The sequence below is a fragment of the bacterium genome, assembly GCA_036504735.1.
Lineage (GTDB): Bacteria > Electryoneota > RPQS01 > RPQS01 > RPQS01 > DASXUQ01.
The window spans coordinates 288,357-519,042 of the sequence record DASXUQ010000005.1 but is presented as its reverse complement, the minus strand read 5'-3'; the positions used below and the strand labels follow the sequence as shown (position 1 = coordinate 519,042).

The window sequence follows — 230,686 nt, the reverse complement described above, 5'->3', positions numbered from 1 at the left end:
GCAATGCTCCCGTCAGCGAGCATCCGGCATCGGTCACTGTGGCGGATGTGGACGGCGATGGCCGTGCCGAGATTCTGATTTCTGCTTTCCCCGATTACTACATCATCAAGCGCGACGCCGTCTCCGGCCGCTATCTCCCGGTGTGGTATGAATCCCCCTCCGAGGCCAACACTTCTCTGGTGGTAGATTGGGACGGTGACGGGATCAACGAGATTTTCGGATCCAACGGCACGCATCTGGAGCGCATCCAGTATGCCGCCGGAACGACCCAGCGCCCGCATCCTCCGCTCAGTTTCACGGGCGAACCGCTCGGCGTTCAATCCATCCGCCTGGCGTGGAGCCACTCTGCTGATGCCGACAGCTACCGCGTTTACCGCGCACTGGCCGCGCCCGATTTTGCGCCTATTGTTACCACGCAGGATACGGCCATTACGCTGACCGCGGATTCGAATGTTACCTATACCTATGCGGTGGCCGGCGTCAACGCGAGCTTTGCCAATCCACTCAGCGTCTTGTCGCCCTACGTTCAGGTTACAGCCCACCGCCCGGCCAGCGCCAACGATACGGCGCGCTTTATCGCTCCGCATTTTGTCGAGTTGCGGTTCTCGTCTCCGCTCGGCCCGTCTGCCCAGCATCAGTGGGCCTACCATCTGGCGGAAGACGGCCGCATGCCCGCCGTGGTTTCGCCGGGGGAAAATGGCCGCACCGTCCACCTCACCTTTGATGGAAACTTCTCCAATGGCTGGCACGTAATGAGGCTGAACGGGCTCTATGACGCTCTTGGCGCCGCATTACCGGCGGCGGATTCCATCGTTGTTTTCGAGGTCCGCCAGATCACGCTGGACGTTCCCCATGTGCTCACCCATCGCGTGCTGGGCACGTCGCCTTCCAGCACGGTACTGATCGCCTTCTCCGAACCCATGTCGGCGTCCGCCACGGATGCATCGCATTATCATCTCGCCTACGAAAACGACATCACTGCGCTGCACAATGTGTTGAGCGTAGAGGCCTTGGCGTTCAGCCGCGACAGCGTGATCGTGCATCTCGATCCCCGGTACCCGGTGGGCGCGCTGGGAGTTTCCGCCCGCCTGCTGATACGGGGCGTTACCAATGATTCCGGAACAGCCCTCGACACCAGTGGCGGCCAGGCCGACCTCGTACTGCAAGGTCCTGCGGGTTCACTGGACAATGCCTACGTCTTCCCCAATCCTTATAAGGGCGCGGGTGCGGGCGGTGCGCAAGGGGTTCTGTTTGCGGCCCTGCCCGTACAGGCGACCATTCGCGTGTTCACCTTGCATGGCACTCTGGTCCGCAAGATCGAGCACAGCAATTCCACAGGCGCTTCCCGCTGGGATTTGGCGAATGACCACGGCGATCCCGTCGCCGGCGGCGTCTACCTGTACACCATCGAAAGTGATGGCAAGACCGTGCGCGGCAAACTTGCGGTTCTCAGGTGAAGGCTCCCTTTCTCATTGGTCTGACCGGGGGCATCGGTTCCGGAAAATCCACCGTCGCTTCCCAGTTGCAGTCCCTTGGCGCCGAGGTGGTTTCGGGCGATGAACTTGGACGACAGGCGCTGGAGACCACGCCGGCGCTGCTGGCCGAGATTCGTGTGCGTTTCGGCGATGACGTGTTCGATCAGGACGGCACGCTTCGCCGCAGGATGTTGGGTGATAAGGTGTTCGCCAATCCGGAGCATGCCCACTGGCTGACTCACAGGACCTTTCCCATCATCCATCGGCTATGGCGCGAGGCCGTGGCGCGTTCCGCCGCCGATGTCGTGGTGCTGGATGCCGCGCTGATCTTCGAATGGGATATTGCCGAGGAATTTGACCTGCTGCTGATTGTGCTGGCCGACAGAAATCTCGTGGCGCACCGGATGCAAGCTGGTGGCCGCCTGTCTGCACCGGAAATCGAGGCGCGTCTTGCCTTACAGATTCCCCCGCAGGACAAGGCGCGCCGTGCCGATGTTGTGCTGGTGAATGACGGTTCCTTAGATGAGTTTCTCGAAAAGGTGCGTGAGTTTTGGACCAAGCGTGTGTTGCCGGAACTTGAACAACGGAGAGAACGGGTAAATGGTTCGTAGCGTTAAGTCGTTGGCCATGGCCGCTCTGATGGTGCTGGCCGTCTTTTGCGGACGTGCTGCTGCTGAAGACTATTCTCTGATGCAGTATCTGAACATTCAGTATGCCCGTTCGGGCAGCTTCAATCCGGAAGGCACTGAAGTTATTTACGTGAGCAATATCACCGGCGTGCCGCAGATCTGGCGGCAGTCGGCTTTCGGCGGCTATCAGGTGCAGGTAACCTTCGACACCAACGGCGTGAGCGGCGGCTGGTGGTCGCCCAGCGACGTTAATCTGATGGTGGTTTCGGCAGCCGTGGGGGGCAACGAACGCACGCAGCTTTACCTCACCAACCCGTACGGCGGGGCTTGGAACCGTGTTTCTGCCGATGATAAAGCGATCTATTCCTTCGGCGCATGGTCCACGGACGGCTCGCGTTTCGCCTATTCCACCAACTCTCGCAATAAGACGGACTTTGACGTCTACGAATACACACCGGCGGTCGCGCAGTCCTTCCTCTTGTATCAGGGCACGGGCCAGAACTCCGCGGTGGAGTATTCTCCCGATCATCGCTATCTGCTCATCGTGTGCGAGACCTCAGCAGCCAATACCGACCTGTTGCTTTTCGACCGCGAGAGCCACAAGACGCGGCAATTGACTAAACATGATGGCGATGAACTCTACGCCAATCCGCAATGGGACTCTGACGGCAAAGGCTTCTATCTGCTATGTGACAAGGGTCGCGACTTCACCGGACTGGCTTACTGGCCGCTGGACAGTGCCGGTTTCCGCTGGGTGGAGACTCCTGACGCGGACATTGAGCAATTCGATGTCTCCCGCAACGGCGCATACCTTGCTTGGACCGTCAATGATAACGGCTACTCGCGTTTCCATTTCCGCAACCTGACTAAAGAGAAGAGTGTTGACGTTGGACCCAATCGCACCCCGGAAGGCGTGATTTCCGGCATGCGGTTTTCCAACGACAGCAGGATGATGATTTTCACCTTCGGCTCGGGTAATCGCAACTCCGATCTGTGGGTTTACGAATCCCTCGAGAACCGTTTGCATCAGCTAACCTTCAGCGCCTCCGGCGGCATTCCCCAATCCGCCTTCCGCGCTCCTGAACTGGTGCAGTTTGAGAGCTTCGACGGCAAGAAGATCCCCGCGCTCTGGTACACTCCCGAAGGCGCGAAGGGCAAGATGCCCGTTATTGTCTCGATTCATGGCGGTCCCGAAGGGCAGGCCCGGCCCATGCTCTCCGGTCTGTTCCAGTATTACCTTAGCCGTGGTTATGCCATTCTCGAGCCCAATGTGCGCGGGTCCACCGGGTACGGCAAGAGCTATCTGGCAGCCGACAATATCTCCCACCGCATGGAGGCGGTTCAGGATGTTGAATATGCCGCGCGCTGGTTAAAGGCCCGCAAGGACGTGGATGGCAAAAAGCTTGTTATCTTTGGCGGCAGCTATGGTGGCTTCATGGTGCTGTCTTCGCTGACTACCTATCCCGATACCTGGTCCGCCGGTGTCAGTATCGTGGGTATCGCTAATTTTGTCACCTTCCTGCAGAACACCGGCGCCTACCGCCGTGCGTTGCGTGAAGTGGAATACGGCAGTCTTGCCAGGGACAGCAGTTTTCTGGTCGACATTTCGCCCATTACTCACGTGGACAAGATCAAGGCTCCCCTGTTTCTGATCCAGGGCGCCAATGATCCCCGCGTGCCCAAAGGAGAGGCCGACCAGATGGCCGCCGCTATCAAGGCCAGAGGCGGGGTGGTCCAGTACCTGCTCTTCGAGGATGAAGGCCACGGTTTGACCAAGACCCGCAACCGGATCATCGCCTATTCCCAGGTCGCCGATTTCCTCGACAAGTACGTCACCAAGAAGTGATCTACGGCAGCGGGGATGCTCTTCCGATCTTCGTTTTTCGCTCTTTCGCTTTTTGTATCCCCTCTTGACTTTCTGAGGCACCCTTATTACCTTTGGCTAAGGTGCCCTGCGGATGTAACTCAATGGTAGAGTGTCAGCTTCCCAAGCTGGAGGTTGCGGGTTCGAGTCCCGTCATCCGCTCCGACGTAAGCCTCAAGCAAAAACAGCCTCTTACTGGGCTGTTTTTCTGCATATGGGTCGATTGTGCAAGTCTAATGAATCGGGCTAATTCTCCCTGATTCTCGGCCCGTAGAAAAAATGGTAGAACTTAGACGTCTAACGATTTGACGTGCGGCAGCCGTACCGCTGAGGACTGCGGCTCCGGGCAGATTGGACACCTACCCGGGACGAAGATACCAAACCAATTCGGGCGAATGTATGAAGAATCATCCGCAGCTTCGATACGCGCAGACGGTGCACTTGGAGCCAGGTTACGAGGCGGCACTGAGGGATCTGCTGGATGGCGGTTTCCCATTGATACGTCTCGATGACATGGCGAAATTGCTCTCAGGATTCCTGATCTTCCAACTACGCAACCGAGACATCTTACAAGAGAAAGGATTGCGCGGCTCCATCTTCTACCCATGCGATTATCTGGACAATCACCTTGCCAACCTATACCCGACGCGCCTTCCATGTTCGGTTGAGGTGGACATGGGCGGACAAACAAGCATCCGGTACCAGTGGAGAGAAGTTGTCGCAAGCGGCACAGTGCTTTCGAATATCAGGCACGACTCGCGAAGGCTAAGCTATACCCGCGAACCTGACATGGGCGCAGTCTCAACGTGGCCGTTCTGCGAAGGCCTACTTGAAAGCCTTGCGGTCACGGGCACTGACAAGGATGCTTCAAGGGTCAGTTTTGTTCGCGGTGGCGACGCAGATCGGATTGAATCCTCCCGTGAAAAACTATTTGAAGTCAAAAGGTCAATTTTGGAGGAGGTGTATCAGGCACTGTTGCGGAAGGACGCGTTCCCCCTGTTCGGCCGCTGCATGGCGATTCTGCGGGATCACGAGATGCAGAAGGAGGACATTGATTTCTACATGCAGGTCGAATTGCTTTACGACCGCGCAGTACGCAACAACCCGAAGGCGAGCGCTGGTGTTGATCTACGCCCTGGCGGGCTGTGTTCGCTTCTTGATTTCGTATCCATTATGGACACGGTGCTGAACAATGTCGAGATCGGTGACATTTGGGAGAAACTGGCGCGTGTGTGGAGATTTGTAGGCGGTGATGGGACCTTCGAAGTGTCACTTGAATGGCCTTTTGACAGGTTTGTCGCCTCGGCGGGCTTCGAAGCGGCGACCTTGTTCGGTGCGGTATGTGAGTCCGTTCGGTTGAAGTCCCTGCGTACATTTGCCGACGGAGTTGAATCCACGAATTTTTCTTCGCGGATACAGGTCAATGTGTATACTGACCCCGGCAACCTGTCAGATCTGATGCGGGCATTTGAGAGATCCGCCGGTTCACTTGCAGATCTGGCGACGTGTGCTAAGGGGCGGGAGATTACGGTCAGCGTGTCACAGGAAACCTCCTCAGAAAACACTCCCCTTGGACCACGAAGCCCGGGGCTGTATTGGTCTGGTAACTGCTCGGCGGTGAACTGGATTCGACAGGACGGCACCCAACCGGATATTTGGGAACCGTTCTCAAATGAGCAGGCGGCGGCGATGAGGATTCTGCGCGCAGCTCTTGATAATGGATCCCTTTTCGTGAGTGGGGACTACATCATTGAACAGACGGGGACGAAAAAGAAAGGCATGAAAGAACTGTTTCGGGGCCACCCAGCATGGAAAACGCTCCTAAAAGGGGGCGAAGCGATTGAAGGACGGAACAAAAAGGGGCAGTATTACCTCGATCCCTGATTTTCCCGCAAATTACCCCCCTGCATACCCCTTTGCGTCCTGCGCCATCTACTACATTGTTGTAAGTCGGTCGGGGAACCGAACAGACACAGAAGGTAGGTGGCCGGGACAGCCATAATCATACAGGTTTCTCCAGTTCGCCCGAACTGGTCCGCCCCGTGAAGTGCATGTCCAGGCCTTCACGGGGCATTTTTATGTACCGAAAGGACGACCATGGAAGGGCAGACGGTTCCAGATGTTGAGAAGTTAGTGGTGGAAGGCCAGAGGCTCAGGTTGAAGTGGAGCGCGGAACGGAGGCACTATCTCCGCAAGGCTGAATCAGAACCGGACCGGCGCGACTACTGGCAAGGCGCGGCTCTGGCGCTAACCAAGTGCCGAGGTGAGCTGATGGTGTCGCTTAGGAACGCGGGAATTGAAACAAGCGACGATCGGCCGGCGCAGCCAAAGCAGGAGGCCGCATGAGCAGCGGCGGGGGAGAAACCCAGAAGAAGAAGGGCAGGCCGCGAGTTGAGTCTATTCCACGGTTCAACGTAGATACATTCCTCTGTTGCAACCGCAAGTTCCTTACTTTCTCGTGTTTGTCGGGTTGCGACGATCGCGCAGCATGGACCCACATAGTCCGGTACTTCAATTTCGTGAACGCCAATTGTGCCATGAACGCCCAGCTTGATGAGCGGGACATCGCTCCCCTCGCGAGGTTCTGTTGGTGGGAACGGGAACCGGAGGAATTCTACCGATTGCTCAAGGCCAGTGGGTTCCTGCATGAGGACGGAACGGTTCACGAGCAGGACGTCCATCAACCTTTGGCTGCCGAAATCAAACGGAAGCGGGCCGAGAGTCGGGGTGGTGAAGGTAAATGGGCGACTTCCGGCGCATTAGGGGCGGAAGAAATGGCCCTCAACGGACAGAATTCCTCTAACTATGAACCTATAACCTATAACCAAAAACCTGGTGGAAACACCGCTGACATCCCTGCCCAAGTAGTCGAGATCCTGAGCCGAATCGGACACCGCACCGGGATCAAAGCTTACCAAGAGGTCACCTTAGACGATTGGAGTACCGACATCATGCGCGAAGGCCAGCGGATCGGGTTTCAGTGCATGCTCCGGCAAGCCGAGCGGTTTGAGCAGTGGTTTATAGGTAGAGTAGAAGCCAAGAAGATCAATCCCGACAAGAACCATGTTCCCCGCACTCGATTCCTGAACAACTGGCTCGGCAACACGAAACCGGAGCACTGGACCACCGGCGACGGGCCGGAAGGCACACCTGCACCAAGCCTGGAACAACCTGAGCGGATCTATCAGGGCGACGTGCGCCTTGCCATCGGAGATGATGTATGACGCCTCCCCTCAAAACCCCGCCTCACTCCCTCGAACTGGAACGTGACCTATTGGGCGCTCTGATGCTGGATGAGAGTCAGTTTCGCGCTGTGTTAGACATCATCGAAGACTCCGCCGCGTTCTATAAGCTGGCGCACGGCATGATTTTCGACGCCATACTGGCGCTGCACCACCGCCAAGACCCCGTTGAAATGCGAACGGTTGCTGAGCAACTCAAGGCATCGGCGCAACTGGAAGAAGTGGGCGGACCGCTCTACCTCGCTGAATTGTGCGAAGGCCTACCCAGCGCCGCCAATGTGTTGCACTATGCCAGAGCGGTGCGTGAGAAATCGCTGTTACGCAATGTGATTGCAATCGGGAGCGACGTGGCGAGGGCAGCGTATACGCCAGGTGCCAAGCCCGAAGCCATAGCAGCGGACGTGCTCACGCGGATCCGCGAGATACAAACCGTCTCGATCCAAGGGAATCTGATTTCCCAAAAGGAGGCCAGTCACCGGACCTATGAGGATCTGATGCGCCGGCACCTCGGAAGCCCGGCGGACGCTATTTATTCTGGGTTCCCTCAAATGGACAGCTTCATCGGCGAGTTTGAACCGGGGCAGTTGTATGTGCTCGGCGCGCGGCCATCGAACGGCAAGACCGCCCTCGCGATGAACATAGCCAAGCGGCAGGCGCAGCGCGGCAAGCGCATCTTTGTGCAATCCTTGGAAATGCCGGTCGAACAGATCACACAGCGGCTCGTGGCCGATGAAACCAACATCCCACTCAACCGCCTCCGCCAGCGAAACGAGGCTCTGTGGAAGTCGGAGCAGGAGAAGATTCTCCGGGCATTCGACGAGTTGCAAGACTTACCCATTCTTTACGATGATCGGCCCGGAAGCATCGAGAAAGTGTGCGCGGCATCCGAGCGAGCAGTCCGTGACGGTGGCGCACAACTGTTGATTCTTGACCATCTGGCGCTCATTCAGCGATCTAAGGGCTACGTCAAGGGATACGAGCATATTACCCTGTGCTCCAACCACCTGAAGGCTCTGGCTAAGGAATTGAACTGTCCGCTCCTCTGCCTCGCGCAGCTTAACCGATCATCTGAAGGCCGCGATACCCACCCCCGGCCGCAACTGAGCGATTTGCGCGACTCGGAAGCAATAGAGCAGGATGCAGACGTCGTAATGCTCATCTACCGCCCAGAGCTATACACAAAGCGCTTGAAGGAGAGCGATAAGACTGTCACCATTTACGGACAACCGCGAAGCATAGCGGGAATGGCCGAGGTGATCGTGGCAAAAAATCGCCAGGGTGATACCGGCTCATTCTGGCTGAACTTCGAGCGGCAGTTTACCCGCTTTACCTCTATCGGCGCGGATTCAATTCCCGCACCGGCGGCGCATTCCTACCCACCGGAATCGGAAGAAGACACGGAAGACCTCCCGTTCTAAGCGCGGAGAACCTCAAGATCCCATGGCAAAACGAAAACCACAAGACCAGATCGAGCGCGACGCCCTTCACGCTGTCATCTCCGGACGGTCCATTCCAGCCGCGCTCATCTCCGGCGCGCGCTGGCTGGATAATCGCCACCGTCACCTCTGGCGCGCACTGAGCGACTTATCCGCCCAACGGGTTGCACCCACACTGGACAACATCATGCAGCAGCTTTCAAAGGCCAGTGCCCGCGATGGCATGCCGAGCCGCGCATATGTCCAAAGCATCATCACCGGCGAACCGGAACCGACAGACCTCCCGCCTCTGGACTTCGAAGAATTGCCGTTCTAACCCCTATCGGAACCCTTGAACCTGTCACCGTATACAGCAGCGGAAGTAGCTCAAAAGCTTGGTGTCAAACCCGCGTGGGTGTTGGCGCACCGTCACCTGTTTGTATGGTTGACGATTCCAGGGCGAGGCGTGCACGGCGAAGAGTATAGATTTGAGCGTTGGTCCGTGGACGGGTTTATGCAGCAGCGGATAGACCGCGCGCGCGCCGCCAAAGCGGACCCCAGCCTCGCGGAGTCGATTTCCGAAATCACAGCGGCGGTCATGGCCGACGCCAAGCCCTTTGTCAGAAGCGCGGACCCCGTCGAGATCGACACTGACGAGGACGATCCGCCCACGCGCCGGCGAGGAAGGCGGCGGCGGATTGGGCAGGAGAGCGCGGAGGCTTGACGCAGCGCGTCAACGCCCTAAGTTCCCGGTGATCATTCGAAATGAGGGATACCAGGCAACAACATCGCAGGGCAACCGCCCTACCGGATCGCGCGGTGCGGCGCAATAACCGAGAAGATAAGGAGTTAACATGGGACAAGGCAGCGAATCCGGAAAGAAAGAAACCGGAACCATCACGTTCACCACGCAAAGCGAATTCAGGGCAGCGGTACTCGGACTGTTGAGGAGTGATCCTGACTTCCACCTTGCGGTGCAGCAAGTGGTGAGGCGCAATCCGCAGCCAGGGGCTCGGCGCGGACTTCATCAGGAGGTATTGAGTGGTCCCCCCAATGTCATACAGCGCGGAGGAAGCAAGCTCTTCGTAGCGCGCAACCGTGCGGGGCAAGCAGACACCTCCCACGAGATGGTTATGGTTGTCGGCAATCAGGCTTTCGCCGTTACCGTCACACCATGGGAAGAAGGGCAACCCAAGCTAATCTCAGGCAGCACGGGCATCGGGAATCTGGTGCAGCACAGTTACGACGGAAGTCCACTCGATGAACCGGTTATCATCAGCAGCACGAGTTACACGACCCTTTCCGACCTGACGACCACCGTAACCACGAGCGGCGGAAAAGCATTGCGTGTGCAGGCTACGTTAGAGATTGAAAGCAGTGCGGCGGACAAAGTGAGTGTGTTTCTGCGTGCGGGCATAACATCGATCACCGACGCCAGTTATCATTGGGTGGGTGAAGAGCAGGAGTTCAGCGTCCAGGGAGGGCCGCACTTCTACGATGTACTCCTAACCACGCCCGAGCACCTTCCGGGCGGAAGATACATGATCACTGTCCAAGGAGGTGTCAAAGACAGTGGCACTTCTGTCACGGTCCGATCTGGCCGGTCAGTGGTGACGGAGGTCGTGCCTGACCGAGTAGAACGGCAACGACGTCCCCCACTCGTATAGGTTACACCCTACACTCCGAGCCGACCATGCCAATTGTTCAAAACCCGGTTTTCCCGCTAACGCCCTTCCTGCATATCTACATTGAAGCAGCACCACCGTCGCGCGGGAACGCCACGAGGTCGCGGCAGAGGATCGCTTTCATGAAGGAGGTCGCGATTCACGCGCGAACCAACTGCCCACTCCACACGGACATCGAAATCGCCGCCATGGTGAAAGCCGGCACGCGCACGCTGCGGAGATGGATCTCGCAAGACTCTGCCTTTGCAGCGTCGTGGTACTTTGCCAAGCATCAACAGATGATTATCTTAGGCCTATTGCGCGTGAAAATCGAGATTGAGCGCCAATTGGCAGGGCGCAGGGGCGACGCCAGAGATCCGAGAGCGTGGGTAATTGATAAGTATTTGCAGAAACATGGAGTGGACTGGGTTGACGCGGCGAATGGCACGTACCTCGTAAAAGCATTCAAGCGATACCATTCGCGGCACTCTTCGCGCGCGTGAAACAATTGCCGAGCAGCCTGAATAGAGGGAGACAGGCGACGAGCGGAGCGCTCTGCCTACGGTTGTCAGACACAGGTGAATCTCCAAACAGCATAGCAGATGACTGCTAAGAGGTACATAACTCTGTAGATGGGAGACGCTTGACTTTTGCCAATTACTGCCGTATATTGGTGTATAAGACAAGTGTTATTGTGTTTGAGTTTTGTCCATAAAGACGCCCGGCCAGTGTTACGAGCACCGACCAGGCCGAGGCCAACCGAGGGTTAGGTATCAACCCCCGACAGACAGCGGATAATATACGAAATCGGCACCTCCGTTGTCAACCGGTCAGTTGCGCTAACCCTCTCCAACCCAAGGAGAGGATTATGTCGAAGGTAACCGTAGGGACTCCCGGCGATTTCACCGTGGAGCAGACCCCCAAGGCGTTGCTTGCCGCTTTGTTCGGCGCGACGCTTGATGTTCAGGTGAATGGCGAAACTGGCTACAATCAACCGGACGATTTTGACCAGTTGCGTCAACTTGGGTTCAAGCTCAGAATCGGCGTGCAGTGGACAGCGGAAGTGGTTCGGGCGGACGGCAAGCCGTGGCGCGTGGAATGTACTGAGCAGACGCGTGCGGCGCAGAGCCTCCGGGTGACAGGCGACGACGTGGACGGATTGCTTACCACGATTGCCAAAGGCACGATCCACGCGCTCAGTTACCCCGGAAACAACCGGTACGGGGAGACCCCGACCGCGTTCGCATTTGCGGGAGACATGGAAGGCGCTGCGTTCATATGGGCAGAAAGCGCCGAGGGAGCCGTAGTTGTTGAAGTGGACGATAACATAGAGACGCTTGCGGATCTGGCGCGGCGTTACGGGCTGGAGTTCGCGCTGGAGTACCACTTCCCCGAAGTAGCCCGCAAGGGCCGGCCGTACCCGCCCAAGGTGCAGGAATTCATTGAACGGTTCACGGCAAAGGAGCGGGAAAAGGCCGAACGTGAGGCCGAAGAGCAGGCCAAGATTCCCGCCGAGGTGCGCGCTCGATTGCTGCCCGGCGAACGCATCACGCATTTTCACGACCTCGGATCGGGAGCGTATGCCTACGCTACAGAAAGCGGATCGCCGAAGAAGCGTAAGTAGTACCCACCGCGACGGATTGACCTTAACGGGTCAGGGCACACGCTCTGGCCCGTCTCTTTACCTGAACCCGACACCGCTTGGACGATTTGCAGAAACGCACCTCTAACCTGCGATCTCCCCGCCTGCATAGACAGACAGGCGCACAGAGGACGATAGAAGGCCCAGGCGCCGCGCATTCACTCGACAGATCGGGTTTTTCATCACGGCGCAGGCGGATTACGGTGAGAAAGTCGAGGGCTCGGACCGCCAAGAGGGCGGCAGGTAAAGGCGGCGAAGCGCCTGTGCGCTGATGAACCTATACGTTCAGAGGCGATGTCCCGAAGCGGAGAGGCGCAGAACGTACCTCCACCCGTTGCCCCGGATCCTGAGCGCTGGCACAGCAATATGCCTCGATCAAGGCAAGCTGCTATGGCAAGTTCAAGAGGAACAAATAGATTGTGATAACAGAGACAGCGAACACGACTGCCAGCCTATTGATTTCTAACCTTATGTGCTGTAGATTGATAGCACAAGACGTTTTGATCGTGCTCTGAATATGATATACAAGATCCAGATGGCGAATCCTTTTGAAACCTGTGGGCGGTAGGTAAGGGGTTCGCCGTTTTTTGTTTTAAATTGCTTGACACGGGGATCGAACATGAACGCCTTTTTGCAAACGCTGGTATTCTGCTGTGTGGTGGTAACGTCTGTCTATGCCCAGCCGATGAACGTGATCTGGCAGCGGGAAGGCGTGACGGACAGCAGCCACTATGCGGGGATCATGCCGTTGGGCGACCAGAATGATGACGGCTACGCCGATTTTCTGGTGTGGGCTTACGGTGTGACGCGCCCGGGCGGGACTCAGGAGGGCTATATTGAGTTCTTCCATGGCGGCAATCCGCCCGATACGGTGCCCTACTGGACCAAACGGGCCAATCCTCAGACCGACTACATCCTGACTGACGCCCACACCAACGCCGATCTGAACGGTGACGGCTACAAAGACTTCATGCTCTGTTTTGAGCAGGCGGAAGACTATCACATTGTGCGCAACGAGATCTACTACGGCGGGCCGCAGGGGGACACGTTGCCGGATCTGGTGTTCCATACCGGCTGGCACCTGTATCCTCGCTTCATGGGGGATTTCAACGGCGACGGGTTTGAGGATCTTTACTTCTACAATAATTACGAGCCGAACAACGATTATGCGGAGATTTTCTATGGCGGAAGCCCGATGGACAGTCTGCCGGACTGGATTCGCCATAGTCCTGCCGGTATACCTCAAGAAGTGCTGGCCTTGGGGTTCGGTGACATAGACGGCGACCATTTTGCCGATTTTATTACCAATCCCCTCAGTCCGCAACCCTCCTTTCGCATCTTCCGGGGCAGCTCGCAGCCAGATACGTTTCCAGATCAAATCTGGCCAAACTTCGATGCGATTCAACCAGCCGTGATCAACGACCTGAACGGCGATGGACGGGCAGAGGTTTGTATGCCGCACGACAGCTTGATAGATGTGTATTTCGGCGGGGATAGCTTGCCGCATGCGGCCAACGCCACGCTCGTGTTTGCTGCGTTCGCGCTTGATATACATAGTGCAGGAGACATCAATGGAGACGGCTTCAACGACTTCTTTGCGCGAGACGACTTGGCAGGTTGGGGCGGTTATGCTTCGTTGTACTTAGGTCATCCGGACCTCTATCGCTACCCCTTGCTGTCCGTCACCGGCCATCAGACTCCGTTGAATCTGCCGGGTGTGAGCATGGTTACTGGCTTAGGAGATGTGAACGGTGACGGTGTGGATGATTTCGGCGTGGGCGGAATCAGCGGCAATAACGACGGTCAACGGGGCAAGGCCGTCATCGTGGCGGGCAACCGGGACTGGCATGCCGCTGCCGACGATCCGGTCATCCTTCCGCCTTCGTCCTTCCGCCTTTCGGTCTTTCCCAACCCCTTCAACGGCACAGCCACCATCAACCTGACCCTGCCGGACTTTACGGAACTGGTGGATCTTAACCTGTACAATATAGCCGGGCAATCGGTTTACCATCAGGTTGTGAAGGTGACATCTTTGCAGATGCACCTCCGGCTGAACGCAACCGATCTGAGCACCGGCGTCTACTTTCTGCGGGCTACTGCCCGCAAGCAATCGGCGACCACGAAACTTCTCTTGTTGAAGTGATCAACAGGCTTAACTTGGAGGCGGTCTATGATTTCGCGCAGACTGTGCTGGATGGCGCTTTGGTGTGTATTGCTGGGAGGATGCAGTTACACGATTGTGTACGGCTTTGACATCAGTGGCTACAATGATCCCATTTCCATCGTGCGCTATTTCCGGTATAGCGGACAACACTCACCCCGACTGGGAGACTGCGATAACAACGGACAGGATTCTCTGCCCACTCCGGCGGATTGGACAGCCTGGCAAAACGCGATTGCCAACAATGATCAGGCATTGCAGTGGTGGCAGGAGATGGGCATGACCAATCTCTACGTTTGGTACGAGCCGTCTGATTATGGCCGCGTCAACGGCATGTCAATGCACGTTATGACCGACCACTGGCCCGATCAGATGTTTAAGTACGTCGAGAGTAAGGCCTTGTTCACACATACTGCCTATACGGATTGGTACGAGTACTGTGACTCGCTGAAAAACTGGGGAACGATCACATCTCGCGTGCGAGCGGACATATCGGCTACAGAGATCAATCAGCGCGTCCTCGCGGTTGATCCGTCTGCTGGACCCGGTCCATTTTGGAAACCCGGCGGTGGCTTCAGCTCGTGGGGCGGTTGGGGAGCGCGGGAGGCACGGTGGCGCGATAACTGGCAGGTGAACGATTGCGTGATGCCGATGCACTTCAAACTCACCCAGAAGATTGAAGCCGACGGCCCGAACAGCCTGCCAACGGATACCGTAGCTATTTTTTACTGGATTGTGGGCATTACAGACTATGACCGCAAGCTCTATGGCGGCAGTGCCCTTGCACATACCGACGTCAAGTATGTCCGCTATCCGGGGATTCCAATCCGGCTCGGGGATGTCGGACCCGACCCGAGATACTTCTTTTCTTGGTCATATTCAATTACACCTTCTGCCGGTTCGGGTCAATTTGTGGCGCTTGGTGACAGTTTCAATATTCTCACACTTCCCGCCGATGAGTGGTGGTTACGTGATGGCCCGCACATGTTTGGTCGTGCGGCCAAGGGGCCGGGATCGAACCCGGTGGCGTTCCAGATTGACTACACTGGCCACCACACGTACTACCTTTACAGCGTGGAAGCGTGCGACGAAGGCTATTACCGCCTGTTCCGCTCGGGGGCGGACACAACAACCTACCAAACACTCATCGCGAGTTCTTTCCGTAACGAGGCACAAGCCAGTGGAGGTGCGCTGAAGAGTTGGTACATTGATGAGCCTAATCCGCGAATGCTTGAGTCCTATGCCAAGGTGAACCAGATCTTGCAGCATAACGATGCCCCGCCCTTCTTCATCAATGGGCACGAGCACCGCAATGGCAATACTGGCGGAACCGATTCGCTGTACTACTATGCCGACAGCCTCGGCGTGAAGATACCCGTGAAAATGGAGGAGTTCGACATTTACGGAAACTGGGATCACTGTAATCCGCTCCAGAATTGGGGTTCCATTACCCAATTCCTGCACACGACATCCGCAACCGACACGCCATATGTTCATTTGACAATAGACCCCAATCCTTGTGGAACCTATGAGGGTGTTCCAAATCAATTTGCAGGCTGGATGTCGCTGCAAGCCACGTTTGACGCACATATTTGGGGAGAGAAGGGGGTGCTTGACAGGGCGCGGAATGACGGCACACCGATTCCGGCTTCATGGGACAACCGTTATGATATGGATCTGCTGCGGCAAACGAAATTCGTTCATGATCACGGGTCGAAGTCCTGGGCGCTGATCGCGGGCGGTGCAGATCATGCCACGACCCCGGACTATGTTGAGCAATTGCGAAAGCCATCCGGCAATGAAGTGAAGCTCAGCGCCTGGCTGGCCGTGGCCTGCGATGTGGACGGCATCATGTGGTATCAAGGAATGTCGGAGCCCTTGTGGAACGCATCGGACACTTTGCTTGGCAACTACGCACAAGGATTGATGGAGTGGGGCTTGAGCGCATCTGATGACTCTCCGACCGCCGTGGGCACGTTTTGTAATGCCAATTCGCGCTTTGCTTTCCGGACGCCTCGCTATTATGCGGCCAAAAAAGTCTGCAACGACATCCACCGCATCGCCCCGGTGCTCGAGCCGCTGAGGTTTGTGCGTACCTATGCCAGCCGGGCGTTTGGCTATAATTACAACGACTTTTCCAGCGACAGTACATGGGTTGGGCGCGACTATCTTAACAATGCCAGTCCGCCAAGCTACGTTGCGCTGATCGAAACACGGAAGAAGAACTCCTACACTCAACAATACACGGAGTGGGAAAACTGGGCCGCGTCGTACGTCCAGGTCTCCCGCTTCATGACTCCCAACGTTGGACCTGATGATTACTGGTTTCTGATTGTAAATCGCCGCGCTCAGGACGACGAGAGTCGTCAGGTGGAATTAACGGTCAAAGATGTCCTCCACCCGGAGCTGGAATATCGTGTTGATCGAGTCTTGGCGGACAGCAGTACCTTGGCTGACCATGCTCCTCAAAACCGGCGAATCATCAAAGTGATTCTTCAGCCCGGCGAGGCGGAGTTAGTGCACTTCTATCCTGCGGACACGACGGACTGGATTATTGACAATGAGAGCGCCGTGATCTTTGCTCCGCAGTATTTTCATCGCAACATCGTGATCCGGGGAAACGGCAGCCTGACCATCCAGCCGAACATCGCCGCGTTGCGCGACAGCTTTCTGGTCGGAACCACTTGGCGGTATCGCTATGATAGCGTGGCAACAGTGACCTTTTGGGAAGGCAAAGGGATTCGCTTTGAGGGAACCTCTCCCGGCAGGCATTTGAATATTGTGGGCAATGACAGCATCAAGATACGCTTGCAGCCTGCCAACGCGGACAAATTGTGGGACGGGATCACGGTTGAGCAGGCGAGCAGTTGCCAGATTTCGCTTCACCACGCGGACATCCAGGGCGCGAAGGTAGGGCTCTCGCTGGAGAATAACGACTTTAGCCCGTTCGACAATCCTTGGGCGACCATAGACCATTGTGCGTTCAGCCGCTGCGGCACCGGACTCTCGATGACGCCGGGGGTTCGGGCGGACATAGACAGTTCGGCCTTTTCGGAAAACGCAACCGGCATCTGGTGCTCCGGCAGTAGTCTGACGATGGACGGATCGACGGTAACACGTAACCGTGTCAACGGTGCCTGTCTGCTGCCCAACGCTGATGGGCAGTTCACCCATGACGCCTTCACCGATAACGGAGCTACTACAGAAATCGATCCCCTGCACAAGGCTCCCGGTGCACTGTCCCTATACGGAAGTACCGCCAGACTGAAGTGCTGCAATATTTCCGGCAATAAAGGATGCGGGATCAGCGCCCTATCTTCGACCGTGGTGATGGGCGACGCGAGCTACCTCGATCCGCTCTGGGGCGGCAATCGGATCATAGACAATTACTCGGGCAGTGTGCAAATCAGCGCAATCCTCAGCACCCTCGTTATGATCAACGGGCGGAACCTGATCACCGGTGTTGCCAACCAACCTTGGATCTATGCCCCGCGAACAGATGCCCAAACCACCGTCACGCGCGACTGGCGCTACAACGCGTGGGGAACTTCGGTCGCGGATACCGTGCATCATCACGTCCCTGCGGATGCATGGATCGACGGCATTATCCCGTCTTGGAGTCTTTGCAGCTTTACAGCAAACGTGGACACCGCCATTACCCCGGCTGACGCGTCATTTGGATACGGTCTCCATCAACTGGCAAAAGCAGACTATGACAGCGCACGGATCGGCTTCAAAAGCACCATTTCCTCGGCCAGCCGCACCACATTTGGCCAGTCGGGTATTCAGGGAGTTTTGACTGCCGATTTGTCCGCCAGTACTCCCTCTGTGTCCACGCTCTACTTCAAGCAGTTGGCCGACACAGCCACCTTCCGCCCCACGAAGCGGGAAGCGCGCAGCGCACAAGCCTGGTCGCTGGCTTATGCGGGAGACATAAACGGCGCACAAACGGTGCTGGAAGCGATGCGGGATAGCTCGGTGACGGACACGGAGCGTGTGGATGCGCACATTGACCTTTTGACGCTGGAACTGCTCCGGCAAAATCAGGATACTGCCGACTTTGTCAGCGCCGGCGAGCTTGAGGCCGTGCAGGATAGCATCAGCTACTTGATCGCATCCTTAAGCAAGTGGACACGCTACGCGATCACGGACAGCACGGTGATGTATGCACCCTGCCGTGTGGATAGCACGATTGACATTGCCCAAGGCGGCACGCTGGTGATCAAGCCATATCCGGGCATCAAGAACGCCACGGTGAGTTTTGCTCCGGATGCCTATCTCATGGTGGAAGGGTTCGACTGGCAGCAGCCACGCGGCAAACTGTACGTACAGGGCGAAGCCGATAACCCGGTGATCCTCAACTGGGACAGTTCCGGCAATTGGGTCAATCTGGAATCCATCTGCGGCTACGTGGATCTGAAGCACGCCATCCTGCAAGGACAAGGCTGGTCCAACAGCAACGATAATCCTAATGAATGGAGCACGCGCCGTCCCATCTTCAAAGCCGACTCCTGCACCTTCCGCACGTTCGATGAAGGCCTCTGGTGCTGGGGCACGGACAGTTCCAGCTACATCAAAAACTCAGTGCTGGAAAACATGGGCGGGTGTGGGGTCAATGACCCCAATGGCCTTGGCTTCGGGACCGGTCTGGCGCTGGTGGACGGAGGCTATCTGAAAATCGAGAACTGCGACATCCGCAACAGCGGCGATGTCGGCGTGTTCAGTTATTACAACGACACGGATCTGTGCATTTCCAATTCCATTATTCGCGGCAGCAAGAATTATGGCCTGCTGAACTGGGAAGGCGGCAACCTGTCGTTGGAATGCACCGAGATCACGGATAACGGCGACAGCCTGGCGGATGTCTGGGTCGAGGACGGCACAGTGGACTTGGTCGGTGCGCACAGCCAAGTCTCCGATAGCAGCGGTACGCTGTTGTACAGTGCCGATCCGTCTTTAGTGGACCTTGGAGACGGTGAGAATGAATTTACTTTGATCACGGGCACGGGCCGCTATCTGAAATCCGGCGATACGACGGATACTTGGGACATCGGAATGAATACGTGGAGCCCGATTACTCCGGCGGATAGCACATTCTACTCTTACCTTTGGCCCACGACGCCCGCTCGCTGGCTGGTGGACACGTCCTTGGCTACCTACATCGGTTGTGATCAGGCCGGAACCGCCTCCTTTGGGCAAGGCAACAACTTCATTATTCCCGGTGAGGAACAACAGGCAGGAACGGACTCACGCCCCGAGGACAGTAAGCGCCTGAGTGCGAGCAGCGTAGTCCTGTCTCCATCACCTGTGGTCAGCAAAGTCAGCGGGGAGACAACCAAAGCCGCCTCCCCCGCCGGGCCGGTTACCAAGTCGCTTTCCTCCCTGAAAAAGCGGTCGGTGAACCGTGCGGAGTTGTTGCGGGTGCATCACGAGGAACTTGCCCAATGGCGTGAAGCTAAGGCCGTGGGTAAGCGGAGTGACACGCAGGCTTCCGCACGGGAGACGATGAAATTTCTGGCCGATCATCCCGACTCCAAACTGGCACCGGCAGCCTTGGTGAATCTGTCCAAGTTGGCACGCAAGGGTGATGCCGAGCAGACAGTCAGCACCTTCCTTTCCCAGCAGGCGCGTTCACTGGTCGACCCTGAGCAGAAAAAGCTTGCCCAGCGGCTGTCGTTCGTGGCAAAGGCTAAGGAAGGACGACCGGCTGAGGCTTTGGCAGGTTTGGAGGAGTTGATGGAAACAGCACGCACGCCACGCGATTCGATCCAGGCCTTGGCCGACGCGATGGGTGTGTATTTCTTCAACCGCCACGATCAAGCCGTCCGCCCGCGCAATGCCCGTGTGCGCAGCGCAAATGTCCACGAGCTTGTGCAGCGCGTCAGTGAACTGGCCCGCATCCTGGACAATCCGGCCCTGGCAGCCAAGGGTAAGAGTGCGGCGATCCCCAAAGAGTACCGCCTCTACCAGAACTACCCGAATCCCTTTAACCCCAATACTGAAATCCGGTTCGATGTGCCGGACGCGGTACGGGTGGAATTGAAGGTGTTCAACATCCTCGGACAGGAAGTGGCCAAGCTGATCGATGAAGTGAGGCCTGCAGGTGTCTACCGTCTGACGTGGGACAGCAGGACCACATCCGGAGCATCTGTTGCCTCCGGTCTGTATGTCTATCGTATCAAGGCCGGAAACTTTGTGGATGCCAAGAAGATGATGCTGATTCGATAAGAAACGCAGGCATAGACGGAGCGAGAACCCGGCCTTAGGTCGGGTTTCTTGCGCCTATTCGCGGCTGCTTTCGCCCACCATTCTACCGCTCCACACAACTGTTTGATATCATGATGAATAGTTATGCATTGGGAGATGACGGTCTCCGAAATGATGGTAGCCCACTGACCGGGCTTGTTTTTGCGGGGTAATTGTCGTATATTATCCACTGTTATACGCATTGGAGCAAGCAGAAATGACTGAAAAGAAGAAGGTTGCGGGCGCGCGGGAAAAGTTCGCCACGTACTTGCAACCGGAAACCATCGAGAAGATTCGGCGGGCAGCGTTCCACACAGGCTTGACCACAGGGGAAATAATCGAAGGCGCGGTAACTGGCCACGTTGCCAAACTGGAGAAAAAGGCAGGGAAGTCGTTCGGCCCAATCACGCGCCTCCGCACCGGCAGACCCATCAGTGCCAGCAAGTGACGCCATGATCATCCCCCCTACCGTCACCATAGCCGAAGCTGCCAGACAACTCAAGTGCAGTATCCCGACTGTCAAGCGCATGGTCAAGGCCGGGAACCTGACGAAGGTTAAGCTCACGGCGCGACGCGTGGGTATCACGCAAGCCTCGCTCGATGAGCATTTCAGGGGCCAGAATCCTTTCTACGACTGCACGACTTCGGCAGAAATAGCGGCAGTCATCAAGCGGCGCTCACCCTCCCGCCCCTCGGAGTAGGGGTGCGCGGCGCGGGCGTTGTGGGATATCCCTCTAAAGGGCGAAGATTTTAACCTTCTGGACAGGTTGACAAATGGCCTCGGTGTATGCCCGCAAGCTCAGTAAGGGGTGGTTTTGGTACGGATGTGTCAGTCTGAAGGACGGCCCGCCCAAGAAGTACAACACCGGGATTGAAACCGAGCCGCGCTACTTGAAGGGTGGAGACGGCCGCGAGTTCGCCAGTCCCGCCAAATGGCCGAATTACAAGAAGGCCATGGAGGCCGTCAAGGTTGCTCAGAAGATAGTTGACAGCGGAAAGGATCCCTTTCGCCAAGAGGAATTAAACGCGGAGAGCGTGGAAGGGCTGGCCAAGGGGTACTTGGACACCCGCCGCAGTGAGGGGACGGACGCCCGGGTGCTGTACCTTCACCAGAGCACCGTTCAGTTCTTTCTCGTGAACTACGCTCACCGGGCAGCCAAAAGCGTGACAGCGGCGGATCTGTTGAAGTTCCGGACATGGCTCATGGACCGGGGAAAGGTCCGGCGCGGCGTTCGGATTGGAGACCTGTCACAGGTCACGATTAACGGGCATATGACACGGCTCGGGGCGTTCCTGAACTTCTGCGGGACGATTATCGGATGGAAGCCGCCCACCATCAAACGGCTGAAGGCCAAGCGCACCAAGCCGATCCGGTACTATTCGGGCGAGGAATGCGGCCGGCTACTGGCCTCGGCGGCGAAGGTGACGTACAACGGGGAACCGCTTTCGTGGTTTCTGGCCTTTGTGCTCTATACCGGGATGCGAAAGGGCGAGGCTCTGTCCTGTGAATGGTCATGGGTAGACTACGCCGCCAATCACATTCTCATCCCCGCCATGAAATCGGCGCAGAGCCGCGCGGTCCCGATTGCCGAACCGCTGCGGGAGATTCTGGACCGCATGCCACGGACCCGAGCCCGCCTGTTCGACAACATTTCGAACCTGCACCGAGGCAGCGGCCACCTGGACGACCTTTACAAGAAAGTTCAGGCCGAGGCGAAGCTGGAACCGCTCACTCTGCACGACCTCCGGCGCACGTTCATCATTCAATGCCTCGCGGCGGGCATCCCCCTCGAACTCGTCATGCAGTGGGTCGGCCACGAGTCGGACAAGACCACGCTCGAGTACTATACGAGCTTTGCGAAGGAGAACCATGCGGCCCTGATTGGCCGTGTACGGTTCACGGTGCTCCCCGCCGGATGATCTTTCTACCATAATTCTACCATTTCCTGTAAGTACCTATTTTGCCGAGGTTGGGATTAGCTTCCCAAGCTGGAGGTTGCTGGTTCGAGTCCCGTCATCCGCTCCTATAAAAACAGCCTCTTACGTGAGGCTGTTTTGCTTGAGATCGTCGCAAGAAAGACACAGGCTCCCCTTTGCCGGGGAGCCTGTGTCGCATTCAAGGCCATCAGGGCACTACCGTGCCGGCTTTTTCGGATCAGCTTGCGGGGGAACCGCGCCTCCCGTATAGGCCGGAAGATAGATATTCCCCGGCATGTTCGGAGCGGGCTTTGGCAATCTCACTTCATCTTGTGCTGAAGGGGAGTGCAGCCGCATGAAGTCAGAAATCCCCAATGGTTGCTTCTGATGGCTCCGGCGCGAGCTTTGCAATTTGTCCGGAGCCTGAACCGGCGCGCTGACCTCATCTATGTAGACAGGCAGATATGATGCGAAGCGTGATGCGTCACGTCGAGCGCCGATTTTTGCCGGATTGGGCAATGGCATTGTCCCCTGTGGTTCCGGCATCGTCGAGGCTGCCAGCACCAGGGCCTTGTCCACTACCGGAATCTCCGGAGTCGGATACACCGGGCCGCCAGTGTAGCGAGGAGCAGGCAGATGGGCCTTGTCCGGCATCGGGCCTGATACATCCGCAACCGTGCTGTCATTCGGGAGCGTCGCGGTCACCGTGTAGAAGCAATGGGACAGTGACGAACTCAGAGCGCTGTGATCCACGAAACTCGCGGTTGTTGATGTCGCCACGAGATTGGAAGAGATCGGCGACATCTCCTCGGGCGCCGTGCAACGGTAGATCGTGTAGCCCGTGGCATGCGGGAGCGGACTCCAGCTCAAACCGATATCCGGCCCATCCACATGTATGACCAACGAATCAACATGGGTCGGATCACACGACTTGGCCGTCACCTGCAGCAGGTACGGGCCTGCATCACCCCAATAACCGTCCACAATGAAGTAGTAAGTGAAGCCGGGGATGGCTGTGAACGTCACGGTGCTGAACACGGTCGGCGTCAGGCCGCAGGGGTTGTCGTCGCTGCATGCTACCATCTCGGAACCCGGACACCCGTCGCGCGTCCGCACTTCCAGACCTGTGTCATAACCGGACCCGCACAGGGTGGCCGTAATGATCTCGCAGTAGGGAGCCGTGTAGTTGTACCAGACATCCCGCGCATCCGGAATGCTGTCGAGCGGGCATTTCCATGTGTAATCGTTATCGGCGCATCGAGTGTCGCCCGCATCCGAGTAGGGAAGGCTGGGTATTGTTGTCCCCGGACAGTGATCATTCGACGGCCTGAACGGCACGCCGGTCACAGTCAGCACATACGGGCCCTTGGCGCCGTTCGCCCCATCCACCAGAATGTAATACATCACTCCGCCAATCGCCGTGAATGTGATCGTGCTTTGTCCCCTGAGTATGCCCGAACATTCGCTGTCATCGTTGCACCCCACCATCGTGGACCCCGGGCAACCTCCATCCTTGCGGATTTCAAGCCCTGTATCGTATCCGCTGCCACATAGAGTCACCGTCACGGTATTGCATTCATGCAGCAGAAGATTGTACATCACGTCCGCCGCGTCCGAATCGGGGGGGCACGACCAATGGTAGTCGTTTTGCGCGCACCGGGTATCGCCGGTGTCCCGGTACGGAAGTGTAGTAATCGGTGTTCCCGGGCACTGGTCATTCGGCGTGACGTACGGCGTCGAACTCACGTTCAGCACATAGGGGCCGGCTTCCATTAGATACCCGTAAACGAGTATGTAATAGATAGCGCCTTCCGCCGCCAGGAACGTCAGCTTACTCTGGTAACCGTCGCCTCCGCTGCAATCCCCATCGTCATTAAACGCATCCAACCGGCTGCCGGGACAAACTCCGACGCTGCGCACTTCCAGACCGGTGTCAAAGCTCGACCCGCACAGCGTTACCGTCACCGTCTCGCAGCGGGGAGCCCTGTAGAAGTAGACCACATCCGGGCTCTCGCCGATGATGGCATGCGCATAATTATGCGTCGCGCACCTCGTATTGCCGCTATCGGTGTACGGCAGGCTTGGTATATACGTGCCCGGACAGGCGTCGTTTGACGGCACGAAAGGAACGCCGGTCACGTTCAGGACATACGGGCCTGCTTCCGTATCGTAGCCGTCCACCATGATGTAGTAGGTGACTCCCGCCTGAGCGATGAAGGTTGTCTGGCTCGACAGCGGATCGCAGAAATCGTCGTCCCACGCCACCAGCACGTTGCCCGGGCACACGCCCTGGGCGCGAACTTCGATACCCGTGTCAAAACCGGAGCCGCACAGCGAGGCCGTGACTCTCTGACAGGTTAACGGCGTATAGGTGTACATCACATCCGGGCTGGTGCCTAACACGCGGTGGGAGTAGTTGTATGCCGCGCAGCGCGTGTCCCCTGTGGTGGAGTAAGGCAGAGAAGGAATTGGAATGCCCGGACAGACATCTCCCGGCACGATGATCGGATCGCCCAATACATTTAACGTGTACGCGCCCGATGAATTGTTGTGTCCATACACCAGAATGTAATATGTGACCCCTCGCATCGCCGCAAACGACACACTGCTCTGATAAGATGAGTGTCCATTGCAGTAGTCGTCGTCATTGAAGGCCACCAGGCTGTCGCCGGGGCAGTTCCCACTCCAGCGGACTTCGATTTCGGTGTCATACGTTGAGCCGCACAGGGAGGCGACGATATTCCGGCACACATCCGCCGTGTAGCTGTATACCACGTCGGGACTGAGACCCCCGTGCGCATGATTGTAATCGTGCGCCGCACACGTCGTGTTGCCGGTATCCGTATACGGAAGGCTGCCGATCGTAGTGCCCGGACAATGGTCGTTGGGGATAGTGAAGGTCGTGCCGGTCACGGTCAAAGTATATTTGCCCGCGTGCGTGCCGAGTCCATGCACGATCATGAAATAGCTCACACCGGCCTGTGCCACGAACGTGATCTGACTCTGCTCATCGCAGAAATTGTCATTGCAGGCGACCTGCACAGAACCCGGACAGGCGCCGCCGGAACGAATTTCCAATCCGGTATCATACGTCGAACCGCATAGCGACGCGGTGACGGCCTGACACGTGGGCAGCGTCATCGTGAACATCACGTCCGGGGATTGCGTTCCCACGCACTTCGCGTAGTCCACCGCCGCAACGGATGTTATGTCGGTGAAAGAGAAGGGCAAGGAGGTGAATTCCACACCCGGACAGGTGTCATTTGATGGACGGAGCATCAGTCCGCGCGGCACCATGTGATTGGAGATGGACCAGGTGTGCTGGCCATCATACAGGTTCTCATCTGCCGTGATCATCGCCAGGGCGGCGTCCGGCATGGAGGCCCCGGTGCCCAGCAGGTAATACGATTGCACCACAACCTGGTCCGCAATAGTGCGTCCCACGTCGAGCATGAATTCAAAGCAGGGTTGACTGTAAATCATCCCAGCGATATGCTCATCTCCAGCTCTGTGTTCTGGGAAATGCAGGTTCGCATTGACGGTCCGACCGGGCCAGAACTCATTGTGGCCGTCCCAATTGTCTACCCATCGGTCATGAAATGTTGACAAGCTGTGAGAATATGAGGCGGCCCAGTAATCACCGAAGCCTTCGCCGATGCTGCGCTCGTCATTGCCACCCCAGCCGGGGACAATGCTGTTCTGAATCGCGTGCCCGTATTCGTGCCACACCACATCAGCGTCTTCCGCGTCATCCACGCCTCCGTCTCCAAATGCAATCCGATTTTCAGACGGGACGTAGTGGGACTCGTCGTCGCCATTCAGACCGTGAGCATCGAAAGGTAACGGTCCATGTTGGATGTTGTTGAAGTCAAGGCTCTGCAACCATCGCTGACTCAGGTCAATATTGAAGTACACGTTAACCCATTCGAAACCACTCTCACTGCGGTTGAAGCCGAAACCGGAGGGAGAACTCGAGGTAGGGGGAGGCCCAAAGGGCGCCTCGACATCCGCCGCCGCCGCCCACGGACCGACGAGCGAATAGACCCCGCCCGAAAATGTAATATCCGTCAGGGTGCGGGATTGAAGCTGCGCGTGAAGTTGCGGCGAATCCGCATTGTTGTTGTCGCTGTATCCCGGATCGCCGTAGGTTGCCCCTGCGGAGGTCAGAGGATCCGGTATGTAGACGTTGCCTGTGCCGTTCACCCAGTAGCAGGCGCGGTCTTCCACGCGCCGGATGGCCCCGGTGTTTGCGTCCACCAGCACCTCCCAGTCACCCCTCGGCTGCTCCATGTACTGCCTCACACGCCAGCACGCCGCGAAATCACGGTTGTCGCCCGCCCAGATCACCAGATCGGTCTGCGGTGCATTTCGCGGCGTCGTCACCGGCTTCAGGTATGCGTGAGCAATGTTTACGGCGTCCGCCGCGGCAAGTGACGCCTGATTGGAAGGTGTGCCCTTAACCATGATCAGGCTCGAAAAATAGAATCGCACCATGTTTCGCCGATCCAGTGTCACTACCAGATTGCCGGGGTAAACCGGCACGCCGTTTACCATCTGTTCGAACGTCACATGATAGCCCATCGGACTCTCGGCAACCCGGGTGGCCTTGAGATTCGGTTCCGTCGGCACAATCCCCACCCAATCCGCATGTTCAACCAGGAATTGCCTCGCAGCTGCCTCCGGCGAGCCCGTAAAGGGTCCTTCCGCCAGAGAACTGACCGCTTGTAACCGGCCATCCCGCGTGTCTATGACTCGGTTCTGATCCGGTTTCCAAACCCCGAATTGGTCCCAATACGTTGGTGCCGTAGCCAGCGCACTGCGCGGCGCGGGGACTAAAGCAAACGTCGCCGAGACCATCAGACCGATCACACAGATCAGCAAAACAACTTTGCACAGGTACCTCATAGCTAAACTCCTTTACAAAAATGATTGTTGTAAGGATGTAGCCCAATGGATGCAATTAGCTCATGTAGCATGAAAGTAGTAATATGATTCAGTATTGTCAAGTACGGTAAAGATTAACTGATAAATACCGAGGTAAGTATGTAAATTCATACATAGTGTAAAGTTGGTTGTAAATTTGCCGGATAATTAGGATACAGAACGAACCGCACAATGCATTATATTGCTGGATATCCTCGCAATAACTGCTGCGTGATTACTCTTCGACTAAATCGTAAAGTAAATATTCATTAAATTCATTGATGATCTTCCAATGCTGTATGCATGGACATAAAATGTAGACACCTGAATACTTAAGATTCAATTAGACAATATGGGAAACGGTAGGATGCTTGTTCAGCGCAGTGCCCGCATGGTCATGCCGGAATGACAATCGCTGGAGTTTACTTTCAAGCAGCGGGCGAGGGAATTGATTTCTGGGCGAAAAAGACGTATCATTGTCAGTGCGTGCAAATCACAGGCGCCGCTCCCCACGGATAGGGCTGCGTTCTTCGCAAGCTCATAAACCGTAGTGAATAAGCCCAGCCATATTGGGTGGCCTTAGCCAGTTGCGCTTGTCTGTCGCTTCCTGGCAAGTGTGCACGCCCAATTTCCCCCCGCATATCCGTCATCAGATTTGTAAAGGACGATCATGCCCCGCAAAGACCCGCATTCCGTTTGGGACCCCGCTTCCGCCGCGATCAAGCACATTGCCTTTGATCTGACGGTTGACTTCGAAAAGCACACGCTGGCCGGCACCGCTGATTACCAGTTCACTGCGCCTCTGGGCCGGTCGCTCGAACTGGACACTCGCAATCTGCAGATTCAAAGCGTGACGGCCCCTGACGGCCGCGCGCTTGCCTTCAAGATCGGCAAAGAAGATGTGCTCGGCAGCGCCCTCACCATTGATGGCACAGAAGGGCTGGAACGTCTTCGCATCACATACGCCACGTCTCCCGATGCTGCCGCATTGCAGTGGCTCAAGCCCTCGCAGACCGCGGGCGGCAAGCACCCCTTCATGTTCAGCCAGTGCCAGGCCATTCTTGCGCGTACCGTGTTCCCGTGCCAGGATACTCCTTCGGTGCGATTCACTTACGAAGCGACCATGCGCGTTCCCCACGGTTTGTCGGCCGTGATGGCCGCCGACATGCTCGGATCCGCCAACAACAACGGCAGCGCCATCTACCGGTTTGCCATGCGCCATCCGATTCCGTCCTATCTGTTCGCACTGGCCGCGGGCAACATCGTGCCCGAGAAGATCGGTGCGCGTTCCCGGGTGTATGCCGAACCGGAAACGGTCAAAGGAGCCGCGTGGGAATTCGGCGAGGTCGACCGCATGATCGAAGGCGCGGAGCAACTCTACGGAACTTACATCTGGGATCAGTTCAATCTGCTGGTGATGCCACCGTCCTTCCCATATGGCGGCATGGAAAACCCTACCCTCACGTTCCTCACGCCAACTCTCATCGCCGGAGACCGCTCCTTGGTCTCGGTGGTCGCGCACGAACTGGCGCATTCGTGGACGGGCAATCTTGTCACCAATGCCACGTGGGAGGATTTCTGGCTGAATGAAGGGTGGACGGTCTACGCCGAGCGACGCATCGTCGAGCGGCTCTACGGCAAGGAACTGGCCAATCTGCAGGCCGTCAATGGCCGGTATGACCTGATGGTTGCCTTCAAGAACTTCGGCCTCAATTCGCCGTATACCAAGCTCAAGACCGATCTGGCCGGCATAGATCCCGATGAAGTCTTCTCGTCGGTTCCTTATGAGAAGGGCTTCCTGCTGCTGGTCGCCATCGAGCGCGCGGTGGGCCGCGAGGTCTTCGATCCGTTCATTCTCTCCTACATCAATGACTTCCGCTTCCAGTCGGCCACCACCGAGGAGTTCATCGACTATCTGCAGAAGAAACTGCCGGGAGTGGACACCAAGGTGGATCTGCGCCGCTGGATCTATCAGCCGAACCTGCCCGACTCTACTCCGACTTTCGAATCCACGCTCATCGATGACGTGCAGCAGGTCCGTAAACAGTGGGATGCCGGTGCGCGCGATCTGAAGGGCGTCATCTCCAAGTGGAACGTCGACCAGAAGACGCTCTTCCTTGCCGGATTCGAGCAGCCCGTCACCGAAAGCGATTGCGCCGCCCTGGAGCAGATCTTCGACATCGGCACCACAAAGAACAGCGAGATCCTGCTCCCGTGGTTGTGCATCGCGGCCATGTGCAGTTACGCCAAGGCCTACCCCATGATCCGCGACTTCCTCGGTTCAGTCGGACGAGGCAAGTACCTGAAGCCCCTCTACCGCGCGCTGCATGAGAATCCGGCCACACGCTCTCTCGCCCGCAGCATCTTCGAAGACTTCAAAGACCGTTACCATTCCGTCGCCCGCGGCGCCGTCCAACGCATCCTCGCGGCATAAAAAAGGAACACGGACATTGTAATGTCCGTGTTCCCTGAATCTCGCGAAGGCGATTCCGTGGTAGGGACCCGACATGTCGGGTCCGAATTCCGCAAGTAATTTACCGAATTGGCCGCGTGGCTTTCGAAAGCCATGCGGCTTCTTTTTTGTCCAGCAGTGGCGTCAGCACCTTCTTGACCTGCGCGTGGTAAGCGTTGAGGTACCGCAATTCCTCGGGGGAGAGCAGCTTGGGATTGATCAGCCGCGTGTCAATCGGACACAGCGTCAGATTTTCGAAGGTCAAAAAGACCTTGCCATCCCGCGAGTTCTCCTTGTCCTGCACTACGTAGATCAGATTCTCCGTGCGGATACCATACTCGCCCGCCGCATAATAGCCGGGCTCATTCGAGATCACCATGCCCGGTTGCAGGGCAATTCCTGTGTCTCGCGCGTAGGATATCGACTGCGGACCTTCATGCACGCTCAGGTACGAGCCGACGCCATGCCCGGTGCCGTGATTGTAGTCATAGCCGGCATCCCACAGAGCCTTGCGGGCCAGCGTGTCAATTTGCCGGCCTGCGGTTCCGTGCGGGAAACGCGCCATCACCACCTGAATGTGGCCCTTCAGCACCCGCGTGAACTGATCCTTTTGCAGCACCGAAGGCGGGCTGAGGGAAATCGTCCGCGTGATGTCCGTCGTGCCGTCCAGATATTGTCCGCCCGAATCCACCAGCAGAATACCCTTGCGCCGGATCGGTACGTCGGTTTCCGGAGTCGCCGAGTAGTGGATAATCGCGCCGTGTCCGGCGTAGCCGATGATCGAATCGAAGCTCACACCGCGGAACAGCTTGCTTTTCGCGCGGAATCCTTCCAGCTTCTCCGCGACCGAAATCTCCGTCAGCTTTTCCCGTCCCGCCGTCTGGTCCAGCCAGTAAAGGAACTTCACCATCGCCGCGCCGTCCCGCACGTGGGCTTTGCGCGCGCCACGGATCTCCACGGCATTCTTCAGCGACTTCATCATCACAATCGGCGAATCCTTCAGCATCAGGCTCGCACGCGGCTTGATCAGATCCGCAATCCACTGGTTGGTGGTGTTCGGATCCAGCCACACCGGGCCGCCGCTCTTCGAGAGCTTGATGAGGGCCGCGCGGAAATCGTCATAGGGCTTCACGGTCACCGACTGCCCGAAGGCGCGCAGTACCTCGGGTGTCAGCTTTGCCGGATCGGTGAAAAGCAGGGCTTCCTTGTCCGTCACAATCGCGTAAGCGATCACCACCGGATTATGCAGCACGTCGGAGCCACGGATATTGAACAGCCACGCGATGCAATCCAGCGCCGCAATGACGTGACCCGTCGCGCCCGCCGCGTGCATGGCTTTACGCACCTTCTTCAGCTTGTCCTGAAAGCGCTCGCCCGAATATGCCACCGGGTGGGTTTCGATAATCCCATCGGGAGCCGCGGGCTGATCGGCCCACAGGTCATCAATGAGATTAGACTCGATGCTGACCAGTTCAATCCCGGCGGCATCGAGGTCTGCTTTCATCTTCTGAAACTGCGCCACGGAAAACAGACGTGGGTCCACACCAACGCGGTTACCCTTCTTCAGTTGCTTTCCCAGCCAGGCCGCAATCGTCGGCGTTCCCGGCATACCCAGTTTCATCAGCGAAATTCCGCTGCCTGAAAGCTGAGCCTCAGCCTGCAGGAAGTAACGGCCATCGGTCCACAGCGCGGCCTTGAGCGGCGTAATCGCCACATCGCCCGCCGAACCGGTGAAGCCGCTGATCCATTCCCGGCGATGCCAGAATGTCGGCACGTATTCGCTCTGGTGAGCGTCTGTGCTGGGCACGACATACGCCTGAATCCGGTATGCGGCCAACAGTTTGCGCAGCGCCGAAAGTCTGCTCTTGATGTTCATGACATGTCCTTGTATGTGTCTCCTCGCGAAGGCTCGCGAGGCATGAATCACTCGCAACCACATCTATTGGAGGGGTGGGTCTAAGACCCGCCCGCGCCTTTAAAACGGTTATTCCATCTTTCCCTTGCCGATGACCAGGCGGTCATACAGCACCAGAATGAACGCCGTCAGCAAACCGAGTCCGCCGAAGATCATCCACATGATGTCGGGCCGGCCCATGTCGCGCGCCAGCGATCCATAGAGCTGCCCCGAAAGCAGACCGCCGAAAATGTTGCCCAGCGCCACGGTCCAGAAGTAGAAGCCCATATACATGGCCACTTTCTGCTTCGGGGCAATGCGGCCCACATATTCCTGGCTCTTGGGGGATGCGGCCATTTCGCCGAAGGCAAAGACCGTAATCGCCAGAGTGACCAGCCAGCCCGTGTAGGTCCACGCCGCCATGCCGATACCCACCGCTGCAATGATGATACCGATCACCATCGCCGTCAGCGGCGCGATGAAGCCGATCAGCCATGACACCAGCACCTGGAAAATCACAATCGCGCCGGCGTCCACATTGATAATATACTCCGGATTTACCTGCCGGTACTCCTCTGCGAAGGCGTGAAGCTTTGCCGAAGTCTCGTTCGGATCGGCATAGGCCACGCCCGCCAGCAGATAGGTCATCTGCCGTTCGTTCAGCGGCTTCACCTTGTCAAAGGAATCGATTTTCGCCGCTACGGCCAGCGAAATCACCTTCTCGGCAGGGTTCGTCCTCGAAGGTTCCGCTCCGGCGGGTTGGTTCAGCACCATGCCCGTCTGCTGGAAAAGCTGATCCCGCAGCAGTGTGTCCTTGGCGGTGCCCGCACTGCTGTTGTGCAATACCTGCAGGACCGCGCTGCCCGCCGCCGGGTCGAGCTTCAACGTGTGGATCTGCAAGGCGCCGATTCCCGCCGCAAACGTATCCGGCGGAATTCTCAGGTTGAATCCCCACAGTTCCCTCAGCACCGGCTTCGCGCCCACGGTGTCCACCTTCAGAGTCTTCGGCGGAATCGTCACCGCGCGCTCATTGCCCGGAATGGTATCGAACGCCGCAAGGTATGCGCCGTCCTGAATGGCCTTGATCCGCTCGTCGATCCGGCTGGCCTGCGTGTTGATCATCGGACCAACCTCCGCTTGCACCAGATCCTCGTTCACTACCGCCACATTCCGCGCAAAATCATCGCCGAACCAGCTCCGCGCCGTCTTCACCATATCGCTGGTGTCCACGAAGTCGCGGATGAACTCGGGATGGGTCAGGAAAATCTGGTTGAAGGACGTCCAGAAACCGGAGAGAATCAGCAGGTACAGTGCGAACTTCCAGTTACCAAGTTTCATCGGAGCCTTCAGACCCGAGGAGACCGTGCCGCGCTTTTCGCGTGCGCGCAGCGGAATATCCACCAGGAAATTCAGCAGCACCCAGCCGCCGGCTACCACACCCAGCACGCCCCAGCTTAACACCCGGCCGCTGAGCATGAGCATGATCAGTAAGCCGAAGACCATGATAAAGAACCGCCCGTTGCCCAGCACTTCCACAATGCCGGTCAATACCTGCGCAATGGAGCGCTTCTTCCCGCTCTCCGCTTCGCTGGTCGGTTCTTTGTAGAACACGAACAGCCAGATGAAGTTACAGGCAATCCAGAATGCCGACGCGATGAACACAAAATCCCAGCCGTACCGCACCCGCACAAATCCGGCGACAATCGGGCCAATAAAGCCGCCGATGTTCACCATCATGTAAAAGATGCCGAAACCCATCGAAGAATTCGTCTCGTCCGTGGTACGAGCCACCGTTCCCGTGATCACCGGCTTGAAAATCGCCGCGCCCACAGCCACGAACAGGAAGGCCATGAAAAACGTTCCGAAGTGCGTGAACTTGCCCAGCATGTAGTACGCGGGCACCATCACCGAATAGGCGACGACGAACGTCTTCTTGTAACCGAAGCGATCCGCCAGCGCGCCGAACAACACCGGCAGCAGATAGAGGATGAACGGCACAATGCCCTGCAGAATGCCGCGCTGCTCCGAGGTAAACCCGAGCGCGCCTTCAGCCCGCGAACCCGTAATGTAAAGGGACGATACGGCAAAGAACCCGTACCATGCCAGCCGTTCGAAAATCTCCATCGTGTTCGCGACCCAGAAACTCTGGGGGAACTTGGAGCGCTTCGGATGAGCAGTCGAAGGGGATTGGACTGCGGTGGGTGTACTCATGAACAAATTTCCTATGCGTGAAAAAAGCGGAAGGGCTTATCGTGGAGATGCGTGGGGATGTATCGCGAGGACGTCAGAATTTCAGATGCTTGACACTTTCGCCGCTGACTTTGAGTTCGCGCAGCGCCTCAACGCCAATCTGCAAATGCAGGTCGGCAAACTTCGCCGTAACCTGTTGATCGGAGGCGCTCGTCTTGACGCCTTCCGGCACCATCGGCGTATCCGTCACCAGCAGCAGCGCGCCTTTCGGAATATGATTCGCAAAACCCACCAGAAAGATCGTCGAGCACTCCATGTCGATACCAATGGCGCGCACGTCACTCAGATACTGGTGGAACTTCTCATCATGTTCCCATACCCGGCGGTTGGTCGAGTAGACGGTGCCGGTGTAATATTCCCGGCCATGACGGTTGATGACCTGCGCCACGGTCTTCTGCAGGTTGAACGATGGCAGAGCGGGAACTTCAGGGGGGAAATAAAGCGATGACGCTGAGCCTTCGCGCAGGGCGCCGATCGGCAGTATGAAATCCCCCGCGTTGACCTTCTTCTTCAGCCCACCGCACTTGCCCAGAAACAGGCAGGCTTTGGGCTTGATGGCTGACAGCAGATCCATGATCGTGGCCGCATTCGGCGAACCAATGCCGAAATTGATGATCGTGATCCCGTCCTTGCTGCTCGCCGTCTGCATCGGGCCGCCGACGCCACGGATCTGGCAATCGTTTTCCCGCGCGAACTTCTCGACATAATCCTCGAAGTTCACCAGCAGAATGTACTCGGAAAACTCTTCGAGCGGCGTTCCCGTGTAGCGGGGAAGCCAGTTGCGGACGATTTCGTCTTTGGTGATCATAACTGCCGGGAAGGGAATCTGGTCGCACGCAAACCGGATTCGTCTATCGATTATCAAACGCGTGCCTGATCACAGCTATTCCACTAAATCTAAGTCTTTCCAACTGAAAAGGCAAGCGCAAAACCCCCACGCACGCCTTGTAAGGACTTTATGCACATGTGTTCATGCTCCATGCGAAGCGAGCCACCTGTCTCGCACGTGCCACGGAGCACACTCGAGGTAAAGGTCCGAATGAGAACCCATTTTTGCGCTATGCCGCAGTGTCTCATGCCTCCAAACACGCCACCTGAATGAACATTGAACCGGTCAGTCACATTAAGTGTTGATATTACAGAAAGTAAACACTCTCTTCGGGCGGTGCGACAAATCGTCAAATGCTTGACATATCGCTTTCAATACTCTTTCTTACAGATGCATAGAACTCATTCACCGACCTGCGAGACAACCGTGGCTCGAATCAAGATACTCCTTGTTTTTGCCCTGTCGCTTGCCGCCTGCCTGGTCAGCTATTCCAGCATGCCCCTCAAGCCGCAACAGAAGACTCGTCCGCCGCTCCGCCTCGACGAGTGTGATACGCTCTTCCGGGTGACACTTTATCCGCAAGGCAACACGCTCCGGCTCCGATGGGAACCGCTGTCCGGTGTCACCGACTGGATGATCTTCCGCGCCACCAATGCCAACCTGTCGGATTTGCAGCAGGTCGCCACGGTGCATGACAGCTCCACATGGCTCGAATCGGCGGATTTTCTGGCCACCCATCCTCGGGCCTATTACCGAATTGCCGCCCACTGGGACCAGGGGACTTCCACCAACTATCAGGTCATCGAGAATTTTGACGGCATGTTCCTCCTGCAAACCTATTCGGCCGCGCAGGACAGCGATCCGGATGCCTGGCGGCCCTTACAGGATGGCGCCTACAACACCTCCGGACGCTGCATCGAACTCTACGGCAACACATGGAAGCGCGAGCAGATTACCGACACCGCTCGCCTGCACGCCGGCTCCATCTGGCGCGTTGCGGCAAAGTCCATGCGTGTGGGCACCATGCAGGCTTTCGGCATGGCAGACAGCGCCAACGAGATGTGGTATCCCCTCTGGGGCACCCGCATGCAGCAATCCGAAGCGTGGAACAACACCTATCAGGGCTGGTATCCCGACAGCCAGTGGGTGCTGCTCGACCTTCCCGTCGGTGATGACTGGATGGGCCGTTTTGGCTACTATCCGCTTGTCCGCCAGTTACTGTTTGCTAATGACAATGACGATTCCGGGGCCGCTGGAGTTCTGCGCATCGACGAAATCCGCGATGTCACCGGGTCCATCAGTTTGCCGCCTGTGGCCCGCTTCCACTGGCAGATCACCAACCGACCGTCCGTGGATACCATGGAGGTCACCTTCTGCTCGATGGGCTGCGACCCGGAAGGCCCGCTTTATCGCGAGTTCTGGAGCTTCGGCGACGGCACATCCGCCTATACGACCAATCCCGTTCACCGCTACCGCTCGCACGGTTCCTATGTCGTAACGCTGAGTGTGATCGACACGTCCGACCGTGCCGATTACATTACTCAGCAGGTGTCCGACACGTCCTATACCGCCTCGCGCCATATCAGCACGCTCTGGGGCGGCGACGTCATGATCGCGCGGCGCTATGAAGACAACGGCGGCGTCATTGATACCTATGGGCCGGATTCCATCTTCGGACGCATTCAACCGCTGCTGCAGTCGGTGGATCTGGCTATGGCCAACCTCGAATGTCCGTTCACCAACAGCAATCGCCATCACCCCACCAAATCTATTTACTTCAAGGGACGCCCCCAGTACACCGAAGCGTTGAAGTTTGCCGGCTTTGAATTCCTGGCCCTCGCCAACAACCACAGTATGGATTACATGGAGCAGGGGATGATCGACACCAAGCATCTTCTGGACTCCCTGCAAATCCTCTCCACCGGAACCGGCGGCAATGATGAAGTGGCCCGGCAGCCCGTCTTCTTCTCGCAGAATGGCCTGTGTGTCGCCATTCTATCCTATTGCAACCGCGATGGCTCGGCGGACAATGAGCAGCCCTTCATGGGAGCAGGACCCGCCAAGCCCGGTTTTGCCATGTGGGACCGGGTGAGCATCGAGCAGACCATTCCTGCGGCGCGGCAGGTTGCGGATGTGGTGATCGTTCAGGTGCATTCGGGCATCGAATATGCCACCGAGCCGCCGACCCTCCAGCAACGCATGCAGCAGGATGTTGACGATGAGGATCAGCCGCCCCTGATCACAAGTTTGCTGCCCGACACCGGTGACGTGGCTCTGCGCAAGTACGCCATCGACATGGGCGCCGATCTGGTCATCAACCATCACCCCCACGTTATTCAGGGGTGCCAGGTGTATGACGGCCATGTGATCGCTCACAGCATGGGCAATTTCGCCTTTGACCAGCAATTGCCTGAGACCTTCGTCTCCATGGCGATTCAGGCGCAACTGGCGGACAACCACAGCGTCAGCAGTTTCGTCGTGCATCCCGTCTTCATTGACCGCTACATCCCCAGCGTCGCCACGGGCTACCTCGGCGGTGCGATTCTCGATTACATTGCGGAATTGTCCCGTCCGATGCGCACGTGGACCATCCGCCAGCCCCTCGCGGATTCGTCGTTCATTGTCATGGACACTACGGCATGGAGCCGCAGTGGCGTAAATTACACCGATACTCTTGCCCTGACCAACCGTGACAGCTTTGCCTATTCCGCGCCGTTTTACCTGCGGGATGACGGTTATCCGGTGAGCGTTACTCTTCAGGGAACTGCAGGCGGCCAGTACCGCGTGGGCCGCGAGTTGCTGATGTGGGGCAACATTGAAGCGGAAGGCGCGACGCCGTGGAATCTGAACAGCGCCTACGAAAAGTATGACACCGTCACCTTCCATGCCGGACGCCGCAGCATCGGGCTGAACCGCTCCGGCGGCGGCTCCAACAGCGTATCCACCAATCTGGTGTATCGCCAGGTATTCCCTTACGGCGCCAATTGCACCATGTCCGGTTGGGTTCGCGGGCAGAATGGCAATGACATTGCGTTGCAGTTCGAGTTCTGGGATGCGCGCTCCGGCGGTCATCTTATTGATTCCGTTCTTGTCGCCGGCCCGCAGGATGGGACCTTTGGCTGGACGCAATACTGGCGGGATCTGGTGGATCCGCAGTATGGCTACTGCTACGACATTAAGCTCCGTCTGCTCTCCCCGGCCACCGGGACCGGTTACGCCAACTTCGATGACCTTAAGCTGGTGCAGTGGGAAAACTGGCACAGCGGAACCACGCCGATGCCTTTCCCCAGCAATATCCGCTACATTCAGGTCCGTGCCCCTCTCGGAACGGCCTCGGCGGTAATTACCTACCGGAAGGAATGGGCGGTTGCCAATCTGCTTCCTCCCGCAGGGTCTACTCACAGCGAGTAATTCTACCGGGGTGCAGATGGTCTTTGTGCGTCGCGACGTGACGGACAAAGCCTCAGATATCTGATCTTTGATGAGTTGTCGGGTAAAGTGCTGATACTCTGCAACCCCTTTCCCCTTTATGGCAATCTGCCATTCTGTTCAGCATACATTAATGTCACAGTTTTCGCAAGAGGCGCAACTTTGGGGCAGTCAGATCGTATAACTATGGTGAAAGAGCCCATTATTCTACCCTTTGAAGGGCAGTTTCCGACGATTCATCCGACCGCTTGGATCGCACCGGGCGCAGTGGTCATTGGCGATACCGTTATCGGACCCGAATCTTCTGTCTGGTTCGCGGCCGTGATCCGCGGGGATGTCAATCGCATTCGCATTGGCAGCAAGGTGAATCTTCAGGATGGGGTGATCTGTCATGTGAACGTGGCCGATGCCGCGCTCACGATTGAGGACAAGGTGTCTGTCGGTCATGGAGCCATGCTGCACGGCTGTACGCTGCAGATGGGCTGTCTGGTAGGAATCGGTGCCCGGGTGCTTGACCACGTCGTCGTCGGCAGCCAGAGCCTGATTGCCGCCGGTTCTGTGGTCCGGGAAGGCACTCATGTCCCATCGGGAGAACTTTGGGCAGGCATACCGGCGGTGAAGAAACGTGATCTAAAGCCGGAGGAAAAGCTGGAATTGCTAAACACGGCGGAACACTATGTGCTGTACCGCCTGCATTATATGAATGCGGAGATTCCAGTCTGATCCTGCACGTGCCGCTCGGGCACCAATACGTTGTTTATTCTAACAATTCACTTGTGAGTGGGGAATGCAAGCAGTCAGAAACGCCAGTCAGTCCACCGATCAGGGGACTGTAAAATGGTTTTCGACCAAGAAGGGCTTCGGATTTATTGAGACGAATGGGGGAGAGGAGATCTTTGTCCACTTCTCGTCCATTACCGGAAAAGGTTATCGGGTTCTTGAGCCCGGCGACCGCGTAAGTTTCGAAAAAGTACCGGGCCCCAAGGGGCATCAAGCCTTCCATGTTGTGGTCTTGAAACCGCAATAGAGACGTTCGAAACCAGTTGACACGGGTCATCGGCGATAGCTGATGACCCTTTTATTTTGTATATTATGGGGCAGACATTTTGCAAGTCTTGACGGTCTGAACGCACCAGAAGACCAACGTAGACATGTATCAACATCGGCTGCTTCTCGTACTTATCCACATCATTTTGTTGATAACTCTCGCGGCCGCCCAGACCGGGCCGGTCGCCGAGTTGCTTGACCCGTCCGGCCCTGCCGTCGCGACGGTTTCTGTCGTTTCCGAAAACCGCGGCGAAACCGTGCTCGAATTTCGCCTGAGCGCGGTGTACGCTGGCCGTGACAGTGCCGTCGGTCAGGCGTGGACCACGCTCGCCGTTCCCGGTATGGTGAATGCTGCGCAGAGTGGCTGGCCGGAAGTTCCGCAACTGTCCGCCTTCGTGCAGATCAGTTCTGCGTCCGCCGACGTCGCCATTGTGGAGGACGATACGCTGCATCGTGCGTACGGAGCCATCCGCCCCGCCGCCGATCCTCTCGATCGTGACCAGAGTTTGGAACTGCGCCGTGATCCCGCACCGCAGTTCTATACCGGACATCAGACGTATCCTGTTCACTCGGTAACGGTCACATTGCGCGGCGGCATTGGCCGCGCCCAGGTGGCACTCGTTACCTTTTCGCCGTTCCAGACCAACGCCGGCACTGGAGAGTGCATCATTCACACCCGGATGCGCGTTCGCGTTACTCATGCGGGGCGTGCGGCGCTCGATTCCGACGGGCGGTTGCCCGCTTCCACCCGGGATCTGCTCGTGCGGTTGCTGATGACACGCGGGCAGGAGTCCAGTGAAGCGGGTAATCCGGAACAGATGCTGCTGATTACCGAGCCGCAGTTCCTTCCCGCGCTTCAGCCGTTCATCGCCTGGAAGGCGCAGACCGGCGTGCTTGTTCACACGGCCATCTACTCGCACGTGGCGTCCAACGGTCCGGCGCTGCGCACCTACATTCGCGGCGTGTGTGATACGTTGCGTCCTACTCCCGGCTATCTGTTGATTGTCGGCGACGTGAATGTCATCCCGGCGTTCTACGGCTTGAACAACAGCCTGACCGATCATCCCTACAGCCTGCTGTCCGATGACGATTATCTGCCGGATATTTCCATTGGGCGCATTCCCTGCCAGACGGTAGATGACTGCGAAGTCTGGGTCAACCGATTGCTTTCCTATGAACGTGACGCCGTGCCCGAACGCAACTTCAAAGGCCTGGTCGTGTCCAGCAACTCCGGCGTGGATCCGCAACATGGCATCTACGTCGGCAACCTGCTCCGCTCCAGCGGCATGGATACCGTCGACCAGTTGCAGGAGCCCCAGACGACTACGCTCTCCAATTTCCTCACATCGATGAATGCGGGGCGGCAATGGATCTTCTACATCGGTCATGGCTTCGCCCAGGGCTGGAGTTCGATCCACCCGAATTTTGTGAATGGCAATCAGGAACAGGTCACGTCGGAGGCTGCGCCCATTGTTATTTCGGTAGCCTGTGCCACGGCAGACCTGGATTATCCCGGTGAATCGTTCGCCGAGCACTGGCTCCCCGAGCCGGGGGGCCGTGGACCTGTCGCCTATTTCGGCGCCACGGAGCGCACGCCGTTTTACTACTCGGATACTCTCGGCCTTGGCATGCTGCGCGCCGTCTTCCTGCAGGGATGTGACCGTCTCGGCACCGCTGCCGACCTTGGCCGTCTGGCGACGGCGCAATCCTTCCCGCAGCCTTCGGGCGGTGTCACGGAAGAGACCATTCAGCAATTCGTGCTGCTTGGTGATCCGTCCATGCACGTGTTCTCCGCCATTCCTGAATCGCTGACGGTCAATGCGCCGTCCACGCTTCCGCTGCATTCGACCGGATTGCCCGTGTCCGTGCAGCGTGGCAGTCAGCTCGTTGCGGGAGCCGCTATTTGCCTGATGGATGACTCGGCGCGGCTCTATCAAGTCTACCACACGGATTCGCTGGGACAGGTGTCGATTCCGCTGCAACTGACCGTTCCCGGCACGCTGCATCTGACCGTAACCGGACACAATGCCATCCCGGCCATGCGTGCCATCTCGATTGTGTCTGACACTACCGCGCATCTGACGCTGAATGCCGTGCGGGTGATGGATGCGACCGGGGACAATGATCATCAGGCGGACCGCTCCGAAAGCTGCGCTCTGCAATTTTCGTTTTTCAATTCCGGCAGGGCCGCCTCGCCGGAAGGTCTCGTTCGAGTCTCCTGTGAAGACATCCGCCTGATCTTATCGTCCCAGGCCTTAACGCTGCCTTCCATTGCTTCGGGGCAAACGGTCCATGCTCCGGAATCGCTCCGCGTCGCGGTGTCGGATTCCGTCAACGATCAGGACGTCGCGCTGTTGCGTGTGGTAACGCTGCCCGGCAACGGCGACAGCAGTGTTACCATCTATCCGCTGGTGCTTCATGCTCCGCGCTTGGTTTTTGGAAGCGCATCTCTGCAGGAAGATTCCGGCGACGGCGACGGCAATCCCAATGCCGGCGAACGCCTGGCCCTGCATTTGAAATTCCCCAATTCCGGCAGCGACCGCGCCTGGTCTCCCGCGTGCTCGATTCGCACGGCAGACCCAGCGGTGCACATTCTGGACGTGCAGTTGGATTCGCCATCCATCGCTGCCGGCGACACGCTGGTTGCGACCGCCTTCCTGCGGGCTGACAGCACCGTACCGCGCGGCTTCGAGTTCACCTACGGCTATGAACTGTCAGCGGCCCATGCCGCACCGGTTACCGGAATCGGCAGCGCGCGGATTGGGCAGATTCCGGTGTTCCTCTACGAACTCGATCCTATGCCGCAGCCGATTGACGCCGTGCAGGACGCTTTGAGCGCGCTCGGTGTGGAGCATGAGCGCGCACAGGATCTGCCACCGGATCTGTCCCGCTACATGTCCATCTGGATCTTCTGCGGCGTTTTCCCCAATGTCGTATCGCTGCCGCAAGCCGAAGCCGCGCGCATCGCACAGTATCTCGATAGCGGCGGCAACTGCTACTGGGAAGGCGGCGACGTGTGGGTCTTCGATGAAGAGACTCCGCTGCATCCGTACTTTCACATCCGCGGCATGCAGGACGGCTCATCCGATGCCGGACCGGTACAGGGTGAAACCGGAACCGCCTTTGCGCCTTATGAATTCCGATACGCGGGTGAGAACAGCTTTATTGACCGGCTCGCCCCCCTCGATAACGCCGTCACGATTCTGCGCAATGTGCGCCCCGGCGCGGTCTATCCCTTGTGCATCGCCTATGCGGGTGCGACCTATCGCACGGTAGGCAGCTCCATCGAACTCGGCGCGCTGGCCGATACCACGCTGCCGTCCACCCGCGTGCATCTTTTTCGGGACATCCTGAACTGGTTCGGCATCCCTGCCCGCATGGACACGTCGGCACCCACGGTTCGTTCTTTCGCGTCAGCATCGGTCTACACGGTGCATGCTCCGGTGTCGATCAGTGCGGATGTGCAGGATCTTAGCGGTGTACAGAGCGCATCCCTGCGCTATCGTATCGGCGACGGCATGATTCTCACCATACCCATGCACGCCGTAGCGGGCCGCTACCGGACAACGCTTGAGGAGATTCCCGCCGGGACAACGGTCTATTACAGCGTCCGCGCCACAAACGCGAGTCCCGCGCACTACACCGTGACCACTCCCGAAATCCCGCTGGACATCCCGCCGGATTCCGGCGGCATTTTCGCCGATGATCTTTCCGGAACGTGCGCTGCGGAGCTGTCCTCGCGGATCACGGCGGGCCAGGGCTGTTCGTGGTCGCTCACGCAGTATCCGCAGGGTATTCCGGTGCTCGAACTTCACTCCCGCGACGGCGAGTCCATTGCCTATACGACACAGGTGTTCGACGCATCCCGCCTGCAAAATCCGGCCATGTCTTTCTGGCAGTATTTGCGTGAAACTTCCGAGCAGCAGCGGCTGCTTGCCCGCGTCAGCGGCAGCACAGACGGCGGTCAAACCTTCCCGCATTCGGTCTGGGCCTTCACCCAGCAGGGGGGAGGCGCGCTGGAAGAGGGTGTGCAGCCGTCGGCTGCTCTGAGTTGGATGCAGGGCCGGCAGAACGTCGCGTTGCGTTTCGAGTTCTTTGGTAATGGCTACTGGCGTCTGCGTGACATCGCCGTCCGATCCACCGCACCCTCTGAGGCTGTGCCGGTCAAGGACCTGGTGATCGCCGTCGTACCCACAGGCATTCAACTCGCATGGAGCCCGGTGCCCGGCGCCGGCCGCTATGTGGTTCGCGGCTCGGTGTCCACCCATTTTGCCGACGGCTATAAGGACTTGATCATCACCCGTGATACGACGTATGCCGAGTGGGATGACACGTTGCCCACGCGCTACTATGAGGTCCAGGCCATTCTCACGGAAAGCAGTACCACGATTTCCGCCTCGCGCAGCGCTGCTGAACTGCTTCCCGCCGACCTGAAATGGAATCGAAAGCTCCAGACGCAGGCACGCCGTTGAAGGCAGGGAGAATCATAGCGAAATTCGGCAGCGGGCCGCTGATGCGGCCCGCTGCTTCTCCTCGGTCCGGGCTTGACTTTGGCACCAGACATTCGTATTCTATAAAGTTAAATTTTGCACAAGCTGGGGTGGTTATGTATCTAAAATCACTGATTTTAGCAATTCTGGCCAGTACTCTTGTGTTTGCGGCGCCGCGCCAGACCGGCCCATGGGGAACTCCCACGCCGAATTCCGAGTTGCGCCATAGACTCCACAGCCGCGCCGGGTCACTGGATGATGACAGCCTGCATCGCTATGACATGCTGGAAATCCACCCGACGATGAGCATGAACCCTGACAGTCAAATCTTCCGCTCCTCCGTGATCTACACCGTTCGCGCGAGCCAGATTCCGCTGGACCGGGTGGACTTGCGCTTCACGGAGTCGCTCACCATGGACTCCGTCTGGTCGCTCGGCGAAACAACCGTCACATACACCCGCGACGGTCTCGACAGCCTGCAGATTCTGTTGAGCCCTGCCGTGCCCCTCCATGATACGGTGGAATTCGGTATCGCCTACCACGGGAATCCCGCGATTATCGATTCCTGGGGCGGCTTCCGTTTCGTGCGCGCTCAAGGGGATCGCGGCAATATGGGCTTCAGCATGGGGGACGGTCTCAATCTCGACTTGCCTCCGGCCAACTACAACTGGCTTCCTTCCTATGCCGATCCGACGGACAAGGTTCTGTGGGATGCCGAGACGGAACTGAGCCGTTCGCAAACGGCTACCCAGTTCATGACGGTCGGCATGCCGGTCTCGGTCGACAGTTCCGCATCGCGCACGGTCTGGCATTACCGCCTCGACCAGCCTGTTTCCACCTACCTGTTGGCGATTTCTGCCGGTAACTATCGGACATTTGTGCAGCGAACGGAACACCCGTTGATTATGAACTGGGTCTATCCGAACCACCTTGCCGCGGCGCAGATTGCCTACGCGAATGTTCCCGCCGTACTCGATAGCTTTTCCGCCCGCTTCGGTCCCTATCCGTTCGACCGCTTCGGCTACGCGATGACGCCCATCGGCGACATGGAGCATGCCACCTGTGTCTTCCATGTCGAGAACGCGGTGCAGGCCAATCACACCTACGACTGGCTGCTCTTCCATGAGATGTCTCATCAGTGGTGGGGCGACTGGGTTACTTGCGGCGACTGGCGCGACCTCTGGCTGAACGAAGGCTTCGGCACCTACTGTGAGGCTCTCGGTATGGAAGCCCTCGGCGGCCATGCCGCCTATCAGGACTACGTCGAGACCGATCTCTTCCCTGCGGCACTCACCACCAACGAGAACTTCCCCATCTACAATCCGGATTACTATTGGGGATCGACCGTCTACGAGAAGGGCGCCTGCGTAATGCACATGCTGCGCCAGCTTCTCGGCGATACCGCCTTTTTCGATGCCTGGCGTGAGTATGGTCAGGAACACGCCTTCGGCAACGCCGTGACCGCGGAATGGCAGCTCAAACTTGAAGAGCATTACGGCGGCAGTTTGCAGTGGTTTTTCGATGAGTGGGTGTACACGGGCACGCGCTATCCGCTGTACCATGTACTGATCGATCTCATCGACATTCCTGTCTTTCACATTGCGCAGACACAAACTACGGGCACGCTCTTTCGCATGCCGGTCGATGTACGCGTCTCGTTTGCCAATCGACCGGATTCTGTCTTCACCGTCTGGAATGATGCGACAGCGGATCAGACCTTTGAACTGACCGGCCTCACGGACATTCGCGGTGTCCAGATCGACCCCGGCAATAAGATTCTCAAGCGGGCCACCTACACGTATTTGGGCACCGGTACCCCGCTGTCTCCGGCATTGCCCAAAGAGTTCAGGATCACTTCCGTCTCGCCTAATCCTTTCAATAGCGCGGCCGTTGTCCGCTTTGATCTCCCCAAGTCTGCCACGGTGCGTTTACGGGTCTTCGACCTTCTGGGGCGCGAGCAAACCACCCGCGATCTGGGATCGCTTCCCGCCGGCACGCATCAGGTGGCTTGGGATGGCACGAATGCCGCGTCCGGCGTCTATCTTTTCCGTCTTGAATCCGAACAAGAATGCAGGGTCGCTAAAGCGATTCTTCTCAAATAAACTTTGGAGCACGGTTGTTCTATGACTAAGTACGTTTACACCTTCGGCAACGGCACCGCTGAAGGCAAAGCCGACATGAAAGCCCTGCTGGGTGGCAAGGGAGCCAACCTCGCCGAAATGAATCTCCTCGGCATCCCTGTCCCGCCCGGCTTTACCTGTTCTACTGAGGTTTGCACCTACTTTTACGAGCACGGGCGGCAATATCCCGAGACGCTCAAGAGTGAAGTAGACAAGGCGATTCACTACATCGAATCTCTCACCGGCGCTAAGTTCGGTGATCCTTCCAATCCGCTGCTCGTCTCCGTCCGCAGCGGCGCTCGCGCGTCGATGCCCGGCATGATGGACACGATTTTGAACCTTGGTCTGAATGACAAGACGGTGGAAGGCCTGATCGCCCGCAGCGGCGACGCGCGTTTCGCCTATGATTCCTACCGCCGCTTTGTCGCCATGTACGGTGACGTCGTGCTCGAACTGAAGCCCGAGACCAAGGAGGAGGAAGACCCGTTCGAAGTCATGCTCGCCGCCAAGAAGAAGCAGGCCGGCGTGAAACTTGATACCGATCTTTCCGCTGCGCAGCTCAAGGAATTGGTTGCCGAGTTCAAGAAGATTATCAAAGAGCGCAAGGGCGTGGACTTCCCCGAAGATCCTTATGATCAGCTCTGGGGAGCGGTCGGCGCCGTGTTCGGCTCCTGGATGAACGAGCGCGCTATTGTCTATCGCCGCCTGAACAAGATTCCGGAATCGTGGGGCACCGCCGTCAACGTGCAGGCCATGGTGTTCGGTAACCTCGGTGACAATTGCGCCACCGGCGTCGCCTTCACGCGCGATCCCGCCACCGGCGAAAAGGCGTTCTACGGCGAATTCCTGGTGAATGCGCAGGGCGAAGACGTCGTCGCCGGAACGCGTACGCCGCAGCAGGTGACGCTCAAGGGTTCGCAGACATGGTCACAAAACCACAGCGTCCCCGAAGCCGACCGTGCCGCCAAGTTTCCGTCGCTCGAAGAGAAGATGCCTGCCGCCTGCAAGGAGCTGATCTCGATTACCGACCGTCTCGAGCAGCACTACCGCGACATGATGGACATCGAGTTCACCATTCAGAACGGCAAGCTCTGGATGCTCCAGTGCCGCGTCGGCAAGCGTACCGGTCTGGCCGCCATTCGCATGGCGGTGGAAATGGTCGCCGAAGGTCTGATCACCAAGGAAGACGCCATCGAACGTGTCGAGCCTTTGATGCTCAATCAATTGCTGCGTCCGATCTTTGATCCGAAGGTTATCAAGAGTGCCAAGCCCATTGCCAAGGGCCTCAATGCCGGTCCCGGCGCGGCTACCGGTCGCGTGGTCTTCCATGCCAGCGACGCCGAAGCATGGGCGCAGAAGGGCGAGCAGGTCATCCTGGTTCGCATCGAAACCTCGCCCGAAGATATCCGCGGTATGGACGCGGCGCAGGGTATTCTCACCCAGCGTGGCGGCATGACCTCCCACGCCGCTCTCGTTGCCCGTCAGATGGGCAAGGTGTGCGTCGCGGGGTGCGATACTCTGGAAATTGACTACGGCAAGCATGAGATGGCCGTCAAGGGCAAGGTCGTCAAGGAAGGCGATTGGATCTCCCTGAACGGTTCCACCGGCGATGTCTACGCCGAGCGCATTCCCACCAAGCCGTCGGAAGTGCTGCAGGTGCTCCTCGAGAAGACTCTCGATCCCAAGGACGCGCCTGATTATCAGCTTTACAACAGCCTGCTCTCGTGGGCCGACGAATATCGCCGTCTGAAAGTGCGCACCAACGCCGATCAGCCGGATCAGTCGAAGAACGCCGTCGCCTTCGGCGCGCAGGGCATCGGTCTCTGCCGTACCGAGCACATGTTCTTTGAAGGCGACCGCATTGACTCGGTTCGCCAGATGATTATCGCCGACACCCTGGCCGAGCGCAAGTCCGCGTTGGCCAAGCTGCTGCCCATGCAGCGCAAGGACTTTGAAGGCATCTTTACCGAGATGGCCGGACGTCCCGTTACGGTTCGTCTGCTCGATCCGCCGCTCCATGAGTTCCTGCCTCACGGGGAGAAGGCCGTTGCCGATCTTTCCAAGAAGCTGAACGTTCCCGCCGAGAAGATCAACGCCAAGGTCGCCTTCCTTGCCGAAGCCAACCCTATGCTCGGTCATCGCGGCTGCCGTTTGGGCATTGTCTTCCCGGAAATCACCGAAATGCAGGCTCGCGCCATCTTCGAAGCCGCCGTGGCCGTGAAGAAGGCTGGCATCGAGGTCAATCCCGAAGTCATGATTCCGCTGATCATGACTCTCGAAGAGTTCCATATGCAGGCGGAAATTATCCGCCGCGTGGCCACGGAGGTCATGAAGGAATCCGGCGTCAAGTTCGACTACCTTGTCGGTACAATGATCGAGTTGCCGCGCGCCGCCCTCATGGCAAACGAGATCGCCAAGGAGGCCGAGTTCTTCAGCTTCGGCACCAATGACCTCACGCAGACGACGATGGGCCTGTCCCGCGACGATGCCGGCAAGTTCCTCCCGTTCTACGTGGGCCACAAGATCCTGCCGGACGATCCGTTCGAGTCGCTGGATACCGCCGGTGTGGGACAGCTCGTCCGCATGGGCACCGAGCGTGGCCGCGCCACCCGCCCGACACTCAAGGTCGGTATTTGCGGCGAGCACGGTGGCGATCCGTCTTCCGTGTACTTCTTCAATGACGTCGGTCTCGATTACGTTTCGTGCAGCCCGTTCCGCGTTCCCGTGGCCCGTCTGGCGGCGGCGCAGGCAGCGCTTCGCGCAAAGAAGAAGCAAAATTAGGGATGCGTAACCGCGCATGTCCGCGGAAGACTATCTGACATTAGCCGGGCCTGGTCACGCGCAAACACGCGTGCTGGGCTCGCGCTTTTTGGGCACGGCCACTCCTGTTCAATCTGAGCAGGAGGTGGCCGCGCTGCTGGACGCCGAGCGCAAGCGGTACTACGATGCCACGCACTGGTGTTTCGCCTATCGTCTCGGTCGCGACCGGCATCTGATCGAAAAACCGGGCGACGCCGGCGAGCCTCGTGGCACCGCCGGCCCGCCCATCCTGCGGGAAATTCAGAAGCGCGATCTTACCTCGAGTCTGGTGATCGTTACTCGCTACTTTGGCGGCACCAAGCTTGGCACCGGTGGGCTTGCCCGCGCTTATGGTGACTGTGCCGCACAATGCCTGGACGCCGCGCCTGTCCTGCGCGTGCCGATTCTTTCCCGCTGCCGCGTCGAATGCTCCTATGATCTTCAAAATGCCGTGTACACCATAGCCCGCCGTCATAACGCCGCCGTAGAACTGCAGCCTTCGTCCGCAGGTGCCTGCTTTCTGCTGTCGATTTCGCCGGATGCCATGCCCGCGCTGATCGCCGCGCTGATCGATGCCGGCAGCGGCCGCATGCTGGTGCAGGAGATCTCCGAGTGAAGCTGCTTCTGCTGCTTCTGCTGATCTTCATCAGCGGCGCCTACTTCTCGGCGATGGAAACCGCCTACACGGCCTTCGACCGCATTCTGACCTTTGGCTGGATGCGGGCGCGGCGCTTCGGCGCTCGCACGGTGCATTTTCTTTCGGCTCATCCCCAACGGTTTTTGGGTACCACGCTCATCGGCAATAATGTTACCAATGTCGCCTATTCGTCGCTGCTGGTGGTGCTGGCCAAAGCGGCGGGAATCGGCGACTTCTGGCTGCTGACTCTTTCGCCGCTGGCCGTGCTGGTCTTCTCTGAATTGCTTCCCAAGACGGTCGGCTATGCCTTGGCCAACCGCATTGTGCGCCGCTGGTCTTTTCCCATGCTCGCCTGCTACTACCTGTTTACCCCAATTCGCTGGCTGCTCTGGCCGATGACCCGTCTTCTCACGAGCAGCGCACAGCCTGTGGATCAGCTCGTCAGCGGGGAACCTCTGGCGATGCGCCGTGAACTGGATATGGTCTTGGTTGGAGCGGAGGCGGAGGGAGCCGTCTCGCCGGAGGAAGGAGAACTTCTGGAGCGCTTTCTGGATGCGCGGGAACTCAAGGTCCGGCAGATCATGACTCCCCGCACGCAGATGGTCGCGGTCTCGCTGCATATGACTCCTGCGGAAGTGCGCGATGTCTTTCGCCGCAGCCGTTACAATATCCTTCCCGTCTACGACGGTGACTTGGATCATATCGTCGGCTTCATCAGTGCCCGTGATTTCCTCGCGGACCTTGGCTCCTTGCGGGATGTGCTTCGTCCGCTGCATGCGGTTCCCGAGTCCAAGCGGATTGTGGATCTCTTGCAGGAATTCAAAGTTCAACGGAGGCGGGTGGCGCTGGTGGTCGATGAGTACGGCGGTACAGACGGCCTGGTGACACTCGCCGATATCTTCGCGGAGTTGGTTGGCCCTGTAGGCGAGCGTTTCGATCCGGATCAGGCTGTGATTAAGCGGGTCGCTCCCGGCAAGTTTCTGGTCAGCGGCTCGGCTTTCCTTGAGGACATCGAGCAGGTTACCGGTTGGCCTCCTCCCGAGGGGGAATATAACACGTTGTCCGGACTGTTGGCAGATCGCTTGGGCAGAATCCCGAATGCCGGTGAAGACGTTGATATTGATGGAGTTGCCGTGAGGGTATTGCAGCGCACTCCGCGTCGGGTAGAAGGCTGCCTGCTCAAGCTACCTCTTTCTGCGCCAGAAGATGAAGATTGAACGGCTTGACAAATCCTGTCAACATCCGTATATTGGGTTTCTATTATTGCGGGGTGGAGCAGCCCGGTAGCTCGTTGGGCTCATAACCCAAAGGTCGTAGGTTCAAATCCTACCCCCGCTACAACGATAAGTTCAGTCCTCGCGGCGCTTTGCCGTGAGGACTTTGCTTTTTTAGCCCATCCTTCGGCATTCGTAAGCCGAATGTTTTGCCGCTGAATGTCGCAGGAATCGGCTCGATAATAAGAAAATTGCAAGCCCGCTGTAATACATCCCGAACCCAACGGTCCCGATCTCTGGCGGCCCTCTCCACCCTTTCTACCAAATCTTGCGTGTCCGGCGTGCATGAACAAGGGCCCTTCCAGATCGTCAAAGTGAGTGTGTAGGATGCCCGAGAAGGGTAGAGTAGCCAAGAAGCGTAGAAAGCCCCGGTGTCCCACCGGGGCTTTCTGCGTTGAGTGAGTTGGCTGTCAGAGTCTCGCCGAAACAATCCCGTAACATTCTGTTGACGGCACAGAAACATCGGCTTCGTAGTATAGGGTGCTAAGAAATTGCACCAGCAACTACAAAATTCGCGGAGCAAGTGGTAGATGAATTACAGTCACTTACGGTTCTTTACCGTGATCGTCGCGGCGGCAATCTTGTCTTCGTGCTCGATGGACCATCGAGGCACGGATCATGCCGCCATCACGAATCCGCCGGAGGAGACCAGTGCCGAGTGGACCATCCTGTATTACGGTGCGGGCAACTACGCCGGAGACATGCTGTCTAATGGTCAGTCGCAGGCCATTGCCACCGTACATGGGCTTCAAGATGTGTATACGACCGACAAGGTGCATGCGGTGGCCTTGGTAGGAACCGCCGCCGACAATGGCGTCTGCCGCTTTTATGACATCCGCTTTCAACCGGGCGAGGCGGGAAACCGCATCAGCTCCATCGGGAAAGCCTGGGGACAGCAGGATATGTCCTCGCCCCAGCTTCTTAAGCAATTCGTGGACTCTGCCGTCGCTTTGTATCCAGCGCGGCACTACGCGCTGATCATCGGCGGTGAAGGGGAAGCGTGGCGTGGCGCATGCCGGGACGATGTGAGCGGCGGGCGTATCATGCCGATCCCTGCCATGTCTCAAACGCTCGACGCATCCACGGGCCACAATGGGCTGCCGGTGCACTTCGATCTGCTGCTCTGGCTGACTCCCGGTATGAGCACCATGGAAGTCGCCTATGAGATGAGCGGCAAAGTAGACTACATGGTAGCGACCTCGTCTGTTCTGCCGCAACCGGGTTTCCTGGCCTCGGAGCAATGGCTGCTGGATTTGGCCACAAATCCGGGGATGGACGCCGAACGGTTGGGCCGGTTCATGGTGGCTCGTATGGCCACACGGGCGCAGACTTCCGGGGATACCCTTGCCATCTTTGACCTGCTGGACCTCCGTTCCGTAGAGTCGCTGGCACGTGACGTGAACAATATGGCCGATTCGATCCGCGTTGTCCTGCACAATCATTCCTCGCAAATCCTCCAGATCTGGCAATCGCTGTGGGACCTGCAGGTCAGTGACTCCGCAACGGTTGATCTTCCCGCCTTTGTCGGTTCAATTCGGGCCGATTCCACTTTCTATGCCGTCGAGGGCATCCGCCAGACGGCAGATCGTGTTCAGTCTGCTCTGGATCACATGGTAATTGAAACGCGAGGCACCCGGCCAGGCAGCATGCGGAAGGGGATGACCATCTACTCGCCCATGACTCCGTCTCCCGCCGATCTGGAAATCTACCACACGCTGCGCATGTCCCAGGAAGAGCCCGGCTGGGTAGGGCTGTTAGTGGCTATGCAGGAGTCCGGTTCGGCGCTGGTGCAGGTCCACGGATCTGTGACTTGGGCGGGGCACACGCTGCAAAACCTGTATGTGTTTCTGAACACGGCACAGGTGGGAACACCCGCCATTTCGCTGACGGCTTCAGCGCCCCTGACCACCATCATCACGCCGGATAACGCCGGGTTCCAGACGTCCTTTGCGCTGGAGGGCGATTCCACCGCGGCGTACATTGGAGTCTTTCAGGATCTGGATAACAACCGGCAACTCTCCACCGGTGACCGCTACGGCTATTACCACCGTAACTCAGCTCCTCTGCGCGATTGGATGACCATTCGCAGCGGCGATGAGTTGGACAGCATTCAGATTGACCTCACCCGCACGTACTAAGTTTGGTGTTGATTCGCTCACATGAAGCGCCCCGCCGGATCATTCTGCGGGCGCTTTCCTTTCATGGCCGTCTGTGCTTTACGCATGCCTAACCAGAAACTAACGGATCCCTTACTATGCGACTTTTGACGACTGTCTTCTTGATGCTGAGCCTGCTTCTGCTGTGCCATTCGCTCGCAGCCGCTGATTCCACCGGAACGCTGGATGGTCTGGTGGTCGACGGCGAAACGGGGGAAGCGATGATCGGCGTGAGTGTCATGCTGAAGGGCACCGCCATGGGAGCCGCGACGGATCTCGACGGCCACTTCCGCGTCGTAAACGTTCCCGGGGGCAAATACGACGTGGCGGCGACAGCCGTGGGGTACGCAAAGCTCACCGTCGCTGCCGTGCTCATCCAAGGGGGAAAAACCGAAACGTTGAATCTGAAGCTCCGGCCGGAAGCGGTACAGATGAACGAGGTCGTGATCGAAGCCACACAGGTAAACAACACCGAAGCCGCTCTCCTCGGCATCCAGAAGAAAGCGGTGGCCGTATCCGATGGCATCAGCGCGGAGCAGATCAAGAAGTCCGCGGACTCGGACGCGTCTGCCGCCGTCAAGCGCGTGACCGGCGTCACCATCGTCGGTGACAAATATGTTTACGTGCGTGGCATGGGGGAGCGCTACAACAATACCCGTCTTAACGGAACGGCCATCGCCAGCCCCGAGCCGTTAAAGCGCACTGTACCCTTTGACATCATTCCGGCGAATCTGTTGGACAACGTGGTGGTCTCGAAGACGGCAACGCCGGATCAACCGGGCGACTTCGCCGGCGGTTCGGTTCAATTGAACACCCGTGAATTTCCGGAGAAACTGACTCTCTCCGTGAGCGCCACCAGCAGCTACAACACGCAATCTTCCCTCAAGAGTTTCAACACCTATGCCGGCGGCAACAAAGACTGGCTGGCGATGGATGACGGCACACGCTCTATCCCCGGTTATGTGATCCATGGCGGCTGGCTGGGCAACACCGCAAAGGAGCGGCAAGCGGCGCAGAGCTTCAGCAACTACTCCTTCGGTCCCGTAAAGTCCAGTGCTCCGCTCAACGGCTCGCGCAGCCTCGCTTTCGGAAACCAATCCGAAGTGCTGGGAAGGCCGCTGGGCTACCTGATCTCCCTGAACTACGCGAACACCTATTCCCGGCGACAGGGCGAAGCCAACGATTATACCCTCCAGCAGCAGGCCGATGGCAGTACCCGTTATGACGCCCGCCAAAACCTGACCGTAGACCGTTCGATTCATTCCGTGAACTGGGGCGGAATTCTCGACCTGAACACTCGCCTCGGCGGCAATCATAAACTCAGCCTGAAAAGCCTCTATACCCGCAGCGCCGATGATGAAGCCCGTATCGCCGATGGAGTCATTGAAGGCGTTACCTACCGCAATTACCGCCTGACCTGGACGGAGCGCTCGTTGCTGACCAGTCAGCTCAAAGGCGCGCACGAACTTCCCGCGCTCCTTGGCTCACGTTTTGAATGGACCGGCGCCTATTCTCGCGGCGCTTTCGATCAACCCGACCGTCGGGATCTGTCCTATGCCCATTACGAGGGCGACAGCACGTATCAAGCGCAGTTCAACGGAGCCAGTGGCGTACGGCGCTATGCCAAAATGCGCGATAATGTGTACGAGGGCATCGTGGATTGGACCATGCCGCTTTCCATGATCAAGGCTCCCGGTTCAAAGCTGAAATTCGGCGCTTCCTATCGCAAACTGGAGCGTACCTTTCCCACCAATACGTTTTACTTCATGCTGATGACCTCGACCGATCAGCCCCAGATGGACAGGGCACTCCCGCCCGATGCGATTTTCTCGGCAAAGAATCTCCAGAGCAGTTTCCGTCTCGACGTACAACGCAACAACCTCGATTCATACAATGCCGATATGAAAGTGGCCTCTGCCTACGCGATGGGGGACGTGGCGCTCGGCGCTCGCTGGCGGGTGATCGGCGGCGTGCGGGTAGAGGACACCGATCAGCACTACAAGACCTTCCCCTATGCCGGCAGCACCAGCGCCGAGATCAGCGAGGGCGGTCCCAAACACACCGACATTCTGCCCTCGATCAATGTCACGTACAAAGTGAGCGAGAGTCTCAATCTCCGTGCGGCGGGAAGCATGACCATTGCCAATCCCGACTACGCGGAAATCGTGCCTTCCACCGATCAGGAGTATGCCCAGGGCCGGGAGCGGCAGGGCAACCCCAATATCAAGCACTCTAAAATTGCCAACTATGACCTCCGCGCCGATTACTATCCCGGAGTCGGAGAGAACATCTCTGCAGGCCTGTTCTACAAGGACATAAAAGACCCCATCGAATGGGTGCTGACCAATGGAGGCAATTCGCAGCTTGCCACCATCCCCGAGAACTTCGCCAGCGCCCACAATTTCGGCGCAGAAATCGAGTTCCGCAAGACATTGTCCATGCTTGCGCCACGCGCAGGGGAATGGATTTCATTCTTCTCGCTGATCGGCAACGCGACCTTTATCTCTTCCGATGTGGATCTGAACAGCCAGGGACAGAACGTGCTTACCAACAAGCACAGACCGCTGATCGAACAGTCCCGCTATGTCCTTAACGGCAGCGTTGCCTTTGATCAGCCGGTGTGGGGCAGCAGTGTCCGCCTGATGTATAATACCTTTGGTAAGCGCATCAGCGCGGTGGGTGCCCTGGGTCTGGATGATGCCTATGAAATGCCTTTCGCCAAGCTGGACCTGACCGCCAATCAGAGGCTGTCTGCTCACTGGGCGGTCAAGCTTCAGGCAACGAACCTCTTAAACTCCACGGTCGAATTTCGCTCCCGCTCCTACGTGATTCAGAAGTACCGCATTGGCCGCACCTTATCGGCGGGTTTCAGCTACAGCATCTGACTCTGTCGCTTCGAACTTGACAGGCTCGAAACAGTGGCCTAACAGGCTTGTAAAGCATATCAGGTATATTACCGTGTGTCAAATTCGCTGAATGCTCAGGTTCACCGGGCGGTTGCTGTGCAAATGTGGATGAATAATCGAAAGGGAATGCCTCATGGTTTCAAGGAAATGGTTTTACGGTGTGGCGCTTCTGATTTTCTTGTGCGCGTTTGGAAGTATGTCTTTTGGACAGGTCGGCTCACCGCAAGGCCTGGCGGTAAGCTGGGATGGCACAGACATCGTTCTTCGCTGGGAAGCTGTTCCCGGCGCCATCGGCTACAACATCTACAAGGATATCAATCCCAATGTGGATATGAGCTTTCCGTATGATGTATCGGCCACCAATAGCTACACGGATGCCATGCAGAGTGGCGCGAAGTACTTTTACGCTGTAACGGCCAATGTGCCGGCAGGGTGCATCACCGGCACAATCACCGACACCAGCGGCGTTGCCGCGCCGGGCGTGTGGGTTTCCGGCAAATTACAGAGCGACACGACGGTCACCTTCCACGCGCAGACCCTTGCCAACGGGACGTATACCGCGTGCGATTTGACGGTGGGTACGTACAATGTGTACGTCTACCTCGAATACCGCCCCGTGATGCAGTATGAAGTGACGATTCTTGAAGGCCAGCCGGTGACGCTGAATGCCCAGTGGCAGCCCTTTGCCTGGACACAGCATTCCGGCCACATCACCGGCAATGAGCATTGGACGAATAACAACGTCTATCAGCTTACGGCGTACACGTGGGTGGACAGCGGCGCGACCCTGACCATTGATAAGGGCACCACCATTGTCGGCAATTACCCGACGCTGTCCATGCTCGTAATTCGCACCGGCGGCCAGTGCTATATGTACGGCGACAAGTACCTGCCCATCGTCCTCACCAGCAATCGAGCCATCGGCCAGCGCCGCAGCGGCGACTGGGGTGGCGTGACGATCATGGGCCATGCGCACAACAACCGCACCAACGGCGCGGGTTCGTTCCCCGTGGTTCCCAATGGCGAAGGCGACACCGGCCCGGCGGGGCGTCCCGATACGTTGTTCGACAGTGAAAGCAGCGGCGTCTATCGCTATGCGCGCCTCGAGTTCGCGGGTTACCGCTTCAATGACGTCAACGAGTTGAATGGCTGGGCCATGTACGGCGTCGGTCGCGGCACCACCGTTTCTTATGTCGAGTCTACCTGCGGCAAAGACGACCAGATGGAATTCTTCGGCGGCTGCTTCAACGTGGATCACTTTGTGAGCCACAACACCGGCGACGACGGCTTTGACTGGACCGACGGCTGGAATGGCCACGCTCAGTTTGTCGTCATTCAGACTCGTGGTCCCGAGTCCGACCACTGCATCGAAGCCGACAACTACGAAAACGGCTACGATTATCAGCCCCGCTCCAACCCGACTCTGGCCAACTTCACCTTGATCCACGCCAAGGACCTGACCCCCACCGGCAATACCGGCACAGATATGATGCTGCGACGCGGCACGCGCTTCAACATTCACAACTTCATCGTGACTCTCGGCCGCAATGGCGGCGTGGACTTCGATGACAGTTCCACCGCCTGGCAGGCGTCGCAGGACGTGGATGGTCTGTACTATCACCGCATCCCGAACGGCAATTCCGTTTTCGACAACAGTTTCTTCTGGGATAACGGTCCGGCAGCGACGGAAGTCATTGACCCGAGCACTCCGGCAGGCATCGGCGATGGTCACTTCTGGGTGGAAGAGGCGGAATGGGATGAAGCCAACTGCCGCCCCACGCAGCGCATGTGCATCAATAATTCGACTCTTTGCGCGCCCACGGGCTGGACGCAGGATATCACCAACTACCGTGGTTGCGGCTTCGTCGGCACCAACGCCACCAACCGCGTTGCTAACCCGCTGCTGACGAATCCGCGCGGCACGGGCAACGCGTACGATCCGCGCCCGCAGGCCGGTTCGCCCTGCCTGGTCCCGTCCAATGCGGCGGCCCCGGCGACGATGCAGTCCATCGGCCTCCAGTATGTTCCGTATGTTGGCGCCTTCAGCGGCCCCACGGACAACTGGATGGAAGGCTGGACGGCATTTCCTGACTTCTACGAGCAATAATCGGAAGATGATAAGCACCGGGCCGCGTCAAGAGGCATCCGCGAGGTCTTACGCGGCTCCGGTGCAGTGACTTCGTCTCCATCAGACAATGCGCGAGGTAATGAAACGTATGAAGAGAAATCGAAACATGACACAGGTATCTGGAGAGAGCCAAAGGTGTCTCGCGCGTTGTCTGATGGGGATGTGTATCATAATTCTGCTGAGCACTGCGCTGATGTCCACTTCCTGTGCGCCGTCGGGCAGCACGCTCGATGATGGCACAAACCGCATGAGTGCCGACAGCAGTCTTCTTTCCCAAGGCTACCGTTCCCTCAACGATTTGGGGCGTGCCGCCGTTCAGGCACTCAACGACACCAGCGCCGATGAACTGGCGCAGTTAATGGTTACTGAACCGGAATTCCGTGATGTGATCTTCGCGCGCACACCGGACAGCCTGAAGGCGGGCCTGCCGTGGAATGAAGCGTGGCTGATGAATGTCAGTGATTCGCATCTGGCCATCCGCCGCAAATTGGAGTCGTTAGGCGGTCAAAACCTGCGCTTCATCCGTACGTTCGTCGGGGATTCCACCGCGACGACCGTATTTCCCGGCAAAACCACCTACCGCAACGTGATAATTGTGGCCGAGAAACCCGATGACGGTCAGCAGATCCAATTCCGATTCATGAACGTTGTCGCGATGGTCGGAGGCCGCTGCAAGGTGGTCGCGTTTCACAAGTAGAAATGGCCGGACGAGACGGTGTCAGAGGGCGCTCGCCGAGCGGCCCTCTTTTTGTTGGTCGCCGCCGGGAGGCGCGCCTCGTGCGCCGGAGTATGAAATGGGGACGCCCGGCAACGCGAGTGCTTTGCAAACCTGCGATGATACTGGAATTGAAATTCTTCGGCCCCGCCACAGTTAGCAACACGCAACGATGAGATAGCAAGCGCGAAATCTCGTCTCGGTAAATTAGGGCCATGAAGACCGTCGAACATGATGTACCGCACTCAGGTCTGAATGTGAACCTAACTGGAGAAACGTGATGAAAAATTTGTTCCGGATGTTTGTTCTGTCCGTTTTGCTGGGCGGCCTTTTCCTTGCTCCCCATTCAGCGAACGCGGAGGCCATGAAGAATGTAATCCTGATGATTTCCGATGGCTGCGGCGACAACGAAATTCGCGCCACCGATCTGTACTGGGGTGCCGCCCAGACCTATGAGAGCTTCCCCGTCCGCGTGCACATGAGCAACTACTCCTGGAACACGCTGCAAGGCGATCCGGCGGGATACGACGCCGCTCAGGCATGGACAAATTTCAACTACATGCTGCTCCGTCCCACCGACAGCGCTTCTGCCGCTACGGCCATGTCCACCGGCGTCAAGAATCGCGACAACGAAATCAACGTGGATCCTCTTGACCGCCACCGCCTGTTTACCGTCACCGAGCGCGCCAAGCAGCTCGGCAAGAGCGCCGGCGTCATCACCACCGTCGAGTGGAGCCACGCCACACCTGCCGGCTTCGCCGCGCACAATGTCAGCCGCAACAACTATGCGCAGATCGCCGCCGAAATGCTCGATAGCTGCAACCTCGACGTCATCATGGGCGCCGGCCATCCCGACTTCACCGACAACCACACTCCTGCCGCCGCCCACAATTACAGCTTTGTCGGCGGTCAGGCCAAGTGGAACCAACTGGTCAACGGCACCCACCCTCTGGGCTGGAATCTGATCCAGACCCGCGCCGAGTTCCAGGCGCTGCAGAGTGGCCCCACGCCGGAACGCGTGTGCGGTACTTTCCAGTGCGCGACAACCACGCAGCAGGCTCGCATCCCCGCTGAAGGCGCCAACAATCCCGTCGCGCCGTTCACGGTTCCGATGAACGACGTCCCCTCGCTCGCGGAGATGTCCCGCGGCGCCATCAACGTGCTCGACAATAACCCCAACGGCTTCTTTCTGATGATCGAAGGCGGAGCCATTGACTGGGCCGATCACGCAGACCAACATGGCCGTCTGATTGAAGAAGAGACCGATTTCAATAACGCCGTAAACACGGTTATTGCCTGGGTAGAAGCCAACAGCAACTGGAACGAAACCATGCTGATCGTCACCGGCGACCACGAGACCGGCTACCTCTGGGGTCCCAACAGCGGCGCTCCGACCACCTACAACACGTTGGTCGATAACGGTGCGGGCCACGTGCCGGGCATGTGGTTCTACAGCGGCAACCACAGCAATCAGGTGATTCCCCTGTTCGCCAAGGGCGAGGGCAGCCAGTACTTTTCGCAGCTCGCTACGCGCTTCGATTCCCGGCGCGGAGCGTACATGGACAACACCGATATTGCGCGGGTGATCTTCGGCTATTACGACCACGTTCTCGCCGTCGAACTGCAGTCGTATGAAGTCTCCGCGCACGACAACGGTGTGGTGTTGAACTGGGTTACTGCCTCCGAGAGCAAGAATGACCATTTCGAAGTCGTCCGTGACGGTCGAACCGTCGCTACGGTCGCCGGCCTCGGCAATTCCGCCAGCGGCCACAGCTATTCGTGGACGGACCTTGACGTGCAGCAGGGCAATACCTATGGCTACTCGCTGGTCGCGGTGGACGTGAACGGCTCGCGCAACGATTTGGGGACCCGCACGGTAAGCGTCAACGGAACCGGCTCGGCGGTGGTTTCCCGCTACGCGCTCTACCAGAATTTCCCGAACCCCTTTAATCCCACGACGCAGATTGCCTTTGACCTGCCCGAATCCGGCTTCGCGACGCTGAAAGTCTTCAATCCGGCTGGCCAGCAGGTCGCCTCACTTGTCAATGGAAACCTCGCCTTGGGTCACCACACCCTGAGCTTCGACGCCGCCAATTTGCCTTCGGGGATCTACTTCTACAAACTGTCCGCCCCCGGCTTCGAAGCCGCGCGCAAGATGCTGCTCGTCAAGTAAGTATTTCCTTCCTCGGTCGTAACGAAACACTAATTCGTGAACTAATTTTGCCACGCCAGTGTTCAGGCTGGCGACATACCTGGGCGGCCCTATGGCCGCCCTCTTCTTTGGACCGGAAATGGCCGTTGAAATCCGGCTTTACAGAAGATCAACCAAGCGCTGACACGGAGTTCATATTGATATTGTAACTTAACGGCTGGAAGTACAATTCGGCATCCGGACGCCCCGGGTTAAAAGTTATCAGGAATTTACAAACGTCAATGAACATGATTATGCCAGCAACTTCGCCGGTCCCCCAACAGCCACCCAGCAAAGGTAAAATCCTCGTGGTAGACGATGAAGATGATATTCTCGAAGTCATCCGCTACAGCCTTACCCGGGAAGGTTACCTGGTCACCTGCGCAGAAAGCGGGGAGTCGGCCCTTGAGGCCGTGCGCAAGTCCACCCCAGACGTTATCCTCCTCGACCTGATGCTTCCCGGAGTAGATGGCCTCGAAGTCTGCCGCCGCCTGAAGCGCAGCCCCGAGACTGCGGATATTCCGATCATTATGATTACCGCCAAGAGCGAAGATGTGGATATTGTTGTAGGGTTGGAGTGCGGTGCGGACGACTATGTGATTAAGCCGTTCAGCGCGCGGGTTCTGGCCGCACGGATCAAGACCATTCTTCGCAAGCGCCAGACATCGCGCTCGGATCTTGGCAGTGTGCTGAAATTCCGTGACCTGGTCATCTACCCGATCCAGCACGAAGTCAGGGTCAGCTCTGCCACCGTGGATCTGACCGTTACCGAGTTCAAGATTCTGGTGACGCTGGCCCGGCGTCCCGGCTGGGTCTTCACCCGCGACCAACTGGTGGACCTTGCTCGCGGCGATAATTCGTCCGTGACGTTGCGGTCCGTAGACGTCCATATCGTTCGTCTGCGAAATAAGCTTGGAGTCTACGGCGATTGGATCGAAACGGTCCGCACGATGGGCTATCGCTTCCGCCGTGACAACGAAAGCGATGAAGCCTGATCATCGAACGGAAACGTGACCGGCATCTTCCGGTAATATGGGATACGTATATTTGAATCGCAAGACAGAAGATCATTCGCACAGCTCTGAACCGGCACTGCCATAATTCGAAACACACTGGGACTTTCCACTATGATCCCCCTGCACCGTATGGACTATTCGCCGTTCCCGCTCGGAGTCATCTTCGATCTGGATGGTACGCTCATAGACAGTGAAGCGCTACACAAGTCGCTCACTCAAGAAATTGCGCGCTCCCTGAGTTATCGGTTGAGCGATGAAGAATATTATGTGCAACTTGGCGGACTCTGCGATGTGGATGCAATGAAATACCTGCTGACGGCGGCGCGGCGCACGCGCTCCGCCGAAGAGCTGGTCGCGCTGAAACTCGGCCGGTATCTTGCGCACCTTCGGGCCGGCGATGTCAAGGCGATCCCTGCGGTGGTGTCTTACGTGAGGAGCCTCGCGGACCTCGGAGTACAGTTGGCCTTAGCCACGAACGCCTCTCTAACGGAAGCGAATGCGGCGCTTGAATTGCTTGGCCTGTCCGCCATCATCGAGATCCGTGTCAGCATCGAAATGGTGACTCGGGGCAAACCGGCGTCGGATATTCCGTTTTGCGCGGCGCGCCACATGCGACTGCTGCCGTCTCAATGCCTGGTCTATGAGGATTCAGTGCACGGTGTTCAGGCCGCCGTCGACGCCGGAATGGCGGTCGTCGGAATAGGCAGGCATGATCCGTGGCGGCTTCTCGGAGCGGGCGCGATGCGAGTGATGGCGGACTTCTACGGCCATGAACTTCCTGCCCTGCCGCACACACTGACCGGTGAATCTTGCCTGACCTGAGGATGCTCATGTTTCTGCCTCCTGCGCGGTGGCCGGTTCAACTGGAACGGGAGAGATCTGAAAGCAGGCGCACCTTCTGCCAGACTCACGCTCGCGGACAAACATTCACGCGCCATTCTGCCGCGCCGTGTCCGCGCCTCGACGTAATGACCATCTATGGTTGCAGACCAAACGAAGAAAGGATGATCACAGCATGACCTGGAACATCGGCACGGTGTGCCGCGTAATCGCACGACTCATACGGGGTACGGTCCGCGTGGCCTTCCGCCGCCGTAGCACATGGCCGGACTCCTCGGCAGCCACGACTCTCTTCATTTAGCTGCGGCGCATTGAATTCAGGAGCAGCGCGATTGCACGGCCTGGGCGTTCTGGGTTTGGGACTCATGGGCGGCAAGCTCGGAACAATCTTCGCCTGCCGGACGTGAGGTGGTATTCAGCTACTTGGGCCGGTTGCCAGCCAATGGTCGGTAGTAATTCGACCGGTAGTCCCCTTCCCTAAGCCCTCCTCCAGTCTTGAGTGAGTGATTGTATTTCAAAATTCAATCCCCGGCTTTTCAGCCATTGAAATCTGAAACGCCCTCCCCACTGTGGGAGGGCGTTGTTGTGGGCGTAACTCTATGATTTGGAAGCAAGAGCAAGTACGGCTAATCCTTGGCATACCATTCGCCATATAGCACGGCATGTTTACACTCAAAAACAAACTCATCGCCGGCTTCGCCGGCCTGCTCGCAGTGGCGATCATTGTCAGCGTTGTTGGAATGTCGGTCATTAATTCATACAGCGATGCGCTTCAGCGGGTGCTGCGCGAGAACTACCAAAGCATGGTCTATTGTGAAGGGATGCAAGCCGCCCTGAGCAAGATCAATATGGCGCTCCAGGAAACGATCTGGCATGAGCCCGAGAATACTCTGGCAGCCATCCAGACCGAAAGCCGGATCTTTGAGCAGCATCTCACACGTGAACGCAGCAACATCACCTTGCTGGGCGAGGCGGACTCTGTGCGCGCTCTCACCACCGCGTGGCAGCAACTCACGGACGGCTATCCGGCACTCTACCGAATCGCTTCACCTGAGTCGGCGCGCCGCGCCGTTTATTCGGACCAGTTGCAGCCGCTGGTGTCCCGGATTCATGACCTTTCGCAGCACATCAGCGACATGAATCTCGGCAACATGGTTGCGGTAGACGGCCAAGCACAGGTGCAGGCGGAGGAGGGGAAGCGGATCACGTATGCCCTGATTGCCGCCGGAATGCTGCTTGCTCTGGGTCTGCTCTATGTCACGGGACGCTCCGTTTTGCAACCGTTGAGCACCTTGACGCGCTCCATCCGCGAGGTGCAGCAGGGAAACCTGAACTTGGTGCTGCACCACCAGCATCGAGATGAAGTCGGGCAGCTCATTGGAGCCTTCAATGATATGGCTGCTCAACTCCGGGCGCTGAAGCTCGGCGAACAAGCGAAGCTTACCCGCAGCCAGCAAAGCGCTCAGCTTGTACTGGATAACCTGCCGGACGCGGTCGTGGTCATGGCTCCCGATGCCACTGTTGAACTGGTCAATGACGCCGCGCGCAAAATTCTCGGCGTCTATCCCGGCGGTACCATCTATTCGACGTCCGCGCCGTGGGTAAGATCCCTCAACTTGAATCCACCGCGGGGGCAATCCGCGTCCGACATGTCATCGCCCAAGATCAAACAGGCATTTGTGGACGGCAAAGAGCGTTTCTTCCTGCCGCGTGTGGTTCCGATTCAAGCGGAAAGCAAGGAACTGGTTGGTCTGATTGTCATGTTTATCGACGTCACCCGGCTGCGGCGGGTTTCTGAGATGGAAAACGACATGGTTTCCACGGTATCTCATGAACTGAAAACCCCGCTCACGTCCGTTCGTATGGCGCTTCACCTGTTGTCTGACGAACGCGTCGGCGGTTTGAATCCCCGGCAATCCGAGCTTGTCACTACAGCCAGAGAAGATGCCGAACGGCTGTTTTCCATCGTGAATGATCTGCTGGACGTTGCCCGCTATGAATCCGGCGAGGCGACGATCGATTTGAAACCTGTTCCTGCGCAGCAGCTCGTGGATCGCGCCGTAGAACGGTCACGGACGGTCTATCAACAGGCGGGCGTGACTTTGCACACGGAAACACCGCCGGATCTGCCACATGTGCTGGCAAATGACCAGCGAATCGCGCTTGTCTTCAGTAATCTGCTGTCGAATGCGCTCCGCTTCAGCGCCCCGGGCGGCAATGTGGAGCTGGCGGCCTCTGCGGACGAAGGAGTCGTAACGTTTGCGGTGCAAGATCACGGTTCCGGCATTCCCAAGGAGGACCTGCCGCGGGTGTTCGACCGCTTCTACCGGGGCAAGGACACTGCCGGCTCGGAGGGAGCAGGCCTTGGCCTTACCATCGCCCGCGAAATCGTCGAAGCTCACGGAGGACAAATTCGAGTGGAGAGCCAGATCGGCAAGGGAACCACCTTCATGTTCACCCTTCGCTGTTCGGAAACCGGAGGCCTGCAGTGATCGGCGACCTGTTCTTCGTACTCCTGACTGTCGGTTTCTTTGCGGCCATGGTCAAGTTTGCCGATGTCTGCGGGAGGCTATGATATGGCCAACATTCTGTTAGGCTTGCTCGCCGCAGGGCTGATGATCTACCTGCTCTATTCCCTGATTCACCCTGAGAAATTCTAAGAAGGCACTATGAACGGATCAGGTTGGATTCAACTGCTGCTCTATGTCGGGCTCCTCGCACTTCTGACGAAACCGGCCGGAGCGTATCTGTGCCGCGTGCTCACGCCGGACGGTCGCACCCATCTGGAGCCGGTACTCGGGCCGGTTGAGCGGCTGCTCTATCGGATCTTCCGGGTTGATGCGCAGAGCGAACAGGATTGGAAACAGTATTCGCTCTCGCTGCTGATGTTCAGTCTGGCAGGGATGATGGTTACCTATGCAATTCTCCGGCTGCAAAACGCGCTGCCGTTGAATTCTCAGCATCTCGCTGCGGTCGGCAATCATTTGAGTTTCAACACTGCCGCCAGCTTCACCACCAACACCAATTGGCAGAGCTATGCCGGCGAAGCCGTGATGTCCTACTTTTCGCAGATGGTAGCGCTTGCCTCTCACAACTTCTTCTCGGCAGCCGTGGGCATTGCCGTGGCGGCAGCGCTCGTACGGGGCATCTCGCGGGCAACGGCGAAAACTATCGGCAATTTCTGGGTTGACCTCGTACGTGTTAATCTCTATCTGCTCTTGCCGGGTAGCCTGATGCTCGCGCTGATGCTGGTCAGTCAGGGTATGATTCAGAATTTCAAGCCTTACGCGATGGCCACCGTAGTACAGACCACGGCGGCGGACAGCTCCACTGCGCCGGTTCAATCGATTGTGCAGGGGCCTATGGCATCGCAAGTGGCTATCAAGATGCTGGGCACCAATGGCGGAGGCTACACAAATGCCAACGCCAGCCATCCCTACGAGAATCCGACACCGCTCTCGAACTTCCTGCAAATGCTCTCGATCTTCCTTATTCCCGCCGGCTTGACCTATTACTTAGGCCGTATGGTAAAATCGCAACAGCATGGCTGGGCGGTCTGGATTGCAATGGCTCTGCTGTTTTTGGGAGGAGTCTTCGTGGCGTGGCACACAGAGGCGGGGGGGAACCCGCGCCTGTCCGCATTAGGGATTGATCCTGCCGGGGGAAACATGGAAGGCAAAGAGGTGCGCTTCGGCATCTTCAACAGCGCTCTCTTTGCGACGATCACCACAGATGCGTCCTGTGGTGCCGTCAACGCGACGCACGATTCCTTTACGCCACTTGGCGGTCTTGTGCCGCTATTCAATATCCAACTTGGCGAAGTCGTTTTTGGCGGAGTAGGATCCGGGCTGTACGGGATGCTGCTCTACGTTATTCTGGCAATCTTCATTGCGGGGCTGATGGTTGGACGTACCCCCGAGTATCTGGGGAAGAAGATTGGAGCCTCCGAGGTCAAACTGGCAGCCATCGGCATCCTTGTGCCGGTGGTTTCGACACTCGGCCTTACCGCTTGGGCCGTGATGACAAAATGGGGTGTGGCTGGGCTGAACAACTCCGGCCCGCACGGTCTTGCCGAGATTTTGTATGCGTTTTCCTCGGGCACAGGCAACAATGGCAGCGCCTTTGCCGGACTTGCCACCAACACGCCGTGGTACAACACGCTTCTTGGACTGGCTATGCTGGCCGGGCGCTTTATGATCATCGTTCCGGTGTTGGCCCTGGCGGGCAATCTGGCAGCCAGGAAATCGGTACCCTTGGGGCCCGGCAGCTTTCCGGTTACCGGGCCGACCTTCATCCTGCTGCTGATCGGTACGGTTGTGATCGTCGGCGCTCTCACATTCCTGCCTGTTTTGGCATTAGGTCCCGTTCTGGAACATTTCCAGATGATGCACACGGCTATTCTGTATTGACGCTATGAATGCAAAATCAAACATGTTTCTGAAGGACGCGTATATCAAGCCCGCGTTCTGGTCGGCGCTCCGCAAGTTGAGTCCGCGCGAGCAGGCGCGCAACCCGGTGATGTTCGTCACCGAAGTCGGCGCCATGGTCACGACGCTCGCGCCGTTGCTCGGCTGGACGGACGGCGAGCCTGTTGCGTTCACAATTCAAATTGCCCTCTGGCTCTGGTTCACGGTTCTCTTTGCCAACTTCGCCGAATCCCTCGCGGAGAGCCGCGGCAAAGCACAGGCGGATGCCTTGCGCAAATCGCGAGCACAGACCGTTGCCAATCGGCTGGACTCCGGCGGCCGCGAGGAGCAAGTTTCCTCGGAGTTGCTCCGTAAGGGAGACATTGTCCGCGTTCGTGCGGGCGAAGTGATTCCCGCTGACGGCGAAGTGATCGACGGCGCGGCGATGGTCAACGAATCTGCCATTACCGGCGAATCCGCACCGGTCGTACGCGAGTCCGGCGGTGACCGCAGTTCCGTGACCGGTGGCACCACGGTGCTCTCGGACAGCATTCTCATAGCCGTCGCGGCCAACCCCGGCGAAAGTCTGATGGATCGGATGATTGCACTGGTGGAAGGCGCGCGCCGGCAAAAGACGCCAAACGAGCTTGCCTTGACCATCTTGCTCTCGGCATTAACGCTGGTGTTTCTGCTGGTAGTGGTAACACTGAAACCGTTCGGATTATACTCCGGGATCCGGTTCTCGGTCACCGTTTTGACGGCGCTCCTCGTATGTCTGATTCCGACAACTATCGGCGGACTCCTCAGCGCCATCGGCATCGCGGGTATCGACCGCCTCTCCCGCAAGAACGTGCTCGCCGTGAGCGGCCGTTCGGTTGAGGCGGCCGGCGACGTGGATGTGCTGCTGCTCGACAAGACTGGAACCATTACTCTGGGAAATCGCGAGGCCACGGAGTTCATTCCCGCACCGGGAGTCACCGTCACTGACCTTGCGGAGGTTGCCCAACTTGCCTCGCTGGCCGATGAGACGCCGGAAGGCCGAAGCATTGTCGTGCTTGCCAAGGAACACGGTTTTCGTGCGCGCAGCCTGCACGATATGCCGGGTCTGGCCTTTGTGCCCTTCAGCGCAAAGACCCGCATGAGCGGCGTGGATGCCCCCGATCTGGTCATCCGCAAGGGAGCCGCCGATTCGATTCGGGCCATGTCCGACGGCCATTATCCCGCAGCCGTTGATGAAATCGTCTCCCGTATCGCGCGCGAGGGCGGAACACCGATTGTGGTTTCCCGCAACCAACAGGTGATGGGCGTTGTCTACCTGAAAGACATTGTCAAGACCGGGCTTCCCGACCGCTTTGCCCGGCTGCGCGCCATGGGCATCAAAACCGTAATGATCACCGGCGACAACCCGCTGACCGCCGCCACCATTGCCCAAGAAGCCGGTGTGGATGATTACCTCGCCGAAGCTACGCCCGAGGACAAGCTGGCCCTTATCAGGCGCGAACAGGCGAAAGGCCACCTTGTAGCCATGACCGGTGACGGCACCAATGATGCTCCGGCTCTTGCGCAGGCGGACGTGGGTGTAGCGATGAATACCGGCACGCAGGCGGCCAAAGAAGCCGGAAACATGGTGGACCTCGACTCCAACCCCACGAAGCTGATCGAGGTTGTCGAAACAGGCAAGCAGCTCCTCATCACCCGCGGCGCTCTGACCACCTTCAGCATTGCCAATGATGTCGCCAAATATTTCGCCATCATCCCGGCGATGCTGATGGGCACCTTTGCGGTCATGGCCCCGCTGAATGTCATGCGGCTCGCCAGCCCATACAGTGCCATCCTGAGTGCCGTCGTCTTCAATGCCCTGATCATCATCGCTCTGACGCCGCTGGCATTGCGTGGAGTTCGCTTCCGTCCGAGTAGCGCAGCCGTGATCCTGCGGCGTAACCTTGCCATCTACGGTTTCGGTGGAGTCGTCGCCCCATTCGCCGGGATCAAGCTGATAGACCTTTTTATCAACGCTCTGCATGTGGTGTGAAATGAGTACCATTGTGCGTGAACTGCGGGTCGCGATATGGGCGACGGTCAGCCTGACTGTGCTTCTGTGCGGCGTGTATCCGCTTCTCGTGTGGGGACTGGCCCAGGCGTTGTTTCCACGTCAGGCAAACGGCAGCCTTGTCTACGGAGCGCACGGACAAGTTGTGGGTTCAGGATTACTGGCACAGGCGTTCACGTCTTCGCGGTATTTTCATTCCCGTCCGTCCGCTGCAGGCAACGGTTACGATGCGGCCAATTCCGGTGGGAGCAACCTCGGACCCCTGTCGCAGAAACTGGACTCGCTGGTTGCAGAACGCGTCGCCGCTTATCGCGCGGAGAATAATCTTCCGGTATCTGTTTTGATTCCCGTGGATGCGGTTACGGCCTCAGGCAGCGGTCTTGATCCGCACATCAGCGTGGCCAATGCGCGGCTTCAGGCGGTACGCGTGGCACAGGCGCGCGGCCTGAACGAGGCCGTCGTCCGGCGGCTGATCTACGAGAATACGCAAGGCCCGCAATGGGGCATTCTCGGTGAAGCCGGAGTGAATGTGCTGAAGGTGAACCTCGCCTTGGACAGGATTCCATAATGCCGCAGGATGCCCACAAGATGCCGTCTACTTTCCTGCAAATGATCCGCCGCTCGGAGCAGGGAAGGCTTAAGCTCTACCTCGGCTATGCGCCGGGAGTGGGGAAGACCTTCCTCATGCTTCAGGAAGCGCACCGCCTCAAACAGGAAGGCATCGATGTGGCGGTGGGCTTCGTGGAATCTCATGCCCGGTCGGAAACGGCGGCTTTGGTGCAAGGGCTGGAGGTCATCCCGCGCCGCAGGATAGAGTACCGGGGGATTACGCTGGAGGAGATGGATACCGCTGCCGTGCTGGCGCGTCACCCGCAAGTGGCTCTGGTAGACGAACTGGCTCACACCAATCCTCCCGGAAGCAAGAACCTCAAGCGGTTCCAGGACGTTGAGGACCTTCTGGCCGCTGGTATCCATGTCATCAGCACCATGAACGTTCAACATCTGGAGAGCCTGTATAACACGGTAGAGGGCATGGTCAGTGTCCGCGTCGCAGAGCGTCTGCCCGACGCGATGCTGAAGGAGGCCGACGAAATCGTTAACGTAGACCTCGCGCCTGCGGACCTGCTAAAACGGCTGCAAAGCGGCAAGATCTATCCTCCAGAGCGTATTGCCTTAGCCAGCGAAAACTACTTTAAGCCGCTGAATCTGGAGCAATTGCGCGAACTGACTCTGCGCGAAGCCGCCTCGCAGATCGATTTCAAGCGCCGGGAAACACCGGGCGAACCTGCCCGTGTGGCACCGGATCAAATCTTAGTGTGTCTTAGCGCCTCGGGCACCAACAACGCTCATCTTCTGCGCTATGGCTCACGCCTCGCCGGGCGGCTGAACCGCCGCTGGTACGCCGTGCACGTCCAGACACCGAAAGACGACCCGCTGAAGATTGATGCAGCCCGGCAACGCATGCTGTCCGAAACCCTTACACTGGCAAACCAACTCGGCGCCATGGTCTTCACGTTCAAGGGTGCGGGCGTCGTGGAAACAGTGTTGCGCTTTGCCCGCGAATACCGCGTGGGGCACATTGTCATCGGAAGACCGGGACCTGATCGGTGGTGGAGGCGGCTGCTCAGATTCAGAAATAGTGTGGAGCGGCTGATTGCCGAGGGCAGTGGCTTTCGAATTGTGGTCCTCGATGAGCGGCTGCCGGAAATGGACTCCGGCAGGATCGCGGCATCCAATCTCGCAGTGTCGAAACCGTTGTATCCTGCACCTCGGAAGGATGATTTAGCAAAGGCATTCAGCCTTGCATCGGTCATTGTTTGGGACAAACCTGTTACAAAGCACGAAGTCATGGCCGATCTGGTCGCAGCCATGACTCGGCGGTATCCGCAAGAGAATCTGGAGCACGCGCTGGAATCCATCGAATCCCGCGAGGCCGAGATCTCGACTTTCCTGAATGAAGATGTCGCGGTTCCCCATGCCCGGCTGGACTCGGTGCGTCAGGTCTGTGTCGCCTTCGGTCTGGCGAAAGCCGGTGTCGGCGATGCGGAGACAAACGGCCCGGTACACGCCATCTTCATGGCCTTGTACCCGGCTGACTTGTCCGAGCAATACCTTGTATGGATGAGCCAAGCCATGCAGTTTCTTCGTAACCGCCAGACCCAAGGCAGCCTTCGTCAGGCATCCAACTCATTCGATGTTCTGGCGCTGCTGCAGCAAGTTAAGGACGACGTGAGGTAACAATGGGTGCGCACTCTAAGGGAGGCGGCTGCCGCCACATCGAAAAGCGGATAAGAGTTCTCTAATCAGGAGAGTGGTAGTTGTGCCCGGTATGCTGCATCTGCCCAAGGCGCAACTTTCACGGATCGTCGGAGATTTTATCCCGCTCGTGGCGTATACCTATTAAATGTCTACGCTCACGATGAGGAGATTACGGAAGATGCAGATAGCGAGCCCTGGACGTCGGAACAATTCCGCGGTACGGTCTGCAAACGGTGTCCTGCGGACTCATCGCCGGGTAGAAAGTGCCATCGTCAGCGTCGTTGCACACTCCTTCACCATTCCGACGGACGCTCTGGAGTCGGATGGTACCTACGCTTGGGACAGCACAACCTTGGTCACCGTGCAGGTGAGCGCTGCGGGACAGACAGGTTTTGGCTACACGTATGCGACATCAGCCGCGGCTGATATGATTCGTTCCATGTTGGCGCCGCGCCTTCGTGAGACGGATGCGTTGGACATTCCGAGCCTGTGGCTGGAGATGCGGAACGCCATCCGTAACAACGGTGAGACCGGAGTGGCCATGATGGCCGTGGCCGCTGTGGACAATGCCCTGTGGGATCTCAAAGCGAAGCTCCTCAATGTTCCACTGGCGACACTATGGGGACGGGCACGCCCTAAGGTAGAGATTTACGGCAGCGGCGGATTCACCTCCTACAGCCCGGAGCAGATGCAAACGCAGCTTGGGGGCTGGGCCGCCGATGGCATCCGTCACGTCAAAATGAAAGTCGGCCGTCATCCAGCCGACGATGCGGAACGCGTCCGCTTTGCCCGCAGGGTGATTGGCCGTGACGTGTCACTCATGGTGGATGCCAATGGCGGCTACTCGCGCAAACAGGCGCTGGCCATGGCCGAAACGTTCGCACAGGATGGCGTCATCTGGTTCGAGGAGCCTGTGCACCATCAAGATCATCAAGGCCTGCGGCTGATCCGGGACCGTGCCCCGGCAGGAATGGAGATTTCCGCAGGGGAATATGGCTATCACATCACAGACTTTCGCCGCCTGCTGGAGGACGGAGCGGTGGATGTGCTTCAGGCCGATGCTACGCGCTGCGGCACCACAGGGTTTCTCGAGGTGGCTGCGCTGTGCGAAGCGTATAGGATTCCCCTCTCATCCCACTGCGCCCCCTACCTGCATGTGCCGCTGGGGTGCGCCGCCACACAATTCCGGCACATCGAATACTTTCACGATCACGTTCGCATCGAACAACGCTTTATGGACGGAGCCGCGCCGCCTCGGCAGGGCTGCCTGAAACCGGATCTTAGCCGGCCCGGCAACGGGCTGGATCTGAAGATGCGGGACCTTGAACCCTACCGGATAGCGTGAGCCCAAACTGAATAGAAGCCCCGGCCTATGGGAGGCCGGGGCTTTGCGCGTGATGATCCGTAGCGTCTCAAACGGGGCCGACGGTCAGATTATCCTTTCGCAGGAACCGCGGATCCGGATCGACGGTGCCCGTAGCGGTAGTACAGCGCCGGGATCACGACCATGTTCAGCGCGGTAGACGTCAAAAGTCCGCCCAGAATCACAATCGCCATCGGCGTCTGGATCTCCTTGCCCGGCTGTCCGCCTCCCAGCGCCAGCGGCAGTAGCGCCAGACCGGCACACAGCGCGGTCATCAAAATCGGGTTCATCCGCTCCAGGCTGCCTCGAGTAATCGCCTCCCGTACGGACATGCCTTCCGCATCCATCAGGGTATGGTAATGGGAAATCAGCAGAATGCCATTTCGCGCGGCAATACCGAACAGGGTGATGAATCCCACCAGCGAAGCCACGGAGATAATGCCGTCCGTCAGGCGAATCGCAATTACGCCGCCGATCAGCGCCAGCGGCAGGTTCACCATCACCAGCAGCGCGTCGCGGAAGTTCTTGAATTCGACGAAGAGCAGCACGATGATTGCGCCGATAGACAACAGCGACAACAGCAGAATCATCCGGTTGGCCGACTGTGCGCTTTCAAACTGTCCGCCGTAGGTCACGAAGTAGCCTTCGGGAAACTTCACCCGCTCGTCAATGCGGGCTTTCACGTCGGCAATCACGCTTCCCACATCACGGCCCGATGCATTGGCCTGGATCACGATCTTCCGGCTTACATTTTCCCGGCTGATGGTATTCGGTCCTGTGGACCGCTCAATACGCGTCAGTTCCCGCAGCGGCACCTGATGCCCGGCGGGTGTGGCAAACAGAGCCGAGCCAATTGCCCCGGAATTGTCCCGCGCCGCGTCCGTAAAGCGCACCGTCAGGTCATACGGGTACTGGCCTTCCAGCACCTGCCCGACAGTCGCTCCATTGAACGCCGTCTCCAGATCATGGGCCAGATCTTCCACCTGAACCCCATACATGGCCATCGCTTCGCGGTCCATATCGATCCGAAGCTGCGGAATGTCCACCTGCGTTTCCACATACAGATCCACCAGCCCGTCCACGTCCTTAACCGCCGTCTTGATCTCCTGGGCTACCCGGCGCAGTTCATAAAGGTTATCGCCGAACAGCTTAATCGCAATCGCCGCCTGCGTCCCACTCAGCATATGGTCGATGCGGTGTGTCAGCGGCTGGCCCACGGTAATGATCACCCCCGGCAACACAGACAGGCGGGATCGCACATCCTTGAAGACCTCCTCCTTGTCCACGCCGCGTTTGAGCCGGGCTTCCAATTCCGTCACATTCGAGCCGAAGGTGTGCTCGTCAAGTTCTCCGCGCCCCGTTCGGCGGATCACCCCGACCACCGCCGGATGCTTCGTCAAAAACTTCTCCGCGTACTGCCCGTAGTCGGTAGACTCTTTCAGGCTTGTGCCGGGAGGAGTGGTGACAATCACCAGCATGGAACCTTCGTTGAACTCGGGGAGGAAACTGTGCCCAAGGCTTGCATACACAAACCCTGCAATCACCAGCAGCACCGCCGAACCGGCCATCACATATCGCGTGTGATTCAGCGTGAACCTTAACGTCGGCTCATACACCTTTTTCAGCTTACGCACCAGCCACGGCTCCTGCTCGACCCGATGGGATTTCATCGACGGCAGCAGCCAGTAGGACAACGCGGGGACAATGGTCACGGCGACGAGTAGCGACGCGAACACGGAAATGACAAACGCCAGGCCTAATGGCCTGAGCAGGCGGCCTTCCAAACCGCTCAGGAAAAACAACGGCAGGAAGACCGCGATGATGATCACCGTTGCCACCACCATCGGCTGCCGGATTTCCCGCGAAGCCTCAAAGATTACGTCGAATACAGGCCGCTGCGCCTCCGCGGATTTCAGACGGTTCTGTCGCAACCGGCGGAAAACGTTTTCCACGTATACAATCGCGTCATCTACCAGAACACCCACCGCGATCGCCATGCCGCCCAGCGTCATCGTGTTGATGGTTAATCCCAGCACCCGCATCATCAACATCGTGATCAGCAATGAGATCGGAATGGCGGTCAAGCTGATCACTGTCGTTCGCAGATGTCCGAGAAAGAGAATGAGGATAATGGTTACGAGAATCGCCCCGTCTCGCAGCGCCTCGACAACATTGTCTACCGCCAGTTCAATGAAATCCGCCTGGCGAAAAACACTGGCGTTGGCTTTGACGTCCGCCGGAAACAGCGATTTCATCTCCACCAGGGCCTGGTCAATGCGCTTGGTCAAGTCCAGCGTATTGGCATTGGGCTGCTTCTGCACCGACATGATGACGGCTGGTTTGGCGTTGACGGATGCCGTGCCCAGAATCTGCGCGGCTCCTGTCTGCACATCGGCAACCTGCTCCACCAGCACCGGCTGTCCATTGCGCATGGCCACCACTGCACGGCGAAGGTCGCTCATGTCCCGAACCCGGCCCACACCGCGTATCAGATATTCCTGCCCCGAGGCAACAAACGTTCCGCCCGTCGAATTCTGCGTGCTCTTCTCCACGGCATTCACGAGTTCGTCCAGGCTGATCCCATAGGCTGCCAGACGGTCAGGATCCACCACAACCTGATACTGCTTGCGCTCCCCGCCAATCGGCAGCACGTTCGCCACGCCGGGTATCGCCAGCAGCCTGCGACGCAGCACGTTGTCCGTGAACGCGCGCAGTTCCATAGGAGAGAGGGAATCACTCTCCACACCGATCAGCAAAATCTCACCCATAATCGAGGAGACGGGCGCTAACACAGGCGGATCCAGCGCGGGAGGAAGTTGACCCAGCACCGACTGCAGCTTTTCGGCGACAATCTGTCGCGCCCGGAAGATTTCCGTTCCCCACTCAAATTCCACCCAGATACTGGCCATGCCCGGTGCAATGGAAGAGCGTACGCGGCGCACACCGGTAGCCCCGTTCATCGCCGTTTCAATCGGAAATGTTACCAGTGTCTCGATCTCTTCAGGAGCCATGCCGTGCGCGTCGGCCAGAATCGTAACCTGCGGCGCGTTCAGATCCGGAAACACATCCACCGGCAACTGCCGCATGACCAGCAGTCCGGCCAGCAGCACAAGGATGGTTGCGAGCAGCACAACGAGGCGCTGCTCCAGCGAGAGCCGAATGAGTCGATCAAACATGGTGGGGGCTCCTTAGTGTCCGTGTCCGGCATGTGCATCGGCCGCCGGCTGATGCGCCCCAAGCTTCACCTTGTAAGCGCCTTCCACCACGACCCTGTCTCCCTCTTGCAATCCCGACAGCGCCTCCACATAGTCCTCGTCCCGCGCTCCTGTTTTCAAAACGGCTTTGCGAAAATCCTCCTCATGGACCTGCAGCATGACCACCGGAATGCCGTCTTCATCCAGAACGGCGGACTGCGGCACGGCCAGAACCTCCCGATTTGCGTCTTCGCGCAGGTAAACCTGAGAGTAACTTCCCGGTTTGAAAATGTTGTTGGGATTATCCATTTCGAAGATCACCGGCACACGCCGCGTGATAGGGTCGAGCAGTCCGCCCACCGTAATCAGGCGCCCATTCAGGTCTCCCGTGCGATAGATCGTCGCATAGCCGCCAATCGTGAAATAGGCGTCGGCCACATGCTCCAGTCGCTGCGTCTCGGAGACCGGAACCTGCACCTCCAGCCAGACTCGGGCCGGATCCACGATATTGAAGAGATGCTCGCCCATATCCACATGCTGTCCGAAACGCAAGTGCACATCGGAAAGAATGCCGGATGCCGGGGCCGTCAGATGATAAGTCAGGCCGATGCTGTCCAAAGTGGCCGGATCCACGCCACCCAAAGCCGCGCGCAGGCGCGTCGCTTTCTGCGAGAACGCAAGCTCGGCTTCCTGCAGGCGGCGTGGCGCCACCGCGCCCGTCTTCGCAAGTTCTCGAGCGCGGTCATACTCCGCCTGGGCCAGGCGGTATTCGCTTAAAAGCTGCGACCAGCCTGACTCTTCCGTGGAAGGAGCCAGCACCGCCAGATGCTCTCCCTTCTGAACCCGTTCACCGGGACGGACGATACCGCGCTCGATGTCCGGCATCAGGATGCCTGCAAAGGGCGCAATCACTTCAGCCTCCCGCGAGCCGGCGGGTTTGATTTCGCCCATGGCCCGAATCGTCTGATGAACCTTGCGCCGTTCCACGGGCTTGGTCTGAATTCCGAATTCCTGCTGCAACTTGGCGGGAAAGACAATCAAACCGGCAGTCTCCGTGTGCTTCGCTTCCGCTTCACCTGCGTGAGTCTCGTGCTCGTCGGCGGCTTCGCCTTCGTGCCCGTGCGCGTCTTCAACCGCAGCCGTCTTCGCATGCGCGGCATGTTCGGCAGCGCTTTCACCCTGTTGCTCGGCTTTTGATGTTTGCTTGCAGCCGCCAAAGAAAAGACCGGCCGCAACGATGGCAATCAGTAATATCTTTAACATTTAGTGATTCTCCAAAAGAGGCAATCCGGTTACCCGGCGCAGTTCAATTTCAGTGAGCAGGCGCGAATTGGTCAGTTGCTGATACGCCTCGAAGGATTCGAGGGTGCTGCGCAGAATGTCTACCACTTCCACGGGAGACAACTCGCCGTGCAGGTACATCAGTACACCGCGACTCAGATCCAGCCGCGCCTGCTCCGCGTTGAAGGGCGCTATGCTCGGTGTTCTGTCCCGAAGCTCCAGCCAGCGCCGGTACGTGCCGCGCACCTCCTGCTCAATTTGCAGTCTCGCGGCTCGCAGTTGAATCTCGGACTCATCTCGAACCGTTCGCGCCAGGTTACGTTCGTAACGCCGCTGCGTAAAGAGCGGCAACTCGATTTCGGCTTCGAGGGCGACACCCTGGAAGCCCGGATCGACCGTCTTGCGGCCAATGCCAACCGCAATATCCGGCAGTTGGTTCCACTTGCTGGCACGGTAAGCTTGTTCTCCGGCCGCCTGCGATGCCGCGCGCGCTTTCAGTAGCGGACGATGCTGCAGAGCCGTCTCTACCGCCTGATCTTCCGATGTCAGAGTAATCGAAGCTGGCTCTGGCACGGTCAATTGACTCAGCCAGCTTTCGGGCAACCCGGAAAGGCGGGTGAAGTCATTGCCGGCCTGTTGCTGCTCTGCGAGCAGACTCAGCCGCTGCTGGTGCAGTCGCAGTAGTTCTGCCTGCAAACGGTGTAGATCGTACTCGGAAACATCGCCCAGCCGGAACCGCGCTCCCATCGACTGCACCGCATGCGTCGCATGAAACATCACGGTATCCACTAACGTAACCTGCTGCCGGAGTGCCAGAGCCGTCAAAGCCCGGTCCGTCATCTCTACCAGGAGCTGACGCCGGGCTTCATCATAAGCGGTGAGTGCGGATTCGTACGTGCGCAGGGCCGCTGCGCGTTTCGGAGCATAGGACCACAGGTAACCCAGCGATTGCTGGATTCCAAATGTCTGCTCCGTCTCGTCCAGCGGACCGTCAGAGACCGTCTCGCGGCTGGCAAACAGCTTCGGATTCGGCATGCCCCGCGCTGCCTGATACTCCGCTCGCGCCCGGGCCAGGTCCAACCGGGCTTCCGTCATGGCAGGCGACAGCGTATCCGCCGCCGCAAATAGGTCTTTCAGCCCAGCAGCCAGAGCCGACGAGCCAAGAAAGGTCACGAGAAAAAACAAAAGCGCCGCTCGGACGGGGAGCGGCAATTTCAAAAAAGGAAATCGCATTCCTGTCCTCCAGATTCATGAGGGGATGGTCTCCATCAAAGGATGGAGTTCAGACTCAGAGAATCAGGAGAGCAGTTCGGGAGGACGTTCGAAAGACGTGGGGATAGGATCGGGAAGGGAATGGCTGTAAAAATGTTCAGCAGCCGCAGAGATCAGATGAATATCCAAACCGTGTTCCGCCACCACCGCATCCAGAGCCACATGGCACATGCACCCGCAGTCATCATCCTGGGCGGCATGCGGCACCTCCGCGTTGTCATGATGCGGAATCACGGCACCAACGACCGGAGCCATCACGACGGCGAGGAACGCAAGCAGTGTGGTTATGAGGAGGAGACGATTCATCGTGCTTATTCAACCCAGCAAATACCGTAGGGTTCCGACAATCGGATACCCTTGCTTCAATACGATAAATGCTGTCGCATTACTCCGCTTAGACACTAAGTCGTGGACTGGACATCACGGTAAAGATACAAATCCGACTTACGGAATGCAATCCTGCCCCGCATTCGCATAAGTTTAGCCATAACTGAACTTTGCAGCCGAGACGCTACTTTTCAGTGGGTCCGTCGATCAGAAGGCGCGAGAACTGTGGAGGGCGGCTTGCGCATAAGGTGTGGTTGCAGTATCTTGCGTTTTGAATTTGCAAGGGTCGGAAGCCGTCCACTAATCCCGATGGCCATTCATGCGAATATTTGTCGTAGACGACGAACGGAACATCCGCAAAACCCTCGGCATCCTCTTGGAAACTGAAGGGCATTCCGTGGTGGCTGTCAGCAACGTGGACGACGCGGTCGCCGAAGCCGGGCGCGGTGCGTTCGATCTGGCGTTCGTGGATCTCCGCCTCGGCGTGGATTCCGGCCTTGACCTGATCCCCAAATTGCTGGCCGTGCAGCCGTGGCTCAAAATCATCGTCATCACCGCATACGCCAGCATTGATACCGCCGTGGAAGCCATCAAGCGAGGTGCCACAGACTACATCCCGAAACCTTTTACCCCTGCGCAGATTCAGATTCTGTTGCAACGCGTAGCGGATTTTCGGCGCCTGGAGCAAAAGGTCGAAACCCTTCAGGAAACTCTGAGCCAGCTTCATCCCGAGGTGGACCTGACCACGGCCCATATCGGTATGCAGCAGTCGTTGAGTCTGGCGAAGGAAGCCGCCTCGGCCAATGTGACGGTTCTGATTCGCGGCGAGAGCGGTACGGGGAAGAGCCTGCTCGCCCGGCTGATCCATCAATGGAGCCCGCGCCATGATCGCCCCTTCGCCGTGGTTTCGTGTCCCTCTCTGCCAGCAGAGCTTCTCGAAAGTGAACTCTTCGGACACAAAAAGGGAGCCTTCACCGGCGCGGTGAAAGACTCGCCGGGCCGTATCGCATCCTGCGAAGGCGGCACGCTGTTTCTCGATGAGATCGGCGATCTGCCGCTTCCGCTCCAGCCGAAGCTCCTGCGTTTCCTTCAGGATCATGAGTATGAACGCATCGGCGAGGCGGTTACCCGCAAAGCCGACGTGCGAATCATCGCGGCCACCAGTGTGAATTTGCAGGATGCCGTGCGTGATAGTCGCTTCCGTCAGGAACTGTACTACCGTCTGAATACCTTCGAGATCACGATTCCGCCCCTTCGCGAGCGGCGCGAGGATATCCCGATTCTGGCCGAGCATTTCCTGGCGTTCCTCGCTGCGCAAAACCACCGCAACTGCTCCGGTTTCACCGATGGGGCTTTGCAAATCCTCGAAAGTCACGATTGGCCGGGCAACGTTCGCGAACTGCGCAACGCCGTGGAGCGGGCAGTTATCCTCTGCCATGGCCCTCAGGTGGGCACCGAACACCTGCCGCCGAATTTGGCGCCGGCAGCCAATGGGGTGGAGATCGGAGATCTTGTCCCCATTGAGAAGATCGAAGAGGCCCACATTCGCCGCATATTAGCCAAAGCCAAATCCCTCGAAGAAGCCGCGCAAATTCTCGGAATAGACACCGCGACGCTCTGGCGGCGGCGCAAACAATATGACATCTAAGGGCCTGCCTTCCTCGCTGTGACGGTATGACAAAACAAGCCTGCTATCAAATCCTGCTCGTCCTCCTGCTGGTCATCTGCGCTCTGCCTGTAATCTCTGCGCCGCTTGCTCTGCTCTTGGGCGTTGCCTTTGCCTTGACGGTCGGCAATCCTGCCATCGACAAGACCCGCTCCGCCACCCACAAACTGCTGCAAGGGTCGGTTATCGGATTAGGCTTTGGCATGAATGCCACCGTAGCTCTCGAAGTCGGTTCGCGTGGGCTGTTGTTCACCGTGGCGGGCATTCTGCTCACCTTCACCCTCGGCTTTCTGATCTCGCGCGCCTTGAAGGTGGACAAGACCACGTCCTATCTGATTTCCACCGGAACCGCCATCTGTGGCGGCAGTGCCATCGCGGCGGTCGCTCCCGCCATCGGTGCCAAGAGTGAGAATACCAGCGTCGCCTTGGGCGTCGTCTTCATTCTCAACAGTGTGGCCCTGCTGCTGTTTCCCGTCATCGGCCACAAACTGAACCTCTCGCAGGAGCAGTTCGGCCTCTGGTCGGCCATTGCCATCCACGATACCAGTTCCGTCGTCGGCGCGGCATCCCAATACGGCAAAGAAGCCCTGCAGGCGGCAACCACCATCAAGCTCACCCGCGCCCTGTGGATCATTCCGGTAACACTGATCTCCGCGGTCATCTTCAAGTCCGGCGCCAAAGGGATCAAGATCCCCTATTTCATTTTTGCCTTCTTCGCGGCCATGCTGCTTAACACCTATCTTGTCGCCGGCAGCAGCGTCTTTCATATTATCTACCTGATCGCTAAACAGGGCCTGGTCGTAACCCTCTTCCTGATCGGTGCCAACCTCTCCCGCGCAACCCTCAAATCCGTCGGCTTCCGGCCCTTTGTCATGGGAATAATTCTCTGGATCGCCGTGTCATCCCTGACCTTACTGAACGTGTAGAGCACAAGAGACCGCAGAGTTTGACCGAAAAAGCTGACCTTCTGGTCAGCTTTTTCATGGTCCGTACAGCGCTCAAGATGGCGGTTTCTGTCCCCTCCGGCTGCGTCCAATTTAACATTATCAATCATTTACACGCTTGAATTAGTCCGAGAATTACCCTATATTGTGATTTCTATTGCGATTTGGATTCTCTGCTTTTGCATAGCAGCCCTTCAAGCTGCCCGAGGTCTCATTAACGGCGGCGCTCCCGCTGCCTTTCCGAACTTCTGAGGAGTAGTTTCATGCTTCCCCCGTTCAAAAACGAACCGTTCACCAACTTTGCTGACCCCGCCAACAAGGCCGCCTTCGAGCAGGCGCTGGCGCTGGTCGAGAGTGGCTTCGGCGAGAAGATCCCGCTGATCGTCGGCGGCGAACGCATCTTTACCGATGACACCATCAAGTCCACCAACCCCGCCAATCCCGATCAGGTTCTGGCCTATGTCGGCAAGGGCACGCAGGAACTGGCTCTGAAGGCGCTCGACAGTGCCAACAAGACCTTCCAGTGGTGGAAGAATTCTGATCCCGATGCCCGCGCCCGCATTCTGCTCCGCGCCGCCGCCATTCTGCGCCGCCGCAAGCATGAGTTCAGCGCCACCATGGTGATGGAAATCGGCAAGAACTGGATGGAAGCCGACGGCGACACCGCCGAAGCGATTGACTTCCTCGAGTTCTACGCCCGCGAAATGATGCGTCTGAATGAGCGTCAGCCCGTCGTGGAATTCCCCGGCGAAGAAAACAATCTCTATTACATTCCCCTCGGCGTTGGCGCGGTGATTCCGCCGTGGAACTTCCCCGGCGCCATCATGGCCGGCATGACCTCCGCGTCGCTCGTGACGGGCAACACGGTGATTCTGAAGCCCGCATCCATCACTCCGGTGATTGCCTATCGCTTCATGGAGATTCTCGAAGAAGCCGGACTTCCCGCCGGCGTCGTCAACTATCTGCCCGGACCCGGCGGAGCCATTGGTGATACCATTGTGGACCACCCGCTCACCCGCTTTATCGCCTTCACCGGCTCGATGGAAGTCGGCCAGCGTATCTTCCAGCGCGCCTCCGTAGTGCAGAAGGGACAGAAGTGGCTGAAGCGCACCGTGCTCGAAATGGGCGGCAAGGACGGCATTCTGGTCGACGATGACGCCGATCTCGAATTTGCCGCCGAGCAGATTGTCACCGCCGCCTTCGGCTTCCAAGGCCAGAAGTGCAGCGCCTGCTCGCGCCTGATTGTCCACGAGAAGGTCTACGACAAGCTGCTCGACCTCGTTGTAGCGCGCGCGAAGAAGATCAAGTGCGGTCCCACCAAGGATCTTTCCAACTGGCACGGACCGGTCAGCGAAGAAGGCGCCTACAAAAAGATACTTGAGTACATCGAGATTGGCAAGAAGGAAGGTCGCCTCGTCGCCGGCGGCAACACGAAGAACCCCGGCTGGTTTATCGAACCCACCATTATCGCCGACGTCGCTCCCACCTCGCGCATTATGCAGGAAGAAATCTTCGGCCCGGTGCTCGCCGTGTGCAAGGTCAAATCCTTCGAAGAGGGCCTCGAGGTGTTCAACAACACCATCTTCGGCCTTACCGGCGGTTACTTCGGCAAGCGCCGTGATCACATCGAGAAAGTGCGCGTTCATGCTCACTGCGGCAACCTCTATTTGAACCGCAAGTGCACCGGCGCTCTCGTCGCCGTGCAGCCCTTCGGCGGCTTCAACCAGAGCGGCACCGACAGCAAGGCCGGTGGCCGCGACTATCTGCAACTCTTCCTGCAAGGCAAAAGCGTCACCGAAAGATTCTAAGCCATTTTCCTTCGTTGTCTAAGCAGGGGCGGTCCACGACTGCCCCTGCCGCATATCATGGAGTGTGCTTCCCATGAACGGACCCGATCCCGCACAGAAACATCCCATGCCGGGTTTCCCCCGCGTCTGCTTTATCAAGAACACGGTCACAAATCCGAACATCCTTATCGGTGACTTTACCTACTACGATGATCCCGACGACTCGGAGAACTTCGAACGCAACGTGCTCTACCACTATCCCTTCATCGGGGATAAGCTCATCATCGGCAAGTTCTGTGCTCTGGCGCAAGGCGTCAAGTTCATTATGAACGGCGCCAATCACAAATTGTCCGGCTTCTCCACGTTTCCGTTTTCGATCTTCGCGCAAGGCTGGGAAAGGGTTCTTCCGCAGCCGGGTGACTTGCCGTACAAGGGCGATACCGTGATTGGCAACGATGTCTGGATCGGTTACGAATCCGTCATCATGCCCGGCGTGAAAGTCGGACATGGAGCCATCATTGCCGCCAAGTCCTTCGTCGTTGGCAAAGTTCCTCCCTATGCGGTGGTCGGCGGCAATCCCGCTCAGGTGTTGCGCATGCGCTTCTCTCCCCAAACCATCGAAACCCTTCTCCAAATCGCCTGGTGGAACTGGCCCGTCGAAAAGATCACGCGCAACCTCCAGCACATCGTCGCCTCGGATCTGAACGCCCTTCGGGCTGCCGCTCAATAGCCAATGTATCGATTACTTCATCGGTGCCGGCCCGCCTCCGGCGCTCATTAGGAAAAGCCCCGCTCGCAGTGCGAACGGGGCTTTTGGCGGTTCATAAGCAGCAGTCTACTTCTTTCGATCCGCGATGTATTGCTTACGCGCGTCCGGCGTTCGGAATCCGTAAACCTGCATGTTCCCGGCCGGTGTTTCGCCACGCTCGGGAGGCAGCAAATACCGCGGGCACGACGGGCTCTGCCGCGACAGGAGTGTCCGGGAATGCTCGCCAAAATCCGGCGACGTCCCTGCATGCACTTCGTACCACTGGATGCCGCTGACCTGCGGCCATTCCACCAAGGTTCCCTCGCCGCAGCTTCGAACCGAAAATGTCACCGGCTCTGCATTCTCACTGCCCGGCGGCTGGCCGTTCAACGGAAACATGGCCGTAAAGGTCCGCTGCGGCGCATCCGCCGGCGCGCTGTGAGTCTCGCCGCGATGGTCGGTGGCCGACAGGTAGTAGCTGATCCCCGTGGCTCCCGACGGCACCGCCTGAATCGTCGCGGCGTAGCCGTCTGTTCCTGTCCGTGCCAGCGGTACCGTGGCGAAACTCCCTGCCGGCAGCCAGCGATAGGTCAGCGTGGTGGACGTCAGAAACGTCGGCTCTGCCCGGTGAAAACTGTCCGTCCACATCTCGGCGAACAGACGGATACTATCCGGTCGCGAGCTGAATTGCGGCGGGCTGTGCACGATGTACGGCCCGATATTCCACGCCATGTCGCCGAAATCGGGAATGCGCCAGTTCAACTGGTCGTTGCAATCCCCATCCCACATATAAAACTGCACGCCCGGGCAGGCCGCGATATGTCGTTTCGCCGCGCGTACCGCCTCTATGAAGTCTCCGTAATTCGTCCAGAGTTGAACCGCCATGACCGAGGAGTGCCCGTTGCTGTTGAAGTACGTCATGCTGGAGTCGAGGTTGTCCGAATAGCCCAGCATCGCCATCATCTCGACCGCTGAAGGAAGCTCCTGTAAAGAGCCGATGGTCCAGGGGGTCACCGTCACGGGCATGGCCCGCACGTCGTGGACATTGGTGTCAAACGCGTCGCCATAAATCCGCACCGGTGCGCCCGGCCGCCGGCCCTGAATAATCTGGTACATCTGCCGGCAATAGCTCCCCACCAGTTGCGCCGGAGTCATGTGCCTGCTCGTGCACGTCTCATCGTAATTGGCGTACGACACCTCGTTGATGTGGATTTTAAATCCGTCCGGATGCAGCATGGAATCCAGAGCCGCGATACGATCCTGATAGGCAAGCAAGGGATCCAGCAAACTGAAACATTCCGTCTGCCGCCCGCCCTGATACCGCATGGCGCTTGACCAGTCCACGCTTACTGTGTCGCCGTCGCTCAATTGTCCGCCGGTCAGCCGCTCCAATCGTGGCTGTTTAAGATATTGCGGATACGTCGTGCTGTAGGTCTCCACGGCCCGGTAATCCACCCCTTCGATCAGCGGTGTGGTGAATTGCCCCGCTTTTCTGACCGCCAGCGGCGTGTCGCTACGCCGCACCATTTCGGAAAGATCCGCCGTCTCAAAAGTGATGTCGTCCAGCCAGAGAGTGCCTTCCGCCGGACACCAGGGGCCGATCATGCAGGTGCCCGTATCGGCATTGTACGTGCAGAAACTGACCTCTTGCAGCGTCCAATCCTGTGTCGTCGGCGCGCTGAAACTCAGAAAACGATTGTCGAAGCGGTTGTAAGGCGGGCGCATTTCCGTCAAATTGATCAGCACCTGGCCCCGATACCCGGACGTCTTATACCAGAACTTGATCTTCAGCAACCGGCTTGGACCAAAGTATACGTCGCTGTACATCTCCATGTCGCTGGGCGAATTCGAACCGAATCCGGTGAATTTGATCGCGCTCTGGCCGGAATGCTGGGTGACCGCATCGCGGAAAACATAGGCATATCGGGTGTCGTTGGCCATCTGCCAGCCTGTCGGCCTGCTGTTCGTCCAGCTCTCGAAATCGCCGTTCGGCATCACAATGTGGTATCCGTCCGCCACGGGAACAAATGCCGTGCCGTTCACGCGCATCAGGGTCCCGCGAATCGGAACGCCCTCTTGCCACCACATGACCGGTACATTGTGCGCCGTCGCATCGGTGGACATCGTCACAACTTGCGCGCGGTTCCGGATGCGTGCTGAAAGGTTCGTCATGTATTCCACCCACGTCGGATACGCGCTGCGATTGCCGCATTCGGGCAGATTCGCCTCGATCTCATTCATCCGCGCGTTGTAGGAATAATCCGCGACGAGGTTGGCATAGCTCACATCGGAAGGGATGCGCAGCGGCGTATTGATGGTCCCGATCCGCTTGGGGAACAGCGGCCAGTCCCGGATGTACGCCTGATCGACATAAATTCGCCCCATCACAGTCGACATCAATTCCACCAGCGACATCATGCCCCAGCGCACGCCGCGCTGATCCGCCGCCGCCAGCAGGATACGGCCGTCCTGTACCACAAGCTGGTACTCTTCGGGATGCGTAATCAAGCCCATCCCGTCAATTCCGGTCGAATCCAGAGCCGCTTCGAGCGCCGGAAATCGCGCCGGAGTGCCCAGCCAGATCGCCGGACTCTGCCCGGTGTAGGCGGACTGGTTGACCACAATCGGAGTCTGGCCGGTGCGCTCGCTGACCAGCCGCTGCGCCTCCGTCACCGCCAGTTGTTCGTCGTTATTGGGATTATCCGGAATCAGTAGATAGGGTGTTCCCGCCAGGGCAACAGGCTGCGAGGCCAGCAAACCCATCTGCTGCGGGCGCGGGTGAATGTCCCTCAGTCCGGCGTAGGAGTACCGGGCAACGCACACCAGCAGCAAAAGAGCGAGAATACGGTGGAAGGGCAGACCACGCATACGTTACCTTGCTTTCGTCACATCCTGCAAAGCGGCGATCCGTCTCTGCAGCCTGGTTCATCGATGGCGATTCACAGATACATCTATTCATCGCCGCAAGGTACAAATCCCGTACCAGATCTTTCCGCCGTTCTGACCCGCTTATTGCCGCCACAGGGGCGGGTGTTGCGCGTCACGCCTCCGCGACTTGGACGTTTGCCGCCGCATTCGGCACGATGCTATGCAGCGGGTTGCAGGGTTGGATTCGGAAACGTTTGTCGAAAAGCATCAACCTCGCAGTTGATGCCGGTCATCATGTGGAAAAGAAGGGAAGGAGGGAGGAGGGGAAGGAAATCAGGGGTGCGTGGTCGGAGCCTGCGCGGAAGCGTCCCACACCCATTTGGTGGAACCGCCGGAGAGTCTCTGTTTGATCAATAATCCGAAAAACTGCGGGTCGCGCACCAGATAGCGCTTCCACAAACGGCGCGGCTCCTTGAGCAGGCGGTAGGCCCATTCCATTCCTGCCGCGGTGATCCAGCGCGGACATTCCGCGATCCGGCCCGCCAGTATGTCGAACGCGTATCCGACGCCGATGGCCACCCGCGCGGGGATCTGTTCGCGGTGCTCATAGAGCCACTTCTCGCTCTTCGGCGCGCCCAGTCCCAGAAAAAGTATATCGGGCCGCAGTGCATTCAATTCGCGCAACAGTTCCGCCGTCTCCGCGGCGTCCTGTCCGAAACGCATCGACGGTGAACGCGCCATAATAATCTTCAATCCGGGGTATCGCTTTCGCAAAGTGTCGGCGGCGCGCTCGGCAATGTTTCCGATGGACGCGAGAATATACACCGACCACCCGTGGCGTGCGGCCAGTTCGCACATCGGCTCCACCAGCAGCCTGCCGGCGATTCCTTCGCGGATGTTCACTCCCAGCAGGCGCGCACCCCGTTGCAGCCACTTGCCGTCGGGGATCGAGAGCGCGGCGCTGTTCACCGCTTGCTTGAACATCCGGTCTCGCTGCGCGTGAAGGATGTGATCCACGTTCGGCGTTACAATCCGGTGCAGCCCGTCGTCCGCCACAAACCGCTCCACCGCCGCCAGTACATCGTCCCGCGTGACGTCATCGACTCTCACGCCTGCGATATTGAAAGCGTTTCCGCCCGCCGTTCCTGCCATAGGTCCCATTTCCCGTGAACAATCGTTTCCGTCATGCCGTCAGGATGCACTCTCGCAACCGCCGTTGTGGTCCCCGCATCGCATTACTTCCATCCGTGCAATGACCGGACCAGCTCAATACACGAAGGGAATCAGTTTTCTTGTCTGCTGCTTGTAGTCGGCATACTCGGGAAAGGCCGCTTGCAGGAATCTCTCTTCATAGTGCATCTTCACCAAGAGGTCTGCCGTCAGCACAACCATTGCCCCGAGACGCAGCCACGAAAAGTCGCTGATCATCCACACAATACCCACCACGAGCAATCCCGCGTACATGGGGTGCCGGATCAGCCGGTAGGGTCCGCGCCGTACCAGCGTGGACCCGGGCTTGACCTCCGGAACCGCTCGCAAATTCTTCAGCCGGATAGTCGCAATGCCCCATACCGCCAATAGCACTCCCGCAATACCCAGCACCACCAGCCAGAATTGCGACGGTACCAGCTTGCCGCTGCCCGCCATCACCACGATGGCGACAACTTGCACGGCAACCAGAATAACGCTGCGCATGCTCACAGAATTCTCCTTATTGCGGCATATATGCGAAAATCCAATGTACGAAATCGTGATGTCTCATGCCAGTATTCATCTCTCCACCCGGGGCATTAATATTAGTGGTTTATTATACTTAATGCTATCCTTTTTGTACAATTTCCGAGCGGAAGAGAGGCAATCGATGCGCCTAAATGTACTCTCGGGTGCCCAAGGCAACTGAGCCCAATGTGGATAAATATATGGCAAGATCCGCATTGTCGTCTAACTTGCCAAACGACGGTGTTTTCCTCAGGCGCAACATGTTCATGTGGTGCCAAGGTCGCCAATGTGGGTCAATCAGGTTCAACGATCCGCTTAAAAAATTCGCCATCTTATAACTTTGCATTGCTTGCGCTTGCCGTAGACTGAGTATAAATTATCTATACGTTGTTGTAGTAGTACAGGCCGTTGTCGTCGTCTTATTCGCACATCGTCGAATATGTAACCCAGGTGACAAGATTTGAACGTGAGTATAAAGACCAATCGTTTCTTCCGAACCTGTCGTGCAGCCCTTACTTTTCTTGGCATTTGCACGGCATTGTCTTCCGTTGCCGCCGATCCTTCTTCGACGGCTTTGCGCCCCGCTGGGAACGGGCTTGATGACACGGGCGGCTTCATCCATCTGACCCCCGGCGTCATTCAAACCAATAACGGGTGCAGTGAGTTTTCCGTCTCAATTGTCGCGACGCTCACTGACGCACGGGTGTTCGGCTTGAGCTTCGCCTTTGATCAGTCCAATCTCGAACTGCTATCCGTGACTCCCGGCTCCGATCCGCGTCTTAATCTGCTCCCTACTCAACTCTCGGCCAACACCCTGCGCGTGGATGGCTTTTTTCATCCCAATTTTCCCGCCGGCGCGGTGACGCTGGCCACTCTGACCGTCAAGGCCATTGCGCCGTTTGACACCACCACGGCCATCGGGTTTGTCAACGGCAATGGCTTCAGTGGGACAACCGACACTCCCCAGCCCATTATGCTCAGCGGCGATACCGCCACCGTCATCGTGGACGGCACACCGCCGCGTCCCCCCGATAGCCTGATCATCATCACACTGCCCTATCCCGCGCATGACGATTCCGTTCGCCTGCAATGGCGGCGCGTCACGCAGGATATCCACGGCCATCCGGTGAACCATCCGCAGTACACGATCTATCTCCACGATGTGTTGAATGACACGTCGCTCGCGCTGGCCACGCTGCCGGATACCTTCCTCTACGATGAGTTTATTCACATCACGTTCCCCTGCACGACGGTTGTCAATATCGGCGTGTACGAAGTGCGTGCCTGCAAAACTCAGCCGTAGGGCAAACAGGTCTCCTTCTCCCACCTGCGCGAGTTCTTTTAGCGCACATACTTTATACAACGTCACTCTCTATTAACCGATGAGGAAGAGAAAATGAGGAACGTTCGGACTTTGGGCGCGTTCTCTGCGCGCATGAGTTGGCCCGCACTGGGGCTGACGATTCTGATCACTCTGGCTCTCTGCGGCTCCCTGTGGGCGTCCGCCAGCGCCAATCCGCCGCTGCGCGCATCCGATGAGCCCCGGCCGGGAACCAATCCCGCCGCGGCCGTGCGCGCGGTTCGGCATACGCTGGATGCGGTGGATCGCTATGTCCCGCTGGGAAGTGGCACCCCCGACTACGCTTCGATTCAGGCCGCCATCGCCGCATCGGGACCGGGCGACGTCATTCACATCGCCGCCGGTTCCTACTATGAAGATATTCTGATTGACCGATCCGTCACCCTCGACGGCGCAGGCCAGGGCCTGACCGTGATCTATCCGGCCGGCTCCGATGTCGGCATCTGCCCCGATGCCACTCACCCCACCCTCGGCAACACTCAGGTGATGGTGGTGAACGCCCATGACGTGGTGATAAGCAATCTCGCGATTGACGGCGACAGCCCGGCAAATGGCGTCGGCCTCGATGCCCGTAACGGCATCATCGAAGGCAACGGTCCCTGGAACAACCTGACCGTTCACGATGTAACCGTCACCAACATCTGGCTGCGCGCCATCTATGCGCGCAGCGGTGGTTCGGGATTCAATATCCATCATTGCACGGTGTCCAATGTGACCGGCTGCAACCAGTCCATCGCTATTTTTAACTTTGGCGGCGCGGGCATCATTGCCAACAACACCGTGAGCAATGTGAACGACGCCATTGTCAGCAACTGGTCGCGCGGAACTCAGTTCCTGAACAACACCGTCACGCAGAGCGCGGGCTATGGCATCCACTCCGATAACAATGGCGGCTACGGCGGCTCCCCCGATCTGATTCAGGGCAACAACGTCTCCAACCCGCTTCCCGGCGGTTGGGGCATCATGATCTTCTTCCCCTACCTCAATGCCGTCGCCACCAACAACTCGGTGACCGGCGCGGTCGTGGACCTCTTTGCCTGGGGCACCTCGGGCGGCACGGCCATCTTCACCGACAATACCGTCAGCGGAGCTGGCGCCTCGGGTGACATCGGCCTTTATGCCACCACCGGCTGGCCCACAATCTGGGTGGCCAACGTCAACGCTCAGTTCTCCGGCAACACCGTTTCCGGTTGTGACTACGGCTTCTTTGCCGAATCTTATCCCGGTTACACCGCCACCATCACCACGGACGTCACTCCTGGCGGCAGCGTCGCGGATGTGGTCGTTTCCGGTCTCGGCACGCTTGCCCAAACCGGGCTCGCGGCTGCAACCGTGGAAGTGGATGCCCCCGGTTTTATCCAGCAGGGCATCGGTTTGGCCACCGTGGGCGGCACCGTCCATGTCATGGCCGGGCTCTATGCCGAAGATATCCTCGTGAACAAGGCTGTCACCGTTTCCGGTGCCGGGATCGATGTCTCGACCATTCGCGGCCTTAAAACCGGCGCCAACTCCGCCACGGTCCGCATGGCCGCGGTCGGTTCGGTGATCGAAGGCTTCACCATCACTCGTGATGGCAACAATGTCACGGACTGGGCCGCCAACGTCAAGAGCGCGGGCGTGGCGATTCAGAGCACCGGTGGCGCAACCGTGCGCAACAACAAGCTTACCGGCAACCGGACGGCAATTGACATTAATAATGCCGGCAACGTTCAGGTTCTGAACAACGTGATCGATTTCAACCGGACAGGTATAGTCTTCCGTAATCCGAGTTTGAACACCACGGTCGAGCAGAACCAGATCACGAACAACTGGACGGTGGGTATCGTCTGGCTTGGTGACGGCGGCTTGGGCGAAAACACCACGGGCACCCGCTACTTCAACAACAATATCTCCGGCAACTGGTACGGTCAGATTGAAAACCGCAGTACCGGAACGTTCCTCAAAGACTTCTCCGGCAACTGGCTTGGCACGAGCGCCCCGACGACCACGAGCGCCAACGGCGGAGAGCCCGGCTACACGTCGCAGATTCCTCTGGAGTTCGGCGGATCGGCGAGCAACCCCGGCGGCGCAATCACCGTCAAGGGCGTTGGTCTTGCCTATATGGACTACACTCCGTGGCTGAACAGCGGTACGGATACCGATCTTCTGGCCGCAGGTTTTCAGGGTGACTTCTCCAACCTGTGGGTCTCCGCCGCCAGTGCGCAGAGCGGCGCGACGGGCCGCATTCGGGAAGGCATTGACCTGACCTCCGGCAGCGTCGTCAACGTAGCCGCCGGTATCTACAATGAGGCCGTCGTCGTCAACAAATCGGTGACCCTCCTTGGCGCCCAGGCGGGCATTCTTGCCCGGACCCGCTCCGGCGCAGAGTCGATTGTAGATCCCAACAGCACCGCGGCGCATGGGTTTGCCGTGCACGCCGGCCAGGTGACCATCGATGGCTTTACCATCACTAATTCCGCTGCGTACACGTCCGGCGAACGCTACGGTGTTGTGGCTATCGAGAAGATCGGCGGCGGCCAGTTCTCCAACGTGGCCGTACGCAACAACGTCATCAGCCACCAGTTCAAGGCGGTTGACTTCAACAACTCGGACAATTTCGAAATCAGCGGCAACTGGCTGCACGGTGAAAACGCCGCTTATAACTACGGCTGCCTGTGGGTGGACGATTACGGCACATCCTGCAACACGGGTCTGATCACCAACAATGATCTCGACGGTTACAGCAGCGTGGTAGAGATTCAGGGCGACCTGACTCACCCTGTCAGCAACGTCACGATTTCCAACAACCGCTCGACACACGGCCAGTATGTCCTCTTCGGCCTGCAAAACTCGTCGATCACTGGCAACTCCGTGTTGAATGTGACCACGGGTACGCATGTCTACGTCGGCGGCGGCTGCACGAACGTGACCGTAACGGATAACCATTTCGACACCGGAAGTGCGAACGGCATGAGCTTTAACGACCAGTTCGGCGCCGGCACGAATTCGGATTTCGTTATTCACAACAACAGCTTCACGGGCCACACGGGCGCCGGATTCTATGAGATGAAGGTCAACACCCCGGGCTACACCGGCGTGGTGAATGCCGAATGCAACTGGTGGGGCACGCTCAACAGCGCCACCATCGCGTCCAAAATCTTCAACCCCGCTCAGGTGGACTACGAGAATTGGAATGATGCCAGCCTGACGGCCTGCATCTACAACGACGCCAACACCTACGACTTCACGCTTTCCTTTGACGATCCGTACGTAGGCTGCACTGGCGGCGCAAGCTGCACCGATGCCGTGCTGCGTGTCGCCTTTGACCGGGCTCAGTATATTGGCGGCCATCTGATCATCTCGCTGCCTGCGGGGATCGTGGCCAACTGGACAGGCAATCAATATCAGACCATGCCGTCCAGCAACCGTTCCACCAACTTGAACTTCATTAACGCCGCCGGCGGCGGAACGGGCACCATTACGCTCGACGTCTCCTGGCAGCCGCCCTACAGCACGGGGACGCCGGGACAATACATCGCCCTGCTGCCGGTTCGGAACAATGGCGCGACGGATGGCGCCTACAATGTGACCGTCTCCGGCACCGATTTCTGGGATGCCGCCGGCCATCACACGTCTGGATTTGACTTCTCGCTGCCGAGCCTCACCGTGGATTGCACGGCTCCCGTGGGAACCGCGTTAACGGGTGGCGCGGGCGAAGGCACATGCGCGGGCTATAATGACGCCGCGGCTTTCACCAACGCCTTAAGTGCCGTGGTTGGCGCCAGCATCAGCTCTCTTTCGAGCGCTGTGATTTCCCTTAACGGCGGCGCGCATACGTACAACGTCCCGCTGGCCGACGGCGCGTGGCCGCTGACGGCGGATGCCGCTACGGTGTGGGGCCACATGACGGAAGGCTGCAACACATTTGCCCTGACCGTTACCGATGCCACCTGCAACTCCACCACGACCGCCGACGTGTCGGTGATCAAGGACACGCAGGCGCCCGTCTTCACCCCGCCGGTGTACTTCACACAGGCCGCTCCCTGCTACAACAAGATCGCGGATGATCCGAACAACGGCGCCGCGCGTTTGAACACCGAGCTGAACATGACCGTCGATGCTCCGGCGGCGTGCCAGACCGGCGGCTTCACGCTGACCTTCACTATGGGGGCCAACAGCTTGGTTCCGATTTCGGGCGCGGCCATCACCGGCTACCCCGATGCCACTCAGGCCGCGAATCTCTGGACCTTCATCCTTGCCAACGTTGCCCCGGACTATTCCGGCAGCGTGACTGTCAACTGGTCGTTGAAGGATTGCCTCGGCAATGAGACCGCCGGTTCCTTTGCGTTCTGCGTCGACTTCGCGCCCCCGGCCAACTCCTTCACCACGTTCGATGCCCGTCCCACCAGCGACGGCGTGTGGTTAAAGTGGGCATGGGGCACCACCGACGCCGTGGAAGCCAAAATCTTCCGCAAAGGCGAGGGTGACTACCCCGTTTACGCGGGTGCATTCTGGCGCACGGATGTTAATGACAGCCACTATGCCAAGAACTTCGCCACGGATCTTGCCGGCTGGACTCTGGTAGCCACCTTGACCGGCGGTGTGAACTCCACCGACTTCGGAACTCCGGCCCAGCATGCGCCGGGACATCCGGACTATTGGAAGGACGCCGTCACCGCGCGTGACATCTACCGCTACGTGACGTTCGTGAAGGACGCAACCGGAAACTGGTCGCAGGTGGCGAGCTACACCATCGGCGCCAACGCTGACCGCTCCACTAACTACTGGCTGGGCGACTTCTCGCCGGATCCTGCTTCGGCTGGAATCGTCAACGGTTCGGACCTCTCCGAACTCTCCATGTACTACTTCCAGACGGTCAGTGCCGCATCCCAGCATGTGAACATCGGCCCGGAAAATCACGAGAACGGCATGGGCAAGGGCATTCCGTCGCCCGACGGCGTCATTGACTTCAATGACCTGGTGCCCTTCAGCTTCAATTTCGGCGTCGTTGCGAGCGGTGGCTACCTTGTCACTCCGCCGCCGGCCAAGCCGTTTGCAAGCCTCTCCGCCATGCCTGTCGTTAACCTCGCCCGCACATCCGATGGTGAAATCACCGCCAACAGCACCTTCACGGTTGCGGTGTCGCTGACCGGCAATGACCACTCGGTCAAGGCCGTCGAATCCATCGTGAAGTTCGATCCGCAGGTTCTGGAACTCGTCTCCGTGACGCCCGCGAGCTTTGATGCCGCGGATGGTCTGCCGTGGACGACGGCCAGGGCCGTTACAGGTCAGCCCGGCAAGGTGGTTGTCGCCGCCGCTGCCATGGGGCAGACTGCGACCATCGCCGGCGAAGCATCGCTGGCCGTGATCGAATTCCGCTGGAAATCCACTCGCGTTGCGATGGCGAACATCAGCCTCGAGTCCGTGAAGATCTCCGACGCCGGCGGCGTCGCGATTACCGGCAGTGGCTCAACGCTCGGTATCGGCGCGCAGGGCATTCTGCCGACCGCTTACGCTCTGTTCCAGAACTACCCGAATCCGTTCAACCCGACCACCACCATCGCCTTCGATCTGAAGGACAATGGCTTCGTCCGTTTGAACGTCTATAACCTGCTCGGTCAGTCGGTGGCCACTCTGGTGAACACCAGCATGGAAGCCGGACATCACACGGTTTCCTTTGACGCGAGCGGCCTGTCTTCGGGCCTGTACATCTACAAAATCGAGGTGAATGGTTATAGCGCTCTGCACAAAATGCTGCTGACGCGATAACCGTTTCGCCTTGGGCTCGGATGTATCATCTGTTCGCCGCCGCCGGGTCTTGCGCCCGGCGGCGGCGGCCCTGTATCATGAGGTCTCTATGCTGGCACGCCTGACGTGCGTCACGCTGCTTCTTGCCGGACTGGCCTTCGGCACGTCCGCCTGGGCGCTCGATCTTACCTTTACTCCCGATACGTCCACCGGGGATGCCGGTCAATCCGTCTGGATCTCCGCGCAACTGTCGGCGTCGCAGCCGATGCGCGGCTTCACCGTCTACATGTCCTACGACACCAACGTGATTGATCTGGACGAACCTCCCGTGGCCGGCGCGCTGGTGGCCAATCGTCAAGGTCTTCAGTTCAACTACTTCGATCACGCGGCCTTTGAACCCACGCTGCTCGAGGTCGGAGCCACCGTTTTCGGCACCGATTTCTGGCAGGGCCCCGGTGAACTCTTCCGCGCCCGCTTCACGCTTCGCCGGTGCGGCGCTGAGGAAATCGCCGCTCCCTATGCGCCCTTCTTTGTTGCGGCGGACGGGACCTATCCCACCGTCACGTACCATCCCGGCACCGTGATCATCTGCCCGGGCATGCCTGCCATGCCGCAAGGTCTGACCGTCTATCCCGATTCTCCTTCTTCCGTACGGTTGATATGGTCCGCCGTTACGCAATCGGCGTTCGGTCAGCCGTTGCCATCTGCGCCTGTCTACCGCCTGTACCGCCAACAGGTGCAACCGTCGCTTCCTGTTGTTCTGATCGCTACGGTGCCGGATACCGCGTACACCGATACTCACTCCACCGGCATCGAATACATTTACTACGTCACGGCGCAAACCAACCCATAGAATTCGTTTCTCACCGCAACATGCGAGAAGAGGCTCCCCTAAGGGAGCCTCTTCTCGGATACGATTCGTGCGCAGGGTTCTACCGGATTTCTTTCACAATATCCACCGTGGAATCCTCGCCCATCCGCACCTCAAACCCGCGCTTCTGAAAAATGGAGATCATCGGACGGTTGTCGGTGGTCGTCTGTGCCACCACCCGCTTCAAATTCCATTTCTGCGCGATGTCCATGCAATAATCGGTGAGCAGACTTCCGATTTCCCGCTGTTGCCAGGCGTCCGTGATCAGCACGGCATATTCCACAGTCTCGTGGTCCGGATCGGCAATCAACCGCCCCACGCCTACCAGTTTCCGCTCGCCATTCTCCACCGTTTCCGCCACAATCGCAATTTCGCGGTCATAGTCGATAAAACAGAACCGCGTCGCCACCTCATGCGAGGCCCAGTGGAACAGATACCGGAACCGCGAGTAAATCGCCTCTTTCGAGCAACTCGCCAGCAGATTCATCCACAGCGGTTCATCCTCCGGCTTGATCGGTCGCAGCAAAATTTCCGTGCCGTCCTTCAGCGTCACCGGCTTCACATACTTTTCCGGATAGGGTTGCAGCACCAGATGGGAGTAAGCCGGAACGTTTTTTCCGATCAGTTCCCGGTCCATCACAATCCGCGCATCCAGTGCCACGGCGCCTTCCGGAGAAACCAGCAGCGGATTGATGTCCAATTCCTTGATCTCCGGATAATCTGCCGCGAGGTATGACAGCCGGATCAGCACTTCCACCAGTTTGTCTACGTTGGCGGGCGGCTTGCCGCGATACCCTGTAAGCAGCGGCCAGATCCGCAGCGACTCCAGCATCCGCATCGCCAGCCGCTCATTCAGCGGCGGGAAACCCAAGCTCCGGTCCTGCAACAGCTCCGCGCCGGTTCCGCCCATGCCAACCATCATCACCGTGCCGAACACCGAATCCTTCTTGATTCCCAGAATCAACTCCAGCGCGTTCTTGGTGCTGATCATCGGCTGCACCGTGCACCCGAACCGCCGCGCGAATGGCCGCAGAGCCTTGGCGCTGTAAATAATCCCGTCAAACGCGCCGCGTACCATCTCTTCGTTTTCGAGATTCAGCGACACGCCGTCCACATCCGACTTGTGCGTAATGTCCGGCGAGTGAATCTTCAACACCACCGGATAGCCGATCTTCGCCGCAATCTGCACCGCTTCCGAAGAGTTCCGCGCCGGAATCGCCCGCGTCGTCGGAATCCCGTAGGCGTCGATCAACCACTTGGAAATGTCTTCCGAAATGATTTCCGACTCTCCAATATGCTCCGAAAGGAAGTGCTGCCGAATGTCGTCCCGGTCAATGGAAAACGTAATCGGCACGTCCTTCGGAGTCTCGAACAGCGTGTCCAAATTACGCGAATAAGCTACCAGCGTCATGAACGAGCGTACGGCCTGTTCGGGAGTCCTATAGGCTGCAATGCCCGCATCCGTCAGAATCGAAATCCCGTCGCGCATCGCCTTGCCGCCCAGCCATGCCGCCAGAATCGGTTTCGGTGTGGTCTCCGCCAGCTTGCCCAGCACCTTGGCCGTTGCCGTGGGATTGGTCATTGCCTGCGGCGTCAGAATCACCAGCACCGCATCCACGCCCTTGTCTGCCAGCACAATCTGCACGGCCTTTTCAATCCGCTTCGAACTGGCATCCCCCAGAACATCCACCGGATTCGCGTGCGACCAGGATGAGGGCAAATTCTCGTTCAGCTTCTCCATCGTGTCCGCGGTGAGCTTGGCCAGCACGCCCTTTTCGGCAATCAGTGCGTCCGTGGCCAGCACGCCCGGCCCACCCGCGTTCGTCACAATCGCCAGATTCGGTCCGTGCGGATGCCTGTTTCTGCCGATCAGTTCCGCGCAATCGAAAATGTCGCCGATTTCGAACACCCGCGCCAGACCTGCCCGCTGAAACGCCGCGTCGTACACCGCATCTTCCGATGCCATCGCTCCCGTATGCGATGCCGCCACCTGCGCCGATTCCGGAAACCGTCCCGCCTTAATCGCCAGAATCGGTTTCGTCCGCGCAAAGGCGCGCGCCGCCGTCATGAACCGCCGCGCCTGCGAGATCGATTCGATATACAGAATAATCGACTTCGTATTCTCGTCTTCGCCGAAGTAGTCGATCAGGTCGCCGAAATCCACGTCGCTCGTGTTGCCGATGGACACAAAATGCGAAAACCCGATCTTGCCTTCCAGCGCCCAGTCCAGCACCGACGTGCACAGTGCTCCCGACTGCGAGATAAACGCCACGTGCCCCGCCTTCGGCATTCCCGAAGCAAAGCTCACATTCAGACTCAGCGCCGGAACGATGATCCCCAGGCAATTCGGCCCGAGAATTCTCATCCCGTCATACTTGCGCGCTTCTGCCATGATCCGCTCTTCGAGCGCCTTGCCGGCTTCTCCGGTTTCCTTGAATCCCGCCGACATAATAATAATGCCGCGGATTCCCGCTTCGCCGCACTGCGTAATCAGTCCCGGCACCTGCTCCGGCGGCGTGCAAATCACCGCCAGATCCGGCGTCTTCGGCAAACTGGCCACGCTCGGAAAGCACGGCACGCCTAACACCGCTTCGTTATCCGGATTCACCGGATACACCACACCACGGAACCCTCCGCCCACCAGATTCCCCAGAACCTTGCCGCCCACACTATTGGGATTTATCGTGACTCCGATCAGCGCAATCCGCTTCGGATTGAAAATCTGATCGAGATTATGAATGTTCATCCGGTCGCTCCAGCACTCTCTGCTATGATGCCTATCTCTGAGATGGTATCGCTATATCCAAGGCCCGCGCCAGTCCGCTCATCGCTTCCGTCGCTTTGGCCTGAATCATGATGTCGGTGATCTGTCGTGTAAACTCGGAAGGTTGCACGTTGATCTCGATGATCGTCGCTCCGTTGCCCTTGGCAATGTGTGGGATCAGCGAGGCCGGCATAATCTCGCCCGACGTGCCGATCACCAGCAGCACATCCGCGATCTCCGCTTCAAAAAACGACTGTGAATTGGCCGGCTCGGGAATCGGTTCGCCGAACAGCACCACGTCCGGTTTCAAAAGGCCACCGCATATCCGGCATTCCGGAGGCAGAAAAGCCAAATCCACATCGGCCAGCGGATACGTCTTGGAGCAACCGAGGCATACCAGTGTTCTCAAGGTGCCATGGAATTCGTACACCTTGCGACTGCCCGCTTTCTGATGCAGACTGTCGATGTTCTGGGTGATGAGGGTCTCCAGCATGTGCTTCTTTTCCATCGCCGCCAGAGTAAAATGAGCGGCATTGGGCTGCGCCGCTGAAACTCCTTCATAGAAGACGGTCTTCAACAACTCCCAAGAGGCCTTGGGGCTGCGCCTGAAGTTGCCAATCTCCAGAAAATCCGGGTTATACTTTACCCATAACCCGTTATCCCCGCGGAATGGAGGAATCCCGCTTTCCACGGAAATCCCCGCCCCGGTAAATGCGGCCACCCGCTTGGCCGAGCGGATGACTTTCGCAGCCTTCTTGTACGTATCTGTCACGGTGTCCATCACACTTTCTGTTCGCTTACCGAAGCCCAAATATACGAAAGCCTCGCGTCATCGACAATTTGTGGCGGCGGGCACTCCCTGGACCGAGCCAAATTGTTGATTTGAAAGGGCAAAGGCCCCTCAATGGATTTCAAGATCGCCTTCAGCAGGAACCCGCCCCGGATCCCAGAACCGATCTATCCGGCAAACTCTATTTTCCCATTGACCCGTCACAGATTATGTGCTAAATTGGTGTTGATCATGAGATCCAACCAAGGAGGCCGTCCCGTGCGGCGATTACGATTCCTTTCGGGCATGTTGCTGCTTGGGCTGACACTCGCCGCCCATGCCGAGGCCCTGTCCGTGTACGGTCCACCCGACTTCCAATGGTTCGGCGACACCCTTGCTGCCCGAACGGGCAGCACTCTGTCCGCCGCCGGACCCGAATCGGGCACGCCGTATTGCCATTTGGAAATCACCTCCGGTCTGTCCTCTGCCTATCAGGTCCGGATTTCGCCTAACCGCGCAGACCTCTCTGGCCGCGACCGCCTTGGCTTAACCTACGCCTGTCTCGACTTTCTGGACAGCGTCAGCACTCGCGGCCTCACGCCCTTGCTGCCCTCGTCAGGTGAACAGACCTGGACCTTCACCCCCAAGACTTCCGGCCGCATCGTCACGATCACCCAGAGCCCGGACGATGCCTGGCCCAAAGCAAGGACTCAACTCTATAATGCCATCTACTACGGGCGGGCCAGCGAAATCATCATTGCTGCTTTCCCTACTGTATGGAAACCGCACAACGTATCTCGTGTGGATGAAATGCTCTCGATCTGTGACCAATATGGTCTTCAGGCGCGCCTGCTCACTGCAACCTTCAGCAAGTGGTGGCGCGGCACTGTGCCGACGGATCGCTGTCTTCGCACGGGGATTCCTATTCGCCCCCGGCGTGCAACTCCCGAATCTCAGCAGTTTTTCACCAACACCCGCTCCCGCGGCGGCGCGGCTCTCGATGCGGCTAGCAATGAAGCCAACCGCTTCTATATCCCTGTGGACTTTCCCCGCGATGATGACACCTTTCGTCTCTGGGCGCTCTCTTACCGTATGCGCGCCGAAGACAATGCCAAGGGCGCGGGTGGCCGCATCATGTGGTATCGCAATGACCGTTATGCCGATCCCCATACCGATGCCGTTGTCATGCGCCGCGAATTTTCGCTGACATCCGAATGGCAAACGTTCCGCGACACCGTTTGCACTCTCGAACAGCTCCATTGGACGGCCCACTTTCAGTGCACCTCCGGTCGTGCCTATCTCGATTCGGTCCGTATCGAAGAAGTCAATCCCGGCCCCGGTGATGTCGCATCCTGCTCAACGGCGGATTTGCCGTCCGGTTGGAAGCTCTATCAAAAGGGCGCGCTGTCTACCTATCTTGCTTCCATGAGTCTCCGTCCCGAGTTGGAAGGCTCGATGGATGCCATTGCCCAAACCATGGACTCCTGCTACGCGCGCTTCCATCATCACCCGTCGTTGATCGGCTTCTTTTCTTCCTGCGATGAAGTCTTTGTGATGGGCTGGGAACCCGCTTTCACCCGCGCCTATGCCAATGCCGGTGAAGGCTATGTGGATCTGTTGCGAAAGATCGCGCGCAAAGCTCACAGTCTCTTTCCCGACAGCCGCCTGCTCTTCTATGGCGACATGCTGGATCCCTTCCATAATTCCAAGGTGTACACTCGAGCCTGCAACCCTCGCGGCGGTGGCTTCAGCGGCAGCCGTCACTATGCCGAGCCCGATACTGCCATTCTTGATGTACTGCTTTGGGGTGAGGATGACACGCGCACCTGCAAGGCGCTGCTGGACTCCTTTGGCGGCAATTGGACATGGACGGCGGGTATTACTATCGCCAATCGTAACAGGGAAGATCCCGCATGGAAGCCATGGCATCCATCCCGAGTCCTCTATTACGATTGGGGAGATCAATACTACACCCCCGCCGTGCTAAAAGATTTGAAGCAACGCTGGTATCAATAATCGGTAGACGGCAAGGATCTTCGTTCCCCCACTTCAATGGGGAGACCGAGGGGCTATCCGTGCCCATCTGCCTCACCTCTAGCAGGCATGGCATCCGCCGTAGGGGCACGACATGTCGTGCCCGTTTTCGACCAGGAGACCGAAGGGCCATGTCGTGCCCGTCTTCTGTGGATGTGGGTGCCCTAAGGCCATCCGTGCCCGCTAAATGACATTCGTCACACTCCATTCCTTTCATCGCAATAACGGCGGCCAAGGGCCGCCGTTATTTTTGTGGCATGATCCGCAATGCTGTTTGTCCCTCGACTTTTTCTCGCCGTTTTTTGCCAGCCTACACTATGAAAATGTGTGTGTGGGATATTCTCCCCAATCATCGTGCAAAGAGTGAATGAGATCGAATTTATCAGCTTCATGCACTTTTTGAATTTTTCTCTTGACAATGCGCCGCTCGATGACTAAGTTGGGGTCAGTAAGACTGGGCGCTCAGATTTTTAGGCACTTGAGATCCTGCTGAAATTCAGCGGGCGGACCTGTAAGAGAACCTGCAAAACGACGTTCACGCCACGGCAGGATTCTACACTATCCACCAAGTGCCCTCCGGCCGGCGTGAGCCGGGGATGCGATATCAGGGAGCGACCTGTGAAAAAGACTTTCGCTACGCGTTTGCACATGGCCATGATCATCATCGTGGCTTGTGCTGTTTTTGGACCTCTGGCGGGCTACGCTGCACAGCTTACCAGTTCCAATCACGACGCCGCCACAGCAGTGGTCAACAACTGGATGCAGTACAGCCGGGACATGAACTGGAGCCACTCCTCGAGGCTCGATGCGGCACCGGCTCTTCAGGAACTCTTCTACAATGGACAGCTCGTCGGGTATGTGGCGCAGCAGGGCGAAGGTTATGTTATCGTCCCGGCCTATGAAGAACTGCCGCCCATCACCGCCTACTCCACCGACTCCCGCTTCGATCCCAATGACGAGGGAGGCATGGTGCAGATGCTGAAGGAAGAACTCGCGAACAAGATCCAGGCTGTGCAAACCGTCCTCGACGCGAATCAGCCCACTCCCGAGATGCAGCCCGTTCGCGAACAGATCGAAAAAGACCGTCAGGATTGGCACACTTATTCTGCCAGCTATCAAGAGTTTAACAGCGCCATGCAGGCCGCGCATCCCCGCAGCCAGTTGGATGCCACGCAGGATGTAGGCCCTCTGTGTTCGACCGTGTGGCACCAGGGCGCACCGTTCAATAATTTCTGTCCTATGGGGAGCGGCGGCCGCACGGTAGTTGGTTGTGTGGCTACCGCCATGTCGCAGATTCTCGCCTTCTGGCACTCTCCGGCCAATGGCACCGGCTCCCACAGCTACCAGTGGGCTGGTGACAATTCCTGCGGCACGGCTACCCCGGGCGCGACCCTCTCCGCGACCTTCAGCGATTCCTATGATTGGGCCAACGCGCTGAACGTGGTCTCGTCTTCCGCTCCGCAGGTTCAACAGGACGCTGTCGCCGAAATCAGCTATGAGACCGGTGTTGCCGTCAATATGATGTACGGCCATTGCGGTTCCGGCGCCTATGTGCCCGGCCCCGTAACCTCGGCCTTCCAAAACTACTTCGGCATGGCCGGAGGCATAACGGTTATCAACCGCAGTTCTTACAGCTCCGCTACCGCATGGTGGACGGCTCTACAGACCGAACTGACGGCGGGCCGTCCGATGTTCTACACGATTCGCAGCCATGCCATCGTCTGTGACGGCGCGCGCAGCGGCAACCAGCTTCACTTCAATTACGGCTGGGCTGAAGGCCATACCACGTGGTATACGGCTGACAATCTCTACTGCCCGTGGGCAGGTTGCTCGCCGACCGTTGAACAGGCCATTTGCGGTATCCGTCCCAACAACACGCCTCCTCCGCCGTCCGCCTCTGTAACGGTCAGCTCGCCGAATGGCGCGGAGTCCTGGGCAACCGGTACGTCCCATTCAATCACATGGACATCCTCCAACCTCAATGAGAATGTCAAGGTCGAATTGAATCGCGCGTATCCCACGGGTGCATGGGAAATCCTCACCGCAGGCACTGCCAACACCGGCAGCTATTCGTGGGCCGTCTCCGGCGCCGCCAGCTCTGCCGCGCGTGTCCGCATCAGCGGCATCTCTCAGACCAGCGTCACGGACGTTTCCGATGCCAACTTCTCCATCACGGGTGGCGGCAGCACGACTCCTTCTCTGAGCGTCACCTCGCCCAACGGCGGCGAGTCCTGGGCTATCGGTTCGCAGCACGCAATCACGTGGTCATCGGCCAACTTCTCGCAGAACGTCCAGATCGAATTCAACCGCAGCTATCCGTCCGGGACGTGGGAAGTGATTTCATCCAGCGCAGCTAACAGCGGAAGCTATACGTGGACCCTCGCCGGATCGACCAGCAGCCTCGCCCGTATCCGCGTGCGCGGCACGACCAGCCCCACCGTGGGTGACACGTCCAATGCCAACTTCACCCTGGCGCCCTCCGGTGGCGGCAGCGGCACTATCACCATCAGCACTCCGAACGGTGGTGAGACCGCGCGGCTGAATGTCTTCTATCCCATCCGCTGGTCCTCTTCCGGTCTCAGCAGTTCGTCCACCGTGCGCATCCAGATCAACCGGAACTATCCGACTGGCCTGTGGGAGAATCTCAACTACAGCGCCGTGAATAGCGGTTCGTATTCCTGGCCGGTCTATGGTGCCACAACCACCCACGCCCGCATCCGCATTCTGAGCAATACCAACTACGCTATCGGCGACACGTCCAACGCGAACTTCACCGTCTCCAGCAGCTATTTTGCGGACGGTCCTCTTCCCACCGAAACCAAGCTTGAAGCGGCTTACCCGAATCCCTTCAATCCCACCACCCAGATCCGCTTCCAGCTTGCCGAAGCTACTCACGTCAGGCTCGAAGTCTTCGACATCACCGGCCGCCAGGTGGCAACCCTGATGGACGGCGCGCAAGAAGCCGGCACCCATGCCGTCACCATCGACGGCACCAATCTCAGCACGGGCATCTACTTTGTCCGGATGAGTGCGGGTACTGTGCAGAATGTCCAGAAGATTCAACTCCTGAAGTGAGATGCCAGAGAGCACTCCGGAAACTGCCGCGCCATATAGTCTAATCCGCTGAACGCATCGGCAAACTTCCGCTGTCAAACATCAAACCCCTGCTCGCCAGAGCAGGGGTTTGGTATGTTGTGACCTCCGCCTCGCACGAGCTTCCGGCGCGGATGACCCGCATGACGACTCGGCGGCGGACCTGAAGCGGCCTTGGCGGGGAGGCCCCCGGATGCCAAAAACACCAGCGTAAGCTGGTGTTTTTATTAGAGCCGATGAACGGACTTGAACCGTTGACCTGCTGATTACGAATCAGCTGCTCTACCAACTGAGCTACATCGGCTTGAATTAGTTCAAGATCTTGAGTATAATGATTTCCTGATTTATTGTCAAGGCCGGATTTTCAGGAAATGCCCAAACAGGTATCTATAGAGCTTTTTGCCAAGCCGACCCTTGAGGTGGCGCCGCGGCTGATCGGGATGGTGATGGAAGCCAACGGAGTCTCGGGACGGATTGTGGAGGTCGAGGCTTACACCGACGATCCGGCATCTCATGCCTTTCGGCGGACGTCGCGCTCGGCCATCATGTATGACACCTATGGCAGCGTGTATGTCTACCTGATTTACGGTGCGAATCACTGTCTGAACTTCACTACGGACCGCAGCAGCGTGGGTGCGGTGCTCATCCGGGCGGTGGAACCGTTGTCCGGGATGAGCCTGATGCAGGCACGGCGCGGCGTGGAGGACATAAGGCTGCTCGCCAATGGTCCGGGAAAACTCTGCCGGGCCTTTGACCTTGACCTGTCATACAACGGCTCAAAGATCGGCGAGCAGATCCGGCTCTTTCACGGCAAGGCTAAAGGAATAACTACTGGTCCGCGCATCGGGATTACAAAGGCTACGGAGCTGCCGTGGCGGTTCTGGGAAGAAGGGAATGGGTACATCAGCAGAAAATAGGAAATAGGAAATTTGAAATAGGAAACTGCCGAAGAGAATTCTGCTTTTCTATTTCCTATTTCCCATTTCCAGTTTCTTGAGCGGGACGTAGTAGCTTTTCAGGCCTTCGGTGCAGTTCTGGCACATGTCGAGGACGCGGCCTTCGGTGACTAAGGTTTCACGGAACTTGTTGTAGGCGGCGCCGGTCCAGATTTCCCCGAAATCTTCCATCAGCGCGTTGCCGAGGATGAATTCTTCATCCTTGTCGAAGCAGCACGGCACGACGGTGCCATTCCAGTCGATCATGGTGGAGAACCAGAGCCGTTTGCAGGACTGGTAGCGCCGCCGCGTCTCCCACCGCTTACCCTTCCGTTCATAGCGGGTGAGTTCCTTCATCTTCGGCAGGAACTTGTCGGCCTGCTCCTCACCATAAACTTGCGTGGTCTTGATTTCGACGGTATCGGCACCCCATTCGGCGGCCTTGCGGCGCAGCATGGGGATTTCGTGCTCATTGTGCTTCATGGGAAGCCACTGCATGACGATGCGCGGCGTAAGGCTGTGCAGATCATCGCGCCGCATATGCACGGCTTTCATGCCGTCGACCACCCGTTCGAGGTAGCCGCCGACGCGGTAGGTCTGATAGGTCTCCTGAGTCAAGCCATCGATGGAGAAGATGAGTTCATCAAGGCCGGAGTCGATGAGACGGTTGACCAGATTGCGGCGCAGCAGCAGGCTGCCGTTGGTGGAAGTCATGGTGTAGATGCCCTTGTCATGGGCATAGCGGATCATCTCCGGCAGGGCATCATTGATGGTGGGCTCTCCCTGGTTCCAGAGCGCCAGAGTTCTTACTTGCGGGCCGACATTGTCGAGGATGATCTTGAAATTTTCCAGCGACAGCGAGCCGAGTTCCCGCTTGAGTTCCCGCGCTCCGATGGGGCAGAGGGGACACTGGTAGTTGCAACGGCTGATAGGCTCGATGAAAATGCTCACTGGACGGCCCCACACCACAGGTGCGCGCAGCAGATGGGACACCAAAACACTGGCAGTGCACTTGACCATATTGGCCAGATGCGACGGTTCGAGGGTAAATCCGCGCGGCACAAACATGATTCACAGGACCTTAAGCAAAAACTTTACACGAAAATTAATTGTGACCAAACGAACTACTTAACCTGAAGAAAACGCTGAAGAAAAAGCGAAAAACGGAAAGCGAAAAGGCGAAAATAAGCCGTCAAAAGACCCGAAAACCATGATGCAAACAGGGTGCATGTGAAAGGTCATTCACTGTGAAACATTAACGCACTGGAGTGCGTCGGACGGACTGTAAAGATACGGCGGGAAGGGGCGGAAGTCAAGGGCTTTTCATAGTGAATTTATGTGCCGGGGAGGGCGGGGGTTGCGGGGGGGTGGCATTGGAGTTAAGAGGTTGACTCCGTTTGCTTTTGGCGCTCCTTATATCCAGTCCTCCCCTCCCGGCTTTTACTCGACGCCGATTCATCTTGGGCTCTGTGACGGTCAATCAAGGACTTCATTTCAGCAAAATGGCGAGGATCCTCAGTCTGAATCAACTCAATAACGTGGGACATCACTGAAGGAGTCTCTGCAAGAGCCGATGGGTCGATCTGCGGTTCATCCACAAAACTATGGTGCGAGAATGTATTCAGAAACCTGTAGATTCGGGTACTCTTCTCGGGGTCGAATTTGATTGCCTCCAGTTGGGCATTCAGCGACGAATGGTTAGGCACTCGAAAAGAGAGGAATGCCTCTAATAGCCTGCGAGCAATGTTCGGCATGTCATAGTATGATTCGGTCTCGCTCGCAATACCGTCCTCCGAAGCACCTTCCAAAACACGATTGAAAAGATAGTGATAGTCAGACTCGAAGTTCCGCAGTAGTGGATCCAGCTTAGTGATTCGCGAGCCCCGCTCTCCATGCACGGTGAAAGACGTGGTGGAGAAAAATGCCGCTGGCGAATTAGGAGCATCGTCCGTTGCACCTTTCTTCCTTGTACCCCTATTTACAAAATCGAACCAGTTTTTTACTTGACGGAAGAGTGCGAAATTATGAGTTAATATAAACAACTGACTTGCTGCTTTTGTCCGATCCTTCAAGAAAGCGAATGCGTAGAAGAGGGCGTTCGTATCAAGACTGGAGACAGGGTCATCGATTACAACGATACCGTCCTTTAGGGAAAAATCCTTGTCCTCAAGCGACTTTAGGAAGAAAAGGAAAGCAATCGCTGTTTCCTCGCCCTCGCTGAGATCTGTGGCCAACAAGTCATGCCGCTTAATTCGGTAGCCAGACTCCGCAGGTTCCAGTTGGAGATCGCCATGCCCAAGGTAGGCGCGCAAATCAGCATTGAGTTCGTGTGCAGGCTGTGCATGGTCAAGCACCTCTCTTTCGAGTTCGTCGATTCTCGCGCGCAAGGAGCGACACTCGTTGTCGAACTTTTTGTACGCCTCTTCGGCGGTCTCTATGGCGTTCTTCTTTTCGCGGTAAATTGGCAATGCCGCTGCAACACGAGACTCCTCGAGACGTTTTCTGGCATCAGTGCAAATCGTCCCATGCTGCGCGCTTGTATCATTGTGCTCGTGGATAACATTGTTTACAGTTGTCAAGCTGCCGAATTCAATGGAGTGCATCGCCACAGCTGAGGCGATCTCCTGAAATGGGACAGACTTCTTCACGGCAAGTTCGGAGATGAAGCGGTTGAGTACGGATTTGTAGTCTTTGATTTCTTCGATTAGCTTTGCGGAGGCAAGGGTGTATCTCTCATTGAGGTATGAATAAAGCTTGGCTCCATCGTGTATGCGAACGCCATCCAGTGACTTGATCAAAGACTGTAGGCATTGGATCTGCGAATCTATCTCGCGCAGGAATTGCTCATAATGGTCATTGAAATGGGCCTCAAAAGTTTCGAGTCGTTCGGGCGTAATTTCATTGCCGCAAAACTGGCACTTCTTGGACTGCTTATCGCGATGGATGTGGAGGCCATCTCTTATCCATCCGGATAAGCGTTCATCTGCACGCAGATCTTCCAAGATGGCGGAAACAACCGTGCATGCGAGGAGGTTGTCAACCTGCTTTCTGAGCATTGTGAGGTCCGAGAACTCGAACGAAATGAGCGGCAATTCTGGCTTCACGGGCTCATTCTTCTTGCTCATCAGATCGAATTCTTCGTCTTCGGTAAGAATATGGGCTGATGGAGCGAATAGTCTGGAGAGTTCTTCGCACTTGTTTGAGAAGTGAGTTTTGTTATAGTTATTATATATGTTGTCGCCATTAGACCTAAGTAACGGCTTGATTACATTGTTCGCTCGATCGACATTGAAATTGTCTAAAGCGGACTGTGCTGCGTCAAGCGTTGCCTTGAGTCTTGGCAAATCTTCCGATAGTTCACTTAGTCTTGCCTTACGTGCGATGATCTCCTGTTGAGCTTCGAAACTTTTCTCACTATGGTAGAATATTGGTGTTAAGGATCTTGATGGAGTGAATACATGTTTTCTAACAAAATCTTGATTGAAGACGCGCACGTTAGGTAACGCCACGTCAGTCGCAAAGTCGCGTCCCTTTACTTCACGGCCGTCGATGATGAATGTGCATTCTCCTAATGACAGAGCCTCTCGCTTCTGTATGAGGGTAAACAGATTCGACAGAGTCGTTTTGCCAGTACCATTCCAACCATAGATTAGATTGAACCTTCCAAAATCACGGAGAGCAGCTGGCCATGAAAAATCACGGTAGGTTCTGTGGCCTTTAATTGATTTGATACGTTCGATTTTCATTGCCAAACTCCATGGTCGGCGTTCATTTGTGTTTCGAGTGTAAGTCGAATTCAACGTGCGGAACCAATCTCAAAGCTGCGCAATTAGTGAGCCCGGCAGGTGGGCTGAGATGCTTCAGGCCGCGTGTGGGCTTTTCGTTTTTGCGAAGGTCGTGTTGCGGCCTTCAGCATGACAGGGGGGTGTCACTGATGCGGGGCCTCTTTTCACCCGCAACCGGAGGGTGTGGAGTATTAGGTCTCCGGCGCGAGGGTGCGGGCGGGTCGCGCGTGGCAGATGATGCTGCGGGCGAATGAGTGCGCTTGCCCCGCCCCTACAAAACGTGACTGTGGGCGCGGCGGAGATGAGTCTCGCGCGGGATTGTGTCTTAGCGTTGTATTTCGGCCGGGTTGTGGCTTTGTTCTTGCGAAATTATTATTCGGCTCAACCCGGCTCGGCGTCTTATGGGGCGGAAGCCCGCCTCCGATCGGTTATAAATCGCGAATCATCGTACTGACCAGTTTGGCAATGGCGGGGGCGGCGGTGAGGCCGGGGGACTCGATGCCGATGAGGTTGACGAAGCCGGGGAGGCCGTGGGCGGATTCTTCGCAGATGTAGAAATCGCGCGGGGGCTGTCCGGGCGAGGCGAGTTTGGGGCGGATGCCGGTCATGATGGGGGCAAGTTCGGCAGCGGCGACCGCGGGAAGATAGCGGGCGATGCTCTCCCGAACCAGAGCGATGTCATCGAGGCCATTGAAGGAATAGTCTTCCACGCGGCGCGGCATGTATTCGGCGGTGGGGCCGAAGCGGACCTGGCCCTGCAAATCGACCGTGGCATGAATGCCGAGGGACTTCAGAGATTTGTCCGGCACGGGGTAGACCAGATGGGAGATGTGCAAGCGCGGGCCACTCTCCAGAGCATAGTAGAAGCCGCGCGTCCAGTTCAAATTCAGATCGAGGCCGTCAACATCCAGTCCTGCCAGGCGTGCGATCTCGTCGGAATGCAGTCCGGCGGCATTGATGACTTTCTCTGCGGAGATTTCGATTTCGGCGCCGTCGGAGTCGCGGATGGCAAGGATGAAGGATGAAGGATGAAGGATGAAGGATGAAGGATGAGGGATGAAGGATGAGGTCGCATCCGCATCGGCCCCCCCTGGCTCACCCCCTCTGGCCCCCCTGGCCTCACCCCCCCTAGCCCCCCCGTGAACGGGGGGGAATTGGGTAATGCCCGTTACCTCTGCGTTGAAGACGAAGTCGGCGCCGGAAAGTTCGGCGGAGGTTTTGAAATGGGCCATCAGGGCGTGGCTGTCGACGATGCCGGTGGTGGGGGAGAAGAGACAGGCAACGGCACGGACATCGGGCTCCTGCTCCTGCAATTCCTCGAGCGGGACCCAGCGCAGATCGGTGACACCGTTGGCTTCGGCATTGGCTTTCAGGCTTTCGAGGTAGGCGCGTTCCTCAGCGGATGCGACAACAATGAATTTGCCCACCTGCTTGTAGCCGATGCCATGCTGTGCGGCGAGATCGCGAATCAGGCGATTACCTTCCACACAGAGGCGGGCCTTCAGAGAGCCGGGAGCATAATACAGGCCGCCGTGGACGACTTCGGAGTTATGGCTGGACGTCGCCTGACCGAATTTCCATTCCTTTTCGAGGACCAGCACGGAGCCGCGCGGGGCCAGTTCGGCGGCAATGGCGAGGCCAACCACGCCCGCGCCGATAACGGCAAATTGGTAATCTGTGGACATAGGATGAGAATATAGTGTTTCTTTCCGATCTTTTCCACAGTCCTCCAGAAGAAAGGATGAGGGATGAAGGATGAAGGATGAAGTAAAGAATGTAAAAATCAGAAAGAAGTGACAGATCCAGAGTGGTGAAGAGCGTTGCTCTTTTGAATATTCTTGTGTATATTCAGAACTTGGATAGTTCCGGGATGGCGAAGAGTTCGAAAACATCGCCCCGTGAGAAAGGAGTCATCATGACACGGTTCAAAATCATCTTTGCAGCGCTACTGGCCTTTGGACTGGTATTTTACGGGTGGCAGTGGTATAGCTCACGGCCTATGGAATTCGGGGAGGGAGAAGGCGAAGAGAAGGAAGGCGGCGGGCCGTTTCCTTCCGACTGGTTTATGGTGCAGCGGACTTGGCCGGATACTCAGATCGAGACCGCCGACTACCTGGTTGCATCTCAAGCCGCGCAGCGCATGAGCCGGCAGCATGTGGTGCTGGATGATCCGAGCTGGATTCCCGCCGGACCGAACAACATCGGCGGACGCGTGTCCGACGTGCTGGGGCATCCGACCAATCCCAGTCTGTTTTATGCCGCGGCGGCTACGGGCGGCATCTTCAAGACGACGAACGCCGGCACGACGTGGACACCGATCTTCGATCAGTCGCCGTCGCTCTCGATGGGTGCACTGGCGCTGGACATGGAACATCCCGATACTATTTATGCGGGGACGGGTGAAGCGTGCGCGTCGGGCTACAGCTATTTTGGAACGGGAGTTTACCGCACGACAGACGGCGGCGGCACGTGGGAGCATCTGGGGCTTGACAACAGCCGCTACATTGCGAGGATTGTGCTGGATCCGCAGAACAGCCAGAGCATCTGGGTGGCGGCGGCGGGCGAGTTCTTTGCCACGAACACCGAACGCGGCGTGTATCACAGCACGGACGGCGGTACGACTTGGGCGAATGTGCTCTTCGTAAATGATTCGACGGGCGCAACGGACATCGTGGTGCATCCGACGAACTCACAGATCGCGTACGCGGCCATGTGGCAGAGGATCCGGACTCCCCAGGACCGCCGCGCGGGCGGACGGGGCAGCGGGATTTTCCGCACGACCGACGGCGGGCAGACGTGGGGCCGGTTGACGGACGGACTGCCGCCGCAGAGCGATACGGTGGGACGGATCGGGATTGCGATTTGTCAATCCAACCCCAGCGTTTTGTACGCGATATATGCAGACCATCCCGGATTTTTTGCCGGCATCTACAAGAGCACCAACGGCGGCGATTCCTGGAGCCGTACCAATGACGGCACGCTGACGGATCTGTTCAGCAATTTCGGATGGTATTTCGGGAATATTCGCGTGCGGCCCGATAACCCGAACATGGTGTTCGCGTTGGGAGTGGGCATGGTGCGGTCGACGGACGGCGGTCAGACGTGGACGCAGATTGCCAACAGCGTGCATGTGGATCACCACGCCATGTGGTTCGATGCGGCGCATACGGGGACGATCCTCGAAGGCAATGACGGCGGGTTTTACCGCTCGACTAACAACGGCAACAACTGGACGTTCCTCACGGGAATGCCCCTGAATCAGTTTTATGCGGCATCGGTGGACTTTCAGCATCCCGAGCGGCGCTACGGCGGCACGCAGGATCAGGGCACGATGCGGACGATGACGGGCGGCCTGAACGACTGGGACCAGATCTACGGCGGCGATGGCTTCTATACGCTGGTGGATCCGACGAATTCGAATTACGTTTACGCGGAATATCAGTACGGCGGGTTAGGGCGCTCGACCGACGGCGGGACGTCATGGTTCGACGGGACAAGCGGGATCGATCAGAGTAACCGGATCAACTGGTCCATGCCGGTGGTGATTGCTCCCGATGACCCGGCGAGATTGTACTGCGGCACGGACCGGGTGTACCGGTCGGATGATCGCGCCGCAAACTGGACGGCGATCAGCCCGGACCTGACCAACGGCGGCGGGAGCGGCAATGTGCTCTTCGGAACGGTAACCACGATTGGAGTGTCACCGGTTCATCCGGCCATTATTTATGCGGGGACGGATGACTCGCATGTGTGGGTGACGCGGAACGGCGGCAACGCATGGACGGACATCAGCGCGGGATTGCCGCAACGCTGGGTGACGCGGGTGACGCCGGACCCGGTGGACAGCGCGACGGTGTTTGTGTCGATTTCCGGTTACCGCAATGTGGACGAAGACGCGCATCTGTTCATGAGCACGGATTTCGGAAGCACCTGGCAGAGCATCAGCGGCGACCTGCCGGTGGGGCCGATGAACGACGTCGTGCGCGATCCCTCGGTGCCGGGACGGCTCTATGTGGCATCGGATTTCGGAGTGTACTATTCGAATGATCTGGGTGCGAACTGGATGCCGCTGGGACTGGATCTTCCCCGGCTGCCGGTGATGCAACTGGTGTTGCATACGCCGTCGCACCAACTGGTGGCGGCAACCTACGGCCGCTCGATGTACACGCTGGATCTGACGCAGCTTGCCGCAGGGGAGACGCCGCGCGGGGTGCCGTCCTCGTATCTGACGGTATCGTTGTATCCGAATCCATTCAATGCCCTGACGACAATCGATTATGATATTCCGGCGGCGGGGCGTGCCCAGTTAACGGTGTTCGATATTACGGGGCGGCGAGTGGCGACGCTGCTTAGCGGTTTTCAGCCGGCGGGGCGCGGGCGCATTCAGTGGCCGGCCCAGGGAGCAGCGTCCGGCACGTACTTTGTTCAATTGACGGCGGCGGGTCAGACCCGCATCACCAAAGCTCTGTTACTTCGATAAGGATGATGTGATGACTGTTGTTAGACGTGCCTTGCGCTCTTCGATGTGTGTGATGTTGTGCGCGGCGGGAGTCCTGCTGGCTGCGCAGACCGGATTGGCCGACACGCTGCGGGTGGTGACGCAGAATGCGCTGGATTTTTCGGGCCAGTCGGCGACGACGCGGATCCCGTATTTCCGGACCGTGATGCGGGCGATTCATCCGGACCTGGTGCTGGTGGAAGAGATGGGCAACGAGCAGGCGATGGACCTGATGCTGGCGCAGGTATTTGCGCAGATCGACACGGATTGGACGACGGCGAGCTTTATGTACAACGGTTCGCTGAATCAGGTGTGTTTCTACCGGATGTCGAAGCTGGCGCTGGTGTCGCAGCGGGCGATCCGCGCGGAACCGCGCAACATCAACGAATTCGTGCTGCGGCCGGCGGTGGGGGACACGTCGGTTCGGCTGCACGCGCTGGTGACGCATTTAAAAGCATCGCAGGGCTACGAGGAAGAGCGGAGGCAGGAGGCGGATTCGGCGCGCAAGGCGACGAATCTTTTTCCGGCGGGGACGAATTTCTTCATTTGCGGAGATTTCAACCTGTACACGTCGACCGAGCCGGCCTACCAGACGATGATCACGCCCGGCACGAACGCCAATGGACAGTTTTTCGATCCGATCAACCGGCCCGGCGACTGGAACAACAACGGGAGTTTTGCGGGTATTCATACGCAGTCTACGCGCACGGGGAGCGAGAGCGATGGCGGGGCGTCCGGCGGTCTGGATGACCGGTTTGATTTTATTCTGGTTTCGGCGGCGCTGATGGATACGGTGGGAAGCCATGTGATTCCGGGGACCTATCATTCCTTTGGAAATGACGGGCAGCATTTCAATCAGTCCATCGATGACGGGACGAACCACTCGGTTCCGGACAGCGTGGCGTATGCGCTGCATCACCAATCGGACCATCTTCCGGTGGTGGTGGACATGGTGCTGCGCAGCGAGCCGACGGCGATTGCGATGCGTCCGGCGGTTCCGCGAGAGATGGGGCTGGTCGTCTGTTATCCGAATCCGTTCAATTCGGTGCTGTCGATTGAGCTGCCGCCGGTGAGTGGCGCGGCAGCCTTGACGATCTACGATCTTTTGGGCCGTCCGGTGTATGAGCGGAGTTTTCGCGGCGACGGCGTGGCGCTCCGTCCGTTGCAGGTTGACTTTTCCGCGTATGGTACGGGCACCTATTTTGTTCAATGGCACACGCCTGCCGCTTCCAGCGTGCAGCGCGTTTCTTATGTGAGGTAGGGAAGATATGCAGGCAAACTGGCTTCGCTTTGTGATCGCAGGCTTGGCCCTGCTGCTGATCGGGCTCCTGATGGGATGCAGCAGTGATGAGGACAAACTGACCAATCCCGGTCCGCGGGCGGAAGTGATCGGGCTGACCTATGACAACCCGGTGGCGATTAAGATCAGTCCGTCGCGGCATTGGGCACTGCTGCTGCATGACAGCACATCCTCGCGCGGTCCGGCGGTGCAATTGGTCGACTTGCAGCGGCGCAGCGTGCTGGCGACGCGGATTCTCGACTATCACGATGCTTACGATATTGAGTTCCTGCCGAATGACGAAGCCTGCGTGGCGGGCGCGATGATGGGCGGCACGGGCTATGCCGTGCAGTTTCTCAGTCTGCCCAACCTGGTGCTGGAAGCGCGCGTCATCACGGCGACGGCAGGCGGTGCGCACGGGTATCTGGCGGTGGACTCGGCGGGCGGCTCTGTGTATTATTCGCACTCCGGCGGCGGAAGCAGCGACGGCGTTTACAAAATTTCGCTGACGACCAAGACGCTGGTGGATGCGGATAACGACGGACAGGCGCCGTTTGTATTTGATAATGGGCTGGTGAGCGGGATCTTCGATCAGCCGTCGCGAATGGTGTTCGACGGTTCGACGCGGAAGCTGATGGTGGCGAATCTCGGCGACGATTACATCTCGGTGATCGATAGCAGTGTGTGGGGGCATCTGAACCGTCAGACCCCGCATTCCTTCCCCGGCCTGGCCGGGACTGCGCGGCTGAGCACGGTGGGCGGGGGCGTGGCCAGCCTGCGGGCGGAGAGCATGATCGGCGCGCAGGGCAAGAATGTGTTTGCGGCGCGCAATAACGGCGCGGGATACCTGGCGCGGTTCGGCTCGGATTATGATAGCGTGAATGTGGGCACGGTGACGGGTATGCCGTGGAACTATCGCGCCTTCCGGGGCGTGGACATACAGGTAGATCCGGCGGAGCCGGTTTTTTCAGTGTTTCTTCTCGAAAAGGACGGCGCAGACGTGGGAATCGGGCAGTACAGTTTGAACAGTTTGCGGCCCGTGGTCAGCCCGTTCCGCACACGCACCATTCCCGATACATCCATTTCGGCGTTCGGTCTTGACGTGACGTCCAACCAGCTCGTTGTCGGCGACGCACACTCGCCGCGCCTCGAGCTGATCACTATACGATAGCAATTCAATTTTATGAAAATTCCCATGGTGGCCATCGTCGGCCGTCCCAATGTCGGCAAGTCCACGCTCTTCAATCGAATCACTCACTCGAGGCGGGCGATTACATCGCCCGAACCGGGTGTCACGCGCGACCGTCATGTTGCCGAGGCCGAGTGGAAATCACGCACCTTTTTGTTGATGGATACGGGCGGCTGGGTGCCGCGCTCGGAAGACGTGTTTGAGAGCGCCATCCGCGAGCAGGTGGAGTTCGGGCTGGAGGAATGCGATCTGGTGCTTTTCCTGGTGGACGCGCACACCGGGCCAACGGATGTGGATATGGACATCGCGCACATGCTTCAGCGTTCCAAGCTGCCGGTGATTCTGGCGGTGAACAAGACCGACGGGCCGAAGCAGTACCCGGAAGTATCGTCCTTTTACGGGATGGGCCTTGGAGAGCCGGTGCCGGTGAGCGCCGCGGGTGGCAGCGGCGTGGGCGACATGCTGGACCTGCTGGCCGAGCGGTTGCCGTCGGCGGGAAGCAGTGAGGCGCTCTCGCGCCCCCGTCCGCTGGTGGCGATTGTGGGACGGCCCAATACGGGCAAGTCGTCCTTCGTGAATGCCGTGGCAGGAAAGCCACTGCGGATTGTGACGGAGATTGCCGGTACGACGCGGGACGCCATCGACACCGTGGTTACGTATTACGGCCAGGAGATGACGCTGATCGACACGGCGGGTCTGCGGCGCAAAACGAAGGTGGAAGAAGCGGTGGAATTCTACACCACCGTACGCACCGAGCGCGCGCTGAACGAATGCGACGTGGCGGTAGTGCTGACCGACGCGGCGCAGGGCGTGGTGGCGCAGGACATCCGCATTCTGCAAATGGCGGACGAACTGGGCAAGGGAATTATTCTCTGCATCAACAAATGGGACCTGATCGAAAAGGAGACCGCGACGGCGGACAATTTCCGGCGGCTGCTGGATGAGCGGTTTGCCTCGTTCAGTCATGTTCCCAAGTTGTTCATTTCCTCGCTGGACAAGACGCGCGTTTTCAAGTCACTCGAACTGGTGTTGAAGGTGCATGAAGAGCGGCAGAAGCGGATTGCCACGCCGGAGTTGAACCGGTTCCTCGAGGCACTCATGCAGGCGAATCCGCCGCCGTCCGTGAAGAGCCGCGACATGCGGCTGCACTACGTCACGCAACCGGCGGTGGAACCGCCGCTGTTTGTCTTCTGGATGCGTTATCCGGAACTGATGACGGATAATTACCGGAAGTATCTGGAGCGCAAGCTGCGTGAGCAATATGGATTTCAAGGAGTACCGATCCGATTAGCGTTTCGCAAGAAGTCATAGCATCCTCGTCCGTCGCGCTCACGGCCGATGTGGTTGTTCCGGGCGTGGAGGGCGCGTTTTCTTATCGCGTGCCATCGAAACTGGCCGCGTCGGCTCTGCCCGGAATGCGGGTGCTGGTGCCCTTCGGACATCGGCGCCTGACGGGGATTATCATCCGCACCGATACGGCGGAGAATCCCAAGGCCACGCGGGAGATTGAGCATGTGCTGGATGAGCGGCCTGCCTTTTCGCCGGCAATGCTGCAGTTTACGCGCTGGATGTCGGAGTATTATCTTTGCCCGTGGGGAGACGTGCTGAAAGCCGCTCTGCCCGCGGGCATTTCGCTCGACGAAAAGCGCCACTGGGTGCTCTCCGAGCCGTTCGATGAAGCGCGGCTGGCGGAGATTTTGAAGATGTATCCGGACGCGCACGATGTGGTGGAAGCGCTGAAGGCCGGACCTGTGCCGCCGGAGAGAATGGCCAAGCAGTACGGCTTCGGTCCGCGGTCGGCGATGCTGAAGCGAATGCAGGATGCGGGGCTGGTCAGTTTTCGACCTGTACTCCGTCCGCCAAAGGTAAAATCGCACTTCGATTCGGTGGTGAATCTGTCGGCGGAGGTGCAGGCGGAATACGGGCCGGATTATCTGGGGCGGCTGCGCTCGGTGCACGAGCAGCATCTGTTGCGGATGATCTTCGAATGCGGACCCGAAGGAATTTTGCGTTCGGACCTGCTGAAGGGGGCCACGTCGGCGCGGAAGCAGGCCTTTGCGCGGCTTTTGGCGGCAGGCTCTTTGGCGTTGCGGTTGGAGGAGGTGACGCGCTGGGACCCGCACACCGAAGCGACTCCGAAGATCAGCGTTCCGAAACAGCTTACGGACTATCAGCAGATGGCGGTGGAGGCCATCAGCCGTTCGCTGGAGCGCGGGCAGTTCGACCCGTTTCTGCTGTTTGGGGTGACGGGATCGGGCAAGACGCAGGTGTACATCGAGGCCATCCGCCGAACGCTGGAGATGGGGAAGAGTGCGCTGGTGCTGCTGCCGGAGATTGCGCTGACACCGTTTGTGTGGGGGCGGTTTTATCAGGCCTTCGGCAATCGCGTGGCGATTCAGCATAGCGCGCAGGGATCTTCGGTGCGGTTTGATTTGTGGCGGGATATTCGCGCGGGACGGTTCCCCGTGGTAGTCGGCGCGCGTTCGGCGGTGTTTGCGCCGCTGCCGAATTTGGGGCTGGTGGTGGTGGATGAGGAGCAGGAAGCCAGCTACAAGCAGGAAGAGCCGGAACCGCGCTACCATGCGCGGGACGCGGCGCTGATGCGGGCGCGAATGGAACATGCGGTGATTGTGCTGGGGAGCGCGACGCCCTCCATCGAGTCGTTTTATCAGGCGCTGGAAGGGCGATACACGATGCTGCGACTGCCGGAGCGCGTGGGTGGAGCCATATTGCCCGAAGTGCGGATCGTGCAGCGTTTTCCTAAACCGCAGATCGAGGGCGAGGTCCCAAAGGAGAAATGGGTCAACGGAGAGCCTCCGAAGAAAGAAGACAAACCGCCGAAGCACGAGGAACCGCCGATTCTGACCGAGGAACTCAAAGAGCGGATTGCCATCACGCTGAAGCGCGGCAAGCAGGCCATCCTGCTGCAGAACCGCCGTGGTTTCTCGCCGTTCATCATCTGCCGGAAATGCGGAAATCTGCCGATGTGCCCGCAGTGCTCGGTAAGTTTGACGTATCACCGCAAGGGGCAGGTGTTGCGTTGCCACTATTGTGACTATCGAGAACCTGCACCGGACACGTGCGGCAAGTGCGGGGCCTCGGATTGGATTACGCAAGGGCTGGGCACACAGCGGCTGGAAGAGGAATTGGTGAAGGAATTTCCTGATGCGCGGATTCTGAGAATGGACAGCGACACGGCATCGCGACGGGGCATGCACGGACGGATGGTGACGGCCTTTGCGGCGGGCGAATACGATGTGCTGGCGGGAACGCAGATGATTGCCAAGGGGCTGGACTTTCCCAATGTGGAACTGTCCGCGGTGGTGCAGGCGGACGCGGAACTGTTTTATCCGGATTTTCGAGCGTCTGAGCGCGGCGCGAGCCTGATTGTGCAGATTGCGGGACGTTCCGGGCGGCGCGCGGAAACGGGAATGGTGATCCTGCAATCATCTGTGCCGGAACATCCGGTGCTGCAAGTGGCCGTGGAGCACGATTGGGAGACGTTTGTCCAGACGGAGTTGCAGAGCCGCCAGCAGGCGAATTTTCCGCCCTATGCACGGCTGATTCTGCTGCGGGCGATTGGTAAAGAAGAGACGCCGCCGGCGAAGGCCTTGCTCAGGATTCGCCGGTTGCTGCAAACCATCGGCAAGGTAGAGATTTTGGGACCTGCCCCGGCCATGGTGGCGAAGATCCGTGAATTGTACCGTTTTCAGATGCTGGTGAGGACGTCGCGGGCGGATGACCCGGCAGGGAATCATCTGCATCAGGCGGTGCGAATGGCGCTGATGCAATACAGGCAGGTGAAGGGCGAACCCGGCGTAGAGATTGAGGTGGATGTTGATCCGCAATCGGTGTCATAGTGTGCCTGTTCCGCGACGACTGCACGGCATGATGGGAGTTGTCCTATGCGTGCTGTGGTTGTGTACGGCGCTCTTTGCGCAGACATCGAAGCGGGAGTACATGGAACAAGACTCCGCGCGGTTTCGTATCCTGTATAGCACGAAGGATGCGGGCGTCGTGCGGGATTTGTGGCGGGTGTTGCGGGAACGTGTGCCTGTGATTGAACAGAACTTAGGACTGGCTCTGGGTGATACGGTTCGGTTTATCATCGCGCCGGATCAGATGGAGTGGGGGCGGCTCACTCAGGGCACACCGTTGTGGGCGAATGGAGTGGCATACTCCGAACGGGGCATAGCGATTCTGAAATCGCCATCATTTGGCCAGCAGTATGGACCGTTCCCGACAACGGCGACGCATGAATATGTCCATCTGCTGCTGCATGCGGGCGCGCCCCGGGCGGAAATTCCGCGCTGGCTGGATGAAGGTTTGGCGCAGGTGTTGTCGGGACAATTTGACTATGTGGAGTCGGCGGCGCTGGCGCGGGCTGCGGCGGCGAACCGGCTGCACTCTTTCCGGCAACTGGAGAGCATGCTGGCCATGAGCGGGCTGGAGGCGAGGCAGGGGTACGCGGAGTCGGCGGTGGCGGTGCAACTGCTCCAACTGCGCTACGGAATGTCGGGGCTGTCCAATCTGGTGCATGAACTGCGCACAGGGCAGGATTACGATGAGGCATTCGCGCGGATTTTCGGCGTGTCAAGCGGGAGCTTCGAGAACCAGTATGTGGCGTACATCAAGAGCACGTACCGGCTCTCGCTGATTGGCGATACCGAGTTGTGGCTGTCGGGGTTGTTTGTTTTGCTGGTGCTGGCGGCAGGGACAGCGATGTGGTACCGGCGGCGGCGCACACTGGCGAAATGGAAAGATGAAGAGATGGGGACTCACGGTGGGCCGCGGGAAACGTGGCCGCCGTATATTGTCAATTATACGATTATTCGCAGCCGTCAAGGAGAAGAGGAGGACACATCTCAGGGAAAACCGACTGAGGCCAGTGATCAGCCGCCGGGCGACTGATCCCGCACCATTATGAGAACGATGTATTAAAATTCGATACACATGAAAGACTCTCTGCCGACGTGGATGGGTGGGGGCGGGGAGTGGATTTGCGAGGATGGTTATGAGTGTGGAAAGGAGCCGTACGGCCCGGGCGTACTGGGCGTTCTGCTTGATATTACTTCCGATTATTGTTTTGTATTTGTCTTCGATGCCGTGGCGGGATACAGCGGACATTTGGGAACAGGCGGCGGCGATGCGGGCGATTGCGCAGGATGTGGCGCATCCGGCCAATCCGTTGCTGGCGCTGCCGGGCGATACGTCGCCGAGGTTTACGCCGTACACAGTGTTCTGGGGAGTGGTGCTCAGGGTGACGCATCTCGATGTGTTTGCGGTGCTGATGCTGGCGGGGGTGGTGAACTATGTGCTCTTTGTAACGGGGTTTGCGCGGCTGATTCGGCTGCAGTTCAAAGACCCGAAATTGCCGCTGATTGCGCTGTTGGTGCTGCTTGTGGTGTGGGGCACGGGGTATGGGCAGTCCAATGCGTATCAGTTGCACATGTTTCTGTACACGCTGCCGTACGTTGCGACCTTTACGTATGGGATCAGCTTTCACGCGCTGGCATTTTTGCGGAAGTGGATTGCGGGTGCGCGCCGGACGGATGCGGCGATGTACACGGTGCTGATGCTGGTGGCGTTTCTGTCGCATCCGATTACGGCGATGTTTGCGTTTGTGGCGGCAGGGGCAATGCTTCTGGCCGAGAGCACGTGGCAGAAGACCCTGGCGGTGCAGTTGGTGCCGCTGGTGTGTGTGGCGGCGGCGTTTGTCTGGCCGTATTTCGATTACGGACATGTGCTGACGCACGGCGCGACGGAATCATGGTTTACGACGCCGCATTTTTCGGGACAGATTTCGAGCCTGGGACCGGCGCTGGCGGGGATTCCGATTCTCATCTATTATGCATGGGTGGGGAGGCACACGTTTGTGGTGTACGGTTTTCTGTTCTGCGCGGGAGTGTATGTTTCGGCGGCTCTGGCGCAATCGGCGATTGGTGGGCGATTTATCTTTTTCGGTACGCTGTTTCTGCATTTGGGGATTGCGCTGTTTATCGCCGATGCGCTGCCCGTGGGATGGAGATGGGTGCAGACGGCATGGCCCAGCACGTATTTGAAAGCGGGATTGTGCGCGTTGATTATTCTGACGGGATTGCGATTCCGGGTGCACGAAGCCGAGGCGATTGCGCTGGATTTGCGGCATGCGATGGACCGGGACTTGCCGTCGGAAAGCGCGGCGGCGAGGCTGTCCTTTCTGGGAGCCTATGTTCCGGCGGGAACGGTGGTGCTGTCGGACGAAAATCTGGGGCTGATCTTGCCGGTGGTGATGGACGGCAAGGTGGTGGCGCACGTGCACGGCAGTCCGATTATCCCCCACGAATTGCAGCGGAGGTGCATTGATGCTCACCGCTTCTTCAACAGTCCTCTGACTCTTGGGGAGCGTCAATCGATTCTGCGGCGTTACGGCGCGGCGCAAATTGTGGTGGACCGCAGTATTCAGTCCAAGCCTGCGGCGAGTTTTCTGGCTCAGTTACCGCTGCTTGGAGCCCGCTGTGCCGGGCATGGCGGTGTCAGTCTTTATGATGTGCGTTAGCTAACCTTCGGGGTTTGTGCGCAATGGCAGTTCCCTCCGGATCGGAGTCCTCCGATCGCCGTTCCTTCCTTGTCCCGCTGAGAATCGCGGGCGCCATTCTGCTGGTTCTGGTGTGCATCGGTTGGGTCTTTCCGTCCGCGCGGTGGTGGGGAGTCCATCATCTCGCGTTTCTGTCCCCGCCTGTTTCCATCCTGCTGCTCCTGTCCGGTGGATTCTTTTTGACGCCGTGGAGTGTGCCGCTGATGCGGCGCGTGGTGGATCTGGCGCGGAAGATTCCGCCGGCCCAGCCGTTGTGGGTATGGGCCGCAGTGGCTTTTGCCCTTTTTCTGCTGCTGCGTGTGCAGGAGCCGTTTATGGGCGACGGCCAGTTGCTGCTGACGCATCTGGTGACGCTGGGGCGGCTGGAGGCGCGGCTGATTCCCTCGGTGGACAAGGGCTCCGTACATTGGACGGAGCCTTTCGAGTATGAACTCCACGAGAATGCCTTCCGGCTGGTGGCGAAGTTCCGCCCACCGCCTGACAGGCCCGACGATATAGACGTGGATGACAATTTGATCAGCGCGGAGAAGACATGGTTCTTTGAAGCGGGGCGGTGGTCCTATATTGTGTTGGCGGCCATAGCCGGAGCCTTGCTGGTGCTGCTGGCGGTGCGGTTTGCGCGAAAGATGCTGCCGGAAAACTCGCGGGCGGTGTTTGTGGCGACGCTCTTATGCGGCGGAGGGGTGCTGCTCTTCTTCGGCTATGTGGAAGACTATGCGTGGACGGCGCTGGCGATTTGCGCCGTGGCGCTGTTTGCCATCGAAGAGAGTGCGGACGGATCCCGCTGGCCGCTGAAGACGCTGCTGGCGTACGCGGTGGCGGTGGGATGTCACTTATTGACCCTGGTGTTTCTGCCGGCGGTGGCACTGCTGGTGCTGCTCAAACAGAGCGGGGAAGAGGGGCTGCTGTGGCGCGCGGTGAGGTGGCGGTGGTTTGTGGCGGCGATGGCCGTGGCGGCGGTGCTGACCTATGTGGTGGTGTTTTACGGGCCGGGGCTGCATTATATGCTGTCGCCGTATCCGACGGATTCTCCCGATGGCTACAGTCTGCTGGCGGGGCGGCATTGGTGGGACATGCTGAATGTGCTGCTGCTGTGCGTGGCGCTGCCGGGGGGAGCGGCGTTGCTCAAAAGCCAAAAAGCTCAAATGCCAAAAAGCCAAAAGGAAGATTGGAGACTTGAGACTCGAGACGTGAGACGTGATTGCGATTCAGAGCTTGGTGCTTCCTTGAGTGGAACCTTATCCTCTTTAGATTTTGCCAGCAGACCTCTATCCCCCGGCCCCCCGCCTTCGTCGAGGTCTAAAGACTTTCCCCACCCCCCTTGTATTCCCCCCACTAAAGTAGGGGGAAAAGAGGGGAAAGGGGAGCAGAAAGCAGCCTTTTTTGCTTCGCGGGTGTTGCAGGTGATGGGGGTGTGCGGGGGGGCATTTGTGTTTATTATCAGTCCGGATTTGGGGGCGGCGAGGGATTGGGATCTGCTCTGTTTGGGACTGTGGCCGCTGGTGGTGCTGGGGGCTTGGAAGCTGGCGCAGATGGCGGAGGGGCGGCGGGTAGATGTGCTGGCGGTGATTGTGGGATTTGCCCTGCTGGTTCCGGTGCCGTATGTATTGGAAAATGCTTTTGCCCGCAGTGAGGTGGCGCGCAGCGAGATGATTCTGGGCCTTGAGCCTGCGAGGGCGGCGTACGGATGGGAGAGTGTGGCGGCCTATTACCGCAGGGAAGGGGACGCGCCCAATGCGATCCGGGCTGTAAAGGCAGCTATGGCGCTGGACGAAAATCCGCGCTACAAGCTGAATCTGGCCGAGGAGTTGCGGCTGGCGGGACGGTTGGAGGAGGCCGAGCCGCTGTACATTGCGGCGGCCAGCGCGCGGCCCGATTTAGCCAAGTACCTGCTGTTCCTCTGCAAGGCTTATGCAAAACGCGGCCAGAGTGACAGGATTCTGCCATTGGTGAAAATCATGGTGGAATTGCAGCCGGAAAACCCGGTGTTTACCAAGCTGCTGGAAAGCCTTGGGGGAAACGATGAACGAGGAATGATGAACGATGAACGGAAAGCGGAGTAATTTGCTTCAGCGCGCACATCACTTGAATTTTGACCTAAAAGCCTTGCTGCGCAGGATGGTGCGGTGGGGCTTTGTTGTGTTGGGCCTGCTATCAAGTGGGGTTTTATTTGCACAGCCGCAGGCGCCGGTGGTGTGGGGACAGCCGCGGCGGCTGGGGATCGGGAATGCAATGAGTCCGTCGCTGCACCCTGCCTTGCTGAAGGGAGATACACTGCTTTTCTGTGGCGCAGTGCCCGATCCGGGTAATCCTCGGATGTTCCGTCCAGCGGTAATCGCCAGTTATGACAACGGCCAGACCTTTGGTCCATGGCGATACGTGGGAGACACCCTTTTCGCATACCCGGAGAGCCGAATTTTCGGCAACGGTGGGACTGACTTTGTGAACCTCATGTGCTGCCTTTACCGGAGCGTGAACGCAGGTGCCACGTGGGAGCTCAACCGCCAGCGTCGATCCGATACGGGGATTTGCTGGGGTACAATGTTGGGATCTCAGGCCATCACGATTGAATGGCACTGGCAAGGCGGCGAGTCCGATCCGACTTACTGGGCCGTGATTAGCGAGGATGGCGGTGATCACTGGGGTTCGGCACTTGCCTTGAATCTTCCGCCAACCTTCGAATTTTTGGATGTGGCTATGACGCGGGGGCACCTTTTGGTGCTGGCGAATATCGACGACCTGGGTGAACTGGGAACAACGTCGGCGGATCGAACCGGCCAAACGTGGTCTCCGTTTGTCGCATTGCCCAGTTCATGGCCGGGAAACACCAACACTCCGTTCATACTTGGGGATAGTACCTCGGAAACGGCGATGGTACGCCAGACAGTGGGACGGGCTTCCATGGACGAAGCCGACTTGTTTGTGTATCGCACGACCGACGGAGGCCAGAACTGGGAGCCCGGCAGGAACCTGTCCGAGGGCCATCCGTACAGTCGGTTTCTGTGTCATCCCGAGCTGTTCTGTTGCGGCAAACTGTGGGGCGTAGTGTGGGAGGACTTCTGGAATCCAGACACCACGCAATGGGGGGTATATTATCGCATGTCTGCTAACCACGGCAAGGATTGGTATCCCGCGCAGCCATTGGGACTGGACGTCGGTCAACTGGACTATAGCGGCGGTCAGTTCATTGGTGACGAAGTACATGTGTACTGGAATGCTCAAAGTGACTATGCCACAGCGGTTGGGCGCATGGCGGTGGATACACTGGCTCCCGGAATCGAGATCGGCATCCCACTGCCTAACGATGTGGGGCAGGGTACCACCGTGCAGTTCATGGGTTCGGCCATGGATAATGACTCGCTCGTGCGCATGGATGTGGTGCTGAGGCGGCAAGGATCAGCCGATTCACTTGTGGTGCCACTCTCCGAACGGATCACGTCCGTAGATTATCGCGGCACGTGGACCGTACCCCAAGACACCACCCAGTGGGTCTACTATTACCGCGCCGAAGACATGTGGGAAAACGTATCTGCCTTCCCGGACACCGGAGCCTTCACCTTTCACACCACCGGCTGGTCAGCAACTTCATCCGTCACCCTTCCGCCGTTATCCTTCGCGGTGTCCGTCTTCCCTAACCCCAGCAATGGCTGGCCTTCCATTAAGCTTGCGCCGGGGTGGTTTGGGCACGGGGTAGTGAGAATTTCAGTGCATGATGTGCTGGGGAGGTGTTTGCTGGAAAGGGAGGTTGCGGGGCAGGGAGGGCAGTTGATAAGTTTGATGGATAATCGTAACTTAGAGGCAGCATCTGGGGTCTACCTTTTGCGGGTGACTGCGGGAGGGAGAGTGCGGGCGGTGAAAGTTCTTGTTTTGAAGTGAGACGCCGAGAAGCCAAGAAGCCAAGAAGCCAAGAAGCCAAGAAGCCAAAATGGGTCGATCTCACTTCACAGATCGCTGTAGTCTACTAATTCATGTAAAAAGGGTGTTGAATGACGTGAAGATAATGATTCTGTGATGGGGTTCCTGATGGTTGGTTCATCTTCACGATAGGGAGAATCTTCATGCGACGAACGCTGGTGATTGCGCTGCTGGTGCTGACGGCAGCTTCGGCCTTTGCCGCTTCGGCGGGAATGACGGGCTTTGAACTGTTCCGCACGGACGGATTTGCGCGGAATAGCGCCCTCGGGGGGAGCCAGATTGGCGTCGGTGGCGACCTGCAAAGCCTGTATGCCAACCCCGCCGGACTGGGTGACATGACCCGTCCGATGGGCACAGTGGGCTATTTCAAGCACGTGCTGGACATCAATTCAGGCAGTCTGGCGTACGCGAGACCGTTCTCCGGGATCGCCGTTTTCGGGCTCGGGCTCACCTATTTCGACTATGGAAAGTTTGACCGGGCGACGGAATTCGGCCAGAAAACAGGCGAATTCGGGGCTTCAGATTTTCTGGTGACGGCATCCGCGGCGAGAGAATTGTACGAGAATTTGAAGGGCGGGATCTCGCTGAAGTACCTCAATTCGACGATTGATTCCTACACGGCCTCGGCCATGGCGGCGGATGTTGGTTTACTTTATCATACAGGCGTAAAGAACTGGGACGTGGGCGCGGGCATCTTCAATGCGGGCTTTGCGACCTCGGCCTACCTGAAGACGAAGGACAAACTGCCGACCAGCTACCGGTTGGGGTTCTCTGTTCCTTTGGAGCATCTGCCGGTGCGGTTCTCCGTAGCGGGGGATTATATGGACAAAGAGGGGATCCGCGGCATGGGTGGGTTGGAGCTGACGTTCTCGCAGTATATTCAGGGGAGAATCGGCTACAATACCGTGGGCCTCGATGAGCGCGTGGGGACGAACAAGGACGCGCTGGCGGGTTTTTCGGCAGGATTGGGGCTCCACATGAAGAGCTTAAGCTTAGACTACGCCTTGACTTCTCAGGGCGAAGTGGGTTATCTGCACCGTTTCACTCTGGGGACAGTTTTCCCGGCGGGGAAATAGGCATTAAACCTATGCGGATTTCGCGTGTCTTATAGGCGAACCCCATCATGACCGATGGCCAGGATGATCTCGATCTTGTCCGGGAATTCCGGGCGGGAAGCGAGCGCGCCTTCAACGAGCTTGTGCTGAAACACCGGCAAGCCGTCTATTTGACGGCTGCCGGCATGTTAGGCAGCACAGATGACGCGGAGGACGTGGCGCAGGAGGTGTTCATCAAGGCCTACCGGTCGATGGACAGCTTCCGCGGGGACTCGGCATTTTACACGTGGCTCTACCGGATCACGGTGAACCTGTGCCTGAACCAGCTTCGAAAACGGAAGACGCGGACCTTCCTCGGATTGGAGCAGGTGGCGGCGACGTTGCCGGACAACAGGCAGGCCGATGAGGATGTAGAGTTGTCCGAACTGTCCGAGCATGCCCGGCAGGCGATTTCGGAACTCCCCGAGAAGCAGCGGGCGGTGTTCATTCTCAGACACTTTCGAGAACTGCCGCACGCCGAGATTGCGAAGATCATGGACCGGGATGAGGGGACGATTAAGGCGAACTACTTTCAGGCGGTAAGGAAGCTGCGGGCCAAGCTGGGACCGTACATGCAGGGTAAGGAATAGAGCCGTGGATCAGGAAAGATGCACATATTCGCGTGAGAAGTTACTTGAGGTCTTGAGCGAGCCCCTTGCGACGCTCGACCCCGAGCAGCTTGCCGCAGCCAAGGCTCTTTCGATTACGGATGCTGAGATCGCGCAGGAGTTGAAGCAGTGCCTGGCGCTGGGGCGGGTTGTGGACCTGAATCTGTACGGTACGCCGAAGACCAGCGACGCAGCGTTTCTGGTGGCTTTGCGTAATAAATTGGCTGAAGCTGAAAAAGAGCCCGTGATACGGGGACTTTTCGGTTCGTGGCGGTTAGTCGGCGCGGTGGCGTCGGTCTGCGTACTGATGATGGCGGTGATTTTTACGGCGGGAAATCAGGTTACGCCACAGACCATGGCAACGATGCAGACGCAAGATGCTCAGGCCCTGGAGAGCTTTGCCTCGGCGATTGACCCGACGGCCATCATGGTGCCGGATTCAATGACCGATGCGTCGGTGGATGCCGAGTCATTGGCGGTCTACCTTGATGTTCCCGACCTCGTTTCAAATTGGGATTTCGATACGGATACGGATCAGCCGCTGACGGATGAACTCCTCAGTCTCGATCCCCAAACCTTGCAGGAGGTGTTGAACGAACTTGAAGACACGAATTTCTTCTAAATTACTGGCGGCCGTTGCCGGGCTCTTCCTGATGGCTTCTGCCTTTGCGCAGCCACCGGATGGCGGCCCGACTCCGCCTGACGGACAGCGTCCGAATCGCGAGCGGATCGAGACGGTGATCATTGGGAAGTTCTCGTCCGAGCTTAACCTGACTCCTGAGCAGGCGGAGAAGTTTTTCCCACGGTTCCGGCAGTTACGGAATTCGACGGAGGAGATGATGCGCGGTCAGCGCGACCGTCGAGACCAGCTTGATGTGCTGTCGCAGGATCCCAAAGCGGACCAGACGAAGGTCAATACTCTGGTGGAGCAGAACTCCCATGATCAGGAGCAGATGCTGCGCAACAAGCAGGAGTTTTTGAAAGATGTGTCCAGCTTTCTGACACCGCAGCAGGTGTCGCGCTGCTCGATTCTGCTGGATGAACTTCCGCAGCGGATCCGGCAGTATATCGAAGAACACCGGGACATGCGGCAGGATCACAGAATGGGCCCGCCGGCTGACAGGCAGCGGAGCCGTCGAGGCTACTGACCGGACACTCGAAACGCTTACGGAGGCTCGCAGGACAGTAGAGGTTAAAGGTGTGTAAATGGCGCGGTACGGGTTCGTATCGCGCTTTTTTGTGTCTTTCCCTTACGTGCAATAGGATTTGTGGGGGTGCCGACCGAGTGAGACAGGACTGCGTGCGCCTGCGAAATCTGAGGTTTCACATGAAACTCTGAACATGCGCATTGACATTGTGTATGACAGGAATTCCCGAAAGTCCGAGCACAGCACATTGCGCATCAGCAGGCTGCGAGGCCGTGCTTGGGCGAGTTAGGGTTGGTGACGTGTGAAAGAGGGTGAATGCTCTTGGAGCGCATCGGGGCCGACAAATGTCGGCCCCGATGCGTGCGTAAGATGTAGGTCAGCCGTCAGTAGCTGTCCTCATGGAGGATGACCTGACCACGGAAGACGCGATGAATATAAACGGTGTAGAGCAGCACCAGCGGCATGCCGATGAGGGCAATGATCAGCATGATGGTTTGCGTTTGCGGTGTGGAGGCCGCATTGTAGATGTCGAGGCTGTAGCGCACATCGGTCAGGGACGGCACCAGCCGTGGGAAGAGGCTGAGGGCCGCTTCGCCAATCATCAGGGCAATGGTGACCGATGAGGCGATAAAGGCACGGAAGAATTTTCCCGACTTGGCCGCAACAGGCATGTAAAGCATGGCTCCGACGAGTGGCAGGAGCAGAATCCAGAAGAGGGGATCTGACAGGGAATCATCGAACAGCAAGGGAGCCGTGAAGACCGCGGTGACGGATGCGACCAGATAGAGGGCGACGAAGCTGAGCCAGAGTTTGGGGATCAGCGCAGACAGCCGCTTAAGAAGTTCGCCATCGGATTTCATGGCGAGAAAGATGGCGCCGTGTGCGGTAAATGCGGCAAGGCTGACGAGCCCGACGAGCACGGAAAAGGGGTTCAACAGACCAAAGAAGCTGCCGGTGTAGTTACCCTGTTGGTCAAGGGGAAGGCCGCGCAGGATGTTTCCAAAGGCAATACCGAGCAGCACCGCAGGCAAAATGCTGCCGATGCTGAAGGCATAATCCCAGAAGGATCTCCAGCGGGAATCTTCGACTTTGCTGCGGAATTCGATGGCTACAGCCCGGAAAATGAGGGCGGCGAGGAGCAGCATTAAGGCCGTATAGAGCCCGCTGAAGACGGTAGCATAGACCACGGGGAAGGCGGCGAAAAGTGCGCCACCGCCGGTCAACAGCCAGACTTCATTGCCATCCCAGAGCGGACCGATGGCGTTGAGATGAATGCGGCGTTCGCGTTCATTTTTGGCGAAAAAGTGCAAGGCGCCGATACCCAGATCGTAACCGTCAAGGATGGCATAGCCGATGATCAGGATGCCGACGAGCAGAAACCAGATGGTGTTCAAATCCATGGGTTTACTTCTCCTTTCCGGTGAGGGCTACCGGCCCGACGGCCAGTTTCTTTTTCAGCAGGTAGACATACGTGACGCCAAGAAAGGCGTACATCAAGGTGAGCAACGTAAGAGAGAACCAGACCTGGCCTTCACTGAGCACCGGGGAGAAGGCGTCGCGGGTGCGCATAAGATGATAGACGATCCAAGGCTGCCTGCCAACCTCTGCGGCCATCCAGCCGAGCTGGCAGGCCAACAGGGGCAAGGGAATGGAGAAGACAAACAGTTTGAGCAGCCATTTCTTCTCGAATAACACGCCGTTACGCAGCAGGAAGGTCGCCAGAACCATGATGCCGACAAAGTACATGCCGAGCAGCACCATATTATGGTACGAAACGAAGGTCAGAAACAGCGGCGGAATGTTCTCCGGAGGGAATTCGTTGATTCCCTGCACATGCGCGTGCGCATCACCGAAGGCCAGCCAGCTTAGAAGGCCGGGGATTTTGATTTCAGCCCGGAGAACGGGTGGCGGCTGATCCTGCGGAACTGCGAACAGTACAATGGGCGCACCTTCGACGGAGGTGTAGAGGCCGTTCATGGCGGCGAACTTCTCCGGCTGAGTGGCGGCAACCTGCCGGCCATGCTCATGTCCGAAGGGGAAGATCTCGAGGCAACTGGCAACGAGTCCGAAGATGATCGCAATGCGCATGGACTTTTGGGCCAGTGCCGCTTCCTTATTATGCAGGATGAGGTAAGCGGACAGACCGGCGACGAGGAAGGCACCGGCAATCAGAGCGGCATCTACCGTGTGGAAGTAGCGCGGCAGGGTGGAGGGATTGAAGGCTGCCGCCCAGAAGTCGGACAACTCGGCACGGTGCGCGGTCGCATTCAGCGAGTACCCGGCGGGAGTCTGCTGCCAGGAGTTGGCGACAATGATCCAGAATGCGGACAGCGTCGCGCCAAAAGCAACCATAAGGCTGGAGAACCAGTGCATGCCTTTGCTGACACGGTTTCTGCCGAAGAGATAGAGCCCGAGGAAGGCGGATTCGAGGAAGAAGGCAAGCACGCCTTCGGCGGCGAGGGGCGCGCCGAAGATATCACCGACAAACTTGGAATACTGGGCCCAGTTTGTGCCGAACTGGAACTCCATGACGATACCGGTCGCAACACCCACGGCAAAGGTGAGAGCGAGAATCCTGCCGAAGAACTTGCCCAGCCGCACGTAGTCGGCACTGTTCTTCCGCCAGCCCAGCCATTCGATAATGACCAGAAGCCAGGCAAGACCGATGGTTATGGGCGGGAATAGAAAGTGGAAGCCCACTGTCATCGCGAATTGAATCCGCGACAAAAGTTCGACATCGAGGTTCATACGGATTACTCCTTTCGCAGTTCTTATGAGTAGTCAGTGGATTAATTGGATACAGGTGCAGGCGCGGCCTTGGCGCCCGCAGCCATGCTCATATAGCTGGCGAAATTGGCGGCGGTTTCAGTGGCCAGATCGGCGAGGGTCTTGGCACGCAGACTGGTTTTGATCTGTTCCTGAACTCCGGACCAGACGACGTGCACGGCGCAGTAGGGCGAGCGGTGGCAGACATTGTGGTGGATCAGGCACTTGTTCAAAAACATTTTGCCCTCCACCGCCTCGAAGACATCGAGTAATGTCAGCTCTGTGGCGCTGACGGCGAGCTGGATGCCGCCGGTAACGCCTACCGAAGACCTGACAAAGCCGGCCTTGGTGAGCACGGGGACGATTTTGCGGAGATAGCTTTCCGGGACTTGAGCGCCGGATGCCACCTCTCCGATGCGGCGCGGAGAATTCACGTCTCCGGAGCAGAGATAAAGGAGTGCACGGACGGCGTACTCAGTGGTCATAGTAATCTGCATGATGGAGCCTCTATATAGGGAACAGTTTTGATTGAACAGGAGAATAGTGATCGTTATTGTCACGATTAAACTTAGGAATTATTTCACATATTGTCAATGTTAGAAACCATAACGGAATCGCTGTCATATATACCGGAATAATAAATTTTTAAATGATATGATCAGGGTGCAAGAGCGTGATGTAGCAAATGTTTTTAGTGGGCAGAGAGGCATTTAGAATAGTTGACTTCTTTGTCAGGAAACGCTTGAGGATCTCGATTAAGAAAATTTTCGGTGTGGTAGGTTGTAGGCCATCCGTTGGAGACCGTGGAGCGGCAGCACGCTTGCAACTCAGGGGGGAAAAGTGCATATTTTAGATTCACTTCCTCCCGAGTTTGCCGTCTATGTCACACCCTCTCTTATCTATCCTGATTGTCTCCTACAATACGCGGGACCTGCTCGCGGACTGCCTGCGCTCGCTCCGCCGTGTGGCGGATGAAGCACCGTTCGAGACGATTGTGGTGGACAATGCGTCCTCGGATGGCTCGGCGGACTATGTGGTGGAGCAATTTCCGGAGGTGCGGCTAATCCGGCTGGATAGAAACATTGGATTTGCTGCCGCCATGAACGAGGCCATCGAGGCCTGTCAGGGGGGACTGTTTCTGGCGCTGAATCCGGATGCGGTGGTTCCGGCTGGAACGCTCCGAAAACTGATGGACTTCATGGTGATGAATCCGACGGCGGCTGTAGCGGGGGCGGTGCTGACCTATGCCGATGGATCGCTACAGGGATCGACCTTTCGCTTTCCGAGCCTGTTCCGGGAATTCTGGAATTTCCTGCCGGAACTGAAAGCCATCTTGCGGCCACAGGTCACGTGGCTGAAAGTGACGGATGTTCATAAACCGCGCGAACCGATACAGGTGGACTGCGTCAGCGGCGCGGCGCTGATGGCCCGGACGGACGCCGTGAAACAGATCGGCGGATTTGACGGCGAGTTCTTCCTGTACCACGAGGAGATGGATTTATGCACCCGGCTGCGAAAAGCGGGCTGGGAAGTCTGGTCGGTGCGGCAGGCGCAGGTGATTCATCTGGACGCCAAGGCATCAGGCTACCGCCAGAACAGGCTGCCGCACCAGCCGGTGCTGGGATGGCGGATTGGGGGGATGGACCGGCTGTGGTGGAAGCATAAATCCAGACGACAACATGCTTTATGGCGGACGCAGGGATGCGCGTTGCTGCGCTTGAGAATTGCGTTAATTGGTGGTGGGATGTTGTTTTCGCAGGCATGCCGCGACAGAGTGCATGAGTTGGTAAAGATTGTGAAAATGCTGCATGAGCCCGCGGATTCAAAGCGGCAGAAAGCTGCAGCGAAGGTCCGCCGCGACTGACGGCCAAAGGCATTTGAAGCCGTCAATTGGCTTGACTCTTTCAGCGATAAGCTTATCTTTATAAGCTTACAGGTTTCGGGCGGGGCATGAGCCTTGTCCGCCCGAAGAAAATGGTGAATTGCTGCCCCGAGGAGGTTGTTGTGGCTCAACTGTCTACAGATAAGATTCGAAACATTGGACTTTTCGGTCATGGCCATAGTGGCAAGACGATGCTCGCGGAAGCCATGTTATACTCCATGGGCGTCATCACCCGTATGGGTAAAGTCGAAGAGGGCACGACCGTTTCCGATTACAGCAAGCAGGAGATGGAGCGGCAAATGTCGATTACGGCGGGAGTGCTGCGGGGCACGCACCACGACCACGTGATTAACTGTATTGACACACCGGGATTTGCGGACTTCGTGGGCGAAGTCTTTTCCAGCCTGCGGGCGGTGGATCTGGCGGTGTTGGTTGTGGACGGGAGCACGGGGCACGACATCGGGCATTCGCGCGTTTTCAACATGGCGACCGAGCTGGGGCTGCCGCGCATGTTTTATGTGACGAAGCTTGACCGGGAACACATCAAGTGGAACGAGACGGTGGACGGGTTGCGCGAGGAGTTCGGCACGCACGTCAGCCCGATTGAGTTTCCGGTGAACGCGGGATTGGGTTTTAACGTGATCGCCAGCGCGCTCACGATGAAGGAATATCATTATCAGGATGACGGGTCGGGCAAGGTCACGGAGCAGCCGCTGAGTGCCGCGGCCAAGGAGCGGGCGGACGCTTTGCGCGCGCAGCTTATGGAAGTGGCGGCGGAGGCTGATGACGCGTTGCTGGAGAAGTTCTTCGAGAACGGCGAACTCAGCGACGAAGACTTCGAGCGCGGCATCCGGCAGGGCATCGCCAAGGGGACCTTCTTCCCGGTGTTATGCGGTTCGGGTGCGCGCAATATCGGCGTTTCGCGATATGTGGAGTTCCTGACGACTTACGGGCCGTCGCCGCTGAACCGGCCGCCGGTTATCGGCAAGGGACCGAACAACGGGACGCAGATCGAAGTCAAAGCCGACGCGAACGAGGCGTTCTCGGCCTTCTGTTTCAAGACGACCGCCGAGGCCCACGTGGGCGAACTTTCCTTTGTACGCGTCTATTCGGGCAAGGTGATGCAGGGTGCGGATCTGCTCAATCCCAACCAGAGCAAGACGGAAAAGGTCGGTCAGATTTTCTACATCAGCGGCAAGACCCGTATTCCGGCGGAGCAATTCATTGCGGGCGAAATCGGTGCGATGGTGAAGCTGAAGACGACGCGCACAGGCGACACGCTGTGCGATTCCAAGCGGCCCGTGCAGTTTGCGGACATCGCCTTCCCCGAGCCGGTGCTTGAGACCGCCGTGGTTCCCAAGAATAAGGGCGACGAGGACAAGATCGCCAGCGGCTTGAACGCGCTGCGGGCGGAAGATCCGAGCTTTACGCTGTATCAGGACGCGGAACTGGGGCAGATGGTTTTGAAGGGACAGGGCGACCTGCACCTGAACAACATTCTTTCCCGCCTGAAAGAGCGCACTAATGTGGATGCGGACATGGTGGAGCCGAAGGTTCCTTACCGCGAGACGATTCGCGGCAGCGCCGACGCCGAAGGCAAGCATAAGAAGCAGTCGGGCGGACGCGGCCAGTACGGTCTGGTGTGGCTGAAGCTGGAGCCCAAGCCGCGCGGCGAAGGCTACGAGTTTGTGGACGCGATTGTGGGCGGCGCCATTCCCACCAAGTTTGTGCCGGCCGTGGACAAGGGTATTCAGGACACCACCCCGCGCGGCGTGATTGCCGGCTATCCGGTGGTGGACGTGCGTGTGACGGCGTTTGACGGCAAGTACCACGATGTGGACTCGTCGGAAATGGCGTTCAAGATTGCCGGGCGGCTCGGATTCCGCGCGGCGTTCAAGAAGGCCAAGCCGGTGATTTTGGAGCCTGTCTTTGATCTGATGGTCAAGGTGCCCGAAGAGTATATGGGCGACGTGATGGGCGATCTGTCTTCCCGCCGCGGAAAGATTCTCGGCATGGAGAGTGAAGGCCGTTACCAGATTATTCGCGCCAAGGTGCCGCAGAAGGAGCTGTACCGCTACGCCACCGCCCTGCGCTCGATGTCGCAGGGACGCGGCGCGGCGACGCAAAACTTCTCTCACTATGAAGAGGTGCCGCCGGAAATCCAGCAGCGTCTCGTGGCCGAGTATGTGGAAGAGAAGGAAGAAGAATAGGAGAGAAGCCTGTGGATCGCCTTTGGGCCCCCTGGCGGATGCCGTATATTATGTCCACGGTCAAACAGAACGACGAGGGCTGTGTCTTCTGCAGGATGCTCGCCGAGGCGGAGGATGAGCGCAATCTCATCATCTACCGCGGCGGGCATGCCTTCGTGGTCATGAACCTCTTCCCGTACAATACCGGTCATTTGATGGTGGTTCCCACGCGGCATACGGGCGATTTTGCGTCCCTGGCCGCGGACGAGCACCTCGAACTCGATTCCTTGATCGCGAGGTCGCACGCGGCGCTGGCTAAATCGCTCTCGCCGCACGGGTTCAACATCGGGATGAACCTGGGCCGGGCTTCCGGAGCGGGAATTGTGGATCATCTGCATTACCATATCGTGCCGCGCTGGAGCGGCGATGCGAACTTCATGTCGGTGGTGGCGGACACGAAAGTGATTTCGGAGAGCCTCATCGATACCTGGCGGCGTTTGAAGGCCGCGTTCTGATCTTCAGAAAAGCGCGGTGGGCGTGAGTTCGCTGCGCTTTTTGTTTATCCGGGAAAAGGGTGCAGGATTCGAGTGGGCAGCGGATGGCCCTTCGGCCACCCCCCTGAATCCCCCCACTAAAGTGGAGGGAACAAAGAACCCGAATCCTGTCCACGAATTCCAGCAGGGCAAACCTGTTCCCTTCTTTTTCTTCCGCTGCACACACTCTTATTTCTTTCCTTTCAAGTCTGGATGCATCATGGCTTACACTACACCTGCGATGAAGGATCGCCTCGGTCAGACCTTCCGGCGCGACTCGTGGTGGGCGACTCCATCGGCAATGTTCCTGGTTTTTACCGGATTCGTGATCTACGCGACGATTGCGGCGATTGTGAATCCGGCGGCCGGTCCCGACCGTTATTATTACGATCTGGACGGTGCGCATTTCCTGTCCCCGTTCTACTCCCCGAACTTTCACGAGATGTTCCCGGGAGTGGCGGCGTTTCGGTATTTCCCGGCGTTCTGGGTAGTGTGGCTGCCGATTGCATTCCGCGTGACCTGTTACTACGGGCGCAAGGCCTATTACCGTTCGATTCTGCTGAATCCGGCGGGGTGCGCCGTGGGCAAAGGAACGGATCGCGGGTACAAAGGAGAGACGGCGTTTCCGTGGGTGATCAACAACCTGCACCGCTATTTCTTCTACCTGATCGTGCTGCTGGTGCTGTTTCACTGGAAGCACTTCTATGATGCGTTTCATTTTGAAGGCGGTTTCGGCATGAGCATCGGCTCGCTGGTGGTGGCGGCGGATACGATTCTGCTGACGCTGTACGTGGCGAGCTGCCATTCCTTCCGCCACCTGCTCGGCGGCAATGTGGACTGCTTCTCCTGCGCCAAGGCCGGGCATCTGCGATATGAAGGGTGGAAGGGCGTGAGCTGGCTGAACCAGTTCCACAACTTCTTTTTCTGGGCCAGCCTGATTGCGGTGGGCTTCGCCGATTTCTACATTCGCATGATTGCCATGGGCAAGTGCGCCGATGTGAGGTTCTTCTAATGGCAAATTACATCACACACGAAACCGATGTGCTGGTGGTTGGCGCCGGCGGCGCGGGATTGCGCGCGGCGATTGAATCGGCGGCGATGGGTGCGAAGACCGCGGTGGTTATGAAGTCGCTGTTGGGCAAGGCGCATACCGTGATGGCCGAAGGCGGCGCGGCTGGGGCGCTGGCGAATGCCGACCCGCGTGATTCGTGGAAGACGCACTTCCGCGACACGATGAAGGGCGGCAAGATGATGAACGACTACCGCATGGCGGAAATCCACGCCAAGGAAGCGCCGGACCGGCTGCTCGAGCTTGAAGAGTGGGGCGCGGTGTTCGACCGCACCAAGGACGGGCTGATTCAGCAGCGCAATTTCGGGGGGCATACCTATCCGCGCCTGGCGCACGTGGGCGACCGCACGGGCCTGGAAATGATCCGCACGCTGCAGGACAAGCTGGTGCATATGCCGGCCGAGATCTTCATGGAAATGACGGTCACGCATCTGTTCAAGGACGGCGACGCGGTGTGCGGCGCGCTGTGCTATACGCGGGACACGGGTGAGTTTCACCTGTTCCACGCCAAGGCCATCGTGATCGCCACGGGCGGATTCGGCAAGGCGTTCAAGATCACAACGAATTCCTGGGAATATACGGGAGACGGCCAGAGCCTGGCATTGGACGCGGGCGCGGAATTGATGGACATTGAGTTCTTCCAGTTCCATCCGACGGGCATGGTGTGGCCGCTTTCGGTGCGCGGGCTGCTGGTCACGGAAGCGGTGCGCGGCGACGGCGGCGTTCTGAGGAATAATAAGGGCGAGCGCTTCATCTTCAACTATATTCCCGAAGCCTTTAAGAACGACGTGGCTTCCACGGAAGAAGAGGCGCGCGAGTGGGTGAAGCAAGTCGTGGCGGGAAAACAGGCTACGGTGCGTCGTCCGCCGGAGCTGCTGACGCGCGACGTGGTGGCGCGTGCGATCCGCGACGAGGTCAACGCCGGGAGAGGGTCCCCTCACGGCGGTGTGTTCCTCGATATCGCCTCGCAGCGCACGCCCGAAGAGATCAAGCGCGGCCTGCCTTCGATGTATCATCAGTTCATGAAGCTGGCGAATCTGGACATCACCAAGGAGCCGATGGAAATCGGCCCGACGGCGCACTACTCGATGGGCGGCATCCGGGTGGATCCGCAGACGGAGATGGCGACCGTGAAGGGACTGTTTGCGGCGGGCGAGTGCGCCGCCGGATTGCACGGGGCTAACCGTCTCGGAGGCAATTCGCTGTCCGACCTGATCGTGTTCGGCAAGCGCGCCGGAGCCGGCGCGGCGGATTACGCGAAGAAGAGCGGATCAGCGGGTCGCGTCAACTCCGAGCAGGCGGATGCGGCGGTGAAATATAATCTGAGTTTCTTTGAGCGCAAGGATGGCGAGAACCCCTACGATCTGCATCATGAGATTCAGGAGATGATGCACAATCTGGTCGGCATCATGCGTACGGAAGACGAACTCAAGCAGTCTCTGGTGGAAATCGAAAAGCTGAGTGGGCGCGTGCCGCGCATGTCGGTGAAGGGCGCGCGAACCTACAATCCGGGCTGGCACCTGGCGATGGATCTGAAGAATATCCTGACGGTGTCACATGCACTTGCGATGGCGGCGCTGGAACGGAAGGAAAGCCGTGGCGGCCATGCGCGGTCGGACTATCCGAATTATGACCCGGAACTGAGCAAGGTGAATCTGGTGGTGCGGAAGGAAAACGGCAAGATGACGGTGGTCAAAGTGCCGAAGCCCGAGCTGCCTCCGGAATTGAAGCAGCTTGTGGAGGAGGCGTAAGATGAGCAGTACTAAGCAAACCGTGAAAATATTCCGCGGCGATCTGGCGAGCGGAAAGCTGGTGGATTATCAGGTGGACGTGGACGAGGGCATGGTCGTGCTCGACGTCGTGCACAAGGTTCAGGCGGAACAGGCTCCCGATCTGTCGGTACGCTGGAACTGCAAGGCCGGCAAGTGCGGCTCGTGCAGTGCGGAAGTCAACGGCAAGCCGAAACTGATGTGCATGACGCGCATGGACACCTTTCGGCCCGACGAAGCCCTTACGATACAGCCGGTCCGCACCTTCCCGCACGTCAAGGATCTGGTGACGGACGTGTCGTGGAATTACGGCGTCAACAAGAAGATTCCGCCGTTCAAACCGCAGCCGAAGAATCCCGACGGCACATGGCGGATGTACCAGTACGAAGTGGACCGCGTGCAGGAATTCCGCAAGTGCATCGAATGCTACCTGTGCCAGAACGTGTGCCACGTGCTGCGCAACAGTTCGAAGTTCGACGAGTTCTACGGGCCGCGATTCATGGTGCGGCTGGCGTCGCTGGAGATGCATCCGCTGGACGCCGAAGACCGCATCAAGCTGATCAAGGATCTGGCAGGCGTGGGCTACTGCAATATTACCAAGTGCTGCACGGAAGTGTGCCCCGAGGATATCCATATTACCGACAACGCGATCATTCCGCTGAAGGAGCGGGTTGCAGGACGGTTCTACGATCCGCTGAGCCTGCTGTTCCGGTTGATTCGCGGAGACAAGTCGTGAAAACGCACACCGAGTATCTGACCTTAAAGACGGCGCGGCGTGAAGAGTTCGTGAACATTACGCCGCAGGTGGAAGACGCCATTCGCAAGTCCGGCGTCAAGGAAGGAATGATACTGGTGTCGGCGATGCACATTACCGCCGCGGTGTATGTCAATGACGCGGAGTCGGGCCTGATCGAAGACATTAAGGACTGGCTCCGCGTGCTGGCTCCCGACAAGGATTACCGGCATCACCGGACAGGAGAGGACAACGGCGCGGCACATCTGAAGAATCTGTTGCTGCACCATGAAGTGATTATTCCCATCACCGGCGGCCGGGCGGACTTTGGTCCGTGGCAGCAGGTGTACTACGCGGAATTCGACGGGCAGCGGCCCAAACGCGTGGTGCTCAAGGTGATGGGAGAATAGCATGGACGCCCCGCTGGATCTGATCATCATCGGAGCGGGTCCGGCGGGAATAGCGGTGGGCCGGGCGGCGCGGCGCGCGGGACTGCGGTTTCTGATTCTGGAGAAGGGGGCGATCTGCAACACGATCTTCCATTTCCCGGAGCGGATGACGTTTTTCTCGACTGCGGATCTGCTGGAATTTCCGGACGCGCCGATGGTGATCAGCGGCGACAAGCCGAACCGCCACGAAGTGATGTCCTATTTTACGAAAATCGCTTTGAAGGAGGAGATGCCGGTCTCCACCTTCGAAGCGGTTTCCTCCATTCGCCGGGTGGACGACCACTTTGAGGTGCAGACGTCGAAGCGGTGTCTGGCGGCGGGCGCGGTGGTGCTGGCAACGGGGTCGTATGATTGCCCGAATCTGCTGCACGTCCCGGGCGAAGATCTGCCCAATGTCAGTCATTACTATCACTCGTCTCAGCCGTACATCGGCAAGCGGGTAATGATTATCGGCGGCAGGAATTCGGCGGTGGAGACGGCGCTGGATCTGTACCGGCAGGGAGCGCAGGTGACGGTGGTGCATCGCGGGGCTTTCGACTACGGCGCGTCGCTGGATGAATCGGGAATCAAATACTGGCTGCTGCCCGACTTTTTAAACCGTCTCAAAGAGGAGAAGATCGCGCATTTCTGGAACAGCTCGGTACTGCGGATTGAACCGGAGCGGGTGCTGCTGCGGACGTCCAAGGGCGAGCGCTGGGTGGACAACGATTTCGTGCTGGCGCTGATCGGTTATCATCCGGACTATGCTTTGCTGGAGCGGGCCGGAGTGGAATTCGGCGGCGCAGCTCAGGCTCCGGCCAGTGATCCGGCAACCCTGGAAACCAATGTGCCCGGGTTGTATGTGGCAGGCGTGGTTACGGGCGGCAAGGATCACCGCAAGGTGTTTATCGAGAACAGCCGCCGTCACGGCGAACTGATTATCGCGCATGTGCGGCAGCGTCTGCTGGCGGCGCACGCGCAGATGTGAGTCCGGCCCGGCCCGGAACACGCGCACCTTTAATACGATGATATAGTCACAGAAGCTCTCTACCGAGAGGATGTATGCTATGGACGGTTATCTGGATGAATCCTTCAACAAGGAAACGGACCGGTATCTTCTGAGCCTGCTCTCGCCGCCGGACGGGGTTCTGGCGCGGATGGAGCAGTATGCACTGACGAAGAAATTTCCGTTCATCGGGCCGCTGGCAGGCAATCTGCTGGGGATTCTGGCGCGAGCGACGGACGCACGGCGAATTTTTGAACTGGGATCGGGATTCGGCTACAGCGCGCTGCATTTCGCGCGGTTGATGCCGCCCGACGGCCGGGTGATTTGCACGGACGGGGATCCGGAAAACAAGGTGCGGGCGGAAAAGTATTTTGCGGATGCCGAACTGAGCGAGAAGTTAGAGTTCCACGTGGGAGATGCGGTGTCGATTCTGGAGCGGTTTGCCGGGCCGTTCGACATCATCTTCATGGATATCGACAAGCAGGGCTATCCGCAGGGGTTCCGCGCGGCATGGCCGAAGCTGAAGGTGGGCGGGCTGTTTATTGCGGATAATCTGCTGTGGCACGGCAATGTGCTCTCGGATGATCAGCAGCCGACGACGCGCGGCGTCCGTGATCTTACGAAACTGATTTACGCCACACCGGGCACGCGCACCAGCGTCGTTCCGCTGCGGGACGGCGTGTCGATTACTGTCAAGCTGTTTTAGCCCTTGAGACGTTATGCCCCGTTGGTTTAAGGTGTGCCGCACGGATGATGTGAAGCCCGGGCACGCCGCGTCCGTTTCGCTGTATGCGCGCCCCTATGCCGTTTTCAATGTGGACGGCAGGCTCTATGGCATGGACGGCGGCTGCGCGCATATGAAGGCCAATCTTGCATCGGGCGCAATGTATGGCAACATTGTCGAATGTGCGATGCACGGCTGGGAATATGATGTCACCACCGGGGAGTGCCTGACTATCCCCGGTGTTCGCCTGAAGACTCATCCGCTCAAGATCGAGGAAGGATTTGTCTGGATCGATATTGAGACGAAGGACGAAGACGAGGAAGATATCTAAGACGTGAGACCAGAGACTCGAGACATGAATTGCGTGTGCTGGATGTACCTTTGTGTTGAGGGGACAGAGAACCGTCCCGTAAGTCGCGAAAAATAATCGTAAGGCAAAGAGGCCTTGGAGGTTGCGATGGTGAATTCACGGAGAATGTTTTTGACAACGTGCGTGGTGCTGCTTGCCTGCTTCGTGATGATCCGCGGAGCAATGGCCGCACCGTTTGAGGTTCGGTTCCAGAGTGGAACGGTCACACCCGCTGAGGGAGTGTACGAGGTTCCGGCGCTGTCCGCGCAGACCGTGGGCGCTGACCATGTTCATGCACTGGTTCAGCTTGCCGATTATCTGCATGCGGGACAGAAGCAGGATCTGGCAGCGGCGGGAATCGAACTGCTGGGGTATTTGCCGGACCGCGCTTACGTGGCATCGGTGAGAGTGGGTTTGGATGCCGCCACCGCCGCGCAGGCGGGAGTGCGGCACATTTCGGCCATGCTGCCGGTGTACAAACTGCACCCGCGCGTCATTGCCGGAGAGCTGGGCAAGTGGAGCGAGTACACCAACGGCCGCCACGTGTTTTCGGTGGACATTATGCCCGATGTGACTCTGGAGCAGGCGCGCAAGGAACTGCTTGCCGCCGGCTGCGAACTGGGCAACACTTTTGAGGCGGCGCACAGTGTGGTTGCCGCTTTCGACGCCAAGAATGCCGCGGACATTGCGGGCCTTGACGCCGTGCTTTTCATCAATGAGATCTCACCGCCGCTGGACATGGTGAACGACGTGACTCGTACACGGCTGCACGTCAACGAAGTGCAGACCACGCCGTACAACCTGAACGGCGACAGCACGACGATTCTGGTGTTTGACGGCGGTATGGTGGACAGCACGCATCCTGCTTTCGGCGACCGAGTGACGTGGAACTCCGCAGGCGCGGTGCTGGACCATTCGACGCACGTGGCGGGCACCGTGGGCGGCGCGGGGCAGGCGGGCGGCGCGGAACGCGGCATGGCTCCCATGGCGCGAATCATCAGCGGCTCCTATACCGTGGCGACGAACCCGATTTTCTACAACAATCCCGGAAATTTCGAATCCGATTACCGCCGCGCGCGCCGCACGTTCAATATCGAAGAGACTACGAACTCTATCGGTATCAACATCGAGCAGAACGGCTACTCCTGCGCGTGGTTCGGTGACTATGAGCTGACGGCCCGTACGCTGGATATTCTGACCCGCGACACGGAAGGCTCGCCGCTGACCATGTTTTTTGCGGCCGGCAATGACCGCAACGGCGCAACCTGCGGCTTGAACTATTCGTCCATGTCGGTCCCGGCCTGCGCGAAGAACGTGATCACGGTCGGTTCGACCAATACGTCCGACGGCATTTCGTCTTTCTCCTGCTTCGGTCCGACGGATGACGGGCGCATTAAGCCGGAAGTCTGCGCGACGGGCGAAAACGTGACCAGCACGATGCCCGGCGGCGGATACGGCCAGATGAGCGGAACATCCATGGCGACGCCCGCAGTGGCCGGCGTGGGCCTGCTGATTCTTCAGCGCTGGCACCGCATGTTTCCGGGCGCGCCGGATCCGATGCCGGAAACGATGAAGGCGATTCTCATTAACTCCGCGACGGATATGGGCACGGCCGGCGTGGATTTCGGCACGGGTTTCGGCCTGGTTAATGCTCTCAAGGCCATCCAGAACATGGAAGCCGGCGGCATTCTGGAGAGTGAACTGGGTGCGGACGAAGATTATACGCACAGCTTTACGGTGGGCTCGGGACAGAGCGCGCTGGATGTCAGCCTGGCGTGGAGTGACGTCGCCGCCTTGGGCAACGTGATTCCGACGCTGGTGAACGACCTCGATCTGCGCCTGGTGGATCCCAACGGCACGTCCTATCTGCCGTGGCGATTGAATGCGGCCAGTCCGAGTTCGCCCGCGCAGACGGGTGTGGATTCGATCAACGTCTGCGAGCGCGTGCACGTGGCCAATCCCGCCGCGGGAACGTGGACGCTGCATGTGACGGGCCACTTGAACGGCAGCGAGACCCAGACCTTCGGACTGTCCTCCAACGCGGCTCTGGTGGCCGGCTGGGCGACGGTTACAGGCCAGTTGGTGAACAGCGCGCAGACGGCTTTCCCCGGACGCGTGGCGGTGGTGAATGACATTCAGCTTGCGGAGACTGACAGCACGCTGCATTATGCGCTGTATGTTCCGGGTGGGCAGTCGGTGACGCTGCATGCGGAAGCGTACGGCTATGTTCCGCGCGATACGACCTTCACGCCGGTATCTGGACAGAACGCGGTGAACATCGTCTTCCCGACGGTGGCGGCGAACGGCACCGTGACGGGCGTGGTGACGAATCAGTTCGGCGCACATCTGCCGGGCGCGGTGGTCAGCTTTGGATTCCCCGGAGCGACGGTTGCACCGGATACGACGGATGGAACGGGCACCTATTCGGCTTCGATGCCCGGAGCGATTGTCTATCATGTGGTGGCGGATTATTACGGAGCCAAGGCCGCAGTGGATGTGACTCCGACTCCGAACGGGACAACGACGGCGAATATCACCATCACCAGTCCGCAGTTCCTGCCGGCAGGTCCCGATGCACACGGCTATTATGCTTTCGAAGAGCAGGATTCGGGTTTGACGGCGCAATATGACTGGCTGGAAGTCAGCCCGGCCGTGGGCGGCCCGGGAACGACGATCACTCCGGGCACGGGCAATGACTGGATCGTGCCGGTCACGCTGCCGTTTACCTTCCGCTATTATGGGCAGGACTACACAACGGCTTCGGTCGGCGCCGACGGCTATGTGGCCTTTGGTTCGACCACGGGCTGGGATAGTGTCTACGTGAACCGTGACATTCCCAATGCGCGCGTCCCCAACAATATGATCTGCGTGTTCTGGGATGACCTCAATCCGGCACCCGCACCGGGCGACGGCGACTACGCCACCTATTATGACGCGGCGAACTCGCGGTTCATTATCGAGTTCCACTACGTCTCGCATTACACGCCGAACACCAACCATGTAACGGCGCAGCTTATTCTGTATCCGCAGACCGCACATCCGACAGTGACGGGTGACAATGAGTTCCAGATCCAGTACCAGGCGGTGGATTATTCCGATAACAACCCGGTGGCGGATGCAGACGCGACGATCGGCATCGAAAACGGCGACGGAACGCAAGGCATTCAGGTGGTGTTCGACAGTGGCTATGATCCGCACTGCTTCCCGCTGCGCGCCGAGCATGCCCTGCTCTTTACCACGGGCCGGGTGGCGGGATACGGTACGGTGACTGGACACGTAACGACCGTGCCGCCGGTAGCGGACATCACTCAGGTCGCCGTGACCATCGGCAGCCGCACGGTTCATCCGAATGCCAGCGGCAACTTCGTGGCTGACAGCATGTTTGCGGCCAACTACATTGCCCACGCGACCATTGCGACGTACGAAGTCGGCGCGGACACCTTCCTGCTTCGTCCGGACAGCACGGTTAATCTGAGCTTCACGCTGCTGCGTCTGGATCCGCCGCGGAATCTGACCGGCCAGTATGCGCCGGACGTGCGGGAAATCCAGATGACGTGGAACCGCCCGGCCTGCCTTGAAGGCGGCTCGCCGCTGGATGGTTTCACAGGGTATGAGATCTGGCGGTTCAATGTAGGCACGCCGGTGGCCACGGTTACGGATACCTTCTACAACTACCACGTCACACAGAGCGGAAACCACATTTTCTGGGTCGTAGGTCTGTATGACGGCGGCCGGTCGGACACGTCTAACCATTACCGCGTGGCGGTGGTGCTGGGCGCAGATGACAACACGAACACGATTCCCACGACGTTCTACCTCAAGCAGAACTACCCGAATCCTTTCAATCCCACCACGCGCATCGAGTACGGCCTTCCCAAGGCCGCGCCGGTGAGCCTCGATATCTTTGACATCCTTGGCCGGAATGTGGCGGTCCTCAGCGCAGGCACGCAGGACGCCGGGGTCCATACCGTCTCCTTTGACGGCACGAACCTTGGGTCAGGCATCTACTATTGCCGCCTGCGAGCGGGCGAATTTGTCCACGTTCAGAAAATGCTACTGATGCGGTAGTCGCCGGTCACGCATAGGGTAACTCAGCAGAGGGTCGCACAGTGTGACCCTCTGCTGCATAACGTGTACGCTTGGGTGCACGTGTGCAGGAGGCGGCACGATAGTTGCTCCTTCTGCCTCAGTTTAGAACACTAAGGTATGCATCGCCCATGAAGGTAAAACCTCTTGCCACCGTCGAGGTGGTACCCGTTCTGCCGGAGAACATCAGCAGCCTGCGGGATCTTGCGTATAACGTCTTGTGGTCATGGAATCCGGACATCCTGTCCCTGTTTCAGGCGCTGGACGCGGACTTGTGGGAAGCGGTCGGGCATAACCCCGCGCGTTTGCTGCGGGAAGTCTCGCAGCACCGGCTCACTGAGGCGGCGCAGAGCCCCTCGTTTCTCGAACACTATGACCGTTGCCTGCGCTTCCTTGAACGCTATATGCGGGAACCGTCGTGGTTCGATAAGACGTGTATGCCAGCAACGCCTGCGGACGTGGTCTATTTTTCGATGGAGTACGGACTCTCGGAGGTGCTGCCGGTCTACAGCGGCGGTCTGGGAGTGCTCAGTGGCGACCATCTGAAATCGTCCTCGGACCTTGGATTGCCGCTGGTGGGTATCGGTTTGGCCTATCGCCAAGGCTATTTTCAGCAGCTTCTGACGGCGGATGGGTACCAGACCGAGACCTATCCGGAGAATGATTTCGAGCGGTTGTGCATGACGCCTGTGCTGGATTCGCGGGGTGCGCGGCTGAAGATTACGATGTCGTTTCCCGGACGGAATGTCGTCGTGCAGGCCTGGAGGATTCAGGTTGGTCGCGTGCCATTGTATCTGCTGGACACCGACGTGCCGGAGAATTCACCGGCGGACCGCCGCATCACCTACATGCTGTACGGCGGGGACCGGGAGACGCGGATTCAGCAGGAAATCGTACTCGGCATGGGCGGAGTGGAACTGGTATCGCGGCTGGGAATCGAAACCACCGTATGCCACATGAACGAAGGCCATTCGGCATTCATTCAGTTGGCGCGCATTGCCCGCGAAACCAAGCGCGGCCTCAGCACGGATGAAGCGGTCCAGCTCATTTCCGCGGGAACGGTTTTCACGACGCATACTCCGGTCCCGGCGGGCATCGACCAGTTCCCCAGCGACCTGATGGACCGTTACTTCGGGCATATCTACGGCCAGTTGAATTTGTCGCGTGAAGAGCTATTGTCTTTGGGCTCGCGCCAACCGGGGATCCCGGGTCAGCTTTTCAACATGGCGATCTTTGCGATCCGCACATCGGACTACACCAATGGCGTCAGCCGGCTTCACGCGGACGTGTCCCGTAGTTTGTGGGAAGACAGTTGGCCCAATCTGCCGCACGATGAGATCCCCATCGACTATGTGACCAACGGCGTTCACATGAGCACGTGGATCGACGAGCACATGGCGGCGTTGTATGATAAGTATCTCGGAATCGAATGGCGGCGCAACCCGGACCACAAGGAATTGTGGTCCAAGGTGCGGGATATTCCCGACGAGGAGCTGTGGGAAGCGCACCTGGTCGGGCGCAACGCGCTGTTGAACTTCACACGCCGCCGATTGGCCGAGCACCGCGCGCGCACAACCGGCGTGGAGATGAGTGCGGAGCAGCTTGAGGTGATCCTCGATCCGCAGATTCTGACCATAGGGTTTGCGCGACGTTTTGCCACCTATAAGCGTGCCACACTGCTGCTGCGATATCCGGAGCGTCTGTTGGCGCTGCTGCGCGACCCCAAGCGGCCATTGCAACTTGTCTTTGCGGGCAAGGCCCATCCGCAGGATGACGCGGGCAAGGCGCTGATTCACGACATTATCTATTTCGCGCGTTCACAGGGACTGGAAAACCGGATTGTGTTCCTCGAGAACTATGATCTGGGCGTGGCCCGTTATCTGACGCACGGTGTGGACGTGTGGCTGAACACTCCGCGCCGTCCGCTCGAAGCCAGCGGCACCAGCGGCATGAAGATTCTGCCCAACGGCGGTTTGAATCTCTCGGTTCTCGATGGCTGGTGGGACGAAGCCTACGCGCCGGGTTTAGGCTGGCCGATAGGGCGGGGAAGAACCGTTCCGGATGAGAAGACGCAGGATGACCGCGACGCGCAGTCCTTGTATGACACGCTGGAAAAACAGATTGTCCCGCTCTTTTATGGCTATGAAGACGGCAAGATTCCGCGGCGCTGGATTGCTTCGATGAAGGAGTCCATTGCCGAACTGGTGCCGCGTTTCAACTCCAACCGCATGGTCAAGGAATACTGCGAGGATTATTATTCGCGCGCCCTGGCGCGTTCGCGGCATTTGATGGAGGATAACTGTGCGGGGGCCAAGGCTCTGGCCGTGTGGAAAGAGCGGATCCGCGCCGCATGGAATGGCGTGAGTATCGCCGGTGTGAAGACGACGCCGTCCGCAACGCTGAGTTCGGGGGCGGAAGTTGAACTGTCAACGCAGGTGAATTTGGGGACATTACAGCCCGGCGATGTGGAAGTGCAGGCCTATTTCGGCCCGCTGCGCGCCGACGGATCGATTGCCTTCTCGGGCTACCAAGTGCTCGAGGCCGATTCCGGCACCAAGGGAGCTTATTTCGGCACGGTAACCTTCCCGGAGAGTGGCCGCTTCGGCTACACCGTGCGGGTGATTCCGTATCATCCGCTGATAGGCAATCCGTTGAAAATGGGCTTGGTTTGTTGGGCACCGGTATCGGTTGCCTGACAAGGTCAGCACATTAAGTGAAACAGAGCCGCGCTTCATGGAAGCGCGGCTCTGTTGTTAGTAGGAGATTATGTGGCGTCACATAACGTGACTCATGAACTCTGTATTCCAATATGCATGCAAACGCATAGAGCCTGAGCCAGCGGCACTTGACATTTGTACAGTGGATTTGTATATTTGTTCAGCGAGGGCAAAAGAAAAAGGCGAACCGCTGGGAGCCCGCCTCAAAATGGAGACTTAGAGGGTGCGGCTATTCCGGATGGACTCCATCGGGAGTGGCCACAAGGACGGTATGGTTTCTGTCTACCACCTGAATGCGCACGCGATACGTGCCGTCGGGGTTCAAGGCGTAGGAAATCCAGGTGTAGGTGTTGCTAAGCGGCAACCGGCCATAAGGATTTCCACGGGGATCCACCATCTGATTTTTGAGATCGTCATAGGTGGCAGCGGCAGGGGGGAAACCGTCGTAGTCGGTGGAATAGTACGCGAGGAATTTGCGTACGCAGTCCAAGTCGTATGTCGCGGCTGCAATCCGGCTTTTGTCCCGCACATTGAGATACCGTACCACCGTCAGCGAGGCCAGAATGGCGATGATAACGATTACAATCAGGAGTTCCAGAATCATGAAGCCGCGTTCACGCTTGCGTGCCATACTTACTTACCTGGTTTATCGTCGCAGAATGTCTACCTGCCCGAACAGGTTTCTGCAAAATCAGTACCAGAAGTCTTGACAAACAAAAGGCGCGGGCGAATCTATGTCGCCCACGCCTAAGTCATTGTCCGAATCCCAAAGCTCTATTTGATGAAATGCATCGTGCGCACGATCATGGCTCCCGGCGCTTCCAGCCGATAGAAGTAAATCCCTGACGTCAACCCGTCTGCATTAAAGGGCACGGTATGCTGACCCGCGGATACCCGCCCTGTGAACACCTGCCGAACCGTTTGCCCCAATACATCCATCACTGTGAGCCGGATATTGGCATCTGTCGGTACCGTGAATTCAATATTGGTCTGGCTGTTAAACGGATTCGGATAGTTCTGCGCCAGCCTGAATTCGGAAGCGTTCGCCGCTTGCCTTGGCGGCGGCGCATCCGACGTCCCCTGTACGGTTATGGTACCCTGCATCAGCGTCGGGTGAATCTGGCACTCATAATGGAAAGTGCTGTCGCCTACACCGCTGAAAACGAATTGATAGAACCAGGGCGCTGAAGCGGCTGTGTTTCCGAAAAGTCCCCCGAGGTGATGCACATTATGAAAACCGCTGATGTTGTGCCAGACAACGGTATCCCCCTCGTTGATCGTGAGATTCGCCGGCGTAAAGCTGAAATTTTGCACGACGACCGAGTCAATCGCAGCCAACGCAGGCATCGCAATCAGTACCGCAGCCAGGCACGCAAAAACCCATCGTAAACGATGCAACATACGACCTCCGTTTAATTACAAAAACCCAATATGTAAACTTCCTAACAGTTCTTGTTTTCACGATACGAATAATAGCACAACGTCGGCTCATTGACGAAGCCGCAGGACTCGAAGAGTTGCCTGCTGGCCGAATTTTCCGATTCAATCAAGGCCGATATGACGAGTGCGCCCGCCTCCTGCAATGTCTGGCGGCAGGCCATGACCAAGGCTTTGGCCATGCCGGCCCGGCGGTGTTCTGGACGAGTCGCCATGCGTTCGATATAACCTTTGCGACGGTCAAAGCTCACGAGCGCCGCTGCGATCAGGGTCTTGCCGTCGAATATGCCCCAGCCACCGAGCATCGGTTGACTAAGATGCAGAGTGAGGCGGTCGGTGCGGTCACGGCCCTCGGGACGGAAAGGCAAACCGGCGGCGGTCCAGAGATCATAAAGATCTTGAACGTTCTCTGGTTTCAGCGGTTGCAGGATTGCGCTACTGAGTGCCACAGGCGAGCGGTTAGATGCATGGTCACGGTTCATGCCAGCCGACATCAACAGGCCAGCCACACTCAAGCCTGCGGACTCATACAGCCCAATCGCTCTATTGTTTTTACTGGATACCAAAAGCCATAGTTCCGCGCAGCTTTTAGTTTCTGCCCGGAATCGCGCAAATTCCATCAGTTTTCGACCAATTCCCTTTCGCTGCTGGTCCTCGCGCACCGTAATATCCCATATCCAGAGTTCATCAAGCCGATTGAAGCGGTTGCGGGTGGTGTGCAGCCACAACTGAGCGGCGAGTGTGCGGTCGGGAGCTTCGACGATGTAGACTTCGCTTTCGCCGTCAAAAGCATAGTCGCGAACGAAGCCGGCAAAATCGCGCTTCATCTTGTCGGGCGGCGTATCTGGCCTGCCGTGCATAAAGGCGCAAGTGGGGAGGCCCAATTCTATGAAGTTGGTGATGTCGGCCGGAGCCAGCTCCCGGAGGGTAAAGCCGGGAAGGCCTGCGAAATCCCGCATGGGGACACTGCTGATAGAGAATTCACGGATCGGGGGAAGCACGGGTCCACTCCTCGGAGGTATGCCTCTCGATTTTCATTTACTTGGTCAACATGTACGTGTCGCGGGGCAGATGCGGCCGCTGGGTAGAATTTTAAATAGGATTAAAATAGTCTTTTAATTGTGCCAACTATCTATCTGGATACAGTTTCAGTCGCTGTGACAAGGCGGCATTTTAATTAGATAAATTGGCTAATATTTTCGTATATTGTCTTGCGGAAACGAGACCGACTTAATGGATGAGTGCGAGGTAATCATGAACAAAAAACTTGGTATTTCGATGGCGGTTCTGGTCGCAGTGGCGGTGGTTTCCATCGGTGTTGCCAGTTTCGCTTGTGGGGGCCACGGGGCCTCTTCTAACCAGGTTATGAATAGCTTTGAGAAGAGTGGAGCGGCTTGCCCGTATAGTGGTTGCGGAAGTGCGGCGAACTGCCCGTACATGAAACAGATGCAGGATGCTCAAAAAAGTTCGAATCAAATGACATGCAATCACTCTTCTTCGATTGTTTATTATGGTGCGAATGTATTTGACGTGTGCGACGGCCGTCAGTATGCCGTGTGCGAGGGCAAGGTGTTTGAAGTCCACAATGACACGCCCTTTGTAGACATGGGGGATGCCCGCTACTATGTCGCGGATGAGTGCATGAAGCCGGCGTTTCAGGCTGATCCGGAGGCAGTGGCCTCCGAACTGGACCGAGAGGCAGTGGCCTTGGCTACTGTGGATGGAAACGTCATCGGGAATCGGGATGGGCAGATCCTTGCCAAGTGCCCGGTAACGGGGCAGGTGTTTATCGTGACGGCAGATTCGCCGGTGAAAGTCCGGGATGGAAAGCGGTATTACCTAAGTGATACCGTGAATCTGTCGGCGGTAGAGTCCGGTATCCATAACTAAATCAGAATCTTATTGACCTGTGTTCTTTCGGGATCTCCCCGGTAAGCGGGGTGACCTCACCACGATAGGTATTCAAGACTGACTTTTGCCTTTTAGCCGCGGGGTGCAAGCCTCGCGGCGTTTTATTTGTATCCGGCGCCTCACTGCCCGAAAAAGCACTTGCGATTCATTCTATTAATGCTTAACTTCGGGACAGTTTCGGTGATGTGCCGGGCATGAGGGATCACTTCGAAAAACCTCGTGCGTCGCAATATAAGATTCCTAAGCTGAAGTGCAATACGTGCTTGCTTGGTCTTTGTCAAAATTGGACTTATCTTAATTGTGAGTCCTGAGGCAGGTCGGCAAGGGTGGCTTGACATCATTGAAAGAAATCCTTATCTTTCGGTTTCGTTTCAGAAGTCCCATGGGCCTGTAGCGCAGTTGGGAGCGCGCTTGAATGGCATTCAAGAGGTCAGGGGTTCGATCCCCCTCAGGTCCACAAGACAAAAGCCGGAGACTCAAGACTTGAGACCTGAGTAGGGGTGTCAAGGCATTTTCAAGTCTCTGGTCTCGAGTCTTAGTCTGTTCTTTGCGGGAGTAACTCAGTGGTAGAGTTCCACGTTGCCAACGTGGCTGTCGCGGGTTCGAGTCCCGTCTCCCGCTCAACGCAAGTATGAATGATGAACGATGAAGCCGTGGCGCCCGGTGAGTCTTCGTTCATTCTTCAATCCTCATCCTTCATCCTTTTTTTGGCGCCGTAGCCAAGTGGTTAAGGCGGAGGTCTGCAAAACCTCTATTCAGCGGTTCGAATCCGCTCGGCGCCTCCAGTCCGTCGCAGCCGCGATCACGCCCGGAGGCAGACCGATCCCGTGCTTGCGCCGGGGTGGTGAAATGGTAGACACAGAGGACTTAAAATCCTCAGGGGCCAAAAACCCCGTGCCGGTTCGAGTCCGGCTCCCGGCACCCCTCTTGGTCCCGTTCCACTGTTCGCGCGTCCGCGGAGCGAGGTCTCGAAGGACACGCTGTACAGCATGACCACGGCCACGGGTTGTGGTTTTTTTCGTATCAGATGGAATTGGGAACGGGAAATTTGAAAGCCGAGTCTTCCTGATTTTCGATTTCCGTTTTTTCGCTTTTTTGTTTTTCGGATACCGGGCGTTTAGCTCAGTTGGTTAGAGCGCTTGCGTGACATGCAAGAGGTCAGAAGTTCAACTCTTCTAACGCCCACACTATGAGTGACGTGGAAGTCAAATTCTCCGACGGAAGAGTCGTCCAGGCTCCGGCAGGTACCAAACCAAAAGATCTATTACCAGAAGGCCAGCAGGTGGGAGCGACCGGTGTGCTCGCCGCCGTGCTGGATGGCCAGATCTGGGATTTGCACCGCCCGCTCGAGCACGGCGGCGATTTGCGTTTTGTGACCTTTAGCGACCCCGAAGGGAAGTTCGTCTATTGGCACTCGGCCGCGCATCTCATGGCTCATGCCGTGAAGGAACTGTGGCCGGAATCGCAACTCACCATCGGTCCGCCCATCGCCGAAGGCTTCTACTACGACATCGATTCGCCCCACGTCTTCACCCAGGAAGACTTTCCGGTTATCGAAGCGAAGATGGCGGAGATTTCCAAGCGGAATCTCCCGCTTAAGCGCAAGACGATGGACAAGGACGAGGCGATCAAGTTCTTCGAAAGTCAGGGAGAGCTTTACAAGGTTGAGTTGATCCGCGATCTGACGTCGGGCAAGACCGAAGGCCTGCCGATGGAAGGGGACGTGGAGGCCGCCGGGGGCGATCACGATCCGGAACTCACCATCTACGAGCAGGGCAACTGGGCCGACCTTTGCCGCGGACCGCACGTCGACACCACCGGTCGTCTCAAGTTTTTCAAAATTCTCTCCGTGGCCGGCGCCTACTGGCGCGGCGACGAGCACAACAAGATGCTGCAGCGGCTGTATGCGGTGGCCTATCCCACCAAAGAACAGCTCGCCGAGCATTTGCTGCGCATAGAAGAGGCCAAGCGCCGCGATCATCGCAAGCTGGGCAAGGAACTCGATCTGTTCAGCTTCCACAATGAAGCTCCGGGGTCGGTGTTCTGGCACCCGCGCGGCATGGTCATATGGGATGAAGTTTCCAAGTACTGGAAGCAGAAGCATCGCGAACACGGCTATGAGGAACTGCGGACTCCGCTGGTCCTGAACGAAGAGCTGTGGCGTAAGTCCGGACACTACGACCATTACCGTGAGAACATGTACTTCACGGAAGTGGAAGAGCAGATGTTCGCGCTGAAGCCGATGAACTGCCCCGGCCATTGCCTCGTGTTCGCCAGCCATCAGGTCTCGTATCGCGACCTGCCGTGGAAACTGTGCGAGATGGGCATGGTACACCGCTATGAAAAGAGCGGCGTGCTGCACGGACTGTTCCGCGTGCGCGTGTTCACCCAGGACGATGCTCACATCTATGTGACTCCCGAGCAGATCGAGGTGGAAGCGGCCAAGGTTGTGGAACTGATCTTCGAGATGTACCGCGACTTCGGCTTCAAGGATTTCCATATCGAACTGTCCACCCGTCCCGCGTCACGCGTGGGATCGGACGAGGTGTGGGATCTGGCGGAAGACGCTTTGGACAAGGCGTTGAAGCGTCTCGGAGTCTCTTACAAGCTGAATCCGGGCGACGGCGCGTTTTACGGGCCGAAAATCGATTTTCACATCAAGGACGCCATCGGGCGGACATGGCAGTGCGGCACGGTGCAGTGCGACTTCTCCATGCCGCGGCTCTTTGGTCTGGAGTATATCGGAGCCGATGGGGGCAAGCACAATCCGGTGATGATTCACCGCGCACTGCTGGGCTCGATGGAACGATTCATCGGCATCCTTATTGAACACTATGCAGGCGACCTGCCGCTTTGGCTGTCTCCCGAGCACATTCGTGTGCTGCCGATTACGGAAGACCAGATGGAGTTCGCGCGCCAAGCCGTTGCTGAATTGACCGCGCAGGGGCTGCGCGCGTCGCTGGATCCGCGCAATGAGAAGCTGGGCTTCAAGATCCGCGACGCCGAAGTGCACAAGGTTCCTTACATGGCCGTGGTAGGCAAGCGTGAGGCGGAGACCGCCACGCTGTCGCTGCGCCGCCGCAAGGAAGGCGACCTTGGAGCGATGTCCGTAGCGGATATCGCCGCCCGGCTGCAGCAGGAAGTTCACGACAAAGTTTCGCATTAATCCAAAGGTTTTTTCGGAGGTCACGCCATCAGATCTGATCCCAAGACTGAAAAAGTGCGCCTGAATGAGCGAATTCGCGAGGCGCAAGTTCGTGTAATCGGAAGTGACGGATCGCAGTTAGGTATCATGCCGTCCGACCAGGCTCTGAGCCTGGCAAGGCAGGAAACTCTTGACCTGGTGGAAATCGCCCCGACGGCGACACCGCCGGTAGTCAAGATCATGGACTACGGCAAATACAAGTACGAACTGGCGAAGAAGGAACGCGTCGCACGCAAGAAACAGCAGGCGACGGTCTTGAAGGGCATTCGGTTATCGCCCGCCACCGATGAACACGACTTGGCGACGAAGGTCAAGATGGCCCGGAAGTTCATCGAGGAGGGAGCGAAGGTGAAAGCCTCGATTGTGTTCCGCGGCCGCATGATTACTCATCAGGAGTTTGGGACCCGGATGCTGGATAAGATGGCCAGTGAGCTGTCGGACATCGCCAAGCTGGAGATGCCGCCGAAGATGGAAGGCCCGCGGATGATGACGATGATCTTGATTAAGAAGTAAGAAGGTTTTTACCATACACGAGGCACCACATGCCGAAGATGAAGACCCGGCGTTCGGCCGCCAAAAGATTCCGCAAGACGGGCACGGGCCTGCTGGTCAGCCACAGCGCCTTCCGCCGTCACATGCTGGAATGCAAGAGCCGCAACCGCAAGCGTCAGTTGATGGGCAATAATATCGTCGAGTCCGCCAACGTGAAGCAGGTCGCGCGGATGCTGGCGACAGGGGCAAAGTCGCCGGGCAAGTGACCCGGTTATCCATCGCGTTTTAGAGAGGAACATATACCATGCCACGCGCAACAAACGGCCCGGCGGACAGGGCGCGCCGGAACAAAGTTTTCAAAGCGGCCAAGGGATACCGGGGTCGTCGCCGTACGCTGATCAAGGCGGCCACGGAGACGGTGGAAAAGGGTCTTGCCCGCGCCTTTAAGGATCGCCATCGCAAGAAGCGGGACTACCGCAGCCTGTGGATCGTCCGTATCAACGCGGCGGCGCGGCTGTGTGGCCTCAGCTACTCCCGATTTATGGCGGGCTTGAAGGCGCAGGGGATCGAACTTGACCGGAAGCAGTTGGCCGAACTGGCGGTGAACGACCCGGCGGGATTTGAAACGTTGGCCCGCAAGATCGCCGCTTGATTCCGATCCCGCGAACGACTCAAAGCGGGTGAAGACAGAGTGAGAATGAGACCGATGTCAAGCGATTCCACAGTTTCTGGGGATCGCTTGTTTTTTTAGACACGCCCTATCCGAATCATAGGCAGGAGGCTGGCATGTCGAACGAATGGTCTTCAATTTTGATTCCCTTGATCGTTGTCGTGGGCATACTGGCTTTGCTGGCATGGATCGGGATACGGGTCCGTAAGGGCGGCGGGAGTATGACGACGGTGGCAATGGGCGCGACGGATGAGTTCTTGTCGCGCGACCAGTCCAGAGCTGTGGAAGTCATTGTCGAACGAAACGCCGGAAATGAAGAAGAATCCCAGAGCGATGCTGCGCCGGAGAAGCCGCGAAACTGACATGTCCAGTCTGCTTTTCCGCTAAGCTGTTTCTACTGTGAGAAAGTCATAAAGCATGCACGAGCACATTGAAACGGTTCGTAATTCGGCCCAGGCGGAGATTTCCTCCGCGAGCACGCTGGCCGATGCCGAATCCCTCAAGATCAAATATCTGGGCCGCAAGGGCAAGGTGGCGGATCTGTTCAAGCTGGTCCCCACGGTGGAGCCGGCGGAACGTCCACGGATGGGGCAGGCGCTGAATGAACTGCGCGCGGACCTTGAAGCGAAGATCGAGGCGCTGGTCGCAGGATTCACGCCCAAGAAGCGCGGCCCCGTGGTGGACATCACCATGCCCGGGCGCAAGCCGTTTGTAGGGACATATCATCCGCTGACCATCGTCATGCGGGAGATCACGGATATTTTCCGCGGCATGGGCTTCAAGGTGGCGGATGGCCCGGAGATCGAACTGACGAAATACAATTTCGACATGCTGAATACTCCGCAATGGCATCCGTCGCGCGACGAGACCGATACGATTTATCTGGCCAATGGCTTTGTGGTGCGGACTGAAACGTCGCCGGTGCAGGTGCGCACCATGGAGTCGCAGCAGCCGCCGATCCGGATTATTTCGCCGGGCAGAGTCTATCGCCGCGACAGACCCGACGCCACGCATTCGCCGATGTTCCATCAGTGCGAGGGACTGTATGTGGATGAAGGTGTGACGATGGCGGACCTGAAAGGAACACTGCTGGAGTTCTACCGCAAGCTGTTCGGCGAGACGACGAAGATCCGGCTGCGGCCGCATTTCTTTCCGTTTACGGAGCCGTCGGCGGAGGTGGACGTCAGTTGCTTCTTCTGCAAGGGCAATGGCTGCCGTGTGTGCAAGCAGACCGGCTGGCTGGAAATGGGTGGCAGCGGTATGGTGGACCCGAACGTACTGGCGGGCGTAGGCTATGACACCGAAAAATACACCGGCTATGCCTTCGGCCTGGGCATCGACCGCATCGCCATGCTGCGCTTCGGCATCGACAATATCCGCTTGCTGTTCGACAACGACGTGCGGTTCCTGCGGCAGTTTGTGGGAATGGTGTAACATCAGCACGGCCACGCCTGTTCATTGCGAACTCGTTCGTGGGACAATGGAGAATGAGCGTGGAGCCATCCGAAAACGCGAGACAAGTTATCCTTGATGCTTGGCTGATCCCGGATTCGGAGATCTCAGACATGGGCCGATTTTCGTTGGATCGAATTTTGGATGAGCACGGTGATTCGGCTGTCGGGCTTAAGAAACTAGCTGCAAATTGTCAAGCGCTTCAAGCATTCGAGGATCTTCAAGATCTGAACTTCCCGCCGCGCGGTGGCTATTTCACAAGTCAGAACTACTGCTTTTACGAGTCGATTAGTGTCTTGCGCGAGGTGATTATCAGTGGATTAAATGGAGCGTTCCATTGCTCCTTCGCTGGAATGCGCTCGAGCATGGAACTTATGGCAGCGCACTACTGGTGGAAATCTCGCGGACTGTTGGATCGAGAATTTCACACGTTTTACCGCTGGTTACAAGGCGATTCCGGTATTGTGCCCTTTACAGATATTCGGAGAGATATCTACACTGGAGTGGCGTTTCCAGACGGGGGGTCGGACCGTGGCGAATTCGAGAAAGTCTACAAGGCGGTAAATGCGTATGCGCATCGCCCCACATTGGATGAGTCAATCACATCCGTGAGAAGGACGAATTCTCCGGTATATGGCTATGAGGCTTTGGATTACTGGAGTGCATTGGTTGGGCGGGCCGTGGCGTGCCTTGTGCATCTTTCCGTCGTCAAGCGGCCAATATGCTTGTTTCCAGTTAACACCATTCAGAAGTTCGGTTTTAACGCGCCGCTTAATCTCTTCTTTGACGACTCCGGTTACTCTTTCCTCTCTGACGCCGTTGGCGAGGACGTTCTCTCCTTGTACAGGGAGATATATCGAGACGACGACACCGTAAGCGTGTTAGAATGGTATCACGGATTGCCTGACTTAAGTGATAACGAGATTCTCGAGTCGTACTCAGGCAATGGAAAGTTTGACGACGCAGGTAGATCTTTTGAAGAGCAAGTGTCATTGCGCTGGATGGCTATCAAAGCTGAGGTGCGAGCCCTTTCCTTGTTCTTTGCATACACATTGAGTGGCCCTTCTCTCGATGATGTGGAAGATCTAGTCCGCAAACACTTCGGTGATTCGATCTCAAAATAGTTTCTGCAACTCTCAACAGAATCAAAGCAAGTACTTGGCAAGTTCATGATAATCTCCTATCGCTGGCTGAAAGAAATGATTGACCTGCCGGTTTCTTCTGAGGAACTGGTGGAGGTCTTGACGTTTTTGGGACTGGAAGTCGAGAAGGTGACGCACTACAGGGCCTCGCTGGACAAGGTGGTGATCGGCGAGGTGGTGGAATGTGCGCACATCGAAGGCACGGAGCATTTGACGGCCACACGGACCAACGTGGGCGGCGAGGTGTTGTCGATTGTCTGCGGCGCGCCGAATGTGCGCGTGGGACTGAAGGTGCCGGTAATGCTGGCGGGGTCGGTGACCGCTGAAGGCATGACCATCAAGAAGGCCAAGCTGCGCGGCGTGGAATCCCACGGGATGCTGGCCTCGGAGCGGGAACTGGGACTGGCCGACGAGCATGCAGGAATTATCGAGGGCGACGGCGACTGGGTGGTGGGAAACCCGGCGGCGCAGTACCTTGACCTCAGCGATACAACCTATGATGTGGAAGTCACGCCGAACCGTCCGGATTTCCTCTCCCATGTGGGTGTGGCGCGGGATCTGGGAGCGAAGTTCCGTATTCCGTGGCGCTGGCCGGAGTATTCTCTGACCGAAGCAGCGGATGAGGCGGCGGAGGTATCGGTGGAGATTCACGCGCCGGAGGCTTGCCCGCGTTATGCAGCGCGGCTGGTGAAGGGCGTAAAGATTGCGCCGTCCCCGTTTGCCACGCGGCTGAGGCTGATCCGCTGCGGAACGCGGCCCATCTCGAACATCGTGGACGCGACCAATTTGCTGATGCTGGAGTTCGGACATCCGCTGCATGCTTTTGATCTTCGATTTGTGGACGGCAAGAAGATCGTGGTGCGGTATGCGGGAGCGGGGGAGAAGTTTACCACCCTCGACGGCAAAGAGTACGCACTGGACTCACGCGATCTGCTGATTGCGGATGCGAAGAAGGGAATTGCTTTGGCGGGGATCATGGGCGGACTCAACAGTGAGATCCGCGACGATACGCAGGATGTGCTGATTGAATGCGCATATTTCGATCCGGTTCACGTGCGACGCACCGCTCATGCGAACGGCATGAGTACCGAATCCTCCCGCCGCTTCGAGAGAGGCACGGATCCCAACGGTGTGCCGCGGGTGATTGATGCGGCGGCATCTGTGATGCAGAAGCTTGGTGAAGGAAAGGTCCTCAGGGGCCGTGTAGACAACTATTCGGCGAAGGTCCAGCCCAAGCAGATCCCGTTCCGTCCGACGCGCGCCGTGGCGCTGGTTGGCCTCGACCTCGCCTCTCCGGAGATGGAGGATACTCTTCGGCGTTTGGGCTGCAACGTGCGCTCGAGCGACGGAATCTGGCAGGTGGAGGCCCCGACCTACCGCCCGGATTTGGAGCGCGAGGTGGATCTGATCGAGGAGGTGATCCGTGTCCACGGATACGATGATATTCCGTCGGCGATCACCAGCCGCGTGGTGCTTGGAGGGAGCGACAATCCGCTGTTCAAGCTCCGCGCCAAGACGGTAGATGTAATGGTTTCGCTCGGATTTCAGGAGACACTTTCGCTTTCGATGTACACCCCAGACGAGCGCCGGGATCCACCGGATATGCCGCGGGGTGTTGAACTAAAGAACCCAGTAACCGACGATATGCTTCTGCTGCAAGGGTCTTTGCTGCCGCAGCTTCTGCGGTCAGCGGCAGCAAACTGGCAGCGTGGTGACCGCACCTTGCGGTTGTTTGAAGTGGGACGGGTTTTTGAAGAGGGATCTCGAGAAGATCCACGGACTTGGGAGCGTCAAACGCTATGTGCTGTCATGACCGGACAAAGCTATCCACAAAGCTGGGCACATGCGGTCAAACCATTTGATTTCTATGACTTGAAAGGTGTTTTCGAAGTTCTTTGTGCCAAGATTTCGCTTGACAATGTCGAGATTATTTGCTATGATGTTGAAAGCGGTGAAGTTCTGAGCGGAGAACTGCGTTCTGACGGGGATCGGGTCGGCAAGTGGGGCCTGTGGCCGGCGACCTTGATGACCAAACGGGACATTGATGCGGACGTGGGCTGGTTCGAACTCGACCTTGGTGCGGTTGAGGCGCACCGGCGGCGCGGCATCAGCTACGCGGCGCTGCCCAAGTTTCCTACTTCCTGGCGTGATCTGGCCGTGGTGGTGGATGAAACGGTGACGGCGGCAGAACTGGTGAAGACCATCCGCGAACGTGGCGGCGAATTCCTGGACAAAGCGCTGCCTTTCGATATTTTCCGCGGGGAGAAACTGGGACTGGGCAAGAAATCTATCGCCTTCCGCCTGGAGTTTTCGAATCCTGAACGAAGCCTCGAGTCGCCGGAAGTGGATGAATGGATGAGCAACATTGTGGAGGGCCTGAAGGCCGCGCACGGCGCGAACCTTCGATAGGGTATGGAAAACGGTTTATTCGACTTAATTGAGGATACGGGGCTGGTGGACTCCCAAACGTTTGAAGCCTTAGAAAACAAGATTAGCCAGATCGTGGATCGCCTGCAAACCGTTCAAGCGGAAAAGCTTGAGCTTCAAAAGCAGCTTGACGCTGTGCAGTCGCAATACGAAGACGCGGCGCGTCACGTTGAAGAGTTGACTCGTGAACGCGATGCTTTGGCGCGTAATCAGCGAAACTTCGAGCAGGAAGAGCTGATCCGCACAAAGATCTCGGCGTTGTTGACGAAATTAGAAACTGCTTAACCTCAGTATCGGAAGGTCAAGAGATGACCGCCGACGACAAGGACCTGCGACCCACTGGGGACCGGGCGAACATCGTAAAAGTGACCATCCTTGGGCAGGAATATCCTGTACGGGCCGAGGCCGACGCTGTCTACGTTCGTGAGATTGCCGCTCATCTGGATGCCCGGATGCGGAATCTGCAACAGACAGACCCGAATCGGCCTGCGTTGAAAATCGCGATTCTGACGGCACTGAATTTGATTGACGAACTGTTTGCGCTCAAGAAGGAGAAACAGGAACTTACGGACCGTTTTGAGCGTAAAGTCAAAGAGTTCACGGAACACCTGAATCGAGGGCTTCTGGAGTGACTTTTGCGGATGTAATCACTTGCCCGTTTACCCACGAGGTCAAACGCTATCGAGTACACGTTCTTTCTAACATAGTGATCTAAAAACTGTCCCTGCTTGAGCCAGGCTTTTTCAAGAACCAACAGGAAAAAGCTAAGGGAGTTCTACTCTGGCGTCTATCGCAAGCCTAAGTCCATCCTTCACGGGGTGGATTCCGCGGTGTCCTTCGGGGCGCCGACCCACGGATAGTGGAAGCGAGAACCGAACCAGGAGGGTTCCCATCATGTATGTACCAGGTTCTTGGTACATCGCCGCGCCTTGCAGGGATTGTTTTTTTTATAGGCCGCAAGGGGAAGCACATGGATAAGCATTTAATACTCTACCTGGCCATAGAACTCGGCACCGCGCTGGCCTTCTTTGCCATTGGTTGGATCGTCGGCCGGCGACTGATCAAGGCCAAGTTATCCGCGTCGCGTCAGGAAGCGGATCGCATCATTGCTGATGCGCAGAAGGAAGCTGAGACTCTCTATAAAGAGAAGATGCTGGAGCTGAAGGACGAGCAACTCAAGCTGCGCAGCACCCTCGAGAATGATGTCCGGCAGAAACAGGACGATCTGGTCCGCACGGAACGCTCGCTGCGTGACCGCGAACAGCACGTCAAGGTTCGCGCCGAAGAGTTGGACAAGAAGACCAAGGAAGCCGACCGGCTGCTGCAGTCGAATGTGGCCAAGGAAAAGGCCCTGCAGACCAAACAGTCGCGGATTGACTCGCTCGAATCCGAAGCGCAGAACGCGCTGGAGCGCGTCGCCGGTCTGACCAAGGAGCAGGCGCTCGAGGAACTCAAGGAATCCCTGGTCGAGAAGGCCCGTGAAGTCACGGCGGATATGATCAAGGAACTCCGCGACCGGGCGCGCCTGACGGCCAATAAGGAAGCTAAAGAGGTGGTGATTTCCGCGATTCAGCGGAGCGCCGCCGACCATGCCGTGGAGAGCACGGTTTCTGTCGTGCCGATTCCCAACGACGAAATCAAGGGGCGGATCATCGGCCGGGAAGGCCGGAACATCCGAGCCTTTGAACAGGCGACCGGCGTGGACATCATTGTGGACGACACCCCCGAAGCCGTGATCATCTCGGCCTTCGACCCGCTGCGCCGGGAGATCGCGCGTTTGGCGCTCGAACGGTTGATGTCCGATGGCCGGATCCATCCGGGCCGCATCGAAGAGTTGGTGAAGAAGTGCGAGAAGGAGATGATGGAGCAGCTCGTGGTGATCGGCGAAAGCGCGTCCCACGAAGCCGGAGTGGCCGGACTGCATCCCGAAATCATCAAACTGCTCGGACGGCTCAAGTACCGCACCAGCTACGGTCAGAACATTTTGCAGCATTCGATTGAAGTGGCGCACTTGACCGGTTTGATGTGCGCACAGTTGGGTCTCGATGCTAAGTTAGGCCGCCGGGCAGGCCTGCTGCATGACTTGGGCAAATCCATTGACCGCTTCACCGAGGGTACACATGTGCAAATCGGTGTGGAGTTGGCCAAGAAGTACCGCGAACCCAAGGTGGTGATCAACACCATTGCGGCGCACCACGGAGACGAAGAGTTTACGTCGCCCATCGCGGTCCTCGCGCAGGCGGCGGATGCCATCTCCGGAGCGCGTCCCGGTGCGCGGCGCGAGACACTGGAAATTTACATCCAGCGGCTGCACAAGCTCGAAGAAATCACCAGCGGCTTCCGGGGCGTGCAGCGTTCCTTCGCCATTCAGGCGGGACGTGAAGTTCGCGTGCTGGTGGAACCGGAGAAAATTACCGACGCTATGGCGGAAGTTATGGCGATGGAGATCGCGAAGAAGATCGAGACGGAACTGGAATATCCCGGACAGATTAAGGTAACGGTTCTGCGTGAATTCAGAGCGACCGGTGTCGCAAAGTAAACCGCGGGGTGCGTTGCGCATCCTGTTTGCGGGAGATGTATTTGGCAAGCCCGGAGTGGACGCGTTACGGCGTCTACTGCCCGGGTTTTTGCGTTCCGAAGAGGTGGACTTCTGCCTGGTGAACGGGGAGAATGCGGAGCAGGGGAAGGGCATTGTGCCGCAGCAGATCCGCGAAATCTTCGATGCCGGAGCCGATGTGATCACCGGCGGCAATCACAGCCTGTACAGGGAAAAGGCTCACGAGGCCTTCGACCGCGAACCGCGACTCTTGCGGCCATACAATTTTCCGCAGGGTAGCCCGGGGCGCGGCGCGGGAATTTTCGACGCGTCGGGCGGCAAACGGATTGCGGTGGTGAATCTGCATGGGCGGGCGATGCTGCCGCCAAGTGATGATCCTTTCCGGCTGGGCAAGGCGATTATTGAAGAACTGCGGGCGGAAACGCCGCTGGTGATTGTCGATTTCCACGCGGAGGCCTCGGCGGAAAAGCTGGCCTTTGCGCGCTACGTGGATGGACTGGCGACGGCGGTGCTCGGCACACATACGCATGTGCAGACAGCCGACGAACAGATCCTCGAAGGCGGCACGGCTTTTATTACGGACGTGGGACTGACCGGGCCGCATTCGGGCGTGATCGGCATGAAAACCGAACATGCTTTGAACCGGTTTCTCTATCCGATGAGTGCGCAGCGGGCAGGTGTGGCGGAAGGGGACTTGCGGGTGAATGGAGTCATCGTCGATGCGGATCCGCAGACGGGAAAGGCGCTGGCTATTCAGCGGTTTCAGCGAAAGGTGACCTTGTGAGCGGGCGGCAGTTCATCGCAAATGCGTGGACGGGCGAAGGCGCGCCACGGCGTGTGCTGATCGAGACGGAAGGAGATCGCATTACGACGGTTGTGCCCGAAGGAACGCGGCCCGTATTGGCAGGCGCGATTACGCTGCCCGATGAAGCGTTGCTGATTCCCGGTCTGCATGATGCCCATGCACATTTGGTGATCGGTGGTTTACAACTTGGGTGGTGCAGGTTTCAAGAGGTGAAGACGCTCGAGCAGTTTTCCGATGTGTTCGCACACTATGTACGGCAGCAGAACGGCACGGATTGGATTCGTGGCGTGAGTCTGGATGAGACGCGGGTCAGAATCACGCGGCTGGAAATCGACCGCATTTGCAGTGATGTGCCGGTGTTTATCTGGAGCCATGATCTGCACAGCGCGTTTGTCAACTCGGCGGCGCTAATTCACGCGCGGATTGACGGCAGCGTGAAAGACCCCGCAGGTGGACACTTCGAGCGGGACGCACAGGGAAAACTGAACGGCGTGCTGCGGGAAAGCGCGGCGCACGTGGTGGAGAGGATGATTCCACCGGTGTCGAACAGTGAAGCAAGACAGGCGCTGCTGCGTGCTCAAAAGTACGCATTTTCTTTGGGGGTGACGGCGATCAGTTCCAGTGCGCGGGTAGAGGATATTCCCCACTACTTAAGTTTTGCTGACAGCGCCGATTGCCGGATCCGGATCAATCTTTGGCGTGTGAGCGAGCATTTCAATTTCGAGGAAGACCGCTTTGAGCGGCAGTCACGCACGGGATTCCGCTACGGGACGCTGAAGGGTTTTGCCGACGGCGCGCTGGGGTCGCGTTCGGCGGCGTTCTGGGAGCCCTACAGCGATACGGGGGGGACGGGTGTAGCGTTAGTGCGGGAAGGGCCGCTGGGGAGATGGATTAAGGCGGCGCACCGCGAAGGGTATCAGATTGCGATTCACGCGATTGGAGACCGGGCCAACAGCATCTGTCTCGACGCGATTGAGATGGCAACGGCCAGCGGTCGCGGGCCGGAATACAGGCCACGTATCGAACACTGCCAGCACCTACGGGAACGGGACATTCCGCGCTTTGCGGAATTGGGAGTGATTGCTTCGATGCAGCCGATTCACTGCACGGCGGATATGCGGTTTGTCGAACCGCGATTGGGAGCCGAACGCACAGCTCGATCCTATGTTTGGAAGAGCCTTCTGAAGCACGGCGCACGGTTGGCGTTTGGCACGGATTGGCCGGTGGAAGATTTGAATGCGGTGGCGGGGCTTCATGCGGCGGTGACACGGCAGAATGAGAACGATGAGCCGCCGGGTGGCTGGTTGGCGCAGGAGAGACTATCCGTGGCGGAAGCGCTCCATGCCTACACGGCGGGCGGCGCGTATGCGGCATTTTGGGAGAAGGATCTGGGCAGTATCAGCACAGGAAAGTTGGCGGATTTTACGGTGCTCTCGAAGAACATCTTCGACTGCGAGCCGCGCGAGATCAAAGATGCCAGAGTACTGATGACAGTGGTGGGGGGAGAGGTAGTTTACGAATCGCTCGCTGTGAAGTGAACGGAACCCACTTCTTGTTCCCCTTTTTTCAAAGTGGGAAGGTCCGATAGAAAACGCCCGCAGGAATGCGGGCGCTTTGATGTCGCGACGGGGTAATTCAAACAGAGCGGGCGGGTCTTAGACCCGCCCCTACACCGCGATATTGCCATCAGCCTTCGGTTTGCTGCTTCATCCATGCGACGAAATCTTTGAGGCCGTCGCGGAAATTCACATCGTGTTTGAAGCCGAGTTCCTGTTCAGCCAGACTTGAATCGGCGAAGGTTTGGACGACGTCACCCGGTTGGAAGGGCAAAGATTTTGTCTCGACGGGATGGCCGATGCAGTCGCCGATCAGTGATATGAGTTCGCGCAGCTCGATGGGGTGCGACGAGCCAAGATTGAAGATGCCGTAGCGGGGCTCGGGGGATTGTCCCCAGCGGATCGCACCCAGAATGCCTGTGAGGATGTCGCGGACATGCGTGTAGTCGCGGCGAGTGGTGCCATCGCCGAAAACCGGAATGGACTCACCGGCAAGGGCGAGCCTTACGAACTTGCGAATGGCCAGGTCGGGACGCTGGCGCGGGCCGTACACGGTGAAGAAGCGCAGGCAGGCCGTGCTTATGCCATAGACCTGATGATAGGAATGGCAGAGCACCTCGCCGGCCTTCTTGGTGGCACCGTAGGGAGAGACCGCAAAGTCGGTGTTATCGCTCTCGCGGAAGGGCACGGTGTTGCGGTTGCCATACACCGAAGAGGACGAGGCGAAGACGAAGTTTTTCACACCAGTGAGGTGCGCCGCCTCGAGTAGTACCGTAGTACCGCGCACATTGACATCGGCGTAGAGGGCCGGATCATCCAAGGAAGGCCGCACACCAGCCCGGGCAGCGAGGTGAACCACCGCCTGCGGACGGAATTCTCCGAAGAGCCGTCCGACAAGGTCGGCATCGCGCAGATCGCCCTCCACCAGCGAAAAACCGGGGAGACTGCGGCAGAACGCGAGGTTCTGCTCCTTAGACGCACGGGGATAAAAGGGGTCAAAGTTGTCCAAGACGGCAACCTTGGCCCCCTGGGTCAGGAGTGCCTCACAAAGGTGCGAGCCAATGAACCCCGCGCCGCCAGTGACGAGTACGCGTAAAGTATTGAAATCGTTCATATAGTGTAAGTTTTTCGATGAGCGACGGAGATGAGAGGCTCTGTCGAGCATTACTCACCCATGCAAATGTAGCGCCGCTTCGGCGAAGAGTCAAGAGGAGATATGCACGGTGCGGAGGATCCGGGGGATTTGTGACGGGAGGGAGGCTAGGCCGTGCGAAATGCTCTTGACAGAAGATCGGTTTTGTCGTATATTAGGCGGCTTATCTGGATGGCCGCGGAGGCACGGGTCAGCATTTGGCGGAGTAGCTCAGTTGGTCAGAGCACGGGAATCATAATCCTGGTGTCGGGGGTTCAAATCCCTCCTCCGCTACAATCTTGTCTTCTAATGTGCCCACTGGCGGAATTTCGGCAGTGGGAATTTAGTTATGTGGACACCTCATGACTGCTGTGGCGTTACGCTGTGTGGAATGTGGCGCGAATTCGCTCCTGCCTGCCCCGGATGGCACGTATCGCTGCAAGGTCTGCAATCATAGCTTTGCGAGGCATTCATACCGGTCTATTCCTATTCTGATCTCCAGCCGCAGTAGACTGGCGGCGGAGACCATGAGCGCTCCGAAGGGACGCACACTGGAGCGACGGCATCGCAGACTGAGAAATCACTGGCGAACCGGAGTCTTGGCCGAACTTCTGGTGTCGACGCCCGGCAAGACCGTGCTGAATTACGGTTGCGGAGAGGGCGGCGACCGTGCATGGATGGAAGGCCGCGGGCTGGAGGTGACCGCCTTCGATGTCTACCCCTCAGACCATTCGGATTATGTTTGTGACGGTCACGAACTGCCCTTCGCCGATAGCCAGTTCGATATCGTCACGGCGATCTCGGTCTTCCAGTATCTGGCCGATCCTCTGAAGGGAATTTCGGAGATTGCCCGGGTACTGCGTCCGGGAGGCGCGCTGGTGGGAACGGTTGCCTTTCTCGAAGCTCAGGATAAGCAGACGTACTTCCACATGACGCACCTCGGAGTTCGTGAACTGCTCAGCAGAGCGGGTTTTGAGGCTATTGAGGTTTATCCCGGCTGGTCCTTCCGCGAATCGCTGAATGAGTCCTTTTGGGTGTGGAACCAGATCTCCGCGTTGAGCGCAATCCATCGCGCGTGGGGACGTCTCAGTTTTCGTCTTGGTTTGGCTTTGTGGCGGGCGGGGTACCGGATGAAAGGAAAATCAGCGCCCGAGGATCTGGAGATGCGGTTTGCAGGCTCGCTGCAGTTCAAGGCCGTTAAGAAGATGGCTTGAGGCACAGCATGTCAGCTTTCAAGACATAGTGGTCATGCCTTGCAGATCTGGCAAGGCTTTTTCTTTTTGCACAGGTTGAACGTCTCATGTTCGATGGCTTGTCTCACATCTCGAGCTTTCTGAATGCGCGTACTTTGCCTGATGACCGCTTCCTCGTGGCCGTGTCAGGCGGAGCGGACTCACAGGGCTTGCTCGCGTTGCTTGCGGATGGGGCGCGGATTCCTGCGGCGAGGCTGGTGGCCGGGCATGTGAATCACGGCATTCGGACAGACGCGGACAAAGACCTGTTGGCTATTGCTCAGATCACGGAGCCGCGGCGGATTCCTGTCATAGCAAAGTCTGTGGATGTGCCGCTGGAGGCAAAGAATCAGCATCTGTCCCTGGAAGCGGCCGCGCGCCGCTTGCGCTATGCGACGCTGCAGGAGATGGCAAGCGAGATGCACTGCCGCTGGATTCTGACGGCGCACACGATGGATGATTCGGCAGAGACGGTGCTGATGAGGATGCGCAGCGGTGCACCTTGGTATGAATGGACCGGAATTCCGGCACGGCGGGGCAACATTTTGCGACCATTGCTGACCGTGCTCCGACGTGAGGTTCGCGCCTGGGTTGCGGGGGCAGGGCTGCCGTTTCACGAAGACTCTACCAATCTGGATCTCCGCTTTCAGAGAAACCGTTTACGCTCTGAACTTAGGGAGCACCCGGAGTATTGGAATCGTCACCAAATCGAACGATTTTCGATGGCTGGACGAGATCTGGAACGTGTGCTAAACGTATGGCGAAGATTAGTTTATGAGCTTCCCATAGTGCATAAGCCGGGCTTGAAGGCAGGTGCCGTTGGCCTTGCAATTGACGAGATTTTCCGTTATTTTAATAACTTGACTTTTTTGCCTGCGGAAGTCATGTGGGGCCATCTGACGGGTCAACAGGACGCACGGTTGCCGTCCAAATTGAGACGGCAGATCACATCTTTCTTGTGTGGCCGGGGTCCCGAGGCCGCCCTGCCGCTTCCCTTTGGAATTCAACTGGTGCGGAGGGGACGGACCGCATGGCTGGTGAAGGATTTGCCGGCTGATCAGGTTCGAATGCCTGTGTCTGTCGGACTATGGCAGATCCCCGGCCGCAAGGCAACACTTGAAATCGGCAGCACGCCCCCCAACGGAGCTGCAATTGGTCTGCGTTCTGATGTTTTGGGACGCAATTTGGTGGTACGGAACTGGCAGCCGGGAGACCGGATTACTCCCCGGCGAAGGCCGGAGAAGAAGATTGCGGATCTGCTGGCTGAAAAGAAAATGGATCCATTCGAACGGTCGCGCGTGCTGGTACTGGCAGATGAGGCTGGGCCACTGATGATGCTGAGTGGCACGATTGTGGATGAGCGGATTGCGGCGGATGGAACGCAGGGTGAGATTGTCTGGGTTACTTGGAGCGAGGGCGAATAAATTGGCGCAGGTAATGTCGTCTGAGATCATTGGCATAGGGCCGCACCGTTTCAAAATGTTGATCAGTCGCGAAACCATTCAGGAGCATCTGTTACAGGTTGCCGACCGTCTTCGTGAAGACTACCGGGACAAACGGCCTGTGCTGGTGGGCGTGCTCAACGGCTGCTTCATCTACATGGCGGATCTGATCCGCGCATTGAACATCCCGTGCGAAGTGGATTTTATCAAATTGTCCAGTTACCGTGACGGCATGAGTTCCGGAGATCTGTCCCTGACCAAGGATGTGGACATGGATCTGACGGGCCGGCACGTGATACTGGTGGAGGATATTGTAGACACCGGCAAGTCGCTGGGGTTTCTACGGCAGCATATGCAGGATAAGAATCCTGCCAGCGTCGTCATGACGGCCATGTTCATGAAACACTGCTTTACGGCAGTGGGCTCGCCCGTCGAATACGTAGGGATGGAAATTCCCGACGAGTTCGTGATCGGATACGGGCTGGACTACGCGCAGCAATGGCGGCAATTGCCCGATCTCTATGCATTAGTCGAGGATAAATGAGTTCTTCAGAACAGAACCCGGACGGCAAGCGCGATCCAAAGCGCAAGAAACCACCTGAAGACCGAATCGAATGGCGTCGTGCTACGCACACACTCTACATTCTGCTGCTGGTTGTGCTTGCTTTGATTGTGGTATCGCAACTCTTCCAGCACCGCGCCGCGGACGTGGAGATTCCCTACTACCGTTTTGAGCAGCAGGTTGCCGCCGGGGAGGTTCGGGAAGGCACGATTGTCGGCCAGGTATTGCACGGCTTCTACAAGAACGGCAAGCAGTTTCACACGACGCTGCCGCAGGACGTAGACGACCTGATGGTGCAGCGTTTGCTGAAAAGCGGCGTGGCGCTGGATTCGAAAATCAAGCGGCCCGATCTCGGGACCTATCTGATCGGGGCTCTGCCGTGGCTGGTGATGATTGCCTTCTTTGTCTTCATGCTCGGGCGGATGCAGGGCGGGATGGGGCCCAAAGGCCTGTTCAGCTTCGGCAAGAGTAAGGCGAAGCTGATGACCGACTCCAAGTCGAAAACGACCTTTGCCAACGTGGCGGGAGCGGAAGAGGCCAAAGAAGAACTGGGCGAGATTATCAGTTTCCTCAAGAACCCGCGCAAGTTTGTCAAACTGGGCGGACGCATACCGCGCGGTTGCCTGCTGCTGGGGCCTCCGGGAACGGGCAAAACGCTGCTGGCCAAGGCGGTCGCGGGTGAGGCGGGCGTGCCGTTTTACTCGATCAGCGGCGCGGAGTTTGTGGAGATGTTCGTCGGCGTAGGCGCCAGCCGTGTCCGCGACCTGTTCGAGACCGGCAAGAAGAACGCGCCCTGTATTATCTTCGTCGACGAAATCGACGCCGTGGGACGGCACCGTGGAGCGGGCCTTGGCGGCGGGCATGACGAACGCGAGCAGACGCTGAATCAGCTTCTGATTGAGATGGACGGCTTCGAAGACAACGACGGCGTCATTTTGATTGCCGCCACGAACCGCCCTGATATTCTGGATCCGGCGCTGCTCAGGCCGGGGCGTTTTGACCGCCAGATCGTGGTGGACCGTCCCGACGTGCGAGGCCGGTTGGGTATTCTGAAGGTTCACGCCAAGAACAAGCCACTGGCCGATGACGTCGATTTGGAGACCATTGCCAAGAGCACTCCCGGCATGGCGGGTGCGGAGTTGTCGAATTTGATGAACGAGGCGGCGCTTCTGGCCGCACGGCACGACGCGGAATCGATCACGATGGAAGACCTCGAATCCGCAAAGGACAAGGTCCTGATGGGCGTGGAGCGGAAGTCGGCTGTCATTTCCGATTACGAGAAAAAGACGACGGCGTATCACGAGGCGGGACACGTGCTGGTGGCCAAATTTGTGCCGGGTCAGGATCCGGTGCATAAGGTGACTATCATTCCGCGCGGGCGAGCCATGGGCGTGACGCATTTTGTGCCGCTGGACGACAAGCACAGCTACTCGCGAACCTATCTGGAAGGCCGGTTGGCGATTCTGATGGGCGGACGCGTGGCGGAGAAACTCGTGTTCGACGAGTTCACCAGCGGGGCTTCCGACGACCTGAAACGCGCCACGGATATTGCCAAGACGATGGTCACGCAGTGGGGCATGTCGGATGCCCTCGGGCCTTTGACGTATGGCCGCAAAGAGGAAGAAGTGTTCCTTGGACGCGACTACAATCACGTGCAGGATTACAGCGACCAGACGGCCACGGCGATTGACGAAGCCGTGCGAACTATCGTGGAGACGGCGGAACGCCGGGCGGCGGAGATTCTCTCCCGCGAATCCGACCGTTTGCATAAACTGGCAACGACGCTGGTTGAGAATGAATCTTTGGACGCGGCGGAAATCGAAGCGACGCTGGGGATTCCGTCCTCGGCGGATGTTACGATGGCCCGCGAGCAGCGCGGCGACGGCGCGTCACCAACCTCAGCATAAGGCTTCATGGACCATCGGGAAGAAGAAGAACTTCGTCACCTGATCCGCAAGGAACTGGAGAGCCGCGAGCAGATGCGCGGAGCCGGACCGGCGCGGATGCAGCACGGTTCCGCGGGGATGCCGGAGGACCGGCGGCGGATTATTGAAGAGGAAATTGAAGCCTACTACCTGTCACGGGGCGGCTATCAGCGCGTCGAAAACGAGGACGGCGAGGTCGAGTGGCTGACCGACGACGAGATCCGGGAGCGGGAAAGTCAGATTCCCGTGGACATGGAGGAACTGGAAGCGGGACAGCGGCGCGTGCGCAACCGCCTGGTGCTCCTCGTCGTGCTGGCGTTTCTTGCGGTCACACTACTGATTATTTTGATGCGCGACCGTACGGGCAGCATTCAGGTGATTTCCAACGTGCCGGGGGCGACCATTGTGCTGAACGGATCGCCCACGGAGTTGCATACGAACTCGCGCCTGGATCATATCCCGGTGGGTCCGCACCTGATTACGGTGACGAAGTACGGCTACGTGCCTGACGGCCCCGCCAACGTGAAGGTGGACCTGCGTGCCGGGCAGGAAGAAATTGTGCGTTTCAACCTTAAACCTTTGCCGGTGGACAGCTTTGGTAGACCGAAACAAAATTGAGGCCGGTGTCCGGTTGATGCTGGAAGGCATCGGCGAGGATCCGACACGCCTTGGGCTGGTTGAAACGCCGCGCCGTGTCGCGGAAATGTACGAAGAGGTCTTCTCTGGTTTGGGCAAGGACCCGGAAATGGAATTAAAGCTGTTTCCGGCCGAGCACCATGAGATGATTATCCATCGCGACATCCCGTTTTATTCCATGTGCGAGCACCATCTGCTGCCCTTCTGGGGATTCGTGTCGATTGCCTACATTCCCAAGGATGCCATGGTCACGGGTTTCTCGTCGCTGGCGCGCATCGTGCGGATTTTCGCGCAGCGTCCACAGCTTCAGGAAACCATGACGACGGGGCTGGCCGACGCGCTGATGCATAAGCTGGGACCGATGGGCGTGTTTGTGGTTGTGCGCGCACAGCACTTGTGTTTGATGATGCGCGGCGAAAAGGTGCACGGAAGCTGGACGATTACGTCGGCGGTGCGCGGTGCCATGGGCAAGGAAGCGACGCGGCTGGAAGCACTGCACCTGATGAATGGAAGCTGAGGCCACCACCGCACGGGTGTGGGAATACCGGGGAGGAGAATTCCTGCTCGGCAAGCGAACCCTGCTGATGGGCATCGTGAACGTGACGCCTGATTCCTTTTCGGATGGCGGACGTTTCTTCGATGCGCAGAGCGCGGCGGACCATGCGTTGCAACTGATACAGGATGGCGCGGATCTTCTGGATCTTGGAGCGGAGTCCACACGCCCCGGAAGCGATGCGGTGGATGCGGACGAGCAGTTGCGGCGGCTGATTCCGGTATTTGAGAAGCTGCGCGGGAAGGTGACTGTGCCGCTGTCAGTGGATACGACCTATGCGAAGGTTGCCGCGGAGTGTCTACAGGCGGGAGCGTCGATTGTCAATGACGTCAGCGGCTTTCATGGCGACGTGGAGTTGCCCGAAGTGTGCGCCGCGCAAAACGCCGGGGTCGTGCTGATGCACATGCGGGGCATGCCCAAGGTGATGCAGCAGGATACTCAGTACGGCGATCTGTTCGGTGAAATCGAAGACTACCTTGCGGACGGCGTGCGCATCGCCCTACAAGCAGGAATTCCGCGCTCGAGAATCCTTGTAGATCCGGGCATCGGTTTCGGCAAAACGTTTGAGCAGAACTACCGTTTGCTGGGCGGGTTGGACGGTTTCCGGACCCTGGCGGCGGGCGTGCTGGCGGGACCGTCGCGCAAAGCGTTTACCGGAGAATTCAATCACCTGCCGCCCGATCAGCGGCAGTATTCAACCGCAGCGGCAGTGGCCATAGCGGCGCTCTACGGCGCGGACGTGGTACGAGTTCATGACGTGCGGGAAATCAAACAGGTAGTGGATATTCTTGATCGCTTCCGGGAAATCCATGGACAACTCAAAGCCTGACATTACGCTCGTAACGCTGACGCCCGATCATTTTGCGGCTATTCTGAAGATCGAGAAGGCCGTCTACAAGGACCCGTGGTCCGCTGCGAGCTTTCTGGAGATCATGAGTTTTTCGCCGAACAACTGGGTGGCGATGGTGGATGGCCATGTGGTCGGCTACATCATTACGCAGTGGGTGATCGACGAGATTCATATTCTGAATGTGGCCGTGGCCGAGGAGATGCACCGCAAGGGCGTAGGATCGAAACTGCTGTCGTACCTGGTTGCCGAAGGGCAGAAGCAGGGAATGCGCGACATGTTTCTGGAAGTGCGCGTGACCAATACCCCGGCGCAGGCGCTGTATGAGCGGTTCGGATTCAAGCCGCTGTCGGTGCGGAAGAAATATTATGGTGACGGCGAGGACGCTCTGGTGATGCATTGTGCGATGCCGGAGATTGCCGCCCCAGTGACGGACGAGGTGATGGCCGGAGAGACCGGGTCGAAAACAGAGGAGAAATAGCCGCATGGCTCTGGAATGGTTTAAGCGGGATCGCACGGGCGTGGTGCCACAGCCCAACAAGAAAACGACGACCTCCGACAATCTTTGGGTGAAGTGCGAGAGCTGCGGCGAAATCGTCTTCAATCGCGAACTGGAAAAGCGGCTGCTGGTCTGTCCGAAATGCAATTTCCATTTTCCTATGCCCAGCGACAAATACATCGGCATCATCGCCGACGAAGGGAGCTGGCAGGAATTCGAGCATGATTTGAAGTCGATGGATCCTCTCGGTTTCCGCGACCAGATGAAATACAGCGACCGTCTGACCGCGTCGACCAAGAAGACCGGCAAGAATGAAGCGGTGACCATCGGCACCTGTACGGTAGGAGAGATTCCCGCGGTGCTGGCGATCATGGAGTTCGTGTTCATGGGCGGCAGCGTGGGCAGCGTGGTGGGCGAAAAGCTGGCGCGCGCGGTGGACAAGGCGATTGCCGAGAAGCGCGGGTTGATCGTGATTTCGCGCTCCGGCGGTATGCGAATGCAGGAAGGGATGATCTCGCTGATGCAGATGGCGAAGACCAGCGTAAAGCTGGTGGAGCTTTCCGACGCGGGGTTGCCGTACATTTCGATTCTGACCAATCCGACGACGGGCGGAACGACCGCGAGCTTTTCAATGCTGGGCGACGTCAATCTTGCCGAGCCGGGAGCGCTGATCGGTTTTGCCGGACCGCGCGTGATCAAACAGACGATTGGACAGGATCTGCCGCCGGGATTTCAGCGCAGCGAGTTCCTGCTGGATAAGGGCTTCCTGGACCGCATTGTATCGCGCGGCGACATCCGGCCCACGCTCATTACCATTTTGAGTTTCTTCATGACCGGCAAGGCGGAAAACGCGTGAGAGTTCTGCTGTCGAACGATGACGGAATTCAGTCTCCGGGATTGCACGCGCTGGTGAAAGCCCTACAGGGTTTTGGAGAAATCTGGGTGGTCGCGCCGGACCGCGAGCAGTCGGCGGTGGGGCATGCGATCACGCTGGCCGATCCGATCCGGCTGTTTCCGTGGAAACTTGATGGCGCGGACCACACATGGGCGATCAGCGGATTTCCCGCCGACTGCGTGAAGTTGGCGCTGACCGAATTAATGCCTGAACGGCCCGATATGGTGATTTCGGGAATCAATCGCGGCGAGAATACAGGGATCTCCGTAATTTATTCCGGCACGGTGTCCGCGGCAACGGAAGGCACGATCAACGACATCCCCTCGATTGCCGTTTCACTGTCGTCGTTTACCTCCCGGGAATTCGGCGACGCGGGGACCGTTGCGCGACATATGGCAGAAGTGCTCACCCGGAATGCTTTGCCGCCGGATACCTTTTTGAATGTGAACGTGCCGGCGCTGCCGCTGTGTGAAATCAAGGGCATTCGCGTGGTGCGGCAGGGGCGGGCGCGGTTTCAGGAGACCTTCTTGAAGCGGGCCGATCCGCGCGGCAGAACCTACTATTGGATGGATGGGGACAAGGTGCCGCTCACCGAAACGGAAACCGACGGTACGGCGCTGCACGAAGGTTATGTGACGGTGACGCCCATCCGGCTGGATTTTACCCATTACGAGTTTATGAAAGAATTGCAGGCGTGGCCGCTTGATCTGAAAACCGGAGTGCAGGCGTGAAACACTCCGAGCGCATCGTGGTTCTCGATTTCGGCGGCCAGACCACTCAGCTTATTGCGCGCCGTCTGCGCGAATTCGGCATCTATTGTGAGATTCTCCCCTTCAACGCCAAGCGCGAAGACGTGCTGACGGCGGAGACCAAAGGCATCGTGCTTTCCGGCGGTCCGTCGAGCGTGATCGAGGAAGGCTCGCCGCATCCGGACCCCGAATTATTGAACGGCGGCATTCCGGTGCTGGGCATCTGCTACGGCATGCAGCTCATTGGGCAGCACTTCGGGTCACCGGTTTCGCCCGGAGCGCAGGGTGAATACGGACCCGCGACGATTGCGTTGCAGGGCGACGGCGGCGTGTGGCGCGGACTGGGCGACTCGATGGCCGTGTGGATGAATCACGGCGACCATATTTCCGATGTGCGCGAACCGCTGGTGCAGATCGCGGGCAGCGGCGCAGGAATCGTCGCTGCGGTGGCGCACCGCGAGCGTCCGGTGTTCGGCGTGCAGTTCCATCCCGAAGTGACGCACACTCCGCGCGGCGCGGATCTGCTGCGCAACTTTGCGGTGAACGTGTGCGGCTGCGCGGGCGGCTGGTCCATGGAATCGTTTGTCGAGCAGGCGGTGAAGGAGATCCGCACGGCGGTCGGCGCGTCACGGGTGATTTGCGCGACGTCGGGCGGACTGGATTCCACGGTGGTGGCGGCGCTGGTCGGCAAGGCTATCGGCAAGCAGCTTATCAGCCTGTATGTGGATACGGGGCTGGGCCGCAAAGGCGAGCGCGAGGAGATCGAAGAACTGCTGGCCGGTCACGAGCACATTCAGGTGCGCGTGGTGGATGCGTCCGAGGAGTTCTTCCGTGAATTGAAAGGCGTCACCGAGCCGGAGCGCAAGCGGAAGATCATTGGCAAAACCTTCATTGACGTGTTCCAGCGGGAAGCGAAGGATCTCGATGGCGTGCAGTTTCTGGCGCAGGGAACGATCTATCCGGATGTGATCGAGAGCGTGTCGGTGCGCGGACCTTCGGCGACGATCAAGTCGCACCACAACGTAGGTGGTTTGCCGGATACGCTGCATCTCAAGTTGATCGAGCCGCTGCGGGAACTGTTCAAGGATGAAGTGCGCGAGGTGGGCCGGCTGCTGGGGTTGCCGGATACGATCCTGCACCGTCATCCCTTCCCGGGGCCGGGTTTGGCCGTGCGAGTGCTGGGCGAGGTCACACGGGAGCGCTGCGATCTGCTGCGCGAGGCCGATGCGATTTTTATCAGCGAATTGCGGCGCGCGGACTGGTACCGCAAGACGCGGCAGGCCTTCGTGGTGCTGCTTCCGGTGAAGGCGGTGGGCGTGATGGGCGACATGCGAACCTACGCAAACGCCTGCGTGCTGCGCGCCGTGGACACGGACGATTTTATGACCGCGGACTTTACGCGGCTTCCTTACGACTTGTTGTCACGCGCGGCGAGCCGCATCGCCAACGAAGTGCGGGGGATCAATCGCGTGACGTATGATATCACCTCCAAGCCGCCGGCTACGGTGGAGTGGGAGTAAGTGGCGGGAATCGAATTCTGGCGGACGCAAGTGAAATGACGGAGAGCGGAAAACATGTGCGGAATTATCGGATATGTTGGCAACAGAGAAGTGGTTCCCGTTCTGTTCGGCGCGCTCAAGCGGATGGAGTACCGGGGCTATGACTCCGCAGGCGTTGCGGTGTTCACCGATCATCATCTGGCCATCGAAAAGGACGCGGGCAAGGTTGCACACCTCGAGCAGAAGGTGCTGGACCTGCATCTGAGCGGCACCGCGGGCATTGGGCACACGCGCTGGGCGACGCACGGCGTTCCGAATCGAAACAATGCGCATCCGCACACGGATGATGACGAGACCATTGTACTCGTCCACAACGGCATCATCGAGAACTATCTTGCCCTGCGCAAAGAGCTGACGAAGAACGGGCACGTGTTCAGGACCGATACCGACACTGAAGTGATCGCCCATCTGGTTCGCCAGTTTTACGAAGGGGATTTGACCAGCGCGGTGCGGCAAGCGTTGTCTTTGGTGCAGGGAACGTACGGTCTGGCGATTGTCTCGGCCCGGGAGCCGGGACGCATTGTGGCTGCCCGAATGGGTTCGCCGATGATCATCGGCCATGGCGAGGGAGAGAATTTCGTGGCGTCGGACGTGGCGGCTTTTCTGCATTACACGCGCGACGTGACCTATATGGAAGACGGCGAGATTGCCACGCTGACGACCGACGGCGTCGAGCACCGCACGCTGGCCGACATTCCGGTCAACCGCAAGCTCGAGCAGATCACGTACGACATCAAGGCCATCGAAAAAGGCGGCTACCCGCATTTCATGCTCAAGGAGATCTGCGAGCAGCCGAACACGGTGGCAGACTCGATGCGCGGGCGCGTGCTGTTGGATGAGGGGACGGTAAAGTTCGGCGGCCTGAACGCCTACATGGATGAGTTTCAGAGCGCGAAGCGGATCATCCTCGTGGCCTGCGGCACAAGCTGGCATGCCGGGCTGGTGGGTGAGTACCTGATTGAGGAGTTGGCGGGAATTCCCTGTGAAGTGGAATATGCGTCGGAATTCCGCTACCGTTCGCCGATTATCGAGCCGGGCACGATTGTGCTGGCGATTTCACAGTCCGGTGAGACGCAGGACACGCTGGGCGCGATCCGCGAAGCCAAGCGCCATGGCGCCAAGGTTTTCGGAATCTGCAATGTCGTCGGTTCAAGCATTGCGCGGGAAACCCATGCGGGAGTTTATCTGCATGCGGGACCGGAAATCGGCGTGGCGTCCACGAAGGCATTCACCTCGCAGATTACGGTGCTGTTTATGCTGGCACTGAGCCTGGCGCGGACGCGGCGGATTGGAGCGGGCGAAGGTCGCGAGTTGCTGAAGGAACTCACGGCGCTGCCGCAGAAGATCAGCCGGATTCTCGCCAGCCGCGAGACCATCGAGACGATTGCCCACGATTTCAAAGATCACCGCAATTTTCTGTATCTGGGCCGCGGTGTGAACTTCCCGGTGGCGCTGGAAGGCGCATTGAAGCTGAAGGAAATTTCCTATATCCACGCGGAAGGCTATCCCGCGGCGGAGATGAAGCATGGGCCGATTGCACTGATCGACGAAGACATGCCAGTGGTGTTCATTGCGCTCAAGGACGGCAGTTATGAGAAGGTGCTGTCCAATATCGAAGAGGTCCGGGCACGGGGCGGGCGGGTGCTGGCGATTGCCACGGAAGGGGATACGGCGGTGCCGTCGCGGGCCGATCAGGTGATCTTCGTGCCACAGACGCACCCGTTGCTGACGCCGCTGCTCAGTGTGATTCCGCTGCAGTTGCTGGCGTACTACATCGCCGTGCTGCGCGGCTGTGACGTCGATCAGCCGCGAAATCTTGCCAAGAGTGTGACCGTTGAATAGGGCGTTCAGGTTTTTTCGGTTTTTTACGGCGCTGCTAAGTGTGTTTGTGATCGGCGCGGCCTGCCGTACGGTGCGGGCGGCGGACACCGTTGCTTCTCCGACGCGCAGTGGTGTTGTGCTGCTGCTGGCGTTCTCATGGGAAGGCGATTCGGCGGCGGCGCTGATAGAACGTGGGGTGCGCTTCGGAGTGGCGCACAGCGATTCGACGCTCGGATTCGATGTGGTGAAGTGCGGGTCGGCTTACGAAGTCCGGGCAGCGTGCGACACACTGATGCAGCAGGAATCGAGGCGGCTGATCGTCTTTGCCGGAGATGAAGGCGCGGCCGCGGTGGTGGCCATCCTGTCTTCGCAGCACCGGATGCCGGTGCTTAAGCTGACGGGCGATTCGCGCTCGATGACGCCGCTCAGTAATCAGTTTTTCGAATTTCTGCCCAGCGGCGAGACTCAAGGGAGAACGCTCGGCGATTTCGCGGCACGGTTCCTCGGACTGAGTGGCGCCATGGTTTACACGCCGCTGGATGCGCGCGGTCGCGCGCTGGCGGATGGGTTCAAATCCGGCTTTGTGAAGGCCGGCGGCGCGCTCGAGGTTCAGCAGTGGTATCCGCCGGACGCGATGGCGATCCGTCCGGGCATTGATGCGATGTTTGCAGACACGGCGCGGAAGGCGCTGGGCGGCACACGGCTGAATTCGGCGCTTTCGCCGGAGGAGCGCGCTCAAATGTTCGGCAGCTCGCAAGGCGGCGAAGTCTTGTATGCGGGACAAGCCGACACGCTGCATGGAGATTCCGTCCGGGCACGCGAGGGATTCTTCTTCGCGCTGACTCCTGAACATGTGGAGGGGTTTGCCAAGCAACTTCCGACACTGGCTCCCAAGACGGTTTTGCTGGGCAACAGCAGTTGGGTAGATCTGGATGTGCTGGAGCGGCGGGAAACCGTGACGAACGGCATGTACATTGTGTTGCCGCTGATGCCCGAGGCGCTGGATACATCCGGCTTCCTCGTGTCCTATCAACAGACGGGCGCGGTGGTCAATGAGTGGTCATTGTTGGGATTGGATGCGGGACGGTTTCTTGGCCAGGTGATCTCCGGAGCGCCGCGCACGCGGATGGATATTGCCCGAGCCCTGACGGAAGCCCCCCGGATGACCGGCATCTCGGTGATTGTAGATTTTCAAAAGGGACATGAGAACACAGCGGCTCGCGTCGTGCGGTATGAGGACGGCGGGTTGCGGGTCGTGAAATAGGGGAGCCGGATGACTTTACCCGACGCCGTACTGCTGGGGATTATTCAGGGACTGACGGAGTTTCTGCCGGTGTCCAGTTCGGGACACCTCGCGGTGTTTCAATATCTGCTCGGGCTGACACAGCCCATGTTGACCTTCGACGTACTGCTGCATGTAGGATCTCTGATCGCGATTCTCGCGTTCTTTCGCAAACAGATTATCGAGCTGGCCATCTCGGTCTTTGCGCCATCGCGCGAACCGGGCAGCCGGCGGTTGCTGGGACTGATTATCGTGGCCTCGATCCCCACGGCGCTGATCGGTCTTGGATACAAGGACTTTGTAGAGACTCAATTCGAATCTCCGGCGGCGGTGGGGATGTTCTGGCTGTTGACTGCCGGGCTGTTGTTTGGCGTCAGCAAGATGATGCAGGGTTCCAAACAATTGCGGGACATCACTATTCCGGATGCGCTGCTGATTGGTCTGTTTCAAGGAGTGGCGATTCTGCCGGGCGTGTCGCGCTCCGGAGCTACGCTGGTGATGGGCATGCTGTGCGGACTGCATCCGAAGGCGGCGGCCAATTTCTCGTTCCTGATTGCGATTCCCGCGATTCTCGGCGCCATCTTTCTGCAGCGGCATGACCTTGCCGGAGTTATGGGACCGGACGGAACGGCCACGATAGTGGGAACGGTGGTCTCCATGATCGTCAGCTATTTGGCGATTTGGATCCTGATGAAGCTGTTGCAGCGGCGCGTGATTCAGCCGTTTGCGTGGTATTTGTTGTTCGCATCGGCCCTGGTGCTGTTTGCATTAAAGACAGGATTCCACATTTGAGCAGCGCGCGGCCGATGATCGGGGTGTCGCCCGGATATGCCGGTCCGTCGGATCTGCGCCCGTTCTGCCGCACGGCGGAGATTCTGTACATTGATCAGAACTATCCGAGGCGCGTTGAAGAGGCCGGTGGAATTCCGGTGCTGCTGTCGCATACGGATGATCCGGAGGCGATGCGCCAGCTTGCCCAAAGACTGGATGGCTTGCTGTTCACCGGAGGCGAGGATGTAAATCCGTCGCTGTACGGACAGGATGTCCACGACGCGACGGAGGTTGCCGAGGCCCGCGACAAGTTCGAATTTCACCTGTTCAGGCTGTTCGTGGAGACCGGCAAGCCGATTCTTGCCATCTGCCGTGGGTTTCAGGTGATCAACGTGGCACTCGGCGGCACCTTGATTCAGGATATTCCGACTCAGGCAGGCGTCGCGCATCACGCGCAGCGTGTGCCGTCCAGCAACCCGACGCATGAAGTACGGCTGGAGGAAAGCTGCCGGCTGTCGCGGGTGTTCGGCGAGACCCTTCTGAGGGTCAACAGTCACCATCATCAGGGAGTGGACAAACCTGCGCCGCCGCTGCGGGTGGTGGGGCGTTCGGAAGAAGGCGTGGCAGAGGCGATGGAGCACCGCGGCCACCCGTATCTGGTTGCCGTGCAGTGGCATCCGGAGCGGCTTGCCAGTTGTTACGCGCTCCAGCAGAAATTGTTTGTGGATTTCGTAGCGGCGTGCCGGCTGCCGGCATACCGGCAGAACGGGGTAACTGCACAATGACCGCGACGGAGTTTCTCAGGGACGTACGCAAAGGCAAGCACTTCGAGATCGTTGTCCTGCGGGGCAGCGAGGAGTTCTTGCTGCGCGAAGCTCAAGAGGAGTATCTGTCGAAGATCGTGACTCCCGATGCGGCCGCGTTCGACTTTACCGAGTTCCGTGGCTCGGATGCGGATGGCGGTACGCTCTGGAATGCGGTGACTACATTGCCCCTGCTCAGTGAGCGGCGGGTCGTGTTGTGGGAGTCTTCCGGGGAGATCAAACAGGATGTAGCGGATGCCCTGACGCGCTATGCGGCGCGGCCATCGGCGACTACCACGCTGATAGTGGTCTTAGGAGGAGACAGCCGCGAGACACGACTGGCAGGCTTGCTGGCCTCGAGTCATGTGACCGATGTGGAGTTCCGGGATCTGCGAGAAGGCGACCGCGCGGCATGGGCGGAAAAGTTCGTGCAGCGGCAGGGGAAGAAGATTGAGGAGGATGCCCTGCGATACGTGGTGGAAACGTCGCTGAAGAATTTGTCCGATCTGGCGGCGAAATTGAACCACGCAATTTTGTATGTGGGCGAGGAGAAAGAGATCAGCGTGCAGGTGCTGATGAAGGTTTCGGGTGTCTCCTCGGAATATACGGTCTATAATCTTGAAGACGCACTGATGGCCCGCCGGCCTGAGCAGGCGCACCGCATTGCGCGCTCGTTGCTCGATGGGGGAGAGGCCTTGCTGAGGCTGGTGGCTTTTCACCGGGGCATGGTGCTGAAACTTTGGCAGGTGAAGGGTATTCTAAAGAAGCCGAGTACATGGGAAAGAACCGAAGAGGCGCGGCAGGCTTATGACGCCATCTTCGGCAGGCAAATCTTTAAAAAAGACGCTTACAGGCAGACGGCACAGAAGCTTGACGAGCCCCGGATACGTCAGGCGATTACCGGGCTTTTGGACGTAGAAGTTCGCGCTAAATCGGAGTCGCAGGATCCATATTACTACTTCGAGTGGTTGTGGCGGTTTGCGGCCTGATTTTTGGATCTTTTAAGGAACCCGTTTTTTAGATCAAGAGTTAACAGGATAGTCGATGATGGAAAATTCTGTCGGATCGCCGACCGATGAAGATCTGATTCTGGCATTCCAGAACGGTGACGTGTCAGCATTCGAGGAGATTGTTCGGCGTTATCGCGATCCTTTATTCAATTTTGTTGTGCGCCTGCTGGGCGACGCGTTCTTTAGCGAGGACATCGTTCAGGAAACTTTCCTGCGGGTCTATCGTAATAGACATCGGTACCACCAAGTCGCGAAGTTCTCGACTTGGATCTACACCATCGCGTCAAACCTGGCAAAGACGGAGCTGAGGCGGAGAAAAGTGCGAAACTTCTTCTCGATCAGTTCGAAAGGCGAGGATGAGAAGGATTACGATCTGGTGGACACCTCTTCGGACATTGAGCGCGATGTAGACGGTGCGCTGAAGAGTGAAATAATTCTCAAGGAAATCAACGCGCTTCCTTATCATTTCAAGGAGGCAGTACTTTTGCGCGACATTCAGGATTTGTCGTACGAGGAAATCAGCCAAATTCTGAATGTGCCGCTCGGAACTGTAAAATCCAGAGTCAACAGAGGGCGTAGCCGATTGCAGAAGAGGCTAAAATTCTTGATGCTTGAGGAGTCTGAAGGTGGAAAACCAGGGAAAACTGATGCCTAAGTCCGTGATTGGGTCGTCAGAGGGTGAAGACGGGGTCTCGCCGGATCTGCTTATGGTCAGATCTATGTTGAGGAGTTTGCCCACCGTACATTGTTCGCCGAAGTTCGAATATCGGTTGCAACGGAAGTTGGCGGCGGAAGAGGCGGGGGTGCGGGCTCCAAGTTCGGTGCGCAATTGGACGCTGGGCTGGGCGGGTGCAGGCCTTGGGTTCGCTACGGCTTTGGCTATCGCTTTCTTTGCATTTGACTTGAATGTGAAATCTCCGAATTCGGCGGTTACGGGTAGCTCTTCGATTGCGGGGGCTTCGGCGGCTGGCAAAGCAGTGCCGGTTGTGCCGAATCAGGTTTCAGCCCCAGCGAATGAACTGCAGGCTTCGACACCTAAACTGGTGTCTGAAGATGGCAAGACGATGGCGGATGCCAAGAAGGACTCGACGAAGCCTCCTGCATCCAAGCCCGACTTGCAGCAGGAGAATTTCCATCTGACGGGTGCGAGCAAGTAGCGCTGAAGCGCTGCGCAGAGTAAGGGGAAACCATCTGCTGCCCTTGGGGGCAGCAGACGTCGTTTGTGTTGGGACTTGACAAAGGGAGAGTAAGTCCCTATCTTGCAGGATTCCAACACAATCATCAATCGTCTTTAAGGATCAGTTAAGTGGCAAAGAAACAAACATTTGCGGACAAAGTAGACCGTATGAAGGGCGCAGGCGCCCAGCATTGCCCGGTCTGTGACGAGATTCCGCAGGCGACCAAAGTCAAGGAATTCATCAATAGTGGCGGCAACATTAAGCAAGTCACGAAGATGATGAAGATCTGTAAGTGCAATAGCGCCAAAATCTTTGGATAAGATTAAAGATTCCCTCGTGATTGCCACGAGGAATCGGGATAAATTCCGCGAGATTCAAGAAAAGCTAAGAGCCCTCCCGTTAGCTGTCTTGAGTTTGGCGGATTTTCCTTTTGTAGAGGAGGTCATCGAAGACCAGCCCGATTTGTATGGCAACGCGATCAAGAAGGCCAATCAGGTAGCGCAGCAGACGGGACTTTGGGCTCTGGCGGATGACACCGGGCTTGAAGTGGACGCACTGGACGGCGCGCCGGGTGTTTACTCGGCTCGATATTCCGGTCCGGGCGCGACTTACGAGTCCAACTGTGTGAAGTTGATTTCTGAAATGGAAGGGATTCCTGCGGAAAAGAGGCAGGCGCAGTTTCGGACGGTGATCTGTCTGAAGACTCCAGACAGCCTCTTTTGCGTGGAGGGCAAGGTGGAAGGAAACATCGGCCGGGAGAGGCGAGGCACCAAAGGGTTTGGCTACGATCCGGTTTTTGTGTTGCCGTCCGGTCGGACCATGGCCGAGATTGACCTCGAGGAGAAGAACCGCATCTCCCACCGGGGGCAAGCGGTGGAGAAGATGGAAAAGCTGCTGCGATTTCTGCTCGAGCGCGACTGAACTCCTCGGGCACTGGGGATAAGAAAACCCGAAACCGTATCAGGTTTCGGGTTTTTGCGTTTCTGGGAACAATGCCGCTCAGAAGGAGACCATAGTCTCGACTCGGACAGTGCGGTGATTTTGCCCGTTATAGTAGGTGATGCGATGGTCATACACCAGGCTGACGTTGCGCGCTAAGGCGAAGTAGAGTTTGGCACCGTAAATGGTGCCTTCGGTCACGCGGTTCAGTAGGGTATGCACGTTGGGCTGCATGTAATAGCCGGTAAGCTTTTGCATGCGGGTAACCTGCGGCGGTGTGACGCCGAGTTCGCCGTAAAGTGTTTTGCCGTCGTGGTACTGCGCGCCGTGCATGTCCTCATACCAGCCGTACAGATAGCCGAAGGTCTGGATGGATATCAGGGCATCGCCGAAGAATCCCTTGGCCGACCCGAGATTGTTCAGGGCCTTTTCCTTGGTGATGAACAGGGAATCGCCCTGAAGCTGCGCGCGCTCGAGTTCATAGGTGAAATTGAAGAACTCCCCGCGGAATTCCTTGCCATACTGGCGGTACTCGCCGCTGAGAGTGAGCGGGCCAACCTGCATGCGAGCCCCGGGGAAAGACCAGCCCCAGCCGTGGCGGGCGATCTTGGCAATCTGCGCATAGGTCCAGACGGAAAACTTGCTGCCTTTTACAAGTGGGAAGCCCGCGTCCGCGCCGAACTCCGTCACCGATTCCTTGATGTCATTATAGCTGACGGGTGCCTTCCGGAAATCGGGCAAAAAGCCGTTATCGATCAGGTAATCGCGGGTGGTCGTATCATTGTGGAATGACGAGAGCAGTTGGTCGCGAATCCGGAAATCGTTGCGGTTGGGAAAGAGGTCCAGCCGGTCGGGAACACCGTCGTGATCCTTGTCCGTCAGACCGGCAAACTGATTGCCATCATGGGCAACGGTCGCGCCGACGGTGAGGCCTTGCAAGCCTGTATCGTAGCTTAAGCGTGCGGCCATCAGGCCGGGTTGATCCAGTTCGCTGACGCTGTTCAGCATAGCTTGCCAACTGTAACCATCAACACCGCCTTCGGTGTAGAAGCCGATTCGCTTAACCTCAGGATACTGAATCGTGTTCGAGTAGCGGCGCATGATCATGCCGTAGCCGAGAGTCACATTGTCGAGTGCTCCCGCGCGTGCATAGAATGGATCGCCGGGCTGGCCATAACGGACGTAGTAGATCTTTTCCACATAAGCGCGGCCCGTATTCCATTCATCCTTTTTGAAATTGCCGTCGGCATCAAAGCGAAAGGTCAGATCGAGCCCTACTCCAAACTTACCGAAAGGGATGTCCGGTCGAAGACCAAATTGCTGATAGACCTTGCCGTTCATGATAACCATGCCAAGAGTGCCATTCCAACGCACTTGGGAATCAGAACCCGGCTGGCTCATGGGTGGTTCAAAGGCAGGATCAGTTGCTTCCTGGGCTGTCGCCAGAGTGAGGGCGGCGAGCAGGGCAAAAAAAACGAAGGCGACTTTCATAGGCAATTCCGCTGGGATAAGGCTGTTCGTGACAATGTAAAACCTTCTCTATCAAAAGTCAATGCTTTCATAGATGCATAGCGCTTGATTTTGCTGTAATTTAGCCGTATATTGGAGTGATTCGAGGCATAGACTATGACACAGAGAGACCAGCCCATTTATCTGGACAATGCCGCCACGACGAGACCGGATCCGGCCGTCATCGCCGCCATGTCCGAGACCCTGACGGATTACTGGGGAAATCCGTCGAGTGCGCACGAGATCGGCAGCCGGGCAAAGATGCGGCTGGAAGAATCCCGTGCGTCCATTGCGCGGCTCATGGGCTGCCGTGACGACGAAGTGTATTTTACGTCCGGCGGGACGGAAGCCGACAACTGGGCGCTCCTTGGCGTGCTGGACTATTGGCATGGCAAGAAGAGTCACCTGATTACGGCAGCGAACGAGCACCATGCGGTGCTGGACACGGCGAAGCGTTGGAAAGAGCGCGGGGGCGAGGCCACGATTCTGCCGGTTGACAGCGAGGGGCGGCTCGATCCGCAGGACGTGGCAAAGGCGATCACCGACAAGACGGCGGTGGTTTCCGTAATGCACGTCAACAACGAGCTGGGGACGATCCAGGATGTCGCAAAGATTGGTGCGCTGTGCCGTGAGCACGGAGTGGTGTTTCACACGGATTGCGTGCAGAGCTTCGGAAAGATTCCCTTCCGGTTTGCCGAACTGAATGCCGATCTGGCAAGCATTTCGAGTCACAAAATTTATGGCCCGAAAGGCGTGGGCGCGCTGGTGATTAAACGCGGAACACGGTTGTCTCCAAGGTTTATCGGCGGAAGCCAGGAGCGCGGATTGCGAACCGGCACAGAAAACACGCCGGGGATCAGCGGCTTCGGCAAAGCGGCAGACCTGTGCCGGGAGATGTTTGCGGAAGAGTCGCAACGCCTGCTGGCGATGCGCGACCGATTGGAAGCTTCGATCCTCGAGCAGATTCCGGACGTGTGTGTGAACGGTTCTCGAACACATCGCGCGCCGGCACTGCTGAATATGTCGTTTCTCGGATGCGAAGGCGAGGCTCTGTTGATTGCGCTGGATCGCAAAGGGTTTTGTGTCTCAACGGGAAGTGCGTGCAGCGCGGGAGCGATTGGAGCTTCGCACGTGCTCATTGCGCTGGGGCTCGATCCCATCGTGGCGCAGGCGTCGCTGCGGTTCTCCTTCGGACGATTCAATAGTATGGCGGATGTAGAAGCATTGATGACTGTACTGCCGGGTGTGGTTGCCGCGCAGAGAGCATTGGCACCGGCGGCGATGAGATAAGTGCGAGATTAGTGATGTTACTATTGGAGAACACGCTCAGGTCCCCGGACGCGCGGGGTAAGGACACCCCGCGCGGCGACCTCAACGAGCACGCCGTTGTCGCGGTGGCGATGTCGGGTGGGGTGGATAGTTCGGTGGCGGCGGCGTTGCTGAAGCAGCAGGGGTATGACGTGGTGGGTGTGACCATGCACCTGTGGACCGATGCCAAGGGTGAGGAGATGTCGCTGAACCGGGCATCGGGGTGCTGCTCGATTACGATGGCGCAGGATGCCGCGGCGGTGGCCCATCGCATGGGGTTCCGGCATTATGTGATGGATCTGTCGAATGAGTTTCACGGTTCGGTGGTGCGAAATTTCGCGCAGGAATATCTTGCTGGAAGGACGCCGAATCCGTGTGTGCGCTGCAACAGCTTTGTCAAGTGGCAGACGCTGATCGAGCGTGCCCGGAAAATGGGCTGCGAGTATCTGGCGACCGGCCATTATGCGCGCGTAGCGCGCAAGGACGGGCGGGTGCAACTCAGGACGGCGCTGTATGGCGAGAAGGACCAATCCTACGCACTGTGGGGGTTGTCTCAAGAGAGCCTGGCGCGAACCGTGTTTCCGCTGGGAGAACTGACCAAGCCGCAGGTGCGGCAGATTGCGGCGGAATTAGGACTGGCCACGGCGGACAAGCCGGAAAGCCAGGATATCTGCTTTGTGCCGGACGACGATTACCGCCGCTTCCTGAAAGATAATTTCGCCGAGGAACTGAAGGTGATTCATCGCGGCGAAATTGTGGGGCCGGAAGGGAAAGTGCTCGGCTACCACGACGGGATTACCAATTTCACGGTGGGCCAGCGCAAGGGAATGGGGATTTCCGCTGACCGGCCACTGTATATCAAGCGGATTGATCCGGTAGCCAACCGGATTCATGTCGGCTACGAGGATGAGTGTTTCGCCCGTGCCGCGCTGGTGCATGACGTCAACTGGGTGTCCATTGGGGAGCCCTCAGACGGTGTCGCCTGTGCGGTGAAGGTGCGGTATCGCGATGTGCCGCATACGGCGAGGGTCATCCCCCTGCCCGGTGGACGTGCGCGAATTGAATTTGACCAGCCAGTGCGGGCGGTAACACCGGGACAGTCCGCGGTGTTCTACGATGACGAGCTGGTGTTGGGCGGCGGTGTGATTTCCGGATTTGATGGAGCGGAGAACTTATGAGTAAGACACAGGCCTTTCCGCGAGTGACGGCGCCGCAGATCGTGCGCTGCAAGGAAGAAGGGCGAAAAATCGTCGGACTCACGGCGTATGATGCCGTGTTCGCCGCGCTGGAAGAGGAAGCCGGCGTGGATTTCCTGTTGGTGGGAGACAGCGCGGGCAATGTGGTGGCCGGACACTCGACGACCATACCCATGACGATGGACGCGATGCTGTTTTTGACACGGTGCGTTTCGCGTGGAACCTCGCGCGTGATGGTGATTGCGGACATGCCGTTCGGGAGCTTTCAGATTTCGACGGAAGACACGATCCACAATGCGGTGCGCTTTCTGAAGGAAGGCGGAGCGCAGGCGGTGAAACTTGAGGGAGCGCCGCCGTATCTGCTGCCGACGATCACACGGATGGTGGACACGGGCATCCCCGTGATGGGACACCTTGGGTTGACGCCGCAGAAGATCAACGTGTTTGGCGGCTACGGCTTGCAGGCGACCACGCGCGAAGAAGGCGAGCAACTCATTGCCGATGCCGTGGCGCTGGAAAAGGCCGGGTGCTTTGCGATTGTCCTGGAGAAGATCCCGAGCAGTTTGGCCGGCACCGTGAGCAAATCCCTGAAGATTCCGACCATCGGCATCGGCTCCGGGCCGGACTGCGACGGGCAGATCTTAGTGAATTACGATCTACTGGGCATCTTCGACAAATTCAAGCCGAAGTTCGTGCGTCACTACATTCCCGGTGCGCAGCTCGTACGCGATGCGGTGAGCACGTGGGTGGAAGATATCCACGAAGGACGTTTCCCCTCGCAGGCAGAAAGTTACGACCTTAAGCCGGAGAAGGACGCGGAGGCAGGAAACTCGCACAAGGCGAAGCCTTCGCGCAAGGGCTGATGAAGATCGCGCACACGTTTGCCGAACTGGATGCGGCGCTGAAAGATATGCGGCGGGACGGCGCATCGCTGGGGTTTGTGCCTACAATGGGCGCGCTGCACAGCGGGCACTTGTCGCTGCTGGAGACGACGCGGTCAAAGGCGGAGAAGGTCACAGTTTCGATATTTGTCAATCCCACGCAGTTCGGTCCTAAGGAAGATTACCGGGTCTATCCGCGTGTTCCGGAGAAGGATTGTGAACTGCTGGAGCGTGAAGGTGTGGCGCTGGTCTTCCTGCCGACGGCAGAGCAGATGTATCCTGCAGGCTCGCCGCTGGTGACGGTGGATCCGGGACCCGTGGGGAATGAGTTTGAAGGCCGAAGCCGACCGGGGCACTTTCGCGGCGTGCTGACGGTGGTTGCAAAATTGCTGCATCTTGTTCAACCAAATGTGGCGGTGTTCGGTCAAAAGGATGCGCAGCAGCTTTTCCTGATCCGGCGGATGGTAGCGGACCTTAATTTCCCCGTCGAAATTGTGGAATCGGCTACGGTGCGCGAGGCGGACGGGTTGGCGATGTCGTCCCGCAATGCATATTTGAAAGCCGCCGAGAGGCATAAGGCAACGGTGCTATATCGCGCGTTGTCCGAGGGGAAGAGGCTTTTCGAGAGCGGGCTTCGAAGTCTGGATGATATTCACGCCGCCATGCGCGAGGCGGCACGGTCGGTTGAAGAATTCGAACTCGACTATGCGACAGCGGTGGGGGAGAGTGATTTTGTCGAAAAAGATCCGCTGCCCCAAGAGGCACGGCTGATCATTGCGGGAAAGCTCGGTTCGGTGCGGCTCATAGACAATTTGCCGCTTCGGATGGGGTGATTTCAGGAACCGCATTTCATGGGAAAACGTTAACGAGGCAGGTAGCGCGTTTTGCTTGCAGTTTTGATCCTTGCAGCGGGTAAAGGTACCCGCATGAACAGTGACCTCCCGAAAGTTTTGCATGTCTTGGGGGGCAAATCCCTAATTGAACATGTGTTGCACGCGGCCCAGCAGCTTGATCCGGATCGCCTGATTGTGGTGGTTGGCCACAGGCGGGAGGAAGTTCAGGGGAAATTGGCGGGACGCGGAATGGAATTTGTGGTCCAGGAGCCGCAGCTTGGCACGGGGCATGCAGTGCAGCAGGCGAACGCCCTGCTTGCAGAGGAAAGCGGCGAAATTATTGTGCTCTCGGGCGACGTGCCTCTGCTGAGGGCAAATACTCTGTGCAAACTGCTGGGAGCGCACCGCGAGTACCAGGCGGTGGCCACCGTGCTTTCCACCAGTGCTCCAGATCCTGCGGCTTACGGGCGAATTATTCGCAATTCTGACGGAAAATTCATGCGAATTGTAGAAGCTCGCGAAGCGACGGATGGAGAGAAGGAGATTTGCGAGATCAATTCGGGAATCTATTGTTTCGATATTCGCGTGTTATTTGACGCACTTTCGGAAATCAAGGCGGATAACAGCAAGGGTGAATATTACTTGACGGATGTGATCGGGGTTTTGCAAAAGCGCGGGCTTCCGGTACAAGCTGTTGATTTAGCGGATTTTCGTGAAGTGCGGGGAATTAACACTGCCGCCGAACTTTTGGATGCGGAACAGGATCTGAGAGCCGTTCTAACGAACAGCAGCACTTGACTTTTTGGCGGCAAACTCTTAATTTTTGGGATGCAACCACTTAGGAAGGATATGGCCATGCGGCTCCGACTTTTGGTGACCGGACTGGCGATGGTTTGCCTGGTTTCGCTTGCTTCTGCCCAGTACCGGAATGCTCCGCCTTCCAGCGACGTGAGCCAGTATCTTCGCTCGAATACGTCTGCGCTCGGGCTTAAGGCGATCCGCGGGCTGTTCGATCCGAACCGGATGCATATGACCCAATCGTTTTCCTTTGGCTACGCGAGCGCCGGCGGTCATGGGGTCAGCCAGGGGATGTACATGAACACCGTGGACTACCGGATTTCCAATCCGTTGTTTCTGACGACGCATCTGGGGTATGTGTTCCAGCCGTCGTCTTCACCGCAATGGAATACGGGGCTCTCCAATGGCTTTCAAAACGGCAACTTCGTGGGCGGCGCGGATCTCAACTGGCGGCCTTGGTCGAACACGACCTTCCGTCTGTCGGTCTACCGTGGGATGGATTCGTCGCCTTACTATCCCGATTACGGCTGGGGTTCATTCGGATACGGGTCATATTTTGACCGGCCGTAGAGGTTTCGGCACACGTTCTCCGGGTTGAATCGTTCCGTTATTGAGACCGAGACCTCTTCTCTCGGTCTTTTCGTTCAGGTCTTCCTTTGTCACGCCACTTTTACCTTCCTCCACGCCAGAATCTTCCGCCTTCCAAGACCGAGTTCGACCTATGGCAGAGACTTCGCCTGGGCGTCTCGATTTTCGCTGTGTCCGTGGTTGTCCTGCTCGCCTGGTGGTATTTCACGGACGCGGAACGCTGGGACCCGGCGACACACGGTATGAGTTACCTTGGCTCAACCTCGGTGGATAGCACCAAGTCGACCACACCCTCCGGCGCCGATTCTGTGCGCAACTCAACGTTCGGTTCTGCCGCCGTGTCTAATGCTGTGAAGACGGATCTCTCGAAGGAACCGGCGGAGCACCCGATCCGGGTGGAAATCTGGAACGGTTGCGGGGAGAAGGGACTGGCCCTGAAAGCCATGACCGCGCTGCGGGCGAGGAGCAGCTACTTTGACGTGCGCGGCATGGGGAATGCCGGGGCACAGCGATTCGAATTCAGCGCGGTGATCAGCCGCACCACGAACGCGGGGCTGGCGATGGCGATTGCCGATTCACTGGGAATTGATCATGCCCGCGTAACGACAGACATCCCGAAGAATCCGCGCGACATTGACGTGACGGTTATTCTCGGAGCAGATTATCCGCGATTGCGGCTAAATCTCAAACCTGATTCAAAGGAGTAGACACTGGGTTCTTCGGATTCGCAGATACTCGCAGGCCGCATTGCGGCCGCCGCACTTGAGAAGAAGGCATCGAACGTCCTGATTCTGGATTTGCGCCAATTGGAAGCGGTGGCGGATTACTTTGTGATCTGCACCGGCGATGTGGACCAGCAGGTGAGGGCGATTGTCGAAAATATCGAAAAGCAGATCAAGACCGCAACTGGCGAGCGCGTGCTGCACCGTGAAGGCATGGACACGCTGAATTGGGTGTTGCTGGACTATGTGGACGTGGTGGTGCACGTGTTCCAGCCGAGCTTCCGGGAGTTCTACCGGTTGGAAGATCTGTGGGGCGATGCGGAAGTGGTGGAAGTCAATGACGAGCAGGAAGCGATCCCGCGTCCTCGGGCTTCGCGCCGACGCGTGGCCGTGGCGGGTGTCAAGCCGGAGACGGTGAAGCCGAAAGCGCCTGCGAAGAAGACGGTCGCCCAGAAGGTGGCTGCCAAGAAAGCCGCCGCCAAGAAGACCGTTGCCAAGCCGAAGAGCGCTGCCAAGACCGCCTCAGGCATGCCCGTGCGCAAGACAGCGGTGAAGAAGTCCGCGGTTAAGAAGACGGCGGTAAAGAAGAGCGTTCCCAAAGCCGCGCCGAAGAAGGTCGCTCCCAAGAAGACCGCGCCGAAGCGTCCACGCAAATCCTGAGCATGAACAAAGCACATCAGCATCTGACGGTCGAACTGAACGAAGCGCTCCAGTCGCTGGGAGTGGCGGCGCCGCGCGTGGTGCTCGAAAAACCGCGGGATGCGACGCATGGCGATATTGCAACGAACGCCGCGCTCGTGCACTCGAAAGAGCTGGGCAAGAACCCGCGCGCGATTGCGGAGATGTTGCTCTCCAAACTGCACCTGAATCGTGACTTGATCGCGTCGGAGAGCGTGGCGGGGCCGGGGTTCATCAACTTCACGTTCGCCTCGCCGTTTCTGCATTCGATTGCAACGGATGCCCTGCGGAGTGAGGGGACGTTCGGGCAGAGCCACGACCTGGCCGGGCAGAAGATTCTGATCGAATTCGTCAGCGCCAATCCTTCGGGACCGTTGAATGTGGTCAGTGCCCGTGCGGCGGCGGTGGGCGACAGCCTGACCCGCCTGTTCCGCGCGCGGGGGGCACGCTGCGATGCCGAGTTCTACGTGAACGACGCGGGAAATCAGGTGCGGCTGCTGGGCGAATCGCTTCGGGCGCGTTATGAGAGCGAACTGGGATTTGCGGCGGAGATACCCGAGGGCGGCTACCACGGCGAGTATATCATGGATTTGGCGCGGCAGGTGAAGGCGGAACATGGCTCGCGCTTTCATGATATGCCGGCTGAGCAGGCGGCGCAGCAGTTGGGATCGCTGGCGATTGAGTATTTCGTGAAGTCTCACCGCGCGACGCTGGGGTCGTTCCGGGTAGAGTTCGACCGCTGGTATCTGGAAAGCGAATTGCGCGGTCGCCAGGCGGAGCAACATGTTCTGGAGAAACTGCGCGAACGCGATGCCGTGTATGTGAAGGACGGCGCGACCTACATCAAGACCTCCGAATACGGCGATACGCAGGATTGGGTAGTGGTGACGTCGGATGGGCGGGCGACCTACTTCCTGCCGGACATTGCCTATCATGCCGACAAATTCGAACGCGGTTACAATCCGGTGCTGAATATTCTTGGCCCGGATCATCATAGTTTCACATCGCGCATGAAGGCGGCGTTGCGGGCGCTGGGGTTTGATCCGCAACCGCTCGAAGTGATGCTGCTGCAGCACGTGACGCTGCTGCGGGACGGCGAGCCGGTGAAGATGTCCAAGCGGGCGGGGCAGATTATCGAGATGGCCGAGCTGATCGAGGAAGTGGGCGTGGATGCCGCGCGCTACTTCTTCCTGCTGCGCCGCACGTCCACGCCGCTGGATTTCGATATTGACCTGGCCAAGAAGCAGTCGGACGAGAATCCGGTCTTCTACGTGCAGTACGCTCACGCGCGGATTGAGTCGATTTTCAAGAAGGCGGGTGTGCCGTATCCGGGAGCGGACGTGGATCTGAGCCCGCTGACGACTCCTGAGGAACTGGATCTGCTGCGGCGCTTGCGGGAGATTCAGGATGTAATCGCCGACACGACGCAAAGCCGCGATCCGCACGGGATGACCGAGTGGCTGCGGCAGGTGGCGACGCAGTTCCACAAGTTTTACCATGATCACCGGGTTCTGACCGAGCCCCAAGAACTTCAACTGGCGCGCTTGGCCCTGTGCCGTGCAACTCAGATTGCCCTCCAGCGAGGGCTTTCGCTCTGCGGTGTCAGCGCGCCCAAGGAGATGTGAGCTTTTGAGCAAATCTACAATTGTGAATAGGCCGGTGAAGGCCTTGCCCGCCAAGGCGGGCGCTACGAAATCGCCGGACGTGGTCGTTGTGGGCAGCGTGGCGCTGGATCTTCTGCATACTCCTTTCGCGTCGACGGAGGCGCCGGTGCTGGGCGGCTCTGCGCTGCACTTTGCCAATGCGGCCTCGCTGTTTGCGAAGGTGGGGGTTGTCGGTGTGGTGGGGGAAGACTATCCAATGAAGGACCTGGAATTTTTGACGCGGCGCAATGTGGATTTGTCCGGCGTGGGAGTTCTGCCCGGCAAGAGCTTTTTGTGGGAAGGCCGCTACGGCGATAATTTTCTGTCACGCGAAACGATCCGCACGGAGTTGGGTGTGTTCGAAAGTTTCGAACCCCTGCTGCCCAAGGCTTATCTGAATCCGAAGATTCTCTTTCTGGCGGCGATTCATCCGGCGTTGCAGTATTCGGTGCTGAAGCAGGTCAACCGCCCGAAGCTGGTGGCGATCGACACGTTCAAGCTGTGGATCGACGTGGCACGCAAGGAATTCATGAAGGTTCTGAAGCAGTCCGATCTCTTCTTCGTGAACGATGACGAGGTGCGCTGGCTGACGGGCGAACACAACCTGTTTAAGGGTGCGGCGGCATTACGCAAGATGGGGCCGAAGTGGGTTGTGGTCAAGAAGGGCGAGCATGGCAGCTTCGTCGTTGGCGAGCGGGACACGTATTTGTCGAATACTTTCCCTGTGCTTGACGTGGTAGACCCGACCGGCGCAGGCGATGCGTTTGCGGGTGGAATGCTTGGGTACCTTGCCGGCGAGCGCCAGATTACGGCAGGTGCGATTCGCCGCGCGATGGCGTGGGCAAGTGTGATCGGATCGTTTTATGTAGAAGGCTTTGGACCGGCGGGACTGCGGGACAAGAAACGCGCGGACGTAGACCGGCGCTACCGGCAGTTTGTCAGAATGAGCACGATTCCATGAGAGAGCAGATTCAGGCGCTGCGCTGGGACGGGACAGAACTGCTGATTCTCGATCAGCGCAAGCTTCCGGGCCGAGAAGTGTGGATTCGCGCAAGGACTGTCGAGACGGTTGCCAAGGCCATCGAGACTCTCGCCGTGCGGGGAGCACCGGTGATCGGAATTGCGGCGGCGTACGGAGTGGCACTGGCGGGCTTGGCGAAACATGCGACTCCTGACCGGATTCGCGCCGCGATTGCCAGACTGGCGAAGACGCGTCCCACGGGTTACAATCTGTTTCACGCGCTGGGCGAAATGGCCGCTGTGGTGGACCGCAACGGCGGCGATTTGCTGGGACACTTGATCCGCAAAGCGATTCAGATTCACCGCAGCGATACGCGCGCGTGCCTGTCGATGGCAAGGAACGGTTTTGAGGTTATGGGCGCCGACGAGCATGTGCTCACCTACTGCAACACGGGCGCACTGGCAACGGGCGGAATCGGCACGGCGTTAGGCGTCATCAAGTATGGCCATACGCATGGCAAGGTGAAAGACGTCTACGCCTGCGAAACGCGACCTGTGGGGCAGGGTGCGCGGTTGACCGTGTGGGAATGCTCCAAGGCCGGGCTGCCGGTCACGCTGCTGTGCGATAACATGGTGGCAGCGTTGATGCTGGCGGGACGGGTGACACGGGTGTTTGTGGGCGCGGACCGCATCGCGCGCAACGGCGACACGTCCAACAAAATCGGCACGGCGATGGTCGCCACGATAGCGCACGCGAACAGGATTCCCTTTCACGTTGTCGCGCCGGTTACCACCTTCGATTTGAGTTTGCGTTCGGGCAAGGATATTCCCATCGAGCAGCGCAACCGGAATGAGATATTGTCGGCTACCGTAGGACTGAACCGGGTGCCGGGAGTTGAGGTTTGGAATCCGGCGTTCGACGTGACGCCGCACAAGTATGTTACGAGTTTCATCACGGACGCAGGGGTCGTCCGCCCGCCGTTTACGTTCTAACGGCAGGGAACGATTATCTACTTTACCTTGAGGCTTTCCCCATGAAGAAAACTTTCCTACTTACTATCCTTCTGTTAGTCGTCAGCGCCGGAGTTGTTCTGGCGGGGATGGAACTGACATCAGCGCGAGTGTATATGAAGCAGCGTGACTGGGGCAAGGCGCTGCAATTCTACGATCAGGCCATTCAGAAAGAACCGGACAATCTGGAAGCGTACGAGGAACGCGGCGAATTGCTGCATACCATCGCGTCCGATTCGTCCAATATCGAACTGGCGAAGCAGGTTGCGAAGGATAAGACCAATCCGCAGATGGAGCTATACGAGCGCATGCTGTCGGATTTCAAACAGGCGACCACCGCGCGCAAGCCTGCCGACGATGGAATGGTCAAGAAACTGAAAAACAAGATCGACGGCGTGCTGCAGAAGACCTGGACGCACTTCTATTTCGAGGCGCTGCAGGCGGATACCAACTACATTAAAGCGACGTCGGAAGGCAAGAAGGATCCGGATCCGAAGACGTATCTGTATAGCGCGCTGAAGGATCTGGACGTGGCCATCCGGCTGGTGCCCGAGCGGTGGAACTCCTACGGTTTCAAGGCGCAGATTCTGACGAAACTGGATTCGACGGCGGCGTCCGCAGCGAACTGGAAGGCGGCCATCCAGGCGATTGAAGCGTCGGACAAAGAGAAGCGCGAGACGGACGAGTACAAGCAGGGCGAGGCCATTGCGCGCGAGGCGTTGCTGGTAGATTATTACAACCTGGGCCGGAACACCGACGTGTTGACGACGGCGGATGCGATTCTGAAGACAGAACCGGAAAACATCAACGCGATCCAATTAAAGGCGAATACGCTGGCCAAACTCGCGGGAGACACCTCTCTAACGGCGGCACGACGCGACTCGATGAAGACGGTTGCAGTGTCGGCACTGGAGAATGCGGCGAAGGCGATCAAGGACACAGCCTCGCTGGCAGACATCGAATACACCATCGGACAGTTCAAACTGCAGGTTGCGGATACGTCGGGCGCCATGTCGGCTTTCGAGAACGCATTGAAGTACAATCAGGGGGATAAGGATGTGCTGTTTGTGCTGGGCGTGCTGTATCTTGAGGGCGGATCTCATGTGAACACGGAAAAGGCCCGGGACACGTTCAAGCACATCACGGACCTGTATCCCGACCACGGTCCGGCATGGATCAATTACGGCATCGCGTTGACGCGACTGGGGAAGACCACAGAAGGCGTTGAGGCGATTAAGAAGGGCAAGGCCTTGGGAGAGAAGTAGCGTGCCGAGCATCCGGGGGGAAGAGAAGCCCGTCGCAACCGCCGAAGGTCTGAGGATTCCGCGCCACGTTGCCGTCATTATGGACGGCAACGGGCGCTGGGCCAAAGCCCGCGGCTTGGGACGGGTGGCAGGGCACCGCGAAGGCGTGAGGTCGGCGCACGAGATTGTAGAGGCGGCGGGTGAACTGGGTATTGAAGTGCTCACGCTGTACACCTTCTCGAGCGAGAACTGGAAGCGACCGAAGAGCGAAGTGCAGGCTCTGATGGAACTGCTGGTGGTGACCATCGGCGTGGAACTCGAGAGCCTGATGAAGAACAACGTGCAGCTGCGCGTCATCGGCCGCTTGCAGGATTTGACTCCCGCCGCACGTCACGGAATGAAGTACGCGGTCCGCAAGACGTCGGGCAACACGGGGCTGATTTTGAATCTGGCGTTGTCTTACGGCGGGCGGCAGGAGATCGTGGACGCGGTGAATTCCCTGCTTAAGGAAGGGCGGAAGCGGATTGCGACGGAAGATATGGACTCGCACCTCTATACCGCCGGCCTGCCCGACCCTGACCTGCTGATTCGCACGTCCGGCGAAATGCGGATATCCAATTTCTTATTGTGGCAACTGGCCTATTCGGAAATCGTAGTGACCGAAACGCTGTGGCCGGACTTTCGCAAGCCGCAGCTTATGGAGGCGATTCGGGAGTACAGCAAACGGCACCGGCGATTCGGAGCTATTGAGGAGACGTCATGAGCGCGCGGGAGGAACTGGAAGCGGAGTTGAGGGAGATTGTCGGCAAGGGGCTTCGTCAGGACGCCTTCTATCCGGTGGTCGCCCCGAAGACTCCTGAGCAGACCGCGCAGGTGGTGAAAGCGGCGCGGGATCATCGCTATAACGTGCTGGTGCTTGGCAATGAGAGTTCGAAGCCGCCGCAACTCTCGACGCTGCGCGAGAATATTCTGGTGATCCTGAATGTCTGGCTGACAGGGATCGAAAAGGTCTCGCCGTTTTCCGTGCGGGTGCTGGGAGGCACGCCGGTCTCGAGCGTGGTGCGGGGAGGATCCGAGCCGCCGCGCAAGACCATCGGCGGATTGATTTGCGGGATGGCAGGATCGGACCATGACGCGAGCTTGCGCGCACTGTGGTCGCGCGTGCGCTCTATCGATGTCATTTTGTCCACCGGCGAAATCCAGAAGTTTGCCGGACCGGGAACGGTGAGTGTGGAAGATCCGGCAGGGGCGAATCTGTTTTTAGGTTCGCGCGGGCGACTGGGCGTGATTGCGGCGGTGGAAATGGCGACGCCGATTCCCGTGGCCGTACTGGACGGGAACGACCGGGCGAACGGGCGCACGCCGGAAGCGGGCGAGCCGTTGCTGTCGCCGAAAGACATTCAGACTCTGCTGGATCCCAACGGGCTTTTTCAGTGGTGATGGCGAGTGAAGGGAACGCACGAGGAGAAAGGGACGACTCGCACCGCGAGAGTACTGTTTGCTGTCGCTGCCGTTTTGGCGCTGATAGCCGTGGCGGGGTACGTCACTTTTTCTCTTGCGCCTGTTCGCCGCGGGCTCAAATCGAAGTTTGATGAGCTGCTGCTCGAACGGCTGGGACCGGGGACGGTCGTAGATCAGGTTTCGGTCGGGTTGAAGTCGGTCGAATTATCCGGCGTGGTTTTTCCGCTGGATAAGCAGGGATCGCGGCTGCGGATTCGTGATATCCAGATTGCAATCACGCCTTTCGACATTTTGCGCAGACCGGAGCTGGTGGAACGCGTTGTGCGTTCTGTGCGGATTTCGGGCGCGGAGATCCTGATCGCGAGCGGTGAAGCGGGGGAAAAGGATTCGACCGATTCGGCATGGCTGCCAGAGATTAAAGTTCCCGGAGCGGTGTATGCCGCGCTGGGCCGGTTGGACAGCTTGAAGCGCGTTGACCTCGATGGCTTGCGTGTCCTCCTGCAGCGGACGGACCAGGCGCCGCTCACGCTCTGTGAGGTGAAGGGGACGGTGGAGCGGCGGGACGGCGAGGTGTTTCGGCTTAACGTGGCGGGACGATACCTCGGTGACTCGAGCCGGACGCTGGATGTGACCGGTGCCGTTGCGCCGCGCAAGAAGACGCTGGAACTGCAAGCGGTCGCGGGCATTCCGTCCGGTCCGGTGCCCGGTTTGGGCAAGAGTCTTCCTCCGGTGACGACCGGGGGCGGCAGGGTCTCGGTGCGGTTGACAGCCGCCGATAGCAGCGCAATTTTGCGCGGCGCGGCGTCGGTGGACGATATCCATGTGACGACTCCCGCGGGGGTGGTCGAGGCAAAGTCCCTGTATGCTTCGCTTGCGGCGGACAGCATTCTGATCGAACCCATGACCCTTGCATTGCCATACGCCGGCGGTGAGGTCGGCGGTGTGATAGTGCTTCGGGACAAGGGTAGGCTGAACCTCAATGGTGAATTTGCTTCCGAAGATTTAGCGGCGCTGCGGGACGTCCTAAAGACGATGCCGCCGATCTCGGGCCGGGTGAAGAGTCGGGTTGCGATTCGCGGAGATTTTTCGGCGCCGCTGGCGGATGTAACTCTGGAGAGCGATTCGCTCGGAGCCTTCGATCAAGCGGCACGGAATGTGCGGGCTCGGGTGGCGCTGACTCCCGCAAGGCTCGACATTGAAACGTTTTCGTTTGAGACGAGCGAGGGTACAGCCGAACTCGGCGGATCACTGGGGCTGTCGCCGCAGCCGATGTGGAATGTGCGCGGGCGGTTTGGGTTTGCGCGAGTGCCGACCTTGCTGGGGTGGACATCGGCGGTGCGCGAATTGAGATTCAATGCCATCGGCCCGCTTTTGTCGCCAAGCACAAGCGTCACGTTTGTAGGCGCGGACGGCGGCGACGTCGGAACGGCAGGACTTCGGCACAGCGGCGATGTCTGGATGCTGGACGTGGGTACAGCCAATGGCGCCAGCCACATCGAGGTGCAGGCGGGGAACGACACCACGCAGGTTACCGCTCAGAATCTGCAGCATGTGCTGACGCTGCTTTTTCCCGACGTCGGTGCGGCGATCAGTCCCTTGCAGGAATTCGATATGAAGTTCGCGGGGGACGCGTCGGGCGGACTACTGGCGTGGGACGCGCAGATCAAGCCGGACTCGGTGGGACTGCTTCCGCAAATTGCGCGCGATGTCCATTTTTCGGGACGGTACGACCGCACGAATCCTGCGCATGTTGCGATGAGCGGTAAGTGGTCGGGCACGGCAGGGGACGGGTATCCGTTCGAAGGTCGCGCCGACGTGACGCTGGCGGACCGGGTGCTGAATATCGATCGCGTGTTCATTGACGCCGCGGGAGAGTTGAAAGGCCGAGTCGACATCCCCAACCGGACGGTGGATCTCGAACTGACGGTCGGGGATCTGGACTTGGACCGTCTGCCGTTGCGGCCTGTGACGGAGAGTGCGCTGGCCCTGAAGGGAACATTGTCAGGTGTGGTCAAGGCGTGGGGGACTTTCGACCGTCCCGAGTGGAGCGCGGACCTTTCCATGATCAACGGATCGGTCTTCAGTGTGCCGGGCTACTGGTTGAACCTCGATGCGTCCGGCCAGGGGCTGGCGATGACCGTTCACGATTTCGAACTGGGCCGGGATGTGCGCAAGATCATCGAAGCCTCCGGCAACGTGGATTTTCGAGCCAGCACGATTGCCGTGACTGCCGAGGTAGGTTCGGCGCGGGCGGAAGACTTTTTGCTGGCGTTGATTGGCCAGGAAGGCATTTTGAGCGGGGAATTGACGGGACGCGCCGCCGTCAGCGGAGCCCTCACGCGGCCTGACGTCGAAGCGGAAATAACGGTCCGCAACGGCGAACTGTTCAATGAGCTGCAAGTGGATGAGTTCACCGCTACCGCTCGCATGGGCGAGAACGCGGCGGGCGAGCGGATTCTCCGTATCCCGCGAGCTGCGTTCAGCAAGACAAACACCTACCAGTTTGCGCTGAGCGGCGACGTCATCCCCAAGGCCGATGGTGAGTTGCACGCACACATCGAAGGCAAGGGCGATTTCCTCGATCTGGTGGACCAGCTCGAGCGAAGCTTCCGCACGATGGGGAGTGACGGCAATCTGCTCATGGATTTCGGCGGTACGCTCAGCCATCCGCGATTTCTGGGTGGGAAGCTCTCCGTAGCGAAAGGAATGTTCGCCTATCCGGATGCCACCCCCAGCCCGGTTGCCACCGAGGTGAATATCGAATTGGCGCCGACTGGCGAGGTTCAGACCGGAAAGCTCAGCTTCCGTTCCGGCGAGCAATGGGTTCAGATCGAAACTCTACCGGATTGCGATTCGAGCATTTTCGGACTCGAGCCGCTGATCATTCCCAAACCTCATGTGTGCCTTGGCGTTCTCAAGATCGAGAGTGGCGACGAAGGAATGCCGCTGCATTTGCCCGGTCTGATGAAGAACGACTGGACGGGCACGCTGGTGTTTGGCGCGACCGCCGGCCGGACGGTCACCATTTCCGGGTACGGCGAGAATCGACTGCTGATTGCGGGCAACGCCGAACTGCGCAATTCGCGGATTACTTTTCCCTTTGTGGGTGGGGGCGGAAAGCCGGGCGCGCCGCCGCGCAAGCCACGGCCTGTGGAACGCTGGCTGCTGGAACGGCTGGAACAGGCCAAATGGAATCTCGATGTGGCCGTGGGCTCGGGCGACCGCTACGACGTGGAGTTGACGAGCCTCAAGAACTCCAACCTGTTTGGGCCGCTCAAGAACTCGGTGTTCTTCGGCACGTTGGCCGACTATTTCGACCATTTGTCGATTGACGCCATGCTGGATCCGGGGAATACCCCGCTGGGAATCCGGGGAACGATTGATGACGCGACATTCCATCTGAACGGCCGCGCGTCTTCGCTGCGGGGCAAGGTAGACTACCTCGACCAGACCTTCAACATCGATCACGTCTATGCCGACTTCGACGAAACAGCGGTTATGCCGGTGCTCGAAGGCCGGGCAACTACGTTCGGCGTGGATACGGTGGGACGATCCATTCCCGTCTACCTGACGCTCTATCAGATCGACCGCGAGACCGGAACCCGCCAGCCACGGGGGCGTCTCGATGAGATGACGGTGGTGCTCGAGAGTGATGCGAACCAGTCTCCGGAGCAGGTGCTGCAACTTCTGGGATTTAACGCGGGCACCGACGTTCGCGGCAAGGCCGAGCAGCTCATGGCGTCTACTGTGGCGCGAGCGCTCAGCCGGCAATGGCTGAGTCCGTTGACGCGACGGCTTGAGCGCTGGACGCTGCTGGATGAAATTACGATTTCGCCCGGCGGCGGGCGCGGATCTTCGCTGGCGCGCCAGCAGCGCGTTCGGGCCTTGCAGGACTCGGTGCAACAGACGTCCGCGTTCCGGTTTTTTACCGGTTCGCAAGTGACGGTGGGAAAGTATCTCACGCGCGACGTGTTCTTTACGTATACCGGAGAATTATCCGAAGGCGCGCTGCAATTGAAGGATCGCCTCGGCCTGATTCATTCGTGGAACCTTGAATATCGCATTAATCCGCTCTCGCGCGACCTTGTGCTGGACCTTGCCGTGGAATACGACGAGGTGGAACGGCGGCGCGACGAGTCCGTGTCTCTCAAATACTTCTTTGCGTTGGAGCCGTGATTCTGTGAATTACAGACCAAACTTGCGTCTATCCATGCTCGTGGCGTTTCTGCTGCTCGCCTTTGGGGTGTGTCTGGCTCAGACGCAGACCAAATCCGGAGCCCCGGCGCAGAACCGCGTCCGCATCCTGGGCATCTCGATTGTGGGCAACCAGAACACCGATGCCGGACTGATCCGCGCACACTCCGGGCTGTCCGTAGGGCAGGAAGTGACCGGTGATGACATCCAGACCGCTATCCAGCAACTGTGGAAACTGAATCTGTTCTCAGATGTGGAGGTGGTGGAAGAGCGTGAAGCGCCGGAAGGCGTCTACATCGGCATTCATGTCAAGGAGATGCCGCGTCTCGAACGCATTGACATCAAAGGCAACAAGAAGCTGAAGGGCGACGAGCTGGACAAGCTGGTGCAGATTACCAAGGGGCAGGTGATCCAGCCGCGCGATCTGGTGCTGCTCAAGAACCGCTTGAAGAAGAAGTACGCGGACATGGGCTACCTTCTGGCCGATGTGGATGTGAAGACCTTCTCGTCGACCGAAAGCGGGAAAGTGATCGTGGACGTGGCGATTAAGGAAGGCACCAAGGTCAAGATCCGCAAGATTGACTTCGAGGGCAACAAGGCCTTCAGTGACCGGACCCTGCGCGGCAAATTGAAAGACATCCATCAGAAGGCGCTGTTCCGCAGCGGCGAGTTCAAGCGCGAGAAACTGGATGAAGACAAGCAGATGGTGGTGGACTTCTACCGCAGCAAGGGCTATCGCGATTTCGAAATCGTATCGGATACCGTCCTGTACAGCGAGGACCGCCGCTGGATCACGCTCGATTTCAAGGTGAATGAAGGGGACGTGTACCATTACGGCACCTTCACGTGGACGGGCAACAAGCTCTTCACGGACACCGAACTGAACGCGCGGATGCGGGTGTCGCCGGGCGAACTTTACAATGCCCAGAAGTTCCAGCAGAGTCTCGCGGACGTCGGCACGGGGTATTACGAGAAGGGCTATATTTACGCGGCGGTGAATCCGAGTGAAAAGGTGAAGGAAGGCCGCGTGGTGGACGTCCAGATGGACGTGGTGGAAGGAAACGAATTCAAAGTGAACCGGATCTACGTCGAGGGAAACACCAAGACGAAGGAGCGGGTCATCCGCCGCGAGCTGGTGCTGTACCCTGGTGAGACGTTTGACGTGACCAAGCTGCAGCGTTCGATCCGCGAAGTGAATATTCTGAATTACTTCTCGAGCGTTGCACCTGACGTGGTGCCGATCAACGACAATCAGGTGGACCTGTACCTGAAGGTGGAGGAGAAGTCCACCGACCAGGCCAATGTGTCCGCCGGTTACAGCCAGACGGACGGGTTCATCGGAGCCGTCGGGTTCCAGATGAACAATCTGCTCGGGAACGGTCAGCAACTCGCGCTGGACTGGAACTTCGGCAAGACCTACCGGGCGTTCTCGATCAGCTTCACCGAGCCGTGGTTCCGCAACCATCGCACTCTGGTGGGCGGGTCCTTTACGGACACGCACCGCGGCGGATCGGTCTACGGTTTCGATGAAGACATTATCGGCGGATCGCTGCGCGTCGGTCAGCGCCTGCGGTGGCCGGACGACTACTTCCGCTTGGATTATGTCTACAGCTTGAATCGCACCAAGTATTCGAATTTTACGGCTGGGTTCAAGACCAGCAACCCGCGCGGACTCGAAGAAGATGTGCCGCGTATTTCCTCGACCTTGACGCAGATTATCACCCGCGACAGCCGCAACGATCAGGAGTTTCCAACTCGCGGCTCGGTGACGACGCTGCGCGGAGAACTCACCGGAGGACCCCTTGGCGGCAACGACCAGTATATCAAGGGTGAGTTCAACAATCAGTGGTATGTGCCTCTGGCCGGCGATCTCGTGCTCGCCGCCAGCACCTCTTCGGGCGTGCTGGACGGACTCACGCGGAACCCGGTGGACATTCCCTACTTTGACTATTTCTTCATGGGCGGCGCGGGCCTGTCGCTGGGCACACCGCTGCGCGGGTATGATGAGTTGAAGGTCGGCCCACAGGTAAGGTCAGCCACAACCGGCGAAGTGTTCGCGGCAGGCGGAAAGACGCTCTTCAAACAGTCGTTTGAACTGCGGTATCCGATTGTGCGGAATCCGACCATCTTTGTACTTGGATTTTCCGAAGCGGGCAACGTCTGGAGCAGCTTCGGGACAACGGACCTGTCGAATTTGCGGCGGTCCGTCGGATTAGGCGTGCGGCTGTTCATGCCGATGATCGGCATGATTGGGCTGGACTACGGCCTGGGCCTGGATTATTATGATGCACGGGGGTTGCGGACGACGCGCTGGGTGCCTCACTTCCAGTTTGGCCGCGGTTTTTGATCAACAAATATTTCACTGAAGGAGTAATGATGCGTAGAGCAAGTTTTGCCATCCTCTTCTGCCTGGTTCTGTTCGGCGGCGCGGGTCTGACTCTGGCTAAGGAATTACGGATTGCGTACGTGGATTCGGATAAAATTCTCGAAGCCAATGACGATTACCGCCAGGCGAAACAAAAGCTTCAGGACGAGGAACGCCAGTACATTACGCAGGCGACGTCGATGGAAGAGAACGTGAAGCAGATGGCGGACGAACTGAAGGCGCAGAGCCTGATGCTGTCCGACGAGGCACGCAAGGAACGCGAGCAGCGCTTCATGGACAAGCAGTCGGAGCTGGAGAAGTTCCGCAAGGACACGTGGGGCGAAGGCGGAAAGCTCTACAACCGCAACCTCGAACTGTCTAAGCCGATTCTCGACAAGGTTAACGGCGCCATTCAGAAGATCAGCAAGGAAAACAGCTACGACTTCGTGTTCGACGCCTCGTCCTCGAACATCGTGTTTGCGTTGCCCGAGCATGACATCACGGACCAGGTGATTGAAGCCCTGAAGAAGGAGTAAGGCGTTGAGCCTTTCTATGACGACCGCCGAGGTGGCCCGTTTTCTGAACGGGAGGTTGATCGGCAGGGACGACACGGTGATCAGCGGTCTTGCAAAGATCGAAGAGGCGGGACCGCATGACCTGAGTTTTGTGGCGAACGTCAAATATGTGCGCTATCTGGAAACGACTCAGGCGGGGGCGGTACTCGTGGCCCCCGGTGCGCGGGAAACGTCGCGCACGCTGATTGAGGTGGCGGATCCTTACGTGGATTTTCTGCGGCTGCTCGAACTATTCAATCCCCGAAAGCCATGGCTTGAAGTGGGAGTTCACCCGACGGCGGTGGTTGCACCCGACGCGATGATCGGCGCAGGCGTAACCGTTGGAGCTTTTTCCTATATCGGAGCGCGCAGCCGGATTGGCGCGGGCAGTGTGGTGTACCCTAATACGGTGATTGCGGCTGATGTTACGGTTGGCGAGCAGTGCGAAATCCACTCGCGAGTGAGTGTGCGGGAAGGTGTACGCCTTGGGAATCGTGTGGTGCTGCAGGATGGCGCGGTGATCGGCAGCGATGGCTTCGGCTTCGCGCCCAGCGGTGAGGGCTACCGGAAGGTCCCGCAACTCGGCACGGTGGTGATTGAGGACGACGTCGAGATCGGCGCGAATACCACTATCGACCGTGCCACACTGGGCGAGACGGTGATTGGCAGCGGAACGAAACTGGATAATCAGATTCAGGTTGCGCACAACGTGACTATTGGATCACACACTGTGATCGCGGCCCAGACCGGCGTGTCGGGCTCCACCAAGATTGGGAGCTACTGCCGGTTCGGCGGGCAGATCGGAGTCGTGGGCCACATCGAGATCGGCGACCACGTACAGGTGGCGGCACGGGCGGGAGTCGGACATGATGTTCTCGCGGGCGAAGTGGTTGCGGGCAGCCCGTCGCGTCCGCACTCTCTATGGCGGAGAATCGAAGCCTCACTGACGAGGCTGCCGGAGTTGTTCAAACGCGTGCGCGCCCTTGAAGCAAGCGTATATGGTGATCAGGACAAAGACAAGGCGGATTCGTGACTGACAGGCAACGTACGATTGCGCGGCCCGCGCACCTTACCGGCACCGGTTTACACACAGGGCACCCCGTTCATCTGGCTTTCTACCCGGCGGACCCCAAGACTGGCATCCGCTTTCGCCGTGCCGACGTGGGGGCCGGTGTGGAGATTCCCGCGCTGGCGGAATTTGTGGTGGAAATTTCCCGGGGCACCGTACTGGGCCGTGACGGCACCAAGGTATACACCGTCGAACACGTGCTGGCGGCGGTTTCCGGGCTCGGAATTGACAATCTGATCATCGAACTGTCATCGGATGAGCCGCCAATCATGGACGGCAGCGCGGGGCCTTTCGTTGCCGCATTGCAGGAAGCGGGGCTTGTCGAACAGGATGCTCCACGGGACTTTCTGGAAGTCGAGAAGACGCTGACTTATCACAACGAGAAGGAAGGCGTAGACATCGTCGTGGTGCCTTCGACGGAATTCCGCATCACGTACATGATCGACTACACGCATCCGTCCATCGGAACGCAGTACACGTCGATGTACTCTCTGGATGAGTTTGTGCCCGAATTCAGCACGGCGCGCACGTTCTGCCTGCTGTCCGAAACCGAGCAGCTTAAGGAGAAGGGCCTGATTCAGGGGGGATCGCTGGAGAATGCCGTGGTCTTCGTGGACCGTGAACTGGACCCGAGCGATCTGGACCGGCTCAAAAAAATCTTCCATCATGAAAATAATGTGACGCTGGGCAACTCCACTCTGGACAACCGCACTCTGCGTTTCAAGAACGAGCCGGTTCGGCATAAGGCGCTGGACCTGATCGGCGACCTTGCGCTGGTGGGAGTTCCGATCAAGGGGCACGTGCTGGCGGCGCGCGGCGGACATTCATCCCACGTGGAAGTGGCCCGCATGTTGCGTAAGGCATATGAGACGCAGCTCATGACTCGGCGCTTCGGCAGCAAGGGTGGACGCGGGTATGTGTTCGATGCCGCGGCCATCGAGAAATTGCTTCCGCACAGGTACCCCATGCTGCTGGTCGACCGGATTCTCGAACTGGCGCCGTTGGAACGCGTGGTAGGTATTAAGAATGTGACGCGCAACGAACCGTTTTTCGACGGCCACTTCCCCGGACACCCGGTGATGCCCGGTGTACTGATTATCGAATCCATGGGACAGACCGGCGGCGTGCTATTGCTCAATTCCGTGGACGACCCAGAAAGCAAAGTAGTGTATTTTACCGGTCTGGACAATGTGAAGTTTCGCAAGACCGTCATTCCCGGCGACCAAATCAAGTTCACTGTAAACATGCTGATGTTCCGCCGCGGGCTGTGCAAGATGCATGGCGAGGCACAGGTGGACGGCGTGCTGGTGGCGGAAGCCGATATGACCGCAGTGGTAGTAGATCGTTAGGAAAGGCTGAAGGAAGGCATGGCGAACATTCATCCTACGGCAGTTGTGTCCCCGCGCGCCGAAATCGCGGACAGTGTGGTGATCGAGCCGTACAGTGTAATTGATGATGACGTGATTATCGGTGAAGGGTGCCAGATCAGCACCAACGTCCGTATTCACGCGGGAACGCGTCTCGGCAAAGGCGTACGCATTTTTCACGGCGCAGCTATTGGCGGCGAACCGCAAGATCTGAAATTCGGCGGCGAACGCACCGAGCTGTTTATAGGGGATAATACGGTAATCCGCGAGTTTGTAACGCTTAGCCGCGGCACCAAGGCGACAGGCAAGACCGTCATCGGCAGCAATTGTCTGTTGATGGCTTATGCTCACGTGGCTCATGACTGTGTCATCGGCGACAACGTGATCCTTGTCAATTGCGTTGAACTTGCGGGCCACGTGGAAGTGGAAGAATACGCGATTATCGGCGGCGTGGTGCCGGTGCATCAGTTCGTGCGCATCGGACGGCATTCAATGATCGGCGGCGGAGTGCGCGTGCCCAAGGACGTGCCGCCGTTCATTCTCGCCGGCGGGCAGCCGGTGCGCTATTTCGGTTTGAATTCCGTAGGGTTGCGCCGGCGCGGCTTTGCATCCGAAACGCGGAATGCGCTGAAGAAATGCTACCAGGTGCTGTTTCAGTCCGAACTGAACCGTGTGCAGGCTGTGGAGAAAATCAGCGCCGAATATGGCAGCATCCCCGAGGTGCAGCAGGTGTTGGAATTCATCTCGAAATCCAAGCGTGGGCTGTTGCCGGGCAATCGCGTGGTGGGAACAGAGGAAGAACTGTGATCCGGTTGCGAGTGCAGCAGGACCCGGCCCGGAGCGGAGCGATCCTGATGGAAGAGGACCAGGCGCTCCTCGAACTGGCCGAGCGTGGCAAGTTTGAGCCGCTGGTGCGTTTCTACCAGTGGGAGGTACCTACCATTTCCCTTGGGTATCATCAGAGCGCCGAACAGTTGGATATGAGTCGATTAAGCGCCGCAAGTATGCCATGGGTGCGGAGGCCGACCGGTGGCGCGGCTGTGCTGCACAGTGACGAACTCACCTATGCGATTGTGCTGCCCAACTGCGACGGGCCGAAAGATGCGTCGCGCGTGCAGGAGCTTGTAAGCCGGGCCATTGCCGGTGGGCTGCGGGCATTGGGTGTGGCTGCGGAAGTTGATGAACGGGGCGAGCCCCTTTCGGCGCTTCCTAACCGGACTTCGTGCTTTGTGCGGACCTCGCGCTGGGAAGTCACGGTAGGCGGGAAAAAGATTGTGGGCAGCGCACAGCGCAAGCTATCGTCGGCGATTTTGCAGCATGGCTCGATCTTAACCGGAGACGATCATCTTCGGATTACGGATTTTCTGCAGTTGAAAGATGACCATAGCCGGGAGTTGTTACGCGCAAAATTGGAGAGCAAAGCCACGTCCATCTCGCACGAACTCGGTTATGCTGTGCATCCAAACGACCTGCGAGAGGCCATGGCCGCGAGTTTTGTGACAGTTTTCTCGAACCTTCAGTCGATACCGTCGACTTCTGCGGCGGGGAACTGAGTGGGAACAGCACATCCTCCTAAGCGGTTACTTATTCAAGGCGCAACGGGTTCTGTAGGCCGCAGCACGCTGTCGGTGGTTCGTGAACATCCGGAATATTTCCGTGTTGTAGGGCTTGCCGCGCGTTCGAATGTTGCGGAACTTGGTGTTTTGGCGGCGGAATTCCATGTGAATTCCATCGCACTTGAGGATGTTTCGAAGCGGGACGATCTGCAGGCCATCGCCAGGCAGCACGGCATCGCGCATGTTTTTGCCGGTGAAGCGGCTGTGGCTGCTCAGGCGCGGGACAGTGAGTATGATCTGCTGGTCAATGCCCTGACCGGAAGCGTGGGATTAGAACCCACCGCGGTCTCGCTGCAGCGCGGGTTGCCGGTTGCTTTGGCCAACAAAGAGACGCTGGTAGCGGCAGGCCCCATCATTATGAAGATGGCGGCGGACCATCACGCTGCGGTCCTTCCGATAGACTCGGAGCACAGCGCCATTTTTCAGTGTTTGCTGGGTGAGCGATTGGATCAGGTACGGCGCATTTGGCTGACGACTTCCGGCGGCCCGTTTTGGGGGCGGAAGCAGGCGGATCTGAAGAACGTGAGCGTTCAGGAAGCCTTGGCGCATCCGACGTGGAAAATGGGACCGAAGATTTCGATAGACTCAGCGACACTTTTTAATAAAGGTTTGGAAGTTATCGAAGCACAGCGACTGTTCGGCGTTTCTCCGGAATCCATCGGAGTCATTGCCCACCGGCAGTCGGTCGTACATTCTATGGTTGAATTCATTGATGGTAGTTTTAAGGCGCAACTGAGCACCCCCGATATGCGATTGCCCATACTATTCTCGTTATCTTACCCGGACCGGTTGCCAAGTCACCTCGTGCCTACCGGCCCCGAGCATTTACGCTCTCTGACATTTGAACCGGTTGAGCCAAGGGATTTCCCGTGTCTTGATCTGGCGTTTGACGCTCTGAAGAAGGGCGGCACAACGCCTGCGGCGCTCTCGGCTGCGGATGAAGTCGCGGTGGACGCGTTCTTGAATGGACGGATCTGCTTCGCGGATATCCCGGAGGTGATCCGGGGAGTTGTGACCGTCTGGCCGGACGAACCGCTAACAGATCTTACCGGAGTTCGCAGCGCGGACACCCGGGCTCGCGCAAGGGCGGCAGAGCAGGTGACGCGCCTCTCCATGAACATGAAGGAGAGACCATGCTGCTGACCATTGCGTCTTTTATCGTGACCATCGGGATCATCGTCACGATTCACGAATTCGGACATTTCCTTGCGGCGCGGCTGATGGGGATGCGCGTCAAACGCTTCTCCATCGGATTTCCGCCAAAGATGTTCTCCAAGAAGATCGGCGATACCGAGTTCGCAATTTCCTGGATCCCGCTGGGCGGCTATGTGCAGATTGCCGGCATGGTGGATGAGTCCATGGATGACGAAGGGATTACTGGCGCGCCGGACGAGTTCATGTCCAAGCCGCCTCTGGCCCGGATTTTCGTGCTCTCCGCCGGTGTGCTGATGAACTATATTACGGCGTTTCTGATGATCGCGGCGCTCACTCTGGCTATTGGCGTGGGCCATGTGGTCGATACCACGATTGGCGAAGTGCTGCCGGATATGCCCGCGGCAACCGCGGGGATTCAGGCTGGTGATCATATCACGGCGGTGAACGGGGTTGCGACTCCAACGTGGGAGAAGGTCGTAGAAAATGTCAGCGCCGCGGGCGACTCCATTGCCCTGACCGTGCATCGTGAGACCGGCGAAGACCTGACTCTTCTGGTGCCGACAAAAAAAATGAGCGAAGGCGGCGTGGATCGCCGGGTAATCGGCATCGCGCCAAAGGTCGAGACACGTCCGGCCGGGCTGGGTGACGCCGTAGGACGCGGCTGGACATTCTGCGCCGGAACCACTCGCGCCATCGGGCAGTTCATCGCCGGTTTGGCTACGGGCGAGAGCAGTGTTTCGCAACTCTCGGGGCCACTGGGCGTCGCCAAGCTATCCGGCGAAAGCGCGCGCGAAGGGTCCGGGGCGTTTCTGTTCTTTATTGCCTATGTGAGCGTCTCCATTGCCTTCCTGAATATTCTTCCGTTTCCGGCTCTGGATGGCGGTCATATCATGTATGTGATTATCGAGGCGATCACCCGCCGGCCCATACCGACTCGCGTGAAACTGTGGATTCAGCAAGTCGGCATGGCGCTGCTGCTGCTCCTTGTATTGTTTGTCTCCTATCACGATATTGTGAGGATGATTGCTGATTAAGCCGCGCATCTCCATTTCTATCCTGCTGCTCTGCGTCGCTCTCAGCGGCGTGGCCCTCGCGGCCAAGCGCGGGGATTCCGAAGCCGCCGCTCAGGACAACCACTCTCGCGCGATGGATCAGTTCATCCGCGGAACAACGGCGGATCAGGTCGAGGATTACTACCGCGCAGTTTTCCACTATCAGGAAGCTCTGCGGTTCGATTCCACGTCGGCGTTCATCCATGTTGCGCTGGCACAGGACTACGCGTTGCTGGGAAATTCGGCGATGGCCGTGGACTTGCTTGACCGGGCGCTGCGCATTCATTCGGAGTACGTTCCCGCGCTGGAATTGAAGGCGCTGATCCTGCGCAGTTCGGGAAAGCCCAATGACGCTCGCGACGCGTTGAAAAAACTGGTGCAGATCGCTCCCAAGAAACTGGAGTATCTGCGGGAGCTGCTGTCTGTGGAACTTGCCCGCCGTGATTATAAGGAAGCGGACAGGATCTACGAAAGGATCATCCAGCAAGGCGGCGAATCAGAGACCCTGACGCGCCAGGTAGCGACCATTTATCTGACATCGTCTCAGTACGACCGTGCTATTCCGCTTCTGAAGAAACTGGTTGCGACGGACAGCACGGATGCGGGATTGGTGTACACGCTGGGCACCGCGTATTTTCAGAAAGGCGACACGAGCGCGGGAGAGAAGTGCGTGCTACTCGCCAACCGGCTGGAGCCGGGCGAACCGCGTTTCTGGGTGGGACGAGCCTTGATTGCCATGGACCGCCAGCGTTTCACCGAGGTCCCGTCGATTGTGGACAGTGCCCTCGCGCACGTGAAGCCGCAGGCCGGACTTTACAGTTTAAAAGGGATTGCGCTGAACCGGCTGGGCGGCCACACGAAAGAGTCCATCGACGCCTTGGAGAGCGCCATCCGCTTGGATACGACATTGTATGTGGCGATGGGCACGTTGGCGATGATCTACGACGGTCTGGATTCGCTCGACCGCGCCGTTACCTTGTATGAGCACGCGATTACGCTTTCCGACAGCGCACCGATCTACCTGAACAATTTGGCGTACACGTATGCTTCCCGGGGACAGAATCTTGACCAGGCGAAGAAGCTGGTGGAAACGGCGCTAAAGGCGGAGCCGAAGAACGGCGCGTATTTGGATACGATGGGCTGGATCGAGTACATGCTCGGTCACTATGATGACGCCATCGATCTGCTGAAGAAAGCCGCCAAAGAGACGCCCGATGGCGCGGACATCCTTGAGCACCTGGGCGATGCCTATGAAAAATCGGGCGACCACGGCAAAGCGGGGAAGATGTACCGGCGCGCCCTGGAAAAGAACCCCCAAAACGAATCCCTGCGGCGGAAGCTTGCGCATTAAGTATGTCGGCGCCGCTTTGCTGATCGCTCTGGTGTTGAGCGGTTGCGGAGCGCAGAACGCCCTTCGGAAGAAGCCAACCCAGCCTCTGTCACCCGAAGCGGCGTTGCATATCAGTCTTGACCGGTTCGAGCACTGGACATCGCTCTTTGCCTCTCTCAAGCTCCGATTTGCCATTCATGACACCACCTTCACGGCGCGCGGCCACTTGATGTATCTGGCGGGCGAACGCTATGAGGTCGGGTTCGAAAAGCCCTACAACCGTTTCATCGGCACGTTCTACGTGACGCCCAGCCAGCTCATCTATTTCGATACGCACAGCATTCCGACAACGTACACGCTGCAGGATACCGTGATGTTGTCGCGAATGATCCCGATGGGGGTGCCGAACTGGGATCCACGGGATATCCTCCCGTTTCCTGTGAGCGGCCGCAGCAGCGGATTCCAGACGGACAGCGTGCAAACCGAAGCGGACGGGCGCGCGTTGGTCTACGGCAACGGTGACGATGTTTCGTATGTGTTGACGCTGGATACGCAGAAGGGAACGGTCAGCAATGAGCAGGTGCAGCGCGGCGGGCGCGACCTGTTGCTGAAGAAATATGAACGGATCAAGACCGTGCAAGGGTGGCCGGTCGCCACGCGTGTGACGTGTTCGAACCCAACGGGTGACGTCACGTTCACCTGGTCTTTCAGCGACATCCAGCTCAAAGCGCCGGATGCCCGCCCTCAACAGAGCATTTCCACTTCCAAGTAACTTGGACAAGTCGCCATGAACGGTGACCAACACGTGCCGCGCGTCAGCGTGGTCATACCGCTGTTCAACGAAGCGGAGTCGCTTCCCGAACTGCATAGCCAGCTCCTTGCGGTCTTTCAGAAGACCGGATGGAGCTACGAACTGATTTTTGTGGATGATGGCAGCCGGGACGAGTCCCTCGCCGTTCTGCGCACTTTGGCGGAGCGGAATCCCTTTGTGCGGGTGATTTCCTTCCGGCGCAATTTCGGAAAGTCGGCGGCTCTGGCTACGGGCTTCCGCGCCGTGCGGGGAACCTATGTGATCACGATGGATGCCGATTTGCAGGATGACCCCGCAGAAATTCCCGCGCTGGTAGGCAAGCTCGAAGAAGGGTTTGACCTGGTATCCGGCTGGAAGAAGACCCGGCATGACCCGATTTCCAAAACCCTTCCGTCGAAGTTCTTCAACTATACGACGGGAGTACTTTCGGGAATCCGGCTGCATGACTTCAACTGCGGTCTGAAAGCCTACCGATACGATGTGGTGAAGGAACTCCCGGTGTACGGCGAATTGCATCGCTTTTTGCCGGTGCTGGCCTTTAAGCTGGGCTACCGCATTACGGAGATTCCGGTGCTGCACCACGCGCGGAAGTACGGCAAGACGAAGTTCGGCCTGAACCGGTTTATCAACGGCTTCTTCGATCTGCTGACTGTGCTGTTTATTTCCGATTACAATCGCGCGCCGCTGCATTTCTTCGGCACTATCGGCATGGCGTGCGGACTGGTCGGCTTTCTGGTCAACCTTTATCTGACCATCGGCAAGTTTTACGGTGTGCCCATCGGCAACAGGCCGCTGCTGTTTCTGGGTGTGCTGCTGATGGTGATTGGCGCGCAATTCTTCTCCTTTGGCCTGATCGCGGAGAAGATGGTGAACACCTCGGAACGGGACCGGACGTATTCTGTCAAGTACGATTCCGGTGAACCGTCGGCAAACACAGTAAAGGCCGCGCGCGCAGCGGATGTCTGAGAAACTGCGCATGTGGCTTGGCCGCCGGATGGCCTACCAGCACATCGGCACCTTCAAGGGCGTTCTGTTTCTCATTGCCATTACCCTGATTGTTTCGGTTCTGGTCTACACGCAGGTGCTTGTCGGGCGACTGAAGGATTCGACGCGCGCTAACCTGCAAGGAAAGATCCGGCTGTACTCGGTGCTCGTGAACAGCGAGTACCCGGAACTGATTGCGCTTGCCCTCGAACAGATTCAGGCAGTGGACTTTCCGATTATTGTGACCGACGGTCAGGGGAATCCGAAGCATTGGAAGAATGTGTCGGTTGCTCCGAATGACACTTCGGCGGACGCGCGGCGGAAACTGCATGAGCTGTTGAAGGCGATGGATCAGGGGGGAAACGATCCGTTGCCGATTCTCGTGGGCGAGCAGCAGGTGGATTGGTTCCATTACGGCGACTCCCTTGTTATCCGGCAGTTGCGATGGCTGCCGTGGATCGAAATTCTTGTCGCGGCGCTGTTTGTGATTGTAGGATACACGGGCTTTCGAAATATCAAGCGCAGTGAAGAGCGCATGGTATGGGTGGGTCTTGCCAAGGAGACCGCCCACCAACTTGGGACGCCGCTGACGTCGTTGATGGGCTGGATTGAACTGCTGAAGACGGGTGGCGCCCGCGAGCACGCGCTGGAGGAGATGCAGCGCGATCTCACACGGCTGGAAAGAGTGACAGCCCGCTTCTCGCAGATCGGGTCCGAACCGATGCTCGCGCCGTCGCACGTGCGGCACACGGTCAGTGACACCGTAGACTATTTCCGGAGCCGCCTGCCGAAAACGGGTAAGCCCATAGAAATCCATCTGGATTTTCCGTGTGATCCGGTGATCCGCATGAATTCTCAGCTTTTCAGTTGGGTGATGGAGAATCTGGTCAAGAATGCGATCGACGCGCTGCGGACGACCGGCGGAGAAATCCGCATCACCTGTGAAGAGAAACCGCATTGGGTCTACGTCGACGTAGCGGACAACGGGCCGGGAATCGCGGCGAAGAACCGGCGGAATGTATTCCGTCCGGGATTTTCCACCAAGACCCGCGGATGGGGTTTGGGGTTATCTCTGGCGCGGCGGATCGTTGAGGAGTATCATGGCGGACGACTCTTTATCAAAGAAACCGCGCCGGGCCTCGGGACGGTGATGCGGATAGCGCTGAAGAAAGACGATGCACATTAGTCCTCATTCCTGGTCGCGGACGTTTCGCGGTTTGATCACGGTTGCGTTTGCCTTTGTTTTGCTGGTGACGCTGGAGGTCTTCTCGCGTTTTCTGCTGGAAGGCTCGGTGGCCGACGGCCCGCGACAGATGGTGGAGATTTCCATCCCCGAGAAAGCGACGATCCCGCAGGTGGCGCAGATCCTCTTCGAGCATAAGCTGATTGAGCATCCCGTCATGTTCCGTTACGCGATTCGCGTCATGGGTGCGGATACGAAGATTCAGGCGGGCAACATGATGCTGGCCAGCGGGCAATCGCTGTTCGAATTGATCAAGAATCTTTCGCATACCAAGGCGCTGGGGATTCCGGTCACGGTGCCGGAAGGTCGCACGGCGGCGGATGTGGCGGAGGCTTTGCAGCAAAAACTCGGTCTGGATTCCGCGCTGTTCATGGGGCTGGTGGACGACAGTTCGCTGGTTCGTGAGTTGGGACTCGACGGCCCCTCCCTTGAAGGGTATCTTTTCCCCGACACCTATTTCATCGCCGTAGGGACAGATCCCAAGCGGATCGTGACGCGCATGGTAGCGAACTTCCGCAACCATATTCCCAAGGATATGGACGAGCGCGCGACCCGCATGGGACTGACCATGCACGAGATCCTGACCCTCGCCAGCATTGTGCAGTGGGAAACCTCAGTGCCCAGCGAGGCGCCGCTGATCTCATCCGTGTATCACAACCGCCTGAAGCGCGGCATGCCGCTGCAGGCGGATCCTACAGTCTCCTATGCCTTGGGGAAAGGACCAGCGCGGCTTTATTTCAGCGATTTGAAGGTGGACAGCCCGTACAACACGTACCGCAATCCGGGACTGCCACCAGGTCCGATAAATAATCCGGGAGTGCCGGCGATTCTTGCGGCGCTGAACCCTGCGACCACCAACTACCTTTTCTTCGTGGCGAAAGGAGACGGCACGCACTCGTTTACAACGAACTTTGCGGATCACCTCGTCGCCAAGCAGCAACTTGATCGAATCCGCCGAGACTCGGCCCATCCTGACACCAGCCACGCCGGCTAATACCTGAAACCCTGTGCATCAATCCCTCGATAAATTTGTTGAAACACTAAACGCTGAGCAGCGTAACGCTGTAACGGCGCCGGAAGGCCCGGTGCTGGTTTTGGCCGGAGCAGGCTCCGGCAAGACCCGCGTCCTTACTGGCCGCGCACTTTACCTCATAGAACATTTTCATGTAGCCCCGCATGCCATTCTGGTGATGACCTTCACCAACAAGGCGGCGGGCGAATTGCAGGAACGCCTGCGTACGTTCATCGGTGGCGGCGAGGGCGTCCCGTGGGCCGGAACCTTCCATGGGTTCTGTGCGCGCCTGCTGCGTCAATACGCTGCCGAAGCGAACCTTCCGAAAGACTTTTCCATATATGATTCTGACGATACGGAAGCTGTCGTCGCCGCTCTGCTGGCGGAAAAACGCATTGCCCGCGAAGAGGTTACCGCATCCACGCTGCGGTCCTGGATCTCGCTGCTCAAGAACGGCGGCGTGCTGACCGGCAAACACCGCTTCCACAAACTGGCGCACGATCTGTTGCCGGTTTACAATGAGCGCCTGCGCAAGGCGGGCGCGGTGGACTTCGACGATCTGCTGCAGTTGCCGCTGGATCTTTTCAAGGCCCGTCCGGAGGTGCTGGAACGCGTGCAGCGGCGCTATGACCACGTGCTGATCGACGAGTTTCAGGACACCAACCGTCCGCAGTATGAACTGGCGTTGACTCTGGCGCGTCCGCAGGATAACCTGTACGTCGTGGGTGACGACGACCAGTCGATTTACGGCTGGCGCGGCGCGGACTATCGCAACGTATTCGCTTTTCAGGAGGACCTCAAGAACGTTCAGGTCTTCCGTCTGGAGCAGAACTACCGCTCGACGCAGCAGATTCTGAACGTGGCCAATGACGTCATTTGTGTCAATCGCCATCGCGAAGAGAAGAAACTGTGGACCGAGAAGACTGACGGCGAGAAGGTCGTCATGCGGCAGGTCGCGCGGGCTATGGACGAAGCGCATGAAGTGGTGGGGGAACTGCATCACCTGACGCGCAACGGAAAATACCGCTGGAAGGATTTTGCCATCCTGTTCCGTACCAATGCACTGTCCCGGCAGTTTGAAGAAGTGCTCATTGGGCAGGCGATTCCCTACACCGTGGTCGGCGGCACCCGGTTCTATGAGCGGAAGGAAATCAAAGACCTTCTGGCCTATCTGCGGCTGATGGTCAATCTGGACGACGAGCAGGCATGGAAGCGCGCACTGCAGTTTCCTCCGAAGGGAATCGGCGCGACGACCATACAGCGGCTTGAAGAAGAGGCGCGGCGCGCGAGCGGCAGTATCGGCAGCATTATGATGTCGCTGGATCAGTCGGAAAATCTGACAAAGCTTGCCAAGGCCAAATTGGCTCCGGCCGCAGAATTGGTTGACTCGCTGCGGCAGAAGATCCAGTCGATGGATCTGGTCGGGAAAGTGGAAACCGTGTTGGAAGCCAGCGGACTGAAAGAGTTCTACGGTGAGCAGGAGACGGAAGATGCGGATGAACGCGTTGCGAATCTCACCCAGCTTGTGGAAGCCGCGCGGGAGCGGATGCGCGAGCATCCGGGATATGACCTGACGGATTTCCTGAGTGAAGTCGCCCTCGTTTCCGACGTGGATGAATATGATAAGGCGGCGGAGCGCGTCACGCTGATGACCTTGCACGCGGCCAAGGGCCTCGAGTATTCGGTGGTGTTTGTTGTCGGAGTGGAAGAGAAACTGCTGCCGCACAACCGGAGTTTAGCTGCGCCTGCCGAACTGGAAGAGGAGCGCCGGCTGTTCTATGTGGGAGTTACGCGCGCCAGAGAACGGCTCTATCTCACCTATTCGCAGACCCGATATTTGAACGGCATGCTGGAATGGCAGGAACCGTCGCGGTTTTTGCGCGATATTGCGCCGGAACATTTGCGGGGTTGGTCGCTGCCGGGCCGCTCGGACCGTACAACGGTTTCCGAGGACGGAATCGAGCGCTGGAGCCCGACGGATATTCCGTCGCGCACCAAGAAAAACGGTGCCACACCTGCCAAGCCTAATGTCTCCCTCGTGCCTTTCCAGATTGGCGACGTGGTGGAGCACCCGGAGTTCGGCATCGGCGTCGTCACCGCGAAATCCGGCGACATGCAGGATATGAAGGTCCGCGTGGCGTTTGAAGGCATGGGATCGAAGCTTCTGGCTATCAAGTTCGCGCCTCTCAAGAAGGTAAACTGATCGTATGGATCTGGAGCATCTTATCCGCGTCGCGCTGAACGAGGACATCGCGGGCAACCGGGATATGACCTCCGACCTGTTTGTCGGCGCGGAGGTCACAGGCACGGCGTGGATCGAGGCACGGGAAGATGCGGTGGTGTCGGGGTTGCCTGTCGTGGCTGCCGTGTTTGCCGAGGTTGACCCCGGGGTGAAGCTGCAGGCGCTGGTCATGGACGGCGCGCGCGTGGTACGGTTGCAGCGCGTCATGGAACTGTCCGGCCCGGCGCGGTCCATTCTGAAGGCCGAGCGCACCGCGCTGAATTTCTTGACGCATCTTTCCGGCGTGGCCACGCATACGCGCCGATTTGTGGATGTCACGGCGCCATGGAAGACCACCATCTTATGCACGCGTAAGACACTGCCCGGCCTGCGCGCGCTGGAGATCGCCGCCGTCCGCCACGGTGGAGGAGATGCGTACCGCACGAATCTGACGGACGCGGTGCTGCTCAAGGATAACCACTTGGGCATCCTTGGCGGCATGGACGGCGTCCGCAGATGTCTGGAAGACATGCGCCGCACGGACGAGCACGCGCTGAGCGGGTTGCTGGCGGATGGAAAGATCGAGGCGGGATCGCTCGACGAACTGGAAAAGGCGGTGGCGATGGGCTGGAGTCACGTGCTGTTGGACAACTTCACTCCGGCAGACGTGGCGGAAGCGGTGAAACGGCACGGAAACGCCGTGTATTTGGAAATGTCCGGCGGAGTGAACCTCTCAAACGCCGTGGATTATGCCTCCACGGGCGTGCACGCGATCTCGGTCGGAGCATTGACGCACTCGAGCAAGGCGGTTGACTTTTCATTAGAAGTGGAGTGGAACGTCCCATGAGCGCAAAGCTACTGGTCGCCGATGACGAGAAGAACCTCCGGGAGCTGTACCGGATGGAACTCGAGGAAGAGGGTTACGAGGTGGAAACGGCGGGAAACGCCACCGAAGTGCTGGGCAAACTTGAGACGAGCGATTACGACGTGATCGTGCTCGACATTCAGATGCCGGGCATGTCGGGAATCGATCTGTTGCAGAAGATCATGGCGCGCGACAAACGGCAGCCGGTGATTTTGAATACAGCCTATCCGTCCTATCGCGATAATTTTATGACGTGGCCGGCGGAGGCGTATGTGGTCAAGAGTTCCGATACGACAGAGTTGAAACAGGCCATCAAGAAAGTCCTTGCTAAGCGAGAATGAATCCAGTTTTTGCGAACGCTCTTACGCTCATTATGGCTGGTGGACGCGGCGAACGGCTCTATCCGTTAACGCGCGACATGGCCAAGCCTGCCGTGGATTTCGCAGGCAGCTACAAAATTATCGATTTTACGCTGTCCAACTGCTTCAACAGCGGTATCCGTCAGGTCTATCTGCTCACGCAGTATTCCAACCTGACGATGAATCGTCACCTGAAGCTCGGCTGGGACATGCTGTTCCGCGGCGAACTGGATGAGTTCATCGAAGCTCTTCCTCCGCAGCACCGCATGTCCGAGGACTGGTATCACGGGACGGCGGATTCGATTTATCAGAATATCGAACTGCTGGAGCGGCACAAGCCGGAGTATGTGCTGATCCTCTCGGGTGATCACGTCTACAAGATGGATTACTCGAAGATGCTCGACTATCACGTGGCGCGCGGCGCGGAGATGACGATTGCCGCCGTGGAAGTCGAACGTTCAATGGCCCGCGAAATGGGTGTGCTGGGGATTGACGCGGACAACCGTGTGCTGGAATTTGTGGAGAAGCCGCAGGAGCCGCCCACGATGCCCAGCGATCCGAAGAAATCGCTGGTGTCCATGGGTGTGTATGTGTTTACGACGGCCAAACTGGTCCGCGAGCTGATCCGTGACGCCAAAGATACCAATTCGGCGCATGACTTCGGGCGGAGCATCATCCCCGCGCTGGTGGGGCGTGGAGAGAAGGTGGTCGTCTATCCGTTCCGCGATGAACATCACAACCGGCCCGCCTACTGGCGCGATATAGGAACCCTTGAGTCCTACTACGCTGCGAATCTCGATCTGGCGGACCCGTATCCCGAGATCAATTTATATGACCCCGACTGGCCGATCCGCACCTATTTCGGCCAGCATCCGCCGGCACGGATTACGGATTCGAGTATTGAACTCGGGCTGCAGGGCAAGGTCGTGGATTCGCTCATCAGTTCGGGGTGCGTGATCTCGGGTGGCAGCGTTGAAAAGAGCGTGCTGTCTCCGGAAGTTCGGGTACACACGGGCGCGCGAGTGACGGAGTCCATTCTCCTGCACGGCGTGGATGTGGGCCGGAAGGCTGTTGTCCACAAGGCCTTGGTGTGTCCGGGAGTGAGAATTCCGGATGGGATGACTATCGGTGTGGACAGCGAATCGGATCGTGCGCGGTTCATCGTGACCCCCAAGGGCGTGACGGTGGTTCCGGGAGGGTTTGTCTGGTGACGCAGCGGGGCGAACGCCTTCCTGTGCTGTTTCTTTGGCATAACCACCAGCCATTCTACCAGTCTCCTGAGATGGAGCGGCCGGTGATGCCCTGGGTGAGATTGCACGCGGTGCGCGGGTATCTCGACATGCTGACCGCGGTGCGGGAGACTGGCGCGCGCGTCACATCGAACTTTTCGCCGTCACTGCTCGAACAGATTCAGTTTGCGGCCGGCGAGCCTGTGGCAGACGAGTTCGAACGCCTCTCCCGAACTCCCGTCGCAGATCTCCTCGAGGTGGAAAAGCGGGTGATCCTTGCCGATTTCTTTTCCATCAACTGGGATGTGCACGTCCGGCCTCACCCACGTTATCAACAGTTGCTGCACAAGCGCGGCGAGCATGCGACAGACGCCGCACTTCAACAGGCGATGATGGAGTATACCGGACAGGATTATACGGACCTGATCGCGCTGTTCAACTTGATCTGGATCGGTTTTGCGGGACGGCGCGATCCGGTGATCGCGGATCTGCTGGCAAAACGCAAAGGATATTCCCATGGGGATATTCTTACGATTTTGGATTTTCATCACCGCATTTTGAGTGATTTGCTTCCGGCTTACCGTGAATTGCGGGACTCGGGAACCATCGAAATTTCCACGTCGCCCTATTCGCACGCCATCTTGCCGCTGTTATGCGACTCCCATGTGGCGCTGGCGGATATTCAGCGTCAACGGCTTCCACGGATGGAATACCGCCATCCGGAGGATGCCGAACGGCAGTTGAAACTTGCGCGGGCGGTGCAGGAAGATGTCTGGGGCGAAGCGCCTGTGGGGCTCTGGCCATCGGAAGGCTCTGTGAGTGATGAGGCGCTGGAAATTGCGGCTCGCTGCGGGTATCGCTGGGCGGCGACGGATCAGGCGATCCTGGAAAGGGGAGAGCGCAGCCGCAAGGATTCGATCTCGCATTTCTATTCTCAGGCATGGGAGCGGGGACCGCACGGGATGCGGTTGTATTTCCGCGACCGAGCGCTGTCCGATGCCATTGGCTTCCGCTATTCGAGCATGCCGGCGCGGGAGGCGGTCAGGGAGTTTGTCGCCCATGCCGAGCGGATCGAATCTGCAACCCGTGGCGACCCCGCGCGCTGCCTGGTTATCGCGCTGGACGGTGAGAATCCGTGGGAGCATTATGCGGATGGGGGCGAGAAGTTTCTGCATACACTGTACCGGGAATTGGATTCTCACCCGCATTTGAAGACCCAGACCTTTGGTGAGCACGCGCAATCGCCGACTCGCGAGCGCGTGCATCATGTGCATCCGGGATCGTGGATTGACTCGGACTTCCATATTTGGATCGGCGACCCGCAGAAGAATGAAGCGTGGATCGAATTGCGGCGGGCGCGGCACATGCTGGACGAACTCGGCGCTGCGGACGAGCGGCGCGAGGAGTGCTGGAAGTGGATGCTGCGCGCACAGGGTTCAGACTGGTTCTGGTGGTATGGCGAACCATTCAGCTCGGTCTACGAGCATCAGTTTGACGCGCTGTTCCGGTCCTATCTGAAGGCGGTATATCAGGCGGCAGGCCGACAGTATCCTCCTGCGCTGGATGCGCCGATCAAAGTTTCGCCGCGCGCGGAACGCCGGCTGCAACCGGTCTTCCCGGTTTTTCCGATTCTGGACGGCAGAGACACCTCTTATTTCGAGTGGGCCAATGCCTGCAAGGTAGATCCGCGCCAGTATGGGGCCACGATGGGACGAGCGGAACATACGATGCGGGCTCTGTTTTACGGTTTCGGCAAGAATGAGCTGTACTTCCGCTTCGATCCAGCCGCGACGCTGCGCCCACAAGCATCTTCGGTGCTGATCCTGCATGTGCTTTCCGAAGACCGTGCCAGCCTGTCGATTCCGCTGAACGAAAAGCAGCCCTTGAGCAAAAACGACGGCTTCCGCTGGGTATCGGGCCGCATTGTGGAGGTCGCGCTGGCTTATGAACGGGTCGGATTGCAGCTTGGCGGCGAGTGCCAGTTCTGGGTGGAAATCATTGATGACAACGCCGTGATCGAAAAGCTGCCCCCCGCCGGCGCGTACCATTTTGTGGTGCCGACGGATGAGATGATCGCAGCGAACTGGATGGTGTGATTTCGGAAAAGGCTGAAAAGCTGAAATACTGAAAATCTGAAAACGGTGAAATTCTTGGCGTAGAGAGATTGCCACGCCAGTAGGAAAATCGTATGCCTGAACTCAGACATGATCCAATTCAGCGCCAATGGGTGATTATCGCCAGTGAACGCGCCCTTCGGCCATCGGAATTCGAGGTGAAGGTGTCGCAGCAGCCGGCGGACTTTTGCCCGTTCTGCCCCTGCAATGAGGACAAGACGCCTCCGGAGATTCTGGCGATTCGAGATGGTTTCAGCGCGCCCAATTCCCCCGGATGGTCGGTGCGTGTGGTGGCCAACAAGTACCCGGCGCTGCGGATCGAGGGAAATCTGGAGCGAGCAGCGGATGGCCTCTATGACCGCATGAACGGCATCGGCGCGCACGAAATCGTGATCGAGACGCCGGATCATACCCGCCACATGGCAGACCAGCCTCCCGCGCACCTTGCCAAGGTTTTACGCGCCATGCGCGACCGTCTGCGGGACCTGATGCGTGACACACGGTTCCAGTACATCGCCATGTTCCGCAATTACGGCGAGAATGCGGGGGCGACCCTGTCCCATCCGCACTCGCAACTGATTGCCATGCCCATCGTGCCCGAGGTCATCGAGACAGAACTGCAATCGGCGCGGGATCATTACATGAGCCGCGAGCGCTGCCTGTTTTGCGACATTATCCGGCAGGAACTGGAGGTTGGCACGCGGATCGTCCATGATGATGGATCGTATGTGGTCTTTGCTCCGTACGCCAGCCGGTCCCCCTTCGAGCTGTTTCTGGCTCCCATCCGCCATCAGCACGACTTTTCGCTGGTTACGGATACTGAACTGGAAGGCCTGGCAAGCGCCATTGTCAAGACCTTGGGCCGCTTGCGGACCGCTCTGAACGATCCACCGTTCAATTTTGTGATGCATATCGCGCCAAATCTGCGACCGCATTCGGTTTGGAGTCAGAAATTTCCGGCTCTTGCCGAGGGGTATCATTGGCACGTAGAGATCATCCCGCGCCTGACCAAATCAGCGGGATTTGAGTGGGGGACAGGGTTTCACATCAATCCGACGCCTCCAGAACAGGCCGCAGAATACCTGCGCAGTGCCATTCTGGAAGGGTAGCCTCCCCCAAAGGGGCCGGAGCGGACGGAGGCCCGTCAACCGGGACGTGGGGATACTGACGCTCTGTAAGCAATTGTAATAAATTCGCTTAGATGTATGTGAAAGCTGGGTCTAAGTTGTCAAAGAAAGGTATTGACAATTTGTGATGCTTTCACTACATTTATAAGCTTGCAAAAATAGGATCATGAGTAATGGAAAGCTACCACGCGAAGGCCGGCGAGGTTGAACGGAAGTGGGTCATTGTAGACGCCTCGAACCAGGTGCTTGGCCGTCTGTCCACCACCATCGCCAGTATTCTCCGAGGCAAAAATAAGCCTCAGTTTACCCCCAGCACGGATGTGGGCGATTTTGTTGTCGTTATCAATGCCGAGAAGATCCGGGTAACCGGAAGCAAAGCCAGTACGAAGATGTACTTCCATCATACTGGCCATCCGCAGGGAAAAACCTGGACCTCGTACGAGTCCTTGAAGAAGAAGCATCCCGAACGGATCATCGAATTGGCTGTCAAGGGCATGATGCCTCGTACTCGTTTGGGGCGCAAGCAGCTTGGCAAACTTCGCGTGTACGCCGGTCCGGTGCATCCGCATACTGCTCAGGTACCGGAATCCCTTTTAGCTCAGTCAAACTCGTAATACCGTCATACCATGAAAGCAACACGATACTACGCTACCGGCCGCCGCAAGACTGCCATTGCCCGAGTCTGGCTCTCCCATGGAACCGGCAAGGTGGACGTTAACGGCAAGGATTTGCTGGGCTATTTCCGCCGCGATGTGCTGCGGATGCAAATTGAGACCCCGCTCAAAGTGACCGAGCATCTCGATAAGCTCGACATCAAAGCCACCGTCTGTGGCGGCGGTTTGAGCGGCCAGGCAGGCGCCGTGCGGCTGGGCATTGCCCGCGCGCTGGTGCTGATGGATGAGACGCTGAAGCCCGTGCTTCGCCAGAACGACCTGATGACTCGCGATCCGCGTGAGCGTGAGCGCAAGAAATACGGTCAGCCCGGCGCCCGCAAGCGGTTCCAGTACTCGAAGCGCTAAACGATTGTTCGATTGTTTGCCGGGCGGAATCTTGATTCCGCCCGGCAAACCGTACTGTTTATGTATCCCTCGCATCAGCGGCGGGAAATTACACTGACACACCTGTTCGGACCGGAAGCGGGTGTCCGCGCAAGCGGATTGCTTTTCGGGATGATGGACAGGGAGGCGGTAAACCCCTCAGGAGATTTTGATGTCTCGAGTTACGCTGCAGCAACTGCTGCTCGCCGGCGCGCATTTTGGCCATTTGACCCGTCGCTGGCACCCCAAGATGAAGCCGTACATCCTCATGCAGAGGAACGGCATCCATCTGATCGACCTTCGCAAGACCCAGGAGTGCCTGGACAAGGCCTGTAACGCCATCCGAGAAATTTCTTCGCGTGGTGAACAGGTCTTATTTGTTGGTACCAAGGCGCAGGCGCGTGATATCATGCTGGCCGAGGCCAAGCGGGCGGGCGTTCCCTATGTGAACGAGCGCTGGCTGGGCGGCGCATTGACCAACTTCCAAACCATCCGCCAGGGCATCAAGACCCTGAACACGCTCGAGAAG

Annotated in this window: 169 protein-coding genes and 9 tRNA genes (2 of these 178 only partly in view); 153 read left to right on the top strand and 25 right to left on the bottom strand. The window is 58.2% G+C overall.

Going from position 1 to position 230,686, the window contains the following annotated elements; all coding sequences use genetic code 11:
* From VGL38_03970 to VGL38_03895, 16 genes are all read left to right on the top strand, one after another.
* On the top strand, window positions 1–1,457 hold the final stretch of the coding sequence (locus VGL38_03970) for a S8 family serine peptidase (GenBank protein ID HEY3294568.1). 2,830 nt of this gene lie to the left of the window's left edge; 1,457 of the gene's 4,287 nt are visible here — the last part of the coding sequence; the start codon falls outside the window, past its left edge; the stop codon is at window positions 1,455–1,457.
* Window positions 1,454–2,086 (top strand): dephospho-CoA kinase, encoded by a 633-nt coding sequence (gene coaE / locus VGL38_03965; GenBank protein HEY3294567.1) that lies wholly within the window; start codon window positions 1,454–1,456, stop codon window positions 2,084–2,086. Before VGL38_03970 ends, coaE begins: the two co-directional genes overlap by 4 nt.
* Window positions 2,076–3,950, top strand: a complete 1,875-nt coding sequence (locus tag VGL38_03960) for a S9 family peptidase (protein ID HEY3294566.1) — start codon at window positions 2,076–2,078, stop codon at window positions 3,948–3,950. Before coaE ends, VGL38_03960 begins: the two co-directional genes overlap by 11 nt.
* 108 nt (window positions 3,951–4,058) lie before the next feature.
* Window positions 4,059–4,130: transfer RNA gene (locus tag VGL38_03955), tRNA-Gly, on the top strand.
* Window positions 4,131–4,367: 237 nt separating this feature from the next.
* Complete coding sequence (locus VGL38_03950) at window positions 4,368–5,852, top strand: hypothetical protein (protein ID HEY3294565.1); 1,485 nt, start codon at window positions 4,368–4,370, stop codon at window positions 5,850–5,852.
* A 458-nt stretch (window positions 5,853–6,310) separates the two neighbouring features.
* Complete coding sequence (locus VGL38_03945) at window positions 6,311–7,192, top strand: hypothetical protein (protein HEY3294564.1); 882 nt, start codon at window positions 6,311–6,313, stop codon at window positions 7,190–7,192.
* On the top strand, window positions 7,189–8,628 hold the full coding sequence (locus tag VGL38_03940) for a replicative DNA helicase (protein HEY3294563.1): 1,440 nt from the start codon (window positions 7,189–7,191) through the stop codon (window positions 8,626–8,628). The genes VGL38_03945 and VGL38_03940 overlap by 4 nt, the downstream gene beginning before the upstream one ends.
* Before the next feature lie 22 nt (window positions 8,629–8,650).
* The gene (locus tag VGL38_03935; GenBank protein HEY3294562.1) at window positions 8,651–8,962 is read left to right on the top strand and encodes a hypothetical protein; all 312 of its coding nucleotides are present in this window, start codon (window positions 8,651–8,653) and stop codon (window positions 8,960–8,962) included.
* 15 nt (window positions 8,963–8,977) lie between these two features.
* Window positions 8,978–9,349, top strand: a complete 372-nt coding sequence (locus tag VGL38_03930; protein ID HEY3294561.1) for a helix-turn-helix domain-containing protein — start codon at window positions 8,978–8,980, stop codon at window positions 9,347–9,349.
* 409 nt (window positions 9,350–9,758) lie between these two features.
* Complete coding sequence (locus tag VGL38_03925) at window positions 9,759–10,292, top strand: hypothetical protein (protein HEY3294560.1); 534 nt, start codon at window positions 9,759–9,761, stop codon at window positions 10,290–10,292.
* A 140-nt stretch (window positions 10,293–10,432) separates the two neighbouring features.
* The gene (locus VGL38_03920) at window positions 10,433–10,792 is read left to right on the top strand and encodes a hypothetical protein (GenBank protein ID HEY3294559.1); all 360 of its coding nucleotides are present in this window, start codon (window positions 10,433–10,435) and stop codon (window positions 10,790–10,792) included.
* 365 nt (window positions 10,793–11,157) lie between these two features.
* Window positions 11,158–11,913 carry a hypothetical protein gene (locus VGL38_03915; GenBank protein ID HEY3294558.1) on the top strand — a complete coding sequence of 252 codons (756 nt, stop codon included), beginning with the start codon at window positions 11,158–11,160 and terminating at the stop codon, window positions 11,911–11,913.
* 637 nt (window positions 11,914–12,550) lie between these two features.
* The gene (locus tag VGL38_03910; protein ID HEY3294557.1) at window positions 12,551–14,074 is read left to right on the top strand and encodes a T9SS type A sorting domain-containing protein; all 1,524 of its coding nucleotides are present in this window, start codon (window positions 12,551–12,553) and stop codon (window positions 14,072–14,074) included.
* A gap of 27 nt (window positions 14,075–14,101) precedes the next feature.
* On the top strand, window positions 14,102–20,320 hold the full coding sequence (locus tag VGL38_03905) for a right-handed parallel beta-helix repeat-containing protein (protein ID HEY3294556.1): 6,219 nt from the start codon (window positions 14,102–14,104) through the stop codon (window positions 20,318–20,320).
* Window positions 20,321–20,555: 235 nt separating this feature from the next.
* The gene (locus tag VGL38_03900) at window positions 20,556–20,786 is read left to right on the top strand and encodes a hypothetical protein (GenBank protein ID HEY3294555.1); all 231 of its coding nucleotides are present in this window, start codon (window positions 20,556–20,558) and stop codon (window positions 20,784–20,786) included.
* A 326-nt stretch (window positions 20,787–21,112) separates the two neighbouring features.
* Entirely contained in the window at window positions 21,113–22,258 is a 1,146-nt protein-coding gene (locus tag VGL38_03895) for a site-specific integrase (protein ID HEY3294554.1), read from the top strand.
* 213 nt (window positions 22,259–22,471) lie between these two features.
* Here VGL38_03895 and VGL38_03890 read toward each other — a convergent pair whose 3' ends face one another.
* The gene (locus VGL38_03890; GenBank protein HEY3294553.1) at window positions 22,472–27,160 is read right to left on the bottom strand and encodes a hypothetical protein; all 4,689 of its coding nucleotides are present in this window, start codon (window positions 27,158–27,160) and stop codon (window positions 22,472–22,474) included.
* Between the two features lie 688 nt (window positions 27,161–27,848).
* Here VGL38_03890 and VGL38_03885 point away from each other — a divergent pair.
* On the top strand, window positions 27,849–29,612 hold the full coding sequence (locus VGL38_03885; GenBank protein ID HEY3294552.1) for a M1 family metallopeptidase: 1,764 nt from the start codon (window positions 27,849–27,851) through the stop codon (window positions 29,610–29,612).
* 100 nt (window positions 29,613–29,712) lie between these two features.
* Here VGL38_03885 and VGL38_03880 read toward each other — a convergent pair whose 3' ends face one another.
* The 3 genes from VGL38_03880 to VGL38_03870 all read right to left on the bottom strand — a co-directional run bounded on the left by VGL38_03880 (window position 29,713) and on the right by VGL38_03870 (window position 34,582).
* The gene (locus tag VGL38_03880; protein HEY3294551.1) at window positions 29,713–31,506 is read right to left on the bottom strand and encodes an aminopeptidase P family protein; all 1,794 of its coding nucleotides are present in this window, start codon (window positions 31,504–31,506) and stop codon (window positions 29,713–29,715) included.
* A gap of 108 nt (window positions 31,507–31,614) precedes the next feature.
* Window positions 31,615–33,735 (bottom strand): MFS transporter, encoded by a 2,121-nt coding sequence (locus VGL38_03875; GenBank protein HEY3294550.1) that lies wholly within the window; start codon window positions 33,733–33,735, stop codon window positions 31,615–31,617.
* A gap of 73 nt (window positions 33,736–33,808) precedes the next feature.
* Window positions 33,809–34,582 (bottom strand): AMP nucleosidase, encoded by a 774-nt coding sequence (locus tag VGL38_03870; protein ID HEY3294549.1) that lies wholly within the window; start codon window positions 34,580–34,582, stop codon window positions 33,809–33,811.
* A gap of 447 nt (window positions 34,583–35,029) precedes the next feature.
* Between VGL38_03870 and VGL38_03865 the strand changes: the two genes are divergently transcribed.
* From VGL38_03865 to VGL38_03750, 24 genes are all read left to right on the top strand, one after another.
* Complete coding sequence (locus VGL38_03865; protein HEY3294548.1) at window positions 35,030–38,014, top strand: CapA family protein; 2,985 nt, start codon at window positions 35,030–35,032, stop codon at window positions 38,012–38,014.
* Window positions 38,015–38,218: 204 nt separating this feature from the next.
* Complete coding sequence (locus VGL38_03860; protein ID HEY3294547.1) at window positions 38,219–38,755, top strand: gamma carbonic anhydrase family protein; 537 nt, start codon at window positions 38,219–38,221, stop codon at window positions 38,753–38,755.
* 64 nt (window positions 38,756–38,819) lie between these two features.
* Window positions 38,820–39,059 (top strand): cold shock domain-containing protein, encoded by a 240-nt coding sequence (locus tag VGL38_03855; protein HEY3294546.1) that lies wholly within the window; start codon window positions 38,820–38,822, stop codon window positions 39,057–39,059.
* 124 nt (window positions 39,060–39,183) lie between these two features.
* Window positions 39,184–43,551, top strand: coding sequence for a C25 family cysteine peptidase (locus tag VGL38_03850; GenBank protein ID HEY3294545.1), 4,368 nt, complete (start codon window positions 39,184–39,186; stop codon window positions 43,549–43,551).
* Window positions 43,552–43,685: 134 nt separating this feature from the next.
* Window positions 43,686–45,671, top strand: a complete 1,986-nt coding sequence (locus tag VGL38_03845) for a M1 family aminopeptidase (protein ID HEY3294544.1) — start codon at window positions 43,686–43,688, stop codon at window positions 45,669–45,671.
* 21 nt (window positions 45,672–45,692) lie between these two features.
* Window positions 45,693–48,470 (top strand): pyruvate, phosphate dikinase, encoded by a 2,778-nt coding sequence (ppdK, locus tag VGL38_03840; protein ID HEY3294543.1) that lies wholly within the window; start codon window positions 45,693–45,695, stop codon window positions 48,468–48,470.
* A 16-nt stretch (window positions 48,471–48,486) separates the two neighbouring features.
* A complete protein-coding gene (locus VGL38_03835; GenBank protein HEY3294542.1) occupies window positions 48,487–49,104 on the top strand; it encodes a YigZ family protein in 618 nt (205 codons plus the stop codon).
* A complete protein-coding gene (locus VGL38_03830; GenBank protein HEY3294541.1) occupies window positions 49,101–50,342 on the top strand; it encodes a hemolysin family protein in 1,242 nt (413 codons plus the stop codon). Before VGL38_03835 ends, VGL38_03830 begins: the two co-directional genes overlap by 4 nt.
* A gap of 47 nt (window positions 50,343–50,389) precedes the next feature.
* Window positions 50,390–50,463, top strand: a tRNA-Met gene (locus VGL38_03825).
* A 466-nt stretch (window positions 50,464–50,929) separates the two neighbouring features.
* Window positions 50,930–52,537: a clostripain-related cysteine peptidase gene (locus VGL38_03820; protein HEY3294540.1), complete on the top strand. Its 1,608-nt coding sequence runs from the start codon at window positions 50,930–50,932 to the stop codon at window positions 52,535–52,537.
* A gap of 116 nt (window positions 52,538–52,653) precedes the next feature.
* The gene (locus tag VGL38_03815) at window positions 52,654–55,440 is read left to right on the top strand and encodes a TonB-dependent receptor (GenBank protein HEY3294539.1); all 2,787 of its coding nucleotides are present in this window, start codon (window positions 52,654–52,656) and stop codon (window positions 55,438–55,440) included.
* A 217-nt stretch (window positions 55,441–55,657) separates the two neighbouring features.
* The gene (locus tag VGL38_03810) at window positions 55,658–57,568 is read left to right on the top strand and encodes a carboxypeptidase-like regulatory domain-containing protein (protein HEY3294538.1); all 1,911 of its coding nucleotides are present in this window, start codon (window positions 55,658–55,660) and stop codon (window positions 57,566–57,568) included.
* Between the two features lie 214 nt (window positions 57,569–57,782).
* A complete protein-coding gene (locus tag VGL38_03805; GenBank protein ID HEY3294537.1) occupies window positions 57,783–58,286 on the top strand; it encodes a hypothetical protein in 504 nt (167 codons plus the stop codon).
* Between the two features lie 298 nt (window positions 58,287–58,584).
* Window positions 58,585–60,477, top strand: a complete 1,893-nt coding sequence (locus VGL38_03800; GenBank protein HEY3294536.1) for an alkaline phosphatase — start codon at window positions 58,585–58,587, stop codon at window positions 60,475–60,477.
* 272 nt (window positions 60,478–60,749) lie between these two features.
* The gene (locus VGL38_03795; protein ID HEY3294535.1) at window positions 60,750–61,490 is read left to right on the top strand and encodes a response regulator; all 741 of its coding nucleotides are present in this window, start codon (window positions 60,750–60,752) and stop codon (window positions 61,488–61,490) included.
* A gap of 132 nt (window positions 61,491–61,622) precedes the next feature.
* Entirely contained in the window at window positions 61,623–62,333 is a 711-nt protein-coding gene (locus VGL38_03790; protein ID HEY3294534.1) for an HAD family phosphatase, read from the top strand.
* Between the two features lie 193 nt (window positions 62,334–62,526).
* Window positions 62,527–62,652, top strand: coding sequence for a hypothetical protein (locus VGL38_03785; GenBank protein HEY3294533.1), 126 nt, complete (start codon window positions 62,527–62,529; stop codon window positions 62,650–62,652).
* Window positions 62,653–63,013: 361 nt separating this feature from the next.
* Window positions 63,014–64,843: an ATP-binding protein gene (locus tag VGL38_03780; protein ID HEY3294532.1), complete on the top strand. Its 1,830-nt coding sequence runs from the start codon at window positions 63,014–63,016 to the stop codon at window positions 64,841–64,843.
* Between the two features lie 63 nt (window positions 64,844–64,906).
* Window positions 64,907–65,011, top strand: coding sequence for a K(+)-transporting ATPase subunit F (gene kdpF / locus VGL38_03775; protein ID HEY3294531.1), 105 nt, complete (start codon window positions 64,907–64,909; stop codon window positions 65,009–65,011).
* 9 nt (window positions 65,012–65,020) lie between these two features.
* Window positions 65,021–66,760 (top strand): potassium-transporting ATPase subunit KdpA, encoded by a 1,740-nt coding sequence (gene kdpA / locus VGL38_03770; GenBank protein HEY3294530.1) that lies wholly within the window; start codon window positions 65,021–65,023, stop codon window positions 66,758–66,760.
* 22 nt (window positions 66,761–66,782) lie between these two features.
* Entirely contained in the window at window positions 66,783–68,789 is a 2,007-nt protein-coding gene (gene kdpB / locus VGL38_03765; protein ID HEY3294529.1) for a potassium-transporting ATPase subunit KdpB, read from the top strand.
* 1 nt (window position 68,790) lies between these two features.
* Window positions 68,791–69,375 carry a K(+)-transporting ATPase subunit C gene (kdpC, locus tag VGL38_03760; protein ID HEY3294528.1) on the top strand — a complete coding sequence of 195 codons (585 nt, stop codon included), beginning with the start codon at window positions 68,791–68,793 and terminating at the stop codon, window positions 69,373–69,375.
* Window positions 69,376–69,395: 20 nt separating this feature from the next.
* Window positions 69,396–71,045: a PTS sugar transporter subunit IIA gene (locus tag VGL38_03755; protein HEY3294527.1), complete on the top strand. Its 1,650-nt coding sequence runs from the start codon at window positions 69,396–69,398 to the stop codon at window positions 71,043–71,045.
* Between the two features lie 199 nt (window positions 71,046–71,244).
* Complete coding sequence (locus tag VGL38_03750; GenBank protein HEY3294526.1) at window positions 71,245–72,411, top strand: enolase C-terminal domain-like protein; 1,167 nt, start codon at window positions 71,245–71,247, stop codon at window positions 72,409–72,411.
* A gap of 89 nt (window positions 72,412–72,500) precedes the next feature.
* Here VGL38_03750 and VGL38_03745 read toward each other — a convergent pair whose 3' ends face one another.
* The 4 genes from VGL38_03745 to VGL38_03730 all read right to left on the bottom strand — a co-directional run bounded on the left by VGL38_03745 (window position 72,501) and on the right by VGL38_03730 (window position 78,482).
* Window positions 72,501–75,605 carry an efflux RND transporter permease subunit gene (locus VGL38_03745; protein HEY3294525.1) on the bottom strand — a complete coding sequence of 1,035 codons (3,105 nt, stop codon included), beginning with the start codon at window positions 75,603–75,605 and terminating at the stop codon, window positions 72,501–72,503.
* 12 nt (window positions 75,606–75,617) lie between these two features.
* Window positions 75,618–76,886 (bottom strand): efflux RND transporter periplasmic adaptor subunit, encoded by a 1,269-nt coding sequence (locus VGL38_03740; protein HEY3294524.1) that lies wholly within the window; start codon window positions 76,884–76,886, stop codon window positions 75,618–75,620.
* Window positions 76,887–78,137 (bottom strand): TolC family protein, encoded by a 1,251-nt coding sequence (locus VGL38_03735; protein ID HEY3294523.1) that lies wholly within the window; start codon window positions 78,135–78,137, stop codon window positions 76,887–76,889.
* Window positions 78,138–78,200: 63 nt separating this feature from the next.
* Entirely contained in the window at window positions 78,201–78,482 is a 282-nt protein-coding gene (locus VGL38_03730) for a hypothetical protein (protein ID HEY3294522.1), read from the bottom strand.
* A gap of 340 nt (window positions 78,483–78,822) precedes the next feature.
* Here VGL38_03730 and VGL38_03725 point away from each other — a divergent pair, with 340 nt between their 5' ends.
* From VGL38_03725 to VGL38_03710, 4 genes are all read left to right on the top strand, one after another.
* Entirely contained in the window at window positions 78,823–80,151 is a 1,329-nt protein-coding gene (locus tag VGL38_03725) for a sigma-54 dependent transcriptional regulator (protein HEY3294521.1), read from the top strand.
* Window positions 80,152–80,177: 26 nt separating this feature from the next.
* On the top strand, window positions 80,178–81,095 hold the full coding sequence (locus tag VGL38_03720) for a putative sulfate exporter family transporter (protein ID HEY3294520.1): 918 nt from the start codon (window positions 80,178–80,180) through the stop codon (window positions 81,093–81,095).
* A 281-nt stretch (window positions 81,096–81,376) separates the two neighbouring features.
* Window positions 81,377–82,921, top strand: coding sequence for an L-glutamate gamma-semialdehyde dehydrogenase (pruA, locus tag VGL38_03715; GenBank protein HEY3294519.1), 1,545 nt, complete (start codon window positions 81,377–81,379; stop codon window positions 82,919–82,921).
* Between the two features lie 73 nt (window positions 82,922–82,994).
* Window positions 82,995–83,630, top strand: coding sequence for a Vat family streptogramin A O-acetyltransferase (locus VGL38_03710; protein HEY3294518.1), 636 nt, complete (start codon window positions 82,995–82,997; stop codon window positions 83,628–83,630).
* Window positions 83,631–83,735: 105 nt separating this feature from the next.
* Here the strand turns inward: VGL38_03710 and VGL38_03705 are convergent, their stop codons facing one another.
* From VGL38_03705 to VGL38_03695, 3 genes are all read right to left on the bottom strand, one after another.
* On the bottom strand, window positions 83,736–86,516 hold the full coding sequence (locus tag VGL38_03705; protein ID HEY3294517.1) for a glycoside hydrolase family 20 zincin-like fold domain-containing protein: 2,781 nt from the start codon (window positions 86,514–86,516) through the stop codon (window positions 83,736–83,738).
* Window positions 86,517–86,849: 333 nt separating this feature from the next.
* Window positions 86,850–87,668 carry a WecB/TagA/CpsF family glycosyltransferase gene (locus tag VGL38_03700; protein ID HEY3294516.1) on the bottom strand — a complete coding sequence of 273 codons (819 nt, stop codon included), beginning with the start codon at window positions 87,666–87,668 and terminating at the stop codon, window positions 86,850–86,852.
* A 114-nt stretch (window positions 87,669–87,782) separates the two neighbouring features.
* On the bottom strand, window positions 87,783–88,211 hold the full coding sequence (locus VGL38_03695; protein ID HEY3294515.1) for an isoprenylcysteine carboxylmethyltransferase family protein: 429 nt from the start codon (window positions 88,209–88,211) through the stop codon (window positions 87,783–87,785).
* A 562-nt stretch (window positions 88,212–88,773) separates the two neighbouring features.
* On the opposite strand from VGL38_03695, the gene VGL38_03690 reads away from it, so the two are divergent.
* The 3 genes from VGL38_03690 (at window position 88,774) to VGL38_03680 (ending at window position 96,175) form a co-directional block, all read left to right on the top strand.
* Complete coding sequence (locus tag VGL38_03690) at window positions 88,774–89,538, top strand: hypothetical protein (protein HEY3294514.1); 765 nt, start codon at window positions 88,774–88,776, stop codon at window positions 89,536–89,538.
* A 93-nt stretch (window positions 89,539–89,631) separates the two neighbouring features.
* Window positions 89,632–95,343, top strand: a complete 5,712-nt coding sequence (locus VGL38_03685) for a right-handed parallel beta-helix repeat-containing protein (protein ID HEY3294513.1) — start codon at window positions 89,632–89,634, stop codon at window positions 95,341–95,343.
* A gap of 88 nt (window positions 95,344–95,431) precedes the next feature.
* Entirely contained in the window at window positions 95,432–96,175 is a 744-nt protein-coding gene (locus VGL38_03680) for a hypothetical protein (protein HEY3294512.1), read from the top strand.
* A 79-nt stretch (window positions 96,176–96,254) separates the two neighbouring features.
* Here the strand turns inward: VGL38_03680 and VGL38_03675 are convergent, their stop codons facing one another.
* Both VGL38_03675 and VGL38_03670 read right to left on the bottom strand, forming a co-directional pair.
* The gene (locus VGL38_03675) at window positions 96,255–98,939 is read right to left on the bottom strand and encodes a GNAT family N-acetyltransferase (protein ID HEY3294511.1); all 2,685 of its coding nucleotides are present in this window, start codon (window positions 98,937–98,939) and stop codon (window positions 96,255–96,257) included.
* A 31-nt stretch (window positions 98,940–98,970) separates the two neighbouring features.
* Window positions 98,971–99,738 carry an NAD-dependent deacylase gene (locus VGL38_03670; GenBank protein ID HEY3294510.1) on the bottom strand — a complete coding sequence of 256 codons (768 nt, stop codon included), beginning with the start codon at window positions 99,736–99,738 and terminating at the stop codon, window positions 98,971–98,973.
* 267 nt (window positions 99,739–100,005) lie between these two features.
* Between VGL38_03670 and VGL38_03665 the strand changes: the two genes are divergently transcribed.
* Window positions 100,006–101,742 carry a hypothetical protein gene (locus VGL38_03665; GenBank protein HEY3294509.1) on the top strand — a complete coding sequence of 579 codons (1,737 nt, stop codon included), beginning with the start codon at window positions 100,006–100,008 and terminating at the stop codon, window positions 101,740–101,742.
* A gap of 636 nt (window positions 101,743–102,378) precedes the next feature.
* Window positions 102,379–104,835 (top strand): C10 family peptidase, encoded by a 2,457-nt coding sequence (locus VGL38_03660; GenBank protein HEY3294508.1) that lies wholly within the window; start codon window positions 102,379–102,381, stop codon window positions 104,833–104,835.
* A gap of 249 nt (window positions 104,836–105,084) precedes the next feature.
* Here VGL38_03660 and VGL38_03655 read toward each other — a convergent pair.
* A tRNA-Thr gene (locus VGL38_03655) sits at window positions 105,085–105,157 on the bottom strand.
* 67 nt (window positions 105,158–105,224) lie between these two features.
* Between VGL38_03655 and VGL38_03650 the strand changes: the two genes are divergently transcribed.
* Entirely contained in the window at window positions 105,225–105,770 is a 546-nt protein-coding gene (locus VGL38_03650; GenBank protein ID HEY3294507.1) for a DNA-3-methyladenine glycosylase, read from the top strand.
* Between the two features lie 48 nt (window positions 105,771–105,818).
* Here the strand turns inward: VGL38_03650 and VGL38_03645 are convergent, their stop codons facing one another.
* The 3 genes from VGL38_03645 to VGL38_03635 all read right to left on the bottom strand — a co-directional run bounded on the left by VGL38_03645 (window position 105,819) and on the right by VGL38_03635 (window position 111,258).
* Window positions 105,819–106,856, bottom strand: a complete 1,038-nt coding sequence (locus tag VGL38_03645; protein ID HEY3294506.1) for a radical SAM protein — start codon at window positions 106,854–106,856, stop codon at window positions 105,819–105,821.
* 311 nt (window positions 106,857–107,167) lie between these two features.
* A complete protein-coding gene (locus VGL38_03640; protein ID HEY3294505.1) occupies window positions 107,168–109,534 on the bottom strand; it encodes an AAA family ATPase in 2,367 nt (788 codons plus the stop codon).
* Between the two features lie 467 nt (window positions 109,535–110,001).
* Window positions 110,002–111,258, bottom strand: a complete 1,257-nt coding sequence (locus tag VGL38_03635; GenBank protein HEY3294504.1) for an NAD(P)/FAD-dependent oxidoreductase — start codon at window positions 111,256–111,258, stop codon at window positions 110,002–110,004.
* A gap of 230 nt (window positions 111,259–111,488) precedes the next feature.
* Between VGL38_03635 and VGL38_03630 the strand changes: the two genes are divergently transcribed.
* The 13 genes from VGL38_03630 (at window position 111,489) to VGL38_03570 (ending at window position 129,881) form a co-directional block, all read left to right on the top strand.
* Window positions 111,489–114,053, top strand: coding sequence for a T9SS type A sorting domain-containing protein (locus VGL38_03630; GenBank protein HEY3294503.1), 2,565 nt, complete (start codon window positions 111,489–111,491; stop codon window positions 114,051–114,053).
* A 10-nt stretch (window positions 114,054–114,063) separates the two neighbouring features.
* Window positions 114,064–115,332: an endonuclease/exonuclease/phosphatase family protein gene (locus tag VGL38_03625; GenBank protein HEY3294502.1), complete on the top strand. Its 1,269-nt coding sequence runs from the start codon at window positions 114,064–114,066 to the stop codon at window positions 115,330–115,332.
* A gap of 7 nt (window positions 115,333–115,339) precedes the next feature.
* Window positions 115,340–116,521, top strand: coding sequence for a hypothetical protein (locus VGL38_03620; protein ID HEY3294501.1), 1,182 nt, complete (start codon window positions 115,340–115,342; stop codon window positions 116,519–116,521).
* 12 nt (window positions 116,522–116,533) lie between these two features.
* A complete protein-coding gene (gene der / locus VGL38_03615; protein ID HEY3294500.1) occupies window positions 116,534–117,850 on the top strand; it encodes a ribosome biogenesis GTPase Der in 1,317 nt (438 codons plus the stop codon).
* Between the two features lie 29 nt (window positions 117,851–117,879).
* Entirely contained in the window at window positions 117,880–120,399 is a 2,520-nt protein-coding gene (gene priA / locus VGL38_03610) for a primosomal protein N' (GenBank protein HEY3294499.1), read from the top strand.
* A 100-nt stretch (window positions 120,400–120,499) separates the two neighbouring features.
* Window positions 120,500–121,450, top strand: coding sequence for a peptidase MA family metallohydrolase (locus VGL38_03605; GenBank protein HEY3294498.1), 951 nt, complete (start codon window positions 120,500–120,502; stop codon window positions 121,448–121,450).
* Between the two features lie 103 nt (window positions 121,451–121,553).
* Entirely contained in the window at window positions 121,554–123,077 is a 1,524-nt protein-coding gene (locus tag VGL38_03600; protein HEY3294497.1) for a hypothetical protein, read from the top strand.
* Between the two features lie 23 nt (window positions 123,078–123,100).
* A complete protein-coding gene (locus VGL38_03595) occupies window positions 123,101–125,179 on the top strand; it encodes a hypothetical protein (GenBank protein HEY3294496.1) in 2,079 nt (692 codons plus the stop codon).
* Between the two features lie 478 nt (window positions 125,180–125,657).
* Window positions 125,658–126,992, top strand: coding sequence for a T9SS type A sorting domain-containing protein (locus VGL38_03590; protein ID HEY3294495.1), 1,335 nt, complete (start codon window positions 125,658–125,660; stop codon window positions 126,990–126,992).
* Window positions 126,993–127,174: 182 nt separating this feature from the next.
* Window positions 127,175–128,107, top strand: coding sequence for a PorV/PorQ family protein (locus VGL38_03585; GenBank protein ID HEY3294494.1), 933 nt, complete (start codon window positions 127,175–127,177; stop codon window positions 128,105–128,107).
* Between the two features lie 47 nt (window positions 128,108–128,154).
* A complete protein-coding gene (locus VGL38_03580) occupies window positions 128,155–128,715 on the top strand; it encodes a sigma-70 family RNA polymerase sigma factor (protein ID HEY3294493.1) in 561 nt (186 codons plus the stop codon).
* 52 nt (window positions 128,716–128,767) lie between these two features.
* Window positions 128,768–129,355, top strand: a complete 588-nt coding sequence (locus VGL38_03575; GenBank protein ID HEY3294492.1) for a hypothetical protein — start codon at window positions 128,768–128,770, stop codon at window positions 129,353–129,355.
* Window positions 129,333–129,881 carry a periplasmic heavy metal sensor gene (locus VGL38_03570; GenBank protein ID HEY3294491.1) on the top strand — a complete coding sequence of 183 codons (549 nt, stop codon included), beginning with the start codon at window positions 129,333–129,335 and terminating at the stop codon, window positions 129,879–129,881. The genes VGL38_03575 and VGL38_03570 overlap by 23 nt, the downstream gene beginning before the upstream one ends.
* A 383-nt stretch (window positions 129,882–130,264) precedes the next feature.
* Here VGL38_03570 and cydB read toward each other — a convergent pair whose 3' ends face one another.
* From cydB to VGL38_03555, 3 genes are read right to left on the bottom strand one after another with little or no spacing between them, the layout of a single operon-like run.
* Entirely contained in the window at window positions 130,265–131,281 is a 1,017-nt protein-coding gene (gene cydB / locus VGL38_03565; protein HEY3294490.1) for a cytochrome d ubiquinol oxidase subunit II, read from the bottom strand.
* 4 nt (window positions 131,282–131,285) lie between these two features.
* Window positions 131,286–132,629 carry a cytochrome ubiquinol oxidase subunit I gene (locus VGL38_03560; GenBank protein HEY3294489.1) on the bottom strand — a complete coding sequence of 448 codons (1,344 nt, stop codon included), beginning with the start codon at window positions 132,627–132,629 and terminating at the stop codon, window positions 131,286–131,288.
* Window positions 132,630–132,670: 41 nt separating this feature from the next.
* Window positions 132,671–133,144, bottom strand: coding sequence for an Rrf2 family transcriptional regulator (locus VGL38_03555; GenBank protein HEY3294488.1), 474 nt, complete (start codon window positions 133,142–133,144; stop codon window positions 132,671–132,673).
* Between the two features lie 383 nt (window positions 133,145–133,527).
* Between VGL38_03555 and VGL38_03550 the strand changes: the two genes are divergently transcribed.
* The 12 genes from VGL38_03550 (at window position 133,528) to glgP (ending at window position 150,111) form a co-directional block, all read left to right on the top strand.
* Window positions 133,528–134,511 carry a glycosyltransferase family 2 protein gene (locus VGL38_03550; protein HEY3294487.1) on the top strand — a complete coding sequence of 328 codons (984 nt, stop codon included), beginning with the start codon at window positions 133,528–133,530 and terminating at the stop codon, window positions 134,509–134,511.
* Window positions 134,512–134,651: 140 nt separating this feature from the next.
* The gene (gene fusA, locus VGL38_03545; GenBank protein HEY3294486.1) at window positions 134,652–136,739 is read left to right on the top strand and encodes an elongation factor G; all 2,088 of its coding nucleotides are present in this window, start codon (window positions 134,652–134,654) and stop codon (window positions 136,737–136,739) included.
* 11 nt (window positions 136,740–136,750) lie between these two features.
* Window positions 136,751–137,233, top strand: a complete 483-nt coding sequence (locus VGL38_03540; protein HEY3294485.1) for an HIT domain-containing protein — start codon at window positions 136,751–136,753, stop codon at window positions 137,231–137,233.
* Window positions 137,234–137,471: 238 nt separating this feature from the next.
* The gene (locus VGL38_03535) at window positions 137,472–138,263 is read left to right on the top strand and encodes a succinate dehydrogenase (protein ID HEY3294484.1); all 792 of its coding nucleotides are present in this window, start codon (window positions 137,472–137,474) and stop codon (window positions 138,261–138,263) included.
* Entirely contained in the window at window positions 138,263–140,071 is a 1,809-nt protein-coding gene (locus VGL38_03530) for a fumarate reductase/succinate dehydrogenase flavoprotein subunit (protein HEY3294483.1), read from the top strand. Before VGL38_03535 ends, VGL38_03530 begins: the two co-directional genes overlap by 1 nt.
* A gap of 1 nt (window position 140,072) precedes the next feature.
* Window positions 140,073–140,825 (top strand): succinate dehydrogenase/fumarate reductase iron-sulfur subunit, encoded by a 753-nt coding sequence (locus VGL38_03525; protein ID HEY3294482.1) that lies wholly within the window; start codon window positions 140,073–140,075, stop codon window positions 140,823–140,825.
* Window positions 140,822–141,232 (top strand): secondary thiamine-phosphate synthase enzyme YjbQ, encoded by a 411-nt coding sequence (locus tag VGL38_03520; GenBank protein HEY3294481.1) that lies wholly within the window; start codon window positions 140,822–140,824, stop codon window positions 141,230–141,232. The genes VGL38_03525 and VGL38_03520 overlap by 4 nt, the downstream gene beginning before the upstream one ends.
* 1 nt (window position 141,233) lies before the next feature.
* Entirely contained in the window at window positions 141,234–142,238 is a 1,005-nt protein-coding gene (locus tag VGL38_03515; GenBank protein HEY3294480.1) for a YpdA family putative bacillithiol disulfide reductase, read from the top strand.
* 79 nt (window positions 142,239–142,317) lie between these two features.
* Window positions 142,318–142,962, top strand: a complete 645-nt coding sequence (locus VGL38_03510; GenBank protein HEY3294479.1) for an O-methyltransferase — start codon at window positions 142,318–142,320, stop codon at window positions 142,960–142,962.
* A 13-nt stretch (window positions 142,963–142,975) separates the two neighbouring features.
* Window positions 142,976–143,311 (top strand): Rieske (2Fe-2S) protein, encoded by a 336-nt coding sequence (locus tag VGL38_03505; GenBank protein ID HEY3294478.1) that lies wholly within the window; start codon window positions 142,976–142,978, stop codon window positions 143,309–143,311.
* A gap of 150 nt (window positions 143,312–143,461) precedes the next feature.
* Window positions 143,462–147,397 (top strand): S8 family serine peptidase, encoded by a 3,936-nt coding sequence (locus VGL38_03500; GenBank protein ID HEY3294477.1) that lies wholly within the window; start codon window positions 143,462–143,464, stop codon window positions 147,395–147,397.
* 149 nt (window positions 147,398–147,546) lie between these two features.
* Window positions 147,547–150,111, top strand: coding sequence for an alpha-glucan family phosphorylase (gene glgP, locus VGL38_03495; protein ID HEY3294476.1), 2,565 nt, complete (start codon window positions 147,547–147,549; stop codon window positions 150,109–150,111).
* A 250-nt stretch (window positions 150,112–150,361) separates the two neighbouring features.
* Here glgP and VGL38_03490 read toward each other — a convergent pair whose 3' ends face one another.
* From VGL38_03490 to VGL38_03480, 3 genes are all read right to left on the bottom strand, one after another.
* Window positions 150,362–150,763, bottom strand: coding sequence for a prepilin-type N-terminal cleavage/methylation domain-containing protein (locus VGL38_03490; protein ID HEY3294475.1), 402 nt, complete (start codon window positions 150,761–150,763; stop codon window positions 150,362–150,364).
* Window positions 150,764–150,906: 143 nt separating this feature from the next.
* Entirely contained in the window at window positions 150,907–151,533 is a 627-nt protein-coding gene (locus tag VGL38_03485; GenBank protein HEY3294474.1) for a T9SS type A sorting domain-containing protein, read from the bottom strand.
* Window positions 151,534–151,574: 41 nt separating this feature from the next.
* The gene (locus VGL38_03480; GenBank protein ID HEY3294473.1) at window positions 151,575–152,570 is read right to left on the bottom strand and encodes a GNAT family N-acetyltransferase; all 996 of its coding nucleotides are present in this window, start codon (window positions 152,568–152,570) and stop codon (window positions 151,575–151,577) included.
* Window positions 152,571–152,823: 253 nt separating this feature from the next.
* On the opposite strand from VGL38_03480, the gene VGL38_03475 reads away from it, so the two are divergent.
* The 19 genes from VGL38_03475 to VGL38_03385 all read left to right on the top strand — a co-directional run bounded on the left by VGL38_03475 (window position 152,824) and on the right by VGL38_03385 (window position 167,768).
* Window positions 152,824–153,459, top strand: coding sequence for a hypothetical protein (locus tag VGL38_03475; protein HEY3294472.1), 636 nt, complete (start codon window positions 152,824–152,826; stop codon window positions 153,457–153,459).
* Window positions 153,460–153,864: 405 nt separating this feature from the next.
* Window positions 153,865–153,937: transfer RNA gene (locus VGL38_03470), tRNA-Ala, on the top strand.
* Between the two features lie 92 nt (window positions 153,938–154,029).
* A tRNA-Gly gene (locus VGL38_03465) sits at window positions 154,030–154,101 on the top strand.
* A gap of 88 nt (window positions 154,102–154,189) precedes the next feature.
* Window positions 154,190–154,265, top strand: a tRNA-Cys gene (locus tag VGL38_03460).
* A gap of 50 nt (window positions 154,266–154,315) precedes the next feature.
* Window positions 154,316–154,401: transfer RNA gene (locus tag VGL38_03455), tRNA-Leu, on the top strand.
* 190 nt (window positions 154,402–154,591) lie between these two features.
* Window positions 154,592–154,665: transfer RNA gene (locus tag VGL38_03450), tRNA-Val, on the top strand.
* Window positions 154,666–154,762: 97 nt separating this feature from the next.
* Window positions 154,763–156,646 (top strand): threonine--tRNA ligase, encoded by a 1,884-nt coding sequence (thrS, locus tag VGL38_03445; protein HEY3294471.1) that lies wholly within the window; start codon window positions 154,763–154,765, stop codon window positions 156,644–156,646.
* Between the two features lie 54 nt (window positions 156,647–156,700).
* The gene (gene infC / locus VGL38_03440; GenBank protein HEY3294470.1) at window positions 156,701–157,198 is read left to right on the top strand and encodes a translation initiation factor IF-3; all 498 of its coding nucleotides are present in this window, start codon (window positions 156,701–156,703) and stop codon (window positions 157,196–157,198) included.
* Between the two features lie 29 nt (window positions 157,199–157,227).
* On the top strand, window positions 157,228–157,443 hold the full coding sequence (gene rpmI, locus VGL38_03435; protein ID HEY3294469.1) for a 50S ribosomal protein L35: 216 nt from the start codon (window positions 157,228–157,230) through the stop codon (window positions 157,441–157,443).
* 38 nt (window positions 157,444–157,481) lie between these two features.
* The gene (rplT, locus tag VGL38_03430) at window positions 157,482–157,829 is read left to right on the top strand and encodes a 50S ribosomal protein L20 (GenBank protein ID HEY3294468.1); all 348 of its coding nucleotides are present in this window, start codon (window positions 157,482–157,484) and stop codon (window positions 157,827–157,829) included.
* A 134-nt stretch (window positions 157,830–157,963) separates the two neighbouring features.
* On the top strand, window positions 157,964–158,209 hold the full coding sequence (locus VGL38_03425) for a hypothetical protein (protein HEY3294467.1): 246 nt from the start codon (window positions 157,964–157,966) through the stop codon (window positions 158,207–158,209).
* 55 nt (window positions 158,210–158,264) lie between these two features.
* A complete protein-coding gene (pheS, locus tag VGL38_03420; protein HEY3294466.1) occupies window positions 158,265–159,281 on the top strand; it encodes a phenylalanine--tRNA ligase subunit alpha in 1,017 nt (338 codons plus the stop codon).
* Between the two features lie 131 nt (window positions 159,282–159,412).
* Window positions 159,413–160,423, top strand: coding sequence for a hypothetical protein (locus VGL38_03415; GenBank protein ID HEY3294465.1), 1,011 nt, complete (start codon window positions 159,413–159,415; stop codon window positions 160,421–160,423).
* Window positions 160,424–160,468: 45 nt separating this feature from the next.
* Window positions 160,469–162,850: a phenylalanine--tRNA ligase subunit beta gene (gene pheT / locus VGL38_03410; protein HEY3294464.1), complete on the top strand. Its 2,382-nt coding sequence runs from the start codon at window positions 160,469–160,471 to the stop codon at window positions 162,848–162,850.
* A gap of 3 nt (window positions 162,851–162,853) precedes the next feature.
* Window positions 162,854–163,153 (top strand): hypothetical protein, encoded by a 300-nt coding sequence (locus tag VGL38_03405; protein ID HEY3294463.1) that lies wholly within the window; start codon window positions 162,854–162,856, stop codon window positions 163,151–163,153.
* A 23-nt stretch (window positions 163,154–163,176) separates the two neighbouring features.
* Complete coding sequence (locus tag VGL38_03400) at window positions 163,177–163,500, top strand: cell division protein ZapA (GenBank protein ID HEY3294462.1); 324 nt, start codon at window positions 163,177–163,179, stop codon at window positions 163,498–163,500.
* Window positions 163,501–163,838: 338 nt separating this feature from the next.
* Complete coding sequence (gene rny / locus VGL38_03395) at window positions 163,839–165,407, top strand: ribonuclease Y (GenBank protein ID HEY3294461.1); 1,569 nt, start codon at window positions 163,839–163,841, stop codon at window positions 165,405–165,407.
* Window positions 165,394–166,209: a TIGR00282 family metallophosphoesterase gene (locus VGL38_03390; protein ID HEY3294460.1), complete on the top strand. Its 816-nt coding sequence runs from the start codon at window positions 165,394–165,396 to the stop codon at window positions 166,207–166,209. Before rny ends, VGL38_03390 begins: the two co-directional genes overlap by 14 nt.
* Window positions 166,206–167,768 (top strand): amidohydrolase family protein, encoded by a 1,563-nt coding sequence (locus VGL38_03385; protein ID HEY3294459.1) that lies wholly within the window; start codon window positions 166,206–166,208, stop codon window positions 167,766–167,768. Before VGL38_03390 ends, VGL38_03385 begins: the two co-directional genes overlap by 4 nt.
* 148 nt (window positions 167,769–167,916) lie before the next feature.
* Here VGL38_03385 and VGL38_03380 read toward each other — a convergent pair whose 3' ends face one another.
* Window positions 167,917–168,900 carry an NAD-dependent epimerase/dehydratase family protein gene (locus VGL38_03380; GenBank protein HEY3294458.1) on the bottom strand — a complete coding sequence of 328 codons (984 nt, stop codon included), beginning with the start codon at window positions 168,898–168,900 and terminating at the stop codon, window positions 167,917–167,919.
* A 238-nt stretch (window positions 168,901–169,138) separates the two neighbouring features.
* Here VGL38_03380 and VGL38_03375 point away from each other — a divergent pair.
* The 21 genes from VGL38_03375 (at window position 169,139) to rdgB (ending at window position 187,603) form a co-directional block, all read left to right on the top strand.
* Window positions 169,139–169,212 (top strand) — tRNA-Met (locus tag VGL38_03375).
* A gap of 233 nt (window positions 169,213–169,445) precedes the next feature.
* A complete protein-coding gene (locus VGL38_03370; protein HEY3294457.1) occupies window positions 169,446–170,132 on the top strand; it encodes a class I SAM-dependent methyltransferase in 687 nt (228 codons plus the stop codon).
* A gap of 86 nt (window positions 170,133–170,218) precedes the next feature.
* On the top strand, window positions 170,219–171,574 hold the full coding sequence (gene tilS, locus VGL38_03365) for a tRNA lysidine(34) synthetase TilS (protein ID HEY3294456.1): 1,356 nt from the start codon (window positions 170,219–170,221) through the stop codon (window positions 171,572–171,574).
* A gap of 55 nt (window positions 171,575–171,629) precedes the next feature.
* Window positions 171,630–172,136: a hypoxanthine phosphoribosyltransferase gene (gene hpt / locus VGL38_03360; protein ID HEY3294455.1), complete on the top strand. Its 507-nt coding sequence runs from the start codon at window positions 171,630–171,632 to the stop codon at window positions 172,134–172,136.
* The gene (gene ftsH / locus VGL38_03355) at window positions 172,133–174,061 is read left to right on the top strand and encodes an ATP-dependent zinc metalloprotease FtsH (GenBank protein HEY3294454.1); all 1,929 of its coding nucleotides are present in this window, start codon (window positions 172,133–172,135) and stop codon (window positions 174,059–174,061) included. Before hpt ends, ftsH begins: the two co-directional genes overlap by 4 nt.
* Window positions 174,062–174,067: 6 nt before the next feature.
* Window positions 174,068–174,697: a PEGA domain-containing protein gene (locus tag VGL38_03350; protein ID HEY3294453.1), complete on the top strand. Its 630-nt coding sequence runs from the start codon at window positions 174,068–174,070 to the stop codon at window positions 174,695–174,697.
* The gene (folE, locus tag VGL38_03345; protein ID HEY3294452.1) at window positions 174,675–175,232 is read left to right on the top strand and encodes a GTP cyclohydrolase I FolE; all 558 of its coding nucleotides are present in this window, start codon (window positions 174,675–174,677) and stop codon (window positions 175,230–175,232) included. The genes VGL38_03350 and folE overlap by 23 nt, the downstream gene beginning before the upstream one ends.
* Window positions 175,222–176,097, top strand: coding sequence for a dihydropteroate synthase (gene folP, locus VGL38_03340; GenBank protein ID HEY3294451.1), 876 nt, complete (start codon window positions 175,222–175,224; stop codon window positions 176,095–176,097). Before folE ends, folP begins: the two co-directional genes overlap by 11 nt.
* Window positions 176,078–176,596 (top strand): ribosomal protein S18-alanine N-acetyltransferase, encoded by a 519-nt coding sequence (gene rimI / locus VGL38_03335; GenBank protein HEY3294450.1) that lies wholly within the window; start codon window positions 176,078–176,080, stop codon window positions 176,594–176,596. Before folP ends, rimI begins: the two co-directional genes overlap by 20 nt.
* Window positions 176,597–176,600: 4 nt before the next feature.
* A complete protein-coding gene (gene accD / locus VGL38_03330; protein ID HEY3294449.1) occupies window positions 176,601–177,470 on the top strand; it encodes an acetyl-CoA carboxylase, carboxyltransferase subunit beta in 870 nt (289 codons plus the stop codon).
* On the top strand, window positions 177,467–178,240 hold the full coding sequence (gene surE, locus VGL38_03325) for a 5'/3'-nucleotidase SurE (protein HEY3294448.1): 774 nt from the start codon (window positions 177,467–177,469) through the stop codon (window positions 178,238–178,240). The genes accD and surE overlap by 4 nt, the downstream gene beginning before the upstream one ends.
* On the top strand, window positions 178,237–179,778 hold the full coding sequence (gene guaA, locus VGL38_03320; GenBank protein HEY3294447.1) for a glutamine-hydrolyzing GMP synthase: 1,542 nt from the start codon (window positions 178,237–178,239) through the stop codon (window positions 179,776–179,778). The genes surE and guaA overlap by 4 nt, the downstream gene beginning before the upstream one ends.
* 54 nt (window positions 179,779–179,832) lie before the next feature.
* On the top strand, window positions 179,833–181,659 hold the full coding sequence (gene glmS, locus VGL38_03315) for a glutamine--fructose-6-phosphate transaminase (isomerizing) (protein HEY3294446.1): 1,827 nt from the start codon (window positions 179,833–179,835) through the stop codon (window positions 181,657–181,659).
* Window positions 181,660–181,699: 40 nt separating this feature from the next.
* Entirely contained in the window at window positions 181,700–182,902 is a 1,203-nt protein-coding gene (locus VGL38_03310; GenBank protein ID HEY3294445.1) for an ABC transporter substrate-binding protein, read from the top strand.
* Between the two features lie 9 nt (window positions 182,903–182,911).
* On the top strand, window positions 182,912–183,712 hold the full coding sequence (locus tag VGL38_03305; protein HEY3294444.1) for an undecaprenyl-diphosphate phosphatase: 801 nt from the start codon (window positions 182,912–182,914) through the stop codon (window positions 183,710–183,712).
* Window positions 183,709–184,476 (top strand): gamma-glutamyl-gamma-aminobutyrate hydrolase family protein, encoded by a 768-nt coding sequence (locus tag VGL38_03300; protein ID HEY3294443.1) that lies wholly within the window; start codon window positions 183,709–183,711, stop codon window positions 184,474–184,476. Before VGL38_03305 ends, VGL38_03300 begins: the two co-directional genes overlap by 4 nt.
* Window positions 184,473–185,483, top strand: coding sequence for a DNA polymerase III subunit delta (gene holA, locus VGL38_03295; protein HEY3294442.1), 1,011 nt, complete (start codon window positions 184,473–184,475; stop codon window positions 185,481–185,483). Before VGL38_03300 ends, holA begins: the two co-directional genes overlap by 4 nt.
* 55 nt (window positions 185,484–185,538) lie before the next feature.
* Complete coding sequence (locus tag VGL38_03290; GenBank protein ID HEY3294441.1) at window positions 185,539–186,159, top strand: sigma-70 family RNA polymerase sigma factor; 621 nt, start codon at window positions 185,539–185,541, stop codon at window positions 186,157–186,159.
* Between the two features lie 52 nt (window positions 186,160–186,211).
* Window positions 186,212–186,661 carry a hypothetical protein gene (locus VGL38_03285; protein HEY3294440.1) on the top strand — a complete coding sequence of 150 codons (450 nt, stop codon included), beginning with the start codon at window positions 186,212–186,214 and terminating at the stop codon, window positions 186,659–186,661.
* 149 nt (window positions 186,662–186,810) lie between these two features.
* Entirely contained in the window at window positions 186,811–187,002 is a 192-nt protein-coding gene (locus VGL38_03280) for a hypothetical protein (protein HEY3294439.1), read from the top strand.
* Between the two features lies 1 nt (window position 187,003).
* Window positions 187,004–187,603: an RdgB/HAM1 family non-canonical purine NTP pyrophosphatase gene (gene rdgB / locus VGL38_03275; protein HEY3294438.1), complete on the top strand. Its 600-nt coding sequence runs from the start codon at window positions 187,004–187,006 to the stop codon at window positions 187,601–187,603.
* 78 nt (window positions 187,604–187,681) lie between these two features.
* Here the strand turns inward: rdgB and VGL38_03270 are convergent, their stop codons facing one another.
* Window positions 187,682–189,112, bottom strand: a complete 1,431-nt coding sequence (locus VGL38_03270) for a hypothetical protein (GenBank protein ID HEY3294437.1) — start codon at window positions 189,110–189,112, stop codon at window positions 187,682–187,684.
* Window positions 189,113–189,247: 135 nt separating this feature from the next.
* Between VGL38_03270 and VGL38_03265 the strand changes: the two genes are divergently transcribed.
* The 37 genes from VGL38_03265 to rpsB form a co-directional block, all read left to right on the top strand.
* Entirely contained in the window at window positions 189,248–190,420 is a 1,173-nt protein-coding gene (locus VGL38_03265; protein HEY3294436.1) for a cysteine desulfurase family protein, read from the top strand.
* Between the two features lie 14 nt (window positions 190,421–190,434).
* Window positions 190,435–191,616, top strand: a complete 1,182-nt coding sequence (mnmA, locus tag VGL38_03260; GenBank protein HEY3294435.1) for a tRNA 2-thiouridine(34) synthase MnmA — start codon at window positions 190,435–190,437, stop codon at window positions 191,614–191,616.
* Window positions 191,613–192,497 carry a 3-methyl-2-oxobutanoate hydroxymethyltransferase gene (gene panB / locus VGL38_03255; protein HEY3294434.1) on the top strand — a complete coding sequence of 295 codons (885 nt, stop codon included), beginning with the start codon at window positions 191,613–191,615 and terminating at the stop codon, window positions 192,495–192,497. The genes mnmA and panB overlap by 4 nt, the downstream gene beginning before the upstream one ends.
* Window positions 192,497–193,348, top strand: coding sequence for a pantoate--beta-alanine ligase (gene panC / locus VGL38_03250; protein HEY3294433.1), 852 nt, complete (start codon window positions 192,497–192,499; stop codon window positions 193,346–193,348). Before panB ends, panC begins: the two co-directional genes overlap by 1 nt.
* Window positions 193,349–193,399: 51 nt before the next feature.
* The gene (locus tag VGL38_03245) at window positions 193,400–194,146 is read left to right on the top strand and encodes an NTP transferase domain-containing protein (protein HEY3294432.1); all 747 of its coding nucleotides are present in this window, start codon (window positions 193,400–193,402) and stop codon (window positions 194,144–194,146) included.
* Window positions 194,147–194,203: 57 nt separating this feature from the next.
* Window positions 194,204–194,716, top strand: coding sequence for a hypothetical protein (locus VGL38_03240; GenBank protein HEY3294431.1), 513 nt, complete (start codon window positions 194,204–194,206; stop codon window positions 194,714–194,716).
* Between the two features lie 188 nt (window positions 194,717–194,904).
* Window positions 194,905–195,441 carry a LytR C-terminal domain-containing protein gene (locus VGL38_03235; protein ID HEY3294430.1) on the top strand — a complete coding sequence of 179 codons (537 nt, stop codon included), beginning with the start codon at window positions 194,905–194,907 and terminating at the stop codon, window positions 195,439–195,441.
* Between the two features lie 3 nt (window positions 195,442–195,444).
* Window positions 195,445–196,116 carry a ribosome silencing factor gene (rsfS, locus tag VGL38_03230; protein ID HEY3294429.1) on the top strand — a complete coding sequence of 224 codons (672 nt, stop codon included), beginning with the start codon at window positions 195,445–195,447 and terminating at the stop codon, window positions 196,114–196,116.
* 2 nt (window positions 196,117–196,118) lie between these two features.
* Complete coding sequence (gene argS / locus VGL38_03225) at window positions 196,119–197,759, top strand: arginine--tRNA ligase (protein ID HEY3294428.1); 1,641 nt, start codon at window positions 196,119–196,121, stop codon at window positions 197,757–197,759.
* Between the two features lie 4 nt (window positions 197,760–197,763).
* On the top strand, window positions 197,764–198,738 hold the full coding sequence (locus tag VGL38_03220) for a PfkB family carbohydrate kinase (GenBank protein HEY3294427.1): 975 nt from the start codon (window positions 197,764–197,766) through the stop codon (window positions 198,736–198,738).
* The gene (gene mtnA, locus VGL38_03215) at window positions 198,735–199,730 is read left to right on the top strand and encodes an S-methyl-5-thioribose-1-phosphate isomerase (protein ID HEY3294426.1); all 996 of its coding nucleotides are present in this window, start codon (window positions 198,735–198,737) and stop codon (window positions 199,728–199,730) included. Before VGL38_03220 ends, mtnA begins: the two co-directional genes overlap by 4 nt.
* Before the next feature lie 41 nt (window positions 199,731–199,771).
* On the top strand, window positions 199,772–201,013 hold the full coding sequence (locus VGL38_03210) for a tetratricopeptide repeat protein (GenBank protein HEY3294425.1): 1,242 nt from the start codon (window positions 199,772–199,774) through the stop codon (window positions 201,011–201,013).
* Between the two features lies 1 nt (window position 201,014).
* Complete coding sequence (locus VGL38_03205) at window positions 201,015–201,755, top strand: isoprenyl transferase (protein ID HEY3294424.1); 741 nt, start codon at window positions 201,015–201,017, stop codon at window positions 201,753–201,755.
* A complete protein-coding gene (locus VGL38_03200; protein ID HEY3294423.1) occupies window positions 201,752–202,432 on the top strand; it encodes an FAD-binding protein in 681 nt (226 codons plus the stop codon). The genes VGL38_03205 and VGL38_03200 overlap by 4 nt, the downstream gene beginning before the upstream one ends.
* Before the next feature lie 6 nt (window positions 202,433–202,438).
* A complete protein-coding gene (locus tag VGL38_03195; protein HEY3294422.1) occupies window positions 202,439–206,629 on the top strand; it encodes a translocation/assembly module TamB domain-containing protein in 4,191 nt (1,396 codons plus the stop codon).
* A 4-nt stretch (window positions 206,630–206,633) separates the two neighbouring features.
* Entirely contained in the window at window positions 206,634–208,994 is a 2,361-nt protein-coding gene (gene bamA, locus VGL38_03190) for an outer membrane protein assembly factor BamA (GenBank protein ID HEY3294421.1), read from the top strand.
* A 26-nt stretch (window positions 208,995–209,020) separates the two neighbouring features.
* The gene (locus tag VGL38_03185; protein ID HEY3294420.1) at window positions 209,021–209,548 is read left to right on the top strand and encodes an OmpH family outer membrane protein; all 528 of its coding nucleotides are present in this window, start codon (window positions 209,021–209,023) and stop codon (window positions 209,546–209,548) included.
* 4 nt (window positions 209,549–209,552) lie between these two features.
* Window positions 209,553–210,599, top strand: coding sequence for a UDP-3-O-(3-hydroxymyristoyl)glucosamine N-acyltransferase (gene lpxD, locus VGL38_03180; protein ID HEY3294419.1), 1,047 nt, complete (start codon window positions 209,553–209,555; stop codon window positions 210,597–210,599).
* Entirely contained in the window at window positions 210,596–211,984 is a 1,389-nt protein-coding gene (locus tag VGL38_03175; protein ID HEY3294418.1) for a bifunctional UDP-3-O-[3-hydroxymyristoyl] N-acetylglucosamine deacetylase/3-hydroxyacyl-ACP dehydratase, read from the top strand. The genes lpxD and VGL38_03175 overlap by 4 nt, the downstream gene beginning before the upstream one ends.
* A gap of 18 nt (window positions 211,985–212,002) precedes the next feature.
* Entirely contained in the window at window positions 212,003–212,809 is an 807-nt protein-coding gene (gene lpxA / locus VGL38_03170) for an acyl-ACP--UDP-N-acetylglucosamine O-acyltransferase (protein ID HEY3294417.1), read from the top strand.
* Window positions 212,806–213,555: a hypothetical protein gene (locus VGL38_03165; protein ID HEY3294416.1), complete on the top strand. Its 750-nt coding sequence runs from the start codon at window positions 212,806–212,808 to the stop codon at window positions 213,553–213,555. Before lpxA ends, VGL38_03165 begins: the two co-directional genes overlap by 4 nt.
* Window positions 213,556–214,761, top strand: coding sequence for a 1-deoxy-D-xylulose-5-phosphate reductoisomerase (gene dxr, locus VGL38_03160; GenBank protein ID HEY3294415.1), 1,206 nt, complete (start codon window positions 213,556–213,558; stop codon window positions 214,759–214,761).
* Window positions 214,752–215,807 (top strand): M50 family metallopeptidase, encoded by a 1,056-nt coding sequence (locus VGL38_03155; GenBank protein HEY3294414.1) that lies wholly within the window; start codon window positions 214,752–214,754, stop codon window positions 215,805–215,807. The genes dxr and VGL38_03155 overlap by 10 nt, the downstream gene beginning before the upstream one ends.
* Window positions 215,797–217,176, top strand: coding sequence for a tetratricopeptide repeat protein (locus VGL38_03150; GenBank protein HEY3294413.1), 1,380 nt, complete (start codon window positions 215,797–215,799; stop codon window positions 217,174–217,176). Before VGL38_03155 ends, VGL38_03150 begins: the two co-directional genes overlap by 11 nt.
* Window positions 217,166–217,927, top strand: coding sequence for a hypothetical protein (locus VGL38_03145; protein HEY3294412.1), 762 nt, complete (start codon window positions 217,166–217,168; stop codon window positions 217,925–217,927). The genes VGL38_03150 and VGL38_03145 overlap by 11 nt, the downstream gene beginning before the upstream one ends.
* Window positions 217,928–217,942: 15 nt before the next feature.
* Window positions 217,943–218,932 (top strand): glycosyltransferase family 2 protein, encoded by a 990-nt coding sequence (locus tag VGL38_03140; protein HEY3294411.1) that lies wholly within the window; start codon window positions 217,943–217,945, stop codon window positions 218,930–218,932.
* On the top strand, window positions 218,925–220,136 hold the full coding sequence (locus VGL38_03135; GenBank protein HEY3294410.1) for a HAMP domain-containing sensor histidine kinase: 1,212 nt from the start codon (window positions 218,925–218,927) through the stop codon (window positions 220,134–220,136). The genes VGL38_03140 and VGL38_03135 overlap by 8 nt, the downstream gene beginning before the upstream one ends.
* Window positions 220,126–221,187 carry an endolytic transglycosylase MltG gene (gene mltG / locus VGL38_03130; protein HEY3294409.1) on the top strand — a complete coding sequence of 354 codons (1,062 nt, stop codon included), beginning with the start codon at window positions 220,126–220,128 and terminating at the stop codon, window positions 221,185–221,187. The genes VGL38_03135 and mltG overlap by 11 nt, the downstream gene beginning before the upstream one ends.
* Before the next feature lie 13 nt (window positions 221,188–221,200).
* Entirely contained in the window at window positions 221,201–223,408 is a 2,208-nt protein-coding gene (locus VGL38_03125; protein ID HEY3294408.1) for a UvrD-helicase domain-containing protein, read from the top strand.
* A gap of 4 nt (window positions 223,409–223,412) precedes the next feature.
* Window positions 223,413–224,273: a carboxylating nicotinate-nucleotide diphosphorylase gene (gene nadC / locus VGL38_03120; GenBank protein HEY3294407.1), complete on the top strand. Its 861-nt coding sequence runs from the start codon at window positions 223,413–223,415 to the stop codon at window positions 224,271–224,273.
* A complete protein-coding gene (locus tag VGL38_03115) occupies window positions 224,270–224,632 on the top strand; it encodes a response regulator (protein ID HEY3294406.1) in 363 nt (120 codons plus the stop codon). Before nadC ends, VGL38_03115 begins: the two co-directional genes overlap by 4 nt.
* Window positions 224,629–225,861: a glucose-1-phosphate adenylyltransferase gene (glgC, locus tag VGL38_03110; protein ID HEY3294405.1), complete on the top strand. Its 1,233-nt coding sequence runs from the start codon at window positions 224,629–224,631 to the stop codon at window positions 225,859–225,861. Before VGL38_03115 ends, glgC begins: the two co-directional genes overlap by 4 nt.
* On the top strand, window positions 225,858–227,975 hold the full coding sequence (locus VGL38_03105; protein ID HEY3294404.1) for a glycoside hydrolase family 57 protein: 2,118 nt from the start codon (window positions 225,858–225,860) through the stop codon (window positions 227,973–227,975). Before glgC ends, VGL38_03105 begins: the two co-directional genes overlap by 4 nt.
* A 92-nt stretch (window positions 227,976–228,067) precedes the next feature.
* Window positions 228,068–229,102, top strand: a complete 1,035-nt coding sequence (locus tag VGL38_03100) for a DUF4931 domain-containing protein (protein ID HEY3294403.1) — start codon at window positions 228,068–228,070, stop codon at window positions 229,100–229,102.
* Window positions 229,103–229,293: 191 nt separating this feature from the next.
* Window positions 229,294–229,734: a 50S ribosomal protein L13 gene (rplM, locus tag VGL38_03095; GenBank protein HEY3294402.1), complete on the top strand. Its 441-nt coding sequence runs from the start codon at window positions 229,294–229,296 to the stop codon at window positions 229,732–229,734.
* Window positions 229,735–229,746: 12 nt separating this feature from the next.
* On the top strand, window positions 229,747–230,139 hold the full coding sequence (gene rpsI / locus VGL38_03090) for a 30S ribosomal protein S9 (GenBank protein HEY3294401.1): 393 nt from the start codon (window positions 229,747–229,749) through the stop codon (window positions 230,137–230,139).
* A gap of 190 nt (window positions 230,140–230,329) precedes the next feature.
* Window positions 230,330–230,686: the start of a 30S ribosomal protein S2 gene (gene rpsB / locus VGL38_03085; GenBank protein HEY3294400.1), read on the top strand. It continues 636 nt past the right edge of the window; the window shows 357 of its 993 coding nt (coding positions 1–357); it begins with the start codon at window positions 230,330–230,332; the stop codon falls past the right edge of the window.

Bases quoted from the DNA above. Each gene is read 5' to 3' on its own strand.
- VGL38_03960 (HEY3294566.1), top strand. From the start codon at position 2,076: ATGGTTCGTAGCGTTAAGTCGTTGGCCATGGCCGCTCTGATGGTGCTG.
- VGL38_03950 (HEY3294565.1), top strand. From the start codon at position 4,368: ATGAAGAATCATCCGCAGCTTCGATACGCGCAGACGGTGCACTTGGAG.
- VGL38_03945 (HEY3294564.1), top strand. From the start codon at position 6,311: ATGAGCAGCGGCGGGGGAGAAACCCAGAAGAAGAAGGGCAGGCCGCGA.
- VGL38_03940 (HEY3294563.1), top strand. From the start codon at position 7,189: ATGACGCCTCCCCTCAAAACCCCGCCTCACTCCCTCGAACTGGAACGT.
- VGL38_03935 (HEY3294562.1), top strand. From the start codon at position 8,651: ATGGCAAAACGAAAACCACAAGACCAGATCGAGCGCGACGCCCTTCAC.
- VGL38_03925 (HEY3294560.1), top strand. From the start codon at position 9,759: ATGGTTGTCGGCAATCAGGCTTTCGCCGTTACCGTCACACCATGGGAA.
- VGL38_03920 (HEY3294559.1), top strand. From the start codon at position 10,433: ATGAAGGAGGTCGCGATTCACGCGCGAACCAACTGCCCACTCCACACG.
- VGL38_03915 (HEY3294558.1), top strand. From the start codon at position 11,158: ATGTCGAAGGTAACCGTAGGGACTCCCGGCGATTTCACCGTGGAGCAG.
- VGL38_03910 (HEY3294557.1), top strand. From the start codon at position 12,551: ATGAACGCCTTTTTGCAAACGCTGGTATTCTGCTGTGTGGTGGTAACG.
- VGL38_03905 (HEY3294556.1), top strand. From the start codon at position 14,102: ATGATTTCGCGCAGACTGTGCTGGATGGCGCTTTGGTGTGTATTGCTG.
- VGL38_03900 (HEY3294555.1), top strand. From the start codon at position 20,556: ATGACTGAAAAGAAGAAGGTTGCGGGCGCGCGGGAAAAGTTCGCCACG.
- VGL38_03895 (HEY3294554.1), top strand. From the start codon at position 21,113: ATGGCCTCGGTGTATGCCCGCAAGCTCAGTAAGGGGTGGTTTTGGTAC.
- VGL38_03890 (HEY3294553.1), bottom strand. From the start codon at position 27,160: ATGAGGTACCTGTGCAAAGTTGTTTTGCTGATCTGTGTGATCGGTCTG.
- VGL38_03885 (HEY3294552.1), top strand. From the start codon at position 27,849: ATGCCCCGCAAAGACCCGCATTCCGTTTGGGACCCCGCTTCCGCCGCG.
- VGL38_03880 (HEY3294551.1), bottom strand. From the start codon at position 31,506: ATGAACATCAAGAGCAGACTTTCGGCGCTGCGCAAACTGTTGGCCGCA.
- VGL38_03875 (HEY3294550.1), bottom strand. From the start codon at position 33,735: ATGAGTACACCCACCGCAGTCCAATCCCCTTCGACTGCTCATCCGAAG.
- VGL38_03870 (HEY3294549.1), bottom strand. From the start codon at position 34,582: ATGATCACCAAAGACGAAATCGTCCGCAACTGGCTTCCCCGCTACACG.
- VGL38_03860 (HEY3294547.1), top strand. From the start codon at position 38,219: ATGGTGAAAGAGCCCATTATTCTACCCTTTGAAGGGCAGTTTCCGACG.
- VGL38_03855 (HEY3294546.1), top strand. From the start codon at position 38,820: ATGCAAGCAGTCAGAAACGCCAGTCAGTCCACCGATCAGGGGACTGTA.
- VGL38_03850 (HEY3294545.1), top strand. From the start codon at position 39,184: ATGTATCAACATCGGCTGCTTCTCGTACTTATCCACATCATTTTGTTG.
- VGL38_03845 (HEY3294544.1), top strand. From the start codon at position 43,686: ATGTATCTAAAATCACTGATTTTAGCAATTCTGGCCAGTACTCTTGTG.
- ppdK (HEY3294543.1), top strand. From the start codon at position 45,693: ATGACTAAGTACGTTTACACCTTCGGCAACGGCACCGCTGAAGGCAAA.
- VGL38_03835 (HEY3294542.1), top strand. From the start codon at position 48,487: ATGTCCGCGGAAGACTATCTGACATTAGCCGGGCCTGGTCACGCGCAA.
- VGL38_03820 (HEY3294540.1), top strand. From the start codon at position 50,930: ATGAATTACAGTCACTTACGGTTCTTTACCGTGATCGTCGCGGCGGCA.
- VGL38_03815 (HEY3294539.1), top strand. From the start codon at position 52,654: ATGCGACTTTTGACGACTGTCTTCTTGATGCTGAGCCTGCTTCTGCTG.
- VGL38_03810 (HEY3294538.1), top strand. From the start codon at position 55,658: ATGTCTTTTGGACAGGTCGGCTCACCGCAAGGCCTGGCGGTAAGCTGG.
- VGL38_03805 (HEY3294537.1), top strand. From the start codon at position 57,783: ATGTCCACTTCCTGTGCGCCGTCGGGCAGCACGCTCGATGATGGCACA.
- VGL38_03800 (HEY3294536.1), top strand. From the start codon at position 58,585: ATGAAAAATTTGTTCCGGATGTTTGTTCTGTCCGTTTTGCTGGGCGGC.
- VGL38_03795 (HEY3294535.1), top strand. From the start codon at position 60,750: ATGCCAGCAACTTCGCCGGTCCCCCAACAGCCACCCAGCAAAGGTAAA.
- VGL38_03790 (HEY3294534.1), top strand. From the start codon at position 61,623: ATGATCCCCCTGCACCGTATGGACTATTCGCCGTTCCCGCTCGGAGTC.
- VGL38_03785 (HEY3294533.1), top strand. From the start codon at position 62,527: ATGACCTGGAACATCGGCACGGTGTGCCGCGTAATCGCACGACTCATA.
- VGL38_03780 (HEY3294532.1), top strand. From the start codon at position 63,014: ATGTTTACACTCAAAAACAAACTCATCGCCGGCTTCGCCGGCCTGCTC.
- kdpF (HEY3294531.1), top strand. From the start codon at position 64,907: ATGTCTGCGGGAGGCTATGATATGGCCAACATTCTGTTAGGCTTGCTC.
- kdpA (HEY3294530.1), top strand. From the start codon at position 65,021: ATGAACGGATCAGGTTGGATTCAACTGCTGCTCTATGTCGGGCTCCTC.
- kdpB (HEY3294529.1), top strand. From the start codon at position 66,783: ATGTTTCTGAAGGACGCGTATATCAAGCCCGCGTTCTGGTCGGCGCTC.
- kdpC (HEY3294528.1), top strand. From the start codon at position 68,791: ATGAGTACCATTGTGCGTGAACTGCGGGTCGCGATATGGGCGACGGTC.
- VGL38_03755 (HEY3294527.1), top strand. From the start codon at position 69,396: ATGCCGTCTACTTTCCTGCAAATGATCCGCCGCTCGGAGCAGGGAAGG.
- VGL38_03750 (HEY3294526.1), top strand. From the start codon at position 71,245: ATGCAGATAGCGAGCCCTGGACGTCGGAACAATTCCGCGGTACGGTCT.
- VGL38_03745 (HEY3294525.1), bottom strand. From the start codon at position 75,605: ATGTTTGATCGACTCATTCGGCTCTCGCTGGAGCAGCGCCTCGTTGTG.
- VGL38_03740 (HEY3294524.1), bottom strand. From the start codon at position 76,886: ATGTTAAAGATATTACTGATTGCCATCGTTGCGGCCGGTCTTTTCTTT.
- VGL38_03735 (HEY3294523.1), bottom strand. From the start codon at position 78,137: ATGCGATTTCCTTTTTTGAAATTGCCGCTCCCCGTCCGAGCGGCGCTT.
- VGL38_03730 (HEY3294522.1), bottom strand. From the start codon at position 78,482: ATGAATCGTCTCCTCCTCATAACCACACTGCTTGCGTTCCTCGCCGTC.
- VGL38_03725 (HEY3294521.1), top strand. From the start codon at position 78,823: ATGCGAATATTTGTCGTAGACGACGAACGGAACATCCGCAAAACCCTC.
- VGL38_03720 (HEY3294520.1), top strand. From the start codon at position 80,178: ATGACAAAACAAGCCTGCTATCAAATCCTGCTCGTCCTCCTGCTGGTC.
- pruA (HEY3294519.1), top strand. From the start codon at position 81,377: ATGCTTCCCCCGTTCAAAAACGAACCGTTCACCAACTTTGCTGACCCC.
- VGL38_03710 (HEY3294518.1), top strand. From the start codon at position 82,995: ATGAACGGACCCGATCCCGCACAGAAACATCCCATGCCGGGTTTCCCC.
- VGL38_03705 (HEY3294517.1), bottom strand. From the start codon at position 86,516: ATGCGTGGTCTGCCCTTCCACCGTATTCTCGCTCTTTTGCTGCTGGTG.
- VGL38_03700 (HEY3294516.1), bottom strand. From the start codon at position 87,668: ATGGCAGGAACGGCGGGCGGAAACGCTTTCAATATCGCAGGCGTGAGA.
- VGL38_03695 (HEY3294515.1), bottom strand. From the start codon at position 88,211: ATGCGCAGCGTTATTCTGGTTGCCGTGCAAGTTGTCGCCATCGTGGTG.
- VGL38_03685 (HEY3294513.1), top strand. From the start codon at position 89,632: ATGAGGAACGTTCGGACTTTGGGCGCGTTCTCTGCGCGCATGAGTTGG.
- VGL38_03680 (HEY3294512.1), top strand. From the start codon at position 95,432: ATGCTGGCACGCCTGACGTGCGTCACGCTGCTTCTTGCCGGACTGGCC.
- VGL38_03675 (HEY3294511.1), bottom strand. From the start codon at position 98,939: ATGAACATTCATAATCTCGATCAGATTTTCAATCCGAAGCGGATTGCG.
- VGL38_03670 (HEY3294510.1), bottom strand. From the start codon at position 99,738: ATGGACACCGTGACAGATACGTACAAGAAGGCTGCGAAAGTCATCCGC.
- VGL38_03650 (HEY3294507.1), top strand. From the start codon at position 105,225: ATGCCCAAACAGGTATCTATAGAGCTTTTTGCCAAGCCGACCCTTGAG.
- VGL38_03645 (HEY3294506.1), bottom strand. From the start codon at position 106,856: ATGTTTGTGCCGCGCGGATTTACCCTCGAACCGTCGCATCTGGCCAAT.
- VGL38_03640 (HEY3294505.1), bottom strand. From the start codon at position 109,534: ATGAAAATCGAACGTATCAAATCAATTAAAGGCCACAGAACCTACCGT.
- VGL38_03635 (HEY3294504.1), bottom strand. From the start codon at position 111,258: ATGTCCACAGATTACCAATTTGCCGTTATCGGCGCGGGCGTGGTTGGC.
- VGL38_03630 (HEY3294503.1), top strand. From the start codon at position 111,489: ATGACACGGTTCAAAATCATCTTTGCAGCGCTACTGGCCTTTGGACTG.
- VGL38_03625 (HEY3294502.1), top strand. From the start codon at position 114,064: ATGACTGTTGTTAGACGTGCCTTGCGCTCTTCGATGTGTGTGATGTTG.
- VGL38_03620 (HEY3294501.1), top strand. From the start codon at position 115,340: ATGCAGGCAAACTGGCTTCGCTTTGTGATCGCAGGCTTGGCCCTGCTG.
- der (HEY3294500.1), top strand. From the start codon at position 116,534: ATGAAAATTCCCATGGTGGCCATCGTCGGCCGTCCCAATGTCGGCAAG.
- VGL38_03605 (HEY3294498.1), top strand. From the start codon at position 120,500: ATGGAACAAGACTCCGCGCGGTTTCGTATCCTGTATAGCACGAAGGAT.
- VGL38_03600 (HEY3294497.1), top strand. From the start codon at position 121,554: ATGAGTGTGGAAAGGAGCCGTACGGCCCGGGCGTACTGGGCGTTCTGC.
- VGL38_03595 (HEY3294496.1), top strand. From the start codon at position 123,101: ATGGCAGTTCCCTCCGGATCGGAGTCCTCCGATCGCCGTTCCTTCCTT.
- VGL38_03590 (HEY3294495.1), top strand. From the start codon at position 125,658: ATGTTGGGATCTCAGGCCATCACGATTGAATGGCACTGGCAAGGCGGC.
- VGL38_03585 (HEY3294494.1), top strand. From the start codon at position 127,175: ATGCGACGAACGCTGGTGATTGCGCTGCTGGTGCTGACGGCAGCTTCG.
- VGL38_03580 (HEY3294493.1), top strand. From the start codon at position 128,155: ATGACCGATGGCCAGGATGATCTCGATCTTGTCCGGGAATTCCGGGCG.
- cydB (HEY3294490.1), bottom strand. From the start codon at position 131,281: ATGGATTTGAACACCATCTGGTTTCTGCTCGTCGGCATCCTGATCATC.
- VGL38_03560 (HEY3294489.1), bottom strand. From the start codon at position 132,629: ATGAACCTCGATGTCGAACTTTTGTCGCGGATTCAATTCGCGATGACA.
- VGL38_03555 (HEY3294488.1), bottom strand. From the start codon at position 133,144: ATGCAGATTACTATGACCACTGAGTACGCCGTCCGTGCACTCCTTTAT.
- VGL38_03550 (HEY3294487.1), top strand. From the start codon at position 133,528: ATGTCACACCCTCTCTTATCTATCCTGATTGTCTCCTACAATACGCGG.
- VGL38_03535 (HEY3294484.1), top strand. From the start codon at position 137,472: ATGGCTTACACTACACCTGCGATGAAGGATCGCCTCGGTCAGACCTTC.
- VGL38_03530 (HEY3294483.1), top strand. From the start codon at position 138,263: ATGGCAAATTACATCACACACGAAACCGATGTGCTGGTGGTTGGCGCC.
- VGL38_03525 (HEY3294482.1), top strand. From the start codon at position 140,073: ATGAGCAGTACTAAGCAAACCGTGAAAATATTCCGCGGCGATCTGGCG.
- VGL38_03515 (HEY3294480.1), top strand. From the start codon at position 141,234: ATGGACGCCCCGCTGGATCTGATCATCATCGGAGCGGGTCCGGCGGGA.
- VGL38_03510 (HEY3294479.1), top strand. From the start codon at position 142,318: ATGGACGGTTATCTGGATGAATCCTTCAACAAGGAAACGGACCGGTAT.
- VGL38_03505 (HEY3294478.1), top strand. From the start codon at position 142,976: ATGCCCCGTTGGTTTAAGGTGTGCCGCACGGATGATGTGAAGCCCGGG.
- glgP (HEY3294476.1), top strand. From the start codon at position 147,547: ATGAAGGTAAAACCTCTTGCCACCGTCGAGGTGGTACCCGTTCTGCCG.
- VGL38_03490 (HEY3294475.1), bottom strand. From the start codon at position 150,763: ATGGCACGCAAGCGTGAACGCGGCTTCATGATTCTGGAACTCCTGATT.
- VGL38_03485 (HEY3294474.1), bottom strand. From the start codon at position 151,533: ATGTTGCATCGTTTACGATGGGTTTTTGCGTGCCTGGCTGCGGTACTG.
- VGL38_03475 (HEY3294472.1), top strand. From the start codon at position 152,824: ATGAACAAAAAACTTGGTATTTCGATGGCGGTTCTGGTCGCAGTGGCG.
- rpmI (HEY3294469.1), top strand. From the start codon at position 157,228: ATGCCGAAGATGAAGACCCGGCGTTCGGCCGCCAAAAGATTCCGCAAG.
- rplT (HEY3294468.1), top strand. From the start codon at position 157,482: ATGCCACGCGCAACAAACGGCCCGGCGGACAGGGCGCGCCGGAACAAA.
- VGL38_03425 (HEY3294467.1), top strand. From the start codon at position 157,964: ATGTCGAACGAATGGTCTTCAATTTTGATTCCCTTGATCGTTGTCGTG.
- pheS (HEY3294466.1), top strand. From the start codon at position 158,265: ATGCACGAGCACATTGAAACGGTTCGTAATTCGGCCCAGGCGGAGATT.
- VGL38_03415 (HEY3294465.1), top strand. From the start codon at position 159,413: ATGGGCCGATTTTCGTTGGATCGAATTTTGGATGAGCACGGTGATTCG.
- pheT (HEY3294464.1), top strand. From the start codon at position 160,469: ATGATAATCTCCTATCGCTGGCTGAAAGAAATGATTGACCTGCCGGTT.
- VGL38_03405 (HEY3294463.1), top strand. From the start codon at position 162,854: ATGGAAAACGGTTTATTCGACTTAATTGAGGATACGGGGCTGGTGGAC.
- VGL38_03400 (HEY3294462.1), top strand. From the start codon at position 163,177: ATGACCGCCGACGACAAGGACCTGCGACCCACTGGGGACCGGGCGAAC.
- rny (HEY3294461.1), top strand. From the start codon at position 163,839: ATGGATAAGCATTTAATACTCTACCTGGCCATAGAACTCGGCACCGCG.
- VGL38_03380 (HEY3294458.1), bottom strand. From the start codon at position 168,900: ATGAACGATTTCAATACTTTACGCGTACTCGTCACTGGCGGCGCGGGG.
- VGL38_03370 (HEY3294457.1), top strand. From the start codon at position 169,446: ATGAGCGCTCCGAAGGGACGCACACTGGAGCGACGGCATCGCAGACTG.
- tilS (HEY3294456.1), top strand. From the start codon at position 170,219: ATGTTCGATGGCTTGTCTCACATCTCGAGCTTTCTGAATGCGCGTACT.
- hpt (HEY3294455.1), top strand. From the start codon at position 171,630: ATGTTGATCAGTCGCGAAACCATTCAGGAGCATCTGTTACAGGTTGCC.
- ftsH (HEY3294454.1), top strand. From the start codon at position 172,133: ATGAGTTCTTCAGAACAGAACCCGGACGGCAAGCGCGATCCAAAGCGC.
- VGL38_03350 (HEY3294453.1), top strand. From the start codon at position 174,068: ATGGACCATCGGGAAGAAGAAGAACTTCGTCACCTGATCCGCAAGGAA.
- folP (HEY3294451.1), top strand. From the start codon at position 175,222: ATGGAAGCTGAGGCCACCACCGCACGGGTGTGGGAATACCGGGGAGGA.
- rimI (HEY3294450.1), top strand. From the start codon at position 176,078: ATGGACAACTCAAAGCCTGACATTACGCTCGTAACGCTGACGCCCGAT.
- accD (HEY3294449.1), top strand. From the start codon at position 176,601: ATGGCTCTGGAATGGTTTAAGCGGGATCGCACGGGCGTGGTGCCACAG.
- glmS (HEY3294446.1), top strand. From the start codon at position 179,833: ATGTGCGGAATTATCGGATATGTTGGCAACAGAGAAGTGGTTCCCGTT.
- VGL38_03305 (HEY3294444.1), top strand. From the start codon at position 182,912: ATGACTTTACCCGACGCCGTACTGCTGGGGATTATTCAGGGACTGACG.
- holA (HEY3294442.1), top strand. From the start codon at position 184,473: ATGACCGCGACGGAGTTTCTCAGGGACGTACGCAAAGGCAAGCACTTC.
- VGL38_03290 (HEY3294441.1), top strand. From the start codon at position 185,539: ATGATGGAAAATTCTGTCGGATCGCCGACCGATGAAGATCTGATTCTG.
- VGL38_03285 (HEY3294440.1), top strand. From the start codon at position 186,212: ATGGTCAGATCTATGTTGAGGAGTTTGCCCACCGTACATTGTTCGCCG.
- VGL38_03270 (HEY3294437.1), bottom strand. From the start codon at position 189,112: ATGAAAGTCGCCTTCGTTTTTTTTGCCCTGCTCGCCGCCCTCACTCTG.
- VGL38_03265 (HEY3294436.1), top strand. From the start codon at position 189,248: ATGACACAGAGAGACCAGCCCATTTATCTGGACAATGCCGCCACGACG.
- mnmA (HEY3294435.1), top strand. From the start codon at position 190,435: ATGTTACTATTGGAGAACACGCTCAGGTCCCCGGACGCGCGGGGTAAG.
- panB (HEY3294434.1), top strand. From the start codon at position 191,613: ATGAGTAAGACACAGGCCTTTCCGCGAGTGACGGCGCCGCAGATCGTG.
- panC (HEY3294433.1), top strand. From the start codon at position 192,497: ATGAAGATCGCGCACACGTTTGCCGAACTGGATGCGGCGCTGAAAGAT.
- VGL38_03240 (HEY3294431.1), top strand. From the start codon at position 194,204: ATGCGGCTCCGACTTTTGGTGACCGGACTGGCGATGGTTTGCCTGGTT.
- argS (HEY3294428.1), top strand. From the start codon at position 196,119: ATGAACAAAGCACATCAGCATCTGACGGTCGAACTGAACGAAGCGCTC.
- mtnA (HEY3294426.1), top strand. From the start codon at position 198,735: ATGAGAGAGCAGATTCAGGCGCTGCGCTGGGACGGGACAGAACTGCTG.
- VGL38_03210 (HEY3294425.1), top strand. From the start codon at position 199,772: ATGAAGAAAACTTTCCTACTTACTATCCTTCTGTTAGTCGTCAGCGCC.
- VGL38_03200 (HEY3294423.1), top strand. From the start codon at position 201,752: ATGAGCGCGCGGGAGGAACTGGAAGCGGAGTTGAGGGAGATTGTCGGC.
- VGL38_03185 (HEY3294420.1), top strand. From the start codon at position 209,021: ATGATGCGTAGAGCAAGTTTTGCCATCCTCTTCTGCCTGGTTCTGTTC.
- lpxA (HEY3294417.1), top strand. From the start codon at position 212,003: ATGGCGAACATTCATCCTACGGCAGTTGTGTCCCCGCGCGCCGAAATC.
- VGL38_03155 (HEY3294414.1), top strand. From the start codon at position 214,752: ATGCTGCTGACCATTGCGTCTTTTATCGTGACCATCGGGATCATCGTC.
- VGL38_03140 (HEY3294411.1), top strand. From the start codon at position 217,943: ATGAACGGTGACCAACACGTGCCGCGCGTCAGCGTGGTCATACCGCTG.
- VGL38_03135 (HEY3294410.1), top strand. From the start codon at position 218,925: ATGTCTGAGAAACTGCGCATGTGGCTTGGCCGCCGGATGGCCTACCAG.
- mltG (HEY3294409.1), top strand. From the start codon at position 220,126: ATGCACATTAGTCCTCATTCCTGGTCGCGGACGTTTCGCGGTTTGATC.
- nadC (HEY3294407.1), top strand. From the start codon at position 223,413: ATGGATCTGGAGCATCTTATCCGCGTCGCGCTGAACGAGGACATCGCG.
- VGL38_03115 (HEY3294406.1), top strand. From the start codon at position 224,270: ATGAGCGCAAAGCTACTGGTCGCCGATGACGAGAAGAACCTCCGGGAG.
- glgC (HEY3294405.1), top strand. From the start codon at position 224,629: ATGAATCCAGTTTTTGCGAACGCTCTTACGCTCATTATGGCTGGTGGA.
- VGL38_03100 (HEY3294403.1), top strand. From the start codon at position 228,068: ATGCCTGAACTCAGACATGATCCAATTCAGCGCCAATGGGTGATTATC.
- rplM (HEY3294402.1), top strand. From the start codon at position 229,294: ATGGAAAGCTACCACGCGAAGGCCGGCGAGGTTGAACGGAAGTGGGTC.
- rpsI (HEY3294401.1), top strand. From the start codon at position 229,747: ATGAAAGCAACACGATACTACGCTACCGGCCGCCGCAAGACTGCCATT.